This is a genomic window from Polynucleobacter sp. 15G-AUS-farblos, assembly GCF_018882445.1.
Classification (GTDB): domain Bacteria; phylum Pseudomonadota; class Gammaproteobacteria; order Burkholderiales; family Burkholderiaceae; genus Polynucleobacter.
In genome coordinates this window covers 55,853-286,538 of the sequence record NZ_JACVOM010000002.1, presented here as the reverse complement: position 1 = coordinate 286,538, position 230,686 = coordinate 55,853, and the positions used below count along the sequence as shown (strand labels likewise).

Below are 230,686 nucleotides of genomic sequence, written 5' to 3'. Positions count from 1 at the left end.
GAGTCCTTAAATCTGCTAGGCGACTCGCATCACGACTGAACATTTCGTAATAGGCCATTAAATGGTGACCAAAAGTAATTGGCTGCGCTACTTGCAAATGCGTATGACCTGGCATGATGGTTGCAGCATGTTTTTCTGCTAAATCCAATAATGCTAGGCGTAAAGTTTTGAGTGTGAGCGCGATGTCATCTACGCTGCCACGCAGCCAAAGACGTAAATCAGTGGCTACTTGGTCATTACGCGAGCGACCAGTATGTAAACGTTTGCCAGCATCGCCAACCAATTGGGTTAGGCGCGCTTCAATATTGAGGTGAACATCCTCAAGGGCTAGTTGCCAGTCAAATTGGCCAGCTTCAATTTCATTTTTAATCTGAGCCATACCCCTTTGAATATCAGCTAAATCCTGCGGACTAATAATTTTTTGAGTAGCCAGCATTTCAGCGTGAGCTAGGGAACCAGCAATATCCACCATCGCAAAGCGTTGATCAAAGCCAATGGAGGCGGTATAGCGCTGAACGAGTTCGTCAACAGGTTCTGCAAAACGGGCCGACCAAGCTTGGGCTTTGTTGGCTAAGGAATTTTTGGATGAGCTCATAAACACAGTATATTGGTGTAGGTCTTTGATTATTTTAAATGTTATGTCCCAAACCCTAAATTCCTCCTCTTCTGCCTCTGCCTTGGCAGCCCCCAAGCGCCTGGTCATTGCCTCCCGAGAAAGTCGCCTAGCCCTATGGCAGGCGCACTATGTCCAAGATTGCCTTAAAAAGTGCTACCCAGACTGTGATGTCCAGATTTTGGGCATGACCACCAGAGGGGACCAGATTTTGGATAAAGCCCTGTCTAAAGTCGGTGGCAAAGGCCTATTTGTCAAAGAGTTAGAGACTGCCCTAGAAGATGGCCGGGCTGATCTGGCAGTGCACTCCTTAAAAGATGTCCCAATGGTGATGCCAGAGGGTTTTGATCTGTCTTGCGTGATGGCCAGAGAAGATGCCAGAGATGCCTTTGTCTCCAATGATTACGCTAGCCTAGAAGATCTACCTGCTGGCGCGATTGTGGGAACTTCGAGCTTGCGACGAGAGTCCGTATTGCGCGCTAAGTTCCCCCATCTGGTGATTGAGCCACTACGCGGTAATTTAGATACCCGCATGGGTAAATTAGATCGCGGTGAGTACCAAGCCATTATTTTGGCCGCTGCTGGTCTCAAGCGCTTAGGTCTAGAGTCCCGCATCCGCGCTTGCCTGCCTTACGATCCCTACACCCCAGCAGCAGGTCAAGGCGCCCTAGGCATTGAGACCCTCACTAGTCATCCGCATATTAAAGAGTGGCTAGCGCCACTCTTAGATTTACCGACCTTGTACGCCGTATCAGCTGAGCGCATGGTCTCTCGGCAATTAGGTGGCTCTTGTGAGGTGCCCCTAGCAGCGTATGCCACTTGGGATCAAAACCAGATGCAGATCCGCTCTTTTGTCGCCAGTACCGATGGTCAAAACATCTGCCTAGCTAAAGGCAGTGGGGCAGTAGCCTCAGTAGCTGATGCAGAAGCCCTAGGATTGGCGGTAGCCCAAGATCTGCTGGCCCAAGGGGCAGCGGAGTTGATACCTCAAATTTCAAAATAAGATTTTGATCTTAAAGCTATGAGCGCTAAAACAATCATTGTGACTAGGCCTAGTGGGCAAGCGCGTCAATTGATTGAGGTGCTCTCTCAAGCCGTTGAAAATAGTGGTGTTGCCAAGCGCGGTTTCCCTGAGATTATTTCATTGCCTTTGTTAACAATCGTACCTAAGGCAGATGCTGCATTGGCCGATCACATTGCATCTGTTTTGCGAGATGCTGACCTTGCAATTTTTGTGAGCCCAAATGCAATCGAGAGTGTGATGCGTTTGTTGGAACGGGATTGGCAAGAGTTTTCTAAAAAGATCATTCCCATCGGAGTGATGGGGGGAAGCAGTCAGCTCGCTTTACAAAATCATGGCATAGGAAATGAATCAAAGCCAACACCGATCATCATCCCGCAACATAATGCCCAGTGGGATTCCGAAGGTTTGTGGCAAGAGTTACAAACACTGGGATGGGATTGGGCAAGCAAGAAGGTGGTGATATTCAAAGGTGATGGCGGACGGGATTGGCTTGCAGACACTTTAAAAAATGCTGGAGCTCATGTTGAGGCCATCTCAACCTATACACGGATACCTTTGGATATTGATAATCCAGCATGGCAAGCGATTCATGACATGGATTTTGCAAAATCACTATGGCTATTAACCTCCTCTGAAGCGGTGCGTTATTTAGGCACTGTCATGAAAGATCAATTTACTCAAGACTTGAGTGCTGCAAGCGCGCTGTGCCCGCATCACAATATTGCAGATGCTGCCGAAATCATTGGTTTTGGTGAAGTGTTTACAACTGAGTCGGGCGATGAGGCCCTGATTAAAGCCAGCTTGGCTTGGTTAACACTTTAGGCTTGCGAATACTTTAGTAATTCAGGCAGGAAAATTTCATTCACCAGGATCGGATGGCCCTTGAGGCTATACATTGTGCGCCTTGCCCATAAAGGGGAGTCGAGTCCTGGATAGTAGCGGGCACATTTTTTCCATAGGGCGCTACTTTTATCCAAGCGTGCAATATCACGAGGGGGTTTAGGTTTGGAATGCTTGCGGGTTTTGGCAAAGAGTACTGCGCCAAGAGGCTTTTTACCCAAACGCAAAATAGCATGATTGCTACCACTTGAGCTTAGGGTAGGAATAACGCTATGGGCAATGACCAAGGGGGCATTATTCGCACAAAGAAATACTTCTCGAACGCGACAACGTCGAATGCGGAAATGAAAATAGCGACTTTCATCGCTATTTAAAGATTGAGGGTAGTCGCGCAAAACTTGCACTTCTAGTTTTTGACCAATTGCCTTCTCAATTTTTTGAGTGAGAGAGCCGGTGTCGCTCAACCAAGACTGCCACTTGCGTGGCGCCCGATGAATCTCACCGGAACCGACTCGATTCCATGCAGAACGGAGACGATTACGGCGATTCATTTTTAGCTACCGCTAAAGTTTCTACGTTGGCCACCAGACTTAGGCTTTGCAAAACGTGGGCCACCAGCTGGACGTGAATCAGCAGAACGCGCAGGACGTGAATCTGCAGAACGTGCCGGACGCGAGTCAGCTGAGCGAGCTGGACGTGAATCGGATGAACGACCACCACCAGCGTTGCCACCGCCACCACCACCAAAGCGTGACTCAGAGCGAGCTCCAGAGCCATAACGACCACCACCGCCACCTGAGCGATTACCGCCAAAGCCGCCGCCAGAGCGACCACCAGGACGACCGCCGCCACCACCAAAGCTAGGTTTAGCTTGGGGCTCTAGGCCAGCGATCACCGATGCCACGATATCTTGCTGTGTAAAGCGCTCGATATTACGGATCTTGGCACGATCACGATGTTCAACCAAAGTAATAGCTACACCATTGCGACCAGCACGACCTGTACGACCAATGCGGTGCGTATAGTCCTCTGGTTTCATTGGCAAGCCAAAGTTAATCACGTGACTAATGCGTGGTACATCGATACCACGAGCCGCTACGTCAGTCGCTACCAAAATCTTGGTGTGACCCTTCCGTAAGGACTCAAGGCGGCGCATACGCACAGCTTGAGGCATTGCACCGTGAAGTGCACTTGCTTCGTAGCCATTAGCACGCAATGTATCGGCGATCTTTTCGCTTTCTACTTGGGTGCTAGCAAAAACAACTGCTTGATCCAAAGTGGCATCAGCCAAAATGTGCTCGAGCAATTTATGCTTATGTGACATGCTGTCAGCCCAATGTAACTTCTGTTCAATGTTGGCGTGTTTTTCACCTGCATGAGCAAGCTCAATACGCTTTGCATCTGTAGTTAATGCATTAGCCAAAGACATAATCTTTGGTGCAAATGTTGCAGAGAACATCAAAGTTTGGTTACGACCTGCGCAACGCTTATCAATAGCCTCGAGATCATCAGCAAATCCCATGTCGAGCATGCGATCTGCTTCGTCGATAACGAGTTGTTTAACATCATCTAAGCGAATTGCTTTGCTATCGCACAAGTCGAGTAAACGACCTGGAGTTGCAACAACTAACAATGCACCTTTCAATGCTTGGATTTGTTTACCGTAAGGCATACCACCCATAACAGTGGCAATGCGGATACCTTTCATGCCACGCACTAAGTTCACTGCATCAGCGGCAACCTGTTGAGCCAATTCACGAGTAGGGCAGAGCACTAACACTTTAGGTTGTGCGCGACCTGGTACTGGTGAGTTGTTCGGGTTGTCTTCGATGAGTTGATTAATCAAAGGCAATAAAAAGGCTGCGGTTTTACCGCTACCGGTTTGGCTGCTGACCAATAAGTCACCACCAGCTAAAGCAGCAGGAATAACCTGAGCTTGAACAGGAGTGGCTTGGGTAAAACCCAGCTCAGCAACGTTTTTAAGAAGTGGCGCCGCAAGGGCGAAAGACTGGAAAGTACTTCCAGCGTGCTTTGAGTCTTGCGACTCGTTTTTAGTTTCTTTAGAAAAAGTCATGCTATTACACATCCCCTCTAAGGGATGTCTCCGTATGTTGCACCCAAGGTTTGTGTAGGGTGCGATGGTCAAAGGCATCGACCATCAGACAGGCGGCAGCGCGTTTTTTGAACTTCGGTGTTTATAACTTCTAAACGGTACGCTGAAATATAGCTGGGGGGCGATGAATCAAATTGCTTTAAAAGCCTCCTATTATGACAGTTTGAGCGCTTGATTACAAGGGTTTTCCCGAATTAATTCAGATTACTTCATAAAGCGTAATAAACGCTCTACTCCCTTGCCATAGGGTGGCCTCGCAAGCTTGCTGCCTTTCCATAAATTGAGACCCAAGAAACCTCGTGCACGTAAAACGGATTTACGGTGACTAAAGGTATCAAATCCTGCCTTGCCATGATAGGTGCCAAAACCACTTGAGCCGGTGCCACCAAAAGGCAGTGTCTCTACTGTGATGTGTAATAAAGTTTCATTCAACGTTACACCGCCTGATCTAGTTTCCGCCAAGACCTTTTGCATATTCTTTTTGTCTTTACCAAACCAATACAGTGCAAGAGGATGTGGCTTTTGATTAACTACTTGAATGGCAGCTTCGGTATTAGCGATTGTCACAATCGGCAATATAGGTCCAAAAATTTCCTCATGAAGTACACGCGCTTCTGCCGGTACATTAATAAGTGCAACAGGTTCAAATCTTCTGGCACCCGCTGAAGGATTGTTTAACAAAGGAAAAGCCTGCGCCCCCCGATCTAGTGCATCGGCAAGGAGGTGTTGCCAAGATTGCAATTGCGCATCATCAATTGGGCCTGTTAATTCATCTGGATGCGAAAACTGTTCTTGTGCGGCGGTCTTGAGTTCTTTGATAAAGCTCTCTAGGTTTACTTGATCAATCAGGATGTAGTCTGGTGCTACACAGGTTTGGCCACTATTGAGTAATTTTCCATAAATGATGCTCGCTGCTGCATCTTTGAGATTGGCTGTTGGATCAATGATGACGGGAGACTTTCCTCCTAACTCTAGTGTCAGCGGGGTGAGATGCTCTGCAGCCGCGCGCATCACTTTTTTGCCATGGATTTCTGAGCCAGTAAAGAAGAGGTGGTCAAAGGGCAGCGCTGAAAATTGTTCCGCAACATCTACACTGCCAGTGGTGACGCAAAATTCTGTCGGATGAAAATATTCCTGTATCAAGTTAGCTAAAAATCCTGAAGTACGAGAACAACGTTCTGAAGGTTTAAGCCATACCCGATTACCAGCAGCAAAGGCTGCAATCGCAGGAATGAGTGCAAGTTGTACTGGATAGTTCCAAGGGCTCATGATGCCAACTACGCCGAGCGCCTGATTTTGAATCCAGGCTTCTGAGGCTCCTAAGGTGATGGGCGTATCCACTTGTTGGGGCTTCATCCATTCTTTGAGGTGCTTTTGAGTGAAGAGACACGCTTGATAAATCATCTGGAATTCAGCAAGCCGCGTTTCAATGGAATGTCGAACACCAAAATCAGCCGAGACTACCTTGCAAATTTTTTCTTCATTGGCTCGAATCATTTTTTCAATTCGGGCGATGCGGTCAAGGCGAACCTCAAGAGTAGGGTTGGGTTCTGCAGCAAAAGCTGCCTTAATTTCATCTAGTTGGAGCGTAAAGCGATTCATGGTGATTTAATAGTTGGCAGACATTGAAATAAGGCATTAGGATAAAGCTATGAACGAAAACTCAAACAAAACTGCAATCGATTTAGAGCGGGCCACCCTGGGCGGTGGTTGCTTTTGGTGCCTTGAGGCTGTTTATCAGCAAATTCAAGGGGTTCACTCAGTTGTCTCTGGATATGCTGGAGGGGCTCGCCCTAATCCAAGCTATGAGTCAGTTTGTACAGGCGCTACAGGCCATGCTGAAATTGTAGATATCTTATTTGATCCTCAAGTGGTTTCGTTTCGAGATCTTCTAGAGATCTTCTTTGTGATTCATGATCCTACGACCTTAAATTATCAAGGGAATGATCATGGCACCCAATATCGGTCCGTTATCTTTACTCACAGTGCCGAGCAAAATCAGATTGCACATGAGGTGGTGAAAGAGTTGGAGGATGCAAAGATTTATTCGGCTTCAGTGGTGACGCAGATTGAAGCGGCTCCGATCATTTACCCTGCAGAGGAATACCACCAGAATTATTTTCAGCAGCATCCCAATCAAGGGTATTGCATGGCGGTGGTTGCGCCAAAGCTGGCTAAATTTAGGGCAAAATTTAAAGCGCTGATTGCGCCAAATTACGCTTAGGGGGCTAAGCGCTCAATCTTCCAGCCAGATCCCTCTAGCTTGTAATGAATCCGATCGTGGAGTCGGGAAGGGCGTCCTTGCCAAAACTCTATTTCAGTTGGCTGAAGGCGATAACCTCCCCAATGATCTGGACGCGGTGGAGTGTCTCCAAACTCAGCCTGAAAGCGGGTTTCAGCTTCCTCTAAAAACTCACGATTTGGAATCGCAGAACTTTGGGGGGAGGCCCAGGCGCCTATTCTGGAGGCTGCAGGTCGAGAATGAAAATATTCATCACTTTCGGCTGGGCTGACACGCTCTACGGTTCCCTTAATCCGAATTTGACGCTCTAGCTCATGCCAGTGGAAAAGCAGGGCGGCTTGTGGGCGCAAAGCTAATTCACGCCCTTTTTGACTCTGATAATTAGTAAAGAAGGTGAAGCCATTCTGATCAGCTCCTTTTAGTAAGACAATACGGGCTGATGGATTTCCTGCTTGATCTGCCGTAGCCAGAGTCATGGAATTTGGTTCTGGACACTGCGCTTGAACAGCTTGGTCAAACCAGAGCTGAAATAGCGGAATGGGATCGCGCGGTACCTCGGTTTCAGAGAGCTGGCCAAAGGTATAGTTTTTGCGAAGTTGTGCAATGGAGTCCATTTGTTCAGTATAAAGAGAAGCTATGGCAGAAGACAAGGTTGAAGACACTTTAGAAAGTCGGCGTTTTGGTGGGGTTTCCAGGCTCTACGGGGCAGACCTACGCGCGCGTTTTCAGCAAGCAACAGTCGTCGTGGCTGGTTTAGGTGGTGTCGGTTCTTGGGCTGCTGAAGCTTTGGCTCGGACCGGTGTCGGGCATTTGATCTTGGTTGATTTTGATCATATTGCTGAGAGCAATACGAATCGACAATTGCATGCCCTGGAGGGGCAGTATGGCAAAGCAAAAGTCCAGGCCATGAGTGAACGTATTCGACAAATTAATCCCGATATTCATTTAACTGTTTGTGATGCATTTTTAGAGCCAGAGAATCTGGATACCTTGATACCTCAAGATGCCTTAGTTTTAGATGCTACTGATTCTGTGCAAACCAAAATCGCACTGGTGATTTGGGCTACTCAAAACAACCGCGCTTTAGTGATGTGCGGCGCAGCTGGTGGCAAGACTGATCCAACCTCGGTGCGTTGTGATGATCTCTCTCGAACTGAGCAAGATGCCTTGCTAGCAAAGGTTCGTCAGGGATTGAGACAAGATCATGGTTTTTCCAGAAATCTCAAAAAGAAAATGGGGGTACGTGCCATTTATTCTCAGGAGCCTCGCGCTGGCGCATCTAGTGGCGGTTTGGCTTGCTCGGGCTACGGCTCAACGGTGATGGTGACTGCAGCTTGTGGCTTGGCTGCAGCAGCTGAGATTCTGAATCTCATCGCCATTCCTCCTTCAAGCACCACTCTAGAAAAATAAGCGCTAATTCCTTAAGGGGATTCCCTGTAGGAAATTACTGATTCTTTTGCAGTCAATAAGAAAATATTTTTTTACTCAGCCCTTGCTTGTAGGGCAATCCAATTTTTAGCAACTTAATTTTGTTCAATTAAGCACTTTAGATATTTTTTGACCCTAGTACTTACACAAACTCCTCCCTAGACTTTGCTTCGTTGGTAAACCGCCAATGACAAATCGAAAGGAGGTCTCTTTTGCAGACTGAACAAAATGGCTTAAAACGCCACCTCAAAGTACGGCACATTCGCTTGATGGCTTTAGGTTCAACGATAGGTGTTGGCTTGTTTTTAGGATCGGCGAGTGCAATCAAAATCGCTGGACCATCCATTCTCTTGGGTTACCTATTGGCAGGCATTGTGGCATTCGTTGTGCTTCGCACCTTAGGGGAGATGGCAGTCCATGAGCCAGTAGCTGGATCATTTGCAGCCTATGCCAATACCTATGTCGGCCCACTTGCCGGATATATGGTTGGATGGGGTTATTGGACTTACTGGATTGTGGTTGGCATCGCAGAAGTGACTGCCGTTGGAATTTATATGGGAATTTGGTTCCCAGAAATACCTCAATGGATCTGGGCACTGTCATCGATTGTGCTGATGGGATTAATTAATCTTATTGCTGTCAAAGTGTTTGGTGAGTTTGAGTTTTGGTTTGCCTTAATTAAGGTGGTGGCTATTGTTGCCATGATTGCCTTAGGTGGCTCCGTCATTCTCTTTGGATTTACCAATGACTGGCAACCGATTGGTTTGAGCAATTTATGGCAGCACGGCGGCTTTTTCCCGAATGGCATTGGCGGGATGTTGTTGTCATTGCAAATGGTTTTATTTGCTTATGTCGGCATTGAAATGATTGGCCTGTCAGCTGGTGAGGCAGAGAATCCACGCAAAACCATTCCCATGGCGATTGATTCCTTGGCTTGGCGCATTCTCATTTTCTATATGGGTGCCATCCTGGTTATCTTGGCCATCTTTCCATGGAATGAAGTAGGGCAGCAAGGCAGTCCATTTGTAGTGATGTTTGAACGCATTGGTTTGAGAGAAGCTGCAGGACTCATTAATTTTGTGGTCATTACTGCTGCACTCTCATCTTGTAATGCGGGGCTATTTAGTGGGGGTAGGTTGCTCTATGCCCTATCAGTAAATGGCTATGCACCCGCACCATTTGCCAAGCTCTCCCGATATGGTGTTCCTCATCGTGCAGTCATTGCTACGGTTGCAGTTTGTATGACTGGCGTTGTGCTGAACTACTTTGTTCCTGATAAAGCATTTCAATACATCATGGCAGCAGTCACTTTTGTTGGCTTGATGGTTTGGATTGCCATCTTATTCACTCAAATGAAGTTTCGTCGCTCATTAACTAAAGCCCAGGTAGCCGAGCTGAGTTATCGAGCACCTTGGTGGCCCTATTCCTCATGGTTCGCACTGGCATTTATTGGATTAGTTGTTGTGCTAATGGGTTTTCATGAGGATGCGCGGATCGCTCTGATATTAGGTCCGTGTTTATTGGCCGTGTATCTCGTGATGTTCTACATCGTGGGCTTGCATCGCAAAACCAAAATCCATCATGAATTTAAATAATAGGAGATTGAAATGATTATTGGCGTACCTCAAGAAGTAAAAAATAATGAGTTTCGAGTCGGTCTAACACCCGGTAATGTGAGTGGCTTATGCAAACAAGGTCACTCTGTATTGGTACAACGCGGGGCGGGTGAGCAGATTGGCTTAAGTGATGAGTCTTATCAGGATGCAGGGGCTACTTTAATCAATAGCGCGGCTGAGGTATTTCACAAGGCCGAGATGATTGTCAAAGTAAAAGAGCCTCAGGCACAAGAATGTGCCATGTTGCATGAAGATCAAATCTTGTTTACTTATCTTCATTTAGCCCCAGATCCAAAACAAACTAGGGCTTTAATGGATTCTGGTGCCACCTGTATTGCCTATGAGACAGTGACGTCTATCCAGGGAGCCCTGCCTTTGTTGGCTCCGATGAGTGAGGTCGCCGGTCGAATGTCAATTCAAGCAGCTGCATCCCATTTAGAAAAGACCAATGGTGGGTTAGGAGTATTGATGGCGGGCGTGCCTGGGGTATCTCCTGCGAAGATTGTGATCTTGGGTGCAGGCGTAGTGGGGAGAAATGCTTTACAGATGGCGGTAGGCATGGGCGCAGATATTTGTATCTTTGATCGTGATATTGATCGTTTAAGACAAATTGATTTGCTTTATGGCAATCGTGTAAGAACTTTCTATTCAGATAGTTTGTTGATTGAGCAAGAGGTAGCAGAGGCAGATGTGGTGATCGGTGCAGTTCTGTTGCCTGGGGCTGCAGCACCTCAATTAGTTACTCGAGATATGGTGAAGAAAATGAAGGTAGGGGCAGTGGTGGTTGACGTCGCTATTGATCAAGGAGGATGTTTTGAAACATCCAAACCGACTACGCATGCAGATCCTACATTTGTCTTGGAGGGTGTAGTGCACTATTGCGTTGCGAATATGCCAGGGGCTGTTGCGAGAACCTCAACCTTTGCACTAACAAATGCGACCTATCCCTTCGTTGAGGCCCTAGCGAATCGGGGTGCATTGAAAGCTTTGAGCATTGATCACCACTTGCGTAATGGACTCAACGTCCATAAAGGAGTATTAACTTCGCGGCCTGTAGCGCAAGCGCAAAAGTTAGACTTTATGTTGGCAGAGGAATTTTTTGCGGCCTAAGATGTAATAAAGTATTGATGAAGCAAAGTAGGGCGGGCTTCATGCTCGCCCTCTCATTTGTTATCTCAAGGCTTCTTCAAATGCGGATGATGAATGTGGCTTAATAGATGGGTAAACTGATACATCATTTCAACCCCCATCTTGATCGCTGACTGAATGGACTATTCCGCTTTATTGCTTTCTACCGGCGTTGTTGCCTTGGCGGAAATGGGCGATAAAACCCAACTTTTATCACTTATGTTGGCAGCGCGCTATCCCAGGCAAGCTTTAGCTATTATTGCGGGCATTTTTATTGCCACGATTGCAAATCATGCTTGCGCCGCTTTGCTTGGTCATTGGTTAACAACCCTGCTATCCCCAGATGTGATGCGCTGGATCTTGGGCTTAAGCTTTTTAGGAATTGGTTTGTGGTTGTTGGTTCCCGACCATATAGATGATGCCGCTGGTTCTAAAGTGGCGGATAAGGCATTACAAGTCTTTTTATTAACTGTGGGCTTATTCTTTTTAGCTGAAATGGGAGATAAGACTCAAATCGCTACGATTGCTCTAGGGGCTCGATATACAGATGTGTTTTCTGTAACGGTAGGCACCACATTGGGGATGATGCTGGCAAATGCTCCTGCGGTTTGGATAGGTCAGAAATTTACTAAGCGCATGCCGATTAAGTGGGTACATGCTGTTGCTGCAGTGACCTTCATTGCCATTGGTATTGCAACCTTGGTCTGGGCTTAATGCGCCTTGCGAATACAGCAGTAAGACTTAAAATAAAACCATGAAAACTGATCTGCCCCTGAGCTTTCGAAGGCTCGAGTATCTACCCCCTGTTTATACCTTTGAGCAAGTCGAGCTCGACATTGCCCTAGACCCTGCTCGTACGATTGTGAAAAGTCGGCTTGAGCTAGTGCCTGCTAAAGGTTTTGTGCCCGACGCCCCTTTGGTATTGATGGGTCAAGAACTTGAGTTTGTCAGCCTTCGCATTAATGGCGAGGCGCATCGTCATTTTGAGCTCACTCCAGAAACCTTAACAATTCATCAATTGCCTAATCAAGGTAGAGAAAAATGCATTGTGGAGATTATTTCTATCTGTGTTCCAGAAAAAAATACTTCATTGATGGGCTTGTATGTTTCAAATGGAAATTTCTTCACCCAATGTGAAGCAGAGGGTTTTAGAAAAATTGCCTATTTTTTAGATCGTCCCGATGTGATGGCACGATATCGCGTCACATTAAGGGCGCGTGAAGTGGAGTGTCCTGTTCTATTGTCGAATGGCAATTTACTCAATACTGAAAAGTTGCCCAATGGTTGGCATAGCGCTACTTGGGAAGATCCATTTCCTAAGCCATCCTATTTATTTGCTTTGGTTGCAGGCAAATTGGCATGCATTGAAGAAACGATCACCACCAGTAGTGGTGCAAAAAAATTGCTCCAAATTTGGGTTGAGCCACACGATCTCCCTAAGACTCGACATGCCATGGATTCTTTAATTGCATCTATCCATTGGGATGAGAAGCGATTTGGTTTGGAATTAGATCTTGAGCGTTTCATGATTGTCGCGGTCAGTGACTTCAATATGGGCGCAATGGAAAACAAGGGCTTAAATATTTTCAATACCAAGTTCGTTTTAGCTCAACCAGAAACCGCAACCGATGCAGACTTTGCCAATATTGAGAGCGTTGTAGCGCATGAGTATTTTCATAACTGGACCGGCAATCGTGTGACATGCCAGGACTGGTTTCAGCTATCACTCAAGGAAGGTCTAACAGTCTTTCGGGATCAAGAATTTTCTGCTGACCAAATGGGTAGCGAGTCTGGCAGGGCGGTCAAGCGCATTGAAGACGTTAGATTATTGCGTCAACTGCAATTTCCAGAAGATGCAGGTCCCATGGCTCATCCAATCCGTCCAAATGAGTATCAAGAAATCAATAATTTCTATACCGTGACGGTATATGAAAAGGGTTCAGAAGTAGTGCGGATGTATCAAACCCTGCTGGGTCGAGATGGGTTCCGCAAGGGTATGGACCTCTACTTTAAGCGCCATGATGGACAAGCGGTAACCTGCGATGATTTTCTAGCTGCTATGGCAGATGCAAATGGTCGAGATCTGACGCAGTTTCAAAATTGGTATAGCCAAGCAGGAACTCCGCGAGTCAAGGTCGAAGAGCGATATGACGCTGCTCAACAGCAATTTCACCTGACTTTGACGCAAAGCTGTGCACCAAGTCCTGGTCAGTCGGATAAAAAACCTTTTCATATTCCCTTGAGAATGCGTTTGATTACCTCGGATAACAAACACGAGGAGATAATGCTTGAGCTAACCGAGCCAAAGCAATCATGGACCTTCGAGCATGTTGCAGAGCGTCCAGTACTTTCGATTAATCGGGATTTTTCTGCTCCAGTTCATTTGGATTTTGAGCAGAGTGAGGCTGATCTATTGACCTTATTTACTGGTGATGACGATCCCTTTAATCGCTGGGAAGCGGGTCAAAAATTAGCGATGCAAATGATCTTGAATCATCGTTTGCCAGATGCCAAGTTAATAGAGGCTTATCGTAATATCCTTCTTGACCCTGATTTGGATCCAGCATTTAAGGAGCTCGCATTAACATTGCCGGCAGAGTCTTACCTTTACGAGCAATGCGCCTCAGTAGATCCACAGCAAATTTTTACTGCGCGTCGCGCTTTCCGAAGAGAAATTGCCAAACAATTACAGCTCGAGTGGGCGGCTCTGTATCAACAGATGCAGACTCCAGGGCCATTTAAACCGGATGCAGTCAGCGCAGGTAAGCGCGCTCTTAAGAATTTAGCCTTAAGCATGTTGTTAGAGGCGGATACAGCTACTTGGACCCCAATGGCAGTCAATCAGTATCGGGTGGCTGACAATATGACGGATCGCTATGCTGCATTAGCGGCTTTAGTAATGCATGGATCCAAAGCCGCTAGTGAATGCTTGACAGACTTTTTTAGTCGCTTTGCTAATGATGCGCTGGTAATTGATAAATGGTTTGCCTTGCAGTCCAGTCGCCCACCAGTGGATGGCTTAGAGCCCACTTTGAATGATGTTAAACGCTTGCGTGAGCATCCGGCTTTCAAGCTCAATAATCCGAATCGGGTGCGCAGCGTGATTCATGCGTTTTGCTCTAATAATCCAGCCAGCTTTCATCAGCAAGACGGTAGTGGCTATGAATTCTGGGCTGATAGCGTGCTGGCATTAGATCCGGTGAATCCTCAGATTGCAGCGCGCTTAGCTAGAGCATTGGATCGCTGGCGTTCATTCGCTCAACCCTACCAAAATCTCATGAAAGCCGCTTTGGAGAGGGTGGCAGCATGCCAAACCCTGTCACCAGATGTGCGTGAGGTGGTTGGTAAAGCGCTTGGTGCTCAGTGAAGCTGGGAGTTATAAGATATTCCTAGTGGATGTGCGAGGCTGTCTAATTGCTTATCCAGAGTCCATAACAATGTGTTCTCTGAGATCAAGCTTGATGCTAGTAAAGAAATATCAACAGCCCCGCAGCCTGAATCAAACAACCGATTCTTTTCAATGAATTCTAAGATTTCAGTTGGTGTCGCCACCTTGGCTTGTTGAAGACCTTTCAGATAGTAGAGGGTCTTTGCTCTAGGTGAGGGCGGACTTCCACATGCTATTTCCAGTATGACTAAAGGATGGCAAATAATTTGATCATTCAGTAGCAGTGTTTCAAGAACTGGATTAGCTTTTCTAAAGTGGGCCACCCATACAGAGGTGTCCGCTAATACCATTGTCATGATTAAAGTCCGCTTTGTGGTTTGCGTCGCGGAATACTTTTCATTTGGGGCGCCTTTCCTCCAAGAGCTGCCAAACGTTTGCCCATCTGAATTCTGACAAAGACATTCATTGCTTCACGAAATAAATCAGCCTTATCCATCCCTGGGTCTGCAAGCTCTAAGCCCTGCTGATATAGCTCATCATCAATGGTTACGGTTGTCCTCATTTTCTATCCTTTTCATCAATATTGATGCATTTATACATCAATATTAACATCAAACGAACCATCATGCTTTTAAATGGAGATTCGTGGAGGCCGAGCCGGAACAAGGCAAAATAGAGCCTATCGACTATTTTGGAATCCAAACGGAGAAATACTCTTGTCCACAAGCAATAGCATCAATTTCAAGCAATATTTAGCAACGGCAAAGCCTCTCGGCGCTGCAGTTCCTTCGGGCCTTCAAGACTTATTGATTGCTGTGGTCAATACTTGCTCCACTTTGAGTCATGAAGTTGCACAGGGGGCCTTGATCGGTTTGTTGGGATCTGCTGGCACGGGTAACGTGCAAGGCGAGGTTCAGCAAAAGCTCGACATCATTGCAAATGATTTATTGATCGAGGGTGTGCAAGCATGTAAATCACTTGCCGGGCTAGCTTCTGAAGAAATGGAGTTACCAGTTCCGGTGCAAGGTACAGGTGATTACCTCCTATTGTTTGATCCGTTAGATGGCTCTTCCAATATTGATGTGAATGTATCGATCGGTACCATTTTCTCGGTGCTCAAGAAACAAAATCCTAGCGCACCTTTAGAGACAAATGATTTCTTATTATCGGGACGTCACCAGGCTGCCGCCGGCTATGTTGTTTATGGCCCTCAAACAACCATGGCCTTAACTTTGGGTGATGGCGTGGTGATGTTTACCTTAAATAAAGTCACCGGAGAATTTTTGCTGATTAAGGATGCGGTGGTGATTGCGCACTCCACAAAAGAGTTTGCGATCAACATGTCCAATATGCGTCATTGGGCCGATCCTGTTCGCCGTTATGTAGAAGAGTGTCTTGCGGGCACAAGCGGCGCTCGAGATAAAGATTTCAATATGCGCTGGATTGCCTCGATGGTGGCTGACGTACATCGCGTATTGTCTCGTGGTGGTGTTTTCATGTACCCATGGGATCAACGTGAGCCGCATAAGCCAGGTAAGTTGCGTTTAATGTATGAAGCCAATCCCATGAGCTTCTTGGTTGAGCAGGCTGGTGGAGCATCTACCAATGGTACGCAACAGATTATGGATTTACAGCCAACGGATTTACATGAGCGTGTATCGGTCATGTTGGGTTCTAAAGAAGAAATTGATCGCTTGCAGCATTACCACTCGTAATGCATAGTTTCTGCTGCTGAATAAAAAACCCAATCGCTTGATTGGGTTTTTTGTTTGTAGGAGACGCCATTTCTAAGGTCTGACTTGCTGCTTGAGATAAGCCAACGATTCCTCTACTTGATCAATCAGAATGAGGCAGATTTCTCCGGCTGAAAGATCATTCAATGCGGTATCAATAGCCACAAACTCCCCATGAATCTCTTTAATGTTCTTTGCCTTTGTAGCTCCTACGAGACCTTCTTGTAAAAGCTTCAACACTTCACCATCTTCGCGGCCGCGTTGGCATGCATCTTGATACAAGATGACGTTATCAAATGAGTTACCCAGAATGCGAGTGAGATCGCGAATATCTTCATCGCGTCGGTCGCCTGCGCCACTAATCACCACGTGGCTCTTCTTGGGTTTCATAGCTTCAATGGCACTTGCTAAAGCACGCATAGCATCGGGGTTGTGTCCATAATCCGCAATGACGGTGGCACCCTTATGCTGGAACTGATTAAACCGTCCCGGTACAGAGTTAGGGCTGCTTTCAAAGCTATGCAAGCCTCTAGCAATCTTTTCTGCATCTAAGCCTAAAGCCCATGCCGCTCCAATTGCTGCCATGGCATTTTCAATCTGAAATCCTAAAACGCCATTTTGAGTCAGTGGAATTTCGCTGACAGGGAAGCGATACATTACACGTGAACCTTTGGATGCAACGATATAAGTGCCGTCAAAGTAGATCACTTTTTTATTCTTGGCACGATGTGCAGCAATCACAGGGTGATGCTGGTTCTGAGCGAAGAAGATCACGCGTCCAGCACATTTATCTCCCATTTTTGCCACTATCGGATCCGCTGCATTGAGAACGGCAGCGCCCGTAGGTGCTACGTTTTGCACAATCACGCGCTTGAGAATCGCCAAGTCTTCAACGCTGGTAATGTAATTTAGCCCTAAGTGATCACCTTCGCCGATATTGGTGACGACAGCCACTTCGCAGCGATCAAAGCCAAGACCTTCACGTAACATACCGCCACGTGCAGTTTCAAGAACGGCAGCATCAACATCTGGGTGCATCAATACATTACGCGCACTCTTAGGCCCACTACAATCACCAGTGTCAATCAAGCGATGATTAATGTAAACGCCATCAGTGCCAGTCATGCCCACGCGAAGGCCGGTCTCGCTGAGTAGGTGTGAAATCAAGCGGACGGTAGTCGTTTTGCCATTAGTGCCTGTAACTGCTACTACGGGAATGCGTCCATCTTCACCTGGAGGGAACATCATATTGATGATGTCTTCCCCAACTGGACGACTCTTGCCGTAAGACGGCTTTAAATGCATGCGTAGACCAGGAGCAGCATTGACTTCAACAATGCCACCGCCTTGTTGTTCTAGCGGCTTATAAATCGCTTCACACAGAATATCAACGCCAGCAATATCTAAACCAATCATCTGAGCGGCAGCAACAGCGCTTGCAGCAACATCTGGATGAACGTCATCTGTCACATCCGTTGCGGTACCGCCTGTACTGAGATTTGCGTTATTACGCAAGAGTACACGTTCACCAGTTTTAGGAACGTACTGTGGGCTCAAGCCTGAGCTAGCGAGGTGGGCTAAAGCAACATCATCAAACTGAATCTTGGTAAGTGCTGTAGCGTGTCCATCTCCACGTAATGGATTTTTGTTTTCGATTTCAACAAGCTCTGCAACCGTGTGGATACTGTCACCAACAACTTGTGCTGGTTCACGACGTGCAGCTGCAGAGAGCCGATTGCCAACTACCAATAAGCGATAGTCAGCACCAGGGAGGTAGCGTTCAACAATCGTTTCACGGCCAAAGGTCTGGGTAACTGCAAAACCTGCTCTTACTTTATCTTCGGTTTGGATGTTTGCTACCACCCCTTTGCCTTGATTGCCATCTTTGGGCTTGAGAACAATCGGACCACCAATTCTTTGGGCGGCACGCCAAGCATCATCAGCATTGGTAACTACTTCACCGATAGGAACCGATACACCAGCAGCTGCTAATAAATTTTTAGTGAGCTCTTTATCCTGAGCAATGGCTTCAGCAATCGCACTGGTATCGCTGGTTTCAGCAGCTTGTATGCGTTTTTGCTTACTACCCCAACCAAATTGCACCATGCTGCCCTCGGTCATGCGGCGGTAGGGGATGTTGCGTTGAACAGCCGCATCCACAATTGATCCTGTGCTAGGTCCAAGTCGGACATCTTCATACAGCGCTTCTAATTCTGAGAGGGCGGCTACCAAATCAAAAGGAGCATCATTAAGAGTTGATTGAATCAATGCGAACCCAAAGTCAAATGCCATGCGGCCAACTACCTCTTCTGTGTACTCCACTACCACTTGATGAACACCAACGTCTACGGTTTGCAAAGTGCGACTAAATGTCACTGGGCAACCCGCTTGTGCTTGCAATCCAAGTGCCGCATGTTCTAGAGCATGTGCAAGTGATAGCACTTCATTTTGTCCACCACGGCGCATGCTACCCAGCTGTGGAAAGCGTTCCCGAATTTTGTTTTCAAACTGGGGAATAGAGTCGATTGAGCGCTCTGACTCATCGCAGAAAACAATGGCTTCTAGGGCGGTATGGCGGCTCCATAAATTGGGTCCGCGCAACATACGAATACGGGTGATTTCCAATTAAGCCCCTGTTGCAGTGATGGTGTCGGTGACAAATGTTTCTACACCAGCTTCAATGACGTCAAATGGTATCTCAAGAGCCCAGGCTGTAGCAATGGCAGCTCCTAAATTTATTGTTTTCCAAGGATACGTTGCGGTGGCTTCTGAGTGATGTGGAACAGGGATGTTTTTCTGTTCAAGCTTGCCAGATTTGAGGGTGATTTGCTGTTTACCAATCAAGACTGCGCGACCACCATTTTGAGTATGGGTTTTAACAATATCCGATTCAGGATTTTCGCTAAAGAAGATCACCTCACCATCGCACAAATCAGCCATTTGCACGACCATTGGATCATCTGCATTTAATACGCCTACACCGGTGGGTAGTACTACGTCGATTTGCGTACGAACAATGCTAAAGACTTGATCTTCATCGTAGATGGCATATTGAGGAAAGTTTGCTTTGGGATCGACATTCAAAACAACGCCAACTTGGCAACGATCGTAGGCAAGTCCTTCAATTAACATTGAAAGGTGATTATTTTCAATCACAGCCGCTTCGACTGCGCGGTTCAATAAGGTGCGACGAGCATTTTCCCAATTAGATACATTGGTATTGGGGATGGCACGAGATCCAAAATACAGGCCTTTGCTACACGAGAGGCCAACGTACACATTGGTCAAGCGCAAAAAGTGCGCAACCATTTCAGCTACTGGTGTTTTACCTTTTTCGCCACAAATGCCAACAACCGGTATGCGGAATTCTGCCCCCGGTGGGAAAAGGTGGTTAGCAATTTCTTTACCAACAGGCTGGGCTTTGCCGCTGGCTGGTTTTAAGTGGAAGATTAAGCTAGGACCTGCATTGACCTCTACGATGGCTGCATTTTGTTCGGCCATCGGTTTACTAATGTCTTGAGCAACCAAATCAATGCCGGCAATATCCAGGCCAACAACTCGGGCTGCGAGTGCTACCTGACTAGCCACATCAGGATGTACTAGGTCAGTGACATCGAATGCAACATTGCCATTGCTTTGAATCAGCACCTTTTGATCAACAATCGGAATACTATCTCCAGTGAGTTTTTGCCGTGCAAGCTCCAACTCAACCGCAGAATCAATTCTCGCAGGATTGAGGGGGTGCTCTTCGGATGTACCGCGACGTGGGTCGGAATTAATTTGAAGATCAATTAATTCGCGCACGGAATGTTTGCCATCGCCAGTAATCCAAACACTTTCACCTTTAGCTGCAGCAACTACTTTGTTACCAACTACCAATATCCGATGCTCATCACCAACAATGTGACGCTCAACCAAAACCTCACTACCTTCATCGATAGCTACTGCATAAGCGGCTTCAATTTCTTGTTGAGTGTAGAGATTGATAAAGACGCCACGACCGTGATTACCATCAATGGGTTTAACGACTACAGGCAGACCGATCTCTTGGGCGGCATCCCATGCATCTTCAGGGCTGGTAACTGTTCTGCCTTCTGGAATAGGAACACCGGCGCTTGCAAGCAAGCTCTTCGTAAGATCTTTATCACGTGAAATTGTTTCTGAAATAGCACTAGTGTTATCGGTTTCGGCTGTCCAAATGCGGCGCTGTTTGGCGCCATAACCTAGTTGGACCAGATTTCCCTCAGAGAGTCGAATCGACGGAATGCCACGCTCTTCTGCCGCATTCACAATACAAGCAGTACTTGGGCCTAGTAGTAAATCATCTCCTAAGTCGCGCAGTTTTTCTACGATGTCATCTACTAGCGCTTGAGGTTCATGTGTATCTTGAGCTAAAGCCAAATAAAGGTCCCGTGCATATTTGAGGGCAGTGAGTGTGACCTCTTCATTATTTGCACTCACCATTACTTTGTAAACGCCACGACGATCACCATCGCGGGCTTTACCAAAGCCACCAGGAATACCGGCTAAGTTTTGTAACTCTAAGGTGAGATGTTCAAGAATATGTGCTGGCCATGTGCCTTCTTCAACACGCTTTAGAAATCCGCCTGCCTCTCCATAGCTGCAGCGATGTTCTTGAAGGCTGGGCAGCGCCTTTACTAAGCGATCGTAAAACCCTGGAATGAGATTCGAGGGATAGTCCTCCAGGTCACCGATATCGAGCCAAACTTCAATAACGGGATAGTAGGTCCACATATTAGGACCGCGCAGGTGCTTAACACTCAGAATCTCAATCGATTTATCTAGTAATTGGGGCATGGAATGAATTGCGGGGGTCGACGCCTTATTTGGCGATGACGCTTCGGACAGTCTCTCTGTTTCTAGTTGTTATTGAAAATCCATAAAATTAGCAAAAATACATAAAAAGCCCTACTTAGTTAATTTAACGTCTCCTCACCTCCTAAAGTTGACAGAGAGAATAAATCTAAAAAACCTAGCTCCCACTATACTTTTAGTGTCAATGAAGCCAGAAATCCTACCTTTTGCCCCTGTATTGCCCCTGTATTGGCAAACAGCATTGGCTACCTTGAAATCCTTAGTTCCTAGTCTAGAGGCACCATTAGCCTGGGTGGAATTGGATTTGGATGCGGATTTGCGTTTTGTAAAGAGTGTGCTTGTAATAACCGATCAAGGCTTAGTTTGGACCGATGGCGATAAAAGTGAGGTCTGGTCAATTGATCAGGGTGAGCGACTCCTTCATGGTGATCATGCAGGAGTAGGGCATCTCAAACTCGAGTCCTCTGATCGTTTGCTGAGGATTTGGTATTTCACCTTAGCGGTGAACCCACAAGTCCTACGCTTGCAATCCAGCTTTAAACAATTAAGCAAAGGAAACAAAGGCCAACAAGAAGAACAACTTGAGGTGAGTGAATACGATAAGCAAGTCTGCCCAGCCTGTTTGAGCCCCAAACCTGCTAATTCTGAGTCTTGTCCAACCTGTGATCCTGAGGACGACGTTCCTCCATCTACTTGGACTTTGTTTAAGTTATGGCGTTTTGCCCGTCCTTATAAAAAGCAACTTTTACTTGGTTTTGTATTAACGCTCCTCTCAACGGGCGCCACACTCATACCGCCTTATCTCACGATGCCTTTAATGGATCATGTACTCATTCCCTATGAGCGTGGCAATCCGATTGATTTTCATTTGGCAAGCATGTACTTATTTGCTTTATTTGGGGCTGCCATTGTTGCCTGGGGCTTAGGCTGGTGGAAAACCTATTTACTGGCTTTGGTTAGCGAACGAATTGGGGCTGATTTACGCAATACCACTTTTGAACATTTACTGAAGTTGTCGCTTGAGTATTTTGGCGGAAAACGTACAGGAGATTTAATTGCCCGTATTGGCGCTGAGACCGATCGCATCTGTGTTTTCTTATCTCTTTACGCTCTAGATTTTGCTACCGATGTATTGATGATTACGATGACGGCAGCGATCTTGTTTTCAATAGACCCGCTCTTAGCTCTGGTCACCTTGGCACCGTTGCCATTCATAGTCTGGATGATTCATATAGTACGGGATAAATTGCGTTTTGGTTTTGAAAAGATTGATCGTATTTGGTCAGAGGTCACCAATATCTTGGCTGATACGATTCCGGGCATTCGTGTTGTTAAAGCATTTGCTCAAGAAGATCGAGAACTAAAACGTTTTGTAGATTCGAATAAACACAATCTCCAAATCAATGACCGCGTCAATCGGGTTTGGGGTTTGTTCTCGCCTACAGTAACCCTGTTAACGGAAACAGGGTTGTTGGTAGTTTGGGGATTTGGTATTTGGCAGGTTGCGCATCAGAAGGTGACGGTAGGTGTGTTGATTGCCTTCCTCGCCTATATTGGTCGCTTCTATGTGCGCTTAGATTCTATGAGCCGAATTGTTTCGCATACTCAAAAAGCTGCTGCTGGGGCTAAACGTATTTTTGACATTCTGGATCATGTCTCCAGCGTTCCCGAACCAATCAATCCAGCGCCATTAGGCAAGGTGGAAGGTCGTATCTCTTTGCGTGGAGTTGGCTTTCGTTATGGCAACCGGTCAGTAACTAAAGGTATTGACTTAAATATCGCCCCAGGCGAAATGATTGGCTTAGTGGGTCATAGTGGATCAGGCAAGAGCACTCTGGTGAACCTGATATGTCGCTTCTACGATGTCAGCGCAGGATCTATATCCTTAGATGGGCGCGACATTCGCAGTATTGGAATTGCGGATTATCGTAAATGTATTGGTTTGGTATTGCAGGAGCCATTCTTATTCTTTGGCACGATTGCAGAAAACATTGCTTACGGTAAGCCGGATGCGAGTCGTGAAGAAATTATTGAGGCTGCGAGAGCTGCCCATGCGCATGAGTTTATTTTGAGACTTCCTCTGGGCTATGACTCCTTGGTGGGTGAACGTGGTCAATCCCTATCTGGTGGTGAGCGTCAACGAATCTCTATTGCCAGGGCGCTGCTCATTAATCCAAGCATCTTAATTTTGGACGAGGCGACTTCCTCAGTTGATACAACAACAGAAAAAGAAATCCAACGTGCCCTGGACAATTTAGTTAAAGGGCGCACTACCATTGCGATTGCGCATCGCTTGTCAACTCTTAGAAAAGCTGACCGATTGGTCGTTTTAGATAAAGGTGAGATTGTCGAGATTGGTTCGCATGAGCAGTTGATGGAAGCACAAGGTGCTTATTACACGCTATACCAAGCGCAGTTGCGGCATGCTGCAGAGTTGGTTGAGGGCGGTGCAATTGGTGAAAGTCTGGATGAGCGTGAAGAAGAAAAGCTTCAAGTGGTCGCTAAAACTATTGGGGGAGGCGTATGAGCAAACCTCATCAACTAGAGCGCGATGCATTAGGCCGATTGGTATTGATAGATAGCAACGGGTTGCGTCACGTGGGGATTCATCCTGTGCGGGCTTTTCCAATTACAGCCCCTGGCGCAGGTATTGGCATCATGAATCAAGAGGGTAAAGAGCTTTACTGGTACCCAGATATTGCCGCCATTCCTGAAGCCGAGTTAGGCTTAATAGAGGAGGAGTTGGCCGCTCGAGAGTTTATGCCCGTGATAGAAAAAATTACGCGTGTATCGACTTACGCAACGCCAAGTATTTGGGATATTGAAACGGATCGCGGCCCAACCCGCATTCGTCTTAAAGGCGAGGAAGATATTCGCAGAATTGCTGGCAATACTCTATTAATAGCGGATTCCAATGGCATGCAGTTCTTAATCAAAGACGCTACCGAGTTAGATAAAGTAAGTAAGAAACTCTTAGATCGTTTCCGCTAGAATTTACTCCTAGCTGCCGCTTTAGCTCAGTTGGTAGAGCAGTTCATTCGTAATGAAAAGGTCGCCAGTTCGATTCCGGCAAGCGGCACCAGAACTCAGTTACTTAAGGGGAAACCCTTACTACTTCACTCTCAATTTTTGATTGAATCTGAATAAATCCATTGCAACTCAAATGGTTATTTTCAGTGCATTAAATACAGTTTTAAATTGCAGATGAAGATACACTATCCCTTGTCTTTGGCTTGATTTATGGGGGTTTCTACTAGGTTGTAGAAGCGCTTGAGAAGCGATTTTGAAATTATTGATGTCAGTCAAGTTCTACTTTGACATCTTGTTTAAAAATCACTCTCACATTAGAAGAGCCAAAGTTAAATTGGCAAACCACTTTAGGAGGCATTTTTATGAAGATGAAGTTAAAAGGGGCATTGATTTCTACCGCCTTAGCCCTAGGAGTTACAGGAGCTGCTCCAGCATTTGCTGCATGGGAGCCAACTAAACCTGTTGAATTTATTATTCCTGCGGGCCCTGGTGGTGGTGCTGACCAGATGGCTCGAATGATTCAGGGAATTATTACTAAAAATAATTTAATGAAGCAAGCTGTTATCCCAGTTAACAAGGGAGCAGGTGCTGGCGCTGAAGGTTTCTTGGCAATGAAAGAAGCTAAAGGCGATCCAAATAAAATTGTGATTACGCTTTCTAACTTATTCACCACTCCTTTGGCGACTGGCGTTCCATTTAACTGGCAAGACATCACGCCAGTAGCGATGTTGGCTTTGGATCAATTCGTTTTGTGGGATAACACAGATAAACCTTACAAAACAGCTAAGGAATATATTGATGCTGCTAAAGCAGCTGGTCCAGGTAAATTCAAAATGGGCGGTACAGGCTCTAAATCTGAAGACCAAATCATTACTGTAGCGATTGAAAAGGCAACTGGTGCTAAGTTTACTTACATCCCATTTAAAGGGGGTGGCGACGTAGCGGTTCAGCTGGTTGGTAATCACATTGACTCTTCAGTGAACAATCCAATTGAAGCGGTTGCACAGTGGCGTGCCAATAAGTTGCGTGCATTGTGTGTGTTTGATGACACTCGTATGCCTTACAAAGAAAAGATCACTGATACGCAATCTTGGTATGACGTGCCAACCTGCAAGGAAGCTGGCGTGCCAACAGACTATGTCATGTTGCGCGGTATCTTCATGGCGCCAGGTGTGACTCAAGAGCAAGTTGATTTTTATATCGATTTGTTCAAAAAAGTACGTGCTACACCAGAGTGGAAAAAGTTCATGGCTGATGGCGCATTTAATCAGACATTCATGACTGGTAAAGAGTTCAGAAACTGGCTCACATTAAATGAAGCTTTGCATAAGCAGTTAATGACTGAAGCTGGTTTCTTGGCTAAGTAATTAGTGGGAAGTAATATAGGACCTCCAATTGGGGGTCCTATTTTTTAGGTAAGTGTATTAACAACTTTTATTAGCGAATAAAGCAAATGTCTGAACATACAAATAACTCAAATCAAGATTCAGCAATCAGTGTTAGAGCAATGGACATCATCACTGCGATTTTGTTCCTTGCGTTTGGCATCACCGTGATGGTGGGTAGCCTGAAGTTAGGTGCCAGTTGGGGTGCTGACGGCCCTGAAGCGGGATATTTCCCTTTTTATATTAGCTTGATCATTCTGCTTTCAAGCACAGTAACTCTCTATCAGGCTGCAATCGTTAACAAGAAAAAGAAAACAGAATCGTTTGTTGAGAGAGAGCCCTTGAAACAGGTGATGGCGGTATTGCTCCCGGCTATCGTGTTTGTTCTGGGTGTGCAATTAATTGGTATTTATGTTTCTTCAGCCCTTTACATTGCGATCTTTATGGTGTGGTTAGGAAAGTACGCTATTTGGAAGGCAGTAGCTGTATCTATTGGCGTCAGCATAGCCCTTTACCTCATGTTCGAATTCTGGTTCCAGGTTCCATTGCCACATGGCTCATGGATTAACCCGCTTGAGTTCATAGGCTTGAACTAAAAATATAACTATTAAAAAAGATTAGAAAAGAAGGAGTCTAAGTTGGAAGAAATTAACGCTCTATTCGGCGGCTTTGCCGTCGCAATGACACCCTTTAATTTATTGTTGATGATTGTTGGAGTAACACTAGGTGTCATCATCGGCGTTCTCCCGGGTCTTGGTGGTGCAAACGGAATTGCGATTTTGTTGCCATTAACCTTTACGATGCCACCGACTTCGGCCATCATCATGCTCTCTTGTATCTATTGGGGTGCTTTGTTTGGTGGTGCGATTACATCTATTCTCTTTAACATTCCAGGTGAACCCTGGTCTGTTGCGACCACCTTTGATGGCTATCCAATGGCCCGTAACGGTAAAGCAGGGGAGGCATTAACTGCCGCATTTACATCATCTTTCGTAGGCGCTTTCTTTGCGATTGTGATGATTACTTTCTTGGCGCCATTGGTTGCGAAGTTCGCACTTCAATTTGGCCCGCCCGAATTCTTCTCGGTCTACCTGCTGACCTTCTGTAGTTTTGTGGGTATGAATAAGGGATCGCCATTTAAGACTATCTCCGCCATGATGTTGGGCTTTGGCTTGGCTACTGTTGGTATGGATACAGTGACAGGTCAATTGCGCTTGACATTCGGTAACCCTGAATTAATGCGTGGCTTTGACTTCTTGATCGCGGTGATCGGTTTATTCGGTATCGGCGAGATTCTCTTGTCTATGGAAGAGGGCTTGGCTTTCCAAGGTGCTGCAGCGAAGATTCGCGGCAAAGTAGTTTGGGAAACTTGGAAGCAGTTACCTAAGTACTGGGCTACTTCATTACGCAGCTGCTTGATTGGTTGCTGGATGGGTATTACTCCAGGCGGTGCGACACCTGCATCTTTTATGGCGTATGGCGTAGCAAAACGTGTTTCCAATGAAGGTGACAAGTTTGGTACCGGCAAAATGGAAGGTATCGTTGCTCCAGAAACAGCAGCTCATGCTGCTGGTACTGCAGCGCTTCTGCCAATGTTGTCCTTAGGCATTCCTGGTTCACCAACTGCAGCCGTATTGCTCGGTGGCTTGTTGATCTGGGGTCTGCAACCTGGTCCTTTGCTTTTCGTAGAAAAGCCAGACTTTGTTTGGGGCTTGATCGCAAGTATGTACTTGGGTAACTTGGCCGGCTTGTTTGTTGTTTTAACTTGCGTGCCACTGTTTGCCTCAATCTTGAGAATTCCGTTCTCCATCATTGCACCAGTCATTATTGTGATTTGTGCGGTAGGTGCATACACCGTTCACAATGCCATGTTTGACGTTTGGTTGATGTTGGGCTTCGGGGTTTTGGGTTACATCTTCAAGAAACTCGACTACCCTATGGCACCAATGGTATTAGCCTTGGTATTGGGTGACCGTGCAGAAGATTCTTTCCGTCAATCCATGTTGTTCTCACAGGGAAGCTTAGATATCTTCTTCTCTAACCCATTGGTAGGCGGTATTACCTCTCTTGCATTGTTATTGCTCTTCTGGCCAATCATTGGCAAGGTGATCGGCAAGAAAAAGGTTGAAGCAGCATAAGTACATCGCTAGAAATAGTGATTTCACAGGAAAAGGGGGCGTAAGCCCCTTTTTTCATGCAAAAGTGAAAATTCCGATAAAATTCCCCAATCATGAATTTCCATAAAAATCGCCTCATTCACTGGATTGCTGCATTTGCAATTGCGATGAGTGCGCTTGCCCCTGCAGTTTCTCAGGCGGTCTCGCTTGCACAGCATGGCCAAGGTTTTGCGATGGAGATTTGTGCGGTTGATGGCAGCAAGTTGCAAATCAATGTGCAGAGTGATGAGCAGGAAGTGGCGGAGCAAGCTCAGCCATGTCCATATTGCGTAGCTCAAAATAGCATCACACCAGCCTTTAATACCAATCTAAAATTTGGGGCGCCGCAATCTTTTGCGCTCTTACCTCAGCTTTTTTATCAATCACCCAAGCCACTCGCTGTTTGGGTAACACCTCCTTCCGCAGCACCTCCAGCACAAGCCTAAAACGCGTTTAGGTCATCGCTTTGCGATGTAGTCGGCAACTTTGCTTGCCTGAATTTAATTGGAGCATTTCATGTCGTTTAAGCAAAAGAAAATCAGTGCCTGTATTGGCATATTGTTTGGGTCGCTTTGCATTGGAGCACAAGCTCAAATTGCGCCACCACCAGATTATGATCAGAAACTAAAAAGTGTGACCGTTTCGGCGACCCGTTCAGGCACACCTTTAGATGAAATTCCACTGAACACTACCATCCTCACTAAAGAAGCATTGGAAGTTTCACCTGATCAAACCATTGATCAGATACTGAAGAATGTGCCAGGCGTCATTCTGAATGACACGCCTTATTATCAAAAGGATCCAACGGGACAAAGCATTAACGTGCGGGGCTTGGGTAATGCCAGAACGTTAGTCTTAATTGATGGCTTGCCTGCCAATGATGCATTTTATGGAACAGTGCAGTGGAATTTAGTTCCAATGTCTGCGATTGATTCAGTAGAGTTTATTAGGGGTGGTGTATCCAGTCTGTGGGGCAACTACAGCATGGGAGGCGTTATCAATATCAAGACTAAAACCCCCGTCAATAGTCAGCAAGAAGCCTCTGCAAGTATAGGTTCATTTGGGACATACAACGTGGCCGCATCTAAAGATATTATTGCATCGGACAATCTTCAATTGAGACTCTCTGCGGACTATTTCAATACTGATGGTTATCAAAATATTTCCACTATTTCACCTGCGGCATCTAACAGCATTAGGAATGGTCAGGGTCCCGCTAGCTCTCACAATTCTAATTTCAGATTGCAGGGCTACTTCAAGGCAACTCAAGATACCAGCGGCTTCTTCCGTGCCGGCTATCACACCATGTCAGATTTATCCTCAGGCTATGCATTTGCTACTAATCTCAAACAAGATACCGATATTGCAGCCGGAACTACAACTAGGTTAGAGGATCGAGCCAGGTTAGATGCCAATCTCTTTTATTCAAATACTAATTTCAATAAGCAGAATGGCTCTACCACCAATACTAGATCTAATAACATTGCCGCAAATACTCCTTATATTAGTGCGAACTATAAAGATCCCTACAACACCGTAGGTGCATCAGCTCAGTACACCAAAGAGTTGACGGGGGTGATTAATCAATACCTGATTGGAGTTGATGCGAGAAATATTGCTGGATCTAATTTGACCAATAACTTAAACAACAATGGAACGGTATCCAATATAAATTACAGCGAGGGTCAACAAACATTTTTAGGATTAATGGGGCAAGTTAAGGCCAGGGCATCATCTATTCCTTTGGAAACAACTCTTGCCGCACGTGTTGATCAATGGAGCAGTCAAACACCGACAGCCTACAATACCGGGCCGAATGGCGCCAATCCTACATACCAAAATATCCCCAATCAAAGTAAAACTCAGTTAAGTCCTACCTTGGGATTTTTATACAAAGCCACAAGTAATTGGGATTTGAGGACTGCTGCCTATCAGGCTTTTCGTGCACCAGGGTTAAATAACACGCTGCGTTCATTCGGATCATCAAGCGGCTTCAGTTTTGCCAATCCAAATTTAACCCCTGAGACGATGATTGGTTACGAAGTTGGTACAGATTACCGCTGGAAGGGTGGTTTTGCTCAAGTAACTGCATTCAATAACTATATTCAAAATGCTGTTGCGACTTACAGCTTATCCGCACGAAGTTCTACAGATGTGGCCCTAGCAAAAAGCCTGTGTGGAGCTACTGGTAATCCATTGACTGGTACTGGTAATCGTGGCATTTGTAATTCCACCAATATTAGTTACTACACCAATAATCAAAACTTATTAAGCCAAGGTTTGGAGTTTCAGTTTCATCACGACATTAATTCAAAATGGGCGACGGATGCAAACTATGCATTCACTAGTACCAAGTTAACGATGAGCGCAACTAGCGATCCCACTGGTAAGCAGGTTGGTGGTGTGCCACAAAATATTTTGGGTGGCGGCATCACTTACTATCCCATTCCTGATGCAAGTTTTACGGCTACAGTGAGGTATGTGGGAAGTTCTTGGTTAAATACAGCGAATACACTGCCGGTTGCATCTTATGCAGTTGTGGGTTTACGTGCCAACTATCAAGCATCTAAAAACACCACTATTTATGCCTCAGCAGTGAACTTATTTAATCGCCAGTACAACACCTTTGGTACGGGTGGTAGCAATACCAGCTATGTTGTTGGCTCTCCACAGGCAATCAACGTAGGAGCACGTATCATCTTCTAATGATGCAGACACTCAATTCATTTCCTTTGATATCTTTAGTATCTAAAACCCTCTTGCTGGGGGTTTTAGGCGTTTGTCTCAATGCTTATGCGCAAATGGGTCACTCGAATCATTCAGAGAAAAGTGCGCCTACCAAGCTAAGCGCTACATGCCAAGGAACTGGGCTGGAGTGCGCTAATGCAGCTACTCCATTTTTGACTGCTGATGGCAAATTGCTATTGGCTTGGACGGCTAGTGGCGTTGTTTCTATTGCGAAATCTATAGATATGGGCAAATCCTTTGCTCCGGCTATCAGTATTGCGGAACATGGCAAAGCGCTGGATACAGGAAGTGATGCACGCCCACAAATTGTCTCTGACTCTAAAGGCAATGTCTTCTTAGCCTATGCTTTTTTTAAAGACTCACATTGGAATGCCCAAATTAACACTGCACGCTCTAGTGATGGAGGAAATACCTTTAGTACTCCGCAATCATTGGTACAGGATGGATCGAGTCAACGTTTTCCATCGGTATTGATAAAGTCTGATGATTCCATTTTTATTTCTTGGATTGATAAGCGTTTAGTCGCCGCAGCAAAACAAAAAGGCACACCTCGTCTTGGGGGATCGATTGCGTATTCCTCATCGTATGATGGGGGTAAAACTTTTCAGACTGAAAAATTTGCTAATGAGAGTAGTTGTGAATGTTGCCGAATTGGCGCTAGTCTGGATCCCAAAAATCAAGCAGTCATTGCCTATCGTGCAATTTTTCCTGGGGGCATTCGGGATCAGGCGACTCAATTGATCACCTCCAAAGGTGCTGAACCGATTCGCCGTGTTGCCGATGATGATTGGAAGACCGATGCTTGCCCTCATCATGGGCCTGCTATTGCCGTTTCTGGGTCTGGCAAATTCCATGTGGCATGGTTTACTCAGGGCACAAAGCGAGCTGGGGTGTTTTATGCCAATTCAAGCAATCAGGGTGTGAATTATTCGAATCCAGTTCGAATTGGTGCGGAGGGGGTTAGTGTTGCAAGACCTTATCTCTTGGCAATCGATCGTCAGGTTTGGTTAGTGTGGAAAGAATTTGATGGCACCGCTTCCTCGGTTTATCTTAAACACTCTCGGGATGATGGCATGAGTTGGACTGAGCCTAAGGTTCTTGCAAAGACGACAGCATATAGTGATCATCCTTTGTTGCTTCGTCAAGATCAAACGGTCTATTTATCCTGGCTTACCCGTGCAGATGGCTATCAACTTCTTAAAGTAGGACATTAGCGATGAATATATTCAAAAAATATTGCTTAGTCTGCGTACTAATGTTTATCACAGGCATTGCCGGGGCAGCTACGGCGACTTTAAAGCCTTATCAATCTGGTGATTGGTCGCGTTTAATCAAGACGGGAAATGGAGCGCCGATGGCAATTCATTTTTGGGGCGTCACTTGTCCAGCTTGCGTTAAGGAGATGCCCCAATGGGGGGCTTTTGTAAAGCGTAATCCTAATGCAAAGATTATCTTTATTCAGGTTGATGATGTGTCACCTGAGATGATGCAAAAGATGTTGAAGAAAGCCGGTCTAGAGAAGGCGAATAACTACTACATTGCATCCTCTTTTGATGAGCGTTTACGGTATGAAATAGACCCTCAGTGGTATGGAGAAACGCCTACAACTATATTCATTGATAAAAATGGTAGGGCGAGTCGAATATCAGGCCTAATCAATTTTCAAGATTTAGCAAATAAACTTTAAACTGACCCAAGATAAACCAAAGGAGTGACGATATGAAATCCAATGTACTGGTAACACTTTATGCCGCAATTGGTATTGCATTTAGTGGGGCAGCCTTAGCTCAAACTGCGGCTGCTGGAGCAATCAAAATTGAAAATGCCTACACCCGTGCTACGGTGCCTGGACAGCAAGTTGCTGGTGGGTTCATGAAGATTGAAAATAAAGGCGCTGCTGATCAATTGGTATCCGCAAGCTCACCAGCAGCAGGTGAAGTTCAGCTTCATGAGATGGCGATGGAAGGTAATGTGATGAAAATGCGCCAGGTGAAAGATATTGCAGTCCCAGCAGGAGGCGCAGTGGAATTAAAGCCAGGTGGATTGCATTTAATGTTTATGAATATCAAAGCACCTTTGGCTGCAGGTCAAACTGTGCCAGTGAAACTCAAGTTTGCCAAAGCGGGTGAAGTTGAAGTGAAGATGCCCGTGAATGCAATGGGTGGTCAGGGCGCTGGTCATGGTGCTGGTCATGGTGGAGCCATGAAGCACTAAGATTTGGATTTAGATTCAGCAGTAATACTGAGGTAATAAAAAAGCCCCTAATTTTACTTAGGGGCTTTTTCTTTGGCTAAACAACTTAGATTTTTAAATCTAAATCAGTAACCGCACCTTTGCTGGCGCTACTTGCAAGACTTGCGTATTTAGCAAGCAAGCCGCGGGTGTAGCGTGGCTTAGGTTGCACCCAAGCTGCGCGACGCTTGGCAATTTCTGCTTCATCCACGTTGAGTTGAATGAGAAGCTTGTGCGCATCGATCGTGACGGAGTCACCTTCATTAATGAGACCAATCACACCGCCTACATAAGCTTCAGGAGCGACGTGGCCAACCACCATGCCCCATGTGCCACCTGAGAAGCGACCATCCGTAATCAGGCCTACTGTCTCACCGAGACCCTGTCCTACTAGAGCAGAGGTAGGCGCAAGCATCTCGCGCATTCCAGGGCCACCTTTAGGGCCTTCATAACGAATCACCACGATGTCGCCATCCTTAATCTTCTGAGCCATGATCGCAGCCATCGCGTCATCTTCGGAATCAAATACGCGCGCTGGGCCAGTGATGGATGGGTTCTTGAGGCCGGTAATTTTGGCTACACATCCCTCAGGAGAGATATTGCCCTTCAAAATAGCTAAGTGACCTTGCTTATAGAGCGGGTTGTCCAAAGTACGAATCACTTTCTGATCTGCGCGTGGCACAGATGGGACATCTTTTAATACTTCGGCAATCGTTTTGCCAGTGATGGTCATGCAATCACCATGCAAGAGTCCGCCATCTAACAAAATCTTCATCACTTGTGGGATCCCACCAGCTTGATGAAGGTCAGTTGCAAGGTAAGTACCAGATGGTTTCATATCCACGATCACTGGTACGCGTTTACGAATGCGCTCAAAATCATCAATCGTCCAGTCGATTTCTGCAGCGCTTGTGATTGCCAAGAAATGCAATACGGCATTGGTAGATCCGCCAACTGCCATGATCACACTCACTGCATTCTCAATGGATTTCTTGGTAATGATGTCACGTGGACGCAAATTCTTTTTAATGGCTTCAACTAAGACGCGCGCTGATTCAGCAGCGCTAGCGACTTTCTCTGCATCTTCGTTTGCCATCGTAGAAGAGTAAGGCAGACTCATGCCTAAAGCCTCAAATGATGAGCTCATGGTGTTAGCTGTATACATGCCGCCACAAGAACCGCTGCCTGGGCAAGCGTGTTGCTCAACGCCCTTGAGATCTTCTTCACTCAGGCGTCCTGAAGTAAATTCTCCAACCGCTTCGAAAGCGGAAACAATATTGAGTTCTTTGCCTTTGTAGTGGCCCGGTTTAATCGTACCGCCGTAAACATAAATGCCTGGCACATTGGTGCGCGCTAATGCCATCATGCCACCTGGCATATTTTTGTCGCATCCACCGATTACCACTACACCGTCTTGCCAGAGTCCGTTAACGCAAACTTCAATACTATCGGCAATGACTTCGCGAGAGACGAGAGAGTATTTCATGCCCTCTGTACCCATGCCGATACCATCAGAAACAGTTGGCGTTCCAAATAATTGTGCTTTTGCGCCAGCTTCCTCCAATGCGCTTACAGCTGCATCAGCTAATTTCTGCAAGCCACTATTACAAGGAGTAATAGTGGAATGACCATTCGCAACACCAACCATTGGCTTAGAAAAGTCAGCCTCCTGATATCCCATGGCGTAATACATCGAGCGATTGGGAGCGCGAGCCACCCCTTCGGTGACCATGCGTGAGCGTTCATTGAGGCGTTTCATGCTTATTACTCCAGAAAAGATTTATTTCGAAAAGCTCTATTGTGCCGTGAGATCCTATAAAGAGATTGTTCTCTTGCGGGGATCACATTGCCCATAAGTTTTGTTGCATCGCAATATAAATAATGGTGAATTTGTTAATTTAACGGTTAACTATTAGCTTCCCAGCTAATAGCCTAGGCAATAGTACTGCAGTACATTAGTTCATCCATTACTTTTTCCTTTAAATTCAATGACTAAAGCTGGGCACTTATACCTAATTGATGATGATGACTCAATGCGTGCATCCCTCACCAGAATGCTGCGCGAAGTCGGTTATATAGTCGATGATTATGCTTCTGCCCTAGATTTCTTAGAGAAATCTGTTCCTGTATCTCCAGCTGTGATTTTGTTAGATATGCAAATGCCCGATATGACGGGCATCGATTTGCAAGAAAAGCTGATTCAACTGGGTCGAAAAACCCCAATTGTGTTTGTCAGTGGGCAAAGCCACCCTCATCAGATAGTGCAGGGCCTTAAAAAAGGGGCTGTGGACTTTTTATTCAAGCCTTTTAATCTAGAGGACATGCTTAAAGCGGTTGCTGATGCGATTGAGTTTGATCGACGGCAGCTAAAGCGCGTTTCAGTAGATATTGAGACCAAGCGGGAATACGAAAGCTTGACCCCCAGGGAGCGCGAGGTATGCACCTGGTTGGTTGAGGGCTTACTCAATAAAGATATAGCTGTTAAATTGGGAACTACTGACGCTACTATTAAAGTGCATAAAGCTCGCGTTATGAGCAAAATGCATGTAGATTCTGTACAGTCCTTGGTGAAAAAGTATCTAGAGTCAGATTTGGCTAATCACCCTTTAAATTGTTAGCTGCAAGGCCAATTACGTATGTACCATCTAGGAATTAATATCGATTCGGTGATTTTTCTCAAAACAAATTAAGCGCTCAGTGACTCAAGCCAACAAACTTCCTGATATTCGCAAAGAAGCTTTTAAAAAAGCCAGGGAAAGTGCTGGGCTGAGTACTCAAGAATTAGCATTGAAAGCATGTCTATCAAATCGTCAAATAGAGCAGCTTGAAAATGGTGAAATAGCTTCCTTTTATGGAGCTCAGATTAAATACACGGCTGCAAAAAAAGTAGCGGCATTACTCAAGCTCTCAGAAAAAGAGGCGTTTGATTTTGGTAGTGAGCCAACAGCGATAGACAAAGTTGCAATGGTGGAGGAGACGCCGCCAGTTGAAATCAATAAAACAAAAACAAATGCAGTAGAAACAAATGCAGTAGAAACAAATAAAGCAGATGTAGCTAAGGTAGAAGCAGTAAAGGTAGATAAACCAAAGGTAGAGTCAGCCCCTGTTATTTCCAAGCGAGATTTGGAGCTCGAGCTTCAGGATGTAGTAGTTGAGAAGAGCGTTGCAAAGCAAAGCACTGACTCAGGATCTCAAAAGAAATGGTTCTTGATACTGAGCTTGATCGCAGCAGTCATTTTCTCAATCGTTAATTTGCGCCCATTGTTTTCTCCTGAGGCAGCCAAGGAGGAGGTGGCTGTAACCACTCCATTGCCAGTAGACCCTGCGCCTGCTAACCCAGATCCTGCACCAGAAGAAAAAGCGAACGCTGCTGTTCCGGTAATGCCGCCAGTGGCTAGCGCAGCAGCGCCCTCATCAACGGATTGTCCTGCGATGGATTCAGCACCAGCGACCTACAGACCGGACGCTCCGAAAAAGGCGGCAGATATGGTTTATATGCAATCCAAGTCTGCGCAAATGGTGTGCGTCATTGATGCTTTAGGTAAGGTTCAGAATAAACAGCTCGAGCCCGGTGTTGGTGTGAGTGTTTACGGCAAGGCACCACTCAAGGTGTTAACTTCTGGCTTAGATCAGGTCGACTTGTACTTCCAGGGTGCCAAGGTGCGCCCAGCAAGTCTCAGTGGTAAAACGATTGTTTTGGAGGCGGCTGAATTGCCTCAGCCGCTTATCCCTACAGACTCTGGGTTACGTTAATAGATTAAACGGCCGATTCGTTCGTTTCGCCAGTGCGAATACGAATAACTTGCTCTACTGCAGTAACGAAAATCTTTCCGTCACCAATTTTTCCAGTGCGCGCAGCTTTGGTAATCGCTTCAATAGCGGCTTCCACACGGTCGCTAGGAACCACTGCTTCCACTTTGACCTTGGGTAAAAAGTCGACTACATACTCGGCACCGCGATAGAGTTCAGTGTGGCCTTTTTGACGACCGAAACCTTTAACTTCGGTTACGGTTAAGCCGGTAACGCCCACTTCAGCTAGTGCTTCACGAACTTCGTCAAGCTTGAACGGTTTAATGATTGATGTAATTAATTTCATTTATTCCCCCTAATACAGTAATCATACCTAGAACTGGATTTACTTTCCAAACTTGCTTATTTTGGGTTTTTAGGCCCTAAATTGCGAAGTGATCGGGTAACGCCAGTCGCGGCCAAAAGCCCTAGTGGTAACGCGTACCCCAGGAGGGGCCTGGCGCCGCTTATATTCATTGAGTTTAATCAGGCGTGTGACTTTTTCAACGCTTTCTGGATCGTATCCAGCCGCAATAATTTGGGCAATGGATTGGTTTTGCTCCATATAGCGTTCCACAATCCCATCCAACACCTCATAAGAAGGCAGACTGTCCTGATCGGTTTGATCGGGTCTGAGTTCAGCTGAAGGGGCGCGGGTCAAAATTCGTTCTGGAATGACGGGTGCAATTTGATTGCGATAGGCACACAAGCGGTAGACCAGGGTTTTTGCAATATCTTTAATCACAGCAAAACCACCGGCCATGTCTCCGTACAAGGTGCAGTAGCCCACAGCCATTTCACTTTTATTACCCGTAGTTAAAACCAATCGACCTGTTTTATTGGATAGGGCCATTAATAAAGTGCCCCGAACCCGCGCCTGAATATTTTCTTCGGTGGCATCTAGCTTTAAGCCTTTAAATTGTTCCGCTAAAGATTCTTCTAAAGCATCGACTGGGCCGCTAATCGGAATTTCATCGTATTGAACGCCTAGGTTTTGAGCGAGCTCGCGCGCATCAATCCAAGAAATATCAGCGGTATATCTTGAAGCCATCATCACCGCTCGTACCTTGTCGGCCCCAAGGGCATCGACAGCAATTGCGAGTACTAAAGCAGAATCAACACCGCCGGATAGACCAATAATGACTCCAGGAAAGCGATTTTTATTCACGTAATCTCGTACACCCAGGACCAGTGCTTGATAGGCCTGCGCCTCAACACTTTGGGGTGGAGTTATTAAACCTTTTTCTAATTGCCCGGATGCATCCATGCCAACAATGCCGAGTCCCACTTCAAACTGGGGCATGGCCATAACGACTTTGCCAAGACTGTTGAGTGCAAATGAGCCGCCATCAAAAACCAATTCATCTTGTCCGCCTACTGGATTGACATAGACCAAAGGCATCTTGGTGAGTGCAATGTGTTGGCGAAGGACTTCAATGCGTAAAGTCTCTTTTTTAAGATGGTAGGGTGAGGCATTGGGTACGAGTAGTACTTGAGCACCAGCAGCATGTGCTTGTGTTGCTGGCCCAGTATGCCAAGCATCCTCACACAAAATGAGGCCATAACGAATGCCTTCACATTCAAAAACACAAGCTTGATTGCCTGGTACAAAGTAGCGCACTTCATCAAAGACTTCGTGATTTGGCAATTCTTGTTTTGCATAAGCTGCAATGACTTTGCCACCACGCAATACGGAGGCATAGTTTTGCAAGCCGGCTGAAGTTTTCTTGGGATGACCCACAATGACAGTGAGATCTGCATGAGGCGCCAACTGCTGCATGAGTAAGGCAAGTTCTTGCTCGGCTGCCTCAATAAAAGCAGGGCGCAGCAATAAATCTTCTGGTGGGTAGCCTGTGAGCGAGAGCTCTGGCGTAATAACTAGCTTAGCGCCTTGAGAATAGGCGTCTAGCGCGGCCTTGTGAATGAGTTGCGCGTTTCCTGACAAATCCCCCAAGAGTGGGTTGATTTGGGCTAGGGCAATTTTTTGTGCGCTCACTCCGATTCACAATGCCTTTATTAACTAAAACGAATGCTCAATAAATTAAGCATGCTCTTTGTTGTAGCGCTCAATACCTTCCATGATTTCCTTATGAGCATCAGCAACGCCACCCCAACCGCTGACCTTCACCCATTTTCCTGGCTCGAGATCTTTGTAGTGCTCGAAGAAGTGTTGGATTTGGTTTAAGCGTAATGGGTTGATATCTTCTGGTTTTTGCCAGTGTGTATAGATTGGCAGAATCTTATCTTCAGGAACTGCCAACAACTTCGCATCTTGTCCGCCTTCATCTTCCATTTGCAGAACGCCAATAGCACGGCAACTCACTACAACACCTGGAATCAATGGGAATGGGGTAATCACGAGTACGTCAACGGGATCTCCGTCACCAGCGATCGTTTTATTGATATAGCCATAGTTACAGGGATAGTGCATCGCAGTACCCATAAATCGGTCAACGAAAATTGCGCCACTTTCTTTATCCACTTCATATTTGATTGGATCCGCATTCATTGGGATTTCAATAATGACGTTAAAGCTCTCTGGGATCTTTTTACCTGGCTTGACGTTGTCGAGACTCATAAATACTCCGATTAGTGATTAGTAAATACCCTGATCCTTACTAAGGGGCTCAGGGGTGATTCTGTTACATACTGATAAAGCTTAAAGACCCTAGTTTAAAGCTTTCGAAAACCGGGTCGACCTAAGCGCAATATAAACAAAACAAAAAAGATCAACTTTAGGGAGTTCAAGCATGAGTAATGTGACTTTAGGCTTGTATTTTGCCTTAGCCTGCGGTGTCCTGGCCGTGATTTACGGTTTTGTGATGCGCGGCTGGATTTTGAAGCAAAGTACTGGAAACGCCAAGATGCAAGAAATTGCAGAGGCTATTCAACAGGGGGCAGCGGCCTACCTATCTCGTCAATATAAAACCATCGCTATAGTCGGCGTCGTACTGACTATTTTGATGGCACTCTTTTTGGACTTTGCAACCGCCCTTGGGTTTGTAGTGGGCGCAGTGTTATCAGGTGCTTGTGGTTTTATTGGGATGAACGTGTCAGTTCGTGCCAATGTGCGCACTGCTGAAGCGGCCACTAAAGGTATGAACGAAGCATTGAACGTGGCCTTTAAAGGTGGCGCGATTACCGGCATGTTGGTAGTTGGCTTAGGGCTCCTTGGTGTTGGCTTGTTCTTTATGTTCCTGGTATCGATTGGTGCAGGTCAGGATCTTTCTGCCGTATTGCATCCCTTAATCGGTTTGGCTTTTGGTTCCTCATTGATTTCTATCTTTGCGCGTTTAGGTGGCGGTATCTTCACTAAAGGCGCTGATGTTGGTGCTGACTTAGTAGGTAAGGTTGAAGCCGGAATTCCGGAAGATGATCCACGCAATCCAGCAGTGATCGCAGACAACGTTGGCGATAACGTAGGCGACTGTGCTGGTATGGCGGCAGACTTATTTGAAACCTATGCTGTGACTTTGATTGCCACCATGGTGCTTGGCTCCTTGATGGTGACTGGTGCTCCAGTAGCGGCGATTGTTTATCCATTGGTACTGGGCGGTGTTTCTATTATTGCCTCCATCATTGGTTGCTCATTTGTTAAGGCAACACCAGGCATGAGAAACGTTATGCCAGCCTTGTATAAAGGTTTGATCATTGCAGGTGGTTTGTCATTGATTGCCTTCTACTTTGTGACCAACTTCATCATGCCTGATGATGCATTGGGTATTCCTGGAAGTCAGTGGCGCTTATTCGGATCCACAGTGGTTGGTCTCTTGCTGACTGCTGCTTTGGTATGGATTACGGAGTACTACACCGGTACCCAGTTCAAGCCAGTGCAACACATTGCTGAGGCTTCTACTAAAGGCCACGGCACTAACATCATTGCGGGCTTAGGTATTTCAATGAAGTCCACTGCTTATCCAGTGCTCTTTGTATGTGCCGCTATTTTTGCTGCTTACTGGTTAGCAGGTTTGTACGGTATTGCAATTGCAGCGACTGCTATGTTGTCCATGGCAGGTATCGTGGTTGCTTTAGATGCCTATGGCCCGATCACTGATAATGCAGGCGGTATTGCCGAGATGGCTGGCTTGCCACAATCTGTACGCGATATCACCGATCCTTTGGATGCAGTGGGCAATACAACTAAAGCAGTGACTAAAGGTTATGCAATTGGTTCTGCGGGTCTTGCATCCTTAGTGCTGTTTGCTGACTACACCCACGCATTAGAAGGCATTGGCCAACAAGTGTCCTTTGATCTCTCCAATCACATGGTGATCATTGGTCTATTTATCGGCGGCATGATTCCTTACTTGTTTGGTGCGATGGCAATGGAAGCGGTTGGTCGTTGTGCTGGCGCAGTAGTAGAAGAAGTGCGTCGTCAGTTCCGCGACATTCCAGGAATCATGGAAGGTACTGCGAAGCCTGAGTACGGCAAAGCAGTTGACATGCTGACATCGGCAGCCATTAAAGAAATGATCGTTCCATCACTTCTGCCTGTAGTTGCTCCGATCGTAGTTGGTCTTTTGTTAGGGCCTGCTGCATTGGGCGGCTTGTTAATGGGTACGATCGTGACCGGCTTGTTTGTAGCGATTTCGATGTGTACAGGTGGCGGTGCTTGGGATAACGCCAAGAAATATATCGAAGAAGGTAACTTCGGTGGCAAAGGTTCTGAAGCGCATAAAGCAGCAGTGACAGGTGACACTGTAGGCGACCCCTACAAAGATACCGCTGGTCCTGCAGTAAACCCACTCATTAAAATCATTAATATTGTGGCGCTGTTGATCGTGCCACTCTTGCCAGTGGTAAGTGGTTAAGAATTAACTGCATCAAATAAAAAGCCTAGTAATGCTAGGCTTTTTATTTACGGGTCTGAGATGGGCTCCAATGAGAGGATTATTATTTAGGTACGAGTGAAATTGAAATCATAAAATTCAGGTCGACCCAAGCAATACAACAACATTCCCCAAGTGGTTTGATAATAAATTTAAATTAGATGCAATTACTGAAGAGCAAATTGTGCAGCAAGAAAAGCAAGATGATCTGGAGTGGGAATGCTTCATTAATAATGCCTCCTAAATATGGATGCTGAGAGGGTTACTTTTTGGGGCTTGCATAGACATTTAATGCAATATACAATTGCTATATACACTGGGAGATGAATGATTATGGCTATTTCAACTGTTTTTACAAACAACCGGACTCAAGCCGTGAGATTGCCTGCTGAAATGCGGCTGCCAGAAAATGTTCGCAAGGTTAATGTTCGTGCAAAGGGTCGGGAGCGAATAATTGCCCCAATTGAAAACGTGTGGGACAACTATTTTTTGGGCGACGCTCGTGTAAGTGATGATTTTATGAATGAAAGAGGCCCTCAAGAGCAAAGTGATAGAGAGTCTCTCTAATGCTTAAGTACTTGCTAGATACTAATATTGTTATTTATGTAATGAAGCGAAAGCCGCTAGAAGTGCTTAAGGTCTTCAATAAAAACGCAAACCGAATGGCTATATCAACAATTACGTTGGCGGAGTTGATATATGGCGCAGAAAAGAGTCAGCAGGTTGAAAGTAATCTTAATAATATTGAAGACTTTGTAAGTCACTTAGAAGTTTTATCGTATGACATAAATGCAAGCCAGCATTATGGTCAAATCAAAGCATTCTTAGAGAGTAAAGGTAGGTCTATTGGAGTAAATGATATTCATATTGCGGCTCATGCCAGAAGTCATGGTTTAACCCTCGTAACAAATAATCTATCTGAATTTAAAAGAGTCCCTAATCTTGCTCTTGAAAATTGGGTTTAGAAAAAATTCCCTAATAAAAAAGCCTAGCATTGCTAGGCTTTTTTATTATTAAGAATTTAGAAAATTTAATCTAAAGTTTCTAAATAACGCTGCGCATCTAGTGCAGCCATACAGCCGGTGCCTGCACTAGTAATGGCTTGACGGTAAATATGGTCTTGCACATCACCAGCAGCAAATACGCCCTGAATGTTAGTGGCAGTCGCATTGCCCTCTAGGCCAGAATGCGTTTTGATGTAGCCGTTGTTCATATCAAGCTGACCAACAAAGAGTTCGGTATTCGGTTTGTGGCCAATAGCAATAAATGCGCCAGTCACTGCGATTTCTTCTGTGCTGCCATCTTGTTTCTTAATACGCACACCAGTCACACCTTTTTCATCGCCCAGTACTTCATCGAGTGTGGAATTGAGTTTGAGCTCTACTTTTCCTTCGGCTACTTTTGCCATGAGGCGATCATTCAAAATCGGCTCTGCGCGGAACTTATCGCGACGATGAATGACGGTTACCTTTTTTGCAATGCCGGTGAGATAGAGTGCCTCTTCAACTGCCGTGTTACCACCACCTACTACGCACACATCTTGATTGCGATAAAAGAAGCCATCGCATGTGGCGCAACCAGAAACCCCGCGACCCATGAAAGCTTCTTCACTTGGGAGGCCAATATATTGAGCAGAAGCGCCTGTAGAAATAATCAGGGCATCACAGGTGTAAGTGCCAGAGTCGCCAACTAAGCGAATCGGCTTTTCTGTGAGGGCTGCCGTATGAATATGGTCAAAAATGATTTCGGTATTAAATCGCTCAGCATGCTTCAAAAAGCGGTCCATGAGCTCTGGGCCTTGGACGCCATCTGGGTCAGCCGGCCAGTTTTCGACGTCAGTTGTGGTCATTAATTGACCGCCCTGAGCCAGGCCGGTGATGAGAGTCGGGTTTAAATTGGCCCTGGCCGCATAAACCGCTGCTGTATAGCCAGCAGGGCCAGAACCGAGGATTAGTACTTTAGAGTGTTTAGGAGTATTTGTAGTCATACCCAAATTATAGGATTGCTTGTTTACAATCGGTAGAACATGGCAAGAACTGTATATCCGAAGTCCAAAATCCCCCAGCCCCCCGAGAGTTCCGGGCAGGGTAGGATGCCCCGCCTTCTACTAGAGGCCCGTTGGTTTATCTCCTTGGGCTTATGCCTAGGATTATTTGCCATTCTTTTGACCTATTCCAAGGCAGATCCTGCTTGGTCGCATGCCAGTTTTGAGTCTCCCAAGAACCTGGGAGGCCGTTTTGGTGCTTATTTTGCGGATTTATTACTCTATATCTTTGGTGTTTCAGCATTTTGGTGGGTAGCCCTATTTGGGCGTCGCGTACTTCAGGGCTGGCGTGAGCTATGGAGCATTCCTTTGCCACCCGATCCGAATGCCAAGCCAGAGTCCTTGATAGTGCGTTGGCTGGGCTTTGGGCTTACTTTAATTTGCAGCATGGGTCTCGAGTCCATCCGCCTGCATTCACTAGCCTGGGAGCTTCCAAGGCCACCTGGCGGTATTCTGGGTGAGTTGATTGGCGATCCCCTACAGATGTCTCTTGGTTTTACCGGTGCAACCATAGTTCTCCTATTTGGCTTATGTGCTGGCCTTTCCTTATTTCTCCATTTTTCTTGGATGGATGTTGCAGAGAAAGTAGGGCGATTCTTAGAAGTTTCTTTTCACCGTATTCGGGAGCGTCGCGATAGTGAAGCCGATCGCAAGTTGGGTGAGGCAGCTGCTGAAGAGCGTGAAGAGTTTGTCGAAGAGTTCCGTGGGCGCGTAGAAGTGGCTGCCCCAGTTCAGATTGTTCGTGCTCCAGTGGAAATTCCGAAGAGCGCTCGTGTCGAACGCGAAAAGCAACAACCCCTGTTTGTGGATATTCCAGATTCAGAATTGCCACCGTTGGCATTGCTGGATCCTGTGCCCGAAGCAAAAGAAACCATTTCTGCAGAAGTATTGGAATTCACATCTCGCTTGATCGAACGAAAGCTTGCTGAGTTTGGTGTGCAGGTTACGGTGATTGCTGCTTATCCAGGCCCAGTAGTAACACGCTACGAAATCGATCCTGCAGTTGGCGTAAAAGGTAGTCAGATTGTGAATCTCTCACGTGACTTAGCGCGTGCGCTTGGCGTGGTCAGTATGCGTGTTGTAGAAACCATTCCTGGCAAGACCTGCATGGCTTTGGAATTACCAAACCCAACACGTCAATCAGTCTATCTTTCTGAGATTCTGACTTCACAGGTTTATAACGACAATCATTCATTACTCACCCTGGCTTTGGGTAAAGATATTGCTGGTAGCCCAATGGTGGCTGACTTGGCTAAGATGCCGCACTGTTTAGTAGCGGGTACGACTGGTGCTGGTAAGTCAGTTGGTATTAATGCCATGATTCTCTCGCTACTCTTTAAGGCGAAGCCCGATGAGGTCAGACTCATCATGATTGATCCGAAGATGCTTGAGATGGCAATGTATGACAAGATTCCGCATCTCTTATGTCCTGTAGTGACCGATATGAAGCAGGCGTACAACGCGCTGAATTGGGCAGTCAATGAGATGGAGCGTCGCTACAAACTGATGAGTAAGTTTGGAGTGCGTAATTTAGCGGGCTTTAATAAGAAAATCTTAGAGGCTGAAGAAAAAGGCGAGAAGCTTACCAATCCATTTAGCTTAACTCCAGAAGATCCAGAGCCAATCTACAAAGCGCCAGTTATTGTCATCGTGATTGATGAGTTGGCTGACTTGATGATGGTATCGGGCAAGAAGATCGAAGAGCTCATTGCACGTATCGCACAGAAAGCCCGTGCTGCTGGCATTCATTTGGTATTGGCAACACAACGTCCGAGCGTGGATGTGATTACTGGTTTGATTAAGGCTAACGTACCAACCCGTATCTCATTCCAAGTGAGCAGCAAGATTGATAGCCGTACGATTTTGGATCAGCAGGGTGCAGAAGCACTTCTCGGTATGGGTGACATGCTTTACATGGCGCCTGGCACAGGCTTGCCAGTGCGCGTTCATGGTGCTTTCGTATCCGATGATGAAGTGCATCGTGTGGTCGAGTGGTTGAAAGAAAAAGGTGAAGCCAATTACATCGACGGCGTACTTGAGGGTGCTGATGAATCCAATATAGATGCATTGACAGGTGAGGGCGGTGGTGAAGCAGATCCGCTCTACGATCAAGCAGTCGCCATTGTTCTCGAAAACAAGCGCCCATCGATCTCTTTAGTGCAACGGCATTTGCGTATCGGATATAACCGCGCCGCCCGTTTGTTAGAGGATATGGAAAAGGCAGGACTCGTATCGAAGATGGGTAATGGCGGCAATCGCGAAATCCTCCATCGTCCTTCCGAATAAGGTCGTGATTTTGCAAATATTCATTAAAAAGGCTGCAACTTCCTTAGCGGTCTTGTTCGCAACACTGTTCTTGATTAATCCAGCTCTCTCTCAAAGCGAGAGTGGGGTAGAGCAGTTACGCCAATTTGTTCGTAACTCTAAAACCGCTGAAGGAGATTTTGTACAGCAGCAGTTACGTGCACCCAGAGCAAATGAATCACAAGAAAAAGGTTTAAAGGTAGTTCGCGAGACACGTGGCCATTTTGTTTTTCAGCGTCCGGGTCGTTTTATTTGGGATACGCAAAAACCGTTTGAGCAAAAACTCATTACTGATGGCAAACAACTGATCTTGTGGGACAAAGATTTAAATCAGGCTACTTTCAGGCCAGCAGGACAAGTGCTTGCTACAACGCCAGCCGCCATTTTGTTTGGGGAATCTTCGCTTGATCAGAATTTTGATCTAGTAGAGGGAGAGGAGCGCTTGGGCATGAAGTGGGTTGCATTAGCACCCAAGAAGAATCCCAACGCGAAGAGTGACGTTCCATATACAAAAATCTCAGTCGGTATGGCGAATGGCTTGCCTAAGGCCCTTGAGTTGATTGATGGCTTGGGAAGCGTTGTTCTAGTGACCTTAGACAGAATCCAGTTGAATATCAATTTGCCCGCAAATCGTTTTACCTTTACTCCGCCAGCAGGCGCTGAAGTCTTGCGCTTAAACTAGAGGCTATCTAGTCCGAACGACCCTAAACCAGTAGAGCATTACATGATTGATCCGCAATTACTCCGTAAAGATATCGCCGCAGTTCAGGCGCGTTTAGCTACACGTAAATTCCAGTTGGATGTTGAGAAATTCAACACCTTGGAAGCGGAGCGTAAGTCTCTTCAAACCCGTACTGAAGAATTGCAGGCCAAGCGTAATCAATTGGCAAAAGCCATTGGCATGAAAAAAGGTAAGGGCGAGGATGCCGCTGCAGAAATGGCAGAGGCAAGTCAGATTAATGTGGATATGGAGTCTGGTGCTGCACGTTTATCTATTTTGCAGGCTGAGATTGCTGATTTCTTAATGGGAATTCCAAATCTTCCAGATGCATCCGTGCCTACCGGTAAAGATGAAACTGAAAATCAAGAAGTTAAGCGCTGGGGCGATCAACCCATATTTGATTTTGAGATTAAAGATCACGTTGATCTTGGTGGCCCACTAGGATTGGATTTTGAAGTAGCGGCTAAGATTAGCGGCTCACGCTTTGTGGTTCTTAAGGGACCGATTGCAAGATTGCATCGTGCGCTTGCGCAGTTCATGCTCGATACCCATACGACTCACCACGATTACCAAGAAGTGTATGCACCTTATATGGTGAATGCTGCTTCGATGCGCGGCACTGGTCAGTTACCGAAGTTTGAAGAGGATCTATTTAAAGTTCCTCGCCAAATGGGTGGCGAAGATGGCGAAGACAAAACAGAAAACTTCTATCTCATTCCAACGGCAGAAGTACCAGTTACCAACTTAGTTAGAGACGAGATTGTGAATGCTGACAATCTTCCTCTGAAATTTGTTGCACATACACCATGCTTTCGTTCTGAAGCAGGTAGTTATGGACGCGATGTACGCGGCATGATTCGTCAGCATCAGTTTGACAAAGTGGAGTTGGTGCAAATCACTAAACCTGAAGATTCCATGCAGGCTTTAGAAGACCTCACTGGTCATGCAGAAAGAATCTTAGAGCTCCTAGAGTTGCCATACAGAAAAGTATTGTTGTGTACCGGCGATATGGGATTTGGCAGTACTAAGACTTATGACCTAGAAGTGTGGGTCCCTTCACAAAAAGCCTATCGTGAAATCAGCTCTTGTTCAAGCATGGGTGACTTTCAGGCAAGACGTATGCAAGCCAGATTCAAAGCAGGCCAAGGTAAGCCAGAATTACTGCACACCTTAAATGGTTCAGGCCTTGCTGTGGGAAGAGCATTGGTTGCGCTACTAGAGAATAAGCAACAAGTCGATGGCAGCATTGCTATTCCGAAAGCATTGCAGCCCTACTTGGGTGGGCTGACTGTGCTTGCACCAATGACTAAGTAAGTCACGAAAAGCGAGCTCCAAAGATATAATTGCTCTTCGGTTCGGAGAGGTGGCAGAGTGGTCGAATGTACCTGACTCGAAATCAGGCGTACTGTCAAAGGTACCGAGGGTTCGAATCCCTCCCTCTCCGCCAGATTGCCAATAGATAAAAGGCTTTACCAGTCTAACTATCTTTTTCCCCCGCAGTTTTCCCAGCACTCATTCTTCAAGCCAGGTAGCACTAGTCAATACACCACCTACAAGATAGGTCTGAGTTATAACTTTTAACCTGTAGGCAACTTCATTCTTAAGTTGCTTTGCTAAAGATGGTTTAATTGAGTGATGAGCTTTATCCGTAATTTCACGTTCCTAGCTTTTACTATTTTCTATTCTTGCTCTGCATATGCTCAAGAATCCTATAGTTGGCTTCAGATCATCGAGCCACAATCTAAAAGTGAGCTTTGGGTCAATCCCGGAATGTATTCATACCATTTCCAAAAAGACCAAAACTTAAATAACAATAACTGGGGAATCGGACTTGAGTATCGTTTTAATACGGTAGCTTCTGCGACTTTCGGAAATTATAGAAATAGTGATAATGACCGCTCAAGCTATTTGGGCATCTACTACCAGCCAATTGCAGTAGGTCCAGTAAAGCTGGGTGTTGTTGCTGGTGGGTTTAATGGTTATCAATCTACTAATAATGGAGGTTGGTTTCCAGCAGTTTTACCAGCGCTGACTATTGAAGAGGGTAGATTTGGTGCCAATATATTTTTTATTCCTACGGTTGGAGATCGAGTACATGGCGCAATCTCATTACAGTTGAAATTCAGAATATTTGATGGAAGTTAATTTTAATTCATCTAACTAACGTAATAAAGTAGGGGTAGGCATCAAAGAATGGGGTTCTACTCGATCGTCAGGTCATTCAAGATAATTGCTATGGATTTGCTGAAGTCAACTACTCCAGCTATGGCAATCAAAAATATTGCTGCAAACGGATTTGGAACAGCCAGCTTTAAAGTTACTATTACATTGCTAGGTGTTGATTATCGGTTTTAGGTCAATGGGATTCATGCGACTAGATAGTTCTTAGCCTTAGCTTGATCCTAATCCTGCATAAGGTTGCAATCTGTAGCGATTATTTCCAAGGTCCGTAAGCTTTAAGCCTAAGGATTGGGCTTTGGCAATGATGTCGGCTGAACTAAGTACGTCGCCACCATGCTTAAATTCAAAATCAATTCGATAGCCGTCATAATCCATTTTTTCGATAGACCCTTTTCCAAGGGCTACCTTGAGTTGTTGTAGTTTGCCTGCCATTGCGGTGAAATCAGCATCAGTAGGGAGGCCTTTAAGACGCGCTTCATTAGTTGATTGCTTCGTAAATGCTTGCGTAATTGATTCAGTATTTTTATTTTGAGCAATTAAGTTAATTGTTTCTGGTGTCAGAAACTGTGCTGCAGAGATCTCCATATTACGACCCCAGCGCCAATTATCAATGGCGAGCCATGAAGTATAAATACCCACACCTAAAATCATGCTACCCATTGCATATTGGGCCCAACGAATGGGTTTGACCCATAAGCCATGATCTAACCATGAAACAGTATTGCTGATTGGATTTTGTGAATCATTCTCTGAATGAGCAAACCAAGGTAAAGCAGATTTCTTGGAGGACTTACGTGCCAGATTATCAGCAAGCAATAGGTTTAAGCTTGCGCTTGCAATCTCTTTATTGCGACTAAAGGCAAATGCTCGGGAGGCCATCCAATCCCAAGACCACTCTATTGGTTGAATATCTTCTAATTGACTGGGTAGCATTATTGCTTCTGAATCGTCTATCCACGCGACTCCAATTTGATCAGCTTGATGCCATGTATAAATGATAGAGGCATCATTTCTTTGAAACGCAAGGCAAGAGCTTGGAGATGCTGGTTGAATGAAGGTCGCATTTTGTAAGGGCAGAATCAGACAATCGGGAATCATCCGAACCCGCGGACTCAGAAGGCTATCTAGTTCTTTTGCGAGCCATCTAAACCATGACCGGTTCATGACGGCCAAGGTTCTTTCTGATCCTGATTTACCAGCCAATGGAGGAAGGGCATAGATAAGGGCGTTATCAGTCCCACCTAGCAATTCATCTTCAATTAAGCTGGGCAAGACCTGTTGTAATTTTTTTACCTTTACTAGGGGAACCTTTTTTTCTATCAAGCGAACATCTAGCGTTTGCATTAATACCAAAGCTTCATCGGCATACGGCATCGACTCAATAGGCCCTGTACCTGTGGATTGGATAGTGGCATGCAATGTGCTGGTTTCACATAAACACCACTCAAAAGCTTCTTTCTGAGAATTGAAGCCGCCATCAGTGCCAACTTCTTCAAAAAGTGGTCTGACTGGACAATGAATAATTAGTAGGCTCATTCTGACAATATTCTGCTGGTTCTATTCCATATCACTTGAGTATAGTTGCCCAAAGCCATGGGGCTCAATGATCTCTGAATTAAGCTCGAATTTCTAAAAATACCGCTTCCCAGCTTCACTTCGGAGGATGCAAGCCAATATTGGGAGTTGACGTTCACTAGACTTGGATCCACCGTAACGTTTGTTCCAGCGCCTGAGCGCATTAAAAGCTGATTGATTTCTTCTAAACTTTTAGCAGGTGCACTCGATCGATTTTGCACAATAGTATTTGCAGATGAGCGGGATAAACTTGCAAATGCAGACATTAATACTTCAGCAGAGGCAGTATTGATATTGATTGTGGTGGGGATGGGTAATACAGTTACATAAGAACGCAGTTTTTGAATCATTGCTTCGGTATAGCCAGGAACCCCAATTAAGTCGCTGACATCATTAAACGCCATTTGATTATCTTGTGCTACTTGAGCCGTTTGCTGAGCTAAATTTGGATTAATGCCTAAAGCAGTAAGTAGTCGCGAATAAGCCAGTACTCCATTGGCGTTAATTTGGTAATTACCATTCCAAAGATTGGTGAGATTAAATAAGCTTTGGGCATCTGTTATTCCGCCATTGACTGTAACTGCTTGAAGTTCATCTGGGATATCTACATTCTTTAAAAAATCGGCTACCTTGCTGTCGCTCAGGGGGAGGGACCAGGATTCGGCTAGGTGATCAACTTGGCTAACACGCAAATCTTGGGCTAATACAAGCCTTGCAAAATCAATCATGCCGTGTTGTAGCCATTGGGCCTGGGTTTTATCCCGTATCGTTTCAATATTACGAATTTGGATTTGTTGGCGCCATATGAGACTAGCAATCACAATCGATGCGACGCCAACCACAATCAACGCTGTAACGGTAGCCGATCCTTGCTCAGCTTTCATTCGCTTTGTTCGATTGAAAATGTTCATTCTATAAGCTCGTACCAGCCAAACACGATCTGGTAATCGGGAAGGGCGTATTTTTAAGTCCCCACCGTATATTGAATCCTGCTAACAAGGGGGTGTCATTACCTTTTCCGACAGCTGGCATATTGGTAATGACATTGGCTTGCTGGGTAATAATTTCTGGAATCTCGAGAGATACTTTCATGTCGCTTGAAGCGAGATCAGGATCTCTTACCAATGGCTGCCATACTGCTAAAGCATCTGATTGATTGTTCAGAGGCCGACTGATCCATCTCTGCAGGCCGGTTGGCGTGATTCCATAGCCGACAACTATCCAGCTGGTTAGTTTTGTCTCAGAATTTCGTCTAAGCCACCAGATATTCTTGGTCCCTGCTGAATATGGTGGGACGGTTAATTGAGTACCTGTAATCATTTCTTGGCAATCGCGTTCGAATTGACGCGCTAACTGAAAATAAATTGCATCTTGTTTGGCTCGTGCTTCGATGTTTTCTTTGCTTCTGAGCATGACATCCATACCTCGCCACGCTAAAAGACCCACCACGGCCATCACGATCATAGCCACCATCACCTCCATGAGAGTAAAGCCAGCATCTGAAGCAATCTTTTGCTTCATAGCGCTCCTGAATTCAGGTTGGGCACTACTGTCACAAGCCATGCTAGTCGGGATCCATTTACTTGAGTGCTATTGGCTTCATTAGCAAGAAACACGGTGACTTCAACTCGTCTGAAAGAAGGGTTGGGCATAGCACTGACCTTGCGTTGACAAACTAATATCAAGGTTGCTTGAGGGCAGCTGAAGGTGCTAGTACCTATTTCTGGCCAAACTCGATTCATTCGAATTTCATTGAGGGCATTATCTGCACTCCAGAGTGCCATCGTCCGCTGAGTTACAGCGAATTGTGTATCTGTACTTAAAGCTACAGCTCGAAATGCAGCTATGAGTGCAATACTCAGAACTACTAAACCGACTAAGACCTCAATGAGCGCAAATCCATTTTTCGCTTTGAATTTCTGCTTGTTCATGGAGAAGCCCAACTGAAGTGACCATCGTTGGAGCGTATTAAGGTCGCAGTACGTTTTTCTTGTTCTATGGTGGTACGCAAAACTTCAGAGACATATTCAGCCCCCAAGTTCAATTGCAGAGGATCCATGATCACAGGTTTTGACCAAGTCTGGGCTTTATAAGCATCGGGAATAAAAGTAGCCGGCTGATTGGAGTCTCTGGTTTGCGCTAGAGGATCCGATTTACTAAAGCGCCATCCTGATTCGCCAATCTCTGCACGCATTGGAATACCTGTCATTTGACTTTCATCCTGGGCGGCATTGAGTGAGCTTACTAACTGGTCTAAATTATTTCGCCAATTACGCTCATCATGATTGGGGATAGTTAAGACTGCAACAGTTAATAAGATTGCCACTATGCTTAGTACTAGCAACATCTCAATGAGAGTGAAGCCACCCTCTAGAGGGGTATTTGAAAGGGGATTGGCTTTCCCTTTATTAGATACCGACATCCGCATCTGCACCAGTACCGCCTGGCTTCTTATCTGCCCCGTAACTATAAATATCAATTTCGCCTTTAGTGCCTGGATTGGCATACTGATAAGGATGCCCCCAAGGATCATTCGGCAGAGAGTCTAAGTAGCCACCTATTTTCCAATTTTGCGGAACTGGCTCTGCACTTGGTCTAGTGACCAGAGCACTAAGCCCTTGTTCGGTAGTGGGGTAGCGACCGATATCTAAGCGATATAACTTCAGCGCTTGATTTAATGTGCCAATATCATGTTTTGCAGCAGTAACGCGAGCCTCATCTGGGCGTCCCATGATGCGTGGAACAATTAAAGTCGCCAAGATGCCAATGATGGCAATCACCACCATGATTTCAATCAGAGTAAATCCAGCTTCATTATTCTGAAAACGGGTTTTAGTCTTCATACGAAGACGATATAGGATATTAGTCATTGGAAAGAGGCCTCATTACATTCTAGTTTCTAGCTTTTTTGATTTCAGAGCTTCGGCTTGAGGGAGCGCTATCTTTTTTACTCTTTTGAACAGAAAAGCCCATTTCTTTTCCTTGATACAGCAAGGTAGCCGTCTCTGTATCAATTGATTTTAATGTCATTCCTCTATCAATCGTTTCGCCAACAGCAATAGCACCGCTTGGCTTTCCATCGATATCAAAGAGCGCAAAGCCCTGATATACCCCACTCGAGGTTTTTTCAGTAACGACTACTCCGCGCAAAATAATATTGTCTGTGGCTAAAGGTTTGCTGCCAAAAAGAGGGTAGCTTGCGCTCAGATCTTGATTTATATAGAGGGATGTGCCCTTTGAGCTCTTCAATAGAGTGTCTTCAGGTGCTGGGATTTGTATGACATGCATTAACCAAAAGGTTGATGCGGCTGCAGTAAAGCAGATCAGCAGATAACTTAGTGACTGACTAAACCGGATTGGAGTAAGAAAGCTTGAGGCAAGTTTATTCCCCCTCAGCGCGCTTCTGGATTGACGAAAACGCAAATCAAGCTGGGCTGTAGTATCAATATACTTGCTGAGAATGAATGCTTGCAACCGTTTCAAGGAATCTTTCTTTAATCAATGGTGCTTTGAACTATTTAGAATTATCAGCCAAATCATAACTAAATAGGTATGCTTTTCCTCAAAATGTGAACACTTTTGAGGGTCTAATCCCTCTCAGAGCCCTAATGTAGCTGTATCCTATTAAACTTGGATTTACAAAAGGGTCAGGAAATATCAGTTCGTCAGTATATGAAGTTTTACTCTAAATTACATCTAATAGATCTGGCTAAGCGCGCCACTCGCTGGGGTGATGCCAGACCAACTTCTTGGTATCAGTCTATTAGCAAGCACTTTACATGGCTTGAGGGTCGCCGCCTCTACAGGAAGCCTCATCCTATTCTCGGAGTGATGGTAGCTGGATTGCTTTTGTGGATAAGTTTGGATTTTTGGGTCTTGCCCTATATGCGTCAGTTGGAGGGCGCTATAAGTTTGCGTCCAGCACAATGGTCGCAAATGGAAAATCTCGTGAAATTATCTAAAACTGCTCCCGCACAACAGATCACGATTGAGCCAATAGATGAAGCTGAGTTACAAAAAATTCGTATGACTCTAATAGCAAAAAAAATTAAGCCTAGCGTATTGAGATTAAGTCTTGAAAATCCTCCTCGCATTGAGTTCCAAGCAAGTGATGTTTTATTTTCGAGCGTGGTTGATGTATTGGAAGAATTAAGAGCTACTTGGCATTTATACCCAGAGCGAGTTGAGGTAAGTGCTACTTCAAAAATGGCAATAGTCAATGTTAGTGCAGCACTAATTCAAACTAGTAATTCGAATGCTGGATCCAATTTTTCTGCATTGAATAATGGGACTTCAAGATGAAGATCTCCCTAAATACATCCTCTACAAAATCGCACAAGACATTTTTACTGATCCTATTGATCTTATTGATTGGTATCGTCATTAGGCAAATGCCAATTGGGGTGGTTGCCAATCTATTGGGAAACCAATCTGCCTGTCGCGTTACCCTACATCAGCCTACAGGCACTATATGGAATGGCAGTGCTGCCTTTGGTTTTTCGGAGCCAAACCTAACGGATGGGGCTTGTCGGCCGGCGTCTGCGATCACTGAAAGATTTTCCTGGAAATCACAATGCAGCTTGATGCAGGGTATGTGCCAAGTGGATGTGAATTTTGTGGGGCTAGATAAACCCTTATTGATTTCAGTTTCCGCCAGCCAGATTAAGGTTGCTAGCGGGGAAATTGATTTACCAGCCACTATTCTTGAGGCCTTTGGCAGTCCCTGGAATACGCTTCGCCCCCGTGGTCAATTAACAGCGCATTGGAGTGAGATTAAAAAGGGGGTAGATACCTCTGGATCAGTGCGAATCAATATCAACAACCTTTCTAGCCCGATTAGTAATGTGAAACCCTTAGGTAGTTATGAAATTAAGGCTAATTTAGAACAGACTGGCACTTCATTTCAGATTGACACTATTGCCGGACCGCTGTTATTGAAGGGCAAGGGATCTTCAGATTCTAAGGCTGGTCCTGGCTTACACTTTGCAGGTGGGGCTTGGGCCGCACCCGAGGCAGAAGATTCCTTAATTGGTTTACTGTCTTTATTGGGCAGGAAAGATGGCGATACCTATCGCATGCAATATTAGAGGAAGAAATGATCAGCATGCAGCATTCTAAAAATACTCATAGTAAATCGCATTATGCATTGCGATTTCTTCTCTGCTGTCTCATTAATCAGTTTGTTTTCTTGCCAGGAGTCATGGCGCAAAATCTAACAAACATCAATGCAGGACCAGCAATTGAGCAAGCCACCGTCTCGCTATCTTTTAATAATGCTGATATTGAATCTGTTGCCAGTGTGGTTGCAAAGGCAACTGGACAAACCATCTTGGTTGATCCACAAGTCAAAGGCACAATTACTCTCATTACTAATAGACCCGTTACAAAATCAAAGGCTTTAGACTCATTTTCAACTGCTCTTCGTACTGCAGGTTTTGCTTTAGTCGAAACCAACGGCATGTATCGGGTAGTTACGCAAGCGGATGCCAAGCTCGTGAGCACCTCAGTTACTACTGGTAAAGGCAAGCAAGAGGGCGACCAAATTATTACCCGTGTTTTTAAGTTGAATTATGAGTCAGCTAATAATTTATTGCCTGTCTTGCGCCCATTGGTTTCGCCAAATAATACGATTAATGCCTATCCTGGAAACAACACGATTGTTGTGACGGACTACGCCAGCAATATTCAGAGAATTGCTGCCTTAATTGAGTCGATTGATGCTCCTACCTCAACTGAAGTACAAACTATTAAATTGCAATATGCCTTTTCAAGTGATGTTGCAGCGATCCTAAATAAAGTGTTGGATACAGGCACTGCTGGCGCTGCAGATCCTGCTTTAAAGACCATGATTTTGTCTGAGCCGCGTACAAATTCAATCTTGATTCGCAGTTCAAGTGCAGAACGAGTTCGGCAGGTGCGTATTTTGGTAGCTAGATTAGATGCGCCAGGTAATAAGAACGGCAATATTTGGGTAGTGCCATTAAAAAATGCCGAGGCAAGTAAATTGGCCGTTACTTTACGAGCTTTAGTTGCAGCAGATGCTGCCTTATCAGCTCAAGTTGCTAGTTCAAGCAATGCCCCTCCTGCTTTAGCAAGTAATACCCAGCAAAATCCAGGTGCTACAACTCAGCCCCCCGGCCAGGCGGCAGGGGCTGGTGCTAACTTGGCCACCTCTGCTTTAACAAGTTCTAGCAACCCTAACATTGGCGGCTTTATTCAAGCAGAGCCTGCAACCAATTCCATTCTCATTACTGGTAGCGAGCCCTTGTATCGTAGCCTTAGGCAAGTGATTGAGCAGTTAGATTTAAGGCGTAATCAAGTCTATATTGAATCGCTCATTGTTGAAGTGAGTAATGAAACTGCTGCAGAGCTAGGAATTCAATGGAACTTCTTAGTCGGATCTGGCAATCAAAACGTCGGCTTTGGTAGTACGAATTTTGGAACGCCTGGGCAAAATCAAGGTGCTGGCGGGAATATTTTCGGATTGAATCAAAACGTAAATACGATTGCCAATGGTGGTGCAAATACTGGCGCTGTTCCAGTAGCTCCTGCACCTGGTTTGAATTTGGGTTTAATTAGCCGTTTCAATGGTGTTTATGCAATGTCTGCCTTGGTGAGGGCACTACAAACAGCGTCTGGCACGAATATTCTCTCTACACCTAATTTGATTACTTTAGACAATGAAGAGGCGCGCATTATTGTGGGTCAAAATGTCCCGATCCTAACGGGCTCATATTCAACCACAGGATCTACTTCAACAGTCACCCCGTTCCAGACTTATGTTCGTCAAGACGTAGGTATTTTGTTGAGAGTGAAGCCACAGATTTCTGATAACGGCATTGTCAAAATGCAGATCTATCAAGAGGTATCTTCAGTTGCTGCGCAAACCCAATCGGGTGTGGTGCTGAACAAGCGTAATATTGAATCGAATGTTTTGGTGGATGATGGTCAGATGGTCGTTTTGGGTGGTCTGATTTCTGATGAGTACTCCGATGGGACTAGCGGAATTCCATTTTTAAGCAGCATTCCGTTAATTGGCCAATTATTTCGCTATGACAACAAGAATCGCGTAAAAAGAAATCTCTTGGTCTTCATGCGTCCCTATGTATTACGGGATAAAAATCAAACAGATGAAATTACCAATAATCGCTTAAGCGTTATGCAAGGTAAGGAAGATCAATTTAAGCAATTACCTATGTTATTGCCTAAGGAGACTGACTTACCTAATGTTAGTAATTCTGAGCCCCCATTGATCCCGCCAAGATTACCGGCTAGTACGATTAACACCAATCCACCACTTTCTCGTCCACCGGTGCCAGGATCTCCTAGTCCTGCTTCAAGTGGTGTAGCGACTCAGTAATGATGCTGCGTATTCCATTTGCTTACGCTAGAGATCATCAGGTCTTACTAAAGAGGCAGACCAGCAACGATATTGCTGGTCAGGAAAAGGACGTCTTTACTTTAATTCACAGCCCAGCGACCGATTTATCAGTCCTCCATGAAATTTGTCGAATAGTCGGTTCTGTGAAGCGTATCGAGAAGTCTACTGATGAGGTAATGGAGGCTATTAATTCCACTTATTCGCAGGGCGACTTAGATGCGTCCCAAGTTATTGATGAAGTAGAGGATACGGTTGATCTGTCTCGCTTATTGCAAGAGATGCCAGTCTCCATGGATTTACTAGAGGCGAATGACGATGCTCCAGTTATCCGAATGATTAACAGCATTTTGAAGCAAGCAATTCATGCTGAGGCGTCAGATGTGCATCTAGAAGCCTTTGAACGTAAGTCTGTAGTGCGCTTTAGGGTAGATGGCAATCTGCGTGATGTGGTCGATATGCGTAGAGATTTACATGCGGCTTTGGTGTCTCGTATCAAAATCATGGCTTCTTTGGATATTGCTGAAAAGCGCATGCCGCAGGATGGGCGAATCTCGCTGCGTATTGGCGGTAAAGCGATTGATATTCGAGTATCTACCTTGCCCACCTCCCATGGCGAACGTGTTGTAATGCGTTTACTAGAAAAGAGCTACGAACGTTTAGATTTAAAAACTCTGGGAATGGCTGAGGATACTTTTACAAGTTTTGATCAGCTCATTCATCGGCCGCATGGGATTGTTTTAGTGACTGGCCCCACCGGTAGTGGAAAAACGACCACTCTATATGGAGCCTTATTGCGACTGCGCAATAAAACCAACAACATCATGACAGTGGAAGATCCCATTGAGTACAACTTAGATGGTATTGGTCAAACGCAGGTGAATTCTCGTATCGATATGAGTTTTGCTAGAGCATTAAGAGCCATCTTGCGTCAAGACCCCGATATTGTGATGATAGGGGAGATCCGAGATATTGAAACTGCTCAGATTGCTGTCCAAGCTTCTTTAACTGGTCATTTAGTTTTAGCAACCCTGCACACCAATGATGCGCCTTCAGCTGTAACCCGTTTAATTGACATGGGGATTGAACCCTTTTTGTTGTCATCCACATTGCTCGGTGTTTTAGGCCAGAGGTTAATTCGCCTGAAGTGCCAGGCCTGTCAAGGTGCCGGTTGCACTATCTGTGGTCAATCTGGTTATAGCGGTAGAGCAGGCATATATGAGTTGATGATTACAAATGAAAAGACTAAAGAGCTGATTCATAACCGCGCTGCTGAAAGTGAAATTCGTAAGCAAGCGACTGCTAATGGCATGAGAAGTCTTGCTGAAGATTGTCAAAGATGGGTTGATTCTGGGCAATCAACGGTGGAAGAGATGTTGCGCGTTACGGGCAGTGTTGAATTAGATTAGATGAATTCATATGCCACGCTATCGCTTTGAAGCCCTAACCTACGCCGGTAAAAGTGAGCGGGGAACCGCAGAAGGTGAAAGCGTACGTGCTATTCGGCAACAATTACTATTAAAGCAATTGGTTCCTGTCAGTATTGAGCCAGAAACACGCTGGGGCAAAACCTACTTTTGGCAACAACTCTTCTCTGAAAATAAGCCGCTGACCCGGAATGAACTGTCCCTCATCACCAAGCAGTTTGCTTTACTAGTTCGCTCTGGTGTTCAGATTGATGAAGCTCTCACGATCCTCTCTGATGAAAGCTCAAAAAAGCATATTAAAAATGTATTGCAATCAGTTGTCCTAGAGTTGCGCTCTGGTTTATCTCTATCTCAAGCGATTGCTACTCAAGAGCAAAGTTTCGACCCCCTCTATCAGGGTGTAGTTGCAGCTGCAGAACAGTCTGGAATGATGGGTAAGGTACTGACTCAACTTTCAGAGTTTTTAGAAAAGCGCCAAGCTCTAAAACAGAAAGCTTTAGCTGCTTTAGCCTATCCTGCTATGTTGACAGGGGTTTCCTTCATGGTCATATTGTTTCTGATGACCTATGTAGTTCCACAAATTGCAAGAGTCTTTCAGAGTACCAAGCAGACTCTGCCTTTCACCACCCGATTTGTTTTGGGATTTTCTAATTTCTTAGTGGATTGGGGATGGTTACTGCTGATTGCTATTGTGACCAGCATTTATTTATTAAGACGGGCGCTTCAGCGGGCAGACATTCGTTTGCGTTTTGATCGTTTTATTCTGAACCTCCCTGTTTTAGGCCCATTAATTTTAGGATTTGAAACGGCTAGATTTGCCAACACAATGGCAATGCTGGTAACGGCCAATGTGCCTATTTTGGCGGCTCTCAGAAGTGGCCGTAATACTTTAAGTAATCATGTCTTGCGTGAGGCAGTCGACTCTACTGAGGTGCGGCTTCGTGAGGGCGCAAGTCTATCGCGTGCTCTTGGAAGCCAGGGTGTCTTTTCGCCAATTTTGATTCACCTGATTCGATCTGGAGAAGCATCGGGTCAGCTGGGTGAGATGCTGAAGTACAGCGCAGAAAATGCGGAGTTAGAAGCGGAGCAAAAGACCAAAATATTTACGAGTCTTTTAGAGCCAATTCTCATTTTGCTAATGGGTCTTTTAGTTTTGGGGATTGTGATGGCAGTAATGCAACCGATTTTAGAAATGAATTCGTCGATCCGTTGATCGAGAAAAGAGGTAATGATGCAAATACTATTAATGACTAGCTCAAATGCTCCTGTGAGAGAGTTTGATTTCACAAGGCGACAGATCATCATTGGCTTGATCTCCTTGCTATTAATCCTGACGGGTGTGAATTGGATGATTATCTCCGCTATCAATAAAGCACGCGATACCGTAATCGCCATCAATCAATCCAATAACTGGGATGCAAAAACGTCCCATCTCAAAGATTCTGATTACGAGCGTAAGTTACATGAACTGCAGGCACGCTTAGATGAAGCGCAGATTAATCTCAATCAGCTGGCAGCTTTAAAAGAAAAACTCAATCAATTTACAAGTCCGGTCAATACTTCTGGGGGATTTGATTTACCCACTGCTCAGGGCGGCCCACTAAGGATAAGCAGGCAATTAGATGTTGAGCAAGATTCTTATGGGGTGAGACTGGACCGTACCATTGAGCAGTCGATTGGCCTAAGTTCTCAAGTTCAGGATTTACGTAAAGCCTTTGCGCAAACTCAAGTTGCCTTAAAAAGTGCGCCATCTGGTTTGCCTTTACCATTTCAAGCAACTCCCTCTAGCGGCTTAGGTTATCGCATTGATCCCTTTACGAATCAGATTGCTTGGCATGATGGTACGGATTTCCCAGCGCCTATCGGTACGCCCATTCTGGCAACTGCCAATGGCATTGTAGTTAAAGCAGGGTGGGGCGGTGATTATGGAAATATGGTGGAGCTACGACATCCGAATGGCTTCATTACGCGTTACGCACACGCGCAAGAAATATTAGTACAAGTAGGGCAGGCTGTTAAAAAATCTCAGGTGATTGGAAAATCAGGATCAACAGGTCGCTCGACAGGTCCACACTTGCACTACGAGATTGTCCGTCAGGGGGCATCGGCTGGCTAGAGTTTTGCTGCACTTTAGGCCAATTGTGATGACATCTATTGCTTTTATATTAGGCGTAATGCCTCTGATAATTTCAGGTGGTGCTGGAGCTGCAGCTAGAATTTCACTCAGCATTACCGTATTTAGTGGCATGATCGCCTCTACCTGTTTAGCGGTTGCATTAGTGCCTGTTTTTTATGTAGAGATTGAAGAGTTCTTCAATCGCCGCGCGAAGAAACAAGGTTAATATCTGATGCAGTTTATCTTCTTGATGATCTTAATCATATGAGCTGGAATATGGATATAGGCTTAGCTGGCGCTTAGCCTATCGATCATCGCTAAATTGCTCGTTGAGTATTTCATAGACTTCTTCAAGCGGCATTTTGGATACTTGTAACAAGCCACTGTAATGATTAACGTTTAGAACTAATGGTGTTATCACCGAAATGATCAGGGCTGTAGTAATACCCATAGACAGAATCATTGCTCTTCTGGGGCCACTAAGGTGGACGGCAGCAACTGAAATCTGGAGTAAGAAAGCAACCATAAATAACACTCCCCAGCGCAGATGTTCAACGTGTTTCCAGCGATAAGATAGGCGTTTCGCTCTAGCTTCGTACCAAGAGTCTAAGGTCTTCGCAAGCTCTCTACCAGCTTGGGTGCCCTCAAGGACTGGAGCAACCTTAAGCGTTTTTAAGATAATTTCTTGAAATAGTTCCCCTGTACGCCTCGAAATTTTTTCATGTTCTAACAGCGGCCACTCTTCATCTAAGGCTGACTGCAAATAATTTTTGACTTGGTGTTGTAAGTTTTGATTCGCTAATGGTGGGGTATTGTTAATGAAATCTACATATAGCATTAGGGCAGTGCGCTCGTGGTTAATTGATTCTGTATGCGCATTAAAACTGCTAACAAGTGAAGCTCCCATAAATGCCGCTAACAGAGCAAACATAGTCGCTGCTGGACTATAAAAAGTTCCATGAATTCCGTTGAAGCTAGAAAAGAAGCCTCTCAATCGAGGTGTATAAACAATTAGGACAATAAATAATGCAATAGCAACATAGACTCCAAATATACCCAGGAATATATTTAAGTCAGGAGAATAAAAAAAGGTATTTAAAAAAGACTTGAAATGCATAGTGTATTGGCTAAGATCAGATTGACTACCTTGATGCTATCAGAAGAGTGTGACCAATCTTAGTTTGGGCTAAATAAGCAGCTTTTCAACTGTAATGAATTTGAAAATGTGGACAGTAAAGTCAATGACTTTTGAGGCGTTGTGAGCCCCAAATAATATATGGGGTTTAGCGAAAGTGCTTACCCGCCAAATGTGAACGCAACATCAGGTGTATTTAGTAGTTTTGGATGTTAGCCTGACTTCCAATAATCAAAATAACAATATTTAAGAAGTTGCCACGCAAACGAAAAATAATCAGATAAAAATGTTTTTGAATGGAGCTACTTCACAGCTACTGAAAACGACTAACCTCAAACTGGGCTTAGCTCTTTTATCAACAGCTATGTTGGCAGCATGTGGTGGTGGAGATAGCTCCTCATCAACCTCGCCCGGCCCTCTGACATTAAATTTAAATTCAGCATGGGAGAAACATGTTGTAGGAGGTAGCTCAGTAACAGGTGCGATTAGCGGTTACTGCCAAGGCACCAGAGTATGGACTTTGACTTCTACCTACTCAGGAACTACTCTTGACGGCAAACCGGCAATTATTTCCAACGAATATGAGACCGATTTCATGGCTGCAGACTCTAATCAATTTTGTACGACATATTTATATAACAGCAATGATGGTGGTAAGGTGTATCAAAGTTATTATGATCCCAAGACCTATGTCCCTATCAGTAGCGGCAGCAATCCTCCTACTACCGTTTACTTAAACCAAGTTCCCTTCCCAAATTCAGTTTCTGCTGGATCATCAGGCATCTGGCATAACACCGTTACCTATGAAAACTCGGTACCTGTAGCTTCAGGTATTCAGACCTGGTCAGTTACGGCAGATACTCCAACTACCCTGATGCTTATTACGAACGATAAAGCATATACGTATGTTGGCAAACAATTGCTTTATAACCAAACCAACTATTACCGTCTTAATGCCGACAACACACTAACGAATTTACGTAAAAATATACAGCCAACCGCATTACTTACAGGTAACGGCGATCAGAATATTGATGAGGTCTATCAGCAACCATGATATGAGCTCAAAGCGAGTCATCTAACGATTACAAAAAAATATCGCCTTCTTAAAAGTAAGCATATTAACGAACAATAATAGGGTAAAAAAATGTTTTTGAATGGAGCTACTTCACAGCTACGCAAAACGACTAACCTCAAACTGGTCTTAGCTCTTCTATCAACTGTTATGTTGGCAGCATGTGGTGGTGGAGATAGCTCTTCATCTTACTCAAGTCCAACCTTAAACTTAAATGCTGCTGAGAGATCCTATGTTACAGGGGGTTACTCGACAAATGCGGTCATTAGTGGCGATTGCCAAGGCACTAAATTACAAAATACTTCAGCGACATATTCAGGTACGACCTATGCTGGTCTTCCGACTTTAATTGGTAATGAAACGGAAATAGATTTTCTTGTTCCTAATTCATCTCCATTTTGTAGTGCTTTCTACAACAGTAATGGTGGGCAAGGTCAAGTTGAAAAGATTTTTTGGGATCCTACAACTATCAATCTGATGACTGATGGGGCTAATCCACCGAATTACGTCTATTCAAATCTACAATCCTTTCCAAGTGCGGTAACTGCTGGAAGTCAGGGCACCGCCTCTACATACATAAACTATTATGGAACTTCGAAGCCCGTGACGACAGGTGCGTTAACTTGGTCGGTCGTTGCAGATACGCCTTCCACCCTCCTATGGGTTACCGTTGATGAAGCAACACTCATTGCAACGGGTAAGCTTGCTTATACCAGCACTACAACATATCGTATCAATGCTAACAATACGCTCACGGCCCTGTTTAAAGTCATCGAGTTATATAGTGGATTTACTGGGGGTGCAGGGGATTTCACTATTAATGAAACATATCAATAATGAAAGTAATCAGTATCATGATCTATGAATAAGTTTAATTGACCATATACAGTGAATAAAAGACTCTCAATTAGCCTAATTTTTTTTATATGTTCATTCGCTTTTAATTTTGCATATGGGGCTCAAATTATTTGTGATACAGACGTCAGCAATTCTCAATCTCAATTACGCATTGAGTCCAATGATGATACTTATGCCGTTTCAAAAATTGACCTTCCGGGTGGTTTTAGATTGGCTGGACAATATTTGCCAAGTCGGACTAAATTCAAGCTTTATGTTTATATCAATTCAAAAGACCGGTATGTTCTCCTAAGCGCTCAAGAGTTTATTGTTAACCCTAAGGCTTGCTCTCGTAGCTTTGGTGATAACCTAGTTTATGGTGAGCCCTATGAAAGAGATCTTTTCTTTCAATGTCGTCAAATTTGTAAAGATTGATGGTAAATATGAAAAAATATTTAGCCATCCTTTCCTCCCTCATCCTTTATGCATCCGGATCTTATGCCCAAAGTCAGGATATCAAATTGACTTTCGTGGGTGACATCATGCTAGATGGCTTACCTGGCAAGTACATTAAGGCAGGGAAAGATCCATTTTTAAGTTTTGCATCATTATTTAAACAGTCTGATAAGACAATTGGAAATTTAGAGTGCGTGGTGGGGACTACAGGAAAGGCAGAGATTAAGCCCTTTGTATTAAGGGCAAACCCAAGAGTATTGCCCTTAATTAAAAAATACTTTAGTGCTGTATCGCTTGCTAATAATCATACTGGCGATTATGGACCGCAAGCCTTCTCAAAGATGATTGATTTACTAGATAAGGCTGGAATTGCTTATTTTGGGGGCGGCAAAGATATACGTTCTGCTCACGAACCTATTATTTTTAACGTTAAAGGTAAACGTATTGCTGTCTTGGGATATAACATTTTTTTGCCAAGAAGCTTTGAGGCCTTAGATGATAGACCCGGAAATGCTTGGGGAGAGCCTGACTATCTTGCTGCAGATATTAAAAAAGCAAAAGACTTTTATGGTGCAGATATTGTCATTACATACCCACATTGGGGTTGGGAGGGCGATAAGATAGCCTCGGCAAGGCAACAGTTTTTAGCACACTTAATGATTGATAGTGGCGCTGACGCTGTGGTGGGAGGTCATCCCCATGTCACTCAAAATATTGAAATATATAAGGGCAAACCAATCTTTTATAGCTTAGGAAACTTTGTCTTTGATGGTTTTGATACTGTTGATACGAATACTGGCTGGGCACTTGAGATGACCATCAATCAAGATAATAAAATTACTTGGCAGATATATGAAGCTAAGTTAGATAAGAATGGTATTCCAAAAAACAAAGGTGTGATTAAAGGACCTCTTTAGACGCTGATGGGATCAATTTAGCGCCGATATAAATAAGAGATTGTTTGCTGAGGCTTTAAAAGATATTGCCAGGCGTTACTTTACTGCTGTCACAGCTTATACATCGAGCACATTTTTGCGGGCCAAACTCAATGACACGCTCAGAATGCATGCTATTGATCTTTCGCTATATGACACCTTAAATGAGGCTCAAGAACATTTAGCTCCTATTGCAAAAAAGCCTTAATATCCTCAATTAAACAAATCTGCAGATAGACGCTGAGTATTTGCCAATGCTAATTGTGCTTCACCACTAATACTGCTGGCTCGAGCGAGATCTACAGGTTTAAACTGAACTAAAAAGTAATTCTGCCTCTGTGGAAAGGGATTGGCTCATTTAGCAAGCAACCTTATCAAATTTTCAACTACTATTTGGCGATGCTGTTCAGTTCCCGCTATAGGATCATCATTTGCAAATGGTCTCTCCCCTAACATTAGTACACATTTAAAAATAAGTCTCGCCTCTTCTAATGAAAGAACTCTGAAAGTATTCGTTTCATTCTTTTGGCATAGCTCAAGATATGGCTCAATTAATACATCAATGTAGTCAAAGTAATCGGTAGTTAGACCATGCTTTAGAGTGAATCGCTGATCATAATAGCGCATGACTTTTGAGGTAACTGCATTCATATTGCCAAAAGCGATGTCAACATACTTGTCTATAAAAACCTGAATTGGTAATTGAGCATCAAATTGCTCCATAGCATTGATAAAGGCATTTAATTTACTCTTCCTGCCTCTCTGAATTGCCCAGAAAAATACATCTTCTACCGATCCCAATCGTTGGCTTAAGGTGCCAAGCGAGTAGCCAGATTTAGAGGCTAGAGTTCTACTTGTAAATTTAGCAGTATCAGCAGACTCAACAATCTCATAGGCAGCCTCAAGGAGATCATCTAGAGTTTTTTTCGACCGATCTTGCTTGGGATCTGAAAAGTTAATTTCAAGGTTTTTATGCATGATGAAATATGAACAGTAAAAAAATAATCTTAAGAGGTCTCTTAAACCCAATCAGTATTTGGCTTCTAGGATAACTTGCTTTATCAAAAATATGGACAATATTTTTTATATCAAAATGATACGATACAACTAAATTTTTTGAATTCAATCTAGAGCAAATATGGCCTTCCTATTAACGAAAAATAAGCTTTCCTTGATACTACTATCTACCATAGTGGCTGCGGGCTTATTTTCCTGTGGAGGCAGCAGTTCTGATGGAGGTAGCTCATCCAGCTCAGGATCTGACCCCAATACAGTAACTACTTTAGTGACCACAGCCAATGGCGCCAGTAATGCTATTTGTGGCAAAAATCTCCAATGTATTGCCCCTGAATTCAAAGTTTTGGGTGACGTACCCAATACCATGAGTCTTGCTGCAACACCATGGACAGATACTAAAACTAGCATTATTGATGTTTCAAAAATTGTTTATGTAGACGGATCTAATAGCGCCACTGCCTTTGATCCTTCTGGCAGCGTTTTTTCTATGACTGTAGATGCTACGGCAACTATTCCTGGCTACCCTACGCCAGGCATGCGCAAGTTTTCAGGTAATGGCTTACCCACTACTCCAATGGGTAACTTCCCAGTGCTGCCTACACAAGCCGCTTACCCTTACTATGCCGCTTTGCCAGGGGGTGCTAATCCAGCAACTGGACAGGTCTACTCTAGCGCAGCGGCGATTGGCATTTCTCCTTACCCACTCGTCAGCAGTATCCCCTTAATTCCAGTGGCAACTGGGACGTATCAGATTAATTCATTAATTGTTGGCATTATGTTGACTGGAGCACCTCTCCATGTTGAGAAGGCGAATGATTCAAGTGGAAACTTTTACGAACCCATTAATGCCCTTCCGAACGATCAATGTTTTGGACACCCCTACAATGCGCAATATCACTACCATGCTTGGTCGTGGAAATGTTTTGATCAAGGTGGCTCTGGCCAGTCTCCTGTTTATGGTTTTGCACTAGATGGCTTTCCGATCACCGGTCCTCGCGGAGCGGATGGACGTAATCTAACTAATGCAGAGTTAGATGAGTGTCACGGCACTACCTCAGTAATTACTATGCCTGATGGAACATTAAAAGAGACTTATCACTACGTCTTGAATAGAGAGTATCCCCATTCAATTGGCTGCTTTAGGGGTAAGGTTAATTATGACCAGGCACTTGGGCCTCCAGGACCCAATAACTACATGAAAGAAGGCGCACCCTATCTGAATAGTCTTTACCCACCTGGGTCTTAAAGAATATTAACCAAGCAATTCCTTTGTGATCTATAGTTGATTTCCATAGAGAAAAAAGTTTCTATTTGCTTGCCCTTTTTCTTTGAAGGGATTGAAATAGAATTTCGTAACTAAATACTTTCATTCGCTAGGGTAGTCACCTTCTAAATACTGCATGGGAACCCCTAAAAAAGATCTTTATGAAATTAACGCCATTTCTGCAGGTAAGAATCAAACCCTAGCAGTATTAAAGTCAGGCAAGGTTCTTGGGTGGGGTGGTGCAGGAAGCGGTCGGATCACCGTTGGATATGTAGATATCTGCGGTAGTAGAGCGCCCTCTAAGGAGCCTGTTTACATTGCAAAGCCCTCACTGTATTCAAACGTTAGCGCTGGAAATGGTGTCAGCTTGGGAGTTTCTAATCAGCAGCCATACATATGGGGCTTTTGCCAAATAGGGATTGGTGACAAAGAGGCATTCACTGAGGCGCCCACTCTTATTGAAGGTATTCCTCAAGCATCTAAAGTTGCAGCTGGGCAATTTATTTATGCTGCCATCGATCAGCTTGGAAGTGTTTATACCTGGGGGCTTAATAGCGAAGGTGTATTAGGGCGCACCGCTACTCAACTTAATGTCTTGCCTGAAAAAATTACCGATATTCCGCCAATGCAAGAGGTGGTGATTGGCGATAACTTCATGCTGTCATTAAGTAAAGATCATAGGGTCTATGCATGGGGAAGTAATTCAGCTGGGCAATTAGGTTTAGGCCACCTTCAGACAATCTCAAAGCCAGAGCCAGTAGCGCTTCTAGTTCCCATTACTTCAATTGCTGTTGGTTCAACCCATGTTTTAGCACTTACATCTGATGGCAAGGTATATGGATGGGGTAGTAATCATATTGGTCAGCTCGGAAATGTGAAGCAGTCTTATTTTGATAGCCCAATACCCATTGCCTTTCCAGAAAAGATCGCAGCAGTTGCTGCTGGTATGCATTATTCACTTGCCCTAGCATCTTCAGGAAAAGTCTACGCTTGGGGATGGAATGGATTTGGTCAGCTTGGATTGGGTGATCTTCAATCTCGTCATACACCCACACTGATTCGTTCTCTTTCTGGTGTGCGTTCTATCGCTGCAGGCGAGTCACATTCTTTAGCAATCACCAAGAACCAATTCTTGGGCTGGGGTTGCAATGAATCTGGCCAGCTTGGTAAAGCAGCGCTTAGGCAGATGACGCCAAATATCTTTTTTGATATTGCTTGAGATCAATATGTCAAAGAATAACGATCTAATCAATAATCGACGTGATTTTCTGCGAATGGGGGTGACGCTCGCATCTGGAATTGTGGTGCCAGCAGGCCTTACTGCATGCGGAAGAGAGGGCGAAGGAAAAGCAGCAGTTCCATTGCAAACTTTTGTGCAGCCTACGATGTTGGGGGCAAAAAATGGTGTGCTTGATGTGACGCTGACTGCATCATATTGTGAAGGCAAACTTTCTGGAGTAGATTCAGAACAACAGCAGCCTGTTTCTTTGAGGGCCTATGCTTACAACAATGTTGGACCCAGTTACTCAGGCCCTACATTAGTTGTGCGAGGTGGTGATCAATTACGGATTAAGTTAGTGAATAACTTACCTGTTAATCCACCCTTTGTAGCATTTCGGGATCCAACTAACTATATCAAGCCTAATACTACAAATTTACACACGCATGGCTTGCATGTATTTCCAGGAATCTATCCAGACAAGAAAGAAGCTGAATACGGTGATTATGTAGTGGACCCTAATACTGGGGGCGTTATTCCGCAAGGTGATACACGCCAGTATGTATATAACTTGCCCAAGGATCATCCTGCCGGACCTTTTTACTATCACCCCCAATACCATGGTTCTAGCGCAATACAAGTTGCAAGCTTAATGCAGGGAGCCATCATGGTTCGTGGACCTGTAGATGATTTGCCTGAGATGTCACAAGCAAAAGAGCTGATCTTTTTATTCCAGGCGCCTTATTTTGCGCAAGATGGTATTGAAAAGAACTATGGCGCCAAGAAGGGTAGTTTAGAGAAGTTTGCACAGGTAGCCAATCATCCAACTGGGCACGGAATAAATAAATCTAAGGGCTATATTGATGCTCAGCCAGTATTGATTAATGGTGTGCGTCAGCCCACCATTGTGATGGAGAGCGGGGAAGTGCAACGTTGGCGTTTCATCAACACTCAAGTATTTAACTACCTCAACCTTAATTTAGATGAACATATTCTCTATCAATACACAACAGATGGTTGGGGTAGTAGTCTGTATCAAGAATTTCCGGATAGCCGTCAAAAAGATGGCAGGGGAGTGGTATTAGCAGCAGGCAATCGATCTTCAGTAATTGTGAAGGCGGGCAAGCCCGGCACCTATTTATTAAGATCTTTGCCTATCAAAATCAGCCAAGGAAATAGTCCCATCGTCTTGCCCGGGGATGTATTGGCTAAAGTGATTGTGGTGGAGACAAAAAAAGTAGAAGCAACAGTATTAGCAACTTCTATTCCTCCAACGCCACTACCTCTATCGGATTATTTAAAACCAATTAGTGATGAGGAGTTTGCTAGCGCAGGCGGCAAAAAGCGCAACATTATCTTCAATATGATTGGCAACGAAGTGGGACAACAAGACGATAGCGTATTCTCAGCATGGAATAAAGTTTTTAGCAGCCTCTCCGAGACGGTATCTGATACTCTGGAATCCATTAAGAAAAATACTGCTAAGGCAAAACAGGAAGTAGCAAAGATTACCGGTAGACCCGTGGAAGGTTCAGTTTATATTGCGCCTCATCCTGTACCAAAATACGATTATGAGTTGCAGCCCTCAAATACGATGATTCAAAATGTCATGCTGGGAGATGTCGAAGAATGGACTATTTATAACTGCAATAACCTATCTCACGTCTTTCATCTTCATGTTAATCCGATGATGATTACCAAAATCAACGGAGTACCAGTAAAGCCTTATTGGTGTGACACGGTGGCGCTACCTGCTGGTGGAAGCTCATCAGAGCCAAAATCGATTACTTTCAGAATGCGCTTTAATGATTTCACAGGCCCTTTCATCATGCACTGTCAAATGCTCGCACATTCTGATCTTGGCATGATTCAGCGGGTAACCGTAGTGCCGCAATAGCGGCACTGATAGCTTTAAATGCCAGTATTCTGCTGGCGCCACTCCTTCAAAGAATTTGGTAGTATTCAACATATACTTATCCACTTGATAAATCCCGTCAATCTAGATGAAGTGAGATTTACAGATGAAAAAGACTTTATTAATAGCTTTATATGTTTGTATTGGTGCCAGCTTGGTTTCTTGTGGGGATAGCGGATCAAGTTCATCAACATCATCCAGTACTTCGGGGACATTTACTGCAACTGGCATGATGTCATCCCCTCGCTCTATGCCAACTGCAAACTTATTGACTGATGGCAGGGTGCTTGTTGCAGGTGGTGTTGGCTCGGGAGCTAGCGCTGTTGCTTCGGCTGATCTCTATGATCCAATATCAAGGACATTTACCCCCACTGGATCTATGTCGAATCCTCGCTATGCAGCATCCTCTGTACGACTTTTAGATGGGCGTATTTTTGTGGCTGGGGGTGAAGGTACATCCGGAACTGGGATTGATTCTGTTGAAATTTACAATCCTGCATCCGGAACTTGGCAGGTAACAGCCAGTATGAGTACTCCACGTGTAAATCCAACAGCAACATTGCTGAATAGCGGAAAAGTATTGGTTGTGGGCGGCTATTCCTACGATAGCTATTGCTGTGCCCTTTCTAGCGCTGAAATTTATGACCCTGCTACCGGAAGCTTTTCGCCTACTGGATCTATGTCTACTGCACGTCGAAACTCAACGGCAACCCTTCTCGAAAATGGTACAGTATTAATAGCAGGTGGCTACAATGGAAGCAATCTAGATGCGCCAGAAATTTACGATCCTGTGACTGGGAGATTTAGCGTAACAGGCTCAATGGGGACACCTCGACGCTTTCCAACGGCCAACCTTTTGTTAGATGGAAAAGTACTAATTGTGGGTGGATATGGTGCTGAGAATGTCGTTCTTGCATCTGCTAGTTTATATAACATGCAAACTGGCACTTTTTCTTATTCGGGGTCATTGAATACTCCAACTGGCCGACAAACATCCACGCTATTGATTGATGGCAAGGTTCTGATTGCTGGTGGATACAATCCGGGAGCGGATCAAGTGTTATCTTCTGCAGAACTTTATGACCCCATTACCGCTACCTTTTCCGTTACTGGCTCGATGACGGTACCTCGCTGGCGTCATGCTGAAGCGCGTTTATTAAATGGCGATGTCTTGATAGTGGGCGGCACAAGCGTAGGCGGAAACGGCGACAACGCAATTGCATCGGCAGAGACCTATTCAAGAAAATAAATCACCCCTTCAGGTGGATGGATCCTTTAGGGTAAACGAGAGTTTAATTGCTTCAATATAGTACTTAAGAAGGTTATATTTAATATAAATATATTCCTGGAATTCGCTTTGGCTAAGATTAAAATCCTAATGCATTTTGGTTTTGTAGTAATGCTATCTGCTTGTGGCGGCGGTGGCGATTCATCAAGTTCTTCATCTAGCTCAACCCCTGCATCAACCATAAGCCTAGCAACGCCAGCAGGAACTATGTGCGCTAATGACTTTGGCAATACAGATGCTTTTGGGAATATTACTTTTTCAGTGTCGCAGCCTATCAATGCCTCATCCTGGGGTTGCTTGGTGGTTGATAAAGCCAATAATCAACCCGTCTACTCGGGTTCTCAATCAGTTCGCTTTGAGGTAAGGCCTGGAGACTGTAACGCAAGCTCCACTTTCAATGATTGCGTAAATGATCGGAGTCGTTGGGAGATATTTCAGAATAGGGGTAAATCTACTCAGGGTGAAATTATCACCTATGAATATGCCATCTACGTACCATCACAGCCACTGATTCAGCCTCCCCCTACAAGTGGACCAGGCTCAAAACCACTAACAGTGCTCACGCAAATTAACTGGCAATGCTCATCTAGCAACCCCTGCTCTAGTCTAGGTAGTGGCGGCTATGGTGCTTTGGCATTTCTAAAAATTGACTATACGGGCGCACTTTACCTGCAAACACATCTGGATTTCACATGGGTTCCCAATCAGACGGTTTTAGTAGATTCTAATTCCTACAATAAGTGGATCAAAATGAGGTATGTGATTAAATCTACTGCCGCTTCAGATGGCTATATACAGATATACGCAAATGACAAATTGCTCATCAATGAAACAAGAGCAACATTACCTAATTCCAATGCTTCAGATACCCTGAAATTAGGCATCTATAACTCTTCTCTGTCCTCGGCTTCACAGGCATGGCAGACTCAAGTGGTGTACTTTGATGGATTTGGAATAGGGATTACTAATTTTTAGTAAGCAGGGTTGGCTAATTGAAATATTACCTTACAACTTTGACTTTTATTGCATTAGTGTCCTGTGGTGGCGGTGGTGATTCCTCAAGCTCATCATCCAGCTCGACGCCAGCTTCGACCATAAGCCTGGCCACTCCAGCAGGAACTCAATGCGCTAATGATTTTAGTAATACAGATGCTTTTGGGAATATTCCTTTTGTAGTAAAGCTTCCGATTAATGCTTCATCATGGGGTTGCTTGGTAGTTGATAAAGCCAATAATCAACCCGTTTATTCTGGTTCTCAATCTGTGCGATTTGAAGTAAGGCCTGGAGACTGCAGCGCAGCTGCCTCATTTAATGATTGCGTCAATGATCGTAGCCGCTGGGAAATATTTCAAAATAGGAATACATCAACAGCAGGTCAAATTATTACTTATGAATATGCTATTTACATACCAGCACAAACACAGATACAGCCAACGCCAAAAAATGGCGGTTACCCACAAACGATATTAACGCAGGTTACCTGGGAGTGTCTTACTAGGAACCAATGTTCTGGCCTGGGTACTGATGGTTTTGGTGGCCTAGCATTTCTCAAAATTGATTACACGGGTACGCTGTCTCTAGAAACATTTAAAGACTTTAATTGGACTGCTAACCCACGCTTAGTCATCGATACAAATCCATACAATAAGTGGATCAAGTTTAGATATGTGATTAAATCCACCACCGCCTCTGATGGCTATATACAGATTTATGTTAACGACAAATTAGTGATCAATGAAACTAGGGCTACATTGCCCAATTCCAATGCCTTTGATACCTTAGCAGTTGGGATCTACAACTCCAACATCTCTTTTGCTGCCCAACCATGGCAAACTCAAGTGGTTTACTTTGATGGTTTTAGCACTTCGGTGACTGGTTTTTAGCAATTGGACGACGCTATTCTCTGAAGTATTTTTATTGCTTACTAAATGTACTATGTCCGAGTAAAATTACCGTATCCGACTTACGGAAGCTATTTTATGAAGTGTTAACTTTTTTAATAAAGAGTAAATCCAAGAGCAGATTTCTGCTCCGCCAAGTCAATGAGCGCAATTCGTATCCTTTGTCTGATTACAACGCGGTTTATATAAAAGAAAGCTTTGGAAATGAGTAATTTGTCTATCGAGCAAATTCATAAGCAAAAAACAGGGAAGGTAAGCGACAAGTGGTCTTCATATCTCCCCTTTTATGATGAACTCTTTCAAAAATACCGCACACAAAAAATTAATCTACTTGAAATCGGCGTTCAAAATGGTGGATCACTAGAAACTTGGAAAACCTTTTTTGGCGACGCCAATGTATTGATTGGTTGTGATATTGATGAACGTTGTTCTCAATTGCAATACGATGATCCACGTGTTCATGTAGTGGTAGGCGATGCAAATCAGCCAGAAACCTATGAGCGCATCACCGCCATTAGCAAAGAATTTGATATTGTGATTGATGATGGTTCACATCTTTCTAATGATATTTTGAATAGTTTCATGATCTATTTTCCTCTTGTAAAGCCTGGAGGCATATTCGTGGTTGAGGATGCACACACACTCTACTTAAATGAGTGGGGTGGAGGTGTATTAAATGAATTTTCTGCTTATGGCTTCTTTAAAAAGTTAGTCGATGTCATTAGTATTCAATTTTGGGGGAGTGAGCTCCCAATCGACGTTTATTTCAGAACCTTTTTTCCTTTGGGGCAGATGCCTGCTTTTATTCAGGAGGGCTGGGTTGAATCCATTGAGTTTAGAAACTCCGTGATAGTGATTAAAAAGTCATTGGTAGCAAGTCATGAGAAGCTTGGGGAGCGGGTCATTAGTGGATCTGAGGCAATTGTGAATAGCGATATTTTGCAGCTACGAAAATAATGAAAAACTTTAAAGTATTGGCCATTGCAGTTTTTGTCTATTTTGCTCATAGCCTAGCATTTGCAACAAGTAGCCAATAACATAGTAAAAGAGTATCAAAAGCGCTAAACATTCTTGTGAGATAGGAGACTCATATCATGATGACGCCTGACGAGATTGAAAAGTTAATACCGGCAGAAAATGCACGATTTCGCTCGCCTATTCCTACACAAGCGATCTCCAGTGATGAATTCATGCCAGGCGTACAAACGCCCAAGCAAAAAGAGTTTGAGAAACGCGTTAAAGAAATCGGTACAAGACTAGCAAAGCATCAGGGCGTTTCTCGTCGGAGATTCTTCCAGGGGGCTACGGGCATGGCAGCAGCCTTCGTGGCTATGAATGACACCTTTGGCCCATTGTATGGAGTCAGTCATGCGGAGGCGGCCACCCCAGAGATGGCCAATGAGCGCGCTGCATTACTCAAGAATCAATTCATCATGGATATGCACACCCATTTCTTGCGAGACGATACTCGTTTAGAGGGTTTTGTTAGGTCTCGTGAGGCCGTAGGGAGAGCTGCTTGGAATCCTGCTCTAGCTGGTAAGCCGCAGACCTTAGATGATCTCAAGTTTGCTAATTACTTTAAAGAGATTTATTTAGATAGCGATACCAAGGTTGCTTTGATTTCTGGATCGGGCTCAGAAGACCCTCGAGATTGGTTTTTAACCAATGAGATGAAAGCGCAGGCACGCAAGACCGTAAATCAAGAGTCTGGCACTAAGCGCATGTTCTCTCATGCCATTTTCATGCCTGGGACTCCAGGCTGGCTTGAAAAAGCAGAGGCTGATTATGAGAATCTGAAACCAGATTCCTTTAAGGGCTACACCATTGGAGACAACACCAATAAACAATTATCAAAGCATCCATGGCGTCTTGATGATGAAAAGTTGGTCTATCCCTTTTATGAAAAGTTATCAAAGTGGAGCAAAACACAGCCGAGCTTAGCCAATGTCTGCGTACACAAAGGTTTATATCCGCCATCTGTAACAAAGCAGTATCCACATCTTTTGCCGTATGCCAATGTAGATGACGTTGCCAAAGCAGCCAAGGATTGGCCGCAACTCAATTTCGTGATTTATCACTCAGGATTTCGGTATACCGGTGGGACGTGGGAAGAAGGTTGGCAGCAATTTATGCGTACGGGTCGGATTGATTGGGTCACTGACTTAGCACAAATCCCTCAAAAAGCAGGCGTCAACAATGTCTATGGTGACTTGGGGCAAATCTTTGCTCAAAGTACTATTGCAGAGCCAAGGCTCTGTGCTGCCATGTTGGGTCAACTCATTCAAGGTCTTGGATCTGATCATGTCGTGTGGGGAACGGATGCGATTTGGACCGGATCACCTCAATGGCAAATAGAAGCTCTACGTCGTTTAGAAATCCCGGAAGATATGCAAAAGAAATATGGCTTTGCACCATTAGGTGCGGCTGATGGACCTGTTAAGCAAGCCATCTTTGGTAATAATTCAGCACGGATCTACAACTTTACTCAAGCTCAGCGTGCTGCCTTAGCGAATGACAAGGTCGCTTTAGCTAAACTCCATTATGACGAGTTTGGTGATGGTAGAACCAATCTTCGTTACGGATATATGCAGGTATAGACCATGATGAATCGTTTTACAATTTTACTAATGCGTTGCTTATGGCTTAGTACAAGCCTGTTTCTGCTGGCTTGCTCAACGCCAGTAAGTGACTTTCGGGTATACAAACAGTCTGATGGCACGGTAGGAGTGCATGCTCCTAAGACGGCTAAGGATTCTGAAATACAGGAAGTTGCTGTAGGTGAATGTAATAAGTTAGGAAAGCGGACCGCTACTTTGGTTGATAACCGTAAGACTGGTAATGACCGCTTTCCTATGTCGTATACCTACTTATGTAGGTAATAACTTGGTTCACTGATTAGCTCAGCAACCACTTCTTGATGGATTTATTGACGCACATTGCATCCAAAGCAAGACCAAAGAACTCTGATCCGTTGGTTACCATGCTCTCAATCGCTTCAACCTTGCCTGATTTAATGCCACGCAGATAGGTTGCGGCACGATAACGCAAAAAGTGCTCAGTTTGACCTTCTTCATTCTCGGTCGAGCACAACTCTAGGCTGCCATAACGGGTTTCAGGATTGATATTGAGGATAGATAGGCTTAATGCGCCCACTAATTTCTCTGGTACTGGGATTGGCACATAGGAGTAGAGAGAAATTAGCATCTCTTCTTCATCGACTTCAATGATGTGATCAATATCCAAGACATCTTTTTCAGTAAGTTCAGTTTCACCTGAATCACCACCACCAAAAGTGGACTCAAACTGCAACATCGCAGTATTGCTTCCTTTGGAAATTTCGATCATGTCAGGGTAGCCAAGCAAGCCTTTCCACCAATACATCAATGTGAAGGTACAAGGCTTCACTTCAACCAAACCTTTTTTGGTTGATTTTGCGAAGTAGAGGCCGTAGAACTCATCATCTTGCTCAAGGCCATATTGATCAACTTTCGGTGATTTAGCGGAAGTCTTTTTAACTACCTTCTTACTCACCTTTTTAGCCGCTGGTTTTTTAGCAGCAGGTTTTTTGGCAACGGTTTTCTTAGAGGCGACTTTTTTAACTGCCGCTTTCTTAGCTGCCGGTTTTTTCACTACTTTTTTCACTGTCTTTTTACTTGCTACTTTCTTAGCAGGTACTTTTTTAACAGCTTTCTTTGCAGGGGCTTTTGTTACCACCTTGGTAGCTACTTTCTTTTTTGCTGGAGACTTCTTTGTAGCCATGGTTTATTACCCTTCTTTTGATTTAGTAGTGCTGTATGCACTTGTAGATATTACTGCAGTTTCTATCAAGAAAACCTCATTCCTATATGGGGTTTTTCCTGCATAAATCAAGGGAAGAAGGGGAAAATTAAATTAATCCGAGCCCCATTGTTCTCTTTGAGGAGGATTGCTAAACTGAATACGCGTAGTTTTGATTAACCAAAGTGAAAAGAGCAGCTATGTTTCCTGAATATCGCGAACTCATTACCCAGTTAAAAACAACAGATCGTCATTTTTCTCATTTATTCGATAAACATAATCAGTTAGATCAACGCATTATTCGCATGGAGGCGCATTCTGAGCCAAGTACTCCAGAGCAAATTGAAACCCTCAAGAAGGAAAAGCTCTTATTGAAGGATCAAATCTATGCCGTATTGAAAAAGGCTAGTAATTAGGGAGGGGCGCTTATGCCTTTTTAAGGAAGCAGGCTTTGAGCAACATACTGCCTGCTTCAGTTTTGCAATCCACTTCGTGATCGCCTGAAACGAGGCGGATACCTTTAATCTTGGTTCCCACTTTGAGGGTAGTAGATGATCCTTTTACCTTAAGGTCTTTAATTAAAGTCACCGTATCGCCATCAGCGAGCAAATTGCCGTTGGCATCCTTCACGATTAATCCTAGCTCTTCCTCAGCTGCTGCTTCAGCGATGGGCCATTCATGGCCACATTGCGGACAAACATAGTTGCTGCCATCGGGATAGGTCATATCCTCCTGGCAGGCAGGGCACTTTGGAAGAGTGTCGCTCATCTCTTATTTAGGCAATTAAGTTGATGATGAAAAGGCTAAATAGAGAAATAAAGATGCTGGCAAAGAAGGCTGTCCAGAAGCTAGAGATCGTAAAGCCGCTCACCACTGCTGATACCAGCATTAATACCAAGGCATTAATGACTAATAAAAATATGCCCATTGTGAGTACAGTGAGTGGCAGTGTAAACAGAATCAGCAAAGGTTTGACAATCGCATTGGCAAAACCTAATAGCAGTGCCGCAATGATGAGCGAGCCGGCATCAGCAAAGCGCAGGCCACTAAAAATATAGCTGGCTACCCAGAGGGATAAAGAAGTTAAGCCCCACTGAACAATAAATGGTGTTAGGTTGCCCATGATTTGGTCCTTTAGGTGAAGTAAAAAGTATTACTAACGATGCTATCCATCTTATCAGTCGCTCAATAGTGTGGCGGAATTTCATCTTTGAGGCTTGAGCCACCAGGGCCGCCACTGCTTGCTTGCTCTTTGATGGCCTTGAGTTCGCGGTACAAAAATTCAATTTGTTGCTGTTGCTTATAGACGGTCTCATTGAGCTTTTCAATCAAATCCTCAGTAAAGCTGAGTTTGATTTCTAAATTAGTGATGCGTTCATCTGCAGTAGTTTGAGTCATGAATTCTTCCTCTCATTGGGTCTCATTAGATCTTTTGGGTCTTTATTGTTCAATGAGCTCAAAACGCCCATCTTCCATTTCCGCTTGGGGTCTTACCCAGAAATCATGAGACTGTAGGGATTCATAAACGTAAGCAGGCTCAAGCGTTGCTTCAATATTCGCTAGCAGAAGCACTTTATAGAAACCACCAGTCTTAATATGTTTTAGTTTGGCGCCCGGTTTAAAGAGTCCGGCATCAGGGTCTGCCATTTTGGGTTTGCTCATGTTAAGTAGCGACTTTCTCAGTATGATCTAGTGATGGCCAATCCCATCCCATACTCCATTCTAGATATATCTCCGATCCCACAGGGATTTACTGCTGGTGATGCATTGCGTAACTCATTGGATGCGGCTCAGCATGCTGAGAAGTGGGGCTACACACGCTATTGGGTAGCCGAGCATCACAATATGACAGGCAATGCGAGCTCAGCGACAGCAGTACTCATAGGCTATCTGGCGGCGGGCACTCAAACGATACGTCTTGGGTCTGGTGGAGTCATGTTGCCCAATCATGCGCCCTTAGTCATTGCGGAGCAGTTTGGCACCTTAGCTTCCATCTATCCGGGCAGGATTGAGCTGGGTTTGGGCCGCGCGCCTGGAACAGATCAAATGACTGCAAGGGCACTGCGTAGGGATTTATTAGGTGGCGAGGATCGTTTTCCTCAGGATGTTCGGGAGTTGCAGCATTACTTTGGCCCGATTCAGGAGGGGCAGGCTGTCAAGGCAATACCTGGTGCCGATACTGAAGTCCCTATTTGGATTTTAGGTTCTAGTCTCTACGGCGCTCAACTTGCTGCCCACTTTGGCTTACCTTATGCCTTTGCTTCTCACTTTGCTCCTGATCAGTTATTGGATGCAATGAAGATCTATCGCGAATTATTTAAACCCTCCGATAAATTGGATAAGCCGTATTCAGCTTTTGTGATGAATGTCGTTGCGGCAGATACGGATGAAGAGGCACAACACCTCTTTACCACCTTACAGCAAAACGTGATTAGGATGCGTCGTAATACGCGTGGTCAACTACCTCCGCCAATTGCTGATTTAGATGATTTTTGTGAGCCTCACGAAAAAATGACAGCAGCCCATACTCTGCAAGTATCAGCAGTGGGCTCACTAGAGACTGTGCAAAAAACCATGCGTCATTGGTTGGATCTCACTGGAGCCGATGAATTAATTATGACAGGGCAAATCTTTGATCACCAAGCGCGCCTCAAGTCTTTTGAAATCGCTGCACAAGCAGCGCAAGCTTTATAGATCTGAATCGATTACGTTGTAATCAGCAGTGATCAGAACACCAGCCGGAGCGGCTTTACTGGCTAACTTGAGGATCTCATTGTCTTTGCTGATTAGCACGCAAGGCTTTGCTGTAAACGCAAGATCTAAAAATATTTGATCATCACTATCGCGACATTCCCAAGGCGCCTTGAGTAAGCTGTGGTCTTCTAAGATGCGCGCATGACTTTTCCACTGCTGGAAGATTGTTTTTTGGGTATCAGGCTCTAGGGCAAACAAAGGCCGAGCAATCACATCTGCAAATTCTTCTAGGGTAGTGGGGCTAGCAAGTGCATCTATTTTTTGATCTAGCAATGCTTGCTTTAGATGAGTCGCTCTGAAGTCATTAAAAACAAATAAATCTAGCAAGACATTGGTATCGAAAATAACGATCTTCATAAGAAGTGTATTCCGGAGTCTTGCTATTGATTAGTGCGCCAGACCTCAGGCGTAATCGTCACTTGACCTTGGTCTGAAGAAACATACGCTTCACTATCTTGTACATTGACATGAAGCACCATGCTGCGCTCTACGAGTCGCAGTAGTTCATGTGACTGCTCAGCGGGAATGGATACCACCTGCAGGTTGCGAGCCCTGGTTAATTTATTGGCAATACCATCCCACCAGATTTTGCTGGTGTGCCCGCCATAGCAATAGACCATGACTTGGTCAGATCTGCCGCAGGCTTTCAGAATGCGCCGCTCATCGGGTTGACCGATTTCAATCCAGAGTTTGATGGAGTCGGTGAGATCTTTAATCCATAAATCGGGTTCATCGGTATCGCTTAAGCCTTTGGTAAAAGCCAAATCTTCATGGGCCTGTAAGGCAAAAGCAATGATTCGGATCATCATGCGCTCATCCGTCTCGGACGGGTGTTTGGCAATCGTTAAAGAGTGGCTGCCATAGTAATGGCGGTCAGAATCAGCGACATGGAGGTCTGCTTTGTGGATAGTTGCGCGTAGAGCCATGGCGCATTATCGCCTTTTACGGTAAATACACCGCGAATTGAGATATTCCCAGTATCATTTTGGGAATTTGTTCAATTTAATGGAGCCCGCCATGAAGCCCAGTTTTGATAAAAAAATACGCTTAGCTGCCAACCTTTTAGGAGGTCTGTTTTTAGCCTCCTTGATGCATTTATCTGCGCATGCTGCTCCATGGCCAACTAAGCCGATTAAGATCATCGTGCCGTTCTCTCCAGGAAGCGTTCAAGATGCCTTAGCACGCTCATTTTCAAATGAATTGGGTGTTGCACTAGGTGAAACTGTCTTGGTTGAAAACAAAGCTGGGGCAGGCGGTACTGTCGGTACTGGCATTGTGGCCAAGTCTGCACCAGATGGTTATACCCTCGTGATGGCAGCAGCTAGTCACAACATCAATGGCACCTTATTTCCTAAGCTGAGTTTTGATCCGCAAAAGGATTTCACAGCTGCCGCCTATATTGGTACTAGTAGCTATGTGATGATGACGAATTCTGAATTCCCAGCAAAGACAGTTGCAGAATTTATTGCGCTAGCAAAAGCCAAGCCTGGACAGTACAACTATGCAAGCGCCGGCAACGGCAGTGCCTCTCATTTAGCCATGGCCTACTTTGACAGCATGGCAGGCATTGATTTGGTCCACATCCCAACCAAGGGAACGGGTGATGCCATTACAGAATTGTTAGCGGGGCGCGCTCAAGCAGTCATTGCTGCCAATGTGGCTGCATTGCCATTCATGAATGATTCACGCATTCGTTTCTTGGGCGTTTCCTCTGAGAAACCATCTCCTTTTGTTCCAGGTATTCCGCCGATTGCCAACACGGTTAAGGGTTATGCATTTGATAGTTGGTTTGGTTTGCTTGCTCCTGCTGGCACACCTAGAGAAGTGATCAATAAGATCTCCGCTGAAATGACCAAGCTCTTGAAGCAGCCCGATATTATCGAGCGCATGCGTCGACAAGGGATTGAGATTGGCAATATGAACCCAACTGAATTTAATCAGTTGCTCGCAAAAGATTTTGATCGGATGGCGACTGTCGTGAAAAGCTCAGGAGCAAAAGCTGAGTAAGTCGTATTCATGATTCGCATTACTGAACTTCGTTTACCTATCAGCCATCCTCCGGAGGCTATTGAGGAGGCGATTCTCAAGCGTTTACAGTTATCTAGCAAAGATCTCATCTCATTTGAGGTCTTTAAGCGTAGCTATGACGCTAGAAAGAATGTTGCGCTAGCCTTCATCTACACCGTAGATTGTTCTGTTAAAGATGAGGATGGCTTACTCAAGAAGTTCTCTAATGACATTCATATTCGGCCATCACCCGACACCAGTTATCACTTTATAGCCAAGGCGCCAGAATCGATTGCAAGCGGAGCAGCATTACGACCTGTTGTGATTGGATTTGGACCTTGCGGAATTTTTGCCGCATTGCTATTAGCGCAAATGGGATTTAAGCCGATTGTTTTAGAGCGTGGCAAGCCAGTACGTGAGCGCACTCAAGATACCTGGGGCTTGTGGCGTAAAAATGTTCTCAATCCAGAGTCGAATGTTCAATTCGGAGAGGGCGGCGCTGGCACCTTCTCAGATGGCAAGCTCTACAGCCAAATCAAAGACCCGAAGTTTTATGGACGCAAGGTCATTGCGGAGTTTATTAAAGCAGGCGCGCCAGAAGAGATTCGTTATGTTGCCAAGCCTCATATAGGCACCTTCCGTTTAGTCGGCGTAGTTGAAAAAATACGTCAACACATCATCGAGCTTGGTGGTGAAATTCGCTTTAATCAAAAAGTAATCGGGTTTGATATTCAGAATGATCAAATCACGGGTATCAAAATTGAGAATCATCCAGATCTGGCGGCCAATCATGTGATATTGGCCTTGGGTCATAGCGCACGGGATACTTTTCAGGCCTTGCATGATGCAGGAGTATTTATGGAGGCCAAGCCATTTTCAGTTGGTTTCCGAATTGAGCATCCACAGTCATTAATTGATCGGGCAAGGTTGGGTCCGCATGCAGGCAATGAGTTGATCGGTGCAGCAGATTACAAATTAGTTCATCACGCCCAGAACGGCCGCTCTGTATATAGCTTCTGTATGTGTCCCGGCGGCACTGTCGTTGCTGCCACCTCAGAGCCTAATAGGGTGGTGACTAATGGCATGAGTCAATACAGTCGTAATGAGCGTAACGCCAACGCGGGAATCGTCGTGGGCATTACTCCTGAAGATTATCCGGGCGGTCCATTAGCCGGTATTGAGTTTCAGCGCGCCATTGAATCAAAGGCTTATGAATTAGGTGGGCGAACTTATGAAGCCCCTGGTCAATTGGTGGGTGACTTTTTGGCAGGTAAGCCTTCTACAGAATTTGGTAGCGTGCTGCCATCGTATAAGCCTGGGGTACATCTGACGGATTTAGCAGAAAGTTTGCCGGCGTATGCCATCGAAGCTATTCGTGAGGCTATTCCTGCCTTTGAGAAACAGATCAAAGGTTTTTCAATGAAGGATGCGGTATTAACCGGGGTAGAGACCCGAACCTCTTCGCCTTTACGTATTACCCGGGGTCATAATTTCCAGAGTTTAAATATCAAAGGTCTTTATCCTGCGGGCGAAGGAGCGGGGTATGCTGGTGGAATCTTGTCTGCTGGGGTGGATGGGATTAAAGTAGCAGAAGCAGTAGCTTTAGATTATCTAGCTTAATAATGAATAGTAAGCAGGCATTTGATTTATTTAATCAAATCATCAACCAATTTGTTAAATAGCTCTTCATCAAAATGAAGGTTATCAAAGCGTTTGATTGCGGTATGTTGCGGTGGATCGATTCGGCGACCCACATATTGATCCCAGTGCGCTAGCTTCCACTCATCCCGAGAGTCGGCACGTTTTTCCATTCGTCGCTTTGCCTCATTCTCTGCTAAATCAATCCACGCGATCTGAATGCGAGTTTGCGGTGGTATGCCCAGGGCTAAAGGGTCAAACATTTGCCCACTCTGAATTTCCTTAGAGAAGGGGCCAACTAAAATGACGTTCACACCGAGTAAAAGATTCTCTTTGGCGACCTCGATGAGGCCTCGGTATTCCCAGTCTCGGAGATTTTCAAGATAGAAGGGACTATCTCGATCATTTGCATTATGAGTGGTGAGTTCCATCACATGGGCACTAAAGGCGCCATAGACGGTGTCTTTATCTAAAAAGAAAAAATCTTCCCCTGTCTTTTCAATAATGAGGGGCAGGGCTCGTTTAGCCAGTGTTGATTTTCCAGTGCCAGCATGGCCGGCAAAGAGGATGAGGCGGGGTGCGGAGGGACTTAGTTTGCAGATCATTTGATACTAGTCTCGCAGAAATTGACCGAAATATCCCAACTTTTCCTTTAGTGACGATAATGTCGCCATGGCTTTAATCGTACTTACTGATGCAAAACTGGCTTTTGGCCACGTTGACCTCCTCGCTAACACCGCTTTTTCACTGGAATCTGGTGAACGTGTTGGCTTAATTGGCCGTAATGGCACTGGCAAATCTTCCTTATTAAAGATCCTGGCCGGCATTGAAAAAATGGATGATGGGCTATTGCAATATCAGCAAGGATTGCGGATAGCGTATGTGCCACAAGAGCCTATTTTTGAAGCTGAGGAAACTGTTTTTGATGCCGTCTCGAAAGGGGTGGCGCAAGCTAAGGCTTTGCGTGAGGAGTATGAGGCCTTAAGTGTTGGCGAATGGGATGACGCTTCCCATCATCGTCTAGATGAAGTGCAGTCTCAGCTTGAAGCTCTCAGTGGCTGGAATTGGGAGCAACGCGTTTATGAAACACTCGATCGTTTGCATTTAGAAGCCGATGTCAAAATTAATACCTTATCAGGGGGTACTAAAAAGCGAGTGGCATTAGCCCGCGCTTTAGTGGAAATGCCTGATGTACTGTTATTAGATGAGCCTACCAATCACTTAGATTTAGATTCGATCGCTTGGTTAGAAGAGCTTCTCAAAGAATATCAAGGCTCCGTCATCTTGATTACCCATGATCGCGCCTTCTTGGATAACGTTTGTACTCAGATTGTGGAGTTAGATCGCGGTATTTTGCGCTCTTACCCTGGAAACTTTTCTGCGTATGAAGTTCTTAAGGATCAAGAACTCAATTCAGAATCTTTGGCAAATGCAAGAGCAGATAAATTGCTGGCACAAGAAGAGGTATGGATACGTAAAGGGGTAGAAGCCCGCCGCACCAGAAGCGTGGCCCGTATAGCTCGCCTAGAAAATCTCCGCGCCAGTCGTGCGCAACGTAGAGATGCCATTGGTCAGGTGAAGCTGGCAGTCTCTGCTGGTGATCGCAGTGGCAAGATTGTTGCCGACTTACAAAATGTTTCTAAGTCATACGATCGCCCGATTGTGCAAGACTTCACGGCAACCATTTTGCGTGGAGATAAGGTCGGTTTACTTGGCCCTAACGGCGCTGGTAAAACAACCTTGTTAAAACTGATTTTAGGAACCATCGCACCAGACTCCGGTACCGCGACGATGGGTACCCGAATTGAAGTGGCTTATTTTGATCAAATGCGCGAAGGCCTTGATCTCAATGCTTCATTAGAAGATTACATTAGCCCAGGTAGTGAATGGATTGAAATCAATGGCAATAAAAAGCACGTGAAGAGCTACTTAAGTGATTTTTTATTTGCACCTGAAAGAACAAACTCTCCAGTAAGCACCTTATCCGGCGGTGAGCGCAATCGTTTATTGTTAGCACGCCTTTTTGCAAGACCGGCAAATGTCTTGGTATTGGATGAGCCAACAAACGACTTGGATATTGACACCTTAGATCTACTTGAGCAATTACTGCAGGATTACAAAGGCACCGTCTTCTTAGTCAGTCATGACCGCTACTTCTTGGACAACGTCGTCACCAGCATTATTGCCAATGAAGGCGATGGATTTTGGCGAGAGTATGAAGGGGGTTATGAGGATTGGAAGATCCAGAAAGCCCGCTCAGACAAGATTCGTGCAGCTAATGCAAGTAGCTCTGAAAAAACTTCACCTAAAGCCGAGGCTAAAACTGAAGCTAAGGTTGAAGTGAAGCCAGAAGTGAAGGCTGCAAAGAGTGGAGTACAAAAACTCAATGGTAAGGAGCGTCAGGAGTTAGAGGCGCTGCCACTGCAGATTGAGGAGCTTGAAACGGAGCAGGCTGAAATTGGGATTGCTATGAGCAACCCTGATTTGTATAAAAATGAACCTGAGTTGGCTGCTAGTATGCAGGCCAGATTAACGGAAATTACAGAACAACTGGATCAAAAACTGCAGCGCTGGGAGCAGCTCTTAAGCCGCTCCGAGTCTTAAGCGTTTTTAATTACCAATCTGTAGACGGGCGCGCAGTTGGGCGATTTCTTCTAAGAGATCTATTGCCAAGGCAACGCCTGGAACATTGAGTTCAAGATCATGTGTCAGGTGAGCCGCAGTCTTTGCTCTACGTAGCGAGTCTCCACTAAAACGCCAATCTTGTGGTGATGATCCTGTTGGGCTCAGTACGCCTTCAGATACCCATGACATGATGAGATCTTCAGGAGTGCGTGAAGCATGGGATAGTTCCACAATGCTCATATGCACTTCATTTTCTACAACGCTACCTTCAATCCAGGTGATATTAGTTTGTGTCATCTTCATCATCCCTTCAAGTGTGTTCTTGGGTTGAAATCAAAAGCCTTCTCAAATTGTTGATACGCTTCTTTTTCTGCGTCTGTTTGAGCAGGCGGTAATGCGATGGTTGGAATTACATAAAGATCACCAGCTTCAGCACTTGGAATACCTTTACCTTTGAGTCGCATCTTGCGACCGGCTACAGTGCCCGCTGGAATTTTGAGTTCCAAAGTTGATCCCGCAGGGGTAGGTACATTAACCGTAGTGCCCAGCGCCGCTTCCCATGGTGCCAAAGGGATATCAACATAAACATCTTTGCCTTCTACACGATAGATAGCACTTGGATGAAAGTCAATTTCTAAATAGAGATCGCCGGGGCCGCCTTCGCCCATGCCGGGACCACCCTGACCAGAGAGACGTAGATTTTGTCCGGCTTTAATTCCTTTTGGAATGCTGACATCTAACTTCCGCTCTTGCGTGCTGACGTGACCTTGCGCATCTTGAGTAGGCATGTGTAATGCAATGGTACGTTTAGCACCGTTGTAGGCATCTGCTAAATCAATCAAGATTTTGGCGTGATGATCTTGGCCCTTAAAGTTCATGCCTTGACGGGCATTGCCACCACGTCCACCTTGACGATGTCGGCCTCTGCCAAAAAGAGATTCAAAGAATTCACTTTGATCACCATCAAAGCCGCCGCCATAGCCACCATGGCCACCACCATCAGCGTACTCAAAACCCTCATTCCAATTTGGAGGCGGGGTAAAGTCTTGACCATTTTTCCAGTTTTCGCCAAAGCGATCATAGGCAGCTCGCTTCTCAGTATCTTTGAGAACTGCGTATGCCTCACCAATCGCTTTGAACTGCTCTTCAGCCCCAGACTCTTTATTCACATCCGGGTGATATTTGCGAGCTAATTTTCGGTAGGCTGATTTGATCTCAGCCTCGGTAGCGGAACGCGCTACCCCCAAGGTTTCGTAGTAATCCCTAAATTTCATAAGTCTTATAAATTTCGATTAAGTCTCGTTTGAACTTCAAGGATTAATTCTACCGTCCTATTAGCTCATTACGCCGATTTGCCATGGAACAAATTCATAATCGCCCAGGCCAAGGAGCTCGCTTTTGGATGGCTCTCCAGAGGCGGTGCGTAAAAAAAGCTCAAAAATGCGCTGGCCCATTTCTTGAACAGAGACGGTACCATCGAGGATTTCACCGCAATTGATATCCATATCTTCGGTCAAGCGCTCATACATTGGGGTATTAGTGGCTAATTTGATGCATGGCGCTGGCTTAGAGCCAAACATGGATCCACGGCCAGTAGTAAATGCGACTAGGTTGGCGCCACCTGCAATTTGACCGGTAGCCGAGACCGGGTCAAATCCTGGGGTATCCATAAAGACGAAGCCTTTAGCAGTGACAGGCTCAGCATATTTATAGACTTCCATCAAAGGACCTGTGCCTCCCTTCATGGAGGAGCCTAGCGATTTTTCAAAGATGTTGGCTAGGCCACCAATTTGATTGCCCGGGCTGACTTTGCCGTTGATCTGCACATCTCTACCTACTGAGTATTCATCTTTCCACCAGCGGATGCGTTGAATCAATTTCTCACCAATGGCTTGGTTCGCTGCTCTGCGAGTGAGGGTATGCTCAACACCATAGATCTCTGGCGTCTCGGACAAAATACCCGTACCGCCATGGCGCGACAAAATATCGATTGCTGCACCTAATGCTGGGTTTGCGGTAATGGAAGAGAAACCATCTGAACCACCGCATTGCAAACCAACGGTGAGGTGACTCGCTGATACCGTCTCACGCCTTACTTTATTAGCCTCGGGCAGTAATGCTTTTACAGCTTCGATACCTGCTTCGATAGTCTTACGGGTACCGCCTGACTCTTGCATGATGAAGGTGTGGAGGTTGTGACCTTCTTTCAGATCTTCTTGCTCCATTAAGCCTTTGAGTTGATTACGTTCGCAACCCAGACCAACAATGAGTGCTGCTGCTAGATTTGGGTGACGTGCATAACCTGCCATGGTGCGACGGAGTAATTGCATCGGCTCGCCACTCATTTCCATGCCGCAACCAATGTCATGGCTGAATGCAACAACGCCATCCACGTTTGGATAATCTTTTAAGCGTTCTGGCGTAAACCAATCGGCAATTCGATTGACAACCGTTGCTGAACAATTGACGGTTGACAGGATACCAATGAAATTACGCGTTCCTACTTTGCCATTGGCACGGACATAACCTTGAAAGGTGGCGCGCTCAGACTCTGGCAGCATATCCGTAGGCTTATATTCGCTGGCATAAGCATAGTCACGATCGAATTCACGAAACTCAGTGTTGTGACTGTGCACCATGGTGCCTGGTTCAATATCGACATTCGCAAAACCCACTGTCACGTTGTATTTCAGAATGGGTTCGCCTTTAAGAATTTTCTTAGTAGCAATTTTGTAGCCTGCTGGAACTTGACTGCGGCTTGTGAAGTGCTCACTCGGTACTTCAGTACCAATGCCAACATCTACGCGGGCCACCACAATATTGTCGTTCGGGTGCAGGCGAATAATAGGGCCGGCTAATTTTTTTCCAGTAGTTTCGATCATGTCAGTCTTTCAGTTACGTAAATTGGTTTCTTGTAAATCGTCTCATTATTCGTTTTAATGCAATTCAAGGCCTTATTAGGGCGCGTATATTCCTTAGCATATCGGAAGAATGGCTTCTTGCAAAAGGAATGTCAAAATACTCAATCTCATGTAAGGTTCTACCAATGAAAATTACTCAAGCGACCATCTATCCGCTCTCTATACCGCTCATTGAGCCGATTAAGATGGCGCGAGAATTCGTGCGAGATGCCAAAACGGTTCTTCTCTGCCTAAGGGATGAAGAGGGGCGAACAGGTTGGGGCGAGGCCTCGGTGGCGCCACTCATGACCGGTGAAACCTTGGACAGTCTTTTGGGCAGCGTGAAGTATCTTGTAGAGGGCGCCAAGTCTTGCGAGTGGGGTGACCCACAAGATTTTGCTGATAACTTTTCCAGCATTTTGTATGGCAATGCCTCTGCTAAATCCTGTGTGGAGATGGCTTTATTAGATCTGTTTACCAAAAGAGCATCCATCCCTTTATGGAAATACTTGCGCGCAGAAAACAATCTCTCCCATCTGGCTGATCCCAAGCCCATTCCATTGCTACGAATGCTTGGCGGCTCGCCTGAGAAAGAGGTGGCAGATGCTAAGGAATACCGAGCCCAAGGCTTTAAACATTGGAAGATCAAGATAGGTTCACTATCTTTAGGCGAAGATCTCAAAAGGGTTGCCATGCTATCCGATTTACTAGCGGGTGATGTGATTTCAGTGGATGCTAACTGCGCTCTGAATTTGGAAGATGCCATTCGTTTTTGCGAATCAGACGAAGTCAGTAAATTAAGTTTTGCAGAGCAGTTGATTCCTGCTGACTTAGCTTTAGAAGATTTTGTTTTACTAAAACAAAAATCCCGCATTCCGATTGGTTTAGATGAATCTATCCATGGCATGTCTGAGATCGAAGAATTCATTGTGGCTAAAGCGTTTGACGGGGCTAGCTTAAAGCTCATCAAGACTGGAGGTGTTCTCCAGGGTTTTGAGGCGGCACAAGTATTAAGCGCGAATAATCTCAAACTCAATTTGGCATGCAAAATCGCTGAGACTTCTCTCTCTGGTGCTGCAACCGCCGCCATTGGCTTTGCGCTCGGTGAAGTTCCATGGGGATTTAGCATGTCAAATCAGTACTTGCAGTTTGATATTTGTGACCAAGCCTTAAAAGCAAATCGGGGACACTTGGATTTTGCTCAATTGGCCGGCAGCGGCATTGGAATTGCGCCGAATGAGTCCAGAGTAAAAGAAGCGCTTGCCAAAGGCTACTCGCTTATTCAATGTTAAGAACATCAAAGGCTGCTTTTAATCTTCTGGAGTAAGAGTCAGATACCTTGCTGATTTCTTCAGGCGTCCACTTTCTAAAGCCTTCTCCAGCTTTCATTCCCGTTTTACCTTCTTTCATCAATTGCTCAACTTTAGGAGGAAGCGTGGAGGTATTAGAGAGGGAGGGGTAAATTTCTCGAGCGGCATTGGCCATGCCATCCCACCCAGAAATTTCCTTTTGAGTCATGGGCCCAACGGCGGCATAGCGAAAGCCAAAGCTGTATCTCACAGCATCATCAATATCGTCGGGTGTGGCAATTCCTTCTTGCACCAAAGAGAGCGCCTCTCTCATCAGGGCATGTTGAATGCGGTTAGCCAAGAAGCCAGGAATATCTTTCTTAACGAGTACCGGTTTTTTGCTAATACTTTTGTAAAGCTCGCAAGCTTGCTGAGCATATGACAGATTTGTTTTTTGTCCCATCACAATTTCTACTAAAGGCACAACCTCAGCAGGCATAAAGTAGTGAGCACCCATCATACGATCAGCTGTTTTAAGTCCTTCAGCAATTTTGCTAATTGGAAATCCAGAGCTATTGCTGCCAATCGGGATTTGTGGCGGAACTACGCCATCTAAGTATTGAAATACCTGTTGCTTGAGCGCAAGGTTTTCTGCAACGGTTTCAATGACCCATAAACACTGATCCCAGTCAGACCAGTCTTCTAGGATGTCGGTTGATTGTTCGGCCTTGAGGGTGGATGCATCCTTTTGGGTATTGGGGTCTGCCAAGCCAATTTTGTTTGCTAGTAAGAGGGCTTTATCTAAGCACGCATCTGCTTTTTCTTTTGATCTACCCAAAATGACAACAGGAATACTTTGAGCAATGAATCCTGCGGCAATACCTGCAGCCATGATTCCGGTACCAATAACGGCTACGTAGTTCTTCATCTTTATACCTATACGAATAAGTTAAAATCGATTTATAGATTGCACATCAATATTTACCTAAGACTATCATTAATCGTGGTTTAATAGTTGAACAATAATAATAACTTATACGGATAACTTTAATAGGAGCCTTCATTCATGACGATGCACAACCCTTTCCAGCCTGTTGAGAAAATCAAAGCTGAAGTATTCATGTCGATGCCAGATAAATTTAGGAAAAAATCTCGCACCGGCTGGTCCGATCCCAACCGCCAAGGCGCAGAAGTAGAGTGCTTTTTGGAGGGGCCTTCTTTTGATCGTGAGGGCAATTTATGGTTTGTCGATATTCCGTTTGGCCGCATTTTCAGAATTTCACCAAAAGGAGATTGGGAACTCATCACTCAATACGACGGCTGGCCTAATGGTTTGAAGTTCCATAAAGATGGTCGCGCATTTATCTGTGACTACAAAATGGGCTTGATTGCCTTAGATACAAAAACCGGAAAAATTGAAACGGTCTTAGGTTCTATGTATAGCGAGAACTTTAAAGGTCTCAATGATTTGCATTTCGCATCTAATGGCGATTTATATTTTACTGATCAAGGTCAAACTGGTATCGCAGATCCGACTGGTCGTGTATTTAGATTGCGTGCAAATGGTCAGCTAGATCGTTTGGCTTTAAATGTACCAAGTCCAAATGGCATTACTTTGAATACGCAAGAAAAGCATGTATTCGTTGCCGCTACTCGTTCACAGCAAATCTGGAGATTGCCATTGATGGCTGACGGTTCAGTTTCTAAAACTGGCGTTGCGATTCAATTGACAGGTGGTGTTGCTGGTCCCGATGGTATTGAGATGGACTCTGAGAATGGTTTGTTGGTATGCCATTTGGGAATTGGTATCTGGAGATTTGATAGCAATATGTTGCCAACCCATTTGATCTACTCAGATAACCCACATCATCACCATTTGGCCAATATGTGTTTCGGTGGTCCGGATGGCAAAGATCTGTACATCACGGAATCTTTATCAGGCGATATCTTAAAAGCACGTCTGCCAGTTGCCGGTAAGAAGATGTTTGGATTGTCCTAAATTGATTGAGCGCCTACCGTTATACAAGTCTTTAGCCAATACGCTAGAGCAACGCATTTATAACGGCGATTGGCCGGTGGGGTCTGCCTTGCCTACTGAGGCAGACCTGTGTCACAATTTTCAGGCAAGCCGCCATACTTTGCGTCATGCTTTGCAAATTCTCGAGACAAATGGTCTGATTTTTCGACGTCAAGGTGCACCAACTCAGATTATTTCTAGACAGAAATTAAGGCGCTTTACTCAAAGCTTTAATTCTCCAGTCGATATTTTGAGTTATCCGCGTGATACCTACAGAGAGAATTTGGTAGAGGAGTACATTGAGTTAGATCAAGCGCAAAGTGCGATGATTGGCGGCCCAGTAGGTTCCTCTTGGTATCACATTGGCGGTATACGTAAGCGTCGTGACCCTGAAGAAATCATTGCCTGGTCTGATATTTATATTCTGCCGCAGTTTGCTTCGCTCACTACGGATCCTGAGCATCCTCAAGTGATGGTCTTTGAGCAGATCGAGAAAAAGTATGGTGCTAGGATTGCACGCGCAGAGTTAGATGTCTATACCTTGGGCGCCACCCCGGGGATTGCCGAGCACTTAAAACTCAAGACTGGTGATCCTTGTCTTGTCATTATTCGGCGTTACTTTGATGATCAAGATCGACTCTTTGAGGTGACGGTAACCTATCATCCTGAAGGCAAGTACACCTATAGTATGGAATTTAGATCGAGTACGGAGGTTTAGGGTCAGATGGGTAATCTTCAATACTTATCGATTAGCGCTGCTGAAAATTTCATTGCCCAGGCTCTGATCTCAGTACAAGTGCCCGCAGCTGATGCCAAGTTGATTGGGCAGCTGATGGTGAAGTCCGATTTGGTTGGTGCTGATGGTCATGGCATTTTTCGTTTGCCGGCTTATTTAAAGCGGATTCGCGCTGGCGGTGTAAACCTCAAGCCGAATATTCACATTGAGCGTGAAAAGGGTGCAACGGCATTAATCAATGGTGACAATGGCTTAGGTCATCTAGTGATGAATAAGGCAGTCGAAGTCGCGATCCAGAAAGTGAAAGAGCATAGCGTCTGCTGGGTGGGAAGCCATTACGGCAATCACTCTGGCGCGGCATCGGTATATGTCCGTAAATTAGCCGAGCAAGGTTACATCGGTATTTATATGGCGGTTGGAAATGCCAATCACATGGCTCCCTGGGGCGGTATTGATTTACTCTTATCTACCAACCCAATCGCGATTGCTGTACCTGCTGGCGACCATCCCATGGTCCTGCTTGATATTGCGACTACGGTTGCAGCATATGGCAAGGTGAAGCTAGCCGCGCAAAAAGGAGAAACCATGCCTGATGATTGGATGATTGATCGTCAGGGTAAACCCATTACCGATCCCAAGAAATCGGGCGAAGGCTCTTTATTGCCCATCGGCGGCTATAAGGGATATGGCTTGGCGGTCATGATTGGGCTACTTGCTGGGGCACTGAACAATGCGGCAGTAGGTAAGGGTACTATTGACTTTAATGCCCATCATGATTTGATTACCAATACTGGGCAAACCATTATTGCTGTAGACCCTAGCGCATTTGGCGATCGAGAAGAATTTATTCAGCGTGTGATTGCTTTAGTAGATGACTTGAAGAGTTCATCTACTTTGCCTGGGGTAAAAGAAATACGCGTACCAGGAGAAGGTGCTGCAAAAGTAATGGCAGAAAGAATGCGTCAAGGAATTCCTTTAACTCCCGAGTTATTGGATTCTTTAAATATCTGTGCCAAAGAGTGTGGGATTGCATCATTAAGTATTTAAATTTGTGGAGGAGACAATATGTTTAAGAAAATAATAAAAAACATTGCTTTAAGCGTAGTGGTATTACCAGTTGTCTTGGGGTCAGCTGCACAGGCCTATCCAGATAAGCCAATCAAGATGATGATTGGTTATGCACCAGGAAGTTCTACCGATATTGTGGGCAGAATGATCGCGAATGATCTCAGTCTCGCTCTCAAGCAACCGGTGATTGTGGAAAACAGAGGTGGGGCAGCTGGTAGTTTGGCGGCTGATGCAGTGGCTAAAAGTGCTCCAGATGGTTACACCATTTTGTTTGCACAAAACGGCCTTGCCATTAATGTTGCAGCAAACCCTAAGCTGCCATTTAATGGTCAGAAGGATTTATTGCCGGTAGTAGGTGTTGCTGCTACTCCTCATATCTTGATTGTGGGTAACAATTCCAAGGCAAAAAGTGTTGCTGATTTGATGGCGATGCTTAAAGCAGATCCAGGGAAGTTGAGCTTTGGCTCTTCCGGCATTGGTAACTCTGATCACATGGCTGGAGAATTATTTTTAGCTACGACTGGTCTACAAGCGATTCATATTCCCTATAAAGGCGGTGCACCGGCGGCAACTGATTTAGTTGGTGGTCAAATTGACTTCTACTTTGCTGGCATGCCTGTTGGTCTCCCTTTGTACAAGGGTGAAAAAGCCCGCGCCCTAGCCGTGACTAGTAAGACTCGCTTTAGTGGTGCTCCAGAGTTAGCGACACTTCAAGAGGCTGGTGTGAAGGGTTATGAGATGTCCTTATGGCAGGGTGTATTTGTGCCTGCTGGTACACCATCAAGTATTGTGCAAACCCTCAACACCACGATCTTAAAGATTTTAGAGACACCAGAAATGAAAGATCGCTTTGTTAAAGCAGGCGTGCAGATTGCTCCGCTGAACACACAGCAATTTACTGACCTGTATAACTCGGATATTGCACGCTGGAAAGTAGTAATTGAAAAAGCAAAGATTAAGTTAGATTAATCTAGTCGCTTTCATGATGCGCTGAGGTCAAAAACTAAGACCTCAGCGTCTTTTCCTTCGCTGATCGATAGATTGCTCTCATTCTCCAGAAAGAGGGCATCACCTCCAGATAGCACCTGTCCATTGACGGTCAGTGAACCACGAATCATATGAACATAAGCTTTGCGCTTTGGGTCAAGAGTCAGTTCTGCAGTCTGCGTACCATCAAATAATCCAGCATACAACTTAGCATCAGCATGAATTTTGACTGAATGATCCAGGCCGCTTGGGGAGGCGACTAAACATAATTTACCTTGCTTACTTTCTAAGGGAATTGTTTTTTGTTCGTAACTCGGCTGTACTTCAAGCTCATTTGGTTCAATCCAAATTTGTAAGAAGTGGGTCGTTTGATCTTTTGCGTGATTGAACTCACTATGCACTACGCCGGTACCGGCACTCATGCGCTGAACATCACCGGGTGGAATACCTTTGATATTGCCGATGCTGTCTTCGTGAGCTAGTTCACCAGATAGGACGTAGCTGATAATCTCCATATTGCGATGACCATGCTTACCGAAGCCCTTGCCAGCAGCAACGCGGTCTTCATTAATGACTCTAAGATTGCCCCAACCCATAAAACGGGGGTCATGATAGCCAGCAAAAGAGAAAGAGTGAAAGCTTTTGAGCCAACCATGGTCAGCATATCCTCGCTCTGGAGATTTTCTGAGAAATTGCATAATGTATAGGGCTTAAATTACTCGTTTTCGCCCGCTTTACTGGGGTACTTAGATGAGGCATAACGAACAACTGCATTAGCTAGGGCAAGAATCAGGATGGTCAAGCCCATATATAAAATTGGCAAATCTGCTTCATGCTTTGTGTTCACAAGATCAATAATGAGACGTGTTACCGCGGTAATGGCAACATAGATCAAAAAGCGAACCGGCATATGGTTGGTCTTAAAGTAGATCCCCACCATTGCGCCAATCTCGAGGTATATGAAGAGCAATAAAAGATCTTCAATAGAAGCTGATCCCTTAGCCATCATCCCCATGAATGCAACTGCTGCAGACCAAACGGTAGCAGCCCCAATTCCAAATAAAGCGATACGATGAAAAAGAGAGACAAAGAGGTTGCCGATAGGTACAGTCCACTTTTCAACAATGGCTTCAATCTTTGAGGCGTCTTTTGGTGTGGTTGGTGGCAATGTCATGATGTCTCCAGCAAGTCTAAGGGTTTTTCTCAGTATATTTCTCTCTGGCTATATTGCAACAAAAAAGAGGCGCGAAGGCCTCTTTTTTGTCTGAACCTTGAGTTTGATCAAGCCAAGCTATCTGCCCAAATATTATGAGCCCAGCCCCAGGCATAAACCCCTTCTAGAGTTGAGGGGGCAGGAGATAGGCCACCAGACCCCGGAACGGTTTTAAAGGTTTTTTCTGCAGCGCTGTATTGATGCACGCTTGCTACGTGAACTACTTCTTTGTCATTTACAAAGCTGTAGCAAGTATTGGTGAGAACGGGGGCAGGATTCACTTCCCAGCCATTGAGCTCAGCCACAATTGCGGCAGCAGCCACTTTGGCGTGTTGGTTAGCCATGTGACCAGACTTAGGCATGGCCGGAGCAATCTGAATCGAGTCACCTAGAACGTGGATATCCTTTTGTGCAGTAGATTCAAAATTAATGAAGTTCACGTTAACCCAGCGACCATTGGAGTTTGCCAAACCTGTTTTAACGGCAATTTCTCCTGCACTCATTGCTGGCAAGATATTGAGCACGTCACCTTTAATGTCATCTTGGACTTCTAGTTTGACTGTTTTGGTTTTCGCATCTACCCCGGTCACATTATGTTTTGGCAGGTACTCGATGATTCCGGCGTACTGCTCAGCCCACACCTTTTTAAAGAGTGCGCCTTTTGATGTGACATCTTGGTTGGCATCCAAAATCAATACTTTTGATTTTGGTTTGTTTTGCTTCAGATAATTTGCCACTTGGCATGCACGCTCGTAAGGGCCAGGAGGGCAGCGATAAGGTGCTTCAGGAATGCTGAGAACAAATGTTCCGCCATCTCGCATGGAGGCAATTTGTTTATGAAGAGCTACTGTCTCGGCTCCTGCTTTCCATGCCTGCAGGGTAACTCCCGCTTTATTGGCTTGCGCTAAACCCTCAACGGTATTCATCATCAGGGTAACGCCTGGAGAAACAACAGCCTTGTCATAGCGTAGTGTCTTACCGGATGCCAGTTTGACGGTCTTCTTATCGGCATCCATACTGACAACGCTATCTTGAATCATTTTGATTCCATGGCGCTTGCTGAGGTTGTCGTAAGAAGTTGTGATTTCAGACAGCTTGCGTGAACCCCCAACCACCAGGTTAGACATGGGGCAGGAAATGAAAGAAGCATTGGGTTCGATTAAGGTTACTTTGGCTGTGTTGTTGGAAAACAGTCGCAGATATTTAGCGACAGTAGCTCCACCATATCCACCACCGATGACCAGTATTTCTGCTTTTTGTAAATTAGCCTGAGCCTGGGTTGAGAAACCAGTTACAAGGCCAAGTGCCGCAGCACTTTGACCAATAAAATGTCGACGATTCATAGAGGGCTCCTGATTATTTTTTGCCAAGCTGATTAGCGATAGTTTCGAGTTGCTCATCTGTATAGCCTTTGGCTAGTTGAGGCATGATGGTGCCTTCGCGCGCACCAGATTTATATGCCTTGAGCGTGGCCAGCATTTGTTCGCTAGTGAGGCCATTGATGAGGGGCATGCCGCCATCCAATACGCCTTTACCATCGGTACCGTGACAGTTGGCACAAGTAGCGGCTAAGCCTCGCTTGTAAAGATCATTAGCAGCCGCGTTTTGCGCAAGGGCAGAACTGCTCCAGTGCCCAAGACCAATCATGGCCGAGGCTATTAGTACCGTTTTAAGGTGTTTTACTCGCATAGGAACAATCTCCATTTTATTTTTCAGTATTTAATGCCAGTGAAATTCACTTAGCCATATCTTAAACAAGAACTTGAGAGAAATGAGAATGGACTCAGATTCATTTCTTATAAGCTCATGAGAAAAAGCACCTGACCTTGGTTTTTCACAGCTTGCTTCTAAGCCCTATAAACTAGAGCTATGCGAGGTCCATTTTCATACCGTTCAGGACTCTTAATACTCCTTTTAGGTGTATTTACCTACCTTTACGCGCTAGATAGTCGGTTTGCACCTAAAAATGGTGACGAATATCCCTATATGCACATTGTGCGTATGACAGCCACAACCGGGGAATGGCTGCCTCTTCAGTCAGAAATGGAGGGGCTGAAGAACACCAAGCCCCCATTGATTTTCTGGCAAGGCATCGCTAGTAGCGATTGGGCGGAACAATGGTCACTATTTAACTTACGTTGGCCCAGTGTGCTCTATACCGGCTTGACTGCTTTATGTCTGTTTTTGGCTGTGCGTCGTTTTTCTGGCAATACTAAAACCGGTTTGTTAGCTAGTTTGGTATGGCTCTCCTTTTTTGCTACCTATCGCTATGGGCGTCCGTTTTTAACTGACCCTCCTGAAGTCTTTTGGATTAGCTTGCCGTTTATGGCCCTCTTATATTGGGGCAAATCAGCCTTCAATTCCAAAATGATTTTTCCGCTCTTTGCAGGGCTATCTTTAGGATTAGCACTGCTTGCTAAATCCTTTGCTTACGTTGTGCCTGCCAGCTTTGCTCTGGGCTTGTATTACTGGCGATGGCGTGACTGGAGTATTTCTAAAACACTGATCTTGGACCTATATAAGGTCTGCCTGATCGCCATTCTGGCCTTAGGTGTTTTTGCGCTTTGGTTTGCTTTAGACCCATATCCTGCTGATGTGTGGAAAGAGTTTGTACTTGGTGAGAATGCAGGTAAGTTTGATGCGCGTACGAGCAACTATCTAGTGGACTTGCTGAGTGGGGGTGACAGTATTTGGATGTTGATGCTGACCTCACTTGCCAATGCTGGTTTATTTACTCTAGTACTCTTGTCGACACTGATTCAATGCTGGCGTGAACGGCGCTTCTTGTCATTCGAAGAAAGTTTATTACTGCTACTCGTGTTGGCATTTTTCATTGTGTTCAGTTTGCCTAGTCAACGATCTGGTCGCTATCTTTTGCCTGTCATGCCTGCTTTTGCTGCATTGATTGCTTTGCATTGGCAGCGTTTACCAATGTGGGGTTTCCGAGTCGCTTTAATACTTCAGGCCATTGTTTTTTCTGCCTTGATTTGGATTGGCAGTCAATTACAGCAATCGACTTTTCAAGGCGATGTAGGTATATGGACTTATTCCTATGGACATTGGGCATTTATGCTCATCAGTCTGGGTTTGGTGATCTTTGGCATATTTAAAAAAGAGGACACCAAAACGATTGCCCTTGCCGCTTGCTTTTTGACCTATCTCGGATTGGCTAGCAGTTTGTCGCCTTTGGAGGGTAGGCTGGGCCGCTTTACGCCAGAAGTCATTGCTCAAGTCCAGGATAAGGATCTATGGGTGCCTTGTGACTACCGCGCTAAAGATGAGGAGTTTCGCTTACTTTTGCCATCGAGCCGTTTGCATGGATACTTGGCATCAGAGGCGGGGGAGCTTAGCAAATTAACTAGCAGCTATTCTTTGGTATTGGTACAAACTCCATTAGGTATAAAGCCAGAATTATGTGATTCCTGTCAGATTATTGGTCGCAGAATGGAAATGCGGGCGCGACACTCGAATGAAGAAATTATAGAAATGTTAAAAGGCCACTTTGGGCAATATCTCTTTGTGAATGAATATCTTATTGCAACACCAGTTGTGAGCTCTGCAGCCATGTTGTCAGCAAAGGATGCTTGTAGATGAGTCGTGTGATTGCACTTTGCTTTTTATTGCTCGCCTCCGTGCTTGGTTTTTTGCATTTAGATAGTCGACCCACGTGGGCGCCATTTGTAACAGAACCTGTAGTTGCACTTGAAGAGCAAGTCGAGCAAGCGCCTGCAATGACGTCGACGACTAAGCAAGCACAAAATAAAGTAATTAGTCAGCCTACTGTGGCTAATCCACGCGCTACTTGGTTGCCAGACACTGGCGCTCCTTCAGTGCATGCTGCTTCGCTGATTGCACTAAATGATGGCGCTCTTCGGGCATTTTGGTTTGCTGGTAGTCGGGAGGGTGCGCCTGATGTAGTCATTAATAGTGCAGTATTTGATCCGCATTCTGGATTATGGACTGCGCCTACGGTTGTCATTGATCGAGTGGGCGCCGAAAAGGGATTACAACGCTACATTGCCAAGTTGGGTAATCCTGTTCCCAGCAGAATGGCTGATGGTCGGCTGCAATTATTTTTTGTTACGGTTTCTATTGGGGGTTGGGCAGGCAGTTCGATTTCTACGCTGATTTCAGATGATGAGGGTCTTACTTGGAGTCGCCCACAACGTTTGATCAGCTCGCCATTATTGAACTTAAGTACCTTGGTGAAGTCACCCGCTTTGCACTTTAGTGATGGCCGTCTAGGTTTGCCTGCTTACCATGAGTGGATTGGACGATTTGGTGAGTTCTTGAGGGTGGAGGGAAATCAAGTTATTGATAAGCGCAGAATGAGTTCTGGACGCAGCGCAATCCAGCCCGTGATATTCGTGAATGATCCACAAGCTGCTGCAGCACTCTTTCGACAAACCCGAAGTTCAGGGCTCCCAAAAAATATACCGGTCAGTCTGACGCAGGATGCCGGACAATCCTGGCAGCCGTCTGAAGATCTCCCGATTGCCAATCCAAATTCAGCACTTGCTGGCTTAACTTTAAAGAATGGCATTCGTTTATTGGTACTGAATAATATTGAGGTGGGGCGCCATCGTCTTGTCATGCTCATGAAGCAGCCGCAATCCGATCAGTGGCAGGTAATTCAGGTGCTTGAAGATGATGAGGCTTTGCCTAATGATCAACGCAAAGAGTTCTCATATCCTTATCTTGTGAGTACCGATGGTCAGGATGCGCATCTTGTTTACACGTGGAATCGAAAAAAGATTCGTCATATGCATTTTTCATCAGCGTGGCTAACACGCGCTTATAAGCAATTGCCGGTTTCATCTGCCCCAGTTCCAGAGTCTCAAACTAAAGAGGTGCAACCATGATGCAGTGGATGCAAACTTTTGCCTTAGTAGAGCTATCTATCACTTGCGCAGTTGTCATTGTCTGGCTAGTGCAAACAATGATGAGCAAGCCATTGGCAATGCCAATCAAATGGTTCTCGGTATTGCTTTTGACTAATCCCTTCTTCTGGCCAATTGGCTTATCGCTTGAACTTCCCTTGGTGGCATATGTTCGCGGAGTGACTGGCGATCTGAGTGTGGTCTTGACTCTCTTGCTTTGGAGCTCAGTCTTGCTTCCAAGTCGTCCTGTGCCTCTTGCGTTTCGTATTGCGCTTTCGATCATTGCCATTCTTTTCTATCCCTTGGCCTTAGGTCTTGGAATGTTGGATCCCTATGTCTGGGGCTATGGCTCTTTAGGCTTATTGATTGCGATTACTACGTTTGCTTTGGTGTGCGGCTTATTGGGATGGACTAAAGGGGTTTGGATTATTGCAATTGCAATAGTGGCTTGGGCAGGGCATTGGCATGAATCGACGAATCTTTGGGATTACGTCTTAGATCCGTTGTTGTGCTTATGGGCGCTAATCTCCTGTATTCATGTGGTGTATCGAAAGCGTCGCGACAAAGCCCGATCAGGTTATTTGTTTAGACCGGGTTAAGACATTTCTTGTAATTAGCGATAGAAGATCTTGGAGTATTTATGAAAATGAGAATGAGAAAGCAAGTGCGAATTAGTCTCGTAGGCTGCTCTCTTCTTTTGGGTGTAGTTTCTTGTAGCAATAACTACAAACCGTATTCGCAATACGCTTACCCACCGACCTATATGCAAAGTGCTTCGTATAGTGGTGCTCCGCAGACGCTCACAAATGCCCAATTGGAGTCTTTAGTTTCTCCGATCGCCTTGTATCCCGACTCTTTATTATCTTTAATGCTCTTGGCCTCTACATACCCATTAGAAATTGCAGAAGCTTACAACTGGAGAGCAAGTAATGCGGCAATCCAGGGAGTCGATTTGCAAAATGCACTGAAGGCGCAGTCATGGAATGACAGTGTTAAATCATTGATCTCATTTCCGCAGGCATTCAATATGATGGGTTCGAAGTTGCAATGGACTCAGAACCTCGGTAATGCCTATAAGCTACAACCCGCGGATACGCTCAAGGCGGTGCAGTCCCTCAGAAAGCGCGCAATCCAAGCTGGCACCCTAAAGACATCTCCGCAGATGACGGTGACTACCGATGCTGCTGGCAATATTTTGATTGGGCCGAGCAATGCCCAGACAGTGTATGTCCCGACTTATAACCCAACGATGGTTTATGGCGCATGGCCTTATCCAGACTATCCACCATATCCTGCCTATAACCCAGCATGGGGCGCAATGGGATTTGGTTTAGGTCTAGCTGTGGGCGACGCATTCTGGGCAACACCAGCTTGGTCTGATGGCACGATTAACGTGAACAACGCCAACAATCCTTCACGTGGCTTAATCGGCCCGAGCAATGTTCAGAACCAGCAAAGACTGCTTAATGATTGGCGGAGTAATGCCACACCTCAAGATCGTCAGGACCTTAGGAACACTGCGCAAAGAGCTGATAATACTTTTCAGAGAGATGCTAGCCCGCAAGAGCGAGCACAGGCTGATCGCCTGAATCAGGAATCGCGCAACGCGTATCAACAAGATCGAGCGAACCCAAATGCCTATCGTGAGGCTGCGCAAGAAAATGCCTTCCGTGAACAAGCCCGTTTTGATGCTAACCAAGATCGTTTTGGAGGAGGCCGAGCTGGCGGAGGCTTCGGTGGCGGCGGCGGATTTGGTGGCGGTCATATGGGCGGGTTTAGACGTTAATCTATTGAAAGCATTCAAATGAATACATTAAAAAAGATCTCATTATTTTTGGTCGGCTATTGTTTTTGTCAGCAACTAGCGCTCGCGCAGCCTAATATGCCAGCGAATGATGCTTCCACTGCAGCTTTAGTCGAGTTGTGTCAAAACCAGCAGGATCAAGATGCCCAGAACTTTTGTTTTGGTTTTGGCGAGGGTGTCTACCAAGCTTATCTCGCCAATCGTTCGCCTAATGCAAAGCCTGCTATTTGTTTTTCAAAGCAGGGCAGTACTCGCGAAATGATTTTGCAAGAGTTCTTGAAATGGAATCGCGCTAACCCCCAATTTAATCAAGAGCGTGCTGCTAAGACGCTCATCCGGTTCTTTATGCACAGCTATCCCTGTAAGTGATAGAGTGATAGAGTAATAGGGTGATATATCTTTTTTATGGAATGAAATCATGATGCTCAAGACTAAAGTCCTCACATTTGCCGCAACAATATTCGCTTTTTCATCACTTGCTTATGCGCAATCGGGTGAGAGTACTTATAAACAAGTCTGTGCTAGTTGCCATGGTGCAGGAGTGTTGAATGCCCCCAAGTTGGGTGACAAAGCAAAGTGGGCGCCCTTGATTGCTGAAGGGCAAGTCATTTTGACTGCGCATGGATATGTTGGCGTAAGAGCGATGCCAGCCAAAGGTGGCAGTCCCAATTTATCAGTCGAAGGCTTTGCAGACGCCCTAGTTTATATAGTGAATAACTCTGGCGGCAAATGGACTGCGCCCGATGCCAAGACCGTGGTCGCTATTAATAAAGAAATAGAAGCCCGCAAAGCGGGATTAAATAAGAAATAAATACTTAATCTGCTTTGATGTTGGCGTCTTTGATCACCTTATCCCACATCGTCAGTTCACGCTTGATCCGCTTAGCTGAAATTGGGAAGTGTAGCTAATTACAATGGCTAGATGAACCTTCAGGCCCATGAAATCGAGATCATTGGATATTGCGCTGCATTTTTAACCACGGTCGCCTTTTTGCCTCAGGCTATCCACTCTTGGCGTACTCGTAACCTTTCAGGGGTTTCCTTGGGGATGTACTCTTTATTTACTGTTGGAGTGGGTCTGTGGCTGATTTATGGGCTCATTATTGAAAAGTGGCCCCTCATTCTGGCTAATGCAATTACTTTTGCTTTAGCGCTTAGCATCTTGATATTGAAATTGCGTCATACTTCCAAAGACCAGAAATAAACTTCATCCTATTGCATTCACCAGAAAGGTTAGTCATGAGTTCTTCATTTGTTATTGAGCCACCAGTAGTTACTTCATTGCCTGTTACAGGTGACACCCGACGCTTTGCTGTAAACCGTATTTATTGTGTGGGTCGTAACTATGCGGATCATGCGCGTGAGATGGGACATGACCCTGATCGTGAGCCACCATTTTTCTTTATGAAGCCCGCAAATTCGATTGTGACTGACGGCAAGGATATGGCCTATCCCCAACTTTCAAATGATGTGCATCATGAGATTGAAATGGTGGTAGCTATTGGTAAGGGTGGCGCAAATATTCCAGCTGATAAAGCACTCGAGCATGTCTATGGTTATGGGGTAGGTTTGGATATGACTCGCCGTGATTTGCAGGGTGAGGCTAAAAAGATGGGGCGGCCTTGGGATACTGGTAAAGCTTTTGATCAATCCGCACCTTGCGGTGAAATCACACCGGTTAGTAAATGCGGGCATCCTAGCAAGGGTTCTGTGAAATTATTAGTCAATGGAGAAGTTCGCCAAGAGGGTGATCTCAATCAGTTGATTTGGAACGTTCCCGATACGATTGCCTACCTCTCAACCTTATTTACGCTTGAGGCAGGTGATTTGATTTATTCCGGTACGCCTGCAGGCGTAGGTCCCGTGAAAAAAGGGGATGTCCTCGAGGGTAGTGTTGAGGGCTTAGTTAATTTAAAAACCAAGATTGTTTAATCATGATGAATTCTTTACACAAAACCCTTGTCTTAGCAATCGCAGTTCCTGTACTTTTAGTAGCTTGTGCTACTACTGAAAATGTCCCTCCAGCAAAGGTAAGCGCAAGCCCTGCACCGGCTAGCTTATATGCCAATGCAGCACCTTTGGATTTACGCTTAAGTACCTGGCCTTATCCTTATCCAGTTAAAGAATTTAAGACCAGCCTGCAAGGGCAGCCTGCGAGCATGATGTATATGGATGTGCCGGCGGTTGGTAAGCAAAAAGGGGCAGTAGTGCTATTTCATGGCAAGAACTTTTCAAGCGATTATTGGGCACCAACGATTGCCGGTTTAACTCAGGCGGGTTACCGTGTGATTGCACCTGACCAAGTAGGCTTTGGTAAGTCATCTAAGCCGGATGTGGCTTATCACTTTGATGATTTGGCTGCCAATACCCAGGCATTGTTGAAGTCATTAAAGATCAATCAGGTTTCCGTGATCGCAAATTCCATGGGTGGAATGGTAGGTATTCGTTTTTCACGTTTATATCCCAAAACCGTTCAAAAGTTAGTTTTAGAAAACCCACTTGGACTTGAAGATTACAGCAAGGATGTTCCGCCACAACAGAACGATACTTTGTTAAAGCTAGAAATGGCGCAAACAGAAATGAGCTACCGTAATTTTCTGAAGAGCTACTTTCCGGTCTGGCAGCCTACATTCGAGCAGTTTGTTGAAGTCTACGTACGTATACAAAAAGGACCTGATTACCCAGCCTATGCAAGAACTTCTGTTCTGACTTATCAAATGATTGCTGAAAAACCAGTCGTCAATGATTTGCCGCAGTTAAAGATGCCAGTCTTATTGGTCATTGGGCAAAAGGATCGTACCGTATTTGGCCGTCGCTTCGCACCTCCAGAGGCGGTAAAGTCTTTGGGCAACTTTCCAGAGTTAGGTCGTAAGGCCCAAGCTGCTATTCCGAATGCTAAGCTGGTGCCGCTAGACAATGTAGGCCATATTCCTCACATTGAGGTGCCTGACGTCTTTGTTAAAACAGTAGTGGAATTCTTAAACGCTAAGAACTAATTACCGGCCCGTCCACTTCGGTGGACGTCCTTCCAGAAATGCATTGACGCCTTCTCGGAAGTCTTGGCTGTTATAGGTCTCGCGCATGAGATCGGTGCAATCTGGGAGGTTGTGACGTAATAGGCGTGCAATTCCCAGCTTGCTCGACTTTTGGGTGATAGGTGCGAGTACCGCCATCTTCGTCGCCAAGGCGTTTGCGGCTTCAGTAATTTCAGATGCATCAACTGTCTGGTACAGAAAGCCAGATGCTAATAATTCAGGCGCCTTTACTAACTCAGCAGTCAGTAACATTTTTTTCACCATCGGAATACCAAGGTGAGCACAGATCCAATTGAGATTGCTTGGTGAGAGACAGTTGCCTAAAGTCTTTGCTACAGGAATACCAAAGCGCGCCTCTGGAGTGGAGATACGAAAATCGCAAGCCGTTGCCATCAACAGTCCACTTCCAACTGCTAAACCTTCGATCACCGCAATGGTGGGCATGGGTAACTCTTGAAGTGAAACAAAAATTTGGTCGACTGCTTTCTCATAAGCCTCATCTTTTTTCAGGCTGACAAATTGTTCAATGTCGCTACCTGAAACAAATGCTTTGTCACCAGCACCCCTAAAAATGACCACCCGAATTTCTGGATTCTGAGCTAGTTCATCACAAATACTTTTCAGCTCTTCATACATGGGCCAAGTCATGGCATTGCGGGCAGCAGGATTATTAAAGGTAATCCGTGCAATATTCCCATCAATCATCAAGTCTAAGCAGGGTGGAGTCGATTTTGTGCTCATGCAGGCATTCTAAACAAAAGACCTGCAGAAAACTGTGTAATTAGCCAATTCGCCTGTAGCCAAGAGATCCTGCGATAAAATTCATGTATGTATATGTTCTTGCCTTTTCTGACAGCCTTGATCGGACTGATCTTAGTCTGGTTTGAGAAGCGCTTTGCGGGCTTGATTTTGCTAGCGATTACGGTAGTCACCTTGATGGTTTGGTTCCGCTTCCATGCAACTGATCATTTGAATCTCAGCCTGTGAGCAAGCATTCCTTCCCCTCACTTGCGGCACTAGGTAATCAGCTTGCCTTACTAGCGGTGGTTGGCGTTCTTGCCTACGCTTTTGTAGACCAACTCTATTTTGGCGAACTGCCTTGCCCGCTCTGTCTGATGCAGCGCATGGGATTTGTGATTATTGGTTTTGCTTTGGTTCTCAATATTCGCTGTGGTGCACATTCGGCTCATTATGGTTGGGGAATCATCGGTGGTTTAGTGGGGATGACGGTTTCCTTACGGCAAATTTTCTTGCATATCTTGCCTGGCGATAAGGGGTTTGGCGCTACATTTTTAGAACTCCATTTTTATACCTGGGCCTTCGTTGGGTATATAGGCCTCCTAGCAGGACAAGCAATTTTATTGATGCTACCCAATCGTGACGTTCGATCACGTTCTTGGTTTGCCAATACGGTTGTTATCTTATTTATTTTCTTGGTCTTGGCTAATCTACTTTCTACTTTGCTCGAGTGTGGCCTTGGTCCTTGTCCAGATGATCCAGTAGTCTATACAGGTTGGATATGGTTGCGTGGCAAGTTTGGTTTTTAAGTGCTGCAATCCAACTGCGTTTTAACTTAAATTCATGATGCAATTTTTTAAAGTAGTGAGAGTATTCAAGCAGCTCTTTGCCACTCTTGTAGTTTTAGCTATCTCCGTCAACCCAGTATCTGCAGAGACTGTATGGCCTAAACAGGCTATTCGGATTATTGTTACCTTTACTCCCGGTGGTGCACCCGATATTCTGGCGCGCGTACTGGCAGAGTATTGGCAAAAATCACTAGGTGTTCCTGTGCTGGTGGAGAATCGCCCTGGAGTCGGTGGCAATATCGGCGCAGATGTGGTGGCTAAAAGTGAAGCAGATGGTTACACCTTGCTTATCGGTACTGTCGGTATACATGCTATCAATGGCGCTCTGTATGACAAACTGCCATTTGATCCGGTGAAGGATTTCACGCCCATTAGTTTTTTGGCTAGCACCCCGAATGTATTGATTGTGAATAAGCAATTGGGTATCACTAACTTGAGTGAGTTGATTGACCTGGCAAAAAGTAAACCCAATCAATTAACCTTCGGATCTTCTGGGGTTGGCACATCGCTTCATATGTCGGGTGAGCTCTTTAAAGAAATGACAGGTGTGCAAATCCGTCATATTCCCTACAAAGGTCGCGCACAATCTTTGCCCGATTTAGTGAGTGGGCGTATCACCATGTTGTTTGATAACTTATCTTCATCACTGCCTTTAATTAAAGCGGGTGAAGTGCAGGCTTTGGGTGTGACCTCCCTCAAGCGTTCTCCTGCAGCTCCAGAAATCCCGACTATGGCCGAGCAGGGCTTGCCTGGTTTTGAAGCCATCTCTTGGTTCTCTTTGATGGCACCCGCACAATTACCGTCAAGCATTCAGATGCGCCTGAATCGATTAACGCGCCAAGCCCTTACTAATCCTGAAGTTAAGGCTAAGTTATTGGCTGGCGGTCTTGATCCAGCACCTGGCAGCCCTCAGGATCTCTCAAAGCTGATTGCTGCTGAGTCCAATAAATGGGCTAGAGTTGTCATCAAATCTGGCGCAAAATTAGATCAATAAATTCTGTAAATTGTGTCAGCTTGCTTCAGTCTGGGGCGTTATAGAAGGAAGAGGCCAGAAATCTGTTTTGAGGACAGGCCAAGAGACCAATCAGAGGGGTCGACTATGAAAATGAATTATCTATACCTGGCTTTAGGGATTGCATTAGCGGGCTTGCTCAGCTTGAGCCCCTTGGCTGCTAACGCAGGTAATGTTGCCTGGAATGTCAGTGTTGGCGGGGGTTATGCCAACGGATATGGTTATGGCGGTGGCTGGCGTCCAGCTGCATATGGTCCAGGCTGGGGTCGCGGCTATGGCTATGGCTATGGAGGCGGGTGGCGCGGTAATTGGGCTGGCGCTGGATATTATGGCTTTCCTCCTCCGGCTTACTACGCACCGCCAGTAGCTTATGCGCCTCCGGTAGTTGCTTATGTCACACCACCACAACCCATGGTTTTAGCTTCTCAGCCGCAAGCACCAGTTTGGTATTACTGTGAAGCAAGTGGTAAATATTTTCCTTATGCGCAAGAGTGCCCTACAGGTTGGCAAACACAAGCTGCTGCGCCACCCACTAGTGGAGTACCACCTCTCAGACGAGCGCCTTAGCAAAAGACAATAGGCAATTAAAATAGGGTGATAGATAGGCGTTATGCAATTGGGTATTGAAAAAATTATTTAAAGGTATGAGATGAAACGATTTACATTATTGACAACACTGAGTTTGGTTTTAGTGGCCTCTTTGACGGCTTGTGTCTCTGCACCAACAGGCCCAACAGTTGCAGTCATGCCGCGCGAAGGCAAGCCGTTTGACCTATTTCAGCAGGAGGATTTGTTTTGTCGTAACTTTGCTGCAAATTCTGTGAGAGATACTAGTAGTGCTGCCCTGAAGGAGGGTGCAACCAGTGCTGCAGTTGGCGCAGCACTAGGTGCAGTTGCTGGTGCTGTGATTCAAGGCGGTAATCATGCCAACGTCGGTACCGGTGCTGGTGTTGGACTGTTAGGCGGAGCTGCGATGGGCGCCATGAATTCTTCTGGCAAACAAAATCAAGCCCAAGCACAATACAACATTGCTTATCAACAGTGCATGTACTCTAAAGGCAATCAAGTACCAAGCTATCGTTAAGAGAGAAGTTCTCTAGACCTCAAGCGGCGGATGCGTTTTTTCAAAGCGCGCCGCCGTTTTTCTAAATAGATAAAGCAGTAGGCAGGCAGCTAGTCCGAGACTGATGCTATTGGCGGCCCAAAAGCCATTGGCGCCCTGTAAAAAGGCCGGCGTGTTACCTAAGACATCAAATCCCAATAGATAACCTCCACCTAGGCCAACACCCCAGAGTGAGCCGGCATAAATCACCATAGGCCAAAAGGCTACACGATAAGCACGCAGAATAAATGCCGCAGTCACTTGTAGTGCATCAAATACTTGATAAAAGGCGATGAATAAAAAGAGGGGTATGGAAAATACCTTAACTGCATTAGGTGGATCATAAAGATCTAATAAAGGCATTCGCATGACCCAAACACCAATGCCAATTGCAATACAAAGAACAGTCGTAAAAAAGACAGAAGACCAACCAATTTCTTCGGCGCGTTCAGGTTTATTTGCGCCAATCGATTGAGATACTAAAGTCATCGTAGCGATGGATAAAGAAAGCGGCACCATATAAATGACGGTGCCCATATTCGCAATGATCTGATGCCCTGCTAAAGCGGTTGTTCCTAGGCGCGCAATAAATAAAGACATGAAGGTAAATGAGGTGACCTCTATTAAATAACTAAAGCCTATAGGGGTGCCTAGCTTCAGTAAGGTCCAAATACGATGCCAATTGGGAGGGCTAAAGCGACTGAAAATTTTGAAAGGTTGATAAAAGCGATCAAACACAACAAAGCTCAGCGTGCTGATGAGCCAGAACCAGCTGATGATGGCGGTAGCGACAGCGCAGCCTGGACCACCCATGCCCTCTATGCCCAAGCCGCCATAGATAAAGAGCAGATTGAGTGGTAGCTTTAATCCCAAACCAATAAGTTGCACAATCGTAATAACGGCTGGTCTGGATACCGCATTGTGTAACGCCATTAGTACGCGCATTCCCATACTCGCTGGCAGACCAATCGCTAGGATGTTGAGATATAACCTCGCTTTACCCTCGATGTCAGCGCTAAGGTGTGAGATCGCTAGCAGATGATCTGCGTTCATGAGTACTGCGCAACCGACGATAGCGAGCCCTAAAGCTAGCCAAGTGGCCTGACGCACTTCTTCACCAATTTCATCAAAGCGTTTTGCGCCAAAGAGTTGGCCAGCAATCGGGGCTAATGCAGAGATTACTCCAGTCAAGCCAACATAGATGCTGATAAAGATTGCAGAGGCCATAGCCAGTGCAGCCAGATCTTCTGCGGAGTAGCGTGCGGTCATCGCAGTATCTAGTACGCCAAAGGCAATGACAGCCAATTGACCTACCAGTAGTGGACCGGCTAATTTTAGTAGGGCAGGAATATCCTCGCGCAAGCGCGATAATTTAAAGTGCAGCACGCCTTATTCCGGAATGACTTCGTATAAACGCAAGCGTTCGTCGCGGTCAGAAGCGCGTCGATCTTCCCATAATAGTGTGAGCTTTTTATTATTGAGTCTGGCGTAAGCTGAGGCCTCAGACTGACTATGGGTGAGAAGCCAAGGGCAGCTAGGATCATCCTGTAAGTTCAGTTTGGTGAAGTAGTTAAAAGAGGCGAGCTGAGCATAGCCCAGATTGCTAGTATCAATGCAGCCAACATTTGGAACGGCTTGCACCAAGCGTGCAGAAACATGCCGATAGGTTTTTGCATAATTGATGGTAGGTAACCATAAGGTCATCAACAAGACCCACATTAAGGTAGTGCCGGAGGCGGAGATAATCAGACAGCGCCAAATTTCTTTGGGAGCGCGCGAGGTTCTCCAGCGCACAATTGCTAGCCATAGGCCGGTAATCACTACAGCCACAATGAATGCCAAGGGATTGAATTGGCTTTCATAGCCAGGTATAAAGCGCGCTACATTGTTAGCAATTTGTTCTGGATAACCGGTGACCATGGCAAGCCAGATAATCCAAATAGCTAAAGCAATCACCGTAAAGCTGAACATCGCAAACCAGTCGATGAAGCTAATAAAGCTGCGCCTGAGAATAGGAAGGCTAAAGGCTGCAATAATTGATAGACCTGGAATCAAAATCATGAGGTCATGTTCATTAGCCTGACTACGGAACAAAACATAAATAAAGCAGCCGATAAATAAACACAAGGGAATGCAAAGGTGAGGGGCGCGCCACGCACCAGATTCCTTGGTTTGCCCCCAATGCACTAAAGAGATGATGGCTAAAGGCCAAACTGGCCAGGCGTACGCCCAGAAGTTCACGCCTAAAAATTCGAGAGATTCAAATGAAGGGAGAAGACGCATTTCAGGGGTATTGCGCCAACCCTCTTGTGCAATATGGCGCCACTCTGGTGAGATATCAGCGATGTACCAAAGCGCTGGCCAAATTAATACACCCACAATGCCAAAGAAAGTGCTGGTGATAGTCCAGCGATAACGCAATCGAGCATTACTCGCAATCACCGCAATGATGGTTGAAGTAATGACAATCAAGCTTAAGGTCAGATTACTGGAGAGCGCAACGATGGTCACGCCAAGTCCGGTCCATAAACCGCCTTGCCAAGGCTTATCTAGTCCGCGCACTGTGCCATACAAAACGATACTGATGCCCATGAGTTGCGCCATCATCGGAGTTGTTTCATGGGCGCGCTGTGCAAGACCAACGCAAGCTAAGAAGATGAGGAGGGCGCCATCAGCCAATGTCATACCATAGCTTTTGAGGTCAGGCTGACCACCAACAGCTAATGCAATGGGTTGAACTTCACGACGACGACCTAGAAGATAGGTGGCATACCAAATAGCAATTGCCGCAGCAAAAAAACAAATCGCTGAATAGAGGCGGGCAGCATTCGCAGCACCAATCCAAGGACCAAATAATTCGATGAGGGTGGCCCCCATCCAGTAAGGAAGTGGGGCGCCAAGAGAAATATCGCGCCCAGCTAAATGCGGAACAATCCAATCAAGAGAGTCGCCGCGAAATAAAGCCCACATTCCACCAAAGCCAATCGCATCTTCATTCTTCCAAGGATCACGGAAGAAGAGGCCAGAAAATCCATAAACCAATGTCAACGCAAAAATAATGATGCGCGGAATTGATTTAGTAGCGGCGGCAGTAAGTTTGACCATGTACTTTATAAAGGGTGCAACTAAAGGTAAAACAAAAAATAAAAAAGGCAGCAAACGCTGCCTTGATTATCTCGCAGAGGAGGCTAAAGCCATATCCTGCGATTAGAAGGGAATTAAGCCTTCTTCTTAGCTGTCTTTTCAGCAGCTTTAGCTTCTGCAGCAGCAGCTTTTTTCTCAGCTGTTTTAGCAGCGCCATCACCGGTAGCTTTAGCAACCGCTTTAGTACCGAATTTCTGACGGAATTTCTCAACACGACCAGCGGTATCCATGATTTTTTGGGTACCAGTGTAGAAAGGGTGTGATTCAGATGAAGTCTCGATCTTGGCCAATGGATATTCATTGCCATCTTCCCACTTAATCGTCTCTTTAGTAGACATTGTGGAGCGAGTCTTGAAGCTGAAGTTATTGGAAACGTCTACAAAGACGATTTCACGATATTCGGGGTGAATGCCAGGTTTCATTTTGAGTCCTATGAGCGGGTAGCCGTTTTGGTTAAATTAAACTTCACAACCTAAATACTTTCCCAGGTTTTAAAAGCAGTAAAGGCGAAATTATGCCATGAAATCAACAACAAAGCGCTGTTTAGGTAGGCAAAAGGGGCTAAAACAGCCCCTTTTGTGTCTGAAACAGCCTTCACGGGGCTAAATTAGCCGCCGCGACGCATTAGGTCGAAGAATTCACCGTTGTTTTTGGTGGATTTGAGCTTATCCACAATGAAATTCATTGCCTCAATATCATCCATATCTGCCAGTAATTTACGCAACACCCAGATCTTCTGGAGGTTTTCGGCTTTAACCAGCAATTCCTCACGACGGGTGCCGGACTTATTGAGGTTAATAGAAGGGTAAACGCGGCGTTCAGCCAAGCGACGTTCAAGGTGTACTTCCATATTGCCGGTACCTTTGAATTCCTCATAAATGAGGTCATCCATACGGCTACCAGTTTCAATCAGGGCAGTAGCGATGATGGTGAGTGAACCACCTTCTTCAATATTACGAGCAGCTCCAAAGAAACGTTTTGGACGTTGTAAGGCGTTGGCATCCACACCACCAGAGAGTACTTTTCCGGATGAAGGAACTACTGTGTTGTAAGCACGTGCAAGACGGGTAATCGAATCAAGCAAGATGATGACATCTTTACCCATCTCTACTAAGCGTTTCGCTTTTTCAATCACCATCTCGGCAACTTGAACGTGACGAACTGCTGGTTCATCAAAGGTAGAGGCAACCACTTCACCGCGCACGGAGCGCTGCATTTCAGTAACTTCTTCAGGGCGCTCATCAACGAGCAAGACAATCAGAATCGCTTCGGGATTGTTAGCAGCAATTGCGTGTGCAATGTGTTGCATCATCACGGTCTTACCAGACTTTGGTGAGGCCACGATCAAACCACGTTGACCGTAACCAATTGGGGAGATCATGTCGATGATGCGACCAGTTAGATTCTCTTCAGCCTTGATATCACGCTCAAGTGAGATCACGCGATTTGGATGCAGTGGCGTTAAGTTCTCGAACATGATGCGGTTCTTGAGGGCTTCAGGAGCCAGACCGTTGATCTTGTCGACCTTTACTAGGGCAAAGTAACGTTCGCCATCTTTTGGTGTGCGAACTTCACCCTCTACGCTATCGCCAGTATGGAGATTAAAGCGACGAATTTGCGCAGGAGAAATATAGATGTCATCAGGTGAAGCCATATAAGAGGCTTCAGGAGAGCGCAAGAAGCCAAAGCCATCAGGCAATACCTCTAAGGTGCCGTCACCAAAAACAGTCTCTCCGGCCTTCGCACGTTTTTTCAGAATCGCAAACATCAATTCTTGTTTGCGCATCCGTTGGGTATTTTCAATCTCCAGGCCAGCTGCCATTTCAAGCAGGGCGGATACGTGGAGGACTTTGAGTTCAGTTAATTGCATGTGGTTCTCGGGTTTTGATAAAGAGGGAAAAGATTCAATAAAAATGTGTTTTGGGATATCGCCGTCTTGATGGATATCAGACAGATGTGGACAAACAGGATTTGGGGAGTTTTGCTAAAAGAAGGGGGAGATAGTTTGCTGAAATTCGGAGCACTGATTAGTGCGTTCGAGTAATACTACACTAAAAATAGGGTATGGCAAGGCTTACAGCAGGAAAACCACAGGCTCACCTAGTGAACCCGTGGTGTCAGACACTTTACAGATGACTATCAATAAAAGCAGTCAACTGGGATTTAGCCAAAGCGCCTACTTTTTGAGCGGCAACAGTACCGTTTTTAAAGAGGATCAAGGTAGGAATGCCGCGAATGTTGAATTGGGCGGGAACGCCCTGGTTCTCATCCACATTCATTTTGGCAATCTGTAATTTGTCACCGTATTCACCGGAGAGCTCTTCCAGGATTGGACCAATCATTTTGCAAGGACCGCACCATTCAGCCCAGAAATCGAGCAAAACGGGTTTATCGGACTTGAGGACGTCTTGTTCGAAAGAGGCGTCAGTTACATATTTAATGCCGGCACTCATGAAAATTCCTTATTTAGACTTATTTAGCGAGTTGTTTAATTGTGGCGTTACAACGCTTATATTAGCAATAAGCCAAAGATTGTGCCGAAAATTCAAAATTAGCCCCAAAACGAGAGTTCTTCAAAGTTCTTAATGTCAGCCGCATTTCCCACTATTTCTGAGCAAAAGCAGCCTTATGCATGGACGATTGCGCCCAATGCCCAGGCTCTCAAGACCTTAGCGGAAGGTATTTGGAATTGTGCAAAACAAACCCAGCAGCGCCCTTTAGTGGTGCTGAGTACTGCAGGACCCCTCATCGGCCTTAGGGCTGCGCTCGAAGATACCCGCCCGGATGACCTATCCAATCAAATAGCCTTCTTGCCACAAGTTATCAGCTTTACTGATTGGCTAGAGGCGGCACCAAACGCATGGAAGTTTCCAAAGAAACAGACGGATTTAGAGCGTTGGTTGGGTGTCTATGCCACATTACGTGAGCATCGCGATTTGCAAGCGCGATTTAAAGCTGAAACTGAGGCGGGTGCCTGGGGTTTAGCTCAAGCCATCATCGAAGCATGTGACACTTTATCTAAGGCAGTATTACCCCAACTACAAAAACAAATTTATGCACAGATAGAAGCGGCCAATGGAAAGCAAATTTCGATTGGTCAAGCATGGATTGATCAAGTCACTACCTTTTTAGACAAACTGATTAACGAAGTCTATCCAGAGCTATCTCGCAAAGTAGTCGACCAAGAAGCATTTGTGCTACTCACATTTTGGCGTTATATCACCAGTGCAAGTGACCCCGTGTTTCGCGAACAGCTTGCGATGGCATCGCATCTAGAAGCAATTGAGCAAGCTAAAAAGCATCATCAAGAAAGGCCCTTAATCTGGGTTAAAACAGCTGACCCTAAGCCAATAGATAAAGAAATCTTCAACACCTTTCTTGATCAGTATGCTCATCACACACCCGTCATCGAAGTCACAATGGATTGGCAAACAGTTGGTTTGTGGGCTGAAGCAGTCGGGGGCGATGACGCGCATTATCAAGCTCTAGAAAATATTCGTCATAGCCATTCTGAAAACTGGCAACTCATGGGTGTTAAGCGATTTGAAGAGCTGGCATGGTTAACTGCAAAAACGATTGAGCAATATGTGATTGCAGATAAAAAGAAGATTGCGCTAGTTGCTCAAGACCGTTTGGTGGCTAGAAGAGCGCGTGCTTTACTCACCCGCTTAGGGCCATCGTTAAATATTCGAGATGAGACTGGTTGGAAGCTATCAACAACGCGTGCCGCTGCCGCATTTAATAGTTGGCTAGAGCTCATTAGGGCGCCCAAGGATGGGCCTAGTGCAAAAGTACTTTTAGAGTTTTTGCAAAATCCGTTTATAGCAATCAATAACCCTCAGTGGCTCAATTGTGACAAAGACTTATGCGTAGGACTCGTTGCAGAACTCGAAGATATTTTGATTTCAAGTAAAGCGGAAACAGGTTGGAAGACCTTTCACTTGGCGATTGAAGGGGCTACAGCAAGTGCAGAGAAAAGATCTTCAGTACAGCCAAATCCCGCCTTATTTAAGCTCTTGCAATTTTTAAGAGAGCGTCACTATGAATGGCAAAACTTAAAAGTAGATTGTCATCAGGCATATAGCTTGTTGCAGCAGAACCTAAAGGCCACTGGCATGGCCAGCAAACTAGCGCAAGACTCGGCTGGTAAGCAATTGTTAGAAGTGATTAAATCATTCGATTTGCATGGCTCCGCACATCAGCAAGTGAAGATGCGTTTAAGCGACTGGTTAAGTCTAGTGAAGACAGTAATTGAGGGCGCAAGCTATCAGGAGGAGGGTAAAGAGGCTCTCGCGACTTTAAGCATTCTTCCCTTGAGCTCTACTCGCCTCAGAAAATTTGATGCGGTAGTGATGGTTGGTTGTGATGAGCAGCAATTACCTGCATATGCAGAGCCGCCTTTATTTTTCTCAGACGCCTTAAATCAGCTTTTAAAGACATCAACAATTGCTTTGCAATTTCAACAGCAGGCACGTGATTTATCGCAATTGCTTGCGTCAGCTGACAAAGTAGATTTTCTCTGGCAAAGCAATAGCAAAAGTGGCGAACCTTTGCGTCCATCTGCCTGGATTCAGCGTTTGCAAAGTGCACTCAAGTGGAGTCCACTACAAGTTAAGCCTGAGCAGCGACCAGTTCAAATCCATCCCCTATCAAGATCAGTCGCTCATCTTGAGGATGATTTGCCGATGCCTTTATCAATGAGCCCAAGTGCTTATAAGGCATTGCGAGATTGTCCATATCGCTATTACGTTCGCAGTTTATTGGGATTGCGAAAAATGAAGGGATTTGATGAAGGTTTTGATGCATCTTTGGCTGGTCAAACCTTACATGCCATCCTCAGAATCTTCTATCACGCATTAAAAACAGAGGCACATAACAATTCTGAGCTCAAGGTTGATACTCAGTTGCGACGTGAGTGGATGGAAAAGCGCTTATCTGCTATTTCTGAACAAGAGTTTAAGGAATTAATAGAGGGCGATGCCCGTGTGATGGGAACCTTGCGTGATTGGCAAAAGCAAATTCCAAGTTTTATTACTTGGCAATTGGGGCGTGAGCAAGAAGGCTGGGAGTATTTTGATGGCGAAGCAAAGGTTGGATTTGAACTACCAATCATGGGTCCTGATGGCGAGCTACGCCAAATTCGTATCGAAGGTTACGCGGATCGTTTTGATGTACACGCTAGCAATCCAAAAGTAGCTTCCGTTATTGATTACAAGCATCAAAGTTATAAAAAGGTTCAAGATCGAGCGGAACATATTTTGGATGATCCGCAGTTGCTGATATACGCGCGAGCCGCTAATGAGGGTCAAGAGAATCATAAAATTGTTGGACATCAAGTGCGAGAGGCTGAGTGGGTATCCCTCAAGGCCGACATTGGTAAAGATGTACAAAATGCGCCGCGCTCTCAGGAGGTGAGCCCATTTCCTCAGTTGATGAAGCAATTTTCCGAGCAGATTACCCAAGACCTTGAAGGTTTATGGTCTAAAAAACCCATGGAGGCATTTGCTCCTGATGGTGTTTGTCGGTATTGCGAGGCGCGTGGCATATGTCGAAAGGGGGTATGGTGAGTCAACCCATAGACCTTAATTCCATAAAAATGTCCGATGGTGTGCCGGTGACTCAGTTTTCAAAAGAGCTTGCTTGCGATCCACAAAAGTCTGTTGTGGTCTCTGCTTGTGCGGGCAGTGGCAAGACTTGGTTATTGGTAGCGCGTATGGTGCGTTTATTGCTAGATGATGTAAAACCCCAGCAAATTCTCGCCCTCACTTTTACGCGCAAGGCTGCTCAGGAGATGCGTGATCGTTTGTATAGTTTGTTGCAAGAATTTTCTACAGGCGATGATGAGATGGTAACTCATGCCTTAATTGAGAGGGGCTTAGATGCATCTCAAATGGGCATCTATTTGCCCAAAGCTAAAGCACTCTATTCTCAAGTCTTGGCTAATCCACAGCCGATTGTGATTGACACATTTCACGGTTGGTTTGGAAGGTTACTGGGGGCAGCGCCAGTCTCTCTAGGTATCCAGCCAGGATTTACATTGCGCGAGGATGCGAAGCGTTTGCAAGAGGAGTGTTTGCAGGATTGGTGGGGCGGAATGAGCGCCGATCTCAAGGCTCAGTACGATGTTTTATTAAAACACTTAGGCTCCTACAATGCCTTGCAATTACTGATGGGTAAAGCAAGTCTTCTCAAGCAAAGAGGAGCCTGGACGTTTTTTGCTAAAGCCTGCAGAGAAAAAAATATTAGCCCCGCAGATCTTCTAAAGAATTCACTTCCTCAGCTCAAGGAAACTAATCCACTACTTTCTTTATGGAATGCCCCTGACGCACTAAAAAACTTAGAGTTTGTAGCGTATTGTTTTGAGCATAGCGGCGCTCAAGATCAAGGGTTGCTGGAGTATTTATTGCCTGCCATTGCCTGTAAGAAGCGCGGTGGTGATGTGATGGATGTGGTGCAAGTATTTCAAGATACTTTTTTAACTCTCGATAAGCTTGAATATCGCACCTGGAATGACCGCTTAGTTGGTGATCTTAAGACCTTCTTAAAGAATGAAGGTCTGGCTACTCGCTGTGATGAATACCTCAATATTAAAAAAGAGTGGGGCAATGCTTTTGTCAAGTACATCGCTTGGCAAGCAGAGCAAGATATCTACGCCATTAATCAGGCCTGGTTTGCATTAAATGAATCTATGATGGCGCATGCTGAGGATAGAAAAGACAGCATGCGGGTCCGTGATTTTGACGATTTAGAAATCGGCGTCAGTCTTTTGATGGCAGATTCTGCCCATGCAGCTTATCTGCAATCACGCCTAGATGCTCGGTATACACAAATCTTAGTAGATGAGTTTCAAGACACCAATCCTTTGCAATGGCAGATTTTGCGTTCGTGGTTAGAAGGATATGGAAACAGCTCAGAAAAGCCTAAGATTTTTATTGTGGGTGACCCAAAGCAATCTATTTACCGTTTTCGACGTGCAGACCCCCGTTTATTTGTCAGTGCTAAACAGTTTTTGCATTCAGCATGGAAGGCGATATACATGGAGCAAGGCGTTACACGCCGCAATGCTCCTCAAATTAATGAGACCGTTAATAAAATCTTTATGGGTCCTCAGATTCCTGATGACTATCCTTACTCAGAGCAAAAGACGCATTGGCGCGCTTCTGATGAAAATCGACCCACTCAAGAATATGCACAGCAAGGTGAGGCTCATCTTTTAGCATTGGTGCCTTATGAAGCCAAGAGTAGTGAGCCACGCGAGGGCAGCGCATTTGATAGCGCCATTATGGATCCCTATGAAACTGTGAATGTGGCGCAGCGTCATGCAGAGGGTTTAATGGTTGGCAAGCTGATTAACCATTTGATCGCTACCCGAAAAGTGGCTGACAAAGATGGCGATCAAGATATCTGGCGTGATGCTAGGGCAAGCGATTTTTTACTGTTGGTAAAGCGTCGCCAATTCTTGCCTCAGTACGAGAGGGCTCTACGAGATATGGGGCTGGTCTATGACAGCTCTCGCTTAGGAGGACTCTTAAATACCTTAGAGGTAGATGATCTGATTGCGCTGTTAAGTGTGCTGGTGACGCCGCGCCATGATTTGTTATTAGCACAGGTGCTCAGAAGTCCTATTTTTAGTTTTACTGAACAGGAAATGCAAAAACTGGCTATTGCTAAAACACCAGAGGCTTACCGCTCTTGGTGGGATGCCTTGCAAGATAGCGTAGATGCAAATCTGCAAAAAGCAGCTCGATTCTTAAAGCACTGGCATCAGTTAAGTGAGCGATTACCGGTACATGATTTGCTAGATCGCATTTATCAAGAGGGTAGTGTCCGTGCACGTTATGCCTCTGTTTGCCAGGATCGAGATCGTGCTCAAGTATTGGCCAATTTAGACGCCTTCTTAATGCTGTCTTTAGATCAAGACGGTGGTCAATACCCCAGTTTGAGTCGTTTTATTCAAGAAATAAATGCCAAGCGTCGTGGCGATGATGATGAAACGCCAGATGAGGGTGATATTGATGCTGCCAGTGATGATAATTTAGTAGAAGTGGATCCAGAGAGTGATATGTCTGCTGAAGATCTGCATTTACGGGTGCGACTGATGACTATTCATGGTGCCAAAGGATTGGAGTCTCCATTTGTCATCATCTTAGATGCCAATAATACAAAGCCAAATCCTGACAAGATGGGTGTTCTGATGGATTGGCCGCCACAAGAGACGGGGCCTTTGCACCTGTCTGCATTTAATACCAAAACATTGACAAGTCCACGTAAAGAAATCAATGAAGCTGAAAAAGCGATTGGGATAAATGAAAACTGGAATTTGTTTTATGTTGCAATGACTCGTGCCAGACAGGGTTTGTGGATTAGTGGTGACGCTCAAAAACCTACCCCCAAAAATCCTACTGGTTTGAACCAGGAATCTTGGTACGGTAAAGCTAGTGCGGCAGGTTTGTTGCCGTATCTGCTGCCAGAAAGCATCTTAGAAAATACTCAAAAAGCTCCGATAGTCCCCCAAGCTGAGGATAAGACTATCTCTCTTGATGACTTTGTACTTAAATGGCCGCATGCAATCCATTATCAAACGCAATTACTGAGCGACATTGAGAGCGGTATTACGGTAGAGGTGTTTGCTGGTGAGGATGAAGCCATTACTGAGCCCGACCCTGAAGTGTTACAAGAGGGCACAAACTTTCATAAGCTACTTGAGTTCTTGACGCCAGATTCTGGTAATCAGAATAAGCCACCAATACTAAGCGAACAAGAGCTCATGAATTGGTTGGGCATTGATCAAGATAGTGCTAAGAAGTTATTAGATCAAGTCAAAACGGTATTAGAGACACCCAAACTCAAACGCTACTTAACTTCTGGGGAGTGGGTTGCTGCTTGGAATGAGTTAGATCTGGTAACTGAGGGGGGTAAGAGCTATCGCATAGATCGCTTGGTGGAGCTAGATGACCATTTGGCCATCATTGATTACAAGCTCACGATTCCGGCCCTAGGAAGTGAAAAGTATGAAAAATACCGTAAGCAATTACAGGCTTATCAAGCGGGATTAAAGCCCATTCGGAAGGATAAAAAGATCAAAACCTTCTTAATTTCTGCTCTGGGTGAGCTCCACGAGGTAGTTTAGCCAAACCCCCTTGAATTCCCCTACTTAGACCGCATATATTGTCGAGGTAACAAAAATCCCTAAAGTAGGGATAATGCATTTGATCGTTTATCCGTAAACGACTAAGCCATAAAGGAGTGTCTATGAAAATGCGTAAGGTAATGAATCTCTTCCTCAGTCTTTTCGCAGCAATGACCTTGCTAGCGAGTAATGCCGCTTTTGCTGAAGCAACTCTGCCTGAGGTCTATCAAGCAGTGCAAGCGGGGCAGTTGGCTAAAGCAGATGTGATGATGAAAGAAGTTTTGAAAAATCATCCTAATAGCGCTAAGGCACACTATGTTGCTGCTGAGCTTTATGTAAAAGAAGGCAAATTGGAAACAGCCCGTAGTCACTTTTTGAAAGCGGAAAGCTTGGCTCCTGGTTTGCCTTTTGCTCAGGCTGATTCGGTACAGAAATTGCAAATGCAATTAGCGACTTCAGCAGGTGTTCCAGCTGCGGGTGCCACATCTATTTTTAGTAGCCCCTTGTTCTGGGGTTTGATTGCCATTCTTGTGATTGGCACCATCATCGTTCTCAAGCGCCGCAAGCGTGATGCTGTTGAGGTATATAACGCACCATCTGCTGGTTATCCAGGTACTCCTGGTGGACCTGCTCCTTATCCTGGTGGCCCCGGTGCTCCTGGCGGCCCTGGCTATCCAGGCGCACCTGGTGGCGCTGGTAGTGGCTTAATGGGTAGCTTAGCAACTGGCGCAGCTTTAGGTGCTGGTATGTATGCTGGTCAAGCATTAGCTAGTCATCTGATGGGTGGCAATGCAAACAATGCAAACAATCCAGGTAACTTTGGCAATAACCCCAATATGAACCAAGTGAGTGGACCTGCGTTAGATGATCCTAATTTTGGCGTGCGCGATGCAAGCTCTTGGGATGATGGCGGTGCTAGCAGTTGGGATGACAGTGGCGGCGGTGGTGGCGACTTCATGAATGATGTCTAATACATCGCTCCTGAGTATCAAGCAAAGCAAGTAGTTCAATGAAAAAAAACCACCGAGTCAATTCGGTGGTTTTTTCTTGTCCAGGAAATAATCCGGGAAGATCTATTTGATCATTCCGGCACTCTTGGCATCTTCCATAGCTTGTGCAGTTTTCTCTTTTATAAATGCTGGCATTTTTGCCAAAGGTACATCCACTATCACAAATCCGGAGTCCTCAAGTTTCTTTTTGGTTTCTGGATCTGCGTTTAGTTGTGCAAAGTAGTCAGATAACTTTTGTTGCAGCACAAGTGGAGTAGCTTTAGGGACTGCGACACCGCGATAGGCTCCGTCTACCCAATTGAGACCCAGCTCTTTAAAGGTCGGCACATCCGGTAGGGCGGGATTGCGTTTCTCGGTGGCGATAGCCAGGGTGCGCACTTTTCCTTTTTGCTGAATGGCTAGTGGCAAATAGCCCATTGCTCCGTCTACGTGCATTCCAATTAAGGCAGTAATCAAATCACCTGTACCTTTGAATGGCACGTAATTGATTTTCACCCCAGCCAATTTATTTAAACGCTCTACAGCCATATGGTTGGCTGAGAATTGTGCTGAGCCTGCTAAAGAGAGTTTGCCTGGATCCTTTTTGGCTGCTGCAATAAATTCTTGATAGGTTTTGTAAGGGCTATCAGCAGAAACCATCAAAGCATCTGGGGTGAAGTGATAGTAGTAGATCGCATTAATATCGTCAGTCTTATATTGAATGCCCTCTTGCAAGGGTTGCAACATAGTATGCGGAATGTTGATACCGACTACTGTAGTTCCATCAGCAGGATAAGTATTGAGAGCGCTCCAGACAAGTGCGCCACCAGCGCCAGCGCGATTAATGACCACCATAGGCTGCTTAAATTTTTTGGCAGAGATATCCGCCTGGTAGCGCGCCACTAAATCAGACTCTCCAGCTGCAGGAAAGGGGATGATGTACTGAATGGTTTTATCTGGAAAGGGTTGGGCATGAGCGCCTGATAGCAAGCCGAACGAAATCAAGCAAGCACTTAGTAATCCACTTAGTAGTTTCAATAGCTTCATTTGGAGATCTCCTCAATAACTGCATTAGTAACGTCACGCATCATGGCTGTACCACCTAAATCGCGTGTGTGTAGTTTTGGATTGGCAGTGACTTTTTCAATAGCTGCCATTAACTTTGCTCCTAGAGCCTTTTCGCCCAAGAAGTCGAGCATCATGACGGCCGACCAGAATGTGCCAATCGGGTTGGCCAGCCCTTTACCCATGATGTCAAAAGCAGAGCCGTGAATCGGTTCAAACATCGATGGATAGCGACGCTCTGGATCCAGGTTAGCCGTTGGTGCGATACCTAAGCTACCAGCGAGTGCAGCCGCTAAATCACTGAGTACATCCGCATGTAAGTTCGTTGCAACAATGGTGTCTAAAGACTCAGGACGATTGACCATACGTGCAGTAGCGGCATCAACTAACTCCTTATCCCAAGTAACATCTGGAAAGTCTTTAGCAACGATATTGGCGATTTCATCCCACATCACCATGCCATGGCGCTGCGCATTGGATTTAGTGATTACGGTGAGATGCTTGCGGGGGCGTGATTGCGCTAACTTAAAGGCAAAGCGCTGTACGCGCTCAACGCCAACGCGAGTCATGATGCTCATGTCAGAAGCAACCTCAATAGGATGACCTTGATGTGCTCTACCGCCTACGCCGGAGTATTCACCTTCGGAGTTCTCGCGCACTATCACCCAATCGAGTTGATTGGGTTTGCAGTGACGTAAAGGCGTTTCGATCCCGGGCAGAATTCTGGTGGGGCGTACATTGGCATACTGATCAAAGCCTTGGCATATTTTGAGACGTAAGCCCCACAAAGTAATGTGATCCGGAATCTTAGGGTCACCGGCTGAGCCGAACAAAATGGCATCTTTAGGGCGTAAGGGTTCAAGACCATCATCGGGCATCATGATGCCGTGTTTACGGTAGTAATCGCCACCCCAATCGAAGTGTTCGAATTCAAAAGCAAGTTCAGGATGTTTTTTGCTTAAGGCATTTAATACCTTTTCGCATTCGGGAATGACTTCTTTGCCAATTCCATCGCCTGGAATGGACGCAATTTTGTACGTCTTCATTTGTCTCCTACTATTTTGTATATGAGTTACTTAAGAGGTAACTTCTAGGACCATTATGCAATTCCTTCGCCTCAATACAAGCATGGGGTACTTGGGGTTTATGGCTAGAAAAAGAGGGGTGGAGGGGTATCCATAGCCCTAAAACAACAAAAATCCCCTCATTTTTGCGGTTTTTACATATACTGTATAAACATACAGTATATTAATCACTATGACGCAGCAAATGAACTCCGCAAAAGTAACCCTCAGCCAGGCTCCACAAGCCATGGCGGCCCATTTTGTCGCCCATGAGACCACACTCTTAAGTCATCGGATTTCAGCTGGATTCCCTAGTCCAGCAGCCGATTACGCCGAAGAGGGCCTAGATCTCAATCATTACTTAGTGCAGAACAAGCCAGCCACTTTCATGTTCACCGTCAAAGGGGATTCGATGATGGGCGCCGGCATTTGTGATGGTGACAAGGTGGTGGTTGATAAAGCCCTCAAGCCAAAACACAAAGACATCGTTGTGGCTGTCGTGAATGGTGAATACACCATCAAGCGCCTATATCAATTACGCGGCCGCATTGAACTTCAACCAGAAAACCCAAGTTATCAACCGATTACTTTTACCGAGGGCAGTGAGCTACAGATTTGGGGTGTCGTAGTCGGTGTTGTTCGTAAGTACAGCCATTACAGCGGCCGGGGCAGTAAGTGAGATGCGCACTCAGATGAAGACCCAGATAAATACCCAAGGCAACACAGCCAACCCCCTATTTGCATTGGTTGATGTGAACAACTTTTATGTTTCCTGTGAGCGCGTGTTTGCACCTAAGTTGGAAGACGTGCCGATGGTGGTGCTCTCGAATAACGATGGTTGTGCAGTAGCGCGTAGTGCTGAAGTAAAAGCATTAGGCGTGAAGATGGGCACACCTTGGTTTCAGATGCAAGATTTAGCCAAGAAGCATGGCATACAAGCGTATTCATCAAATTACACGCTGTATGGCGATATGAGTAATCGTGTAGTGCAAGTGCTTAGAAAATTTACACCAAACTTAGAGGTGTACAGCATCGATGAAAGTTTCCTGCAAATTGAAACGGTTTTAAAGCAATACCCCGATACCATCGTCTTGGGACAGACTATCAAGCAGCAGGTAAAAGACACCACTGGTTTACCTGTGTGTGTTGGTATAGGAGCTAGTAAAACGCTCGCAAAATTTGCAAATCATTTAGCCAAAAAGCACCAACAGTTTTTAGGCGTCTGTGATGTCGAGGCGATGCCCAAGCCTGAGCTCTATCAGTGGATGACAGAAACCTCAGCGGCTGAAGTCTGGGGCATTGGGCGCCAACTGGCCAAGAAGCTAAAGGCTTTAGAAATTCATACGGTATTTGATTTATTGCAGGCCTCACCACAGGCGATGCGTCAGCAGTTTGGGGTGGTGATGGAGAGGCTTTGCTATGAGCTACGCGGTACCTCTTGTTTGAAGTTGGAAGAGGTTGCACCAGCTAAGCAGCAAATCATTGCTTCACGTAGTTTTGGTAAGTTGGTGACCAAGCAGGAAGAGCTTGCACAGTCGGTTGCCACACATGCTGCTCGAGCAGCAGAAAAATTACGCAGTCAAGATTCGGTAACTGGTGCCATTACGGTCTTTATTCAGACCAATCCATTTAAGCAAAATGAGCCACAGCATCATCAAAGCATCACGATTCCACTAGTGGACCCTAGCGATAACACAGTGACACTCACGAATGCTGCACTCAAAGGTCTTCAACAAATTTATCAAAGTGGCTTTCGTTATAAAAAAGCTGGCGTCATTCTGAATCTGATTGCAGACAAGCCCACGATCCAACAATCTTTATTCGAAGATATGGAAAGCAAAGGGAAGTCAGCTGACCTCATGCAAGCCATGGATGCGATTAACTCTCGCTTTGGTAATGCCGTCATTCGTTTGGCAGCATCAGGCACCAAGCAGGAGTGGCAGATGCGATCAAACAATAGGTCACCGAACTACACCACTCAGTGGGATGAGCTGCCGGTAGCTCGATAAACAATTTCAATCGTTAATTATTCATCAAGGAGAAATACATGGACTTACTCAATAACTTCAACGGCATTTCATTGGCAATCATCATGGTTCTGTCCTACTGCGCAGTATTGAAAAATACCCAGCGTGACCAGAGTCTAAAAGGGGCTATTAAGTCACTTTTAAGTTTCTAAGAAGGGCGGTCATTCTGGGGGGGATATTGTGCCTAAAAAATAGGCAATACCCCTAGAACCCCTGTTTAAAAGGGTGAAATTTGCAGGTTTTTGAAAAAACTCAAATATGTCATGCAAATTTCATAATTATTCTTGTAAAATGTTGCGATGCAGTAATTGCAGTGCAACATTAATAAGTATCAGTAAATACCCTTACAGGAGAATGACCATGTTTCAAAACACACTAAACACTACATTGACAAATGCTCAAGCTAAAGCTCTTGAGTCAGCACAAACTATCGCTACATTAACTGTACAAAGTGCAGAAGCCATCGCAGAGATTAACTATGACGTAGCTAAAGAAGTGGTATCAGCTGCTCAAGCTAGCTCAGCAAAATTGATTCAATTAAAAGATCCAAAAGATGCTTTGCAAATGTTTGATGCTGAAACAGCTAAAGAAGCTGCTGCTCAAGTTGTTGGCTATCAGAATAAAGTGAACAAAGTATTGCGTAAGAACAGCAAAGAAGTTGCTAGCTTAGTTGACTCAGCAATTGATGATTCCAAGGCTGACTTGGAGAAATTTGTTAAAGAAGCTACTGCACAAGCTCCTGCTGGTTCAGAGGCATTTGTATCTGCATTTAACAGTGTATTCGAAGCAACTTTGAAGGGCTTTGATCAAGTACGTGCTTCTTCACATGATGCATATGCAAATTTTGAAAAGACTATGGATTCCGCAATGAGCTCTTTCCAAGGTCAAGTTGCTCCAGCTGCTAAGTCACGTAAGCAAATCGCTGCTTAATTAGTAAACGCTTTACTAAAAAAGCCCCATTGATTGGGGCTTTTTTATTGCCTGAACAAAAGCATCAAAGCCAGCCTGCTTGATGAATGGATTCCTCGATTAAACAAAAAGCTTGCGCGGCAGTTTGTGCGCCCTGGATACAATAGCGGAAAACTCTTTTTGATACTGCAGTGCCGCATAAGAAATAGAGATAAATCCTATGTAGCTGCGGGGAATAAGGGCGTAAGATCAATTGAAAACCAAGCGCAAAACGCTCATATACCAATAGATCCTAAAGGAAGGCCTCAAATGACCACTTATCCGATTGCCATTGAGTTAACCGCCTGGGTAGAGCTTGGTCTGAATCAATATGAGCTCACCCTTGAAAAGGTGTCCCGGCTTACCGTCAAAAGAACCGACGATGTGCTGCACACTAGAGAGCTCACATCCTCTGAAGTAGATTCATTGTTAAAGGCAATAACAGGAATATCTGTACCTCTAGCAGAAGATGTTCCAGCAAACCCAAACCATAAGCCAGTTTCTAGCTATGAACTCATTATTGAATCAGCCCATTTTTCCTTGGAGTACAACTGGGAAGATATTGATGCACAAACATCTAATACATTTGACTCAGTAAGTCACCTTGCTAAGTTGATTGAGAAGATAGGGCATTTTGAGTAGCCCCAATAGTCATCCTACAAGTAAATCAATAATCACGTCTTTCGTGACCAATTAAAAAACTCTACGCTGGCTCTTTGATATTGAAGAGGTATGACGTGCGACTATCTATAGAGTGTTCCCACAAACAGTTACAGCTATTTAGAATTTCTGTTGACGCAAGAACCGTACTGATCTTGCTGATTATTTGGATCATTTGGGGGCTTTTCAGAATTCTGAAGATATCCTGAGCCACCCCATTTAAGAAGGAGGGGGGTGGACGAGCCCGACCCCCGGCACTGGCAGAAATTGGGTTTGGCTGCTTCGTTCCCGACCTGACCAGGTTATCCAACCCACCATGCGGGGAGGCCCGTCCGATTCCATTTTAGCTTGTTAGAATGGATGACATGACAGCACTTGCTTTAGCCCGTTCCTGGCGCCCCAAAACTTTCTCTGAATTAGTCGGTCAAGATCATGTGGTTAAGGCTTTAACCCATGCTTTAGATCAGGGTCGACTACATCATGCGTGGTTATTTACTGGCACCCGCGGAGTAGGTAAGACGACCATTGCCCGAATTATGGCCAAAGCGCTCAATTGCACTGGAGTCGATGGACAAGGCAAGATGACCTCTGAACCTTGCGGCAAATGTCCTGCCTGTTTAGAAATTGATGCTGGCCGTTTTGTTGATTACATCGAAATGGATGCTGCAAGTAATCGCGGTGTTGACGATATTGCATCGCTCCTAGAAAAAGCAGCCTACGCACCTAGCAATGGTCGTTATAAGGTCTACATGATTGACGAGGTGCATATGCTCACCAATCATGCCTTTAATGCGATGCTTAAAACTTTAGAAGAGCCGCCAGAGCATGTGAAATTTATTCTGGCAACGACTGACCCTCAAAAGATTCCAGTGACGATTTTGTCCCGTTGCTTACAGTTCAATCTCAAGCAAATGCCAGTTCCGCTTATCGTCGAGCACCTTGAAAAGGTGCTTGCAGCAGAAAAGGTTGAGAACGAAGTCAATGCGCTGCGTGTTTTGGCAAAAGCAGCGCAAGGCTCCATGCGCGATGCCCTGTCCTTAACCGATCAAGCGATTGCCTACGCTGCAGGAAAAGTGACCGAAGAATCCGTCCGCGGCATGCTCGGTACTTTAGATGATGCGTATCTGGTTCGTATTTTGGATTGTTTGATTACAAAAGACGGCGCTAGTCTTTTAGCGGTTGCCAATGAGATGGGCGAGCGCAGTATGTCTTTCTCATTAGCACTACAAGATCTCTCGAGCTTATTGCAAAAGATTGCAGCAGCCCAAGTAGTTCCTGAATCCATACTAGAAGATTGGCCAGAGGCGAGTGAGATTCGTCGCCTGGCAACACAGCTCACTAAAGAAGAAGCGCAACTCTTCTATCAAATCACAATTACGAGTCGCCCCGATTTATCGCTTGCCCCTGATGAGCAAACTGGTTTTGCCATGACGCTCTTGCGTATGTTGGCATTTCGTCCGGGTGGAGCAGGGGGTTCAGCACCATCAGCACCACCGGTAGCAAGCGCTAGACCATCTTCAGCTCCAGCACCTAAAGTTACTCCATCGGCACCTGCTGCTAAAGCAGCACCTACACCTGTTGCGCCTTCAGCCCCAGCAAGTTCAGTCGGACCGGCAGAGCGCCCAGATTGGCATGCATTAATGCGTCAGTTACCAGTAAAAGGTTTAGTTCAGCAGTTGGCATTTCAGACAGAGTTACAAGATTGGGTAGATTCAGCTGCGGGAGTCAAAGCCACTATCGTGACCCCAATGCCGCAATTGGCATCAGAGGCATCAGTAGCTCGCTTGGCGGATGCGCTCACTACACATTTTGGTAAGCCGATCAAGATTCTGATTGAAAAAGGTGAAGTCGAAGGCAAGACCGTCGCAAAAGTGGATGCCCAGATTCATCAAGAAAAGCGTATGAATGCTGAGCAAATGATTGCGGCTGATCCCTTTATTCAACAGTTACAAAAAGAGTTTGGTGCCACGGTAGTTGGTGGCTCTGTTAAACCGCTCTAATTGATATTTGTCTTTTATTAAAACATTTCAACTAACTCATAGTCATTAAGGAAAAAATACGATGATGAAAGGTGGACTTGCTGGTCTCATGAAACAGGCTCAGCAGATGCAAGAGAAAATGAAAGTGGCCCAAGAGCAGTTAGCCGCATTAGAAGTCACAGGCCAAGCTGCAGGCGGCTTAGTGAAAGTCACTATCTCTGGTAAATACGAACTCAAGCGTGTACAGATTGATCCAGGTGCAATGGATGATCGTGAAATGTTAGAAGATCTGATTGTGACTGCCTACACAGAAGCATTTAAACAAGTCGAAGCAGCTAGTGGACAGTTAATGTCTGGCGCTACTGCTGGTATGCCAATGCCTCCTGGCTTTAAGTTGCCTTTTTAAGAACTTGATTATTTAATGGCTATTTAATGGCACGTCATGAAGCGCCTCAAGATGCACTCGGTCGATTGATCGAGGCATTACGTGTTCTACCAGGAGTAGGCCCTAAGTCTGCTCAACGTATGGCTTTCTATTTATTGCAGCATGATCGTAATGGCGCAGCCGTATTGGCGCAGTCCTTAGGTGAGGCTGTCGAAACAGTTGGGCACTGTGCTCGTTGCAACACTTTTTCTGAAACGCAAATCTGCAGCACTTGTGCTGATGAGCGCCGTGATCCATCTCTACTTTGTATTGTGGAAACGCCAGCCGATCAAGTGATGGTTGAGCAAACCTTAAGTTTCAAAGGTAATTACTTTGTATTGATGGGCCGCATCTCTCCCCTAGATGGCATGGGCCCTAATGAAATTCATTTTGATCGACTGCTAGCCCGTATTGAAGCTCCTGATACAGGAGTGCCTATTCGGGAAGTGGTGCTGGCCACCAACTTCACGAGTGAAGGTGAGGCTACTGCCCATTACATCGGTGAAGTACTCAAGATTAAAGGCATCAAAGTCACCAGAATTGCCAGAGGTATTCCGGTTGGTGGTGAGCTTGAATATGTTGATGCCGGTACTTTGGCCAGAGCGCTGATGGATCGCCGCTAGATTGTGTCTAAGCCTATTAAGCTATCTGATTTTTTAGTGAAGGATGCAAAGTCCTGCGCGCAGGCTATGAACCGGTCTATTCCCGAGCAGATTGAATACTGGGCTCGTTTGGGTAAGGCTGCAGAGGAGAATCCTGATTTGCCAGTTCAACTACTTCGGGATGTATTAGCAAGCATTGAAGAAGTTCAGGAAAGAAAACTTACTCCATTCAAATTTGGATGATCTTATAAGTATTCTCTTAGCCCGAGCGTTAATGGATCGCCGCTAACCTAACTATGGACTACTGCTGATTCAGTAAAAAGGGGCTATTGAGCCCCTTTTTTATTGCCCGTATTATGTTAAAATGTAGTCTCAATGTGACTACATTTTTAAGGATTAATTGGAGAATAGTGATGACTATTTCAGATACCTATGTACGCGCCAGGATTGATATGGCTACTAAAAATAGAGCTTCGGATGCCCTTGAGGCGATGGGTTTATCTATTTCGGATGCGATAAGAATGCTGATGTTGCGAATTGCGGATGAGAAGCAACTGCCCTTTACAGTAAAGGTGCCTAATTCCACCACTAAAAAAGCAATTGCCGAGCTCGAATCTGGAAGGGGCAAGCGTTTTAAAACAAGTAAAGCATTAATGGCGGATTTGAATGCGGGTGATTGAAAGATCATCCATATTTAAAAGGGACTTCAAGCGTATTCATGCAAACTCAAGACATAAAAAAGATTTAGAGAGGCTTCTGCTGAATGTCATAGATCTCTTAATAATGGATATTTTGTTGCCCAATAAGTTGAGAGATCATGATTTGATTGGAAATTGGGCTGGGCATCGCGAATGTCATATCAAGCCTGATGTCCTCCTGATCTATAAGAAGCCTAATCCAGAAATTTTGCGTCTTGCCAGACTTGGTAGTCATAGTGATTTATTTGGTTAAGTTGTTTTGAGACAATCTTCCACTCAATACGTCACTCAATCGTCATAAAGACTAGGTAAATTGCTTCTTTTTGGGGATAATTTGGTCTGTGCCACCCTTGGGCTTCAATCCCAAGCCGTGAGCTGCCAGTTTTCTCTATCGGCCTGTTGTCATTCGATGGTGTTGACAACCCAATCTGAAATTGTGAATGACCCGCAAGGTTTATCTAACTCTCCTACTGAGTATTATTTGCACTTTTTTGAGTGCCTATGCCTACGCGCAGAAGGCCGGATCGGGTGCCGATCAAATTGCCAGCTTTGCTGAAGATATTCATTGGTTACCTACGGAGGGCGAATTGTTTGGTTTGCCAGTCAACTTTCACGGTCAATCCACTTACATTAATCAGCGCTACAACAATTTCAATGCATCCTATTCTGGTCAGAACAGCTTAGATCCCCTGAAGTCCATGAGCTATTCTTGGTCAGGCACTTTATTTTTTGGTGCGCGGATAGCATCAAACACCGATGTGTATTTCAATCCTGAGGTGATATCAGGAGTGGCATTTTCCGACTTGGTAGGCTTGGGTGGATTTCCTAATGGTGAAGGAAATAAAGCGAGTGGCTCGCAAGCCAAGTTTTATTCAGCTCGTGCCTTCTTGCGTCAAACGATTAATCAAGAGGGTGACAAAGTCCGTTTAGAGGATGATGCCAATCAAATTGCACAAACAGTCAGTAGCAACCGCGTGGTAATCACTGCCGGTCAATTTTCAACACTCGATATCTTTGATGACAGTCGTTACGCTAAAGATCCCCGAATTCAATTTATGAACTGGGGCAATATGACTTACCTTGCCTATGACTATGCTGCCGATGCGCGCGGGTACAGCTGGGGCTTAGCAGGGGAGTGGTATGTAGATAATTGGGTCTTGCGTGCGTCACGGATGATTGCGCCTAAGACGCCTAATGGCCGCGATCTCAATTGGCAGATCTTTAACGCCTATGGTGATCAAGTCGAAATTGAGCGCCAGCATCATATTGCCGATCTACCAGGCAAGGTCAGTGTGCTTGCCTCTCGCAACAAAATGATTTTGGCTCGCTTTCAGGATGCAACCAATTACATTAATGCCAATAATGCACAAGGTACACAGGCAATTAATAATGTACGCAATAACTACCAATATAAAACCGGTATCGGTATTCATGGTGAGCAGGCCTTAACGAAAGACTTAGGTGTCTATGCTCGCGCTTATACTTCTGATGGCAATACCGAAACAATGTCATTTACTGAAGCTGATAACTCCATGTCGATTGGCATGGGCATGAATGGTACAAGCTGGAATCGTCCAAGTGACAGCCTTGGTATTTCAGTAATGCAAAATGGTTTATCTAATAATCGTAAAAATTACTTACAGGCTGGAGGCATCTCTTATTTCCTTGGAGATTACGCTGGGCCAGGTAAGACGATTAGTTATCGTCCTGAGCGAATTGCTGAGCTTTACTACAACGCCCTAGTGGTTAAGAATGTCTTAGCCGGGGTGAACTTTCAGTACATCAGTAATCCAGCCTATAACTCTGCTCGCGGGCCAGTAAGCATTCTCTCTTTTAGGGTGCATGCCGAGTTTTAAGTCATCTCGCGACTCTAAAATTCATTATTGTCTTTAGAATCAATAAGATAGCTATTGTTAATCTTTTGGCCTGGCTCTTTTGTACCCTATAATCTCTTAATCCCTAATGGATGCTGGGTTATCTCATTCAAAACAGCATCTGAGGCTATAAAAACAGCATTTTCTGATTTTGAGGCAGCGGCATTTGTTGATTCTAGGTCCAAGCAAAACTAGTGAAGCACGACCCTTCAAAAGGATAGCCAAACTGGCGATCACTACTTTTGCTGTGAGTGCCGTATCTATTTCAGCATTTGCTCAAATTGGAGAAATTGGAGCGACCTCGGGCTCTGTCTTGGTTCAGATTGATCAAGGTAATACTTTGGGAATGCCTCCGCCGATTGCCCCGCAAGCCCTCCCCAAAGAGCAGGCTCCAAGGCGGATGGATTCATTGCTACCGGCCAATCCTGCTAACGTACCAAAAATTTATACCAAACCTACTTCATCAGATCCTGCGGAGATGGATTTACGTCAACTCTGGGCTGAACTCAAACTCAATAATCCGCAGTTGACTTCATTACGCGAGTCTTACATGTCTGCGAAAGCAACTGTGCCTCAGATTGCTGCTCCTGCAAACCCTCAAGTCGGCTTGGTGTGGTCAGGCATGCCATCGAATTCTCCATTTGCATTAGGCGGCGCTAACGCGCCAACTGCACAGAATCCAAGTGGCATTAGTAGCAATAATTCCATTTCAATTGCGCAACCATTTCAGTTCCCTGGCAAAAAGAGCCTAGCATCCGATATCGCCAATACCAACGCTGAAGCACTGCTTGCGCAGAGCGAAGCAACGTATCTTCAATTGGGCGCACAGTTATCATCCTTATTCTTTAATGCGCTAGCTTCTCAAAAGCAGTTACAAGTCTTAAGGGAGTCGGTAGTGCGCTTGGAGATGATTAAGAACGTCGCTAAAGCACGGTATTCCAATAATTCTGCTGCTTATGTTGAATACCTCAATGCTCAAGTTGCACAAAGTGCTGCACAAGCTGATCAATTCAATGCTGAGCGCCAACTCGATGTAGCGATTAAAAGTATTAATACTCTAGTGGGGCGTCATGCACGAGAAAAATTAATACTGCGTGCAGATGTGCGTCGCGCCTTAAACAATGTGCCTACCTTGGTAGAGCTAGAGGATTATGCTGAGACTAGTCACCCATCACTCAAGAGTTCATCTTTGCAATTAGAGGCTGCACGTAAGGGTGTTGACTTGGCTAAGAAGGCCTATCTTCCAGACTTCCAAGTGATTGGCTCCTCCTTTACGCCTCGCGGCCCATTTGCTGCCAATAACGGCACGATGTTTTATCAGCTGGAGTTAGATTTAGTGATTCCTCTGTATTTCTTTACTAAAGAGCGATTCGGAGTAGAGCAAGCACAACGGACCCAGGCGGCAGCAGAGGCAGGTAATATTTCGAATCGCCAGCAAATCGTTTTGGGTGTGAATACTGCCTATGCTGTATACGATCAGGCTAAGAATCAAACCCAATTTTTGAGAGATCGCCAAGTCCCTCAGGCAGATGCAGCCTATAAAGTAGGGCTAACTCAATACTCCAATAATGGCCAAGGATTTAATGATTTATTGACTGCTCAGTCGCAATTGCGTAATTTAGAGATTGCCTTAGCGCAAGCTGAGAGTAACCTGATGCAGGCGCAAGCGGTTTTATATGTTTCCTCTGGTAAAGAACCTTTTTAAGGAGCAGTGTTGATCAAGCAGATTCTCTCGCGTATCAAAAACCTTTATGAAAAGCTTATGCCGCATTTTCATAAGGGAGTGCATCATGGTTCTCATCATGCGCAAGTTGCTTTTGCAGGTTTAGCAGGCCTGTATTGGAATCTCAGTCCAACGAATCGCTATCGTGTGCGTTTGGCTGCTTTTGCTTTTGCCATTCTGTCGCTGGGCATTGTGCTTGGTCGCGTGACTAATGTAAATCGTATCGTCAAGATAGAGGCTTCTGATAAAGCATTGAAAGTAGAAAAGAGCGGCATTCTTGAGCTCAAGCTTCCTGGTATCAAACTAAACCCAGAGATCTATATCTTTCAGACCGCTGAAAAAGTACAAGTACCAGTCGATATTAAAGTTCCTGGGCGCCTCGCTTTTAATGCCGAAAGATCTAAAGTGTTGTCAGCACGCGCACCAGGTAGGGTAGAGCGTATTTATGCATTTGATGGTGCACAGGTAAACGTAGGCTCACCCATCTTGGAGCTATATAGCCCAGACTTTATTTCTGCTCAACAGGAATTTATGCTCTCATCCAAAATCTCCAAAGTTTTGGTGGCGAATAAAACCATGGGTGATTTATTGGAGGATGCCCGTTTCACACAAGAAGCTGCTGCTAACCGTATGAGAAATCTGGGTGCGGGCGATGGTGATATTAAGAGCATCGAGACAACCGGCAGGACGCAAACGAATTTGATTATGCGTTCCCCTTTACAAGGAGTGGTGGTTAAGCGAAATGTAGAGCCAGGCGCAGCAGTCGCTGCAGGGGATGTGATGGCTACCTTAGCGGATCCAAAGCATCTCTGGTTTTTAGGTAACGTATTTGAGCAAGATTTCCGGATGGTAAAGCCGGGCCAGAAAATCATTTTGCGACTTGAGGCTTATCCAGATAAAGAGTTTGTTGCTTACGCTAATTACATTGCACCTGCTGTTGATCCTCAAACCCGTGCTTTATTAATTCGTGCCGATGTAGAAAACACCGATGATCTTTTACGTCCAGATATGTTTGCCTCAGGCCTGTTAACTACAGGCAATGCGGATGCTATCGTGGTACCACAGACTGCAATTGTGCGGATCCGTGAAGCCCGATACGCCATTATCCGAGTTGGACCAGAAACCTTCCGTCGTGTGCCAGTCAAAGGATATGACCTCAATAGTAAGTCTTTTGCTATCACAGAAGGTGTTGAGCAGGGCTGGCAAATTTTGGCTGAAGGTGCTGTCTTGTTAAATGATCGCTTTGCTAAGCAGGAGGACTAAGTGAGCGTTTTCACGTCCTTTATTCGAGGGGTCGTTGAGAAGCGAGTGCTTGTCATTGTTGCATCCATTGTTTTACTGGGCCTGGGAATGTTCAGTCTCAGCAAGTTACCAATCCAGCCTTACCCTGGAGTAGCGCCTTTAACGATTCAGGCTATTTCACAATGGCCTGGTCGAAGTACGACTGAGGTAGAGCAACAGGTCACTATTCCAGTAGAAAATGCCCTAGCGGGTATTCCTGGTTTGCAGGCTTTCCGTTCCGTCTCTTTATTTGGCTTATCTGTTGTCACATTAAAATTTAATGACACGACTGATCCTTTTAAAGCGCGTCAAATATTTATTTCTAATTTAGGCAAGGTGGATTTTCCGCCTGGCGTGAATTCCAGTATTAGTCCAGACTCTGATGCTACTGGCGAGATCATGCGCTATGAAGTACGCTCAGACTACGCATCATCAACCCAGCTGAAAACCCTGCAAAGCTACGAGATTTATAAAGAGCTTAAGCAAACTCCAGGGGTAGCCGATGTTTCCTCGTTTGGGGGCAAGGTTCGTCAATACCAAGTCATAGTGAGCCCTGAAAGTCTTCAGGCGAAAGGTGTCACTGTTAATCAAATGATTGCTGCTTTAACCAGTGCCAATAGCAATACCGGCGGTGGACTCCTACCAAGTGGTGAGCAGCAGTTCGTGGTGCGTGGTGTTGGACTCTTAAAGAATATTGAAGATATCAAGCAAGTAGTGATTACCTTGAATAACGGTGTTCCTATTCGGGTAGGTGATGTCGCTAAAGTTCAAATTGGAAATGCACCGCGTCTAGGGATGTTCCAATTTAATAACAATCCTGATTCGGTTGAGGGAATTGTCTATCTACGTCGCGGTGAAAATGCATCCGAGGTCTTAGCTCGAGTCCATAACACCGTCAACAATATTAATAAGCATGTGCTCCCACCTGGAATCGAGGTCAAGCCTTTTTATGATCGCCAAGTTTTGCTGGATATCACCGTGGGTACGGTCAAGCACACCTTGTTTTTTGGGATCTCTTTAGTTCTTGGAGTGTTGTTTATCTTCTTAGGAAATTTGAGAGCAGCTGCAGTAGTGGCTGCAGTGATTCCTTTGGCGCTTTGCGTTTCTTTTATTCAGATGCATTTATGGAGCGTGCCAGCGAATTTAATTTCATTGGGTGCAATTGACTTTGGTGTGATTGTGGACTCGGCAGTGATCTTGACGGAGAACGTCATGCGTCACTTAGAGGAGGGTGGCAAGCGCCTGAATCAAAGTATTGTGCTGGCCACCAGTGAAGTACAGCGTGCCATGATTTATTCGACCGGCATCATTATCGTGGCTTACTCCCCATTGTTTTTTATGGGTGGTGTAGAGGGGATCATCTTTAAGCCCATGGCTTTCACTATGGGCTTTGCCTTGATTGCTGCAATGATCTTAAGCCTTACTTTTTTGCCAGCAATGGTTTCATTAGTCTTTGGTGAGAATCTGACTCATAAGCCACCTTCTTTTATTACGAAGATATTAAATAGCTATAAGCCATTGCTCAGAAGATTGATGGATCGTCCTTTGACGATTTTTTCTGTAGCCGTGTTCGTGCTGGGATTGACGTTATTGAGTATGACTCGCCTAGGTACAGCATTCTTGCCAACCTTGGAAGAGAACAATATTTGGTTGCGCGTCACTTTGCCTAATACCGTAGATCTAGACTACTCCGTGAAGGTAGCGGATCAATTACGTGAAACCTTTATGAAGCAACCTGAAATCGATAAGGTGGCTGTACAAATTGGACGACCAGATGATGGTACCGACTCCACCGGTGTATTCAATCAAGAATACGGCCTTTATCTTAAGACCCCAGATAAGATGCCTTCAGGCTCCACCAAAAAAGATTTGATTGCCCATCTTGAGAAGGAGCTCGATAGGGTTCCTGGAATTAGCTATAGCTTCTCACAATACATTCAAGATAACGTCAATGAGGCGCTCTCGGGTGTGAAGGGTGAAAATTCTGTCAAGATTTACGGCACTGATCTAGAGGTGCTTGATCAAAAAGCCCATGAGGTGATTAACCAACTTAAAAAAGTTCGGGGAGTTGCTGATGAAGGGATTTTGAAAGAGTTGGGTCAACCTACCTTAAATATTCAAATTGATCGTGACCGAGCTGCACGCTACGGCATCAATGTGAATGACATACAGACCTTAGTTGCTAATGCAATTGGCGGCACTTCTGTCACGAGCTTACTTGAGGATGAAAAGACCTTTGGTATTGCGATTCGCTTAAACGAGGGAAGTCGCAATGACGTGGCTGACATTAGCCGCTTGCTGGTCGACTCACCAGATGGCAAGGCAATTCCTTTGTCGATGGTGGCAACTGTGCGACTGACCGATGGTCCTTTTTTCATTTATCGTGAAGCAGGCAAACGTTATATTGCGATTAAGTTTAGCGTGCGCAATCGCGATTTAGGCAGTGCTGTTGAGGATGCTCAATTCCTGGTTGAGAAAAATATTACTCTACCTCCCAATTATTCGATCAGCTGGGATGGTCAGTTCAATCAGATGAAGCAAGCCCAGAAGAAACTGATGCTGATCGTACCTTTAGCATTGTTAGGTATCTTCTTATTACTAGTGAGCGCATTTGGTAATTTCCGTGATGCCTTTATCGTGATGATTAATGTACCATTTGCGGCAATTGGCGGAGTCATTGCCTTGCATTTGGCGGGGGAAACTTTAAGCATCTCCGCATTCTTTGGTTTCTTATCGCTCTTTGGTATTGCGATTCAAGATGGGGTGATTCTCATCTCTTTTATTAATAAGACAACAGCGGCTGAGCATAGTGAGATGAAAGATGTCATGGTGGAGGGTGCTGCCTTGCGTGTTCGCCCTGTGCTGATGACGGCGATGCTTTCCGGATTAGGTCTTTTACCAGCTGCTTTGTCCCAGTCAATTGGTTCTGAAGCACAGCGCCCATTGGCACTTGTCATTGTGGGCGGTATGGTCACTACAACCATTTTGACCCTCTTGGTCTTACCGGTGATTTACGGTTGGTTTAGAGGACGCGCATTAACTCCTGCAAGTAATATTTAATTACCCGAAAGAACATTTCCGTTATGAGCAATCATCAGCCCCATATTTTAGTTTCGAATGATGATGGTTATCTGGCCCCCGGTCTACTTGCATTAGTGAATGCGGTTCGTCCTTTGGGTCGAATTACGGTGATTGCGCCTGAGCAAAATCACAGTGGAGCCTCGAATTCATTAACGCTCTCAAGGCCACTCTCAATTCACCGCGTTGCTGGTGGTGAGCGTGATGGCTTCATCTTTATCAATGGAACGCCAACGGATTGTGTTCACGTTGCCATGACTGGCTTCCTAGAACAAAAACCAGACTTAGTGATCTCCGGTATTAATCAAGGGGAGAATATGGGTGAAGACGTTCTCTATTCAGGCACTGTGGCAGCTGCAGTTGAAGGGGTGATGTTTGGTGTTCCTGGAATTGCGTTTTCGCAAATTGATCGTGGTTGGAATCGCATTGATGATGCTGCTAAAGCAGCGCATGATATTGTTGCCCAAATGCTAGTTTCAAATCTGGCTAGCCCACAATTGGCTCGACAGGATGGCGCAGCCACTTTGTTAAACGTCAATATTCCCAATCGCCCCTATGCCGACTTATATCGTTGGCGAGTGACCCGCTTGGGTAATCGACATCATTCACAACCTGTAGTAGTGCAAGATAGTCCTCGTGGTGAAAAGATTTATTGGATTGGTGCAGCAGGGGATGTCAAAGACAATTCTGAGGGCACTGACTTTCATGCGGTAGATGATGGTTGTATCTCGATTACACCCATGCAATTAGATCTCACACATCATGCTCGCTTAGCAGCGATGCGTGCCAATGGTTGGGATCGCGGTTGAAAGCTCCCACAGAACGCTTCGCAGCCTATCGTCAGGCGCTAGCAGCTAAAGTACACGCTGGCGGTATTAAGCATGGCAAAACTTTAGAGGCGCTTGCCACTGTGCCGCGTCATGCATTCATGGATGCGGGCTTGCATGCTCAAGCTTACGAAGATTCAGCTCTACCCATTGGTCATCAACAAACTATCTCAAAACCATCTGTAGTAGCGCGCATGATCGAGTTGCTTCATAAGCCGAGACAACCATTGGGTAAGGTTCTCGAAATTGGTACGGGCTGCGGATATCAAGCGGCAGTGTTGAGCTTACTCGCTGAGGAAGTCTATTCAATTGAGCGGATTCGCCCGCTACATGATATGGCGCGTTCAAAATTACGACCTTTTAGAATTAAGAATCTACGATTAATTTATGGCGATGGCATCTTGGGTTTGCCACAGGCAGCCCCATTTGATGGAATTATTCTGGCTGCTGCTGGATTGGGTATTCCAGACGCTCTATTAGATCAATTGGCAATTGGAGGGCGTTTAGTCGCCCCAGTTGCCAGAAATGAAAAAGAACAACAGTTGGTGCTAGTGGAAAGAATGAGCTCTCAGCGCTATCAAAGAACTGTGCTGGACGAGGTCTTTTTTGTCCCCTTACAATCAGGGGTAGTATGAAACCTCTATTTCCGTTTATGTCTAACTCTCTCAGTAAAGCCTCTTTCTTGGTCCTGTTATGCGCTGCAATGGCTCTGACAGTTGGCTGCACTAGCACTCGTACTAAGCCTGCAAGCGTCACTGATCGTAGTGCAGGCTCAAGCAGTTCTTCTGAGTCAACCCCTCCTGGCTATTATCGGGTAAAGAAGGGCGATACCTTAGCTCGTATTGCTTTGGATAACGGTCAAGCACCGCGTGATGTGGCGCAGTGGAATACCGCTGCTAACCCTAATTTCAATCCAAACCTTATTGAAGTGGGTGACTTGATTATTGTGAAGCCGCCTGCAGGTGCGAGAACTAGCAAGCCTTTGGAAGTGAAGGCTGTTGCTCCAGATAGAGCAGATAGTGTAAAAGCCGATGCGCCAAAAGCGCCCCCTACTAAAGCGGAAGTGGTTGCTGAACCAGGCATTCGTTTATCTTGGCCTGCAAAAGGGAAGGTCACTGAAGAGTTCAACGATAAAAACAAAGGGATTGATATTGCCGGTAAAGTTGGCGAAGCGGTGCAAGCTGCTTCTGATGGCAATGTGGTCTACGCTGGTAATAGTCTGAGAGGTTATGGCAATTTAGTCATCATCAAGCATGACAATACCTATCTCACCGCTTACGCCCACAACAGCAAGCTCTTAGTCAAAGAGGGTGAGAATGTCCGTAAAGGGCAAAAGATTGCTGAAATGGGTGATACTGATACCAATTCACCCAAATTACACTTTGAGTTACGTGTAAACGGTAAGCCAGTAAATCCAACACCTTACTTGCAGTAAATCCCATGGCAACCGTGCTCGTTTTTGATATCGAGACCATTCCGGATGTAGCGGGTCTTCGCCGTCTAGAAGACTATCCTGCCGCTATGAGTGATGCCGAGGTTGCAGCAAAGGCTATGGCTGAGCGAGCCGCCAAAACAGGAAGTGAATTTCTGCCATTGTTTTTGCAAAAGATTGTGGCGATCTCCTGTGTGATTCGCAGAACGACTAAAGAGGGAACGCCGCAAATTAAGGTCGGTACTTTAGGCACAGTACAAGACGATGAAAAAGTCTTGGTGCAAGCCTTCTTTGATTTGATCGAAAAATACACTCCTCAGTTGGTTTCATGGAATGGTAGTGGATTTGATTTACCAGTCCTGCACTATCGTGCCCTAGCAAATCACATTCAGGCTCCGCGTTACTGGGAGATGGGTGATAGCCAAGAGGCTGATAGTCGTGATTTCAAATGGAATAACTACATTAGTCGTTATCACATGCGCCATCTCGATATGATGGATCTCTTGGCAAAATTTAATGGCAGAGCCAATGCGCCACTAGATGGTTTGGCTAAGCTGTGCGGCTTTCCTGGGAAGATGGGCATGGATGGCAGTCAAGTCTGGCCTGCCTACCAAGAAGGCAAGATTAATGACATTCGACGCTATTGCGAAACGGATGTGGTGAATACTTATCTGATGTATTGCCGCTTTCAACTGCTGCGCGGTGGCTTTTCTTTAGAAGAGTATCAAGAAGAAATTGCTTTTGTAAAAGCCTATCTTGAGAAAGAAGCCAAAGAGCCTAATGGTGGTCAGTGGCAAGAATATCTCCAAGGTTTCTCTGCGGATGCGTAGAGGGGAGAAGCCAGTCAGCATTGTGGTGACTGAGGCGGTACAAGTTGAATCGCTGGATCTAGACGCTCAAGGCATCGCTCGACTACAGCCCAATGTAGAAGAAGTAGCTCAAGGCCAAAGTGGCAAAGTTATCTTTATTCAAGGTGCACTTCCAACTGAGCGCGTGACCTACATCATTACCCAAGATAAAGCCCGGTTTAGTAAAGCCAAGGTTTTAGACATCATCAAGCCAGCAGTATTTAGAGCGCAGCCTAAATGTAAGGCGTTTGGTGTGTGTGGCGGCTGTACGATGCAGCACCTAGATATTCGCGCACAGATTGCGATGAAGCAACGCGTGCTAGAAGATGATTTACAGCACATAGCCAAACTCAAGCCCCAAGAAATTCTTAGGCCAATGGGCGGCCCAGCATGGGAGTATCGTCATCGTGCACGTTTAAGCGCAGTGAATCGCTCCATTAAAAAAGGTACAGTACTCATCGGATTTCATGAGGGTAAGAGTTCTTACGTGGCCGACATGACTGCATGCGAAATTTTGCCCAAGCATGTCTCTGATCTTCTTCCTAAAATGCGCCAGCTGGTCATGGGACTCTCGATTGTGGATCGTATGCCCCAAATTGAAGTAGCTGTTGGAGAGCCGGAAGATCCCTTATCAGATGATCCGAAGAAAAATAAGCCGGTGACAGCATTGGTATTTCGTAATTTAAAGCCGCTGACAAGTGCTGATGAGCAACTATTGCGAGAGTTTGCAGATGCGCATCAAGTGTGGATTTGGTTGCAGCCCAAGGGAATAGAAACCGTAGCACCGTTTTATCCAGAGACTGGCAAGCTTTGTTATCGATTGCCAGAATTTGAAATTGAAATGCCGTTTAAGCCAGCTGATTTCACGCAAGTGAATCATATGATGAATCGCAGTTTAGTGAGTAGGGCGATCCGGCTTTTAGAAGTCAAAGAAACTGATCGCGTACTAGATCTCTTTTGCGGTATCGGAAACTTCACACTGCCCCTCGCAAGAAGGGCAAAACAAGTCTTAGGAATTGAGGGTTTGGCATCCCTGACAACGCGTGCCCAAGAAAATGCTCGGCACAACGGCCTGATAGACAAAGCCAGTTTTATGCAAAGCGATCTTTTTTTAGTGAGTACTGAGACCATTGCAAGTTGGGGAAAAGCTGAACGCTGGTTAATGGATCCTCCACGTGAAGGCGCCATGGAAATTTGTAAGGCGCTTGCAGATCTCCATGCGCAATCAAGTCAGTTATTACCTGAGCGCATTGTTTATGTTTCATGCAACCCAAAAACCTTAGCCCGAGATGCGGAGATATTGTGTCATCAGGCTGCTTATGTCCTTAGTGCTGCAGGCATCGTCAATATGTTCCCTCATACCTCCCACGTAGAATCCATGGCCGTTTTTGACCTACAAAAGCCCCAAACTCAGATTAATTAAGGTTAAATCCCCAGATTTAATGCACTGGATTAGTGCCAGTTCCCATGAAGTGCCTCAATTCAGTGCCCAGCATCCCGGTTGATATGGGCATGAAGAGTAGATTGAAGTAGTCGGCGTACTAAGCTGACATTGCTCTAATTCAATACGGGGAGGGTGTTATGAAGGCCTCAGATAGCTTTGCCATTATTTTGATTTTATTTGCGCTGTCTTATGCGGTGAGCATGTTCGTAGCTAATTAAGTCATCAAGTTTTAAGCGCTGACCCAGTTGTGTGATAAAAATCGTCTATCCGTTTTTCAATTTCACACAAAGGTACTTTATGAAAGCAATAATTGGTCTTGCAATAGGACTGGGGATGAGCGCCCTTGTCAACGCCCAGGGTATTCCAACCCTAGCAAAAGTCTACTCTGGTAATACAACTGAAACATCGATTAACGCTTCCAAGAAGAATCCGAAGACGCAAACTCAAAATGTCACGGCGACTTTAACAATCATCAAGCAAGATGGTCCTCATGTTGAGTTTACTTATGAGAATCCCAACTACAAAGCGTATGAGATTGGCACCATCTCTCCTGATGGAAAGAAGCTGCAAATTGCTTATAAGGGTGGTTCAGGCGTGTATGAGATCAGCGGCAATAAGTTAGTTGGCTGTGGCTCAGGTCGCGTGAACGAAGGACCATTTGGTCAGTGGATTAATACCTATTACGCTTGGTGCGATGATTTAAGTGCTAAGTAATCTATACGAAGAAAAAAAGTAGTAAAGAAAAAAGGCGCCTAGGGCGCCTTTTGTTCTTGAATCAAACTGATGTTGACACTACGTCGATACAGCACAGATACAACTTACTCTTTATTGCCGCCAAAGATGCCTAAGAGGGCGAGCAGGTTAGTAAAGACGTTGTATACATCAAGGTAGATAGCTAGAGTGGCCATAATGTAGTTGGTCTCACCGCCATGTACCACTCGCTGCACATCCACCAGGATGAAAGCTGAGAAGATCGCAATGGCCAAAACCATGACTGTTAGCATCAGGGCAGGTAGTTGCAACCAGATATTAGCTAAAGAGGCAACGATCAGAAGTAGAACTCCCACCATCAACCATTTACCCATTCCGGAAAAGTCACTCTTGCTGACGGTGGCGATAGTTGCCATGGTGGCAAAAATAGCAGCTGTACCGCCGAATGAGAGCATGACTAATGCAGCGCCATTGCTATAGCTATTCAAGGTGTAACCAACTAAACGGGATAACATCAGCCCCATAAAGAAGGTGAAGCCTAAAAGGAGGACAACTCCAAGACCCGTATCTTTGTTCTTCTCAATTGCCCAGAAGAAGCCAAAGGCGACTGCCATAAACACCACAAATCCCAGGAATGGGCTTTGTGCCAGGAAGTTGAATCCCATAGCAATGCCAAGCCATGCACCAATGACAGTTGGCACCATGGAGAGCGCCAATAGTGCATAGGTATTACGCAGGACGCGGTTGCGAATCTGAATAGTGCTAATTGAGCTGGTTTGCCCAAAGCCGTAAGAGTTCAAATCACTCATATTGACTCCTTCTTTATCGTTAAATCAAGAGCCCATGAAGGGCTGTTGACTGTAAGTATAGACAAAATGGGTAAATTTCAAGCCCCTATTGCAAAAGACTACAAATCATAGGGTTATGCCCTGTAAATTCAATGGCTTAGCCCTACTCATATAGGGGTAAATACGGTCAGGCAATGTATAATTTGGGGGTCGTTGAAATAGGGCGGGGTTGTAGGCCCATATCCCTTTTTTGGCCTTATTTCACAAATATCTTTGAAATCACTATTGGAGTCTTGAATGGCAATTGAACGCACCCTATCTATTATCAAACCTGATGCTGTCGCTAAAAACGTCATCGGCAAAATCTATGACCGTTTTGAATCAGCTGGTTTGAAGATTGTCGCGTCCAAAATGGCGCATCTTTCACAATCCGAAGCAGAGCAGTTCTATGCTGTTCATGCAGCCCGTCCTTTCTTTAAAGATTTGGTGAGATTCATGATTTCTGGTCCAGTCATGATTCAAGTTTTGCAAGGCGAAGGTGCTATTGCTAAAAACCGCGATTTGATGGGTGCAACTGATCCGAAGAAGGCAGACAAAGGTACTATCCGTGCTGATTTTGCTGACAGCATTGACGCTAATGCAGTTCATGGTTCTGACGCTCCTGAAACAGCTGCTGTGGAAGTTGCATTCTTCTTCCCTGGCATGAATGTTTTCAATCGTTAATCAACCACCTATTGATTGATAAGTAGGCGCATTGACCTCCCCGCGCGTAAATCTCTTAGATTTTGACGCCGACCAAATGGCGGCGTATGTCGCGGGGTTAAACGAAAAGCCCTTTAGGGCTAAGCAGCTCATGCAATGGATTCATCAGCGTGGTGTATCCGACATCAATGACATGAGTGATCTAGCAAAAAGCTTTAGAGCAACATTGCTAGACAAAGCAGAAGTACTTTCTCTTCCCATTATTAAAGATGAGCATGCGGCTGACGGCACCCGTAAGTGGTTGCTAGATGTTGGTGCTGGTAATGCAGTTGAGTCCGTGTTTATTCCTGAGGATGACCGAGGTACTCTATGTATCTCATCTCAGGCTGGTTGCGCTGTGAATTGCCGTTTTTGCTCCACTGGGCATCAAGGCTTTTCTCGTAACCTGACATCTGGTGAAATTATTGGCCAACTCTGGTTTGCAGAGCACCTGTTACGCAATGATCCAGAGGCTGTCCGCAGAATTGAAAAATATCCAACCCCAGGTTGGGAGCATACAGGCCGTGTGATTTCTAATGTGGTCATGATGGGCATGGGCGAGCCTTTGCTTAATTACGACAATGTTGTTTCTGCATTGCGTCTGATGCTTGATGATAGAGCTTACGGTTTATCGCGTCGGCGTGTGACGGTTTCCACCTCTGGTGTAGTTCCAATGATCGATCGCTTGGCACAAGACTGCCCTGTAGCACTTGCTGTGTCATTGCATGCTCCAAATGATGCATTGCGCGATCAACTAGTGCCTCTGAATCAAAAATATCCGCTACGTGAGTTGTTAGATGCTTGCGAGCGCTACTTGCCTTTTGCACCAAGAGATTTTTTAACCTTCGAATATTGCATGCTAGATGGCGTCAATGACTCCGATATTCAAGCAAAAGAATTAGTTCGTTTGCTAAGAAATATTAAATGCAAAGTGAACCTGATTCCATTTAATCCTTTCCCAGAATCTGGACTGAAGCGCTCACCAGCGCAACGTGTTCATGCATTTGCTAGCATTCTGTTAGATGCTGGCATGGTTGCTACGGTTCGTAAGACGCGTGGCGATGATATTGCCGCTGCCTGCGGTCAATTGGCGGGGGATGTTGTAGATCGCACACGTGTTCGTGAGCGCGCAGTACATGATGCAGAAATTATTCAAATACAAGAACAGCCTATTGAATGGCTTAAAAAATTGGATAGCTGATATGAAATCGTTGCCACCTTTGCCTTTAGGTCCAGCGCCAAAGCGTGCGACTCGTCAAGCAACAGTTGCTTGGAAAAGCAACATTATCACGGTTGGTGGGGATGCTCCAGTGCGCGTTCAATCCATGACCAATACCGATACTGCAGATGCGGTTGGAACTGCTATTCAAGTAAAAGAATTAGCTCGCGCTGGATCGGAGATGGTGCGCATCACTGTGAACACGCCAGAAGCTGCTGCAGCAGTTCCGTATATTCGTGAGCAGTTGGACAAGATGGATGTCTTAGTGCCACTCATTGGCGACTTTCATTACAACGGCCACACCTTATTAAATGACTACCCTGAGTGCGCTAAGGCGCTCTCTAAATACCGCATCAATCCAGGCAATGTGGGTAAGGGCGCGAAACGTGATCCACAGTTTGCGCAGATGATTGAAGCTGCTTGCAAATACGATAAGCCAATTCGTATTGGTGTGAACTGGGGAAGCTTAGATCAAGAGCTCTTGGCTAGCATCATGGATAGCAATGCCGCTTTAGCCAATCCAAAGACTGCACAAGAGGTGATGATTGAGGCGTTAATTCAGTCTGCTTTGCAGTCAGCAGAAAAGGCTGTCGAATTGGGCATGAATCCTGATCAAATACTTTTATCTTGCAAGGTGAGCAATGTGCAAGATTTGGTAGCGGTGTATCGCGATCTTGCCAGACGCTCTGACTATCCTTTGCATTTAGGTTTAACTGAAGCCGGTATGGGAAGTAAGGGGATTGTGTCCTCTACTGCCGCCATGGGAATTTTGTTGCAAGAGGGTATTGGCGACACGATCCGGGTTTCATTAACACCTGATCCTGGTGCTCCACGAGAAAACGAAGTGATCGTTGCACAGGAAATTTTGCAAACCATGGGCTTGCGTAATTTCACGCCAATGGTGATTGCTTGTCCTGGTTGCGGTAGAACGACCAGCACAACTTTCCAAGAGTTGGCGGCCGATATTCAATCTTATCTCCGTCAACAAATGCCTATTTGGAAAAAGACCCATCCTGGCGTTGAAAATATGAATGTAGCAGTGATGGGATGTATCGTGAATGGGCCAGGCGAAAGCAAGCATGCCAATATTGGTATTTCATTACCAGGCACTGGTGAAACACCAGCGGCCCCAGTATTTGTTGATGGCGTAAAAGTAAAAACATTGCGCGGTGAAAATATTGCGCAAGATTTTCAGGTCATTGTTGATGAATACGTCAAGCAAAACTATGCTGCAAAAGTGTAATCAAAACAAGAATAAAAATGACTGATCAAAACAAGCCAGAAAAAGCTCAAAAGACTCCAAAAATTAATGGCGTCCGTGGTATGAATGACTTACTGCCAGCAGATGCAGCGCAATGGGCTCATCTCGAGCATGTCTTACGTGATCTCACTCGGGCTTATGGCTATGAATTTTTAAGAACACCTATTGTGGAAGCTACCGCAGTATTCCAAAGGGGTATTGGCGAAGTTACCGACATTGTTGAAAAAGAGATGTACTCCTTTGAAGATCGATTGAATGGTGAGCAGTTGACGCTTCGTCCTGAAGGAACTGCTGCCTTAGTGCGCTCGGTAATTGAAAATAATTTGCTGTATGAAGGACCGAAGCGCCTTTGGTATACCGGACCTATGTTTCGCCATGAGCGCCCACAGCGAGGCCGTTATCGTCAGTTCCATCAATTCGGCATTGAGGCATTAGGATTTGCTGGTCCCGATATCGATGCAGAAATCATTCTCATGGGTCAGCGACTTTGGGATGAGTTGGGTTTAAAAGGAGTGCGTCTAGAGATTAATTCTTTAGGCCAGGCCAATGAACGTGCGCAACATCGCGCTGCCTTAGTGACTTATTTTGAAAAGCATCAAACTCAGTTAGATGAGGATTCACAACGACGTCTCCTGACTAATCCATTGCGTATTTTGGATTCGAAAAATCCGGAGATGCAGGCATTGATTGAGGGTGCGCCTAAATTATTGGATTTCTTAGGAGAAGAATCGCTTGCACACTTCAACTCAGTTCAGACTTTACTCAAAGCCAATAACATTCCTTGCAAAATCAACCCGCGTTTAGTGCGTGGCTTGGATTACTACAATCTCACTGTGTTTGAGTGGATTACTGAAGAGCTTGGTGCTCAAGGCACCATCGCTGGTGGTGGTCGCTATGATCCATTAATTGAGCGCATGGGTGGTAAAGCAGCACCAGCTTGTGGTTGGGCGATGGGGATGGAGCGCGTTCTTGAGTTAATGAAGGTTTCTGGATCAATTCCAGAAGCGCAGGCCCAATGCGATGTATTTGTTCTGCATCAAGGCGGCGATACCCTAACAACCGCAATGATTGTTGCTGAGCGCCTCCGTAGCGCAGGAATTGATACCATCCTTTTCTGCCCGCCAGATGGCCAATCGGCTAGCTTTAAGTCTCAAATGAAGAAGGCTGATGCCAGTGGTGCAGCCTTTGCCGTCATCATTGGGCCAGACGAATTGGCTAAGGATGAGGCGCAACTCAAAGACTTGCGGGCGAGTGGTGAGCAAAAAGCAGTCCCCTTGGAAGGGGTGTTAGAGGCTGTGATTGAGGCTCTAGTGGGCGCCTCCGAATAGAATGAGCTTAGTCGCGAACGAATTTGCAATAGAAAACAATAAATTACTAATAAACGAGCTTGGATTGATATGCCTTTAGATCTAGAAGAACAAGAACAGATAGACCAACTGAAAGCGTTTTGGCAAAAGTACCGCAACCTAATTACGGGTGTATTGACTGCGGTTCTGTTTGCATATGCAGCCTATAGTGGCTACCAATGGTGGCGTAATAGTCAGGCTAGCGAAGCCTCTAAGCTCTACGAAACCATGGTTACTGCGATTACTAAAGGCGACAAAGATCAAACTTTACGTGCTGCAAATGATCTGCAAAAAGATTTTTCTCGGACCACTTACGCAGCTATGTCAAGTTTGGTTGCCGCCAGAATTGCCTCTGATGCTGGTGATAGCGCTAAGGCAATCGATTATTTGCGTTGGGCAGCAAAGAATGCGTCAGATAACAGTTACTTGGCATTGGCTAAATTGCGTTTGGTTTCTCAACTCATCGAGCAGGGTGGTGACCAAAACTTTGCCGAGGCCGACCAGATTTTGAAAGAAAAGCCAATTCCAGGATTCGAGGCTTTGTGGTTGGAGCGTCGTGGCGACTGGTATTTGATCCAAAAGAAAAATGCAGAGGCTAAGGCAAGCTATCAAGAGGCTTGGAAAAAGTTAGATCAAGCAAAAGAGTTTCCTGAAGAAGCGCGTCGTCTCTTGAAGGTCAAGATGGATGCTCTTGGAGGAGTTGCTCAGTGATGATTTCGATGAAACAGATGACAAAGCAGTTGGTATCAGCCCTCGTTCTAGGGGCTTTAACGATTGCTTTGATTGGATGTTCTGGAAATTCACGTGTACGTAAGCCTGCAGAGTTAGCGCCGGTCAGCAATCAGTTTGAAATGCGGCCAATTTGGGAGACAAATGTTGGCTCATCGCAAACATTTAATTTTCATCCCGCTGTTGCCGGGGATGCAGTCTATGCAGCCTCGCATAGCGGCAATTTAAGCAAGATTGATTTGGCTACTGGCAAAAAAGTTTGGGAAGTAGCAGTGCCAGAGCGTTTAGCAATTGGTCCAGGAACAGATGGGCGCACAACCGTTGCTGTCGGTATTAAAGGGACGGTTTATGCCTTTGATGATTCTGGTAAGTCGCTTTGGAACATCAATATTGGTAGTGAAGTACTAAGTGAGCCGGTGGTTGCTGGCGGTGTAGTTGTGGTTCGTACGCTAGACAATCGTTTCGTGGGTTTAGATGCGCAAACAGGTGCTCGTAAATGGAATTATCAACGGCCCCAAGCTGCACTGTCATTACGTGTTGGCTATGGCATGTTGCCCATTAATAATGAAGTGGTTGTGACAGGGTTCTCTGGTGGACGCTTTGGCATGATTGCACTTGCTAATGGCGGTTTAATTTGGGAGACCCCCATTTCTTTTCCAAAAGGTTTCTCAGAAATTGAGCGACTGAATGATGTCACTGCCAAGCCAAGCCTGGAAGGCGAGGCAGTCTGTGCAGTGTCTTACCAAGGTCGTATTGGATGTGGTCAGGTGAGAACTGGAAATCTATTGTGGTACAAAGATTTTTCTAGTTATACCGGTACCGCTCAAAGCGCTGAATTAGTGTTCTCATCAAATGAAAAATCCCATATTTCTGCTTTCGCTACTAAGGATGGAACCCTGGTTTGGGAAAATACCAAATTGACTTTCCGTAATGTAGGAGAGTCTCTTGCAATTGGCCGAGTGTTGTTGATGGGCGATGCCGAAGGCTACGTCCATGCATTTTCACAGTCGAATGGCGACAATATTGCCCGCTTTCGACACGATAGCAGTCCAATCACAGCCGCTCCTATTGCAGTAGGCGGCCTCATCTTGATTCAATCTCAAGGTGGAAAACTAGCGGCGTACAGTCCAAAATGAATCCAGTCATCACTATTGTCGGTCGTCCCAATGTCGGGAAGTCGACTCTCTTTAATCGCCTCACACGTTCACGTGATGCATTGGTAGCAGATTTTTCAGGTTTAACTAGAGATCGCCATTACGGTAAAGGTCGAATTGGCGAACGCGCTTTCATTTGCGTTGATACCGGTGGATTCGAGCCTGTTGCTAAGACTGGCATTGTTGCGGAGATGGCGAAGCAAACCAAGCAAGCGGTTGCTGAGTCAGACATCATCATCTTCTTGGTTGATGGCCGCTTAGGTATGGCGCCACAAGATCGCGTGATTGCAGACTTTTTGCGCAAGACCGGACGTCCTGTAATTTTGGCTGTCAATAAGACGGAAGGGATGCAGGCAGGCGTTGTGACTGCAGACTTTCATGAGTTAGGTTTAGGTGAGCCTTTCCCGATTTCATCAGCCCATGGTGATGGTGTTCGTGGCTTAATCGACGACGCTTTAGATACACTCGGAATCCCAGAGCCTGAAGAGGAAGAGGCTGCAAACGATCCAAATCGTCCGATGAAGATTGCGGTAGTAGGACGCCCCAATGTGGGCAAATCTACTTTGATTAATAAGTTGATTGGTGAAGAGCGTGTCATTGCGTTTGATATGCCTGGGACCACACGTGATGCGATTGAGGTTCCCTTCGAACGTAATGGCAAGCCTTATATCTTGGTTGATACCGCGGGCTTGCGTCGTCGCGGAAAAGTTTTTGAAGCGATTGAAAAATTCTCTGTAGTGAAAACACTGCAAGCGATTGCGGATTGCAATGTCGTGATTCTGATGCTGGATGCACAACAAGATATTTCAGAGCAAGATGCGCATATCGCTGGATTTATTGTGGAAGCAGGCCGTGCTTTAGTGGTGGCTGTCAATAAATGGGATGGCATTGATGCCTACGTGAAAGAGCGTGCGCGTTTAGAGATTGCGCAAAAACTGCGATTCTTGGATTTCGCTAATGTGCATCCTATTTCGGCTAAAAAGGGCACCGGTCTCAAAGAATTGTTCAAAGATGTCGATGCTGCCTATGCTGCTGCAATGGCGAAATTGCCAACCCCACGTTTAACCCGTATCTTGCAAGAAGCGATTGAACATCAGCAGCCTAAACGGGTTGGCATGGGACGTCCTAAATTACGCTATGCACACCAAGGGGGCATGAATCCTCCCATTGTGGTGATTCATGGTACTTCGCTCAGTGGCGTGACTGATAGCTACAAACGATACTTAGAGGGTCGATTTAGGGATGTCTTTAAGTTGCGAGGAACGCCTTTGCGTATTCAGATGAATACGGCAAAGAACCCTTACGTCGATGCGGATAAAGGAAAAAAAGGCAAAAAACGGTGATTTGAGATAAGCTTTCAATTAGGGCTTGATTTTTAGGGATTGAGCCCAATATAGAACCTTGTAGGATTTGTAAGAGAGTTAAAAAAGCGCATTAAGAAGCCACCAAAAAAAGCAAGACTCCCAAAATAAAAGATCAATAAGGAGCAGTATGAATAACAACAAAATCCAATTACTTCAAGATCCATTTTTGAATGCCCTCCGTAAGGAGCACGTTCCCGTTTCAATTTATTTGGTAAACGGGATTAAATTACAAGGCAATATTGAGTCGTTTGATCAATATGTTGTGCTGCTACGTAACACCGTTACTCAGATGGTTTATAAGCATGCAATCTCTACGATTGTTCCTGCACGTGCGATTGAATTTCGATTAGAAGAAGGCAGCTCTGTATAACACTGGAGTTGATGCGCCGCGCGCTGTCTTAGTAGGTGTTGATACTGGGCGCGAGGATTTTGCAGACAGCATGGCCGAACTCAGTCTTTTGGCTGATAGCGCTGGCTCTATACCTACAGCTACTGTCATTGCGCGTAAGGGTAGAACGGATCCCGCTTTATTTATTGGTTCTGGTAAAGCAAATGAGATCAAGCGATTAATGGAGGAGCATGATGCAGAGCTCGCCATTTTTAATCATCCACTTTCTCCAACCCAGCAACGCAATTTAGAGCGCCATATCGGCCGTCATGTGATGGACCGAACGGGCTTAATTTTGGACATTTTTAGTCAAAGAGCTCAGAGTCATATAGGTAAGACTCAAGTTGAATTAGCGCAAGTGCGTTATCGGATGTCTCGATTGGTGAGGGCTTGGAGTCACTTGGAGCGTCAACGTGGTGGTATCGGTGTGCGTGGCGGTCCAGGCGAAACGCAGATGGAGCTCGATCGCCGTATGTTAGCGACCAAAGCGAAACGTCTAGAGAATGAGTTAGAGAAATTACAGCGTCAACAAAGAACCCAAAGAAGAGCTCGCAACCGTAAGGATGTGTTTTCCGTCTCCTTGGTGGGCTATACCAATGCCGGTAAGTCCACCTTATTTAATGCCCTCACAAAAGCAGGGACATACGCTGCCGATCAGCTTTTTGCCACCCTAGATACCACCTCCAGAAAGGTGCATTTAGAGGGTGTTGGTTCGATTGTGGTGTCGGATACGGTGGGTTTTATACGGGATTTGCCGCACCAGCTGGTGGAGGCTTTTAGGGCCACTTTGGACGAGACTATTCATGCCGACCTGATTTTGCACGTAATTGATGCTTGTAGCCCTGTTTCCAGGGAGCAAAAAGCCGAAGTAGAGGCAGTTTTAGAGGAAATTGGGGCTGATGACATCCCCCGCATTGAGGTGATGAATAAGATTGATCTCATGCCCCAAACCTTTACCCGTGGGGCTGTTCTGGAGCGGGACGCCAATGGCTTCCCAAGCCAGGTTTTCCTATCAGCCCAGACTGGCTTAGGGCTGGATTTACTCCGGTCGGCTCTAGCGGAATGCTCGCAAATGACTGATAGAATAAGGGTCGAACACAACCGTGCCAAGAAGCAAATGGCCCCGGACGAGTTTTTAGCGCCTTTACCCGAACGACCAGAGTCCTCCGAATTTAACCCGATTTCTAACCGAAGCTATATTCCTAATGACGCGTAAATTTTTAGACCTCTTTTCGGTCAATGATCCAGGTTGGGGCAATAGCCACAATTCTGGTGGATCTAAAGATGCCAAAGATGGGCAGGCGAACGATCAAGCTCCAAAAGCAGATCCCGGTAATGGTAATCAACCTGTTGAGACCCAGCCAAACAATCCTTCAACACCACCAGCCGCAAAGCCAGATGGCCCACCCGATCTAGATGAGCTCTGGCGTGATTTCAATGATCGCTTAGCTGGAATTTTTGGTGGCAAGAAAAGGCCTGGTGCAAGTCAGCCTGCCAATAAACCCAACGTAGGTGATATTCCTCCGCCATCACAGCGTGGTGGTCAGGGTGGCGGTGGTGGTAATACGCCTAGCTTTGAGTTCACCAATCCTTTCGGATCTAAAGCCAGCATTCTGATAGCAGCGGCAGGCGTTTTCTTTATTTGGATTTGTAGTGGCTTTTTTATTATTCAAGAGGGTCAAGCCGGTGTTGTGATGACCTTTGGTAAATACGACTACACCGCTAAGCCTGGTATTAATTGGCGCATGCCTTGGCCCGTTCAGGCAGATGAAACAGTCAATTTATCTGGCGTGCGCTCAGTTGAAGTAGGTCGCCCTGTCCTGATTAAAGCAACGAACCAAAAAGATTCTTCGATGTTGACTGAAGATGAAAACATTATTGATGTCCGGTTTGCTGTTCAATATCGCTTGAAAGATCCAACAGATTATTTGTTTAATAATCGCGATCCTGATGCGGCTGTTATTCAGGCTGCTGAAACAGCAGTTCGAGAAATCGTTGCACGTAGCAAGATGGATACCGTCCTTTATGAAGGGCGTGAAAAGATTGGTGTTGACTTAGCAAACTCAATCCAGAAAATCTTAGATAGCTACAAAACCGGTATTTATGTAACGAGCGTCACTGTACAAAACGTACAACCCCCTGAGCAGGTGCAAGCTGCCTTTGATGATGCAGTTAAAGCAGGTCAGGATCAGGAGCGTTTAAAGAGTGAAGGTCAGGCTTATGCCAATGACATTATTCCGCGTGCCAAGGGTACTGGTGCTCGCTTAATTCAGGAGGCAGAAGGTTATAAGGCCCGAGTGGTTGCAACCGCAGAGGGTGATGCTGCACGCTTCAAGCAAGTATTAGTGGAGTATGCAAAAGCACCTCAAGTAACGCGTGATCGGATGTACATCGACAGCATGCGTGAGATGTATGGCAATGTCACTAAGGTCTTAGTCGATACCACCAAGAGTAATAGCCTCTTGTATCTACCATTGGATAAGATTGTTGCTCAAGTTAGCGCTGAAAGTGCACAAGCCGCTAGTGGACAAGCGAATGCTGCGACAACACCAACTGGATCGGTTACTGTAGGCGGCGCTACTGGCGTTAATAATCCAGCTCCTACAGCAAGTTCTTCAGTGCCTAGCTCACCAGCCGCAAGTAACGCAGATAAACGCGATGGCTTGCGTAGTCGTGATCGGGAGGCAAGATAATGAATATGAATCGTCTGATTGCAGCTGGCATTGCTTTTATTGTCCTGGTATACATTCTCTCCTCAAGTATTTTTGTTGTTGATCAGCGTAAGTTCGCTGTGGTGTTCTCATTTGGACAAATTGTTCGAGTGATTGAAAAACCGGGCCTACAAATTAAATACCCAGCGCCATTTGAGAGCGTGCGCTTTTTTGATCGCCGCATTTTGACCATCGATAATCCTGAAGCAGAGCGTTTCATTACTGCTGAGAAAAAGAATTTATTAGTTGATTCTTATGTGAAATGGCGCATTGTTGATCCACGTAAATTCTTTATTAGCTTTAAAGGAGATGAGCGTTTAGCCCAAGATCGCCTCACTCAATTGGTTCGCTCCGCATTGAATGAAGAGTTTACGAAGCGCACTGTGCGGGAATTGATTTCTGATCAGCGTGAACAAGTCATGCAGGGCATTCGTAAAAAAGTGGCTGATGATGCTTCTGATATCGGTGTTGAAATCGTGGATGTACGCCTCAAGCGGGTTGACCTCTTGGCAGAGATTAGCGACTCAGTCTATCGACGCATGGAGGCAGAGCGTAAACGGGTCGCCAATGAGTTGCGCTCTACTGGTGCGGCAGAGTCTGACAAGATTCGCGCAAATGCAGAACGTCAACGTGACACGATTTTGGCGGAAGCCTATAGAGATGCTCAAAAGATTAAAGGTGCTGGTGATGCTAAAGCTACCGCTCTATATGCAGAGGCCTTTGGTCGCGATGCACAGTTTGCACAGTTCTATCAAAGCTTAGAAGCCTATCGAAATTCCTTCAAAGACAAGAGGGATGTCATGGTGGTTGAGCCTAATAGCGATTTCTTCAAGTTCATGCGTAAAAAATAAGAGAGTGAATTGTTTACATCATGAATCGTTGGTTGCTTCCTGAAGATATTGCAGACGTATTGCCGGCAGAGGCTCGCAAGGTAGAGAGTTTGCGTCGTAGCATTCTGGATTTATATCAATCCTATGGTTATGAATTAGTTGCGCCTCCCATTCTGGAGTTTTTGGATTCCTTGTTAACGGGTACTGGTTCAGATCTCAATTTACAAACCTTTAAATTGGTTGATCAATTGTCCGGTCGTACTCTAGGGCTGCGCGCAGACATCACGCCTCAAGTCGCTCGCATTGATGCTCACTTATTAAACCGAGCTGGTGTGACGCGTCTCTGTTATGCGGGTACAGTTGCCCATGCACGTACTCCAGTGGGTAGTTCTGCGCGTGAGCAATTGCAGCTCGGAGCCGAAATCTACGGATGCGCCACTTGGGAAGCGGATTTTGAAGCAATCTCATTACTCCTTAAGACATTAGGGCTTGCTGGCTTAAGTAAGGTTTATCTCGACTTATCTCACGCAGGTATCTTGATGGGTCTTTTGGATGGGCAAGCTTTGGATAAAGAATCGATTGAGGAGCTATACGATCTGTTGCAAAGCAAAGATCGCCCGCGCCTCACTCAATGGGCGACACGTTTACCAGCTAAAACAGCCCAAGCATTAATGGCGCTCACTGAATTGAATGGTCCTTGCTCTGAAGTATTGGTAAAAGCGAAAAAAGTGCTCCCTCAGCATGCTTCAATTGATCAGGCCTTGAGTGATCTTGAGCGTTTAGTTGCCATTACTGCAAACTTGTCTGATGGTTTAGAGCTCAGTATTGATTTATCGGATCTGCGTGGCTACCAATATCACAGCGGTGTCATGTTTGCTGCCTATGTAGAGAAGTTGCCTCAGCCGATTGCGCGAGGTGGTCGTTATGATCATGTTGGTCAGGCTTTTGGTCGCTCACGTCCAGCTACCGGTTTCTCCTTGGATTTATTAACCTTGGCAAATCTATCTCCATTAAACGTTCGCAGGATGGCGATTGCAGCACCTTGGTTGGATGACACTGCCTTGAATGCCACCATAGAGCAATTGCGAAATCGTGGAGAGGTCGTTATTCAGGTGCTCGCAGGCGGTGCAGTCGAGTCTGCTGAATATGAGTGCGATCGTGAATTAGTAAAGCAGGGCAATGCATGGGAAGTTGTGCAGAAAAAATAAGCACGCCATATTTGCTTGAGAAATAAACCTATTTTGTAATTATCTTTTGGATTTCAATATGTCTTCAAAGCAGCAAGCTAAAGGTCGTAACGTCGTTGTCATTGGCACTCAGTGGGGTGATGAAGGCAAAGGTAAGGTGGTGGATTGGTTAACGGATCATGCAAAAGCAGTTGTTCGATTTCAGGGTGGTCATAACGCAGGTCATACCTTAATCATTGGCGATAAGAAGACCATCTTACGTTTGATTCCTTCCGGAATCATGCACAAGGAAGTGATTTGCTATATCGGCAATGGCGTCGTTCTGTCACCAGAAGCGCTCTTTAAAGAAATTGGAGAGCTTGAAGCGGCTGGTCTCGATGTTCAATCTCGTTTGAAGATTTCGGAAGCAACGACTTTGATTCTGCCTTATCACGTAGCGATTGATCATGCGCGTGAAAAAAAACGTGGAGAAGCCAAAATCGGCACTACTGGTCGCGGCATCGGTCCTGCTTATGAAGATAAGGTTGCGCGTCGTGCACTACGCGTACAGGATTTATTCTATCCAGAGAAGTTTGCTGAGCAGTTAAGTGAGAACTTGGATTATCACAACTTCATGCTGACAAATTACTATGGCGCTGAGCCAGTAAGTTATGAAAAGACTTTGGCTGAGGCAATGTCTTATGCTGAGCGACTCAAGCCGATGGTGGTGGATGTATCCAGTGCACTTTATGCCGTTGAGCAGGCGGGCCAAAATTTATTATTTGAAGGCGCACAAGGAACCTTGCTTGATATTGATCACGGCACCTATCCTTATGTTACTTCTAGTAACTGTGTGGCAGGTAATGCAGCTGCTGGTTCAGGCGTTGGCCCTGATTCGCTTCAATATATCTTGGGTATTACTAAAGCCTATTGCACTCGCGTTGGCGCAGGACCATTCCCAAGCGAGCTATATGATCATGACAATCCAAGCAAGCAAGATCTAGTTGGTATTCGTCTGGCTGAAGTTGGTAAAGAATTTGGTTCAGTGACTGGGCGGCCACGTCGTACTGGTTGGTTGGATGCGGCTGCCTTAAAGCGCTCGATTCAGATCAACGGTTTATCAGGCTTATGCATTACTAAGCTTGATGTGCTTGATGGCTTTGAAACGATTCGTTTATGCGTTGGTTATCACTTAGATGGTCAAAAATTAGATGTATTGCCACGTGGTGCTGAATCCGTAGCCCGTTGCGAGCCAATCTATGAAGATTTCCCGGGCTGGAAAGGCACTACATTCGGCATTCGCGAATGGGATAAGCTACCAGTAGAAGCTCAAAACTTCCTACGTCGTATCGAGCAAGTTGCTGGTAAGCCAATTGCCATGGTATCTACAGGTCCTGAGCGTGATGAAACCATCTTGCTCCAGCACCCATTCCAAGATTGATTAACAATATTCGATTCTCTTTTTTTATTAACTTAAGTCTTAGAAACAAAGGTTTACAAAATGACTGCGCGCACCACCTGTAATAGCCTCCAAGTTGCAACCCCTCTTTATCGTTTTATTGAAGACAAAGTTCTTCCTGGAACGGGTATTAAAAGTGCAGATTTTTGGGAAGGCTTTGATCAGATCGTCAAAGATCTCACACCCAAGAACGATGCATTGCTGGCTAAGCGTGACCGTATTCAAGTAGATTTAGATAAATGGCATCAAGCCAATCCAGGTCCAATCAAGGATATGCCTGCCTATCGTCAATTCTTGAAGCAAATTGGGTATTTAGATGAAGTGCCAGGTAAGGTTGTTGGCACTACACAAAATGTGGATGATGAGCTTGCTCTCCAAGCTGGCCCACAATTAGTCGTTCCAGTTCTCAATGCGCGCTATGCATTGAATGCAGCAAATGCGCGTTGGGGTTCTTTGTACGATGCTTTGTATGGCACTGATGTGCTCTCAGAAGAAGATGGTGCTACTAAAGCTGGCGGATACAACCCAATTCGTGGCGCTAAGGTGGTGGCCTTTGCTCGTAACTTTTTAGATCAAGCCGCTCCTTTAGCTAAAGGCTCTCATCGTGACTCTGTGGCATACACAGTGGATAGCAATAAGCTGTCTATCAAATTGAAAGATGGTGGCTCTACTGGCTTAGCTGATGAGAAGCAATTTGTAGGATATCAAGGTGATGCAGCTGCGCCAAGCTCGGTCTTATTGCGCAACAACGGTGTGCATATTGATATTGAAATTGATAAGAGCAAAACCATTGGTGCTAGCGATCCTGCTGGCATTAACGATGTCGTTTTGGAAGCAGCTTTATCTACTATTTTGGATTTGGAAGACTCTATCGCAGCAGTCGATGCCGATGACAAAGTCCTTGCCTATGAAAACTGGCTCGGTATCTTGAAGGGTACTTTAGTTGAGCAAGTCAGTAAGGGTGGCAAAACAATCACCCGCGCACTCAATCCGGATCGTCAATACAAAGCGGGCATCGGTGCTGTCAATGCAAAAGATGGCATTGTGACCTTACATGGCCGCTCACTCTTGTTCCTGCGTAATGTAGGCCACTTGATGACCAACCCAGCAATTATGACCGGCGAAGGTAAAGAGATCTACGAAGGCATCTTGGATGCAGTAGTGACAGTATTAATTGCCTTGTATGACATTAATCGTCCTGCTAGCCAGGCGATTGGCAATACACGTAAGGGTTCTGTTTATATCGTTAAACCCAAAATGCACAGCCCAGAAGAAGTGGCATTTGCTGCGGAGCTCTTTGGCCGTGTTGAAAAGTTATTGGGTTTACCAGCAGATACCGTGAAGCTTGGCATCATGGATGAAGAGCGTCGTATGAGCGCCAACATTAAGGCAGCAATTGCTGCTGCAGGTGCACGGGTTGCCTTTATTAATACCGGCTTCTTGGATCGTACTGGTGATGAAATGCACACCGCGATGTATGCAGGCCCAATGATGCGTAAGGGCGATATGAAGACCAGCAAGTGGTTATCTGCTTACGAGCGTCGTAACGTTTTTGCTGGTCTAGATTGTGGTCTACGTGGTCGTGCGCAAATCGGTAAGGGTATGTGGGCTATGCCCGATATGATGAAAGCCATGGTTGAGCAGAAAATTGTTCATCCAAAGGCCGGCGCTAATACGGCTTGGGTTCCTTCACCAACAGCCGCGACCTTACATGCCTTGCACTACCATCAAGTCAATGTAGCTGAGCTACAAAAGGAAATGGAAAAGTTAGATACCGCAGCTGAAGCTGAAGCGCTGATCAATGATTTGTTAACTGTTCCCGTAGTTGAAAAGGCAAACTGGTCTAAGGAAGAGATTCAGCAGGAGTTAGACAACAACTGCCAGGGTATCTTGGGTTATGTGGTTCGTTGGATCGATCAAGGTGTTGGTTGCTCTAAGGTGCCTGATATTCATAACGTGGGCCTAATGGAAGACCGTGCGACATTGCGTATTTCAAGCCAGCATATTGCGAACTGGTTATTGCATGGCATTGTGACTGCGGATCAGGTGAATGAGAGCTTGCAGCGCATGGCTAAAGTGGTGGATGGTCAGAATGCTGGCGATGCTTTGTATAAGCCGATGATGCCAAACTACAAAGATTCCTATGCGTATAAAGCAGCTAGTGATCTCATCTTCAAGGGTCTTGAACAGCCAAATGGCTATACCGAGCCATTACTCCATGCATGGCGTCTTGAAGTAAAGAAGGCTTACGCTTAAATAGCTGGGCTCATCTTTTGGCAGAATGGATTTGTCGTGAGGCAAATCCATTTTTGTTTTGAGACTCAAGCCTCTGGCCAGATAATGAAGATATGTTCAGCTTCTTAAATCCCTTTGCACGCTCCGTGCCAACTTACCCATTTCAGAGAAATGATGGGGGTAGGGAGGCGGCTGGCTTTAAAGGGGGAGCTGGCGATTGTGTGGTTCGATCTATTGCAATCGCAGCGAATTTGCCTTACCTAAAGGTCTATGAGGACTTAAGGGCCGCCAATGCCAGCTATGCGGATCTACGCAACGATAAGCTAGCTCGGCGCTTAAATCAGACCGGCTCATCTCCGCGCAATGGCAATCATCGAAACGTCTTTCATGATTACATCATTGCACTTGGTTTTGAGTGGGTTCCCACCATGAAAGTCGGGGCAGGGTGTCAGGTGCACCTAAGGCCAAATGAGCTTCCTGAAGGCGTGCTAATTGTTAAGGTTTCCAAGCACTTAACTGCGATTATTGATGGAAAGATTCAAGATACCCATGACCCTTCGAGAGGTGGAAATCGTTGTGTTTATGGTTATTACCGCAAGCGATAGGGTATCAAAAAGCTATAAAACACCCAAGAAAAAAGCCTCTAAAAGAAATAGAGGCTTTTTTGATCATATTAGGTCATTTAATACCTAAAAACGCTAAAAAATCGGTTTTTTACTACCAATTTGCGCTGTTTTTGTGACTTTTCTGTTCCATCATCTTAGCTTCAGCCCAGGCTGAGGCAAGTAGGATAAAAAAGTCGCGAATAGCGAATAAAGGCTTAAAACTAAAGATGGTTGAATCGTGAAACTGTACTGAGTTTGAATGTGCCATTTTGCATCTCCTTAAGGGTATACCCTAATGATACTCCTCATTTAGCAAAATTGTTGCAGGACAGCACATCAATGATATTTGTGTTGGTATTTGGCTCTCCAGGCCTGTCTGTAGACATTGGTCATATTGATCATGGCTGAGGTAGTCCAAGCCAGGGAGAAGAGGCCAGTAAATGCGATAAAGAAAGCCAAGCTTTTCCACCCATATGGGAGGCTATCAGGAGCAAAGCCTACGGTGGTGTAGCAACTACCAGAAAAGATGATGGCGGTCAGGGTGTCATCTACGAGGCCTAGCAGTCTTAAAAAGACTGCCCAAAGTAGGACTTCAAAAATATGAATTAAGGCTAAGGAGTTAAAGGCTACATATAAATGGAAAAACACCCAGCTGTACTGTTTTTTTGCCAAATTGTTCTCAGTTAGGCGATCAAATCTCATGGTTACTTTATTAATGGCACTGCCGTGATAAATGAGAATGATCAATAAGAGAAAGGTCCCGACTAGGATCTCTTTTAATAGAGGCAAAAGAAAAGGGTAGTTGCTGAGGAAGGTATTCATTAGCTAAATCTAGTGGGGTATCTGAAACGGGGATTGGTCTTAAGGTTGATAATGACATACTCCTCTAATTCAAGTAAAGCCTGCATTGAACGCACCAGCATCTCCGGAAAAACAGAGAAAAGAACGTTTCTTCTTGTTCGCGCTAGCGGGGATTCAGTTCACCCATATCTTGGACTTCATGATCATGATGCCCTTGGGGCCAGAGTTTATTTCAGAGCTCAATATCAATACGCATCAATTTGGCCTATTACTTTCTTCTTATACCTTTGCCGCTGCGATCGCAGGGATCTTTGCCACTTACTATGTTGATCGCTTTGAGCGTCGCCAATTACTACTGAGTTTGTATGCCTGTTTTATTGTGGCGACTTTGGCCTGTGGTTTAGCGCCTAGCTATGAAAGCCTTTTTATTGCACGTGCATTTGCTGGAGCATTTGGCGGCATCTTAGGCTCATTGGTGCAGACTATTGTGGCTGATTCCATTCCGTTTGAGCGAAGAGGAAAGGCTCTGGGAACTGTGATGGCTGCTTTCTCGGTCTCTACGGTTGCGGGCGTGCCGCTCAGTTTATTTCTAGCGCACCACATTACTTTCTTGGGATGGCGTGCTCCATTTTTCTTTATCGCGCTGATCTCATTATTGATTTTGTATTTAGGCTATCGCAATATTCCCAAGATCGCTGGACATCTAGATCACGTTCATGAGGGTAGTCGCATGAGTCAAATCTTGAAGATTTTGCTTGCGCACCAGCATATCAAGGCCTTTATCTTTATGGCCTTCATCATGATCACGGGATTCTCGGTGATTCCCTATATTGCGCTCTATCTGACCTCGAATGTGGGCATTGATAGTTCTTATATTTCTCTGATTTATCTGTGCGGGGGCATCGCAACCCTGATGAGCTCCCGTTTCATTGGTCATATGGCAGATCAATACGGCAAGGTAAAGGTGTTTCGATTCTTGGCGGTAGTGAGTCTCGTTCCATTGCTAGTGACTACCAATTTGCCAGTGACCCCTCTGTGGATTGTGCTCATCAACTCAACAGCATTCTTTATTTTGGTATCAGGAAGAATGATTCCTGCAATGGCCATGGTAAGTCAGGTGGTGGAAAATAAAATCCGCGGAACCTTTATGAGCTTGATTGGATCAGTTCAAATGTTCGCATCGGGTATTGCGACTGTCCTGGCCGGAATGGTGGTCACTATCGGCCCCGATGGCAAGATGGAGCACTACAACATCGTGGGTTATGGCGCAGTATTTTGTGGGCTCATCACAATTTGGCTGGTAGGATATATTCATTCAGATACTAAAAAAACGTAAAGGAGCGACTATGGTGCAATTTACAAGACCTGATGGCAAAACAGTTGACGGCTATTTAGTGGAGCCACCTAATAAGCCAAATGCCCCTGGAGTGGTGGTGATTCAGGAGTGGTGGGGTATGGATGATCAAATTAAAGAAGTGGCTGATCGCTTAGCCCAGGCCGGTTATCGCGCATTAGTTCCCGATTTATATCGTGGCAAATTGGCGCTAGAGGCTCATGAGGCAGAGCATTTGATGAATGATTTAAATTTTGGCGATGCCGCTTCTCAAGATATTCGTGGAGCCGTTCAATATCTCAAAGCTACTGGTAGCTCAAAAGTGGCTGTGACTGGTTTTTGTATGGGTGGAGCGCTGACAGTGCTGTCTGCCTGCTTTGTACCTGAGTTGGATGCAACGGTAGTTTGGTATGGTAATCCGCCAGCAGAATTTGTGGATGCAAAAAATATTACTAAGCCCATGATGGGGCATTGGTCGATGCAGGATGAATTTTTCTCACCAGCCAGCGTTGATGAGTTGGAGCAGAAGTTAAAAAGCGCAGGTGTCGAGTATGAATTTCATCGCTACGACGCTAAGCATGCTTTTGCAAATCCCCAATCAGATAAGCGTGGCTTGGCACCCTTGCAATACCATCATGAGTCTTCTGAATTGGCCTGGAAACGCTCGCTTGAGTTTCTGAAGAAGCATTTATCTTAAACATCCCTTCACTTTATTTTTCTTATGCATCTCTTTGCAGAAAACCTTGCCGTAGAAATATCGTCCTATTACCGCAATCTAGTATTGGGCCATGGCGTTACCCCCAAAGTCTTTACATTGGTGAACGGGCAGGGAGATCAATTTCTCTTTTTCATCGATGATCTGCGCATGGAGAAAGATGAGGAGAATCAATTTCTATCTTACATTGTCAAAGAGCATGAGGCTGTTTGTTGCGCCAGAGGGACTTTGGTCATTGTGGAAAAGAATCAACAATATATTGAATTTGCTGTTGTGGATCAGGATGATCAAGATGCGATTGTCTGTTCTGCAGAGTTGACAAGGGATATTGATGACAAGCCAATTGGCCTGTCGGAGTTTGAGAAGACCTTAGTGAAGAAGCAAACGATTGTGTTCGGAGGTCTCTTTGAGCCCATGGAGTTATCAGAGTCCAAGATCGAAGACTTCGAGGGTCTTTGGGAAGAAATGAAACCCAAGATTTTGCATCGAACGATGGGGCTCTAATTTTCCAGGGGTGCCAGTGCTATTGAAAAGGGTACTTTCGCCCCCATATAGGTCTTAGCAAGAGAGTTTGGTGCCCAGGAAGGGACTCGAACCCCCACAACCTTACGATCGCCAGCACCTGAAGCTGGTGCGTCTACCAATTTCGCCACCTGGGCATGCCACTATTATAGAGGGAGCGCCTTTTGAGGGTATTTCTCAGCTAATTTGGCTTTTTCCGTGCAGACTTGATGGTTTGATACAGTAAGCCTTATTCATAACAATAAAGATATCAGTAGATATATAGATAGGGCATGTATTGCCGAAGGAATTAAATGCGTAAAGCAAAAGACTTGGTGCCACGCGAGGCTGACCGTTTAGGGACGGTCCAAGGGCATCGAGATGGATTTGGATTTGTCATTCCCGATGATGGTGGTGAAGATATATTTCTCTCTGAAAGAGAGATGTCGCGCGTGATGCACGGCGATCGAGTCAATGTCAGAGTACTTGGAACTGATCGACGTGGTCGTCCTGAAGGGCAGATCGTTGAGGTCGTACTTCATGCTAATAAAGTAGTCATTGGGCGCCTCTTAAACGAGAATGGTGTACTGATTGTTGCGCCAGAAGATAAGCGTATCGGCCACGATATTTTGATTCCACCTAAGGGTCAAGGTAACGCAAAGCTAGGTCAAGTAGTGAGTGTTGAAATCATTGATTACCCAGATAGCTATCGTCAGGCAGTTGGCCGTGTAGTAGAGGTTCTCGGTGAGATTGATGATCCAGGTATGGAAATTGAAATCGCTGTGCGCAAGTATGGCGTGCCTCATGAGTTTTCTGCGGCTGCCATGAAAGAAGCAGCAGCATTGCCTGATAGTGTTCAGCAAGCAGACTTAGAAGGGCGAGTTGACTTACGTGATGTGCCTTTAGTCACTATTGATGGTGCTGATGCACGAGATTTCGATGATGCGGTCTATTGTGAGCCGGTAATGTACGGTAAGACTAAGGCATGGCGTCTGATTGTTGCCATTGCTGACGTCTCTCACTATGTGAAGCCTGGTCACCCTTTAGATGACGAGGGTTTGCTGCGTGCAACCTCTGTTTATTTCCCAAGACGGGTGATTCCCATGTTGCCTGAGAAGATCTCTAATGGTCTTTGCTCTCTCAATCCTGGGGTTGATCGCCTGTGTATGGTGTGCGATTCCGTAGTGGATAACAACGGTATTGTTTTGGCTTATCAGTTCTACCCTGCAGTCATGCATTCTGCACAGCGCTTTACTTACGATACAGTTTGGGAGATTCTCTCAAATAGTAAGGGGCCGGAAGCAGCGCGCTTTGCCCAATTCCGTCCGCTACTCACCAATTTATATTCTCTATACAAGATCCTATTAGCAGCACGTGAGAAGCGTGGGGCGATTGAGTTTGATACGACTGAGACGCAAATCATAAGCAATGAGCTGGGCAAGATTCTGCGTATTGAACCTCGTATTCGAAACGATGCCCACCGTTTGATTGAAGAATGTATGTTGACGGCCAACGTCTGTGCTGCTGACTACATTGATAAGAACAAGCACCTCAGTCTTTATCGAGTGCACGGTGAGCCATCCGAAGAAAAATTGGTCACCCTAAGACAAGTTCTCAGAACATCGGGGCTTTCTTTGGGCGGCGGTGAGAAGCCTAAGCCTAAAGATTTTGCAAAACTCATGCGTGAAATCAAAGATCGACCTGATGCGAATATGTTGCAGTCGGTGGTATTGCGTTCAATGCAGCAAGCGATGTACCAGCCGGATAATGAAGGCCATTTTGGCCTAGCTTATCCTGCGTACTCTCACTTCACGAGCCCAATTCGTCGATATCCTGATTTGCTAACCCATCGGGTGATTAAATCCATTCTGCAGAAAAAACCTTATGTGCCTGTATTGCCGCCTAAGGTGCCGCTCAATCTCACATTGCCTCGTAAGGGCAAAGGTCGTGAGAATGCAGTTAACGCTAAAAAATCCCAAAGTGATGCAAAAGCAGGGCCAGCAAAAGGTACGAGAGTGCCGAAGGGGGCTAACGCAGCTTTACCTATCTGGGGTCAATTAGGTGTTCATTGCTCTTCTAATGAACGACGGGCTGATGAAGCCTCTCGTGATGTTGAGGCTTGGCTTAAGTGCTACTACATGCGAGACCATCTTGGCCAGGAGTACGCGGGTAGTGTGACTAGTGTCGCTAATTTTGGATTGTTTATTCAACTTGAAAATTTATTTGTTGAAGGTATGGTCCATGTCACTGAATTAGGCGGTGATTATTTCCAGTATGACGAGGCGCGCCAAGAATTGCGCGGAGAGCGAACTGGTATTCGTTATCGCTTAGGTGATCGTGTGCATGTCTTGGTGAGTAGGGTAGACCTGGACGCGCGCAAAATTGAATTCAGTCTAGTGAAGGCTGTTGGTTTAGAGCCCGGTGGTTCAAATACCCGCCGTCAGTTGATATTAGCTACAGATACTGGCAGACCGAATAAGCGTGCCGCATCTAAAAAGAGTAGACCAGCTAATAAGACGCCTCAAAAACCCGGTGGCATCAATGTGAATGCGGCTAAGTCAGCAGGAACGCTGGGGGCTACCCAATCCAAAAGTAAGGCGAGCCGAAAAAATGGCAAGGCGAACAAGCAAGGTAGATCTATTGGTAAGCCTGCTGGCTCCAAGCCGCCAGTTCGCAGCACTAATGCTAGACGCAAATAAAGAATTGATTAGATAAAACCATGAAACAAATATTAGTTGGCTTTCATGCAGTACAAGCACGTTTGCGAGTAGATCCAGATAGCCTAAAGTCAGTTTACTTTGATCCAAGCCGTCGCGATCGTCGTATGGGGGACTTTTTAAAGCAAGCTGAAGAAATGCTCGGTGAAAGACTACATGCTGCAGATGCAGAGCGTTTACATAAATTGGCTGGTCATGATCGTCATCAGGGCGTGGTGGCCTTGGCTGAAAAAATGACGATTGCACGCACGATTACTGAAGTGGTTGAGGATGTTGAAGAGGCCAAGCAAAAGCCATTGTTCCTGGTATTAGATGGGGTAACGGATCCCCATAACTTTGGCGCTTGTTTGCGCGTTGCAGATGGTGCTGGCGTAGATGCAGTAGTAATCCCAAAAGATCGTTCTGCCTCAATCAATGCCACAGTGAGCAAAGTATCTAGCGGTGCATCTGAAGTCATGCCAGTGATTACGGTGACCAATCTAGTTCGCAGTATGAAAGAGATGCAAGAAGCGGGTGTTTGGCTTATCGGCACCGATGACGAAGCAGAAAAATCGATCTATGACATTGATCTAAGTGGCTCCATTGGCATCGTGATGGGTGCTGAAGGTGAGGGCATGCGTCGCTTGACCCGTGAAAACTGTGATGAGCTCGTTCGCATCCCAATGCAAGGGGTGGTCGAAAGTTTGAATGTTTCTGTGGCAAGTGGCGTATGCTTGTATGAGGCATTAAGACAGCGCCTAGCCAAAGCTGCCAAGTAAATACAAAAGAGGTTTGCGATGAAATGCAATATTGGACACACGGATCGTGTACTACGCATGACTGTTGGAGTAACCCTGATGGGATTAGCTGGCTTCGGTATTGTGGGTCCCTGGGCATGGATTGGCATCATTCCTTTGCTAACAGGAATGATGGGTTATTGCGGAGCCTACACTCTGTTGGGCATCAATACTGCCAAAAAGTAAGTAAAGACCTGGAGTCTTACAGCTCTACTGTGCGAGCAGGGCTTCTAGTTTTTCTGTATCGATGCAGAAGTTCCGAATACCCTCAGCCAATTTCTCTGTAGCCATCGCATCATTATTTAGCTGCAAGCGAAAGCTCGATTCATCCAGCTTGACAACTTCCATCTTATCAACTTGAGCGGCATCCAGTTTTTGATTGACAACAGCATTGCTGCTCTGCAATTCTGCCAAAAGCTCCGGACTGATTGTCAATAAATCACAACCAGCTAACTCTAATATCTGACTGGTATTGCGAAAGCTTGCACCCATAATTTCAGTGGCGATGCCATATTGCTTGTAATAGTGAAATATTTTCTTCACGGAAGACACGCCCGGATCATTGGCGCCGCCGTTATTGGCATCACTCCAATTGGCGCCTAACTTGTTCTTATGCCAATCAGTGATTCGTCCAACAAAGGGCGAGATTAACTGGGCTTTTGCAGCACCACAAGCGGCTGCTTGCACCAAAGAGAAGAGCAGGGTCATATTGCAATGAATGCCTTCTGCCTCAAGTTCTTTTGCAGCAGCTATGCCCTCCCAAGTGCCGGCAAGTTTAATCAGAATACGATTGCGGTCAATACCATGGGATTCATAAAGGGCTATCAGATGTTTGGCTTTGGCCACCGTTGCTTTGGTATCAAAGGAAAGGCGCGCATCAACCTCAGTCGATACTCGTCCAGGCACAATCTTCAGAATTTCTAAACCAAAGGCAACCAATATATAGTCCACCAAATCGCTGGGATTCATGCCAGGGTGGGCTGCCTTCACCGATTGAACCAGTGATTGGTAATTACTCTGCTGGGCGGCCTTCAGAATTAATGAGGGGTTGGTAGTGGCATCCTGAGGGGCGAATTCCTTCATGCGCTCAAAATCACCGGTATCGGCAACTACCGTGGTCAATTGTTTCAGTTGTTGTAATGCTGAGGCAGTGCTATTCATGGCGATATCAGTGTTCTAAGGGGTAATCTCGTGATTATCATATGATAGATGGATTAATGACTCTATTCCAATAAAGGCAGCGAGCAAGGTGATGAATCAAGATCAATTAAAGCAAATGGTGGGTGAGGCAGCAAGAGATGAGGTCTTAAAGCTCCCAGCAGGTCAAGTCCTAGGTGTTGGCACTGGCTCAACAGCCAATTACTTTATTGATGCCTTGGCGCCCCATTGTGATCACTTTGCAGGCACAGTATCGAGTTCAAATGCAACTACGGAGCGCTTACTAAAGCATGGCTTTAAAGTGCTCGATCCTAATGATGTGACAAGTCTTCCAGCTTATGTAGACGGAGCAGATGAAATCAATTCTTTAGGTCACATGATTAAAGGGGGAGGTGGCGCGCTAACCCGTGAAAAAATTATTGCCTCTATGGCCAAGCAATTCATCTGTATTTGCGACTCTTCAAAGCAAGTTGCTGTTCTGGGAAACTTTGCATTGCCTGTTGAGATTATTCCGCTTGCAAAAGGGGAAGTAATGAGGCAACTGGAAAAGCTAGGGGGAGTCGTGAGCTTACGCCTTGCAAAAGATACGCGAGCGGATTTAGGTCAAACTCCTAGCCAAGCTTTTGTAACTGATAATGGCGGCTGGATCTTAGATGTTGCTGGTTTGAAGATAACTGATCCTGTACGGACCGAATCATTGATCAATCAAATTGCTGGAGTGATTACCGTTGGGCTGTTCGCAAAGGAAAAGGCCAATGTCCTCTTAGTGAGCAATGCAGCAGGGGTAGAGCGAATTACCTTTTAGGAATAAAAAAACCCGACGGGGTTTCCCCATCGGGTTTGATTGCCATGCTTGACATGGCGTGGGCAAGCGGAAGAGTAATTGTTCCGCCGTCCTTAAACGCACAGATGCGTTTATTTCAAGTGGCTTGCGCCAAAGTGACGGACACAAAGTCTGTCGCGCCACAACTTCATCCTATGCCTACAATTTCAGAGTGTCAACAGTAGATGAAAATATTTTTTTGATTAATCAATTAACGAATCAATGCTGTGCAGCATTATTGTGTCGCAGCAATTACTCCGCAGGAGGCACGTAACCTTGCGCCATATCAGCGCCGCCTTCAAAGAAATACTTTTCTACTTGCTTGAGCAGGTATTGGCGGGCCCTCGGATCAGCCATATTCAAACGATTTTCGTTAATCAACATCGTCTGATGTTTCAACCAGGCAGCCCATGCTTCCTTTGAAACCTGATTCCAAATCTTTTTGCCTAGTTCTCCGGGTAGAGGTGCGAAATCCATTCCCTCTGCCTCTTTATTGAGCTTGATGCATTGAACCATGCGTGCCATCTGTAATACCTTTCTTTATAAATCTTTGGTTAAAACCATGGACTTGCGGTCCCAGTTATAAATTTGTTTGCGCTCTTCAGGCAAGTCATCCACTGATGCCCGTTTAAATCCACGCTTTAAAAACCAATGCTCAGTTCTAGTGGTTAGAACAAAGAGTTTTTTGATGCCTTCTTGCTTTGCGCGCATTTCAATCCGCTTGAGAAGGCGCTCTCCATCACCAACGCCTTGAACATCTGGATCTACTGCAAGGCAAGCTAACTCACCAACTCCACCGGGAAAGGGGAAGAGGGCGGCGCATCCAAACAGAACACGATCATGCTCGATCACAGAAAAGCGCTGAATATCGCGCTCAATCACATCTTGACCACGAGCAGCCAAAATACCTTCTTCTTCCAAAGGCATAGTGAGTTGCAAAATACCACCCACATCATCTTGATTGGCTTCGCGTAGATTCTCAATATCAGAGGAGGCTAGCATCATACCGATACCGTCATGGGTAAAAAGCTCCTCTAGCAAGGCGCCATCCTGGTTGCAAGGTAGGAAGTGCACACGACTCACACCTGAACGAATGGCTCTGCCAGAGATATTGAGCAAGCTCTTCATTCCAGCTTCAAGATCTTTATTCTGGCTTACGTAGTCTTGTAACTGAGGAAGTGACAGTTCGGTAATGAGGTCGCCATCTGCATCCTTCAGGCCAGAGTAGGGGCTCAAGAAAATCAATTTATCCGCCTTCAAGGCGGCTGCAGTCGAAGCAGCAACATCTTCGAAGGCTAGATTGAATGCTTGACCTGTTGGTGAGAAGCCTAAGGGAGAAAGCAAAACAATCTTATTGCTATCTAGTGATAATTTGATGGAGGTGGAATCCACTTTGCGAACTAATCCAGTATGAATATAGTCAGTTCCTTCTACAACACCAACTGGCATAGCAGTAATAAAGTTTCCAGAAATTACAGAAATGCGTGAGCCTGCCATCGGGGTATTTGGTAAACCACGGCTAAATGCTGCCTCAATATCTAAACGCAATTCACCGGCTGCTTCTTTGACGCACTCCAATGCTGCAGCATCCGTAATTCGATAGCTGTGAATTGAGGTTCTACCAAACTTACTCTTGATCTTGCGTAAGGTGAGTTGTTCTTCAATTTGCGGGCGAATGCCATGAACTAGCACAATGCGCATGCCCATAGCATGCAACATAGCGATATCCTCAATCAGGTTCTCTAGCCCAATTTCCTGAACTAGCTCACCCGCGAAAGCAATAACAAAGGTCTTTTCTCGAAAACTATGAATATAGGGCGCAACATCGCGTAACCATCCTACAAAGGGAAAATTAGGGGTAGATTCTTCGGCGTTTGAGGCCTGATTAGGTGCATTTGTCGGCATAGTGAGAAAATTATAGGGTGCATGAGCCTATAAACCAACAAAAACCCAAAGCTATTCCAAAGCCTGTGCCTGCTTCCAACACCTCGCGCAGGCTAGAAATACGCTTTCCTGAGGAATTGCCAGTATCTAGTCAGCGGCAGCTGATTCAAGATGCCTTGCAGTCTCATCAGGTGGTCATTGTCTGTGGTGAAACAGGTTCTGGTAAGACAACTCAGCTGCCAAAGATCTGTCTGGAGTTAGGAAGAGGGACCATTCACGGTGGCAAACTGATTGGCCATACTCAGCCACGTCGGATCGCTGCGACGGCTACAGCTAAGCGAATCGCCCAAGAGCTAGGCTCTCCCATTGGTCAGGATGTGGGCTATCAAGTTCGCTTTGCAGACAAATCGAGTCCAAGTGCATCAATCAAGTTAATGACCGATGGTATTTTGCTTGCCGAGACCCAGCGCGACCCGCAGTTACGTGCCTACGACACCCTCATCATCGATGAGGCCCATGAACGCAGTCTCAATATTGATTTTTTATTAGGCTATCTACGTCAGTTATTGCCAAAGAGGCCCGATCTCAAACTCATCATTACTTCTGCAACCATCGATGCACAACGCTTTGCTGAACACTTTGCGATGGATGGCAAGTTGGCGCCAGTCATCGAGGTCAGCGGGCGCCTATTTCCGGTTGAGCAACGCTATGCTCCTTTGGAGCCAGACGCTAAACCGGATGGGAAAAAAGAATCGAAGCTGGCTAAAGAGATTCCGGATGCTGTTGCGGAAGAAATAGCGAATGTTTGGCGAGAGGGTGCATCAGGGGCTGGAGATGTCTTGGTATTTTTACCGGGCGAGCGAGAGATTCGGGATTGTGCAGAAGTGTTAAGAAAGGATCACGTACTTCAACAGCGCTTTCATCCTGAAATTCTGACTTTATTTGCGCGTCAATCGGTAGCTGAACAAGAGAGGGTATTTAGCCCTGGTAATGGGCGCCGCATTATTTTGACCACAAACGTAGCAGAGACTTCTTTGACTGTTCCCAATATTCGTTATGTGATTGATAGCGGCTTAGCAAGGGTCAAGCGCTACTCCTATCGTAATAAGGTTGAGCAACTCCAGATCGAGCCGATTTCACAAGCGGCTGCTAATCAAAGGGCAGGGCGTTGCGGACGTGTATCTGATGGTATTTGTATTCGTCTATATAGCGAGCAGGACTATCTTAGTCGTCCTAAGTTCACTGATCCAGAAATCTTACGTAGCTCATTAGCTGCAGTGTTATTGCGAATGAGCGCTTTGCGTTTGCCCCGTATTCAGCACTTCCCATTCATCGATAAGCCTCTTGGGAGAGCGATCGCGGATGGTGTGCAGTTATTAGATGAGCTCGGCGCAATTGAATTTGATGAAAAGTCTGAGGGCGATAACAAAGATATTAATAACAGTTTTAAATTGACCCAAATAGGTAAGCAGTTAGCAGATTTGCCACTAGATCCTCGCATTGGCAGGATGCTCTTGGCAGCTAAAGAGCACAATGCACTAAAGGAAGTCACCATCATTGCTTCTGCTCTGGCTACGCAAGATCCCAGGGAGCGTCCATTAGAGCAGGCAGCAGCCGCAGATCAAGCCCACTTGCAGTTTGCAGATGAGCGTTCGGAATTTCTGAGTTTTGTAAAACTGTGGAACTGGTATCAAGAGGCGTTGCAACACAAACATAGCAATCGTCAGTTAGAAAATCTTTGCCGTAGTAAATTTTTATCGCCCCGACGTTTGCGCGAGTGGCGCGATGTATACGGCCAGCTCCACACCATGCTCGGAGAAAAAGGCTGGAAAGAAAATGGTCTACCTGCTACTTATGAGCAGGTGCACTTATCCTTACTTACCGGATTGCTTGGCTATATTGCAAAAAAAGAAGAGGATGAAAAGTCACAAGAGCGCGGCAGTAAAACTGGTTCTTATATTGGCGCTCGTGGCATACGTCCTTCTATTTGGCCGGGCTCTACGATTGGTAAAAAGGCAGGCGCTTGGATTTTGGCGGGTGAGTTACAAGAAACCAGTCGCATGTACGCAAGAACGATTGCCAAAATTGAGCCGCAGTGGGTAGAGCAGGTTGCCGCTCATCGCCTGATTCAATCTTTGAGCGATCCATTCTGGGATAACCGCCAAGGTGAGGTCATGGCTTTTGAGCGCGGAACCCTGTATGGCCTCCCCATTTACCATGGACGCAGAGTGCGTTATGAGCCCCATGATCCTGAGGAGGCAAGAGCCTTATTTATACGACAGGCCTTAGTGCAAGAAGAGATATTTGGGCGCATGGACTCGCCTGCATTACAGCGAGAGACTGAGGCGGATGCCAAGAGAAAATACCCTAATCTATTTGGATTTTTTTGGCATAACCGTCGCTTGATCAAAGAGATCGAAGCTTTGGAGCACCGCTCCAGACGTCCTGACGTCCTGGTAGATGATGAGCTGCTGTTTGCCTTTTATGAAGCGCGTATTCCTAAGTCTGCACGTAGTCGCGAGCAACTATTGGTATGGCTAAAAAAGGATGCAGAGCTAGATTCTCAGCTACGTCTGGCTAAGGCTGACTTGATGCGCCATGAAGCTGCCGGCATTACAGTCGATCGTTATCCCAAAAAAATGATGGTGGGTGGTGCAGAACTGAGTCTGACCTATCACTTTGAGCCAGGCAGCCCAAAGGATGGCGTCACTCTGGTAGTGCCTCTGACTCAGTTAAATCAAGTGGATGGACGTCGTTGTGAGTGGTTAGTGCCTGGTATGTGTGAAGAAAAGACCTTGCTACTCTTAAAGACGCTCCCGCAAAAGTTACGTCGTCATTGTGTACCGCTTCCCGAATATGCCAAAGCATTTTTAGAGCGTAAGTTAGATCAAAAGCAGTATGGTCAAGGTGATTTCTTAGAAAGCCTCATGACGGATATTCGCCAAGAGCGTGGTTTAGAAATTAAGCGTACAGACTTTCGACCAGAGGCCTTGCCTTTGCACTGCTCTATGAACTTCCGCCTGATTGATGAGCATGGTCGTCAGCTGGAGCTAGAGCGTAATCTCGCACGCTTACGCTCAGAGTATGGAGAAACTGCTCGGAGCGCCTTTCAGGCAATCGCTCAAGAGACGGCGCAGACGGAGCTTGGTGTTGAGCCAACACAGATAAGAGCTACAAGTTCGAATTTACCTGCTGATGCATCGCGCAAGGTGGAGCAGGGAGGTTATCGCACTTGGGAATTCGGATCACTTCCAGAAACCTTAGAAATTCAGAAAGGCAGCCAAACGCTTTTTGGCTATCCCGCCTTAGTAGATCGAAATGATTACGTTGATCTAGAAGTCTTTGATGATTTGCAGGAAGCCCGCAAGCACCATTGGCAAGGATTGCGCCGATTATTTGTACTCATGAATAAAGATACCTTGAAGGCCTTGCAGAAACAGTTACCTGGCTTGCGTGAGTTAGGTCTGTTATTTATTAATGTTGGTTCTGTCGAGGATTTAATTGAGCAGATTTTGAACTTGGCAGTTGAGCGTGCTTTTATGGTTGATGAATTACCGATCAATGCTGAACAATTTAGCCAGCGCCTACAAGCAGGTAAGCCAAGGCTCGCACTCATTGCTCAAGAAATTGCGAAGCATGCTTTAAATGCGCTTCAGGCGAATGCAGATCTACAGAAAAAATTAGCCCAAGCTAAAGCAGCCTCTCCGAGCGCTTACACTGATATCCAAACCCAATTACAGGGATTGATCTTCCCCAAGTTGATCTCTGAGATTCCCTATGCTCAGTTGGTTCACTTACCAAGATATCTCAAGGCAATTGCAATGAGGGTGGATAAAATGCGCTCCAATCCTAGTCGAGATGCGCAATGCCAAAAAGACTGGGAATCGGTGGCTAGACCATGGCAAAAATTGCTACAGGGGCAGCGGGGCTCTGCTTCGTATGCGCTGTCAGAGGATCAGGGTTTGCAGGATTTCCGTTGGCAATTAGAGGAATTGCGGGTTGCTTTATATGCCCAAGAACTGAAAACACCAACCCCCATGTCCTTAAAGCGTCTAGAAAAGGTTTTGGCTAGCTTGCGCTAGGTCAAATCCTCGAGGTCTTCAAGGTCTTTTTGGCGTGATGATTGCTTACAATGTAGCGATGCACACATTTATCAACATTAGAAGATTTAGCGCTTTTGCCTTATCTGGACTTTCATGTCTTTTATTGATCTCGGCCGCATTGGCACAGACTCCTGCTTCAGTGCCTACTGCAGCTCCAGCAGAGCCTAAATTAGCTGTAATCCTAAATTCGGGAGATGCCTCAGTCAGTTTGGTTGATATGCCAACACGCAAGGTCATTAAGACTGTGGCGGTTGGTAAAGAGCCTCATCACTTAATGATGACGCCAGATCAAAAGACTTTATTAATTGCGAATGCGGCTAGTAATGATGTCGTCTTAATGAATCCCGTGAGCGGAGAGTTGACTGGAAAAATCCCCAATATTATCGACCCGTACCAGATTGGATATTCTCCAAACTACAAATGGTTTGTCGCTAACGGTAACCGCCTAGACCGTGTTGATATTTATGCAGCCGATGGTGCCAATCTGAAGCTTGCTAAAACGATCAAGCTTGCTAAGACTCCTAGTCATATTGCGTTTACTGCGGATAGCAAAATTGCTTTTATTACCTTACAGGACTCAAATGAGTTAGCGGCGATTGATTTAGATACGCAAACTGTCCTTTGGAAAATGCCGACTTCTAAAGTTCCTGCTGGATTGTGGATGACGCCAGGCGATCAATATTTATTGGCGGGCATTACAGGCGAAGATCATGTTCAAGTGATTGATTGGAAAAATCGCAAAGAAGTGAAGCGCATTGTTACGGGCAAAGGTGCTCATAACTTTCGACCTCTAGGCGATAAAAAACATGTCTTTGTCAGCAATCGGATTGCCTCAACCATCAGCTTGATCAATATGCAAACCCTAGAAAAGGTGGGCGATATCACAGGCTTACCTGCAGGCCCTGACGATATGGAAATCACGCCAGATGGGAAAAACTTATGGGTGACATTCCGCTTCTCAAAAAAGGCTGGAGTAATTGATATCCCAACAATGAAATTGATGACGGTGATTCCCGTTGGCAAGTCTCCTCACGGAGTCTTCTTTTATCCAAGAGCCTCTTGGGAATAAAGTTCTATGCAGCTAGAGTCACGCCTTATTTCAATGTTAATTAAAACTACAGCCGTATTCTTCATCGGCTGTTTTTCATTGGGCGTAAGTTCACAAACGCCAAATTGTAATAAGACGGTCTATCTCTCATTTGACACGGGCAATATGTCGGTGGCGGAAAAGGTGGCTGAAATACTAAAGCGCCAGGACGTAAAGGCGACCTTCTTTCTCTCCAATGAGAAAACCTTTCGTGGCGATTTTTCTTTAGATGATTCCTGGAAGTCTTATTGGCAAGAAAGGGTAAAGGAGGGTCACCACTTCGGAAGCCACACCTACGATCATGTGTACTTTGTTAAAGACGGTCCAAAGGGTGAGGTATTTGAGAAGCCACAGTTTGGCCCCAAAGCTGGCATGACATTGCTTTATAACGAAGCGTCTATGTGCAAAGAAATTCGGCGTGTAGATCAGCGATTCATAGAGCTCACTGGCCAATCTATTGAAAAAATATGGCGTGCCCCTGGCGGGAAGACTTCACCCACCTTAATTCGGATGGGAAATATGTGTGGTTATGAACATATGGGCTGGGCAGGTGCTGGTTTTCTGGGGGACGAATTGGATTCCGATAAACACCCCAATGACAAGTTGCTAGCCAAGGCCAGTAAAAGTATTGCTGATGGAGACATTACGATGGCTCACCTTGGTATTTGGTCTAGAAAAGAGCCTTGGGCGCCAGCTGTTTTAGAGCAATTGATTGTGAACTTGAAGAATCGAGGCTTTTGTTTTGGGCTACTACCCAAATCTCGTTCAAATCAGTCAAAATAAGATATGGATTTCAGTCTGATGACCAATGCAATTGCTGATGCGATTTCGAATGCTTATGGGGGCATTCAGGAATGGATATTCACCAATGCGGTAGGCCCCGTGCTTTACCGCTTTGATTTAATCGCTTTTGCAGAAGATGCCTACGATGGCATTGATTGGTTTCTATTTGGCTGTATTCAAATCTTTTTAATTGCTTTTGTCTTGCGAGCCTGGGAGCGTTTCTCGCCAGCTGAGGTGCAAGAATCTTTTTCTAAGCAGAGCAGGGTAGATGTTATCTACACACTATTTCATCGCCTGGGCATTTTTCATGGCCTCATTTTTATTGCACTATCAGGACTTTTCTTTGAAATAGATTCGGTATTACATGACTTTCGGTTTGACCGCTTAAACGTAGAGTCTTGGTGGCCTGGCGTTAGCTCGATTCCACTGGTGAGTTTTCTGATTTACCTTATTGTCTTAGATGCATTTGATTACCTCTACCACCGTGCGTCTCATAGTTTTAATTGGTGGTGGCAATTGCATGCCTTGCACCACAGTCAAACGGTGATGACTGCGTGGTCTGATAATCGTAACCATATCCTTGATGACATCATGCGCGCATCCTTCATGTCATTGGTTGCCTTATTCATTGGGGTTCCCCCTGGCCAATTTGTTCTCTTGGTAGCCATTAGTCAATTTATTCAGAGTTGGCAGCACGCTAATCTCAAAATAGATCTCGGCACTGCCCGATATTTATTGGTTTCACCGATGTTTCATCGTATGCATCATGCTGTCGGCTATGGCCATGAAGCTCAGGGCAAGCCCGGCGTTTTGGGAGGTTGCAATTTTGGCGTTTTGTTCCCATGGTGGGACATGATGTTGAAGACGGCCGTATTTCCAGATAAGGCCTATCCAACGGGCGTGCGAAACTTAAGGGTATCGCCAAATATCCTGACTCAGCAATGGCAGGGGCTGGTTCATGCAGTGAGAGAATTATTGCCAAAGTAAGTATGCAGTGATGCATGCATTAGGAGTCATATGATCGGTTTACAGCAAGTGTTTAAGTCCTTTGGTTTGGCTTTAGTGGGAACCATGCATCCACGCATGCTATGGCTGAGCTTGCGACCTTTCTTAATTGTTTCTGTGCTTTGGGGTTGTTTGATTTGGCTCACATGGACGCCCGCATTAGAGGCTTTAAGCATCTTCTTAACCACCTCCGTTTTTACGAGTTGGATTCAGGATGGGCTAATTTGGGCTGGCTTTGAAAATGCACGGGCTTGGATTGCCCCCTTATTTTTTGTCATGCTGATTATTCCGCTCATTACGATTAGCCTGCTAGTGTTTATTGCTTTTTCTACTGTTCCCGCCATTGTGAACATAGTTGCTAAGCAGTCGACTTATCAAGATTTGGAATGCAAAAATGGGGGAGGCCTTTTTGGTAGCTTCTTCTACACCATATGGTCAGCACTGATTTGTTTGCTGCTAGTGATGTTGACGCTGCCGGTATGGTGGGTGCCACCGCTGGTAGCGGTATTGCCCCCATTGTTATGGGGTTGGTTAACGATGCGCCTCATGTCGTATGACGTGTTAGCTAAACATGCTAGCTCAGAAGAGCGTGATCTCTTGATAGAAAAATATCGCTGGCCACTGTTGACGATGGGTGTCGTGTCCGGCATGTTGGGCGCAGTTCCCACTTTCTTTTGGGCTACCTCGGCATTAGCTTTAATTTTGTTTCCGATAGTGAGCTTTGTAGCGCTATGGATTTATTCTTTAATTTTTGTTTTTGCTGCACTCTGGTTTAGTCATTTCTTATTGGATGCCCTAAAGGAGCTGCGACAAGAAGAATTGGATAAAGCCCTTACAGTAGAAACGCGTGTAGTTGATATGGAGCTTCCGTACCATGGTTGATGCATTAAAAAAAGTGGCAATTGATGAGCCTGAAATAGCGACCCGACGCTTTGGCCTGATTGTGATTGGTGATGAGATTTTGTCGGGCCGTCGTCAAGATAAACACATGAGTAAGCTCATCGAGTTATTGACTGAGCGCGGTTTAAGTTTGTCATGGGCAAAATATGTTGCAGATGATCCCGATCAAATTACTGCAACCCTCAAAGAAAGTTTTGCTAGTGGTGATGTGGTGTTTAGCACTGGAGGAATAGGGGCAACACCAGATGACCACACTCGTCAGTGCGCTGCGCTTGCCTTAGGTACGAAAATAGAATTACACCCGACTGCAAGAGAGCTGATTGCTGGACGCATTCAATCAACAGCAGAAGGAGATCCAGTTAAAGCGGATCTCAATACTCCAGAGAATCAGCATCGCTTTAAGATGGGCGAGTTTCCGATTGGTAGTGAGATTATTCCCAATCCTTACAACCAGATTCCAGGGTTCCGAATTCGAGAGCACCACTTTGTGCCTGGCTTCCCAGTGATGGCAGCTCCCATGATGGCTTGGAGTTTAGATACCCACTACAAAGATCTTTTTCATCAAGAAAATTGGGCTGAGCAAAGCTTTATTGTTCCTAAGGGCATTGAGTCAGTGCTAACGCCACTCATGGAGCGTATAGAGGCAAGTTTTCCTGGGGTGAAGGTCTTTAGTCTTCCCTCTGTAGGGGACGCCTCCAGAGGCGGCGTTTATGCAGATCGCCATATTGAGCTTGGAATCAAAGGCAATGCCAATTTATTAGAAAGCGCATGGAGCGCACTGCGAACCGGCACCCAAGAGCTGGGTTATGAAATCCACGACATTAGCTAAGCTCTATTTGCACTAAATTGGTGCAAATAGAGTGCTTTCTAGCTATAAAAGGGGTATTTGAGCACTTAATCAGTGCAATAATGACTATTCCCATTTGTTTGCTTCAGTAAATTACATACATCCATTAGGCATGTTTGGTGCCTGGAATGAACAAGGGTGTATGCCTTAAGTTTCAATTCCGAATTTAGTTAATAGAGGAGATTTGCATGACGAAAACCGTCGCTGATGTGATGAAGTTAGTAAAAGAGAAAGAGTGTACTTTCGTTGATTTCCGCTTTGTTGATACAAAGGGTAAAGAGCAACACACAACAGTACCTATCTCTGCTTTTGACGAAGACAAGTTTGAGAGCGGTCACGCGTTTGACGGTTCTTCTATTGCTGGTTGGAAGGGCATTGAAGCCTCCGATATGTTGCTCAAACCAGATCCAACAGCTGCTTACATTGATCCATTCTATGAAGAGCCAACTTTGGTATTGACTTGCGATGTGATCGAGCCTGCTGACGGTAAAGGTTATGACCGCGATCCACGTTCAATTGCAAAGCGCGCAGAAGCGTATTTGAAGAGCACTGGCTTAGGCGATGCAGCTTACTTTGGCCCAGAGCCAGAGTTCTTTATTTTTGACGGCGTTCGTTGGGGTGCCGATATGCAGGGTTGCTTCGTCAAGATTGATTCTGAAGAGGCTCCATGGTCTTCAGGTGCTGAAATTGAAGGTGGTAATACTGGTCACCGTCCAGGTAAAAAAGGCGGCTATTTCCCAGTTGCCCCTGTAGATACATTCCAAGATATGCGTTCGGAAATGTGTTTGATCCTTGAGTCTTTGGGTATTCCAGTTGAAGTGCATCACCATGAAGTTGCTGGTCAAGGCCAAAACGAATTGGGCACCAAGTTCAGCACATTAGTACAACGCGCTGACTGGACTATCTGGCAGAAGTATGTCATTCAAAACGTTGCGCATGCTTATGGCAAGACAGCAACCTTCATGCCTAAGCCAGTAGTAGGTGATAACGGTTCAGGTATGCACGTTCACCAATCTGTTTGGAAGAACGGCGAGAACTTATTTGCTGGTAATGGTTATGCTGGTTTGTCAGAGTTCGCTCTGTTCTACATCGGCGGCATCATTAAGCACGCTAAGGCATTGAATGCGATTACTAACCCAGGTACAAACTCATATAAGCGTTTAGTCCCAGGCTTTGAGGCGCCAGTGAAGTTGGCTTACTCAGCACGTAACCGTTCTGCTTCGATCCGTATTCCACACGTTCCAAGTCCTAAGGGTCGTCGTATCGAGACTCGTTTCCCAGATCCATTGGCTAACCCATACCTTTGCTTCTCTGCATTGTTGATGGCTGGTTTGGATGGCGTGCAGAACAAGATTCATCCAGGTGAAGCTGCTGACAAGAATTTATATGACTTGCCACCAGAAGAAGATGCAAAGATCCCAACCGTTTGCGCGAGTTTGGAAGAAGCATTGGATGCATTGAAGAAAGATCATGAGTTCTTGACTCGCGGTGGAGTATTCACTGAGTCTATGATTGATGCCTATATCAATTTGAAAATGGAAGATGTCACACGTTTCCGTATGACAACCCATCCAATCGAATTTGATATGTATTACTCCCTGTAAGCGAAGGAGAGAACTTGAGCGCAGGTCTGTTGCGCAATTCGTTCAAGGGAGCAGCTTCGGCTGCTCCTTTTTTTCCGACATTGCTTGATCAGATGCCCAATGCCATCGTGGTATTTGAGGCGCAGAACCATCAACTGGTTTACGTGAACCCAGCTGCAGAAGCAGCTTTGGATCTTTCGCGTAAATCTCTTGAGGGTCAGTCTGTACGTGATTTATTTGGCGATAACAGCGCCTTAAGTATGATGATTGAAGAAGTCAAGCTCGGTCACGTGACTGCTCAACGTCAAGAATTGGTTCTACATTCCTTGCCAGGCAGTATTCATCAAGACTCTATACCGGCGCATGTAGTCATAGCCTCATTAGAGGATCCTTCGCTCATCATGATGGAATGGTTTCCGATTGATCAGCAATTGCGCAGCGAGCGTGATGAACGGGTAACGCAGCAGGTCGAAGCCAATAAACAACTCATGCGCAATCTAGCGCACGAAATTAAAAACCCATTGGGCGGAATACGTGGGGCAGCACAACTGTTGGAGTATGAGTTGCCTGAAAAAGGTTTGCGTGAATATACGCAAGTCATCATTAAAGAGTCCGATCGGCTGCAGACTTTGGTAGATCGCCTGCTGGCTCCACATCGAAAGGCTCATGTCATGGAGCCCTTTAATGTGCACGAGGCGCTAGAGCGGGTACGCAGCCTAGTATTGGCAGAGTTTCCAAAGGGTCTGCGAATTATTCGTAACTACGATACAAGTCTCCCGGATATTTTGGGTGATCGTGAACAGTTGATACAGGCCGTTCTCAACATTGTGCATAACGCTGCTCAAGCACTTTCAGAAGAGATTCGTCTGGGCGCAGCACAAATCGAATTAAAGACCCGGATTGCTAGGTCGGTCACTATTTCAAAGCAACGTTACAAGCTAGCAATGGATTTACATGTGATTGATAACGGCCCAGGCATTCCTGAAGATATTAGCGAGCGCATTTTCTTCCCATTGGTTTCTGGAAGGGAAGGGGGCAGTGGTTTAGGGCTGACCTTAGCGCAAACATTTGTTCAACAGCATCAGGGCTTTATTGCATGTGATAGCCGCCCTGGACGTACTGACTTTCATATTCAAATTCCATACCGTAGGCAGGAGAAAAACTCATGAAATCAATCTGGATCGTGGATGATGATCAATCCATTCGCTGGGTTTTAGAAAAAGCCTTGTCGCGTGAAAATATTCCGCATAAGAGCTTTTCCAATCCAAACGATGTGCTGAATGCACTCGAGAAGGAAACCCCTCAGGTTCTGATCTCCGATATTCGGATGCCACGTGGAAATGGTTTGGATTTGCTCCAGCATGTCAAAGCAAGTCATCCTAATTTGCCTGTGATCATCATGACGGCATATTCGGATTTGGATTCTGCAGTTTCCTCTTTCCAGGGTGGTGCATTTGAGTACCTCACCAAACCATTTGATGTCGATAAGGCTATTGAATTAATCCATCGCGCTGTGGAGCAGGGTATTCGGAATGACTCTGGAGCTAAAGAGCCAGTGGGCTGGCGTCAGGAAGCAAGTGAAATTATTGGACAAGCCCCAGCCATGCAAGAAATTTTTCGTGCGATTGGGCGCTTGGCTCAATCGCATGCAACTGTTCTCATCACCGGAGAGTCTGGTACCGGAAAAGAATTGGTAGCGCATGCATTGCATAAGCATAGCCCGCGCGCAAAAGGTCCATTTGTTTCATTAAGTACCTCTGCAGTGCCAAAAGACTTGCTAGAGTCTGAGCTTTTTGGACATGAGCGCGGTGCCTTCCCGGGTGCTTTGACTTTGCGCCGTGGTCGCTTTGAACAAGCTGATGGCGGTACCTTATTTTTGGGTGAAGTTGCAGATCTACCATTTGATTTGCAAACCAGACTATTGCGTGTGTTAACCGATGGTCACTTTTATCGCATTGGCGGGCAAGATCCCATTAAGGCTAATGTCCGCATCATCGCTTCAACCCATCAAAATCTGGAAGCGCGCGTTGCCTCTGGTGCTTTCCGCGAAGACTTATTGCATCGTTTGAACGTGATTCGTTTGCGCATGCCTTCATTGCGAGAGCGTAGTGAAGATATTCCAGTGCTGGCAAGACATTTCATGTTGAGCTGTGCGAAATCATTAGGTGTGGAACCTAAAAAGCTCTCTGATGAAGTCTTAAAAGAAATCAGCACAATGCCATTTCCTGGAAACGTTCGTCAACTAGAGAACTTATGCCACTGGCTAACGGTAATGACCCCAGCCAACATTATTGGAATGAGTGATTTGCCGGCGGATATTGTTGCAGAGGCAAGCACCCCCATGTTAGTAGTACATGGTGAAACCTCTCCAGAGCACCTGGTTGGGACTAAGGGGGCAGCTGGCGATTGGGAAAGTGGTCTTGGGCGCTTGGCAGTCAAAATGCTTCAGGATGGAGACAAAGAGGTTTACGATGCGCTTTGTGCGCGCTTCGAGAAAGCTGTTTTACAGGCCGCACTAGAAGTGACGCGTGGCCGTAGAGTAGAGGCGGCTCAGCGTTTGGGTATTGGCCGCAATACGATTACTCGTAAGTTACAGGAACTCGGAATAGATGACTGATTCAATTCGGATTGCAGCGTGGAATGTGAACTCTCTGAAGGTGCGTCTTCCACATGTACTCCGTTGGTTGCAAGATCAGGAAAAGACCAATCAAGCGATTGATGCGCTGTGCCTTCAGGAGCTTAAGCTCACGGATGATAAATATCCCCATCACGAATTAGAAGAGGCGGGTTATCTTAGCCTCGCTGCTGGGCAAAAAACGTATAACGGTGTCGCGATTATTGTGCGCAAAGCGGCATTAGCGCCCATCTGTACTGATCACGAAACCAGTTTCCTGAAAGTCACCCGCAATATCCCGGGATTTGAAGATGAGCAGCAACGTATCTTAGCGGCAACGATTCCTTTTGCGGGAATGCATCCTATCAGATTGGTCTCTGCCTATTTCCCCAATGGCCAGTCACCCGATAGCGATAAATTTGTCTACAAACTAAATTGGTTAAGCAAATTACAGGCCTGGTTAGCTGAAGAGTTGGGCCAAAACCCACGTTTAGCATTGTTGGGGGATTTTAATATCGCTCCTACAGATGCTGATGTGCATGATCCTAAGGCATGGGAGGGGCAGAATCTGGTTTCACAACCAGAGCGTGATGCATTTCAGGCATTAATCGACCTAGGCTTTACTGACTCTTTCAGAATGTTTGAGCAAGCCCCCAAAACCTATAGTTGGTGGGATTATCGAATGATGGGTTTTAGAAGAAATGCTGGCTTACGTATTGACCATATTTTGCTCAGTGACCCTTTGAAGGATAAATGCGTAGCGAGTATCGTAGACAAAGTACCCAGAGCATGGGAGCAGCCCTCCGATCATGCGCCTGTGATTGCCACCATTCAGAAGTAATTCTTGATTTATTAAAAGGAATAACATGAAACTTGCAAAACAATTACTAATAGCTGCATCTGTCCTAGCGGCTGCTAATGTCTATGCGTTAACACATACGGATGGAGCAGTTGCATACGAGGATATTGAGGCAACGCCGATCGTGATTGTTGGTGCACCAAAGACAACCTTGGGTCAGGATTTTAAATACCCCGCAGGCCAACCTCTGATTAAAGCTTTTAATATTGAGATTCCAGTTGGCAAACAAACGAGTTTGCATAAGCACCTTGTTCCCTTATATATCTATATTGTCTCGGGCGACCTAGAAGTAGATTACGGTAGCAAGGGTAAAAAAATCTATAAGCCCGGTACATCCTATGTTGAGGCTATTGATTGGTGCCATATTGGAAAGGTATCAGGCAAGGTGCCAGTGAAGGTGATTGGCGTTTACTTAGGTGAGCAAACGCCCGATCAAATTAAACCCGACGTTTGCACCAAGCCGAACTAATCATTCGGTTTTGAGTGGTTCCGAATTAGGCTAGGCCTCCGTGGCGCAGCAAAGCATCAATGCTGGGCTCGCGACCCCGAAAGGCTTTAAATGACTCTGCTGCCGGACGGCTACCGCCAACTTCCAGGATAGCCTCGCGATAACGAATGCCTGTCTGAGGATCAAGAACGGTACCGGTTAGTTTGGCAGCCTCCTCAAAAGCAGAATAGGCATCAGCCGATAAGACTTCGGCCCATTTATAACTGTAGTAACCAGCGGCATAGCCTCCAGCAAAAATATGGCTGAAAGAGTTAATCCAGCGGGAGATCTCAGGCTGAGGAATGATGTTGTATTCAGAAGCGATTTTTCTGGAGACATCTAGTACGGCATGGCCTCTTGCATCAGCAGCATCAAAACTAGAATGTAGTCTCCAGTCAGTTAATGACATCACGATTTGACGGAGAGTCGCCATACCATTTTGGAAATTTTTAGCAGCGAGCATCTTTTCAAATAACTCGCGAGGCAAGGGCTTTCCTGTTTCTGCATGTGCTGTCATCTTCTCAAGCACTTCCCACTCCCAGCAGAAATTTTCCATAAATTGACTTGGCAGTTCCACTGCATCCCATTCCACGCCATTGATCCCCGAAACGCCGAGAGCGCTCACTTGGGTCAGAAGATGATGCAGGCCGTGACCACTTTCATGGAAGAGGGTAATGACATCATCATGGGTAATAGTTGGCAGACGCAATACCCCATCTACTTTGACGGGCGGAGCAAAATTGCAAACGAGATAGGCTACGGGCACTTGGATCTCGCCATTAGGCAGCTCTCGACGTCCACGGGCATCATCCATCCATGCGCCACCACGCTTACCAGTTCGGGCATAGGGGTCTAAATAAAAATAGGCACGCAGATTTCCATCTAAATCTTTAACAGCAAAAGATTGGACATCGCTATGCCACGTTGGTAAATCAGATGCTTCAATCTTGACGCCGAATAAAGTTTGAATCAGACCGAATAATCCATCTAATACCTTAGGTAATGGGAAGTATTGTTTGAGTTCATTTTCAGAAAAGGAGTAACGCGCTTGCTTTAATCGCTCAGCGGCGAACGGTACATCCCAAGGCTCTAGGCCATCCATGAAGCCAAGTTCAGTTTTGGCGAATGCACAAAGCTCTTCCCAGTCTTTTTGAGCAAAAGGCTTGGCTTTATTGGCAAAGGTGCATAAAAAAGAATCTACCTCGTCAACACTCTTTGCCATTTTGGGAGCTATGCTTAATGCAGCGTAGTTGGCAAAACCAAGCATGCGGGCCTCTTCATCGCGCAGCCGCAATTGATCCAACATATTGTGTGTGTTATCCCACTCCAGCTTGCCCTGACCATACTCTGGAGAAAGCTCAGAGGACCGTGTGACATAGGCCTGATACATGAGACGACGTAATGCGCGATTTTCGGAATACTGCAGGACTGGATAGTAGGAAGGGAAGTGAAGGGTAAATGCCCAGCCTTTCAATTGTTTTTGTTCGGCGGTATCGGCGGCTGCAGCAATTGCATCTTCTGGAAGCCCAGCTAAATCGGACTTATTTGTGATGACATGAATAAAAGCATCGGTTGCATCTAACACATGATCTGAGAAGGCCTTGCCTAATACTGCTTGCTCATCCTGAATTTGCGCAAAGCGTGGCTTATCGGCGTCGCTTAATTCGGCACCACCTAAACGAAAATCTCGCAAAGAGTTCTCAATCACTTTCTGCTGGGCGTGATCAAGCTTTAAATAGTCGCTACTATTTTTGAGGTCCTTAAACTTTTGATACAGCGCTAAGTTTTGTCCTAGACTGGAAAAAAATGCAGTTACCTTTGGGAGCATTTCACCGTAAGCATTGCGCAGGTCTGGATTATCGGCAACGCTATTGAGATGAGAAATGACTCCCCATGATCTTCCCAATGCCTCAGTGGCATCCTCTAAAGGTTCAGCAAGTTTGTTCCAGCTTGGAAGTGTTGCTGGGTTAGTGGCAGTATCTACCGCTTCTTGTGCCTGTTTAAGTAAGTACTCAATGGCAGGACCAATATGCTCAGGCTTGACTTCTGAGTAAGAGGCAATGCCGCGTCCAAAGGTGAGAAGCGGATTATTTTGCAATGAAGTTGGCAGCGAACCGAGCGCTACTTGAGAATGGGATGTAGTCATCCCTCTAGCTTAATGGACTGGGAGTATTTTTGCTAAATACCCCAGTAAATGCCTTAAGGTTTAGCGGCCTTTTCAGCTGCTTCTAGGGTATTCATCAGAAGCATGGTGATGGTCATGGGGCCAACGCCACCAGGAACTGGGGTGATCCAGCCAGCCACATACTTGGCTGCATCAAAATCGACATCACCACAGAGCTTGCCATCAGGAAGGCGATTAATGCCCACATCAATGACAACAGCACCGTTCTTAACCATATCCCCAGAAATCATCTTCGGTTTACCAGTGGCAACCACCAAAATATCAGCATCTTTGGTGTGATGGGCTAAGTCACGAGTCTTACTATTGCAGATTGTGACAGTTGCACCTGCTTGCAATAAGAGCATAGCCATGGGTTTACCAACAATATTCGATGCACCTACGATGACTGCACGAGCTCCACGAATTGGGTAATCGATGCTTTCTAAAATCTTCATGCATCCATAAGGAGTGCAGGGCTTGAATTCGGGTTGGCCAACCATGAGGGCGCCAGCGTTAGCAACGTGAAAGCCATCGACGTCCTTTTGTGGAGCAATAGCTTCAAGCACGCGCTCAGCAGCAATATGCTCAGGCAAGGGGAGTTGCACCAAGATTCCATGAATGGATGGATCAGCATTCAAAGTGGCAATGCGAGCCAACAACTCTTCCTCGCCAAGCTCAGCAGAGTAACGCTCTAAAACAGAATGAAAGCCAACCTCTTCACAAGCCTTGACCTTATTGCGAACATAGACCTGACTAGCTGGATTATCTCCAACCACAATCACTGCAAGTCCTGGCCTTACTCCCTTAGCGGTAACGATGGCGCCGCGCGCAGCAATTTCAGCGCGGATTTTCTTCGAGAGCAGATTGCCATCTAGGAGTTGAGCAGGCATAAAAAATATGTGACTGAAATTAATTTGGTTGAGGATCTGATAAGGCCAAACGCAGTAGGTCAGCGACGGTGTTCACGTTGAGCTTTTCCATAATATTGGCGCGATGGGCCTCCACTGTTTTAATGGAGATACCCAGATCATCGGCAATCTGTTTATTTAAGCGACCGGCAACAATGCGCTCCAGTACTTGGCGCTCACGGCCGGTTAATTTGCTGAGCAAGCTATGGGTAATTTTGCGCTGACTAGCTTGAGAGTAATCAACTCGAGCTTTACTCAACATCCGATCTACCAATGCGCATAAATCATTCTCTTTAAATGGCTTTTCAATAAAGTCAACTGCACCACGCTTCATAGTAGAGACCGCCATGGAAACATCGCCATGCCCAGTGATAAAGGCTACTGGCATCGGTAAGTTTTCACTAATCAATCGCTCTTGTAATTCGAGGCCAGACATTCCAGGCATGCGAACGTCGAGGATGGCGCAAGAGATAGTGGATTTGTCTGTGCTTTGTAAGGATTGTAAAAATCGTTCGGCGCTAGCATGGCAGCGAACGACGTAGCCATTGCTCTCGAGAAGCCAGGTGAGGGAGTCACGAACAGCCTCATCATCATCTACTACGTAGACTACTTCGACTTGATTAGGTTTATTACTAGCACTTAAGTTCATATCGGTTCTCTTGATGCGATTCTATTTAGGTATTTTCCACGGAAACCGAGGATTCTAAAGGTAAGAGTATTGTAAAGGTGCAGCCAACCAGCTTGGTTTGTGCAGAATCCATGATGTTTTTGGCCCATAGGCGCCCATGATGTGATTCTACGATGGAGCGGCAGATATTGAGCCCCATGCCCATCCCATCAGATTTAGTGCTGAAAAAAGGCTCAAAAATATGTTCAATTGCGGATTCGGCAATGCCAGCGCCACTATCGGTTACTTGTATTCTGAGCATGGCGGGGAAGGTGCTGGTATCTAAATCAGCACTGATTTTGACAGGTTGGGCAGACCATCGAGAGGAGAGGGGGTAGGCCTCTCTCATGCTATCTAAGCCATTTTTCAGCAGATTCACTAGCACTTGAAGAATTAATACAGGGTCTAAGTCGACTTCTGGCAGATTATCGGCAATCTCAGATTGAATACTTAAGCGATGACGATGCGCGTCAATTTCCACTAAGCCCACTGCATCGTTGATGATCTCATCGATAGCGCTCGCTTTCCTTTGTGGTTCGCTGCGTTTTACAAACCCTCGGATGCGCTGAATAATAGTTCCAGCCCGGTGTGCTTGCTCAGATGCTTTTGCTAGAGCTGGCAAGATTTCTTTACCTACTGATGGTTCGAGGTGGCCCTCAAGGCGTTTCGCAACCCCCATGCAATAGTTTGAGATGGCAGATAAGGGTTGGTTTAATTCGTGCGCAAGTGAAGATGCCATCTCACCCATAGTGGTCAAGCGGCTAGTAAATTGCATGCGCTCTTCTTGTTGGCGAGCGAGATCTTCGGCTGCTTTGCGCTGGGTAATTTCCGTGGCAATGAGTAGCTGTGCTAAATGACCATCAACCCAGGGAATGAAGCGGGTTCGAACTTCATACCAGCGATTGCTACCATCACTTAATTCAACTTCTTCGGACTCGGACTCTTGATAAAGAAATGGGCTTGGAATACCGGGTGCCGAATCATTTAAATCTTCAGCAACATCTCGCAAAGTTCTATTGTTGCCTTCATTGCCTACCAATTGAAAGTGTCCCTTGGAGTCATCACCAAATTTTTCACGATAGAAGCGATTGGCAAAAAGTAGGCGATCAGTTTCTAAATCTACAACAGATACTGCTGCATCCAATCCTTCTAAAACAGTGGTGAAGCGCTCTTGAGCGGCTGCAAGTTCTTCCCGAATTTTTTTAGGCTCAGAAATATCAATCAAAGAGGTTACCCAACCTGTTTGTTTGCCCTTCTCATTAATCAGAGGCGCAATAAAAGTACGCGTCTGAATTAAGGTGCCATCCTTATGCAAGATAGCACCTTCAATGCCGGTCTTGACGCCATCAGATTGGAGGGCCCGATTCATTTTTTCAACCAGCTCATCTCTTCTGCTATCTGGCCAGAAGGGAAAGGGGGGAGAAAGACCTATGAGCTCTCTTGAGTTCCAGCCTGTCATTTCACAAAACGCACGGTTTACATAGGTGATCCGCTTTTGCATGTCGTGAGCACGGATTCCCACCGGAGTCGAATCTTCCATCGCATTACGAAAACTGGTTTCAGTTTGTAAGTTGGCCTCAGCTTCTTGGCGCACCTGCATTTGTTTTAGTACTGACCATAAACTCCAGATCACGAATACACATAATCCCAAGACCACGCCAATAAGCATGCGAAATGTCAGGTTGGTTGGCGGGGGATAAGTATCAATTCGTAAAATCAAGTTGGGGCTGAGAACGCCGATATCTAAACTTGTTTGATTGCTAAATGCCCGCTTAGGCGTATTTCGATCAGAAGAGATTGCCAGAAGTTTTTCATTATCTGTAAGTAGGGTGAACCGATAGAGGCTTTTAAGCTCCGCTGGAATCACATCCAGAATTCCCTGAGTGGTGTAAAGGGCAGCTATATATCCAATGACTTCACCGCCCACAATGTTCGGAACCACTTGCCAAAAAATATTCTTTCTTTCTTTAGCGAGGGGTTCGTCGCTAGCAATATTAAGAGTGATGAATTGACTAAAGGCAGCCCTACCTGTAACTCGACTGAGTTCAATAGTAGTTTTCAGGCCATCATTAATCAGGGGCGCATTTTCACCTTGATTCATCCAGTCAGTTTTTGTATTGCTGGGGGGTACCGTCCAAAGACGATCATTAGCAGCACCGAGTAGGATGATTCGAATGATTTCATGATTGTTCATCACCAACTCATCTGCCTGCTCGTAAGTAATTTGCTTCAGTTTTCCTTGATCTGTCGCTGCCGCAATTTCGCGGTTGATAGTCATCAGCGTATCTGTATTGTTCGCAAACCGAAGTTGAATCCGTTGTTTTGCAAAAGACAGCTCACGAAATAATGCGGATTCTTGCTGGCCCTTTTCTTGAAGTTGTAGGGTGCCCAAAATGACACCCATGACCGCTGTAAACAGGACGATTGCCAAAAGAGGGGTATAGACCAGCCTGAAACCCCGTATTTTTCGGAGCCATTGAATTGGGCTAAGACGTAAGAGGGAGAAGGCGGAAAATTTCATGAATGTTATTCATTTTGCCTTACCCAAGCCCTAAAAACCGCTTTTGGGTCTCATCAGTCATTTTCATTTGCACTGCAATAAAATACCACATTATGAGAAATATTATCATTATGTGGGAAATTGCTTGTTTACACCCATATAACTTCCTAGAATATTGCCTATAAAGTTAGTAACAAATACAAAAAATCTCATGGAGGCAGTTTATGGCAGCGGTTCCAGAACAAATCTTAGGTAAAACCAGTGCGCAGGATACTGATCCTGTTGAGACTCAGGAATGGCTGCGTGCGCTCGATGGCGTCATTCACAATGAAGGCGCTGAAAGAGCTGCTTACTTAATAGACCAACAAATTTCTCATGCTCGCGTCAATGGGGTAGTGCAGCCATTCCATGCAGAGACGCCTTACATTAATACGATTCCTGTTGAGAACCAAGCGCGTTTGCCTGGCGATCAAAACGTAGAGCATCGCATTCGTTCATACACACGTTGGAATGCAATGGCAATGGTGTTGCGTGCTAACAAAGATACAAACGTTGGCGGACACATTTCCTCATTTCAATCTGCGGCTACTTTGTATGACGTTGGCTTTAATCATTTTTGGCATGCACCATCTCCAGATCATGGCGGCGACCTCATTTTTGTTCAAGGACATTCAGCGCCAGGGGTATACGCCCGCGCATACATGCTAGGACGCTTAAGTGATGAGCAATTAAACAATTTCCGTCAAGAAGTTGGCGGCAAAGGGATTTCGAGCTACCCACATCCTTGGCTCATGCCAGATTTCTGGCAATTTCCAACAGTCTCGATGGGCCTCGGCCCAATTATGGCAATTTACCAAGCGCGTTTTATGCGCTACATGCGTGATCGTGGCTTTATTAAAGATGAGGGCCGCAAAGTTTGGGCATTCTTGGGTGATGGCGAAACTGATGAGCCAGAGTCTTTGGGCGCTATCGGTATGGCTGGTCGCGAGAAATTAGATAACCTCATTTTTGTAATCAATTGCAACTTACAGCGCTTAGATGGCCCTGTGCGAGGCAACGGAAAAATTATTCAAGAATTAGAGAGTGAGTTCCGTGGTGCAGGCTGGAATGTGATCAAGGTAGTGTGGGGCGGTCAGTGGGATGCATTATTTGCCCGCGATAAAAAAGGCATCTTGATGCAACGTCTCGGTGAAATCGTAGATGGCCAGTACCAAACCATGAAGTCTAAGAATGGTGCTTATGTACGCGAGATTGTATTTAATACACCTGAGCTCAAAGCCTTAGTCAGTGACTGGAGTGATGAGGAAATTTGGCAGTTAAATCGTGGTGGTCATGATCCTCATAAAGTCTATGCAGCGTTTCATTCTGCAGTACATCACAAAGATCAACCAACGGTGATCTTGGCTCACACCATTAAAGGCTACGGTATGGGTGGATCTGGTGAGGCAATGAATATTGCTCACCAAGCTAAGAAGATGAACGATGATGACGTCCGGCGCTTTCGTGATCGTTTTGAAATCCCCGTCAAGGATGATCAGTTAGATGACATGCCTTTGGTGAAGTTTGCTGAAGGAAGTCCAGAGCTAGAGTATATGAAGGCGCGTCGCCAAGAATTGGGTGGTTATTTGCCGCAGCGTCGTACTAAAGCAGAAAGCCTGCCAGTCCCAGCATTAGATGCATTCACACCGTTGCTTGAGGCAACTACAGAAAGCCGTGAGATTTCAACAACCATGGCTTTTGTGCGCATGCTCAACACAGTGGTGCGTGATAAGACTATTGGTAAGCGCGTAGTACCGATTGTTCCAGATGAATCCCGTACCTTTGGTATGGAGGGCATGTTCCGTCAGCTGGGTATTTGGAATCAGCTCGGTCAGCTTTACACCCCAGAAGATCATGATCAATTGATGTTCTATAAAGAAGACAAAACGGGTCAGATTTTGCAAGAGGGTATCAATGAAGCTGGCGGTATGTGCGACTGGATCGCAGCAGCGACTTCATACTCTACTCATGGCGTACCGATGTTGCCTTTCTATATCTTCTACTCCATGTTTGGTTTCCAACGTATTGGTGACTTAGCTTGGGCTGCTGGTGATATGCGTAGTCGTGGTTTCTTACTCGGCGGAACAGCTGGTAGAACAACATTAAATGGCGAAGGCTTGCAGCATGAAGATGGCCATAGTCAGCTATGGAGCGGAGCTGTACCAAACTGCATTAGCTACGATCCTACATTCTCATTTGAATTGGCAGTAGTGATTCAAGATGGTATGCGTCGTATGTTGGAAGTTCAGGAAGACGTCTATTACTACATCACTTTGATGAATGAAAACTATGCACACCCAGCAATGCCTAAGGGTTCAGAGCAAGACATCATTAAAGGGATGTACAAACTCAAATCAGCAGGGGATAGCAATGCTAAATTGCGTGTACAACTATTGGGCTCAGGCACGATCTTCCGTGAAGTCATTGAAGCTGCTGAAATCTTGCACAAGGATTGGGGAGTCTCTTCAGATTTATGGGGTTGCCCAAGCTTTACAGAATTAGGGCGCGATTGGAATGCGGTACACCGCAATAACCTATTAAATCCAACTGCGACGCCAGCACTTTCTCATGTTGAAAAGTGCTTGAAAGATACTGTGGGCCCAATCATTGCAGCAACCGACTATGTCCGTTTATTTGCAGAGCAGATTCGTCCTGCGATTCAGCATATGGGCCGTCGTTACGAGGTCTTAGGTACTGATGGCTTCGGTCGTTCTGATACCCGTGAAAAGTTACGTGACTTCTTCGAGGTTGATCGTCGCTGGGTTGTATTGACTGCCTTGAGATCTTTGGTTGATTCTGGACAGATGGATCGTCAAAAACTAGCTGAAGCAATCAAGAAATACGAGATCGACACTACTAAACCAAACCCAATGACGGTTTGATAAGAGAAAAAGAACATGAGTCAAATAATCGAAATCAAAGTACCGGACATTGGCGACTATAAAGATGTACCAGTCATCGAGGTCTTAGTAAAGCCAGGTGACACAGTCGAAAAAGAACAATCCATTGTTGTCCTTGAATCTGATAAAGCCACTATGGATGTTCCTTCATCACACTCTGGTGTTGTAAAGGAAGTCAAAGTCAAAGTGGGCGACAACCTTTCTCAGGGATCTGTAGTGATTACCCTGGAAGAAGGTGCGGCAATATCAGCAGCTGCACCCGCAGCTAGTGCACCAGCCCAAGCTGCTGTAGCTGCAAGCACTGGTGGCGGATCGATTGAAATCAAAGTACCGGACATTGGCGACTATAAAGATGTACCAGTCATCGAGGTCTTAGTAAAGCCAGGTGACACAGTCGAAAAAGAACAATCCATTGTTGTCCTTGAATCTGACAAAGCCACCATGGATGTTCCTTCATCACATTCTGGTGTTGTAAAGGAAGTCAAGGTCAAAGTAGGCGACAATCTTTCTGAAGGATCAGTTGTGCTGGTAATGGAAAGTGGGGCATCTGGTGCTGCATCAGCTCCTGCACCCGCAGCAAGCGCACCAGCGGCTCCTGCAGCTCCAGCACCTAAGGCAGTTGAACCTCCGATTGCTCGTGCACCAGCACCGCCTCCAGTTTCTAATACGGCACCTGCTGTTGATCCTACCTTGAGTCATGCAAGCCCATCAGTGCGTAAGTTTGCACGTGAGCTTGGAGTGACGATTCATCATGTCAAGGGATCGGGTCCTAAGGGACGTATTACACAAGAAGACGTTCAAGCCTTTGTAAAAGCCGCTATGAGTGGCGGTGCTGGTAGTCCAGCGGCTGCCAGTGGCGGAAGCTTGGGTGGCCTGAACTTGATTCCATGGCCAAAAGTGGATTTCACAAAGTTTGGTGAAATAGAACGTCAGCCTTTAAACCGCATCAAGAAACTTACTGCAGCCAATTTAGGCCGTAACTGGGTCATGATTCCTGCGGTCACGTATCACGAAGATGCTGACATCACAGATTTAGAAGCATTCCGTGTACTCACGAATAAAGAAAATGAGAAGAAGGGCGTCAAAATTACGATGCTCGCATTCTTAATGAAGGCTGCAGTAGCTGCCTTGAAGAAGTATCCAGAATTTAATAGCTCCTTGGATGGCGATGATTTGATTTTGAAGAAATACTTCAATATTGGATTTGCTGCAGATACTCCAACCGGTCTCGTGGTTCCTGTGATCAAAGATGCCGACAAGAAGGGCATTTTTGAGTTGGCAAAAGAAACTTCTGAGTTAGCTGCCTTAGCCCGCGATGGTAAGTTAAAGCCCGATCAGATGCAAGGCGCGAGCTTTACTATTTCTTCTTTGGGTGGAATTGGTGGAACTTACTTCTCACCGATTGTGAATGCTCCTGAAGTAGCGATTTTAGGTGTGAGCAAGGCGGCAATGAAGCCAGTTTGGGATGGCAAGCAATTTGTTCCACGCTTAATTTGCCCACTCTCTTTATCTGCTGATCATCGTGTCATTGATGGTGCTTTAGCTACCCGCTTTAACGTCTACATTGCTCAGCTCCTAGCCGACTTCCGTCGCGCTAGCCTGTAAGGAGAGAGATATGGCTAAGCAAGCGATTCTCGTTCCAGATATTGGTGACTACGCAGATGTTCCTGTGATTGAAGTGCTAGTCAAAGTAGGTGATGTGATTGAAAAAGAGCAGCCACTATTGGTGCTCGAGTCTGACAAAGCAACGATGGAAGTGCCGGCAGATGCTGCAGGTACTGTAACTAGTATTTCAGTCAAGCTAGGCGATAAGGTCAGCAAAGGTTCTGTCATTGCTGAGATCGAGGCAAGTGCTGCAGCACCAGCAGCAAAACCTTCCGCAGCTCCTGCTCCAGCCGCTTCAGCACCATCTCCGGCCGCACTCGCGCCTGCACCAAAAGCAGGGCAGTACAGCGGTAAGGTTGATCATGAATGTGAAGTCTTGGTTTTAGGTGCTGGGCCTGGTGGATATAGTGCTGCATTTAGAAGTGCTGACTTGGGTATGAGCACCATACTAGTAGAGCGTTATTCCACCTTGGGTGGCGTTTGTTTGAACGTGGGCTGTATTCCATCGAAAGCCTTGTTGCACACAACCTCAGTCATGGATGAAGTCAAAACCATGGCTAAGCATGGTATTACCTTTGGAGCGCCGAAGATTGAGATTGATCAATTACGTGGCTACAAGGATTCAGTGATTGCGAAGTTAACTGGCGGTCTTGCAGGTATGGCTAAGGCGCGTAAGGTCAAAGTAGTACGTGGTCTTGGCAAGTTCTTAGATGCAAACCATGTTGAGGTTGAGTTAACTGATGGCACTGGCCAAGATCTCACTGGTAAAAAAGAAGTAGTGCGTTTTCAGAAGGCGATCATCGCTGCTGGAAGCCAGCCAGTGAAGTTGCCATTCTTGCCAGAGGATCCACGAATTGTGGATAGTACTGGCGCTTTATTGTTAAAGAGCATTCCGAAGCGGATGTTAGTGATCGGCGGCGGCATTATTGGTTTGGAGATGGCAACTGTCTACAGCACACTTGGCTCCCGTATCGATATTGCCGAAATGATGGATGGCCTCATGGCTGGTGCTGATCGTGATTTAGAAAAAGTCTGGGAGAAATTTAATGCCGGACGTTTTGAAAAGATCATGCTCAAGACAAGAGCGGCCAAAGCAGAAGTAAAGTCTGATGGCATTCAAGTGTCATTCGAGGGTGAGAATGCACCAGCAGAACCACAAACCTATGATTTGGTTTTGGTTGCAGTAGGGCGTACTCCAAATGGCAAGAAGATTGATGCAGGATTGGCTGGTGTTCAAGTAGATGAGCGTGGCTTTATTCCGGTAGACAAGCAAATGCGTACCAATGTCCCCAATATTTTTGCGATTGGTGATCTGGTTGGCCAGCCAATGTTGGCTCATAAAGCAGTCCATGAAGGTCACGTTGCTGCAGAAGCAGCTGCTGGTCAGAAAACCTACTTTGATGCTAAACAAATTCCATCAGTTGCTTATACCGATCCTGAAGTAGCTTGGGCTGGTTTGACAGAAGAGCAGTGCAAGGCGCAAGGCATTGCCTATGAGAAAGGTTTATTCCCCTGGGCTGCTAGTGGTCGTGCGATTGCCAATGGCCGAGATGAAGGGTTCACAAAGTTGATCTTTGATGCAACTACCCACCGCATTATTGGTGGGGGAATAGTCGGAACCCATGCTGGCGATTTGATTGGTGAAGTTTGCCTGGCAATCGAAATGGGTGCTGATGCTGTGGATATTGGAAAAACCATCCATCCTCATCCTACTCTTGGCGAGTCTGTTGGTTTAGCGGCAGAAGCAGCCCATGGCCACTGTACGGATTTACCGCCGGTGAAGAAAAAATAGAGTTTAGATAACTTTTGACTTCTGGAAGCCCTGAGAAATCAGGGCTTTTTTCTTTTGCGGTGCAATAAAAACATTGCCTATCAATAATCTTGGTATATGAGATGATTTGATACATGTCAAAAGTAATTCGACTCCTTCATGGTGATTTTGGTAGGGTAGCGCTCCTTGAGATGGACGCGCCCTTGGTAACCCATGCTCACCATCACTGCCACATTTTATGTAAGGTGGCTGGCCCAGATATTGCTTTTCAGGTAAGAGGACAGCTTTGCCCATTGACGGATGACAATGCAGTTCTCATCAATGCCTGGGAAGAGCATTCTTATCTTCATTTGCCGATTAATGGTGAAAATCCAATACTGCTTGCGTTGTACCTAGAACCAAAGTGGTTAGCATCCTTTAGCAAAAAATTCTTAGCAAGCAGCCATCCCCGTTTTTTTATTAACAATCTATCTAGCTTGGGCGCCCATCAAAAACAGGTATTGGAAAAAATATCAATGGAGTTATGGTGGGCTGATCAAATTACCCATGATTACCTTGAATCCATTTTGCTTGAGCTCGTATTAAGCTTTATGGATGATACCGATCTTCTAACTCAGGGTGATTTGCGTAACTCTGGCAATTCATTGGCATTTATGGATCCTAGGATACGAAAAGCCATTCATATTATGCGCACCTCACCGCAAGGCTTTAGTGATATCTCCATGGTTGCGAAGAGCGTTGATCTCTCTCGATCACACTTTTTTGAGCTCTTTAGGCGCTGTACAGGGCTTTCGCCGGTTGTATTTGCAAATGTTCTTAGAATGGAGTTTGCATTCGATGCTCTTGCTGATAAGGGGGAGAGCTTAATTCATATTGGCGACGAGCTTGGGTTTTCTGCTCAAAGTCATTTCACTAGATTCTTTAAGCAGCATCAAGGGGTTACTCCAAGCCTCTATCGTCAGCAAGTAGAAAAGGCTCCCAAGCTAGACTCTTAGGGTTTTCCTGATATACATAATCGGACTCTAAGGTAAGTTATCGGACTTAGGGGTAAGCATCTTTTTTGCGCCATCATTAAGCTTCTTTCAGCATTAATTATTCTTAATTTAGCTGAAAAGATTGCATTGAAAACAAGTTCAAAATATTTAGGCAAGTCATGTGAGCGTGTAGAAGATACCGCTTTACTAACGGGGGGAGGTCGCTACCTGGACGATCTTCCCTTGCCCGTTGGAACCCTATATGCGGCAGTTGTGCGCTCTCCGATTGCCCACGGAAAAATTATTTCTGTAGATATTGAGTCAGCATTGCAGCTTAGGGGTGTTAGAGCAATTTTGACTATTGATGATGTGCAGGCTTGGTCTAACCCATTGGTTGTTGCTGTTAAAACTCCAATGCGTCAATGGGTATTGGCAAATGACTATGTGCGTTATGTTGGTGAGCCTATAGCCGTGGTTATCGCCGAATCAAGGGCATTAGCAGAAGATGGCGTAGAGAAGATTGTTTTGAACATTCAACCGCTACCCGCTGTGGTCGACGTAGATGTTGCATTAGCTGATACATCCATTGTTCTACATAAGGACATCGGTAGCAATTGTGTTTTGGATCGATCATATCGATACGGTGACCCAGAGCGCGCATTTAATAATGCAGCACGCATCGTTGAGGTGGATATTCGTTATCCTCGAAACTCCTGTACACCCATTGAAACGGGTGGGGTAGTGGCACAATGGCGAGCTGCAGACTCCTCATACGAAGTAACGTCAAATTTTATGGGGCCATTTTCATTGCATGTTGTAATGGCTGCTGCGCTGAAAGTCCCCGGAACAAAATTGCGTCACCACGTAGCCCCAGATTCTGGTGGTAGTTTTGGTGTTAAGCAATCGGTATTGCCATACGTCATCATGAGCTGTTTGGCATCGCGTAAAGCAGGTGCTCCAGTGAAATTTATAGAGGATCGTTTGGAGCACCTTCAAGCTGCTACATCCGCTACATCCCGTCATACGCATCTTCGCGCTGCAGTGGATGGCAATGGAAAAATTCTGGCCTTAGATTACGATCAAATTGAAGATTGCGGTGCATATTTGAGAGCGCCTGAGCCTGCAACGCTTTACCGCATGCATGGCTGTGTGACTGGCCCCTACCAAATTCAGAATTTGAATGTTCGCAACCGTGTTGTCCTTATTAACAAAACGCCTACTGGTCTAGTGAGGGGCTTTGGTGGTCCTCAGGTTTATTACGCACTTGAGCGCTTGATTCAGAAAATTGCAAAATCTTTAGGTAAAAGTCATCAAGAAATAGCTGCAATAAATTATGTTCAAAAAGAGCAGTTTCCCTATCGAGCAGCGGCAGGGGCATTGCTAGACTCGGGTGATTATCAACAGGCTTTAAAAACGCTTGATAGTTCACCTGAATTTAAAAAGATATTAGAACGTAGGGACCAAGCGAAAAAAGAAGGTCGTTACTACGGTATTGGTATTGCATCGATTGTTGAGCCCTCAGTATCTAATATGGGTTACATCACTACCGTTCTTACAAAGGAGCAAAGAGCAAAAGCAGGCCCTAAAAATGGCGCCATCACTTCAGCGTCAGTGAGCGTAGATCCTTCGGGAAATATTGCCGCAAATATCGCTTCAGCGCCTGCAGGACAGGGTCATCAGACTGTTATTAGCCAGTTATTGGCGGATGTTTTCGGCGTCTTGCCATCCCAGATCCAGGTGAACGTTGATTTTGACACTGCAAAAGATGCATGGTCTATTGCTGCCGGAAATTATTCAAGTCGTTTTGCTGGCGCAGTTGCGGGGACCGTATTTTTAGCGGCTGAAAAGTTGAAGGCTCGGATTGCGGATTATGCTGCTCATTTACTTCAGGTTAAGCCTGATCAATTAATTTTTGCAAACGGCAATATATCTGTGGTTGGAGTTGAGGATGGCAGCATCCCATTTTCTAGAGTTTGCGGAAACTTTCACTGGTCACCCGGATTGATTCAAGCGGCCCTAGGGCGCGATACTACTCTAGCGCTGCAAGAAACACAATTTTGGAGTGCAGATGTGCTAGGGGCGCCCGATGAGGATGATCGAATTAATACATCTGCAGCATATGGTTTTGCTCTTGATGCTTGCGGTATTGAAATAGATCCTGAAACCTGTTCTGCAAAGATTGATCAATACATTACCGTGCATGATGCCGGGAGAATATTAAACCCGGCTTTAGCGGATGGTCAGATTTATGGCGCGTATGCACAGGCAGTAGGCGCAGCCCTTTTTGAAGAGTTTGTCTATAGCAGCGATGGTAATTTTCTCTCCGGTACTTTCGCAGACTATCGCTTACCTACTGCAAGTGATGTCGGCGTTCCAAAAATTTACCATCAAGAGTCTCCCAGCCCTTTTACGCCTTTAGGTGCAAAAGGCATAGGCGAGGGTAACAGTATGAGTACCCCAGTTTGTATTGCTAATGCCATTGCAGACGCTTTAGATCTCGAGAATATCGTTCTGCCTGCAACACCCAGTCGCATTCATGCGTTACTTGTGGAAAAAGGTGCTTTGAAGCTTGATAAACCTTCGAGTCAAGTTTCGTCAATGACTACAAATGCTGACTATCCATTAAAGGCACAAGGGGAGGTTAAGTTGGAAGTCCTTCCGGCGGATATCTTTGCCGTATTGATGGATCCAGAGAGATTAAAGAATGTCATACCAGGCTGTGAGTCCATTCATAAAAAATCTATAGCTAATGGTATTCGTTATGACTGTATTGCGGTTGTACGTATTGGTATCGCAAAAGCACGATTTGCTGCTCAGGTTGATTTAACTAACGTTCAAAGTCCAGAAAGTTTCATCTTGGGTGGAGAGGGGCGGGGGCCTTTAGGGATGGCGCTTGGAATGGGTCAAGTTAGGCTTAAAAAAGAAGGCACCACAACCATTCTGATCTACGACTACCAAGCCCAGGTTTCTGGCAAGCTCGCTGCAATTGGCAGTAGGTTGTTGGAGGGCGCAATCCGCTTGGTGTTGGATCAGCTATTTAGAGCTCTTGCAAAAGAGGCCGGCGCAAAACATGAGAGTGTATTTAAAAGCCTAATTACAAAATTATTTGTTTTATTGGGGGTGGCCAAATGAAATCTGCGCCATTCGTGATGCACCAAGCCCATTCGCAATCTAATATTTTGGATTTGCTAGATAAGTATGGTGAGGATGCTCGCATTATTGCTGGCGGCCAAACTCTGGTCCCTGTGTTGGCAATGAGGGTGGCTAGCCCTGACCATTTAATTGATATTAATAAGGTCAAAGAGCTAAAAAATTTCGGCGTTACTGATGATGAACTGCAAGTTGGGGCTGGAGTTAGGCAGTCTGAATTGGAGCATTGGAGCGAGCTTCGTAAGACTCAGCCACTTTTAAGCATGATGTTTCCGTGGATAGCCCATACCCCCATTCGAAATCGAGGTACGGTATGTGGATCGATTGCGCACGCAGACCCTAGTGCCGAGTTGGTTCTTGGCTTGGCTGTACTAGGGGGCTCAGTCACTCTATCAAGTAAGAAAAAGAAGAGGGTAGTGCAGGCCAAAGATTTTTTCTTGGGAGCACTTCAAACCAGTCGCCAGTCAGATGAATTCATCGAAGCTGTCCAGTTTCCTATTCGTGGCCCTCATGCGGGATTTGGATTTGCAGAATATGGATATCGACATGGTGATTTTGCGGTGGTAGCCGTTGCAGTTATTAAAGAAGATGATTTCTGGACTATTGGGTTTGGCGGGATTGATGATGTTGTAAGGGTCTACGAATGTACTGCCATCTCGCTTGAAAAGGTTAAGCAGTTTATCGACGAACTAGCTGCAGAGACTGAGGTAAGAGAAGATCCCACCGCAACTTCAGGGTTGCGTAGACATTTGATGCGCACATTAGGATCGCGCGCCTGCCAACAGGCTATGGAATTTAAAAGTGAAGAAATAAGATGAAGACCCAGCAGGTAAAACTAACTTTAAATGGGGTTGAGCGTGAAGGGGTTTGCGAATCACGTACGACATTGCTGGATTTTATTCGCCATGATTTAGGGTCAACGGGTACCCATGCAGGTTGCGAGCATGGTGTATGTGGAGCATGTACGGTTGAACTTGATGGACAAATCGTTCGCTCTTGTCTCATGTTTGCATGCCAGGCTGATGGCGCAAACGTTACTACGATAGAAGGCATTGCAAAATCAGGAGAAATGTCTGACTTACAAAATGCATTTAAAAAACACCATGCCTTGCAATGTGGATTTTGTACCTCAGGATTTTTACTTTCAGCAGAAGATCTACTTAAAAAGAATCCTCATCCAAGCGAGTTAGAGGTGCGCGAGGGTTTGTCAGGAAATTTATGTCGTTGTACTGGTTATGTTGGAATTGTTGAGGCAGTTTTAGAAGTTGCCACAGCCAGAGCGCGCCAAAATGGAGGAGAGCATGCTTGATCTAGGTCGAACTTTTTTACAGGCTGTTGAGCGTGAGCCTGAAAAGTTGGCGATTGTTGATGGGTCTAGGCGTCACACCTACGCGGAGTGGGCGCTTCATATTGGCGCCATTCAGCAATTTTTTAACGAGCAGGGCATCAAGCGTGGCGATCGGATCTTGACTGTTTTGCAAAATCGCTATGAGGCAGCAACAATTCATTGGGCGTGTCAGATGGCAGGCATAGCTATCGTTCCTTTGAATTGGCGCTCTAAGCCAGATGAAATTGATTACTGCGCACAAAATGCTGATGTGAAATTGGCCTTTGTTGAGGAGATATCGCTCAATAACTACTTGGAATCGGAAACGAGTAAATCTATCTCGGTAATTCTATGTATGGAAAAGGCATCTTTAGATGGATATCAATATTTTGATCAGTTAATTCAGAAGGGGGCTGAGCCTGAGGCACGCGGTCATGTTGAAGATATATCAGTCATGCTTTTTACCTCTGGCACCACAGGTAAGCCGAAAGGCGTTCCTAGAAAGCAGCGCGCAGAGCGTGCGGCAGGCATTGCGCACGTTGCGCAAAATCAGTATGCAATGGGTGAAGTTACATTGGGTGTGATGCCGCTTTATCACACGATGGGCGTAAGAACGCTGTTATCGCTATGTATTGTGAATGGAACCTACGTGGCAGTACCGCGTTGGGATGTGAATAAGGCGTTAGAGGCAATTGAGAGTGAGGCAGTTACACATCTTTATTTGGTGCCAACACTTTATCACGACATGATTCAGTCAAAAAATTTCAACTCAAGTCGGGTAAAGACCGTAAAGAAGCTTGGGTTTGCAGGCGCCCCCATGCATGATGCTTTATTGCTTAAATTAAGTGATGCTTTTTCTCCTGAATTGTTTGTGAATCATTACGGTTCAAGTGAAATTTACACATATACCATCAATCAAAATGCCGTATTAAAGCCAGGTTGTGCTGGAAAAGCGGGCATAAATGCGCGCATCAGAGTGGTTAAGTTGGATCTAGGTTCCGTGCCAACACAGCCAAGTCAAATAGCGGATTGTCATGAAGAAGGCCAGATCATTTGCGATCTATCGGGTGATGAGGCATTCGAAGGGTATTGGAAGCGTCCCGATGCCGATCAAAAATCTATTCGTGATGGCTGGTATTTCACGGGTGATACGGGCTACTTTGATGAATCTGGCGATTTATTTGTTACAGGTCGGGTCGATGACATGATTATTTCTGGTGGAGAAAATATTTCCCCTGTTGAAATTGAGTCTATTTTATCTCTGCATCCATCTGTAAGTGAGGTGGCTGTCGCTGGGTTGAGGGATGACCGTCTTGGACAAAAAGTGGTCGCTTTTATTAGGGCATCAGGGAATGTCGATGCAGACGTCCTAGATGAATATTGCCGTGGATCAGATTTGATCAACTTTAAACGTCCTCGAGAGTATGTGTTTGTTAAAGAGATTCCAAAGTCGCCTGTGGGAAAGGTATTGCGACGCATGTTAGTCGCCGGCGAATATGAAAGAGCTTAATTTTTTACTAGAAAGATCTTATGACTACTATTTTGAAACACCCTTTTAGCAATATCCTCGATAACCTTGATGGGTTCTATGTGGAAATTGATGAGGCTCATCAAAGGGCTGATATTGTTTTAAAGAGGCCTCCATTTAACGTCATACAAATGCCTCAGCGAGATCAATTGCGAGCTGCATTTGAGGCTTTAGATGCTGATGACCGTGTCCGCATCATTGTATTGAGGGCAGAAGGTGAGCATTTCTCTAGCGGTGGAGATATTAAAGGTTTTTTAGAGGCAACATCCGAGCATGTATCCAAGCTTGCTTGGAATATTGCCGCACCTACGCGTTGTACTAAACCTGTAATCGCAGTAAATCATGGCTACTGCTTCGGAGTGGGCTTTGAAATTTCACTAGCATGTGATTTCCGTATAGCGGCTGAATCAACTTTGTATGCTTTGCCAGAGCAAAAGTTAGGACAAATTCCTGGCTCGGGCGGATCGGCACGCTTACAAAAAATGGTAGGAATCACTCGAACTAAAGATATTGTGATGCGCTCAAGGCGTATTAAGGGTCAGCAAGCCTATGAGTGGGGTGTTGCAACCGAATGCGTTCCGGACGCAGAGCTTGCGAGCGCCACATCTAAATTGGTTGATGAATTGCGCGCATTCTCGCCTATGGCCCAGAGAACGGCAAAAAAGATGCTTAATGAAACGGAGGACTGTTTGTTAACTACGGCTATTGAAGTTGAAGGTCATTGCTACAGCCGCTTGCGTAACTCAGAAGATTTTAAAGAAGGGGTTGAAGCGTTTCATGGAAAGCGCCAACCAAATTTTGTTGGTCGTTAATTTATTAAAGGAGACGTAGATAATGAAAAAGCAATTTCAAACAAAGAAAATCGCTCTAGCGGTTACCTTAAGCCTAGGCGCATCATTGGTTTATGCGCAAGCTGGCCCAATCAAAATCGGTGTTGTGACGCCTTTATCGGGCACGTACACACCAATCGGTGAGCAGGTAAAAATGGGTTTAGATCTAGCGGCAAAAGAAATTAATGCAACCGGCGGTATTAATGGTCGAAAAATTGATTTGATTTACGAGGATGAAGAAGCTAACCCCGCGGTTGCAACCCAAAAAGCAGAAAAGCTATTTCAGGTAGAAAAGGTAGATTTTTTAACTGGAACGGTTAATTCGGGATCCACTTTAGCTGTAGGGCAGTTAGCCGAGCGAAATAACAAGCTGATAGCAACAACGGTTTCATTTGCCGATTCAATTACTGCAGATAAATGCTCGCCGAACGTCTTTCGTGTGAATGCTCGCGCTGGAATGCAATCTGCAGCATTGGCAGCATGGGTGGATAAGGAGATTCCAAAGGCCAATATTTTCTTCATTGGACCTGACTATGAGATGGGGCGAAGTACAGTTTCAGCTTTTAAGAAAGCATCCACAGAAAAAGGTGCCAAAGATGTTGGCGAGGTTTTTGCGCCACTCGATAATAAAGACTACTCACCATATTTCGGTCAAGTAAGAGCTGCCAAGCCTAACGTCATTTACACATCTGTGGCTGGTAATGACACGGTTCGTTTATTTACTCAAATGGATGAGTATGGCGTAAATAAAGGTGCAACCATTGTTGGTGCTTCTGGAACAGTCACATCACAAAACTTGGGTGCGATTGGAAAGTCTGCTAATGGATTCGTTACTGGTGTTGGCTACTCTCCTAAGTTAGATAACCCAGCTAATAAAAAGTTCGTAGCTGATTTCCAAAAAGCCTACAACAAGCTTCCTGATCTTTATGGCGCTGACTCCTACGGTCTTTTATATTTTTATAAGGCTGCCGTTGAAAAAGCGAAATCTACAGAGACCGATAAAGTTCGAGCTGCTATGAATGATCTAAGTTGGCAAACTCCACAGGGCACGAAGAAAATGCGTGCCGGTGATCACCAGGCTATGCAAGATATGTTTGCGGTTCGCGTAGAGAATGGCGAGTTCAACATTGTTGGAAGAGTGCCTTCAGACCAGGCAATTGGGCCTGATACATGCACTCGTTTTTAATTAATTAGTCAATTACTCTACATCCTTCCTGTACGGATGTGGAGTTTTTGGCTTGAGAATTTCATTAAGGGATTGGGTTTTCAATGCTAGAGAGCTTGCAATATATTTATGCGCCACAGATAGTCAATGGACTTTCAATTGGCGTTGCTGTGGTCCTCATGGCCTTGGGTTTGACTATTATTTTTGGCTTGCTAGACGTTATTAATATGTCGCATGGCGAATTCTATGCAGCTGGCGCTTTTATCAGTGTGAGCTTGATGGCGATGGGTGTTTCATTTTGGTTATGTCTATTGCTAGTTCCCTTGTTATTGATTCCAATTGGTTTTGCAATGGAAAGGCTTTTGATTCAAAAAGTTTTTCACTATAAAGATCGACATATTCTGACTCTGCTGCTGACATTTGGTGTTGCGATGGTTTTGGAAGATGGCTATAAGATTGTTTGGGGTGCAAACCCAATCAAGCCTAGTGCCCCAATCTCTGGCGCCAGCGAGTTGTTGGGGGTGATGTTTCCAAATTACCGACTATTTCTAATGGTGTTCGGCGCTTTAATTATTTTCTCCGTATGGGCACTAATTTATAAAACTCAGCTGGGGGCGATTGTGAGGGCTTCAGCATATGACAAAGATATGAGCTCCTCGCTAGGAATACCAGTGATGCGAGTTTATGCTCTGACTTTTGCATTTGGCGTTGCTTTGGCTGGTCTGGCAGGGGTGTTACTTGCTCCAATCTATTCAGTTTTCCCCACTATGGGTCGAGATTTTATTTTGATGGCCTTTAGCGTTGTCATTGTCGGTGGTCTCGGAAGTATTAAGGGTGCTGTGATTGCTGGAATTCTTTTAACGCAATTGCAATCAATCTCTTCTTTATTCATTTCTCCGGTTTGGTCAGATCCCTTAGTCTTTACGGTAATGGTTCTAGTATTGATGTTTAAGCCGTCTGGTTTATATGGAGGCATGAAAAATGCTTAATCCCCAGGTTAAGGCTATTCGTCTGATTGAAATACTTTTGCTGGTTTCCGCAGTTGCCTTATTCGTCATTGGCAGTATTTTGGATGACACTTTTTTCTTGAGATTGGCTACAGAGTCGTTAATCTTTGGTGGATTAGCGATGTCTGTAGATCTTTTGCTGGGAATAGTAGGGTTGCTATCTCTCGGACAGGCATTGTATTTTGGTTTTGGCGCCTATCTATCCGCTTTAGTTTTAAAAGAAGTTTCCCCATCATTTTTCTTAGCCATAGGCGTTGTAACTCTTTCATCCATCGTATTGGGGTGGTTAGCGAGCTTTGTGGCGCTGAGATCAAAGGGTGTCTACTTTGCATTAATAACCTTTGGATTAGCGCAAGTAGCTGCCAAGGTTGTCTACAACACGCGAAGTCTCGGAGCATCAGATGGGATGATGGGCGTACCGATTTTGCAAATCTGGACTCCATTTGGCGTTGTTGATGCTGGCCATCCGGGTACATTTTTTGTGATTACCATGCTTACTATTGGCGCCTTGTATGCAGTCTTAAAATATTTTTTGACCACTCCTATGGGCTCTATTTGGCATGCAATTCGTTCCAATGAGGATCGTTTGGCTTACGTTGGGTATAAATCTAAAGGGCCAAAACAGGTGGCATTTATTCTGGCAGCAGTAGTTGCAGCAGTTTCTGGCGCTCTCTATCCGATGTTAAGGGGTTTTGTTTCTCCCGAGCTGATGTTTTTTAGTGTCTCTGGAAATGCAGTTGTAACCGTTGTTTTGGGTGGGGTGGGAACTTTGATCGGACCCATATTGGGCAGCGTTCTTCTAACTTCATTTAAGTCCATCATTGGGACCTGGACAGTACATCACCATATCGTTATCGGACTTATCTTTGTGGTGGTAGTAGTTTCCGCTCCCAAGGGCATTGCTGGTCTGTTAACAAAATATTTTGGAAAAAATCATTCTCACAAAGGAGGGGAGTGATGAAGAATACTGAAATGATTCTTAGGTCAAAAAGTCTTAGTAAGCGCTTTGGTGGTCTTACCGCCGTAGATGATGTGAGCTTTGAAGTAACGCGTTTAGGTGTTACTTCGATTATTGGTCCAAACGGCGCAGGTAAGAGTACGCTCTTTAATTTGTTGAGCGGTACTTTTATGGCTGATTCTGGATTGGTGGAGCTTGATGATCAAAATATTACACGCATGAGTCCCGAGGGGCGCCTGTCATGTGGGATGGCTCGATCATTTCAGATTACCAACCTCTTTTTTGATCTCTCGGTGATTGATAACTTAAGAATTGCAAGTCAAGCATTAGAGCCGCGTTCTAATTTGTTCTTACCTTTAAGCAAAAGCACTATCGCGATGGATCGGGCTAATGAATTATTGGAAGAATTTGGTTTGCTGGAGTGCCGTAATCAGATTGTAGGAGCCTTATCCCATGGTCAGCAAAGACGTCTGGAGATTGCGGTGACATTAGCAACTCGGCCAAAATTGCTCTTATTGGATGAGCCGACCCAAGGAATGTCCCAGGGTGACACTCAGGATACCGCTGAGCTCATTAAGCGCCTAGGGTCAAAAATTACAGTTCTATTGATTGAGCATGATGTAGATCTAGTAATGGATTTATCCAAAACTGTGATCGTCATGGCGCAAGGCAAGAAATTAGCAGAAGGCATTCCTAGTGATGTACGCGCTAATCCGCTTGTTCAAACGGCATACTTTGGTGAGGAGTTGGCATGATTTTGGAGATGCATGACGTACATGTCAACTTGGGTTTGTCACATGTTTTACAGGGCGTCAATTTATCTATTAAGCCCGGTGAGACTGTAGGCTTATTTGGAAGGAACGGGGTTGGGAAGACCACTATCGTCAAAACCATTGCCGGCTGGCATAAACCCTCCAAAGGAAAGATACTATTTCAAGATCAAGCTATTGAAGTCTTACCCCCAAATAAAATTACCCGCTTAGGTATGGGTTTGGTGCCCGAGGATCGAAGAATATTTCCTGGCTTAAGTGTTGAGGGAAATCTGAAGCTGGGGCTAATGCAAGTTCAGGCAAGCGAGCGCAAAGACGCTGAGCAACGTATACAAATGGTCTTTGAACGATTTCCGCGATTAAACGAAAGGCGAAATCAGTCGGGCACGACTTTGTCTGGTGGCGAGCAGCAAATGCTAGCAATGGCTCGTGTGTTGATAGGCAAACCAAAATTACTATTAATTGATGAGCCGACAGAAGGCCTTGCCCCAATGGTGGTAGCTGACATCTTTCGCTTGATGGGGGAGCTTAAGGCTCAAGGAATTTCAATTCTATTAATTGAGCAAAATATCCATAAAGCCATTCATTTGTGCGATAGGCATTATGTGGTTGAGCGAGGCAGGGTTGTACTTGAGGGAAGCTCTCAAGATCTAGAAGAGCGCAAAGAATTAATTAGGCGCGTTAGCGTTTAAAACAATATGGGAGATATTTATGAGAACTAAAACAGTAACTTATTTTCTTGCATTTTTAGTTGGTATGCTCGGGCTTACCTCAAGCCAATTATTTGCACAGGGCTCTACCGCGTATCCAGAAAAACCGATCACTATCATTGTCCCTTATCCACCCGGTGGATTTAACGATACGCTTGGCAGAATAGTTGGTAAAAAGCTAAGTGATGCTTGGGGTGTAAATGTGGTGATTGATAATAAGCCAGGCGCTGGCACTACTATTGGAACAAATTTTGTAGCCCGCTCTTCGCCGGATGGGTACACAATCTTAGTTGCTCAGTTTCCGTTTGCAGCAAATCCCTACCTGTATAAGTCATTGCCTTACGATACATTAAAGGCATTCAGTCCAGTGGTATTGGCTGGAAGATCCCCAATGGTATTAGTTGTGAATTCAAATTCGCCCATTAAGACTATGAGTGAATTTTTGGCCCTTACAAAAGCAAAGCCGGGCTCTGTAAATTATGGTTCATCGGGCCCTGGTTCTTCAAATCATTTGGCAATGGTTTTATTTGAAATGATGGCTGGCGTGAGTCTAAACCAAGTTCCTTACAAGGGCAGTACACCGCTATTAACGGATTTAGCGGGCGGACAGGTTGAGGTTGCATTTGATGCATATCCTCATGTACGCCCATTTCTCCAGTCTGGAAAAATTAGACCGGTGGCTATAGCAACTGAAGTTAGGTCACCATTAATGCCGGATGTTCCTACCGTCAATGAATCGGGCGTTAAGGGTTACGAGGCTTCATCATGGCATGGTTTTGTGGTGCCGGCAGGAACACCAAAGCCTGTGGTTGAGAAGCTTAATAAGCAAATCAATTTGATTCTTAAGCAGGAAGATATTAGAAAATTATTTAACGAGCAGGGCGTTGTTCCGGATGGTGGAACTCCGGCCCAATTTGAAACCTTTATTGGCAAGCAAATGGATATCTGGAAAAAAGTAGTTTCAACTGCAGGTGTCACAGCGGAGTAAGCGCTATTTTCCATACCTTATAGGTGGCATTAATGAATAAATTTACCCAACTTCGGCCATGGCTAGCCCATCTTGCGAATACCAATCGCCTGCTTGCTACAAAAAAGAATGTCCTGCTTAAACATGAGTTAGCGGCTATAGCTAAGAGGCTAGATGGAAAAAGTAGTGTCTTTTTTCCTAATCCAGATGGGCACACAATGCCGGTAGTTTCTGGTTTTATGTCTTCGCGCTCCTGGATTGCCGAAGCAATGGGTGTTAGCGAGGCGGATTTACTGAATGCTTATCGTGTGGCAGCCGATAATCCGCTACCTTGTCACTTGATTAAAGAGGCATCTTGCCAGGAAGTTGTGCATCAGGAGTTTGATGTCAGAACTCTATTGCCAGTACCAACCCACAGCGAACATGACAGTGGGCCCTACATTACAGCCGGGTTGGTAATAGCGAAAAATCCCAAGACTGGCATTCAGAATGTATCAATCAATCGAATTCAAGTGAATTCGAAAGATCGCATGGCTGTACTGATTTTGCCAAGACATCTTCATGCCTTTCAACAGGCTGCAGAAGAAATGAATCAGCCATTGCCTGTTGCCGTGGTAATAGGTGTTGACCCATTGACGCTTTTGGCTTCTCAAGCAATTGCACCGATTGATTCGGATGAACTGGAAATTGCTGGCGCTCTGCACGGAGCACCCCTGGACGTAGTGAAATGTATAAGTAATGATGTATTGGTTCCGGCAAATGCAGAAATAGTCATTGAGGGTCATATTCCACCCGGGGTGCGTGAGCTTGAGGGGCCCTTTGGTGAATATCCCAAATACTATAGCTCTGAAGAGAAGCGCCAAGTTATTGTTGTCGACATGGTTACACATAGAAAAGAACCAATCTTTCACACCATTGTTCCTGCAGAATTAGAGCATCTATTGCTTGGTTCAATTCCAAGAGAGGCGACCATCCTATCGCATTTGCGTAGAAGCTTTCCTGGAGTATTGGATGTACATTTATCACTTGGTGGCGTTGGGCGATATCATCTCTATATTCAGATTAAAAAGACACATGAAGGCCTGCCTAAGAATGTAATTTCCGGTGCCTTTAGTTCTCACTATGATGTAAAGCATGTCGTAGTTGTGGATGAGGATGTCGACGTTCATGATCCCGCTCAGGTCGAATGGGCTATTGCCACAAGATTTCAGGCTAAACGCGGCTTAGTGGTTATTCATGATGCACAAGGTTCTGTTTTAGACCCCTCTACTACTGTTGGCTTACCTGTTGATGAGGATGGAGTTATACCCGCTCAATATCAGGGCATGAGTTCAAAAATGGGTATAGACGCAACCAAGCCACTCACTTATGAGGGTCACGTATTCACCAAGGTCAAGATTCCTGGGGAAGATGCGGTAAATTTAGATGCTGTACTTGATCCTCAGTTTCCAATGGATTCATATCTGAAATCAAATTAATTACTAGGACTCATTTTGAACAAACGCTTAATTGTTGCCATTACAGGTGCATCAGGAACAATCTATGGAATTCGTATTCTTGAGGCCCTTAAGAGTCTTGGGGTTGAATCTCATTTAGTAATGAGCGACTCAGCAAAGTTGACTATGGCAGCTGAAACAAATTACAAGCCAGCCCAAATTGAGGCGATGGCTGATGTTGTCCATTCGTCAAAAAATGTTGGCGCCTCCATCTCTTCAGGGTCATTTAAAAGTCTTGGCATGGTCATTGCTCCGTGTTCAATTAGAACGTTATCTGAGATTGCCAGCGGAGTGACTAGTAGCTTGGTTTCTAGAGCTGCTGATGTGGTATTGAAAGAGCGTCGCCGCTTGGTATTGTTGGTAAGAGAGACACCTTTACATTTAGGTCATTTACGTTCGATGTCTCAGGTTACGGAGTGTGGTGCGATTGTGATGCCTCCAGTACCGGCTTTCTATGCCAAGCCAAACTCTCTAGATGATATGGTAAGTCACACAGTTGGAAGATGCTTAGATCTTTTTGATTTAGATAATACGCTTGTAACTCGTTGGAATGGAATGGATGGCGGCAAATGAATTTATATGTTTACTTTAAATTTGTTGTTGGTGATCATCCACTGGTCTTACAGCGTATTGGAGACATGCAAGATCAATTAGTGCTTGAATTTCCAAGTTTAGTTTGCGAATTACTCAAAAGGCCTTTAACAGACCAGGATGGGAAGGAGACTTGGATGGAGGTATACCGCGGGGCAGTAACCGAGAAATTAGAATTTAATGAACGACTCGCAGAACTTGCTTTAAAAAGCGAGTTACCTCAGCCTAGAAGGAATGAAGTTTTTATTCCTATTGAGTAGGGTGTTCTAAAAAGAAAAAGCCCCGACTGATTGGGGCTTTTTTATCTGGAGCAGATATACAAAACAGCTACTTACATCAACCGCTTATTTTTTCTTAGCAGTTTTGCTTGCAGTTTGAGCTGTTTTCATCACAGCATCAGTAGCACTAGTCATATTAGTCTGTGCGACTTCAACAGCATGCTTCACAGCTTTTTGGCTTGTTTCAAAAACATTATTAGCAGAAGCAATTGCTTGCTTCATTGCTTGCACAGCTGCATCAGATCCAGCCGGAGCATTTTTAGTCCAGTCTTCAACTAATGCATTGACTTTCTTTTGGCCAGCTTGCAATTCTTTTTCAGCGGACTGTGTAAAAGTTGCTTGTGTTTCATGAGCTAAGTCATACAAGTGACGGCTATAGGCCATAATTTTTTCTGCCATAGGCTGTACAGCTTCAGCTTGATGGGCGAGAAGTTGCTGAATATCTTTTACTTCTAATGCCTTCTTGGCGCTATTCATACTATCGCTCAAACTTTGCTTGGCGATTTGCATATTCAACTCTACTAATTTTTCAATACTTTGTAGTGCTTGATTGGTTAAGCCGCTCAAAGTTTCTAAATTGGCTTTTTGTGCTGCTGCGATTTGTTCAGGTGTTAGGTTCATATCAATCCTTTATGGTTGGATATCTCACTTATTTGTACTCTGACTAGGTGAGTATGTAAATTGATTGTAGACATTATAAGCCATATATGTTGCGATGCAACATAATAATTCGCCCTTAAGTGCACTTACCGTTAAAGAGAGGGGCGTGCATAAATGAGCCTAAAATCGAGGATTAGTTAAAAAATATCAATAATTTCAGTTAGTTATCTATGAAGCTTAGCCTTGACAATGCCATTGCCCCTATATTTGTGCTGATTTGGAGCACGGGCTTTGTCATTGCCAGACTTGCGATGCCTTATGTAGAGCCCGCCACCTTTTTATTCTGGCGCTTTTCAGGGGTGCTCGCTGCCATGGCCGCACTTAGTCTAGTGTGGAAGATTAGCTGGCCCAGCTGGTCTCAAATTAAGCACATTGCGGTGGCAGGCATCCTATTGCAGTTTGGTTATCTTTTAGGCGTTTGGTTTGCAGTACGCCTAGGCATGACAGCCGGATTGGTAGCGATTATTGTTGGCCTACAGCCTATTTTGACGGCATGGTTTGCTGCCTGGATCTCTGAAAAAGTATCTACGCGCCAGTGGATTGGGTTGGCCTTTGGCTTTGCTGGTGTTGCTCTTGTGGTGGCAGAAAAAATTAGCTTTGCCCATATCCCTTTTGTTAGTTATCTCCTAGCCTTTATTGCCTTACTCTCTATTACCTTTGGAACGCTGTATCAGAAAAAATACTGCCCAGTATTTGATTTACGAGCGGGCTCTTCTATACAGTTTGGTGTCTCAGCCATTCTTTGCTTTATCTGTATGTATTTCTTTGAATCGGGTGAGATGGTTTGGAACGCCTCGGTAACTGGTGCTTTGATATGGTCGATCTTTCCTATATCGATTGGCTCCATTAGCTTGTTATTTATGATGATCCGAAAGGGCGCTGCTACTAAAGTCACCAGCTTTCTCTACTTAGTGCCGCCAACAACGGCTGTTATGGCATGGATCTTATTTGGTGAGCCTTTTACCGTTTTAATGGCGGTTGGCTTGGGACTCACAATGACAGGTGTGGTGCTAGTAAACACTGGCCAGACTAACAATGTTGCCACCATTGCTGAGTAGAGATCATTGGAATATCCAGGATGGGGCGAATAAATCGTACCTTTGAGTAGAAATTAATTATCATTCCGTATGTTGAAAGTTTTGGAAGGTATTTTGGGATGCATGTGAATCGATTTTGGCCTCTTGTTTTGGCAGTGCTATTTACTTGTGGTAACTCTGTAAATTCACCTGCATTTGCTGCTAGCAAAGATAAAGATAAGCAGGCTAAAACTAAAGTAGTTATCAAATCCACTAAGAAACCCAAATCCGTTCGCGTCACCGTTACTCGTTCAACTGAACCGGCTGCTCCAGCAAGGCCTTCACTTGCCTCTGCACTTGGTATGCGAGGTCAACATGATGAGCTTAATCTGAAGTCCAGTGTAGCGATGGTAGTGAATCAAGATACCAAAGAGGTTTACTTTGAAAAGAATCCCTCTGTCAGTTTGCCAATTGCTTCTATCACTAAGTTGATGACAGCGATGGTGGTCTTAGATTCTAAATTGCCACTAGATGAGTCCTTGGTCATTAATTCAGAGGACGTCAATAGTTATCGCAGTTCGCGTCTAGCTGGCGGCACCGTATTGACACGTGAAGAAGCTTTATTGCTAGCACTGATGTCCTCTGAGAACCGTGCTGCATATACCTTGGGGCGTAATTATCCTGGAGGTATGAAAGCGTTTATCGATGCCATGAATCGCAAAGCAAAAGAATTGGGTATGGATCACTCTCATTTTGCAGACCCCACTGGTCTCCTCAGTGAAAATGTGGCTTCAGCTGAAGATTTGACTCGTATGCTCAGTGCTGCGTATCAGTACAAAGTCATTCGGGAGTTTTCAACTTGGCCTGATCTCACGATGGTGATAGCGAAGCGCCCACAAAAATTCTTAAATACCAACCGCTTGGTCCGCGCAGGGGATATGAATATTGGCTTGCAAAAGACTGGCTTTATTAATGCTGCTGGTAAGTGCCTCGTCATGCAGGCCAGAGTAAATAACACACCATTGTTGTTAGTGTTCTTGGATTCTGTTGGAACTCAATCTCGTTTTGCAGACGCAGTACGTGTGCGGGATTGGTATGAGCGGATCCCTTCGGGCACGCCGCCTATACGGCGTTTAATGTAAACCGTGCCGACTTAGCCAGTCTGAGTGCCGGGTTCACTCGTTTTGGGCTTGTAGCCCATCCCTTTAGAAATTTGCAGGGCCGTCTCTTGAAGTGCTCTTAGCCAATCTGCTTGCATGCGATCAGTTGGGGAGCTCAGCGATAGGCCTGCAACCAATTTGCCCGTGTCATCCAAAATCGCTGCTGCTAAACAACTAACGCCCAGTTCAAGCTCTTCGTCATCGCGGGCATTGCCTACTTTTCGAACTTGATTGAGTTCAGAATCTAGTTTATTTAAATCGGTAATGCTATTGCGAGTATGGCCAGAGAGGCCAGTACGAGTGACATAGGCGCGTACTTGATTGGCATCATCGCTGGCTAAGAATAATTTTCCAACCGAGGTCAGATGCAAGGGCGCACGCCCCCCTATAGCACGAACGACTTGCATCCCAGAGCGCTCGCTATAGGCTCGGTCGATATAGACAATCTCATCACCCTGGCGAACAGATAGGTTGACAGTTTCTCCAGTGAGCTTATGGAGCGTACGCATAGGTACTTGTGCTGCTTCCCGAACAGAGAGACGGGCTTTGACTAAATTACCCAGCTCTAGAAGCTTGAGGCCAAGGCGATAGGTGCCACCATCCCCACGCTCAACTAAGCGACAGGCAACCATGTCATTGAGAATGCGATGGGCTGTAGAGGGGTGAAGACCAGTTTGCTCGGCCAAGAATTTAAGGCCGCTAGATTCTTCTTGCTCCGCCAAGACGTCGAGCAGGTTCATCATGCGCTCAACCACCTGAATCGCTGTTTTACCAACTTCTCCAGTGGTTTTAGGGGCTTTAACGGTCTTACTTGTACTCATGGGGTAATTGTAGCGATTTCAGATCAAATTGCATAATATGAAATGGGATTTTACAAAAATTCCTGAAATCACCCCATAAAGGGCATTGAGGGGCTAGCGACGCAGGGCGTTAGCGCACTCATTTACCAGCTCAGGGCCTCGATAAATGAGGCCGCTATAGAGCTGAATCAGACTTGCGCCGGCCATGACTTTTTCACGAGCATCGGCTCCTGAAAGAATGCCACCTACGCCAATAATAGGGAGAGCATTGCCAAGTCTGGCCTTGAGCGTTTTGATCACCTGGCTAGAGGCGGCTCTGACTGGTGCACCAGAGAGTCCTCCGGCTTCTTCACCATACTCCATTCCTTTTACTGTTTCGCGAGAGATAGTGGTGTTAGTTGCAATCACTGCATCGATTCCAAACTCGACTAAAAGTTCGGCAATTAAATGAATGTCTTCTTGATCTAAGTCGGGTGCAATTTTTAAGAAGAGGGGCTTATGTACGCCATAGCGATCGCTCAGTTTTTTTCGCTCTTCGCTTAAATCGTGCAATAAAGATCGCAGCATTTCCTCGCTTTGTAATGAGCGAAGGTGTTGTGTATTCGGGGAGGAGATATTAACGGTAATGTAAGAGGCGATTTCATAGACGGCTGCCATAGCAAAGACATAGTCTTGTGATGCTTGCTCAATCGGAGTACTCGCATTCTTACCAATATTGAGTCCAAGAACGCCGCCACTTTGCCAAAATTTGGATTTACGTACGCGTGCAACACAAGCATCTACACCATCATTATTAAAGCCCATGCGATTGATGATGCCCTCAGCTTCAGGCAGTCTAAACATGCGCGGTTTTGGATTTCCGGGTTGTGCGCGAGGTGTAACAGTACCGATTTCCAGAAAGCCAAAACCTAAAGCGGCAAGAGAGTCGATATGTTTGCCATCTTTATCCAGACCAGCAGCTAAACCAACTGGATTGGGAAATTGGATGCCGCAAAGCGTGTGGGGATCAGCAATCGGTTTAGTGATAAAGCGTTGTAGTAAACCCCAGCGTTCAGCGCGGTCGAGGTTGCTGAGCGTGAGGTTATGAGCCTTTTCTGGATCTAGACAAAAGAGCCAAGGACGCAAAAAAGAATATTGATCGATCATGGGAGGATATTATGAACCAGACATTAATTGCCAATGGTCATCAATCAATCCTTCCATGGGTTGGAACTTTACTTTGTAGGACATCTTTTCACTATCCTGAATGTAGTAACCAAGATAGAGGTAGGGTAGGTTTAACTCTTTACACTGCGCAATTTGCCAAAGAATGCTATAGCTTCCGTAGCTAGCATTGTGGACGCTGGTATCAAAGAAGGTATATACCGAAGAAATTCCCTGCTCCAAGATATCAATCATACTGACCATTCGCAGGCGTCCAGGATGTGGATCATGTGGCCCATCTCTGAATTCGACAATCCTTGAGTTCACCCGACTTTGTAACAAGAATTGCATGTACTGGTCTTGATCATCCCGATCCATTTCGCCACCGGCATGCCGTTCATTTTGATAGTGCTGATATAACTGGTAGTGCTCATCCTTGTAGCCTAGATTGAGAACATGCACCTCAAGGCCAGCATGTTTTTTCTGGGCTCGTCGTTGACTGCGTGTGGGCGTATATTGATTTACAAGAATACGGGTAGCAATGCAGGCTCTGCACTGATCGCAATATGGGCGATAGGTATAAAGACCACTGCGACGAAATCCGGCATTGAGCAACTCACCATAAATATCTGCATGAATTAAATGGGATGGGGTGGCTACTTGTGAACGTGCCTGACGATTGGGCAGATAGCTACACTCATAAGGTGCAGTCGCATAAAACTGCAAAGCAGTCAGGGGGAGTTCTTTTAGCTGGGTCATAGCCAGTGGTTCAAGATAGCTTTATCAAAAGTCCAAGGTCTCTCAATATTAGTTTGATTTAATGAACTTTGCAGATCTTCCAAAAATTGTATCCGGGGGATTGGGGATGCCCCTAGAGAGCGCAAATGGGCGGTTTCTTGTTGGCAATCGATCAGCTTAATCTGATTCTGCAGGCACCATGCGCTTAATGCCGCTAAGGCCAATTTGGAGGCATTGCTTTCATAGCTAAACATCGATTCACCAAACACCATCGCGCCAAAAGAAACGCAATAGAGGCCGCCGATTAATTGTCCATCATCTGTTACAGCAATGCTATGGGCATGTCCTTGCTCATGAAGGGTGGTGTATGCATCCATAATTTCATGGGTGATCCAAGTGCCATCTTGATCTTTACGGTTGCTCGTAGCGCAAGCTCGAACTACAGCACCAAAGTCGGCATCAACCACGATTTCAGATTGAGTCTCTTGGCAAAAATGTCGAATATGCTTTTTTAGTGATTCACTGCATTTGAAATTCTGAGGATTCAATACCATGCGAGGATCAGGCGACCACCATAAAACAGGTTGGTTATCGGAATACCAGGGAAAGATTCCAGATTGATAAGCGCGCGCTAGTTGTCCTGGATAAATGCGTTCGCTGACTGCCATCAGTCCAGGAACAGTAGGGTCTGGATCGACTTCGGTAAGCGGGTTGGGGAATGGGTCATGCGGCCCAAGCCACTGAATCTGACTCATTCGATTTTTTCAGAACGTAGAACATCGCGACTACGGACATGAAATTCATTACCGGGCTGCAGGACACCTGCTGCTCTATCAGCAAAGAACCACTCTAAGGTTTGTTTAACCGTTGGGAAAGCCAGTTCATTCCAGGGAATCTCATGTTCATGAAAGAGTGCGACTTCAAGACTTTCTTCGCCAGCAGAAAAGTGGGGGTCCGTCATGCTGGCTAAGTAAAACAAATGCACTTGTTCAGCATGAGGCACATTGAGTAATGAATACAGTGGACCCATTTGCACATGAGCGCCGGCCTCTTCAAAGGTTTCCCGTTGGGCGCCTGCACTAGTACTTTCGCCTAATTCCATAAAGCCTGCTGGCAGTGTCCAGTAGCCATGACGTGGAGCAATCGCTCGGCGGCAAAGTAGTACTTGCTCACCATAGACTGGGATGCTGCCTACAACGTTCCTTGGGTTTTGATAGTGGATGCTGCCGCAGCTATCACACACAAAGCGCTCACGTGAGTCATCTGCTGGAATCTTCAATGAGAGCGTACTTGCGCAGTTTGGGCAGAACTTCATGGTGACTTTCTAAAATTGGGCTTTGATAGCCCCGCGTAAGGCATTGCTAAGCATAATCTCACTTGCCATTGAAACATCTTTAATAGTCAGGTTAGCTTCGCGGGCATTCATCTGGGGGTTGGTTAGCAAGGCTGCTCGCATTACGCCTGGTAGTAGCCCTGCGCTCACTGGTGGGGTAAGCCATTCATCACTATTTGGCAATCTAATAAAAATGCTGGTTCTGCCACCCTCGGTCACAAAGCCTTGCTCATTGTTAAATAGCGCATCAAAACCACCTAATTGAACTGCTGCCTTCCAGGCTGCATCATAAAGATGACGCTTGCTAACCTTATGTTGCAATAAGGGGTCGCCAGAAAACATCACAGTATTACTGGGCAAAATATCTTTTGCCCAAAAGATTTTTACGGGTTGCTCCAATGATTCCAATACTCCACTGCTACAGCTCATTTGACCAGTATTGCTGAGATCGAAGCGAACGCGAAATATTTGATGAGGATCTAAGCTTGAGCAGAACATGCTGAGATGTTGTTCTGCATCCTTGCGCTGAAATGGAATACTTAAGGAGCGCGCAGAGGATTCGATGCGATCTAAATGCGCTGTTACGCGCTGTGGCAAACCTTCAATCACGGCAATGGTTTCAAATAAGCCGGTGCTACTGGGAAGCTCTTTTAAAAAAGCCGCTTTAATTTGACACTCTTCCCATTCTTGCTGAGCATCAGAATCGATGGTAATTCCTGCACCTATGCCAAGAGTGAAGTGACTGCTCTGTGATTGCGCATTCTCTTCAATCTCCACGGTACGAATGGGAACGCTGAATGCAAAATCGCCATTGGGATCAAGCCATCCTAAAGCGCCGCAGTAATAACCACGATCAAACGGTTCTAACTCTTGAATAATTTCCATACTGCGCTTTTTGGGTGCGCCTGTAACTGAACCACAGGGAAACACGGCTTGCAAAATGGCATAGAGAGAAGTCTTAGGCTTGATTTCACCTTGCACAGTCGATGTCATTTGCAAGACATCACCATGTCGTGCAACTTCAAATAACTTGGGCACTTGTACTGTGCCGGGCAGAGAAATGCGACTGAGGTCATTGCGCAATAAATCCACAATCATGACGTTCTCAGCTTGATTCTTGGGGTCCTCTGAAAGCGCGCTTGCTCCACTCGATAGGGCGCTAGCAGTTCCCTTCATGGGCATGGCTTTTAATATTGCACCGTTCTTCTGAATAAACAACTCAGGAGACTGGGAGAGGATGAACTGCCTATCTTGTTTTATATAGGCGCCAAATCTTCCTGGTTGACGTTCGCGCAATCGGCTATAGAGAGCTAAAGGTGAGCCATAGGTCTGACCGGTAATACGGTAGGTATGGTTGATTTGGTAAGTATCCCCACTGCGAATGTACTCCTGTATCTTGGCAATATCTTGAGAAAATTGCACATTCGTAATGGACTCTGTCACATCTAATACACCTGCAATACGCTCTTCATCGCTGAGTTGAAATAACTTATTCGCAATGAGTGCATCGACTTGATCTTTCGATAGGGCTTGATGACTTTGAAATGCCCATGCCTGCATGAGTGGGTGAGTAGTGCTGGAGGCACGCTTGGGTAAATGCTGAAAAAGTCTTCCCAATTCATAGGAAAAGATCGCCACTAAGTGCTGACCTTTACTTAAGGCAGCATCTAACTCAGTTAGGCAGTCCTGAATGGCACCTTGGTCCTGCTCATCATTGCCCGAGGGCAGAACGCACCAGGTTTGAATCGGAGATTCGTAAAGGCGACTCGAGGGTTGAGCAGGGCTGCTTTGGGCATCATCGAGCAGAATCATTGCCAGCAGCCTTAGCGAGCTCTAAAAATTACTTCAGAATGGTGGCTGATTCGATTGTCACGGTTTTCGCAGGGACATCTGCCATACGACCCATGCGCGGAGCTGATGCCACCATGGTTGGCACTTTACGGATGGCATCAATAGTCTGAGTTCCAGAAATGACTTTTCCAAAAACAGTGTAGCCATTGCCCATTGCGTTTGGAAAATCTAATCCCTGATTATCTTTTACGTTGATAAAAAACTGAGCAGTTGCAGAGTCGGGATCAGAGGTACGCGCCATAGCGATGGTGTAGTTATTGTTCTTTAAACCATTATTTGCTTCTGACACAACAGGAGCATCTGTTGGTTTTTGTACAAGCTCAGAGGTAAAGCCACCACCTTGAATCATGAAGCCATCGATGACTCGATGAAAAATAGTGCCGTTGTAAAAACCACTTTTGACATAGTTCAAAAAGTTGGCAGTGGTCTTTGGTGCTTTATCAGCATCGAGTTCCACTACAAAATTACCTAGCGTAGTTTTAAATTCCACCTTAGGTCCAGCAAAAGCAGCTTGGCTAGAAAGACAGGTGGCGATCAGAATGAGGCTGGCAAAAAACTTACGCATAACAACTCCTTAAATAAGTGAAGCGAATATAGACATTGTATTGTGCTGCGGAAATGGGTTTTACGCTAAACCATTGGGGACTTTGGCTGCGTAGGCGTAGGAGGCCTCTTCGAACATCTTGGGTCTTGAGAGGTAGTCCAGTGTCCAGGCAATCGTATCGACACCCCAAAAGCAGTGCTGATTGACGATTAAGGCTGGAACTCCAAAAGCACCAGCTTGTTTTGCCTGCTGGGTGTTGGCGATCAGCTGCTCCTTTACCGCAGGACTGTCTGGCTTTGGAGTATCAGACGCCAAGCCTAGGTAGCTGCAAAACTCTGACCAAGAGAGATTGGGATCTTTGCCTTCCATCCAAATGTAATCAAAGGCTTTTTCAAGCATTGTCCAATCAGCCTTTTGCTCAACGAGAAGGCGTTGAGGTGCAACCGTCATAAAGGGGTGATGTTCAGGAAAGCGGAAGGGAATGCCTAATTTTTCTGCTTGCCAAACGCAAAACTGATAAGTGTGAGGGCGCTTAGCAGCAATTTCACCTGGCCCTTTATTGTCGGAAGCTCTCAAAAGGCCACCTAATAGAATGGGCACAGGCGTTATATCGAGTTGAGATTCCAAACGATGGCGTTGCTTGACATACAGATACGCGAATGGCGAAATAATGTCGTAATAAAAAGTAGCGGCTACTTTTGCACTCATTTCTTTTTAGCTTCTTGATCTAGATTGCGCAAGAAAGCCATCTTCTCGCTGATTTGGGTTTCAAGACCGCGATTTACCGGCTCATACCAATGGGGTTCTGCCATCCCTTCGGGTAAGTAAGACTCCCCAGCCGCATAGCCATGAGGTTCATCATGGGCATAGCGATATTCTTTGCCATGACCCAGCTCTTTCATAAGCTTGGTCGGTGCATTGCGTAAGTGATGTGGTACTGGCTTGGATTGATCCTGAGCAACGTAGGCTCGTGCCGCATTAAATGCTTTGTAGCTGGCATTACTCTTAGAGGCAACTGCCAAGTACACAACCGCTTGCCCCAAAGCTAGCTCACCTTCGGGGGATCCTAATCTTTCATAAGTTTGCGCGGCATCATTGGCCAGTTGCATCGCGCGTGGATCCGCTAAACCAATATCTTCCCAGGCCATGCGAACAATACGACGAGATAAATACCGTGGATCTACGCCGCCATCTAACATTCTGCACAGCCAATAGAGTGCTGCATCTGGATTGGAACCCCTGACTGATTTGTGTAGCGCAGATATTTGATCATAAAACTGATCGCCGCCTTTATCAAAGCGACGCGCTTGAGTCGAGAGCGCGTTCTCAATAAAAGCTTGATCAATTGTTTTGACTGATGCACCAAGACCAGAGGTGGCATTCCGAATTTGTTCTACCAAGTTCAAGAGACGCCGCGCATCCCCGTCAGCATGCGTAATTAAGGTTTCGATTGCGCTATCCTCAAATGGGATATCGGGCATAGCATGCATATGTGCGCGCACAAATAATTGCTTCAGTTCAGAGTTGCTTAAGGATTTCAATACATAGACTTGGGCACGAGAGAGCAGTGCAGAGTTCACTTCAAAGGAAGGGTTCTCAGTAGTGGCACCAATAAAAGTAAACAGCCCTGATTCCACATGCGGTAATAGGGCATCTTGCTGACTTTTATTAAAACGATGAATCTCATCCACAAATAAAATCGTTTGTTTCCCATACTGCACCATGCTCTGCTGGGCTTTTTCTATGGATTCTCGGATTTCTTTTACGCCTGCTAATACAGCAGAGATCGCAATAAACTCACGATCAAAAGCCTTTGCTGAAAGACGCGCTAAGGTCGTCTTGCCAACCCCAGGGGGGCCCCACAAAATCATCGAGTGCGGCTGGCCGGATGCAAAAGCGAGATTGAGTGGCTTGCCACTTGCTAGCAGATGGGTCTGCCCAATCACCTCTTCAATTGTTTTTGGGCGTAGCGCTTCTGCTAACGGAGGTGGAGGAGTGCTATCAAATAAGCTACTCATGAATCATCATGCTTGAATAAATAATATGACTAAGGCTGCCCAAGCAAGACACGCAGCGGCAATATAAGTTAAGCGATTGCGCACTGTCATGAATGCATTGCGCGCTTCATCACTGGAAAAATAATATTGGTAGGTATTCTGATCAATATTGCGCTGAATGACTAAGGTGGAGGCCAAGATCAGCAAGCCAACCGGAATGTAGATATGCAAAGCAAGCCATGCCACCAGGGCTGGAATCACGCCCCAGATCCAGGCATTGCGATCTTCCCAGCGATCGCCAGGAGGCTTTTTTCCAAGAGTATGTAAATTTGCACCCCAGTGCAGCGCACCCATAAATGAGGTGATGACTGCGCCATAGCCAGCAAGAGATTCAGCACTCAGATAGTTAATTGGTGTTGGTGCCAATTGAACCAATAGTGCGAGACCGATGAAAGGAATAAGTCCTGCATAAGCCAACTTAAGTACAAGGGGTGGAAGTGGATTCACAAAAGATCTGTTCTATGGAGTGGGTTAATGAATGCGCAAATTATTTGTCGTAGGTGTAAACGCCGCGACCAGTCTTACGACCGAGGTATCCCGCTGCAACCATTTCTCTGAGGAGTGGGCAAGGACGATATTTGGAATCGCTGAAGTTCTCAAAATACACTTCCATAACGGCTAAGCAGGTATCTAAACCAATCAAATCCGCTAGCGCTAGCGGCCCAATGGGTTGATTGCAGCCTAGCTTCATGCCAGCATCAATATCTTCAGGGCTTGCTAAACCTTCTGACAGTACAAAGAAGGCCTCGTTAATCATCGGTAATAAGATGCGATTGACTACAAAGCCTGGTGAGTTTTTGACGGTAATCGGTTCTTTGCCTATCCGCTTTGCCATGTCAATAATTGCAGCATGCGTGGCATCGCTAGTTTGTAGACCGCGAATAACTTCAACCAGTGCCATCAGGGGCGGCGGATTAAAGAAGTGCATGCCAATAAAGCGTTCTGGGTTGGAATCGAGTGCTGCTAGCTTAGTAATCGATAGGGAAGAGGTGTTAGTAGCAATGAGGGTGTCTTTGCTTACGATCTCATCTACTTGCTTCAAGATCTTTTCTTTAACAGCTTGGTTCTCAGTCGCCGCTTCAATCACTAATTCAAGTCCTTTGAAGTCAGCATAAGAGGTGCTGCCTTTAATGCGATTCAAAGCGGCATCTTTTGCTTCGGTAGTTAAGGTTTCTTTTTTAACTAAGCGATCTAAGCTCTTGCTAATTTGTTCTAAACCACGTGCAACCGCAGCCTCATTGATATCAACCATCACGACATCTAGGCCTGCAACTGCGCATACTTGTGCAATCCCGTTACCCATAGTGCCTGCGCCAATCACACCAACTGATTGAATCTTCATTTCATTTCCTTTTTTGATACTGAGTTGAACCAAACAATTGCTCTTTTGCTTTGTCATCATGCAAAGGCTTGCGTAATGCAGTTAATACTTCGCACCCACGTTTTACCGCGGGACGATCACCGATCTTTTCAAACCATTTCTTAAAATGCGGATAGTCCTCCAAATCCATGCCCTGATTTTTCCAGTTGCGTGTCCATGGATAAATTGCCATATCCGCTATGGAATAGGTTTTGCCAGCAATAAAGGGATTATCTTTGAGTTGACCGTCTAATACGCCATACAGGCGTTTTGCCTCATTGGTATAGCGGTTGACTGCATAGTCAATTTTCTCAGGAGCATAAATCCGAAAATGGTGATTTTGCCCAAGCATGGGGCCTAAGCCTCCCATTTGAAACATCAGCCATTGCAGCACTTCATATTTTCCACGGGTAGATGTGGGTAAAAACTTACCTGTTTTTGCGGCGAGATA

The 230,686-nt window shown here is 45.5% G+C and carries 218 protein-coding genes, 3 tRNA genes, 1 other RNA gene and 1 pseudogene (2 of these 223 cut by a window edge); 152 read left to right on the top strand and 71 right to left on the bottom strand.

Annotation, left to right across the window (positions count from 1 at the left end; genetic code table 11):
• Positions 1-595, bottom strand: partial view of an argininosuccinate lyase gene (gene argH / locus ICN41_RS04710; protein ID WP_216291656.1) — the beginning only. 824 nt of this gene lie to the left of the window's left edge; only the first 595 of its 1,419 coding nucleotides appear in the window; the start codon lies at positions 593-595; its stop codon lies beyond the left edge, outside the window.
• A 43-nt stretch (positions 596-638) separates the two neighbouring features.
• On the opposite strand from argH, the gene hemC reads away from it, so the two are divergent.
• Together hemC and ICN41_RS04700 are read left to right on the top strand one after the other, a co-directional pair.
• Positions 639-1,616: a hydroxymethylbilane synthase gene (hemC, locus tag ICN41_RS04705; protein WP_216291655.1), complete on the top strand. Its 978-nt coding sequence runs from the start codon at positions 639-641 to the stop codon at positions 1,614-1,616.
• A gap of 18 nt (positions 1,617-1,634) precedes the next feature.
• Complete coding sequence (locus ICN41_RS04700; RefSeq protein WP_216291654.1) at positions 1,635-2,459, top strand: uroporphyrinogen-III synthase; 825 nt, start codon at positions 1,635-1,637, stop codon at positions 2,457-2,459.
• Here ICN41_RS04700 and ICN41_RS04695 read toward each other — a convergent pair.
• The 3 genes from ICN41_RS04695 to ICN41_RS04685 form a co-directional block, all read right to left on the bottom strand.
• Complete coding sequence (locus tag ICN41_RS04695) at positions 2,456-3,028, bottom strand: chorismate lyase (RefSeq protein WP_216291653.1); 573 nt, start codon at positions 3,026-3,028, stop codon at positions 2,456-2,458. The two genes, ICN41_RS04700 and ICN41_RS04695, sit on opposite strands and share 4 nt — an antisense overlap.
• 2 nt (positions 3,029-3,030) lie before the next feature.
• On the bottom strand, positions 3,031-4,551 hold the full coding sequence (locus ICN41_RS04690; RefSeq protein ID WP_216291652.1) for a DEAD/DEAH box helicase: 1,521 nt from the start codon (positions 4,549-4,551) through the stop codon (positions 3,031-3,033).
• A 243-nt stretch (positions 4,552-4,794) separates the two neighbouring features.
• Positions 4,795-6,192, bottom strand: coding sequence for an aldehyde dehydrogenase family protein (locus ICN41_RS04685; RefSeq protein ID WP_216291651.1), 1,398 nt, complete (start codon positions 6,190-6,192; stop codon positions 4,795-4,797).
• 49 nt (positions 6,193-6,241) lie between these two features.
• Between ICN41_RS04685 and msrA the strand changes: the two genes are divergently transcribed.
• Positions 6,242-6,814: a peptide-methionine (S)-S-oxide reductase MsrA gene (gene msrA / locus ICN41_RS04680; RefSeq protein WP_216291650.1), complete on the top strand. Its 573-nt coding sequence runs from the start codon at positions 6,242-6,244 to the stop codon at positions 6,812-6,814.
• Here msrA and pdxH read toward each other — a convergent pair.
• On the bottom strand, positions 6,811-7,446 hold the full coding sequence (pdxH, locus tag ICN41_RS04675; protein WP_216291649.1) for a pyridoxamine 5'-phosphate oxidase: 636 nt from the start codon (positions 7,444-7,446) through the stop codon (positions 6,811-6,813). The genes msrA and pdxH overlap by 4 nt on opposite strands.
• 22 nt (positions 7,447-7,468) lie before the next feature.
• Between pdxH and ICN41_RS04670 the strand changes: the two genes are divergently transcribed.
• From ICN41_RS04670 to pepN, 5 genes are all read left to right on the top strand, one after another.
• Entirely contained in the window at positions 7,469-8,242 is a 774-nt protein-coding gene (locus ICN41_RS04670; protein WP_216291648.1) for a ThiF family adenylyltransferase, read from the top strand.
• A gap of 287 nt (positions 8,243-8,529) precedes the next feature.
• A complete protein-coding gene (locus ICN41_RS04665; protein ID WP_304610417.1) occupies positions 8,530-9,855 on the top strand; it encodes an amino acid permease in 1,326 nt (441 codons plus the stop codon).
• A 12-nt stretch (positions 9,856-9,867) separates the two neighbouring features.
• Positions 9,868-10,986, top strand: coding sequence for an alanine dehydrogenase (gene ald / locus ICN41_RS04660; RefSeq protein WP_216291646.1), 1,119 nt, complete (start codon positions 9,868-9,870; stop codon positions 10,984-10,986).
• Positions 10,987-11,142: 156 nt separating this feature from the next.
• Positions 11,143-11,718, top strand: coding sequence for a TMEM165/GDT1 family protein (locus ICN41_RS04655; RefSeq protein WP_216291645.1), 576 nt, complete (start codon positions 11,143-11,145; stop codon positions 11,716-11,718).
• 40 nt (positions 11,719-11,758) lie between these two features.
• Positions 11,759-14,371 carry an aminopeptidase N gene (gene pepN / locus ICN41_RS04650; protein WP_216291644.1) on the top strand — a complete coding sequence of 871 codons (2,613 nt, stop codon included), beginning with the start codon at positions 11,759-11,761 and terminating at the stop codon, positions 14,369-14,371.
• Here the strand turns inward: pepN and ICN41_RS04645 are convergent.
• Positions 14,365-14,748, bottom strand: coding sequence for a type II toxin-antitoxin system VapC family toxin (locus ICN41_RS04645; protein WP_216291643.1), 384 nt, complete (start codon positions 14,746-14,748; stop codon positions 14,365-14,367). The two genes, pepN and ICN41_RS04645, sit on opposite strands and share 7 nt — an antisense overlap.
• A gap of 2 nt (positions 14,749-14,750) precedes the next feature.
• Positions 14,751-14,954: a type II toxin-antitoxin system VapB family antitoxin gene (locus ICN41_RS04640; RefSeq protein WP_216291642.1), complete on the bottom strand. Its 204-nt coding sequence runs from the start codon at positions 14,952-14,954 to the stop codon at positions 14,751-14,753.
• 154 nt (positions 14,955-15,108) lie between these two features.
• Here ICN41_RS04640 and ICN41_RS04635 point away from each other — a divergent pair, with 154 nt between their 5' ends.
• Positions 15,109-16,107 (top strand): class 1 fructose-bisphosphatase, encoded by a 999-nt coding sequence (locus ICN41_RS04635; protein WP_216862293.1) that lies wholly within the window; start codon positions 15,109-15,111, stop codon positions 16,105-16,107.
• 72 nt (positions 16,108-16,179) lie between these two features.
• Here ICN41_RS04635 and cphA (ICN41_RS04630) read toward each other — a convergent pair whose 3' ends face one another.
• Both cphA (ICN41_RS04630) and cphA (ICN41_RS04625) read right to left on the bottom strand, forming a co-directional pair.
• Entirely contained in the window at positions 16,180-18,750 is a 2,571-nt protein-coding gene (gene cphA / locus ICN41_RS04630) for a cyanophycin synthetase (RefSeq protein WP_216291641.1), read from the bottom strand.
• Positions 18,751-20,943: a cyanophycin synthetase gene (cphA, locus tag ICN41_RS04625; protein ID WP_216291640.1), complete on the bottom strand. Its 2,193-nt coding sequence runs from the start codon at positions 20,941-20,943 to the stop codon at positions 18,751-18,753.
• Positions 20,944-21,145: 202 nt separating this feature from the next.
• On the opposite strand from cphA (ICN41_RS04625), the gene ICN41_RS04620 reads away from it, so the two are divergent.
• From ICN41_RS04620 to ICN41_RS04570, 11 genes are all read left to right on the top strand, one after another.
• Entirely contained in the window at positions 21,146-23,488 is a 2,343-nt protein-coding gene (locus tag ICN41_RS04620; RefSeq protein ID WP_216291639.1) for an ABC transporter ATP-binding protein, read from the top strand.
• Positions 23,485-23,952 (top strand): DUF1854 domain-containing protein, encoded by a 468-nt coding sequence (locus tag ICN41_RS04615; protein WP_216291638.1) that lies wholly within the window; start codon positions 23,485-23,487, stop codon positions 23,950-23,952. The genes ICN41_RS04620 and ICN41_RS04615 overlap by 4 nt, the downstream gene beginning before the upstream one ends.
• Before the next feature lie 15 nt (positions 23,953-23,967).
• Positions 23,968-24,043, top strand: a tRNA-Thr gene (locus tag ICN41_RS04610).
• Positions 24,044-24,359: 316 nt separating this feature from the next.
• Positions 24,360-25,358, top strand: a complete 999-nt coding sequence (locus ICN41_RS04605) for a tripartite tricarboxylate transporter substrate binding protein (protein ID WP_216291752.1) — start codon at positions 24,360-24,362, stop codon at positions 25,356-25,358.
• An 86-nt stretch (positions 25,359-25,444) separates the two neighbouring features.
• The gene (locus ICN41_RS04600) at positions 25,445-25,972 is read left to right on the top strand and encodes a tripartite tricarboxylate transporter TctB family protein (RefSeq protein ID WP_216291637.1); all 528 of its coding nucleotides are present in this window, start codon (positions 25,445-25,447) and stop codon (positions 25,970-25,972) included.
• 42 nt (positions 25,973-26,014) lie between these two features.
• The gene (locus ICN41_RS04595; protein ID WP_216291636.1) at positions 26,015-27,514 is read left to right on the top strand and encodes a tripartite tricarboxylate transporter permease; all 1,500 of its coding nucleotides are present in this window, start codon (positions 26,015-26,017) and stop codon (positions 27,512-27,514) included.
• A gap of 92 nt (positions 27,515-27,606) precedes the next feature.
• Positions 27,607-27,978 carry a DUF2946 domain-containing protein gene (locus tag ICN41_RS04590; RefSeq protein ID WP_216291635.1) on the top strand — a complete coding sequence of 124 codons (372 nt, stop codon included), beginning with the start codon at positions 27,607-27,609 and terminating at the stop codon, positions 27,976-27,978.
• 70 nt (positions 27,979-28,048) lie between these two features.
• Positions 28,049-30,238: a TonB-dependent receptor gene (locus tag ICN41_RS04585; RefSeq protein ID WP_216291634.1), complete on the top strand. Its 2,190-nt coding sequence runs from the start codon at positions 28,049-28,051 to the stop codon at positions 30,236-30,238.
• Between the two features lie 2 nt (positions 30,239-30,240).
• Positions 30,241-31,494 (top strand): sialidase family protein, encoded by a 1,254-nt coding sequence (locus tag ICN41_RS04580; protein ID WP_216291633.1) that lies wholly within the window; start codon positions 30,241-30,243, stop codon positions 31,492-31,494.
• A gap of 2 nt (positions 31,495-31,496) precedes the next feature.
• Positions 31,497-31,967: a TlpA disulfide reductase family protein gene (locus ICN41_RS04575; protein WP_216291632.1), complete on the top strand. Its 471-nt coding sequence runs from the start codon at positions 31,497-31,499 to the stop codon at positions 31,965-31,967.
• Between the two features lie 32 nt (positions 31,968-31,999).
• Positions 32,000-32,494: a copper chaperone PCu(A)C gene (locus ICN41_RS04570; RefSeq protein ID WP_216291631.1), complete on the top strand. Its 495-nt coding sequence runs from the start codon at positions 32,000-32,002 to the stop codon at positions 32,492-32,494.
• Positions 32,495-32,579: 85 nt separating this feature from the next.
• Here the strand turns inward: ICN41_RS04570 and ilvD are convergent, their stop codons facing one another.
• Positions 32,580-34,271, bottom strand: a complete 1,692-nt coding sequence (gene ilvD / locus ICN41_RS04565; RefSeq protein ID WP_216291630.1) for a dihydroxy-acid dehydratase — start codon at positions 34,269-34,271, stop codon at positions 32,580-32,582.
• A 229-nt stretch (positions 34,272-34,500) separates the two neighbouring features.
• Between ilvD and ICN41_RS04560 the strand changes: the two genes are divergently transcribed.
• Both ICN41_RS04560 and ICN41_RS04555 read left to right on the top strand, forming a co-directional pair.
• On the top strand, positions 34,501-35,130 hold the full coding sequence (locus ICN41_RS04560) for a response regulator transcription factor (protein WP_216291629.1): 630 nt from the start codon (positions 34,501-34,503) through the stop codon (positions 35,128-35,130).
• A gap of 79 nt (positions 35,131-35,209) precedes the next feature.
• Positions 35,210-36,265, top strand: coding sequence for a helix-turn-helix transcriptional regulator (locus ICN41_RS04555; protein WP_216291628.1), 1,056 nt, complete (start codon positions 35,210-35,212; stop codon positions 36,263-36,265).
• A 4-nt stretch (positions 36,266-36,269) separates the two neighbouring features.
• Here ICN41_RS04555 and ICN41_RS04550 read toward each other — a convergent pair whose 3' ends face one another.
• From ICN41_RS04550 to ppa, 3 genes are all read right to left on the bottom strand, one after another.
• The gene (locus tag ICN41_RS04550; RefSeq protein WP_087910253.1) at positions 36,270-36,608 is read right to left on the bottom strand and encodes a P-II family nitrogen regulator; all 339 of its coding nucleotides are present in this window, start codon (positions 36,606-36,608) and stop codon (positions 36,270-36,272) included.
• A 69-nt stretch (positions 36,609-36,677) separates the two neighbouring features.
• Complete coding sequence (locus ICN41_RS04545; RefSeq protein WP_216291627.1) at positions 36,678-38,297, bottom strand: NAD+ synthase; 1,620 nt, start codon at positions 38,295-38,297, stop codon at positions 36,678-36,680.
• 45 nt (positions 38,298-38,342) lie between these two features.
• Positions 38,343-38,879 carry an inorganic diphosphatase gene (ppa, locus tag ICN41_RS04540; RefSeq protein ID WP_216291626.1) on the bottom strand — a complete coding sequence of 179 codons (537 nt, stop codon included), beginning with the start codon at positions 38,877-38,879 and terminating at the stop codon, positions 38,343-38,345.
• A 172-nt stretch (positions 38,880-39,051) separates the two neighbouring features.
• On the opposite strand from ppa, the gene ICN41_RS04535 reads away from it, so the two are divergent.
• The 3 genes from ICN41_RS04535 to ICN41_RS04525 all read left to right on the top strand — a co-directional run bounded on the left by ICN41_RS04535 (position 39,052) and on the right by ICN41_RS04525 (position 42,095).
• Positions 39,052-41,112 (top strand): sodium-translocating pyrophosphatase, encoded by a 2,061-nt coding sequence (locus ICN41_RS04535; protein ID WP_216291625.1) that lies wholly within the window; start codon positions 39,052-39,054, stop codon positions 41,110-41,112.
• 351 nt (positions 41,113-41,463) lie between these two features.
• The gene (gene vapB, locus ICN41_RS04530) at positions 41,464-41,697 is read left to right on the top strand and encodes a type II toxin-antitoxin system VapB family antitoxin (RefSeq protein ID WP_216291624.1); all 234 of its coding nucleotides are present in this window, start codon (positions 41,464-41,466) and stop codon (positions 41,695-41,697) included.
• Complete coding sequence (locus tag ICN41_RS04525) at positions 41,697-42,095, top strand: type II toxin-antitoxin system VapC family toxin (protein ID WP_216291623.1); 399 nt, start codon at positions 41,697-41,699, stop codon at positions 42,093-42,095. The genes vapB and ICN41_RS04525 overlap by 1 nt, the downstream gene beginning before the upstream one ends.
• A gap of 65 nt (positions 42,096-42,160) precedes the next feature.
• On the opposite strand, the gene trxB is transcribed toward ICN41_RS04525, so the two are convergent.
• A complete protein-coding gene (gene trxB / locus ICN41_RS04520) occupies positions 42,161-43,117 on the bottom strand; it encodes a thioredoxin-disulfide reductase (RefSeq protein ID WP_216291622.1) in 957 nt (318 codons plus the stop codon).
• Positions 43,118-43,222: 105 nt separating this feature from the next.
• Between trxB and ICN41_RS04515 the strand changes: the two genes are divergently transcribed.
• From ICN41_RS04515 to ICN41_RS04495, 5 genes are all read left to right on the top strand, one after another.
• Positions 43,223-45,460, top strand: coding sequence for a DNA translocase FtsK (locus ICN41_RS04515; protein ID WP_216291621.1), 2,238 nt, complete (start codon positions 43,223-43,225; stop codon positions 45,458-45,460).
• On the top strand, positions 45,420-46,160 hold the full coding sequence (locus tag ICN41_RS04510; RefSeq protein ID WP_216291620.1) for an outer membrane lipoprotein carrier protein LolA: 741 nt from the start codon (positions 45,420-45,422) through the stop codon (positions 46,158-46,160). The genes ICN41_RS04515 and ICN41_RS04510 overlap by 41 nt, the downstream gene beginning before the upstream one ends.
• A 42-nt stretch (positions 46,161-46,202) precedes the next feature.
• Positions 46,203-47,513 carry a serine--tRNA ligase gene (gene serS, locus ICN41_RS04505; RefSeq protein ID WP_216291619.1) on the top strand — a complete coding sequence of 437 codons (1,311 nt, stop codon included), beginning with the start codon at positions 46,203-46,205 and terminating at the stop codon, positions 47,511-47,513.
• Between the two features lie 43 nt (positions 47,514-47,556).
• A tRNA-Ser gene (locus tag ICN41_RS04500) sits at positions 47,557-47,646 on the top strand.
• 188 nt (positions 47,647-47,834) lie between these two features.
• Positions 47,835-48,344 (top strand): hypothetical protein, encoded by a 510-nt coding sequence (locus ICN41_RS04495; protein WP_255537898.1) that lies wholly within the window; start codon positions 47,835-47,837, stop codon positions 48,342-48,344.
• A 246-nt stretch (positions 48,345-48,590) separates the two neighbouring features.
• Here the strand turns inward: ICN41_RS04495 and ICN41_RS04490 are convergent, their stop codons facing one another.
• From ICN41_RS04490 to ICN41_RS04460, 7 genes are read right to left on the bottom strand one after another with little or no spacing between them, the layout of a single operon-like run.
• Positions 48,591-49,916 carry a type II secretion system protein GspL gene (locus tag ICN41_RS04490; protein ID WP_216291618.1) on the bottom strand — a complete coding sequence of 442 codons (1,326 nt, stop codon included), beginning with the start codon at positions 49,914-49,916 and terminating at the stop codon, positions 48,591-48,593.
• Positions 49,913-50,839 carry a type II secretion system minor pseudopilin GspK gene (gene gspK, locus ICN41_RS04485; RefSeq protein WP_216291617.1) on the bottom strand — a complete coding sequence of 309 codons (927 nt, stop codon included), beginning with the start codon at positions 50,837-50,839 and terminating at the stop codon, positions 49,913-49,915. The genes ICN41_RS04490 and gspK overlap by 4 nt, the downstream gene beginning before the upstream one ends.
• A gap of 28 nt (positions 50,840-50,867) precedes the next feature.
• Positions 50,868-51,476 carry a type II secretion system protein J gene (locus ICN41_RS04480; RefSeq protein WP_216291616.1) on the bottom strand — a complete coding sequence of 203 codons (609 nt, stop codon included), beginning with the start codon at positions 51,474-51,476 and terminating at the stop codon, positions 50,868-50,870.
• The gene (gene gspI / locus ICN41_RS04475; protein ID WP_216291615.1) at positions 51,473-51,886 is read right to left on the bottom strand and encodes a type II secretion system minor pseudopilin GspI; all 414 of its coding nucleotides are present in this window, start codon (positions 51,884-51,886) and stop codon (positions 51,473-51,475) included. The genes ICN41_RS04480 and gspI overlap by 4 nt, the downstream gene beginning before the upstream one ends.
• Positions 51,883-52,377, bottom strand: a complete 495-nt coding sequence (locus ICN41_RS04470) for a prepilin-type N-terminal cleavage/methylation domain-containing protein (RefSeq protein WP_216291614.1) — start codon at positions 52,375-52,377, stop codon at positions 51,883-51,885. Before ICN41_RS04470 ends, gspI begins: the two co-directional genes overlap by 4 nt.
• Positions 52,364-52,798, bottom strand: a complete 435-nt coding sequence (gene gspG, locus ICN41_RS04465) for a type II secretion system major pseudopilin GspG (protein ID WP_216291750.1) — start codon at positions 52,796-52,798, stop codon at positions 52,364-52,366. Before gspG ends, ICN41_RS04470 begins: the two co-directional genes overlap by 14 nt.
• Positions 52,799-52,847: 49 nt before the next feature.
• Positions 52,848-53,438 (bottom strand): hypothetical protein, encoded by a 591-nt coding sequence (locus ICN41_RS04460; protein ID WP_216291613.1) that lies wholly within the window; start codon positions 53,436-53,438, stop codon positions 52,848-52,850.
• Positions 53,439-53,627: 189 nt separating this feature from the next.
• Here ICN41_RS04460 and ICN41_RS04455 point away from each other — a divergent pair, with 189 nt between their 5' ends.
• The 7 genes from ICN41_RS04455 to ICN41_RS04425 all read left to right on the top strand — a co-directional run bounded on the left by ICN41_RS04455 (position 53,628) and on the right by ICN41_RS04425 (position 61,102).
• Complete coding sequence (locus ICN41_RS04455; protein WP_216291612.1) at positions 53,628-54,257, top strand: hypothetical protein; 630 nt, start codon at positions 53,628-53,630, stop codon at positions 54,255-54,257.
• Positions 54,254-55,042: a type II secretion system protein N gene (gspN, locus tag ICN41_RS04450; protein ID WP_216291611.1), complete on the top strand. Its 789-nt coding sequence runs from the start codon at positions 54,254-54,256 to the stop codon at positions 55,040-55,042. The genes ICN41_RS04455 and gspN overlap by 4 nt, the downstream gene beginning before the upstream one ends.
• A 113-nt stretch (positions 55,043-55,155) precedes the next feature.
• On the top strand, positions 55,156-57,315 hold the full coding sequence (gspD, locus tag ICN41_RS04445; protein ID WP_216291610.1) for a type II secretion system secretin GspD: 2,160 nt from the start codon (positions 55,156-55,158) through the stop codon (positions 57,313-57,315).
• Positions 57,315-58,742, top strand: a complete 1,428-nt coding sequence (locus tag ICN41_RS04440) for a GspE/PulE family protein (protein ID WP_216291609.1) — start codon at positions 57,315-57,317, stop codon at positions 58,740-58,742. The genes gspD and ICN41_RS04440 overlap by 1 nt, the downstream gene beginning before the upstream one ends.
• Before the next feature lie 10 nt (positions 58,743-58,752).
• Positions 58,753-59,973: a type II secretion system inner membrane protein GspF gene (gene gspF, locus ICN41_RS04435; protein WP_216291608.1), complete on the top strand. Its 1,221-nt coding sequence runs from the start codon at positions 58,753-58,755 to the stop codon at positions 59,971-59,973.
• 18 nt (positions 59,974-59,991) lie between these two features.
• A complete protein-coding gene (locus tag ICN41_RS04430; protein ID WP_216291607.1) occupies positions 59,992-60,876 on the top strand; it encodes a M23 family metallopeptidase in 885 nt (294 codons plus the stop codon).
• Positions 60,794-61,102 (top strand): efflux RND transporter permease subunit, encoded by a 309-nt coding sequence (locus tag ICN41_RS04425; RefSeq protein WP_370629092.1) that lies wholly within the window; start codon positions 60,794-60,796, stop codon positions 61,100-61,102. The genes ICN41_RS04430 and ICN41_RS04425 overlap by 83 nt, the downstream gene beginning before the upstream one ends.
• Positions 61,103-61,180: 78 nt before the next feature.
• On the opposite strand, the gene ICN41_RS04420 is transcribed toward ICN41_RS04425, so the two are convergent.
• Entirely contained in the window at positions 61,181-61,807 is a 627-nt protein-coding gene (locus ICN41_RS04420; RefSeq protein ID WP_216291606.1) for a hypothetical protein, read from the bottom strand.
• A 490-nt stretch (positions 61,808-62,297) separates the two neighbouring features.
• Here ICN41_RS04420 and ICN41_RS04415 point away from each other — a divergent pair, with 490 nt between their 5' ends.
• The 5 genes from ICN41_RS04415 (at position 62,298) to ICN41_RS04395 (ending at position 65,522) form a co-directional block, all read left to right on the top strand.
• Positions 62,298-63,068 (top strand): hypothetical protein, encoded by a 771-nt coding sequence (locus tag ICN41_RS04415; protein ID WP_216291605.1) that lies wholly within the window; start codon positions 62,298-62,300, stop codon positions 63,066-63,068.
• Between the two features lie 90 nt (positions 63,069-63,158).
• Entirely contained in the window at positions 63,159-63,923 is a 765-nt protein-coding gene (locus tag ICN41_RS04410) for a hypothetical protein (protein ID WP_216291604.1), read from the top strand.
• A 51-nt stretch (positions 63,924-63,974) separates the two neighbouring features.
• Positions 63,975-64,358 carry a hypothetical protein gene (locus ICN41_RS04405; protein ID WP_216291603.1) on the top strand — a complete coding sequence of 128 codons (384 nt, stop codon included), beginning with the start codon at positions 63,975-63,977 and terminating at the stop codon, positions 64,356-64,358.
• Complete coding sequence (locus ICN41_RS04400) at positions 64,358-65,296, top strand: CapA family protein (RefSeq protein ID WP_370629091.1); 939 nt, start codon at positions 64,358-64,360, stop codon at positions 65,294-65,296. The genes ICN41_RS04405 and ICN41_RS04400 overlap by 1 nt, the downstream gene beginning before the upstream one ends.
• Before the next feature lie 40 nt (positions 65,297-65,336).
• Positions 65,337-65,522 carry a hypothetical protein gene (locus ICN41_RS04395; RefSeq protein WP_216291601.1) on the top strand — a complete coding sequence of 62 codons (186 nt, stop codon included), beginning with the start codon at positions 65,337-65,339 and terminating at the stop codon, positions 65,520-65,522.
• A gap of 146 nt (positions 65,523-65,668) precedes the next feature.
• Here ICN41_RS04395 and ICN41_RS04390 read toward each other — a convergent pair whose 3' ends face one another.
• Complete coding sequence (locus ICN41_RS04390; RefSeq protein WP_216291600.1) at positions 65,669-66,343, bottom strand: TetR/AcrR family transcriptional regulator; 675 nt, start codon at positions 66,341-66,343, stop codon at positions 65,669-65,671.
• A 163-nt stretch (positions 66,344-66,506) separates the two neighbouring features.
• Here ICN41_RS04390 and ICN41_RS11445 point away from each other — a divergent pair, with 163 nt between their 5' ends.
• From ICN41_RS11445 to ICN41_RS04345, 9 genes are all read left to right on the top strand, one after another.
• Positions 66,507-67,577, top strand: coding sequence for a YHYH protein (locus ICN41_RS11445; protein ID WP_216291599.1), 1,071 nt, complete (start codon positions 66,507-66,509; stop codon positions 67,575-67,577).
• A gap of 154 nt (positions 67,578-67,731) precedes the next feature.
• A complete protein-coding gene (locus tag ICN41_RS04380; RefSeq protein WP_216291598.1) occupies positions 67,732-68,814 on the top strand; it encodes a hypothetical protein in 1,083 nt (360 codons plus the stop codon).
• Between the two features lie 7 nt (positions 68,815-68,821).
• Positions 68,822-70,711, top strand: coding sequence for a multicopper oxidase family protein (locus ICN41_RS04375; RefSeq protein ID WP_216291597.1), 1,890 nt, complete (start codon positions 68,822-68,824; stop codon positions 70,709-70,711).
• A gap of 124 nt (positions 70,712-70,835) precedes the next feature.
• The gene (locus tag ICN41_RS04370; protein WP_216291596.1) at positions 70,836-71,978 is read left to right on the top strand and encodes a kelch repeat-containing protein; all 1,143 of its coding nucleotides are present in this window, start codon (positions 70,836-70,838) and stop codon (positions 71,976-71,978) included.
• A 108-nt stretch (positions 71,979-72,086) separates the two neighbouring features.
• Positions 72,087-72,992: a heparin lyase I family protein gene (locus ICN41_RS04365; protein ID WP_216291595.1), complete on the top strand. Its 906-nt coding sequence runs from the start codon at positions 72,087-72,089 to the stop codon at positions 72,990-72,992.
• Between the two features lie 38 nt (positions 72,993-73,030).
• Positions 73,031-73,900 (top strand): heparin lyase I family protein, encoded by an 870-nt coding sequence (locus tag ICN41_RS04360; RefSeq protein ID WP_216291594.1) that lies wholly within the window; start codon positions 73,031-73,033, stop codon positions 73,898-73,900.
• 222 nt (positions 73,901-74,122) lie between these two features.
• On the top strand, positions 74,123-74,875 hold the full coding sequence (locus ICN41_RS04355; protein WP_216291593.1) for a class I SAM-dependent methyltransferase: 753 nt from the start codon (positions 74,123-74,125) through the stop codon (positions 74,873-74,875).
• 137 nt (positions 74,876-75,012) lie between these two features.
• Positions 75,013-76,515, top strand: coding sequence for an amidohydrolase family protein (locus ICN41_RS04350; protein WP_216291592.1), 1,503 nt, complete (start codon positions 75,013-75,015; stop codon positions 76,513-76,515).
• A 6-nt stretch (positions 76,516-76,521) separates the two neighbouring features.
• The gene (locus tag ICN41_RS04345; RefSeq protein ID WP_255537895.1) at positions 76,522-76,797 is read left to right on the top strand and encodes a hypothetical protein; all 276 of its coding nucleotides are present in this window, start codon (positions 76,522-76,524) and stop codon (positions 76,795-76,797) included.
• Positions 76,798-76,813: 16 nt separating this feature from the next.
• Here the strand turns inward: ICN41_RS04345 and ICN41_RS04340 are convergent, their stop codons facing one another.
• On the bottom strand, positions 76,814-77,677 hold the full coding sequence (locus ICN41_RS04340) for a hypothetical protein (protein WP_216291591.1): 864 nt from the start codon (positions 77,675-77,677) through the stop codon (positions 76,814-76,816).
• A 218-nt stretch (positions 77,678-77,895) separates the two neighbouring features.
• Here ICN41_RS04340 and ICN41_RS04335 point away from each other — a divergent pair, with 218 nt between their 5' ends.
• Complete coding sequence (locus ICN41_RS04335; RefSeq protein WP_216291748.1) at positions 77,896-78,111, top strand: YdcH family protein; 216 nt, start codon at positions 77,896-77,898, stop codon at positions 78,109-78,111.
• Between the two features lie 10 nt (positions 78,112-78,121).
• Here ICN41_RS04335 and ICN41_RS04330 read toward each other — a convergent pair whose 3' ends face one another.
• From ICN41_RS04330 to ICN41_RS04315, 4 genes are read right to left on the bottom strand one after another with little or no spacing between them, the layout of a single operon-like run.
• Positions 78,122-78,463, bottom strand: a complete 342-nt coding sequence (locus ICN41_RS04330; RefSeq protein ID WP_216291590.1) for a zinc ribbon domain-containing protein YjdM — start codon at positions 78,461-78,463, stop codon at positions 78,122-78,124.
• A gap of 7 nt (positions 78,464-78,470) precedes the next feature.
• Positions 78,471-78,821, bottom strand: coding sequence for a phage holin family protein (locus ICN41_RS04325; RefSeq protein WP_216291747.1), 351 nt, complete (start codon positions 78,819-78,821; stop codon positions 78,471-78,473).
• A gap of 59 nt (positions 78,822-78,880) precedes the next feature.
• Positions 78,881-79,093, bottom strand: coding sequence for a SlyX family protein (locus tag ICN41_RS04320; protein ID WP_216291589.1), 213 nt, complete (start codon positions 79,091-79,093; stop codon positions 78,881-78,883).
• A gap of 42 nt (positions 79,094-79,135) precedes the next feature.
• On the bottom strand, positions 79,136-79,357 hold the full coding sequence (locus ICN41_RS04315; RefSeq protein WP_216291588.1) for a hypothetical protein: 222 nt from the start codon (positions 79,355-79,357) through the stop codon (positions 79,136-79,138).
• 33 nt (positions 79,358-79,390) lie between these two features.
• On the opposite strand from ICN41_RS04315, the gene ICN41_RS04310 reads away from it, so the two are divergent.
• A complete protein-coding gene (locus ICN41_RS04310) occupies positions 79,391-80,389 on the top strand; it encodes an LLM class flavin-dependent oxidoreductase (protein ID WP_216291587.1) in 999 nt (332 codons plus the stop codon).
• Here the strand turns inward: ICN41_RS04310 and ICN41_RS04305 are convergent.
• On the bottom strand, positions 80,384-80,806 hold the full coding sequence (locus ICN41_RS04305; protein ID WP_216291586.1) for a putative toxin-antitoxin system toxin component, PIN family: 423 nt from the start codon (positions 80,804-80,806) through the stop codon (positions 80,384-80,386). The two genes, ICN41_RS04310 and ICN41_RS04305, sit on opposite strands and share 6 nt — an antisense overlap.
• Before the next feature lie 23 nt (positions 80,807-80,829).
• The gene (locus ICN41_RS04300) at positions 80,830-81,375 is read right to left on the bottom strand and encodes a YaeQ family protein (protein ID WP_216291585.1); all 546 of its coding nucleotides are present in this window, start codon (positions 81,373-81,375) and stop codon (positions 80,830-80,832) included.
• A gap of 91 nt (positions 81,376-81,466) precedes the next feature.
• On the opposite strand from ICN41_RS04300, the gene ICN41_RS04295 reads away from it, so the two are divergent.
• Both ICN41_RS04295 and ICN41_RS04290 read left to right on the top strand, forming a co-directional pair.
• On the top strand, positions 81,467-82,456 hold the full coding sequence (locus ICN41_RS04295; protein WP_216291584.1) for a tripartite tricarboxylate transporter substrate binding protein: 990 nt from the start codon (positions 81,467-81,469) through the stop codon (positions 82,454-82,456).
• Positions 82,457-82,465: 9 nt separating this feature from the next.
• On the top strand, positions 82,466-84,076 hold the full coding sequence (locus ICN41_RS04290) for an NAD(P)/FAD-dependent oxidoreductase (RefSeq protein WP_216291583.1): 1,611 nt from the start codon (positions 82,466-82,468) through the stop codon (positions 84,074-84,076).
• A gap of 26 nt (positions 84,077-84,102) precedes the next feature.
• On the opposite strand, the gene ICN41_RS04285 is transcribed toward ICN41_RS04290, so the two are convergent.
• The gene (locus ICN41_RS04285; protein WP_216291582.1) at positions 84,103-84,699 is read right to left on the bottom strand and encodes an AAA family ATPase; all 597 of its coding nucleotides are present in this window, start codon (positions 84,697-84,699) and stop codon (positions 84,103-84,105) included.
• Between the two features lie 67 nt (positions 84,700-84,766).
• On the opposite strand from ICN41_RS04285, the gene ICN41_RS04280 reads away from it, so the two are divergent.
• A complete protein-coding gene (locus ICN41_RS04280; RefSeq protein WP_216291581.1) occupies positions 84,767-86,698 on the top strand; it encodes an ATP-binding cassette domain-containing protein in 1,932 nt (643 codons plus the stop codon).
• 6 nt (positions 86,699-86,704) lie between these two features.
• Here the strand turns inward: ICN41_RS04280 and ICN41_RS04275 are convergent, their stop codons facing one another.
• The 3 genes from ICN41_RS04275 to ICN41_RS04265 are packed head-to-tail and all read right to left on the bottom strand — an operon-like array spanning position 86,705 to position 89,601.
• Positions 86,705-87,016 carry a chaperone modulator CbpM gene (locus ICN41_RS04275; protein ID WP_216291580.1) on the bottom strand — a complete coding sequence of 104 codons (312 nt, stop codon included), beginning with the start codon at positions 87,014-87,016 and terminating at the stop codon, positions 86,705-86,707.
• A 5-nt stretch (positions 87,017-87,021) separates the two neighbouring features.
• Complete coding sequence (locus ICN41_RS04270) at positions 87,022-87,993, bottom strand: DnaJ C-terminal domain-containing protein (protein ID WP_216291579.1); 972 nt, start codon at positions 87,991-87,993, stop codon at positions 87,022-87,024.
• A gap of 60 nt (positions 87,994-88,053) precedes the next feature.
• On the bottom strand, positions 88,054-89,601 hold the full coding sequence (locus tag ICN41_RS04265; protein ID WP_216291578.1) for a UxaA family hydrolase: 1,548 nt from the start codon (positions 89,599-89,601) through the stop codon (positions 88,054-88,056).
• Positions 89,602-89,765: 164 nt separating this feature from the next.
• Between ICN41_RS04265 and ICN41_RS04260 the strand changes: the two genes are divergently transcribed.
• Positions 89,766-90,911: a mandelate racemase/muconate lactonizing enzyme family protein gene (locus ICN41_RS04260; protein ID WP_216291577.1), complete on the top strand. Its 1,146-nt coding sequence runs from the start codon at positions 89,766-89,768 to the stop codon at positions 90,909-90,911.
• Here the strand turns inward: ICN41_RS04260 and ICN41_RS04255 are convergent.
• Positions 90,898-91,836, bottom strand: a complete 939-nt coding sequence (locus ICN41_RS04255; RefSeq protein WP_216291576.1) for a 3-hydroxyacyl-CoA dehydrogenase NAD-binding domain-containing protein — start codon at positions 91,834-91,836, stop codon at positions 90,898-90,900. The two genes, ICN41_RS04260 and ICN41_RS04255, sit on opposite strands and share 14 nt — an antisense overlap.
• A 138-nt stretch (positions 91,837-91,974) precedes the next feature.
• Here ICN41_RS04255 and ICN41_RS04250 point away from each other — a divergent pair, with 138 nt between their 5' ends.
• From ICN41_RS04250 to ICN41_RS04235, 4 genes are read left to right on the top strand one after another with little or no spacing between them, the layout of a single operon-like run.
• A complete protein-coding gene (locus ICN41_RS04250; RefSeq protein WP_255537894.1) occupies positions 91,975-92,907 on the top strand; it encodes an SMP-30/gluconolactonase/LRE family protein in 933 nt (310 codons plus the stop codon).
• Positions 92,894-93,643 (top strand): GntR family transcriptional regulator, encoded by a 750-nt coding sequence (locus ICN41_RS04245; protein WP_216291575.1) that lies wholly within the window; start codon positions 92,894-92,896, stop codon positions 93,641-93,643. Before ICN41_RS04250 ends, ICN41_RS04245 begins: the two co-directional genes overlap by 14 nt.
• A 6-nt stretch (positions 93,644-93,649) precedes the next feature.
• On the top strand, positions 93,650-94,708 hold the full coding sequence (locus ICN41_RS04240) for an Ldh family oxidoreductase (protein ID WP_216862291.1): 1,059 nt from the start codon (positions 93,650-93,652) through the stop codon (positions 94,706-94,708).
• Positions 94,709-94,726: 18 nt separating this feature from the next.
• Complete coding sequence (locus ICN41_RS04235) at positions 94,727-95,698, top strand: tripartite tricarboxylate transporter substrate binding protein (protein WP_216291574.1); 972 nt, start codon at positions 94,727-94,729, stop codon at positions 95,696-95,698.
• Positions 95,699-95,709: 11 nt separating this feature from the next.
• Here ICN41_RS04235 and ICN41_RS04230 read toward each other — a convergent pair whose 3' ends face one another.
• The 4 genes from ICN41_RS04230 to ICN41_RS04215 form a co-directional block, all read right to left on the bottom strand.
• Positions 95,710-96,414 carry a pirin family protein gene (locus ICN41_RS04230; RefSeq protein ID WP_216291573.1) on the bottom strand — a complete coding sequence of 235 codons (705 nt, stop codon included), beginning with the start codon at positions 96,412-96,414 and terminating at the stop codon, positions 95,710-95,712.
• A 17-nt stretch (positions 96,415-96,431) separates the two neighbouring features.
• Positions 96,432-96,890: a phosphate-starvation-inducible protein PsiE gene (locus ICN41_RS04225; RefSeq protein ID WP_216291572.1), complete on the bottom strand. Its 459-nt coding sequence runs from the start codon at positions 96,888-96,890 to the stop codon at positions 96,432-96,434.
• Positions 96,891-96,997: 107 nt separating this feature from the next.
• Positions 96,998-98,272, bottom strand: a complete 1,275-nt coding sequence (locus ICN41_RS04220; RefSeq protein WP_216291571.1) for an NAD(P)/FAD-dependent oxidoreductase — start codon at positions 98,270-98,272, stop codon at positions 96,998-97,000.
• A 13-nt stretch (positions 98,273-98,285) separates the two neighbouring features.
• Positions 98,286-98,618 (bottom strand): c-type cytochrome, encoded by a 333-nt coding sequence (locus ICN41_RS04215; protein WP_216291570.1) that lies wholly within the window; start codon positions 98,616-98,618, stop codon positions 98,286-98,288.
• A 180-nt stretch (positions 98,619-98,798) separates the two neighbouring features.
• Between ICN41_RS04215 and ICN41_RS04210 the strand changes: the two genes are divergently transcribed.
• The 9 genes from ICN41_RS04210 (at position 98,799) to ICN41_RS04170 (ending at position 106,609) form a co-directional block, all read left to right on the top strand.
• Complete coding sequence (locus ICN41_RS04210) at positions 98,799-100,523, top strand: glycosyltransferase family 39 protein (RefSeq protein ID WP_216291569.1); 1,725 nt, start codon at positions 98,799-98,801, stop codon at positions 100,521-100,523.
• The gene (locus tag ICN41_RS04205; RefSeq protein ID WP_216291568.1) at positions 100,520-101,791 is read left to right on the top strand and encodes an exo-alpha-sialidase; all 1,272 of its coding nucleotides are present in this window, start codon (positions 100,520-100,522) and stop codon (positions 101,789-101,791) included. Before ICN41_RS04210 ends, ICN41_RS04205 begins: the two co-directional genes overlap by 4 nt.
• Positions 101,788-102,408 (top strand): hypothetical protein, encoded by a 621-nt coding sequence (locus ICN41_RS04200; RefSeq protein WP_216291567.1) that lies wholly within the window; start codon positions 101,788-101,790, stop codon positions 102,406-102,408. Before ICN41_RS04205 ends, ICN41_RS04200 begins: the two co-directional genes overlap by 4 nt.
• 41 nt (positions 102,409-102,449) lie before the next feature.
• Positions 102,450-103,595, top strand: a complete 1,146-nt coding sequence (locus ICN41_RS04195) for a DUF3300 domain-containing protein (protein WP_216291566.1) — start codon at positions 102,450-102,452, stop codon at positions 103,593-103,595.
• Positions 103,596-103,613: 18 nt separating this feature from the next.
• Positions 103,614-103,982, top strand: a complete 369-nt coding sequence (locus ICN41_RS04190; protein ID WP_216291565.1) for a Rap1a/Tai family immunity protein — start codon at positions 103,614-103,616, stop codon at positions 103,980-103,982.
• A 49-nt stretch (positions 103,983-104,031) separates the two neighbouring features.
• Positions 104,032-104,424: a cytochrome c5 family protein gene (locus ICN41_RS04185; protein ID WP_216291564.1), complete on the top strand. Its 393-nt coding sequence runs from the start codon at positions 104,032-104,034 to the stop codon at positions 104,422-104,424.
• Between the two features lie 111 nt (positions 104,425-104,535).
• Positions 104,536-104,817: a SemiSWEET transporter gene (locus ICN41_RS04180; RefSeq protein ID WP_216291563.1), complete on the top strand. Its 282-nt coding sequence runs from the start codon at positions 104,536-104,538 to the stop codon at positions 104,815-104,817.
• A gap of 35 nt (positions 104,818-104,852) precedes the next feature.
• Positions 104,853-105,545, top strand: coding sequence for a fumarylacetoacetate hydrolase family protein (locus ICN41_RS04175; RefSeq protein ID WP_216291562.1), 693 nt, complete (start codon positions 104,853-104,855; stop codon positions 105,543-105,545).
• Between the two features lie 2 nt (positions 105,546-105,547).
• Positions 105,548-106,609, top strand: coding sequence for an alpha/beta fold hydrolase (locus ICN41_RS04170; protein WP_255537893.1), 1,062 nt, complete (start codon positions 105,548-105,550; stop codon positions 106,607-106,609).
• Here ICN41_RS04170 and ICN41_RS04165 read toward each other — a convergent pair whose 3' ends face one another.
• Positions 106,610-107,389 carry an enoyl-CoA hydratase/isomerase family protein gene (locus ICN41_RS04165; RefSeq protein WP_216291561.1) on the bottom strand — a complete coding sequence of 260 codons (780 nt, stop codon included), beginning with the start codon at positions 107,387-107,389 and terminating at the stop codon, positions 106,610-106,612.
• Positions 107,390-107,476: 87 nt separating this feature from the next.
• On the opposite strand from ICN41_RS04165, the gene ICN41_RS04160 reads away from it, so the two are divergent.
• The 5 genes from ICN41_RS04160 to ICN41_RS04140 all read left to right on the top strand — a co-directional run bounded on the left by ICN41_RS04160 (position 107,477) and on the right by ICN41_RS04140 (position 110,330).
• Positions 107,477-107,635, top strand: coding sequence for a DUF5993 family protein (locus ICN41_RS04160; RefSeq protein WP_216291560.1), 159 nt, complete (start codon positions 107,477-107,479; stop codon positions 107,633-107,635).
• Positions 107,632-108,195, top strand: coding sequence for a disulfide bond formation protein B (locus ICN41_RS04155; protein ID WP_216291559.1), 564 nt, complete (start codon positions 107,632-107,634; stop codon positions 108,193-108,195). Before ICN41_RS04160 ends, ICN41_RS04155 begins: the two co-directional genes overlap by 4 nt.
• 37 nt (positions 108,196-108,232) lie before the next feature.
• Positions 108,233-109,228 carry a tripartite tricarboxylate transporter substrate binding protein gene (locus tag ICN41_RS04150; RefSeq protein WP_255537892.1) on the top strand — a complete coding sequence of 332 codons (996 nt, stop codon included), beginning with the start codon at positions 108,233-108,235 and terminating at the stop codon, positions 109,226-109,228.
• A gap of 105 nt (positions 109,229-109,333) precedes the next feature.
• Positions 109,334-109,813, top strand: coding sequence for a hypothetical protein (locus ICN41_RS04145; RefSeq protein WP_216291557.1), 480 nt, complete (start codon positions 109,334-109,336; stop codon positions 109,811-109,813).
• 82 nt (positions 109,814-109,895) lie between these two features.
• Entirely contained in the window at positions 109,896-110,330 is a 435-nt protein-coding gene (locus ICN41_RS04140; RefSeq protein ID WP_216291556.1) for a glycine zipper family protein, read from the top strand.
• Between the two features lie 12 nt (positions 110,331-110,342).
• On the opposite strand, the gene ICN41_RS04135 is transcribed toward ICN41_RS04140, so the two are convergent.
• The 5 genes from ICN41_RS04135 to trxA form a co-directional block, all read right to left on the bottom strand.
• Positions 110,343-111,734 (bottom strand): MATE family efflux transporter, encoded by a 1,392-nt coding sequence (locus ICN41_RS04135; protein WP_216291555.1) that lies wholly within the window; start codon positions 111,732-111,734, stop codon positions 110,343-110,345.
• A gap of 3 nt (positions 111,735-111,737) precedes the next feature.
• Positions 111,738-113,453 (bottom strand): glycosyltransferase family 39 protein, encoded by a 1,716-nt coding sequence (locus ICN41_RS04130; RefSeq protein WP_216291554.1) that lies wholly within the window; start codon positions 113,451-113,453, stop codon positions 111,738-111,740.
• Positions 113,454-113,566: 113 nt separating this feature from the next.
• Positions 113,567-113,914 carry a type B 50S ribosomal protein L31 gene (locus ICN41_RS04125; protein ID WP_114637034.1) on the bottom strand — a complete coding sequence of 116 codons (348 nt, stop codon included), beginning with the start codon at positions 113,912-113,914 and terminating at the stop codon, positions 113,567-113,569.
• Between the two features lie 185 nt (positions 113,915-114,099).
• A complete protein-coding gene (rho, locus tag ICN41_RS04120; RefSeq protein ID WP_216291553.1) occupies positions 114,100-115,362 on the bottom strand; it encodes a transcription termination factor Rho in 1,263 nt (420 codons plus the stop codon).
• Between the two features lie 256 nt (positions 115,363-115,618).
• The gene (gene trxA / locus ICN41_RS04115) at positions 115,619-115,945 is read right to left on the bottom strand and encodes a thioredoxin TrxA (RefSeq protein WP_068948270.1); all 327 of its coding nucleotides are present in this window, start codon (positions 115,943-115,945) and stop codon (positions 115,619-115,621) included.
• Positions 115,946-116,077: 132 nt separating this feature from the next.
• Between trxA and ICN41_RS04110 the strand changes: the two genes are divergently transcribed.
• The 3 genes from ICN41_RS04110 to ICN41_RS04100 all read left to right on the top strand — a co-directional run bounded on the left by ICN41_RS04110 (position 116,078) and on the right by ICN41_RS04100 (position 123,593).
• Entirely contained in the window at positions 116,078-119,059 is a 2,982-nt protein-coding gene (locus tag ICN41_RS04110) for a PD-(D/E)XK nuclease family protein (protein ID WP_216291552.1), read from the top strand.
• Complete coding sequence (locus ICN41_RS04105) at positions 119,056-122,622, top strand: UvrD-helicase domain-containing protein (RefSeq protein WP_370629090.1); 3,567 nt, start codon at positions 119,056-119,058, stop codon at positions 122,620-122,622. Before ICN41_RS04110 ends, ICN41_RS04105 begins: the two co-directional genes overlap by 4 nt.
• Before the next feature lie 122 nt (positions 122,623-122,744).
• Positions 122,745-123,593 carry a M48 family metallopeptidase gene (locus ICN41_RS04100; RefSeq protein WP_216291551.1) on the top strand — a complete coding sequence of 283 codons (849 nt, stop codon included), beginning with the start codon at positions 122,745-122,747 and terminating at the stop codon, positions 123,591-123,593.
• 102 nt (positions 123,594-123,695) lie between these two features.
• Here ICN41_RS04100 and ICN41_RS04095 read toward each other — a convergent pair whose 3' ends face one another.
• Positions 123,696-124,658 (bottom strand): tripartite tricarboxylate transporter substrate binding protein, encoded by a 963-nt coding sequence (locus tag ICN41_RS04095; protein WP_216291550.1) that lies wholly within the window; start codon positions 124,656-124,658, stop codon positions 123,696-123,698.
• The gene (locus ICN41_RS04090) at positions 124,655-125,722 is read right to left on the bottom strand and encodes a tartrate dehydrogenase (protein ID WP_216291549.1); all 1,068 of its coding nucleotides are present in this window, start codon (positions 125,720-125,722) and stop codon (positions 124,655-124,657) included. Before ICN41_RS04090 ends, ICN41_RS04095 begins: the two co-directional genes overlap by 4 nt.
• Positions 125,723-125,933: 211 nt before the next feature.
• On the opposite strand from ICN41_RS04090, the gene ICN41_RS04085 reads away from it, so the two are divergent.
• The 5 genes from ICN41_RS04085 to ICN41_RS04070 all read left to right on the top strand — a co-directional run bounded on the left by ICN41_RS04085 (position 125,934) and on the right by ICN41_RS04070 (position 129,357).
• On the top strand, positions 125,934-126,419 hold the full coding sequence (locus ICN41_RS04085) for a LexA family transcriptional regulator (protein ID WP_255537891.1): 486 nt from the start codon (positions 125,934-125,936) through the stop codon (positions 126,417-126,419).
• Positions 126,420-126,432: 13 nt separating this feature from the next.
• Positions 126,433-127,749 (top strand): Y-family DNA polymerase, encoded by a 1,317-nt coding sequence (locus ICN41_RS04080; RefSeq protein ID WP_216291548.1) that lies wholly within the window; start codon positions 126,433-126,435, stop codon positions 127,747-127,749.
• Between the two features lie 38 nt (positions 127,750-127,787).
• Entirely contained in the window at positions 127,788-127,919 is a 132-nt protein-coding gene (locus ICN41_RS11350) for a hypothetical protein (protein WP_255537890.1), read from the top strand.
• A 208-nt stretch (positions 127,920-128,127) separates the two neighbouring features.
• Complete coding sequence (locus ICN41_RS04075; RefSeq protein ID WP_216291547.1) at positions 128,128-128,697, top strand: phasin family protein; 570 nt, start codon at positions 128,128-128,130, stop codon at positions 128,695-128,697.
• Between the two features lie 288 nt (positions 128,698-128,985).
• Positions 128,986-129,357, top strand: a complete 372-nt coding sequence (locus ICN41_RS04070) for a hypothetical protein (protein WP_216291546.1) — start codon at positions 128,986-128,988, stop codon at positions 129,355-129,357.
• Between the two features lie 252 nt (positions 129,358-129,609).
• On the opposite strand, the gene ffs is transcribed toward ICN41_RS04070, so the two are convergent.
• Positions 129,610-129,708: signal recognition particle sRNA small type (ffs, locus tag ICN41_RS04065), an RNA gene on the bottom strand.
• A gap of 32 nt (positions 129,709-129,740) precedes the next feature.
• Between ffs and dnaX the strand changes: the two genes are divergently transcribed.
• The 16 genes and pseudogenes from dnaX to ICN41_RS03985 all read left to right on the top strand — a co-directional run bounded on the left by dnaX (position 129,741) and on the right by ICN41_RS03985 (position 146,299).
• Positions 129,741-131,375: a DNA polymerase III subunit gamma/tau gene (gene dnaX / locus ICN41_RS04060; protein ID WP_216291545.1), complete on the top strand. Its 1,635-nt coding sequence runs from the start codon at positions 129,741-129,743 to the stop codon at positions 131,373-131,375.
• A 61-nt stretch (positions 131,376-131,436) separates the two neighbouring features.
• Positions 131,437-131,760, top strand: coding sequence for a YbaB/EbfC family nucleoid-associated protein (locus ICN41_RS04055; RefSeq protein WP_216291544.1), 324 nt, complete (start codon positions 131,437-131,439; stop codon positions 131,758-131,760).
• Positions 131,761-131,786: 26 nt separating this feature from the next.
• Positions 131,787-132,401, top strand: coding sequence for a recombination mediator RecR (gene recR, locus ICN41_RS04050; protein ID WP_216291543.1), 615 nt, complete (start codon positions 131,787-131,789; stop codon positions 132,399-132,401).
• A gap of 3 nt (positions 132,402-132,404) precedes the next feature.
• On the top strand, positions 132,405-132,623 hold the full coding sequence (locus ICN41_RS04045; protein ID WP_216291542.1) for a ParD-like family protein: 219 nt from the start codon (positions 132,405-132,407) through the stop codon (positions 132,621-132,623).
• Positions 132,624-132,790: 167 nt separating this feature from the next.
• Positions 132,791-133,060, top strand: a complete 270-nt coding sequence (locus ICN41_RS04040; RefSeq protein WP_216291541.1) for a type II toxin-antitoxin system RelB/DinJ family antitoxin — start codon at positions 132,791-132,793, stop codon at positions 133,058-133,060.
• Complete coding sequence (locus ICN41_RS04035; RefSeq protein WP_216291540.1) at positions 133,047-133,331, top strand: type II toxin-antitoxin system YafQ family toxin; 285 nt, start codon at positions 133,047-133,049, stop codon at positions 133,329-133,331. Before ICN41_RS04040 ends, ICN41_RS04035 begins: the two co-directional genes overlap by 14 nt.
• Before the next feature lie 238 nt (positions 133,332-133,569).
• On the top strand, positions 133,570-134,934 hold the full coding sequence (locus ICN41_RS04030; protein ID WP_255537889.1) for a carbohydrate porin: 1,365 nt from the start codon (positions 133,570-133,572) through the stop codon (positions 134,932-134,934).
• Positions 134,935-135,199: 265 nt separating this feature from the next.
• Positions 135,200-136,657, top strand: coding sequence for a TolC family protein (locus ICN41_RS04025; RefSeq protein WP_370629089.1), 1,458 nt, complete (start codon positions 135,200-135,202; stop codon positions 136,655-136,657).
• Positions 136,658-136,666: 9 nt separating this feature from the next.
• On the top strand, positions 136,667-137,938 hold the full coding sequence (locus ICN41_RS04020; RefSeq protein WP_255537888.1) for an efflux RND transporter periplasmic adaptor subunit: 1,272 nt from the start codon (positions 136,667-136,669) through the stop codon (positions 137,936-137,938).
• Positions 137,939-141,016 (top strand): CusA/CzcA family heavy metal efflux RND transporter, encoded by a 3,078-nt coding sequence (locus ICN41_RS04015; RefSeq protein ID WP_216291537.1) that lies wholly within the window; start codon positions 137,939-137,941, stop codon positions 141,014-141,016. It abuts the gene before it with no gap.
• Positions 141,017-141,039: 23 nt separating this feature from the next.
• A complete protein-coding gene (surE, locus tag ICN41_RS04010; RefSeq protein ID WP_216291536.1) occupies positions 141,040-141,843 on the top strand; it encodes a 5'/3'-nucleotidase SurE in 804 nt (267 codons plus the stop codon).
• A 29-nt stretch (positions 141,844-141,872) separates the two neighbouring features.
• A pseudogene (locus ICN41_RS04005) lies at positions 141,873-142,496 on the top strand (protein-L-isoaspartate(D-aspartate) O-methyltransferase); the annotation flags it as partial.
• 17 nt (positions 142,497-142,513) lie between these two features.
• Positions 142,514-143,296 (top strand): peptidoglycan DD-metalloendopeptidase family protein, encoded by a 783-nt coding sequence (locus tag ICN41_RS04000; RefSeq protein ID WP_216291534.1) that lies wholly within the window; start codon positions 142,514-142,516, stop codon positions 143,294-143,296.
• Between the two features lie 5 nt (positions 143,297-143,301).
• Positions 143,302-144,123: a 3'-5' exonuclease gene (locus ICN41_RS03995; protein ID WP_216291533.1), complete on the top strand. Its 822-nt coding sequence runs from the start codon at positions 143,302-143,304 to the stop codon at positions 144,121-144,123.
• Positions 144,116-145,564 (top strand): 23S rRNA (uracil(1939)-C(5))-methyltransferase RlmD, encoded by a 1,449-nt coding sequence (gene rlmD / locus ICN41_RS03990; protein WP_216291740.1) that lies wholly within the window; start codon positions 144,116-144,118, stop codon positions 145,562-145,564. The genes ICN41_RS03995 and rlmD overlap by 8 nt, the downstream gene beginning before the upstream one ends.
• Before the next feature lie 354 nt (positions 145,565-145,918).
• Positions 145,919-146,299, top strand: a complete 381-nt coding sequence (locus tag ICN41_RS03985; protein ID WP_216291532.1) for a hypothetical protein — start codon at positions 145,919-145,921, stop codon at positions 146,297-146,299.
• 104 nt (positions 146,300-146,403) lie between these two features.
• On the opposite strand, the gene ICN41_RS03980 is transcribed toward ICN41_RS03985, so the two are convergent.
• Complete coding sequence (locus ICN41_RS03980; protein WP_216291531.1) at positions 146,404-147,105, bottom strand: Bax inhibitor-1/YccA family protein; 702 nt, start codon at positions 147,103-147,105, stop codon at positions 146,404-146,406.
• A gap of 276 nt (positions 147,106-147,381) precedes the next feature.
• Here ICN41_RS03980 and ndk point away from each other — a divergent pair, with 276 nt between their 5' ends.
• The 15 genes from ndk to ICN41_RS03905 all read left to right on the top strand — a co-directional run bounded on the left by ndk (position 147,382) and on the right by ICN41_RS03905 (position 164,292).
• Entirely contained in the window at positions 147,382-147,807 is a 426-nt protein-coding gene (gene ndk, locus ICN41_RS03975) for a nucleoside-diphosphate kinase (RefSeq protein WP_216291530.1), read from the top strand.
• 31 nt (positions 147,808-147,838) lie between these two features.
• Positions 147,839-149,026 (top strand): 23S rRNA (adenine(2503)-C(2))-methyltransferase RlmN, encoded by a 1,188-nt coding sequence (gene rlmN / locus ICN41_RS03970; protein WP_216291529.1) that lies wholly within the window; start codon positions 147,839-147,841, stop codon positions 149,024-149,026.
• A gap of 1 nt (position 149,027) precedes the next feature.
• Complete coding sequence (gene ispG, locus ICN41_RS03965; RefSeq protein ID WP_216291528.1) at positions 149,028-150,287, top strand: flavodoxin-dependent (E)-4-hydroxy-3-methylbut-2-enyl-diphosphate synthase; 1,260 nt, start codon at positions 149,028-149,030, stop codon at positions 150,285-150,287.
• A gap of 17 nt (positions 150,288-150,304) precedes the next feature.
• Positions 150,305-151,633: a histidine--tRNA ligase gene (gene hisS / locus ICN41_RS03960; RefSeq protein ID WP_216291527.1), complete on the top strand. Its 1,329-nt coding sequence runs from the start codon at positions 150,305-150,307 to the stop codon at positions 151,631-151,633.
• 69 nt (positions 151,634-151,702) lie between these two features.
• Entirely contained in the window at positions 151,703-152,362 is a 660-nt protein-coding gene (locus ICN41_RS03955) for a tetratricopeptide repeat protein (RefSeq protein WP_216291526.1), read from the top strand.
• Positions 152,363-152,379: 17 nt separating this feature from the next.
• On the top strand, positions 152,380-153,516 hold the full coding sequence (gene bamB, locus ICN41_RS03950) for an outer membrane protein assembly factor BamB (protein ID WP_255537887.1): 1,137 nt from the start codon (positions 152,380-152,382) through the stop codon (positions 153,514-153,516).
• On the top strand, positions 153,513-154,877 hold the full coding sequence (gene der / locus ICN41_RS03945; protein WP_216291524.1) for a ribosome biogenesis GTPase Der: 1,365 nt from the start codon (positions 153,513-153,515) through the stop codon (positions 154,875-154,877). Before bamB ends, der begins: the two co-directional genes overlap by 4 nt.
• Positions 154,878-155,025: 148 nt before the next feature.
• A complete protein-coding gene (gene hfq, locus ICN41_RS03940; RefSeq protein WP_216291523.1) occupies positions 155,026-155,268 on the top strand; it encodes an RNA chaperone Hfq in 243 nt (80 codons plus the stop codon).
• Complete coding sequence (hflX, locus tag ICN41_RS03935; protein WP_255537904.1) at positions 155,261-156,502, top strand: GTPase HflX; 1,242 nt, start codon at positions 155,261-155,263, stop codon at positions 156,500-156,502. Before hfq ends, hflX begins: the two co-directional genes overlap by 8 nt.
• The gene (gene hflK / locus ICN41_RS03930; protein ID WP_216291521.1) at positions 156,492-157,979 is read left to right on the top strand and encodes an FtsH protease activity modulator HflK; all 1,488 of its coding nucleotides are present in this window, start codon (positions 156,492-156,494) and stop codon (positions 157,977-157,979) included. The genes hflX and hflK overlap by 11 nt, the downstream gene beginning before the upstream one ends.
• A gap of 5 nt (positions 157,980-157,984) precedes the next feature.
• Positions 157,985-158,848: a protease modulator HflC gene (hflC, locus tag ICN41_RS03925; RefSeq protein ID WP_216291739.1), complete on the top strand. Its 864-nt coding sequence runs from the start codon at positions 157,985-157,987 to the stop codon at positions 158,846-158,848.
• A gap of 20 nt (positions 158,849-158,868) precedes the next feature.
• Complete coding sequence (locus ICN41_RS03920) at positions 158,869-160,035, top strand: ATP phosphoribosyltransferase regulatory subunit (protein WP_216291520.1); 1,167 nt, start codon at positions 158,869-158,871, stop codon at positions 160,033-160,035.
• Between the two features lie 58 nt (positions 160,036-160,093).
• Positions 160,094-161,434, top strand: a complete 1,341-nt coding sequence (locus tag ICN41_RS03915) for an adenylosuccinate synthase (protein WP_216291519.1) — start codon at positions 160,094-160,096, stop codon at positions 161,432-161,434.
• Positions 161,435-161,494: 60 nt separating this feature from the next.
• Complete coding sequence (locus ICN41_RS03910; RefSeq protein WP_216291518.1) at positions 161,495-163,708, top strand: malate synthase G; 2,214 nt, start codon at positions 161,495-161,497, stop codon at positions 163,706-163,708.
• Between the two features lie 92 nt (positions 163,709-163,800).
• Complete coding sequence (locus tag ICN41_RS03905) at positions 163,801-164,292, top strand: hypothetical protein (RefSeq protein ID WP_216291517.1); 492 nt, start codon at positions 163,801-163,803, stop codon at positions 164,290-164,292.
• A 336-nt stretch (positions 164,293-164,628) separates the two neighbouring features.
• Here ICN41_RS03905 and ICN41_RS03900 read toward each other — a convergent pair whose 3' ends face one another.
• Positions 164,629-164,994: a hypothetical protein gene (locus ICN41_RS03900; RefSeq protein WP_255537886.1), complete on the bottom strand. Its 366-nt coding sequence runs from the start codon at positions 164,992-164,994 to the stop codon at positions 164,629-164,631.
• A gap of 205 nt (positions 164,995-165,199) precedes the next feature.
• Between ICN41_RS03900 and ICN41_RS03895 the strand changes: the two genes are divergently transcribed.
• Genes ICN41_RS03895 through ICN41_RS03885 form a run of 3 tightly spaced genes read left to right on the top strand, consistent with a single transcriptional unit; the run spans position 165,200 to position 167,645 of the window.
• Positions 165,200-166,429 carry an MFS transporter gene (locus tag ICN41_RS03895; protein ID WP_255537885.1) on the top strand — a complete coding sequence of 410 codons (1,230 nt, stop codon included), beginning with the start codon at positions 165,200-165,202 and terminating at the stop codon, positions 166,427-166,429.
• Positions 166,430-166,439: 10 nt separating this feature from the next.
• Complete coding sequence (locus tag ICN41_RS03890) at positions 166,440-167,123, top strand: dienelactone hydrolase family protein (protein ID WP_216291515.1); 684 nt, start codon at positions 166,440-166,442, stop codon at positions 167,121-167,123.
• A gap of 24 nt (positions 167,124-167,147) precedes the next feature.
• Positions 167,148-167,645, top strand: coding sequence for a hypothetical protein (locus ICN41_RS03885; protein WP_216291514.1), 498 nt, complete (start codon positions 167,148-167,150; stop codon positions 167,643-167,645).
• 68 nt (positions 167,646-167,713) lie between these two features.
• Here ICN41_RS03885 and ICN41_RS03880 read toward each other — a convergent pair.
• Positions 167,714-167,800: transfer RNA gene (locus tag ICN41_RS03880), tRNA-Leu, on the bottom strand.
• A gap of 156 nt (positions 167,801-167,956) precedes the next feature.
• Between ICN41_RS03880 and rnr the strand changes: the two genes are divergently transcribed.
• Genes rnr through ICN41_RS03865 form a run of 3 tightly spaced genes read left to right on the top strand, consistent with a single transcriptional unit; the run spans position 167,957 to position 171,321 of the window.
• On the top strand, positions 167,957-170,341 hold the full coding sequence (gene rnr / locus ICN41_RS03875; RefSeq protein ID WP_216291513.1) for a ribonuclease R: 2,385 nt from the start codon (positions 167,957-167,959) through the stop codon (positions 170,339-170,341).
• 20 nt (positions 170,342-170,361) lie between these two features.
• Positions 170,362-171,117 (top strand): 23S rRNA (guanosine(2251)-2'-O)-methyltransferase RlmB, encoded by a 756-nt coding sequence (rlmB, locus tag ICN41_RS03870; protein ID WP_216291512.1) that lies wholly within the window; start codon positions 170,362-170,364, stop codon positions 171,115-171,117.
• Positions 171,118-171,135: 18 nt separating this feature from the next.
• Positions 171,136-171,321, top strand: a complete 186-nt coding sequence (locus ICN41_RS03865; RefSeq protein ID WP_216291511.1) for a DUF2892 domain-containing protein — start codon at positions 171,136-171,138, stop codon at positions 171,319-171,321.
• Between the two features lie 24 nt (positions 171,322-171,345).
• On the opposite strand, the gene tal is transcribed toward ICN41_RS03865, so the two are convergent.
• Positions 171,346-172,296 (bottom strand): transaldolase, encoded by a 951-nt coding sequence (gene tal / locus ICN41_RS03860; RefSeq protein WP_216291510.1) that lies wholly within the window; start codon positions 172,294-172,296, stop codon positions 171,346-171,348.
• A gap of 91 nt (positions 172,297-172,387) precedes the next feature.
• Here tal and rpiA point away from each other — a divergent pair, with 91 nt between their 5' ends.
• Positions 172,388-173,098 (top strand): ribose-5-phosphate isomerase RpiA, encoded by a 711-nt coding sequence (gene rpiA, locus ICN41_RS03855; protein ID WP_216291509.1) that lies wholly within the window; start codon positions 172,388-172,390, stop codon positions 173,096-173,098.
• A 270-nt stretch (positions 173,099-173,368) separates the two neighbouring features.
• On the opposite strand, the gene ICN41_RS03850 is transcribed toward rpiA, so the two are convergent.
• Together ICN41_RS03850 and argA are read right to left on the bottom strand one after the other, a co-directional pair.
• Entirely contained in the window at positions 173,369-173,641 is a 273-nt protein-coding gene (locus ICN41_RS03850; RefSeq protein WP_216291508.1) for an oxidative damage protection protein, read from the bottom strand.
• A 15-nt stretch (positions 173,642-173,656) separates the two neighbouring features.
• A complete protein-coding gene (gene argA / locus ICN41_RS03845) occupies positions 173,657-175,021 on the bottom strand; it encodes an amino-acid N-acetyltransferase (RefSeq protein WP_216291507.1) in 1,365 nt (454 codons plus the stop codon).
• Between the two features lie 17 nt (positions 175,022-175,038).
• Here argA and hrpA point away from each other — a divergent pair, with 17 nt between their 5' ends.
• The 11 genes from hrpA (at position 175,039) to ICN41_RS03790 (ending at position 189,250) form a co-directional block, all read left to right on the top strand.
• The gene (gene hrpA / locus ICN41_RS03840; protein WP_370629088.1) at positions 175,039-179,082 is read left to right on the top strand and encodes an ATP-dependent RNA helicase HrpA; all 4,044 of its coding nucleotides are present in this window, start codon (positions 175,039-175,041) and stop codon (positions 179,080-179,082) included.
• Positions 179,083-179,140: 58 nt separating this feature from the next.
• Positions 179,141-180,172, top strand: a complete 1,032-nt coding sequence (locus ICN41_RS03835; RefSeq protein ID WP_216291506.1) for a cytochrome D1 domain-containing protein — start codon at positions 179,141-179,143, stop codon at positions 180,170-180,172.
• 33 nt (positions 180,173-180,205) lie between these two features.
• Positions 180,206-180,973, top strand: a complete 768-nt coding sequence (locus ICN41_RS03830) for a polysaccharide deacetylase family protein (protein ID WP_255537883.1) — start codon at positions 180,206-180,208, stop codon at positions 180,971-180,973.
• A 30-nt stretch (positions 180,974-181,003) separates the two neighbouring features.
• On the top strand, positions 181,004-181,960 hold the full coding sequence (locus ICN41_RS03825; RefSeq protein WP_370629095.1) for a sterol desaturase family protein: 957 nt from the start codon (positions 181,004-181,006) through the stop codon (positions 181,958-181,960).
• A 30-nt stretch (positions 181,961-181,990) separates the two neighbouring features.
• The gene (locus tag ICN41_RS03820; RefSeq protein ID WP_216291503.1) at positions 181,991-182,860 is read left to right on the top strand and encodes an EI24 domain-containing protein; all 870 of its coding nucleotides are present in this window, start codon (positions 181,991-181,993) and stop codon (positions 182,858-182,860) included.
• Entirely contained in the window at positions 182,853-183,707 is an 855-nt protein-coding gene (locus ICN41_RS03815; RefSeq protein WP_216291502.1) for a molybdopterin-binding protein, read from the top strand. Before ICN41_RS03820 ends, ICN41_RS03815 begins: the two co-directional genes overlap by 8 nt.
• 206 nt (positions 183,708-183,913) lie before the next feature.
• Positions 183,914-185,329 (top strand): type I glutamate--ammonia ligase, encoded by a 1,416-nt coding sequence (glnA, locus tag ICN41_RS03810; RefSeq protein ID WP_216291501.1) that lies wholly within the window; start codon positions 183,914-183,916, stop codon positions 185,327-185,329.
• Between the two features lie 26 nt (positions 185,330-185,355).
• On the top strand, positions 185,356-186,477 hold the full coding sequence (gene glnL / locus ICN41_RS03805) for a nitrogen regulation protein NR(II) (RefSeq protein WP_370629094.1): 1,122 nt from the start codon (positions 185,356-185,358) through the stop codon (positions 186,475-186,477).
• Entirely contained in the window at positions 186,474-187,925 is a 1,452-nt protein-coding gene (gene ntrC, locus ICN41_RS03800) for a nitrogen regulation protein NR(I) (RefSeq protein WP_216291500.1), read from the top strand. Before glnL ends, ntrC begins: the two co-directional genes overlap by 4 nt.
• Positions 187,918-188,763, top strand: coding sequence for an exodeoxyribonuclease III (xth, locus tag ICN41_RS03795; protein ID WP_216291499.1), 846 nt, complete (start codon positions 187,918-187,920; stop codon positions 188,761-188,763). Before ntrC ends, xth begins: the two co-directional genes overlap by 8 nt.
• Positions 188,764-188,788: 25 nt before the next feature.
• Complete coding sequence (locus ICN41_RS03790; protein ID WP_216291498.1) at positions 188,789-189,250, top strand: cupin domain-containing protein; 462 nt, start codon at positions 188,789-188,791, stop codon at positions 189,248-189,250.
• 25 nt (positions 189,251-189,275) lie between these two features.
• Here the strand turns inward: ICN41_RS03790 and ICN41_RS03785 are convergent, their stop codons facing one another.
• Genes ICN41_RS03785 through ICN41_RS03770 form a run of 4 tightly spaced genes read right to left on the bottom strand, consistent with a single transcriptional unit; the run spans position 189,276 to position 195,528 of the window.
• On the bottom strand, positions 189,276-191,414 hold the full coding sequence (locus tag ICN41_RS03785) for a M3 family metallopeptidase (RefSeq protein WP_216291497.1): 2,139 nt from the start codon (positions 191,412-191,414) through the stop codon (positions 189,276-189,278).
• A gap of 53 nt (positions 191,415-191,467) precedes the next feature.
• Positions 191,468-192,322 carry a bifunctional methylenetetrahydrofolate dehydrogenase/methenyltetrahydrofolate cyclohydrolase FolD gene (gene folD / locus ICN41_RS03780; protein ID WP_216291496.1) on the bottom strand — a complete coding sequence of 285 codons (855 nt, stop codon included), beginning with the start codon at positions 192,320-192,322 and terminating at the stop codon, positions 191,468-191,470.
• Positions 192,323-192,341: 19 nt separating this feature from the next.
• Positions 192,342-192,989 carry a response regulator transcription factor gene (locus tag ICN41_RS03775; protein ID WP_216291495.1) on the bottom strand — a complete coding sequence of 216 codons (648 nt, stop codon included), beginning with the start codon at positions 192,987-192,989 and terminating at the stop codon, positions 192,342-192,344.
• Between the two features lie 25 nt (positions 192,990-193,014).
• Positions 193,015-195,528 carry a PAS domain-containing sensor histidine kinase gene (locus tag ICN41_RS03770; RefSeq protein WP_216291494.1) on the bottom strand — a complete coding sequence of 838 codons (2,514 nt, stop codon included), beginning with the start codon at positions 195,526-195,528 and terminating at the stop codon, positions 193,015-193,017.
• 203 nt (positions 195,529-195,731) lie between these two features.
• On the opposite strand from ICN41_RS03770, the gene aceE reads away from it, so the two are divergent.
• The 18 genes from aceE to ICN41_RS03680 all read left to right on the top strand — a co-directional run bounded on the left by aceE (position 195,732) and on the right by ICN41_RS03680 (position 217,555).
• A complete protein-coding gene (gene aceE / locus ICN41_RS03765) occupies positions 195,732-198,428 on the top strand; it encodes a pyruvate dehydrogenase (acetyl-transferring), homodimeric type (RefSeq protein WP_216291493.1) in 2,697 nt (898 codons plus the stop codon).
• Between the two features lie 15 nt (positions 198,429-198,443).
• A complete protein-coding gene (aceF, locus tag ICN41_RS03760) occupies positions 198,444-200,051 on the top strand; it encodes a dihydrolipoyllysine-residue acetyltransferase (RefSeq protein WP_216291492.1) in 1,608 nt (535 codons plus the stop codon).
• A gap of 10 nt (positions 200,052-200,061) precedes the next feature.
• Complete coding sequence (gene lpdA, locus ICN41_RS03755; protein ID WP_216291491.1) at positions 200,062-201,843, top strand: dihydrolipoyl dehydrogenase; 1,782 nt, start codon at positions 200,062-200,064, stop codon at positions 201,841-201,843.
• 113 nt (positions 201,844-201,956) lie between these two features.
• A complete protein-coding gene (locus tag ICN41_RS03750) occupies positions 201,957-202,817 on the top strand; it encodes a helix-turn-helix transcriptional regulator (protein WP_216291490.1) in 861 nt (286 codons plus the stop codon).
• A 126-nt stretch (positions 202,818-202,943) separates the two neighbouring features.
• The gene (locus tag ICN41_RS03745) at positions 202,944-205,928 is read left to right on the top strand and encodes a molybdopterin cofactor-binding domain-containing protein (RefSeq protein WP_216862288.1); all 2,985 of its coding nucleotides are present in this window, start codon (positions 202,944-202,946) and stop codon (positions 205,926-205,928) included.
• Positions 205,925-206,764, top strand: a complete 840-nt coding sequence (locus tag ICN41_RS03740) for a xanthine dehydrogenase family protein subunit M (RefSeq protein ID WP_216291489.1) — start codon at positions 205,925-205,927, stop codon at positions 206,762-206,764. Before ICN41_RS03745 ends, ICN41_RS03740 begins: the two co-directional genes overlap by 4 nt.
• Entirely contained in the window at positions 206,761-207,255 is a 495-nt protein-coding gene (locus ICN41_RS03735) for a (2Fe-2S)-binding protein (protein ID WP_216291488.1), read from the top strand. The genes ICN41_RS03740 and ICN41_RS03735 overlap by 4 nt, the downstream gene beginning before the upstream one ends.
• Entirely contained in the window at positions 207,248-208,783 is a 1,536-nt protein-coding gene (locus ICN41_RS03730) for an AMP-binding protein (RefSeq protein WP_216291487.1), read from the top strand. The genes ICN41_RS03735 and ICN41_RS03730 overlap by 8 nt, the downstream gene beginning before the upstream one ends.
• Positions 208,784-208,803: 20 nt before the next feature.
• Entirely contained in the window at positions 208,804-209,613 is an 810-nt protein-coding gene (locus tag ICN41_RS03725) for an enoyl-CoA hydratase/isomerase family protein (protein ID WP_216291486.1), read from the top strand.
• Positions 209,614-209,635: 22 nt separating this feature from the next.
• On the top strand, positions 209,636-210,817 hold the full coding sequence (locus ICN41_RS03720) for an ABC transporter substrate-binding protein (protein ID WP_216291485.1): 1,182 nt from the start codon (positions 209,636-209,638) through the stop codon (positions 210,815-210,817).
• Positions 210,818-210,900: 83 nt separating this feature from the next.
• Positions 210,901-211,785: a branched-chain amino acid ABC transporter permease gene (locus tag ICN41_RS03715; RefSeq protein ID WP_216218113.1), complete on the top strand. Its 885-nt coding sequence runs from the start codon at positions 210,901-210,903 to the stop codon at positions 211,783-211,785.
• Entirely contained in the window at positions 211,778-212,761 is a 984-nt protein-coding gene (locus ICN41_RS03710; RefSeq protein ID WP_216291484.1) for a branched-chain amino acid ABC transporter permease, read from the top strand. The genes ICN41_RS03715 and ICN41_RS03710 overlap by 8 nt, the downstream gene beginning before the upstream one ends.
• On the top strand, positions 212,761-213,516 hold the full coding sequence (locus ICN41_RS03705) for an ABC transporter ATP-binding protein (RefSeq protein WP_255537881.1): 756 nt from the start codon (positions 212,761-212,763) through the stop codon (positions 213,514-213,516). The genes ICN41_RS03710 and ICN41_RS03705 overlap by 1 nt, the downstream gene beginning before the upstream one ends.
• On the top strand, positions 213,513-214,223 hold the full coding sequence (locus ICN41_RS03700; RefSeq protein WP_216862287.1) for an ABC transporter ATP-binding protein: 711 nt from the start codon (positions 213,513-213,515) through the stop codon (positions 214,221-214,223). Before ICN41_RS03705 ends, ICN41_RS03700 begins: the two co-directional genes overlap by 4 nt.
• 19 nt (positions 214,224-214,242) lie before the next feature.
• Positions 214,243-215,229, top strand: coding sequence for a tripartite tricarboxylate transporter substrate binding protein (locus tag ICN41_RS03695; protein WP_255537880.1), 987 nt, complete (start codon positions 214,243-214,245; stop codon positions 215,227-215,229).
• Between the two features lie 32 nt (positions 215,230-215,261).
• On the top strand, positions 215,262-216,686 hold the full coding sequence (locus tag ICN41_RS03690; protein WP_216291483.1) for a UbiD family decarboxylase: 1,425 nt from the start codon (positions 215,262-215,264) through the stop codon (positions 216,684-216,686).
• Positions 216,687-216,698: 12 nt separating this feature from the next.
• Positions 216,699-217,277, top strand: coding sequence for a UbiX family flavin prenyltransferase (locus tag ICN41_RS03685; RefSeq protein WP_216291731.1), 579 nt, complete (start codon positions 216,699-216,701; stop codon positions 217,275-217,277).
• Positions 217,274-217,555, top strand: a complete 282-nt coding sequence (locus ICN41_RS03680; protein WP_216291482.1) for a DUF4936 family protein — start codon at positions 217,274-217,276, stop codon at positions 217,553-217,555. Before ICN41_RS03685 ends, ICN41_RS03680 begins: the two co-directional genes overlap by 4 nt.
• Positions 217,556-217,639: 84 nt before the next feature.
• Here ICN41_RS03680 and ICN41_RS03675 read toward each other — a convergent pair whose 3' ends face one another.
• The gene (locus tag ICN41_RS03675) at positions 217,640-218,194 is read right to left on the bottom strand and encodes a phasin family protein (RefSeq protein ID WP_216291481.1); all 555 of its coding nucleotides are present in this window, start codon (positions 218,192-218,194) and stop codon (positions 217,640-217,642) included.
• A 209-nt stretch (positions 218,195-218,403) separates the two neighbouring features.
• Between ICN41_RS03675 and ICN41_RS03670 the strand changes: the two genes are divergently transcribed.
• Together ICN41_RS03670 and ICN41_RS03665 are read left to right on the top strand one after the other, a co-directional pair.
• Positions 218,404-219,291 (top strand): DMT family transporter, encoded by an 888-nt coding sequence (locus ICN41_RS03670; protein WP_216291480.1) that lies wholly within the window; start codon positions 218,404-218,406, stop codon positions 219,289-219,291.
• 98 nt (positions 219,292-219,389) lie between these two features.
• The gene (locus ICN41_RS03665; protein ID WP_216291479.1) at positions 219,390-220,391 is read left to right on the top strand and encodes a serine hydrolase; all 1,002 of its coding nucleotides are present in this window, start codon (positions 219,390-219,392) and stop codon (positions 220,389-220,391) included.
• 11 nt (positions 220,392-220,402) lie between these two features.
• Here ICN41_RS03665 and ICN41_RS03660 read toward each other — a convergent pair whose 3' ends face one another.
• From ICN41_RS03660 to ICN41_RS03605, 12 genes are all read right to left on the bottom strand, one after another.
• Positions 220,403-221,230: an IclR family transcriptional regulator gene (locus ICN41_RS03660; protein ID WP_216291478.1), complete on the bottom strand. Its 828-nt coding sequence runs from the start codon at positions 221,228-221,230 to the stop codon at positions 220,403-220,405.
• Between the two features lie 93 nt (positions 221,231-221,323).
• Positions 221,324-222,355 (bottom strand): quinone-dependent dihydroorotate dehydrogenase, encoded by a 1,032-nt coding sequence (locus ICN41_RS03655; protein WP_216291477.1) that lies wholly within the window; start codon positions 222,353-222,355, stop codon positions 221,324-221,326.
• Positions 222,356-222,364: 9 nt separating this feature from the next.
• Positions 222,365-223,111, bottom strand: coding sequence for an arginyltransferase (locus ICN41_RS03650; protein WP_216291476.1), 747 nt, complete (start codon positions 223,109-223,111; stop codon positions 222,365-222,367).
• Positions 223,108-223,845, bottom strand: a complete 738-nt coding sequence (aat, locus tag ICN41_RS03645; protein ID WP_216291475.1) for a leucyl/phenylalanyl-tRNA--protein transferase — start codon at positions 223,843-223,845, stop codon at positions 223,108-223,110. The genes ICN41_RS03650 and aat overlap by 4 nt, the downstream gene beginning before the upstream one ends.
• Positions 223,842-224,405 carry an NUDIX hydrolase gene (locus tag ICN41_RS03640; protein WP_216291474.1) on the bottom strand — a complete coding sequence of 188 codons (564 nt, stop codon included), beginning with the start codon at positions 224,403-224,405 and terminating at the stop codon, positions 223,842-223,844. Before ICN41_RS03640 ends, aat begins: the two co-directional genes overlap by 4 nt.
• Before the next feature lie 9 nt (positions 224,406-224,414).
• Entirely contained in the window at positions 224,415-226,235 is a 1,821-nt protein-coding gene (locus ICN41_RS03635) for a chorismate-binding protein (RefSeq protein ID WP_216291473.1), read from the bottom strand.
• Between the two features lie 28 nt (positions 226,236-226,263).
• A complete protein-coding gene (locus ICN41_RS03630; RefSeq protein WP_216291472.1) occupies positions 226,264-226,839 on the bottom strand; it encodes a peptidylprolyl isomerase in 576 nt (191 codons plus the stop codon).
• 60 nt (positions 226,840-226,899) lie between these two features.
• Positions 226,900-227,526: a 2-hydroxychromene-2-carboxylate isomerase gene (locus tag ICN41_RS03625; protein ID WP_216291471.1), complete on the bottom strand. Its 627-nt coding sequence runs from the start codon at positions 227,524-227,526 to the stop codon at positions 226,900-226,902.
• Positions 227,523-228,836 carry a replication-associated recombination protein A gene (locus ICN41_RS03620; protein WP_216291470.1) on the bottom strand — a complete coding sequence of 438 codons (1,314 nt, stop codon included), beginning with the start codon at positions 228,834-228,836 and terminating at the stop codon, positions 227,523-227,525. Before ICN41_RS03620 ends, ICN41_RS03625 begins: the two co-directional genes overlap by 4 nt.
• 6 nt (positions 228,837-228,842) lie before the next feature.
• The gene (locus ICN41_RS03615; protein ID WP_216291469.1) at positions 228,843-229,322 is read right to left on the bottom strand and encodes a DUF3429 family protein; all 480 of its coding nucleotides are present in this window, start codon (positions 229,320-229,322) and stop codon (positions 228,843-228,845) included.
• A 40-nt stretch (positions 229,323-229,362) separates the two neighbouring features.
• Positions 229,363-230,217 (bottom strand): 3-hydroxybutyryl-CoA dehydrogenase, encoded by an 855-nt coding sequence (locus tag ICN41_RS03610; protein ID WP_216291468.1) that lies wholly within the window; start codon positions 230,215-230,217, stop codon positions 229,363-229,365.
• 1 nt (position 230,218) lies between these two features.
• Positions 230,219-230,686: the 3' portion of a glutathione binding-like protein gene (locus tag ICN41_RS03605; RefSeq protein WP_216291467.1), read on the bottom strand. The gene runs 267 nt beyond the window's last position; the window shows 468 of its 735 coding nt (coding positions 268-735); its start codon lies beyond the right edge, outside the window — the gene reads right to left on this strand; its stop codon occupies positions 230,219-230,221.

Excerpts from the sequence above, each read along its gene's own strand:
- ICN41_RS03665 (WP_216291479.1), top strand. The coding sequence starts at position 219,390 with ATGCATGTGAATCGATTTTGGCCTCTTGTTTTGGCAGTGCTATTTACT.
- ICN41_RS04320 (WP_216291589.1), bottom strand. The coding sequence starts at position 79,093 with ATGACTCAAACTACTGCAGATGAACGCATCACTAATTTAGAAATCAAA.
- ICN41_RS03890 (WP_216291515.1), top strand. The coding sequence starts at position 166,440 with ATGGTGCAATTTACAAGACCTGATGGCAAAACAGTTGACGGCTATTTA.
- hemC (WP_216291655.1), top strand. The coding sequence starts at position 639 with ATGTCCCAAACCCTAAATTCCTCCTCTTCTGCCTCTGCCTTGGCAGCC.
- ICN41_RS04690 (WP_216291652.1), bottom strand. The coding sequence starts at position 4,551 with ATGACTTTTTCTAAAGAAACTAAAAACGAGTCGCAAGACTCAAAGCAC.
- ICN41_RS04255 (WP_216291576.1), bottom strand. The coding sequence starts at position 91,836 with ATGAAGAACTACGTAGCCGTTATTGGTACCGGAATCATGGCTGCAGGT.
- ICN41_RS03985 (WP_216291532.1), top strand. The coding sequence starts at position 145,919 with ATGAGCGCCCTTGTCAACGCCCAGGGTATTCCAACCCTAGCAAAAGTC.
- ICN41_RS04250 (WP_255537894.1), top strand. The coding sequence starts at position 91,975 with ATGACGATGCACAACCCTTTCCAGCCTGTTGAGAAAATCAAAGCTGAA.
- ICN41_RS04420 (WP_216291606.1), bottom strand. The coding sequence starts at position 61,807 with ATGTTTGCTCTGTTAGCGGCATTTATGGGAGCTTCACTTGTTAGCAGT.
- ispG (WP_216291528.1), top strand. The coding sequence starts at position 149,028 with ATGAAATCGTTGCCACCTTTGCCTTTAGGTCCAGCGCCAAAGCGTGCG.
- rnr (WP_216291513.1), top strand. The coding sequence starts at position 167,957 with ATGCGTAAAGCAAAAGACTTGGTGCCACGCGAGGCTGACCGTTTAGGG.
- ICN41_RS04620 (WP_216291639.1), top strand. The coding sequence starts at position 21,146 with ATGAAGCCAGAAATCCTACCTTTTGCCCCTGTATTGCCCCTGTATTGG.
- ICN41_RS03705 (WP_255537881.1), top strand. The coding sequence starts at position 212,761 with ATGAAGAATACTGAAATGATTCTTAGGTCAAAAAGTCTTAGTAAGCGC.
- ICN41_RS04205 (WP_216291568.1), top strand. The coding sequence starts at position 100,520 with ATGAGTCGTGTGATTGCACTTTGCTTTTTATTGCTCGCCTCCGTGCTT.
- ICN41_RS03865 (WP_216291511.1), top strand. The coding sequence starts at position 171,136 with ATGAAATGCAATATTGGACACACGGATCGTGTACTACGCATGACTGTT.
- ICN41_RS04525 (WP_216291623.1), top strand. The coding sequence starts at position 41,697 with ATGCTTAAGTACTTGCTAGATACTAATATTGTTATTTATGTAATGAAG.
- ICN41_RS04655 (WP_216291645.1), top strand. The coding sequence starts at position 11,143 with ATGGACTATTCCGCTTTATTGCTTTCTACCGGCGTTGTTGCCTTGGCG.
- lpdA (WP_216291491.1), top strand. The coding sequence starts at position 200,062 with ATGGCTAAGCAAGCGATTCTCGTTCCAGATATTGGTGACTACGCAGAT.
- trxA (WP_068948270.1), bottom strand. The coding sequence starts at position 115,945 with ATGAGTGCCGGCATTAAATATGTAACTGACGCCTCTTTCGAACAAGAC.
- ICN41_RS03920 (WP_216291520.1), top strand. The coding sequence starts at position 158,869 with ATGAATCGTTGGTTGCTTCCTGAAGATATTGCAGACGTATTGCCGGCA.
- ICN41_RS04290 (WP_216291583.1), top strand. The coding sequence starts at position 82,466 with ATGATTCGCATTACTGAACTTCGTTTACCTATCAGCCATCCTCCGGAG.
- ICN41_RS04310 (WP_216291587.1), top strand. The coding sequence starts at position 79,391 with ATGGCCAATCCCATCCCATACTCCATTCTAGATATATCTCCGATCCCA.
- ICN41_RS04215 (WP_216291570.1), bottom strand. The coding sequence starts at position 98,618 with ATGCGAGTAAAACACCTTAAAACGGTACTAATAGCCTCGGCCATGATT.
- pepN (WP_216291644.1), top strand. The coding sequence starts at position 11,759 with ATGAAAACTGATCTGCCCCTGAGCTTTCGAAGGCTCGAGTATCTACCC.
- ICN41_RS04130 (WP_216291554.1), bottom strand. The coding sequence starts at position 113,453 with ATGGTCAAACTTACTGCCGCCGCTACTAAATCAATTCCGCGCATCATT.
- trxB (WP_216291622.1), bottom strand. The coding sequence starts at position 43,117 with ATGACTACAAATACTCCTAAACACTCTAAAGTACTAATCCTCGGTTCT.
- aat (WP_216291475.1), bottom strand. The coding sequence starts at position 223,845 with ATGAGTCAGATTCAGTGGCTTGGGCCGCATGACCCATTCCCCAACCCG.
- ICN41_RS04330 (WP_216291590.1), bottom strand. The coding sequence starts at position 78,463 with ATGAGCGACACTCTTCCAAAGTGCCCTGCCTGCCAGGAGGATATGACC.
- ICN41_RS03740 (WP_216291489.1), top strand. The coding sequence starts at position 205,925 with ATGAAATCTGCGCCATTCGTGATGCACCAAGCCCATTCGCAATCTAAT.
- ICN41_RS04165 (WP_216291561.1), bottom strand. The coding sequence starts at position 107,389 with ATGAGCACAAAATCGACTCCACCCTGCTTAGACTTGATGATTGATGGG.
- xth (WP_216291499.1), top strand. The coding sequence starts at position 187,918 with ATGACTGATTCAATTCGGATTGCAGCGTGGAATGTGAACTCTCTGAAG.
- ICN41_RS04510 (WP_216291620.1), top strand. The coding sequence starts at position 45,420 with ATGGCGGCAATCGCGAAATCCTCCATCGTCCTTCCGAATAAGGTCGTG.
- ICN41_RS04410 (WP_216291604.1), top strand. The coding sequence starts at position 63,159 with ATGTTTTTGAATGGAGCTACTTCACAGCTACGCAAAACGACTAACCTC.
- ntrC (WP_216291500.1), top strand. The coding sequence starts at position 186,474 with ATGAAATCAATCTGGATCGTGGATGATGATCAATCCATTCGCTGGGTT.
- bamB (WP_255537887.1), top strand. The coding sequence starts at position 152,380 with ATGACAAAGCAGTTGGTATCAGCCCTCGTTCTAGGGGCTTTAACGATT.
- ICN41_RS04560 (WP_216291629.1), top strand. The coding sequence starts at position 34,501 with ATGACTAAAGCTGGGCACTTATACCTAATTGATGATGATGACTCAATG.
- ICN41_RS04035 (WP_216291540.1), top strand. The coding sequence starts at position 133,047 with ATGCGGGTGATTGAAAGATCATCCATATTTAAAAGGGACTTCAAGCGT.
- ICN41_RS03885 (WP_216291514.1), top strand. The coding sequence starts at position 167,148 with ATGCATCTCTTTGCAGAAAACCTTGCCGTAGAAATATCGTCCTATTAC.
- ICN41_RS03720 (WP_216291485.1), top strand. The coding sequence starts at position 209,636 with ATGAAAAAGCAATTTCAAACAAAGAAAATCGCTCTAGCGGTTACCTTA.
- ICN41_RS04175 (WP_216291562.1), top strand. The coding sequence starts at position 104,853 with ATGAGTTCTTCATTTGTTATTGAGCCACCAGTAGTTACTTCATTGCCT.
- dnaX (WP_216291545.1), top strand. The coding sequence starts at position 129,741 with ATGACAGCACTTGCTTTAGCCCGTTCCTGGCGCCCCAAAACTTTCTCT.
- rpiA (WP_216291509.1), top strand. The coding sequence starts at position 172,388 with ATGAATCAAGATCAATTAAAGCAAATGGTGGGTGAGGCAGCAAGAGAT.
- gspI (WP_216291615.1), bottom strand. The coding sequence starts at position 51,886 with ATGAACAAGCAGAAATTCAAAGCGAAAAATGGATTTGCGCTCATTGAG.
- ICN41_RS03790 (WP_216291498.1), top strand. The coding sequence starts at position 188,789 with ATGAAACTTGCAAAACAATTACTAATAGCTGCATCTGTCCTAGCGGCT.
- ICN41_RS03910 (WP_216291518.1), top strand. The coding sequence starts at position 161,495 with ATGACTGCGCGCACCACCTGTAATAGCCTCCAAGTTGCAACCCCTCTT.
- ICN41_RS04665 (WP_304610417.1), top strand. The coding sequence starts at position 8,530 with ATGGCTTTAGGTTCAACGATAGGTGTTGGCTTGTTTTTAGGATCGGCG.
- ICN41_RS03995 (WP_216291533.1), top strand. The coding sequence starts at position 143,302 with ATGGCAACCGTGCTCGTTTTTGATATCGAGACCATTCCGGATGTAGCG.
- ICN41_RS03630 (WP_216291472.1), bottom strand. The coding sequence starts at position 226,839 with ATGCGTAAGTTTTTTGCCAGCCTCATTCTGATCGCCACCTGTCTTTCT.
- gspG (WP_216291750.1), bottom strand. The coding sequence starts at position 52,798 with ATGAAGACTAAAACCCGTTTTCAGAATAATGAAGCTGGATTTACTCTG.
- ICN41_RS03695 (WP_255537880.1), top strand. The coding sequence starts at position 214,243 with ATGAGAACTAAAACAGTAACTTATTTTCTTGCATTTTTAGTTGGTATG.
- ICN41_RS03690 (WP_216291483.1), top strand. The coding sequence starts at position 215,262 with ATGAATAAATTTACCCAACTTCGGCCATGGCTAGCCCATCTTGCGAAT.
- pdxH (WP_216291649.1), bottom strand. The coding sequence starts at position 7,446 with ATGGACTCCATTGCACAACTTCGCAAAAACTATACCTTTGGCCAGCTC.
- ndk (WP_216291530.1), top strand. The coding sequence starts at position 147,382 with ATGGCAATTGAACGCACCCTATCTATTATCAAACCTGATGCTGTCGCT.
- ICN41_RS04300 (WP_216291585.1), bottom strand. The coding sequence starts at position 81,375 with ATGGCTCTACGCGCAACTATCCACAAAGCAGACCTCCATGTCGCTGAT.
- ICN41_RS04280 (WP_216291581.1), top strand. The coding sequence starts at position 84,767 with ATGGCTTTAATCGTACTTACTGATGCAAAACTGGCTTTTGGCCACGTT.
- ICN41_RS04200 (WP_216291567.1), top strand. The coding sequence starts at position 101,788 with ATGATGCAGTGGATGCAAACTTTTGCCTTAGTAGAGCTATCTATCACT.
- ICN41_RS04305 (WP_216291586.1), bottom strand. The coding sequence starts at position 80,806 with ATGAAGATCGTTATTTTCGATACCAATGTCTTGCTAGATTTATTTGTT.
- ICN41_RS03640 (WP_216291474.1), bottom strand. The coding sequence starts at position 224,405 with ATGAAGTTCTGCCCAAACTGCGCAAGTACGCTCTCATTGAAGATTCCA.
- glnA (WP_216291501.1), top strand. The coding sequence starts at position 183,914 with ATGACGAAAACCGTCGCTGATGTGATGAAGTTAGTAAAAGAGAAAGAG.
- ICN41_RS04440 (WP_216291609.1), top strand. The coding sequence starts at position 57,315 with ATGATGCTGCGTATTCCATTTGCTTACGCTAGAGATCATCAGGTCTTA.
- ICN41_RS04125 (WP_114637034.1), bottom strand. The coding sequence starts at position 113,914 with ATGAAACCTGGCATTCACCCCGAATATCGTGAAATCGTCTTTGTAGAC.
- ICN41_RS03835 (WP_216291506.1), top strand. The coding sequence starts at position 179,141 with ATGCACACATTTATCAACATTAGAAGATTTAGCGCTTTTGCCTTATCT.
- ICN41_RS04230 (WP_216291573.1), bottom strand. The coding sequence starts at position 96,414 with ATGCAATTTCTCAGAAAATCTCCAGAGCGAGGATATGCTGACCATGGT.
- ICN41_RS04335 (WP_216291748.1), top strand. The coding sequence starts at position 77,896 with ATGTTTCCTGAATATCGCGAACTCATTACCCAGTTAAAAACAACAGAT.
- ICN41_RS04235 (WP_216291574.1), top strand. The coding sequence starts at position 94,727 with ATGTTTAAGAAAATAATAAAAAACATTGCTTTAAGCGTAGTGGTATTA.
- ICN41_RS04265 (WP_216291578.1), bottom strand. The coding sequence starts at position 89,601 with ATGATCGAAACTACTGGAAAAAAATTAGCCGGCCCTATTATTCGCCTG.
- der (WP_216291524.1), top strand. The coding sequence starts at position 153,513 with ATGAATCCAGTCATCACTATTGTCGGTCGTCCCAATGTCGGGAAGTCG.
- ICN41_RS03775 (WP_216291495.1), bottom strand. The coding sequence starts at position 192,989 with ATGAACTTAAGTGCTAGTAATAAACCTAATCAAGTCGAAGTAGTCTAC.
- ICN41_RS04380 (WP_216291598.1), top strand. The coding sequence starts at position 67,732 with ATGGGAACCCCTAAAAAAGATCTTTATGAAATTAACGCCATTTCTGCA.
- ICN41_RS04345 (WP_255537895.1), top strand. The coding sequence starts at position 76,522 with ATGAATCGTTTTACAATTTTACTAATGCGTTGCTTATGGCTTAGTACA.
- ICN41_RS04340 (WP_216291591.1), bottom strand. The coding sequence starts at position 77,677 with ATGGCTACAAAGAAGTCTCCAGCAAAAAAGAAAGTAGCTACCAAGGTG.
- ICN41_RS03850 (WP_216291508.1), bottom strand. The coding sequence starts at position 173,641 with ATGGCACGCATGGTTCAATGCATCAAGCTCAATAAAGAGGCAGAGGGA.
- ICN41_RS04270 (WP_216291579.1), bottom strand. The coding sequence starts at position 87,993 with ATGAAATTTAGGGATTACTACGAAACCTTGGGGGTAGCGCGTTCCGCT.
- ICN41_RS04085 (WP_255537891.1), top strand. The coding sequence starts at position 125,934 with ATGACGCAGCAAATGAACTCCGCAAAAGTAACCCTCAGCCAGGCTCCA.
- ICN41_RS04490 (WP_216291618.1), bottom strand. The coding sequence starts at position 49,916 with ATGAGCCTACTAATTATTCATTGTCCAGTCAGACCACTTTTTGAAGAA.
- ICN41_RS03770 (WP_216291494.1), bottom strand. The coding sequence starts at position 195,528 with ATGAAATTTTCCGCCTTCTCCCTCTTACGTCTTAGCCCAATTCAATGG.
- ICN41_RS04415 (WP_216291605.1), top strand. The coding sequence starts at position 62,298 with ATGTTTTTGAATGGAGCTACTTCACAGCTACTGAAAACGACTAACCTC.
- ICN41_RS04470 (WP_216291614.1), bottom strand. The coding sequence starts at position 52,377 with ATGTCGGTATCTAATAAAGGGAAAGCCAATCCCCTTTCAAATACCCCT.
- ICN41_RS04605 (WP_216291752.1), top strand. The coding sequence starts at position 24,360 with ATGAAGTTAAAAGGGGCATTGATTTCTACCGCCTTAGCCCTAGGAGTT.
- ICN41_RS03715 (WP_216218113.1), top strand. The coding sequence starts at position 210,901 with ATGCTAGAGAGCTTGCAATATATTTATGCGCCACAGATAGTCAATGGA.
- ICN41_RS04225 (WP_216291572.1), bottom strand. The coding sequence starts at position 96,890 with ATGACATTGCCACCAACCACACCAAAAGACGCCTCAAAGATTGAAGCC.
- hisS (WP_216291527.1), top strand. The coding sequence starts at position 150,305 with ATGACTGATCAAAACAAGCCAGAAAAAGCTCAAAAGACTCCAAAAATT.
- hflK (WP_216291521.1), top strand. The coding sequence starts at position 156,492 with ATGACGCGTAAATTTTTAGACCTCTTTTCGGTCAATGATCCAGGTTGG.
- ICN41_RS04145 (WP_216291557.1), top strand. The coding sequence starts at position 109,334 with ATGAAAATGAATTATCTATACCTGGCTTTAGGGATTGCATTAGCGGGC.
- ICN41_RS04695 (WP_216291653.1), bottom strand. The coding sequence starts at position 3,028 with ATGAATCGCCGTAATCGTCTCCGTTCTGCATGGAATCGAGTCGGTTCC.
- ICN41_RS04285 (WP_216291582.1), bottom strand. The coding sequence starts at position 84,699 with ATGATCTGCAAACTAAGTCCCTCCGCACCCCGCCTCATCCTCTTTGCC.
- ICN41_RS04400 (WP_370629091.1), top strand. The coding sequence starts at position 64,358 with ATGGTAAATATGAAAAAATATTTAGCCATCCTTTCCTCCCTCATCCTT.
- ICN41_RS04100 (WP_216291551.1), top strand. The coding sequence starts at position 122,745 with ATGAAAATGCGTAAGGTAATGAATCTCTTCCTCAGTCTTTTCGCAGCA.
- ICN41_RS04430 (WP_216291607.1), top strand. The coding sequence starts at position 59,992 with ATGCAAATACTATTAATGACTAGCTCAAATGCTCCTGTGAGAGAGTTT.
- ICN41_RS04550 (WP_087910253.1), bottom strand. The coding sequence starts at position 36,608 with ATGAAATTAATTACATCAATCATTAAACCGTTCAAGCTTGACGAAGTT.
- ilvD (WP_216291630.1), bottom strand. The coding sequence starts at position 34,271 with ATGAAACGCCTCAATGAACGCTCACGCATGGTCACCGAAGGGGTGGCT.
- ICN41_RS03820 (WP_216291503.1), top strand. The coding sequence starts at position 181,991 with ATGATCGGTTTACAGCAAGTGTTTAAGTCCTTTGGTTTGGCTTTAGTG.
- ICN41_RS03670 (WP_216291480.1), top strand. The coding sequence starts at position 218,404 with ATGAAGCTTAGCCTTGACAATGCCATTGCCCCTATATTTGTGCTGATT.
- ICN41_RS04110 (WP_216291552.1), top strand. The coding sequence starts at position 116,078 with ATGTCAGCCGCATTTCCCACTATTTCTGAGCAAAAGCAGCCTTATGCA.
- ICN41_RS04190 (WP_216291565.1), top strand. The coding sequence starts at position 103,614 with ATGAATACATTAAAAAAGATCTCATTATTTTTGGTCGGCTATTGTTTT.
- ald (WP_216291646.1), top strand. The coding sequence starts at position 9,868 with ATGATTATTGGCGTACCTCAAGAAGTAAAAAATAATGAGTTTCGAGTC.
- cphA (WP_216291640.1), bottom strand. The coding sequence starts at position 20,943 with ATGCCCCAATTACTAGATAAATCGATTGAGATTCTGAGTGTTAAGCAC.
- ICN41_RS03915 (WP_216291519.1), top strand. The coding sequence starts at position 160,094 with ATGTCTTCAAAGCAGCAAGCTAAAGGTCGTAACGTCGTTGTCATTGGC.
- ICN41_RS04585 (WP_216291634.1), top strand. The coding sequence starts at position 28,049 with ATGTCGTTTAAGCAAAAGAAAATCAGTGCCTGTATTGGCATATTGTTT.
- gspF (WP_216291608.1), top strand. The coding sequence starts at position 58,753 with ATGCCACGCTATCGCTTTGAAGCCCTAACCTACGCCGGTAAAAGTGAG.
- ICN41_RS04375 (WP_216291597.1), top strand. The coding sequence starts at position 68,822 with ATGTCAAAGAATAACGATCTAATCAATAATCGACGTGATTTTCTGCGA.
- ICN41_RS04600 (WP_216291637.1), top strand. The coding sequence starts at position 25,445 with ATGTCTGAACATACAAATAACTCAAATCAAGATTCAGCAATCAGTGTT.
- aceF (WP_216291492.1), top strand. The coding sequence starts at position 198,444 with ATGAGTCAAATAATCGAAATCAAAGTACCGGACATTGGCGACTATAAA.
- ICN41_RS04275 (WP_216291580.1), bottom strand. The coding sequence starts at position 87,016 with ATGACACAAACTAATATCACCTGGATTGAAGGTAGCGTTGTAGAAAAT.
- serS (WP_216291619.1), top strand. The coding sequence starts at position 46,203 with ATGATTGATCCGCAATTACTCCGTAAAGATATCGCCGCAGTTCAGGCG.
- msrA (WP_216291650.1), top strand. The coding sequence starts at position 6,242 with ATGAACGAAAACTCAAACAAAACTGCAATCGATTTAGAGCGGGCCACC.
- ICN41_RS04355 (WP_216291593.1), top strand. The coding sequence starts at position 74,123 with ATGAGTAATTTGTCTATCGAGCAAATTCATAAGCAAAAAACAGGGAAG.
- ICN41_RS04220 (WP_216291571.1), bottom strand. The coding sequence starts at position 98,272 with ATGAATCGTCGACATTTTATTGGTCAAAGTGCTGCGGCACTTGGCCTT.
- ICN41_RS03710 (WP_216291484.1), top strand. The coding sequence starts at position 211,778 with ATGCTTAATCCCCAGGTTAAGGCTATTCGTCTGATTGAAATACTTTTG.
- gspD (WP_216291610.1), top strand. The coding sequence starts at position 55,156 with ATGGCGCAAAATCTAACAAACATCAATGCAGGACCAGCAATTGAGCAA.
- ICN41_RS04160 (WP_216291560.1), top strand. The coding sequence starts at position 107,477 with ATGTATATGTTCTTGCCTTTTCTGACAGCCTTGATCGGACTGATCTTA.
- ICN41_RS04700 (WP_216291654.1), top strand. The coding sequence starts at position 1,635 with ATGAGCGCTAAAACAATCATTGTGACTAGGCCTAGTGGGCAAGCGCGT.
- vapB (WP_216291624.1), top strand. The coding sequence starts at position 41,464 with ATGGCTATTTCAACTGTTTTTACAAACAACCGGACTCAAGCCGTGAGA.
- ICN41_RS04185 (WP_216291564.1), top strand. The coding sequence starts at position 104,032 with ATGATGCTCAAGACTAAAGTCCTCACATTTGCCGCAACAATATTCGCT.
- ICN41_RS04640 (WP_216291642.1), bottom strand. The coding sequence starts at position 14,954 with ATGAGGACAACCGTAACCATTGATGATGAGCTATATCAGCAGGGCTTA.
- ICN41_RS04295 (WP_216291584.1), top strand. The coding sequence starts at position 81,467 with ATGAAGCCCAGTTTTGATAAAAAAATACGCTTAGCTGCCAACCTTTTA.
- ICN41_RS04370 (WP_216291596.1), top strand. The coding sequence starts at position 70,836 with ATGAAAAAGACTTTATTAATAGCTTTATATGTTTGTATTGGTGCCAGC.
- ICN41_RS04495 (WP_255537898.1), top strand. The coding sequence starts at position 47,835 with ATGAGCTTTATCCGTAATTTCACGTTCCTAGCTTTTACTATTTTCTAT.
- ICN41_RS03735 (WP_216291488.1), top strand. The coding sequence starts at position 206,761 with ATGAAGACCCAGCAGGTAAAACTAACTTTAAATGGGGTTGAGCGTGAA.
- rho (WP_216291553.1), bottom strand. The coding sequence starts at position 115,362 with ATGCAATTAACTGAACTCAAAGTCCTCCACGTATCCGCCCTGCTTGAA.
- ICN41_RS04685 (WP_216291651.1), bottom strand. The coding sequence starts at position 6,192 with ATGAATCGCTTTACGCTCCAACTAGATGAAATTAAGGCAGCTTTTGCT.
- gspK (WP_216291617.1), bottom strand. The coding sequence starts at position 50,839 with ATGAAAGCTGAGCAAGGATCGGCTACCGTTACAGCGTTGATTGTGGTT.
- ICN41_RS04590 (WP_216291635.1), top strand. The coding sequence starts at position 27,607 with ATGAATTTCCATAAAAATCGCCTCATTCACTGGATTGCTGCATTTGCA.
- hflC (WP_216291739.1), top strand. The coding sequence starts at position 157,985 with ATGAATCGTCTGATTGCAGCTGGCATTGCTTTTATTGTCCTGGTATAC.
- ICN41_RS04210 (WP_216291569.1), top strand. The coding sequence starts at position 98,799 with ATGCGAGGTCCATTTTCATACCGTTCAGGACTCTTAATACTCCTTTTA.
- aceE (WP_216291493.1), top strand. The coding sequence starts at position 195,732 with ATGGCAGCGGTTCCAGAACAAATCTTAGGTAAAACCAGTGCGCAGGAT.
- argA (WP_216291507.1), bottom strand. The coding sequence starts at position 175,021 with ATGCCGACAAATGCACCTAATCAGGCCTCAAACGCCGAAGAATCTACC.
- ICN41_RS04055 (WP_216291544.1), top strand. The coding sequence starts at position 131,437 with ATGATGAAAGGTGGACTTGCTGGTCTCATGAAACAGGCTCAGCAGATG.
- ICN41_RS04260 (WP_216291577.1), top strand. The coding sequence starts at position 89,766 with ATGAAAATTACTCAAGCGACCATCTATCCGCTCTCTATACCGCTCATT.
- ICN41_RS03660 (WP_216291478.1), bottom strand. The coding sequence starts at position 221,230 with ATGAGTACAAGTAAGACCGTTAAAGCCCCTAAAACCACTGGAGAAGTT.
- ICN41_RS04195 (WP_216291566.1), top strand. The coding sequence starts at position 102,450 with ATGAAAATGAGAATGAGAAAGCAAGTGCGAATTAGTCTCGTAGGCTGC.
- ICN41_RS04075 (WP_216291547.1), top strand. The coding sequence starts at position 128,128 with ATGTTTCAAAACACACTAAACACTACATTGACAAATGCTCAAGCTAAA.
- ICN41_RS03650 (WP_216291476.1), bottom strand. The coding sequence starts at position 223,111 with ATGACCCAGCTAAAAGAACTCCCCCTGACTGCTTTGCAGTTTTATGCG.
- ICN41_RS03725 (WP_216291486.1), top strand. The coding sequence starts at position 208,804 with ATGACTACTATTTTGAAACACCCTTTTAGCAATATCCTCGATAACCTT.
- ICN41_RS04315 (WP_216291588.1), bottom strand. The coding sequence starts at position 79,357 with ATGAGCAAACCCAAAATGGCAGACCCTGATGCCGGACTCTTTAAACCG.
- ICN41_RS11350 (WP_255537890.1), top strand. The coding sequence starts at position 127,788 with ATGGACTTACTCAATAACTTCAACGGCATTTCATTGGCAATCATCATG.
- folD (WP_216291496.1), bottom strand. The coding sequence starts at position 192,322 with ATGCCTGCTCAACTCCTAGATGGCAATCTGCTCTCGAAGAAAATCCGC.
- ppa (WP_216291626.1), bottom strand. The coding sequence starts at position 38,879 with ATGAGTCTCGACAACGTCAAGCCAGGTAAAAAGATCCCAGAGAGCTTT.
- surE (WP_216291536.1), top strand. The coding sequence starts at position 141,040 with ATGAGCAATCATCAGCCCCATATTTTAGTTTCGAATGATGATGGTTAT.
- hfq (WP_216291523.1), top strand. The coding sequence starts at position 155,026 with ATGAATAACAACAAAATCCAATTACTTCAAGATCCATTTTTGAATGCC.
- ICN41_RS04580 (WP_216291633.1), top strand. The coding sequence starts at position 30,241 with ATGCAGACACTCAATTCATTTCCTTTGATATCTTTAGTATCTAAAACC.
- ICN41_RS03625 (WP_216291471.1), bottom strand. The coding sequence starts at position 227,526 with ATGAGTGCAAAAGTAGCCGCTACTTTTTATTACGACATTATTTCGCCA.
- ICN41_RS03730 (WP_216291487.1), top strand. The coding sequence starts at position 207,248 with ATGCTTGATCTAGGTCGAACTTTTTTACAGGCTGTTGAGCGTGAGCCT.
- ICN41_RS04570 (WP_216291631.1), top strand. The coding sequence starts at position 32,000 with ATGAAATCCAATGTACTGGTAACACTTTATGCCGCAATTGGTATTGCA.
- ICN41_RS03610 (WP_216291468.1), bottom strand. The coding sequence starts at position 230,217 with ATGAAGATTCAATCAGTTGGTGTGATTGGCGCAGGCACTATGGGTAAC.
- ICN41_RS03900 (WP_255537886.1), bottom strand. The coding sequence starts at position 164,994 with ATGAGATTTGATCGCCTAACTGAGAACAATTTGGCAAAAAAACAGTAC.
- ICN41_RS04170 (WP_255537893.1), top strand. The coding sequence starts at position 105,548 with ATGATGAATTCTTTACACAAAACCCTTGTCTTAGCAATCGCAGTTCCT.
- ICN41_RS03680 (WP_216291482.1), top strand. The coding sequence starts at position 217,274 with ATGAATTTATATGTTTACTTTAAATTTGTTGTTGGTGATCATCCACTG.
- ICN41_RS04095 (WP_216291550.1), bottom strand. The coding sequence starts at position 124,658 with ATGAAGCTATTGAAACTACTAAGTGGATTACTAAGTGCTTGCTTGATT.
- ICN41_RS03815 (WP_216291502.1), top strand. The coding sequence starts at position 182,853 with ATGGTTGATGCATTAAAAAAAGTGGCAATTGATGAGCCTGAAATAGCG.
- ICN41_RS04000 (WP_216291534.1), top strand. The coding sequence starts at position 142,514 with ATGTCTAACTCTCTCAGTAAAGCCTCTTTCTTGGTCCTGTTATGCGCT.
- ICN41_RS03750 (WP_216291490.1), top strand. The coding sequence starts at position 201,957 with ATGTCAAAAGTAATTCGACTCCTTCATGGTGATTTTGGTAGGGTAGCG.
- gspN (WP_216291611.1), top strand. The coding sequence starts at position 54,254 with ATGAAGATCTCCCTAAATACATCCTCTACAAAATCGCACAAGACATTT.
- ICN41_RS03620 (WP_216291470.1), bottom strand. The coding sequence starts at position 228,836 with ATGAGTAGCTTATTTGATAGCACTCCTCCACCTCCGTTAGCAGAAGCG.
- ICN41_RS04480 (WP_216291616.1), bottom strand. The coding sequence starts at position 51,476 with ATGAAGCAAAAGATTGCTTCAGATGCTGGCTTTACTCTCATGGAGGTG.
- ICN41_RS04455 (WP_216291612.1), top strand. The coding sequence starts at position 53,628 with ATGAAGTTTTACTCTAAATTACATCTAATAGATCTGGCTAAGCGCGCC.
- ICN41_RS03635 (WP_216291473.1), bottom strand. The coding sequence starts at position 226,235 with ATGATTCTGCTCGATGATGCCCAAAGCAGCCCTGCTCAACCCTCGAGT.
- tal (WP_216291510.1), bottom strand. The coding sequence starts at position 172,296 with ATGAATAGCACTGCCTCAGCATTACAACAACTGAAACAATTGACCACG.
- ICN41_RS04535 (WP_216291625.1), top strand. The coding sequence starts at position 39,052 with ATGAGTAATGTGACTTTAGGCTTGTATTTTGCCTTAGCCTGCGGTGTC.
- ICN41_RS04645 (WP_216291643.1), bottom strand. The coding sequence starts at position 14,748 with ATGACAATGGTATTAGCGGACACCTCTGTATGGGTGGCCCACTTTAGA.
- rlmD (WP_216291740.1), top strand. The coding sequence starts at position 144,116 with ATGCGTAGAGGGGAGAAGCCAGTCAGCATTGTGGTGACTGAGGCGGTA.
- ICN41_RS04090 (WP_216291549.1), bottom strand. The coding sequence starts at position 125,722 with ATGAAGACGTACAAAATTGCGTCCATTCCAGGCGATGGAATTGGCAAA.
- ICN41_RS03655 (WP_216291477.1), bottom strand. The coding sequence starts at position 222,355 with ATGATCGATCAATATTCTTTTTTGCGTCCTTGGCTCTTTTGTCTAGAT.
- ICN41_RS04080 (WP_216291548.1), top strand. The coding sequence starts at position 126,433 with ATGAAGACCCAGATAAATACCCAAGGCAACACAGCCAACCCCCTATTT.
- ICN41_RS03700 (WP_216862287.1), top strand. The coding sequence starts at position 213,513 with ATGATTTTGGAGATGCATGACGTACATGTCAACTTGGGTTTGTCACAT.
- ICN41_RS03675 (WP_216291481.1), bottom strand. The coding sequence starts at position 218,194 with ATGAACCTAACACCTGAACAAATCGCAGCAGCACAAAAAGCCAATTTA.
- ICN41_RS03905 (WP_216291517.1), top strand. The coding sequence starts at position 163,801 with ATGTTCAGCTTCTTAAATCCCTTTGCACGCTCCGTGCCAACTTACCCA.
- ICN41_RS03830 (WP_255537883.1), top strand. The coding sequence starts at position 180,206 with ATGTTAATTAAAACTACAGCCGTATTCTTCATCGGCTGTTTTTCATTG.
- ICN41_RS04350 (WP_216291592.1), top strand. The coding sequence starts at position 75,013 with ATGATGACGCCTGACGAGATTGAAAAGTTAATACCGGCAGAAAATGCA.
- ICN41_RS03980 (WP_216291531.1), bottom strand. The coding sequence starts at position 147,105 with ATGAGTGATTTGAACTCTTACGGCTTTGGGCAAACCAGCTCAATTAGC.
- ICN41_RS04070 (WP_216291546.1), top strand. The coding sequence starts at position 128,986 with ATGACCACTTATCCGATTGCCATTGAGTTAACCGCCTGGGTAGAGCTT.
- ICN41_RS04575 (WP_216291632.1), top strand. The coding sequence starts at position 31,497 with ATGAATATATTCAAAAAATATTGCTTAGTCTGCGTACTAATGTTTATC.
- ICN41_RS04615 (WP_216291638.1), top strand. The coding sequence starts at position 23,485 with ATGAGCAAACCTCATCAACTAGAGCGCGATGCATTAGGCCGATTGGTA.
- ICN41_RS04670 (WP_216291648.1), top strand. The coding sequence starts at position 7,469 with ATGGCAGAAGACAAGGTTGAAGACACTTTAGAAAGTCGGCGTTTTGGT.
- ICN41_RS04140 (WP_216291556.1), top strand. The coding sequence starts at position 109,896 with ATGAAACGATTTACATTATTGACAACACTGAGTTTGGTTTTAGTGGCC.
- ICN41_RS04240 (WP_216862291.1), top strand. The coding sequence starts at position 93,650 with ATGGGTAATCTTCAATACTTATCGATTAGCGCTGCTGAAAATTTCATT.
- ICN41_RS04150 (WP_255537892.1), top strand. The coding sequence starts at position 108,233 with ATGCAATTTTTTAAAGTAGTGAGAGTATTCAAGCAGCTCTTTGCCACT.
- recR (WP_216291543.1), top strand. The coding sequence starts at position 131,787 with ATGGCACGTCATGAAGCGCCTCAAGATGCACTCGGTCGATTGATCGAG.
- rlmB (WP_216291512.1), top strand. The coding sequence starts at position 170,362 with ATGAAACAAATATTAGTTGGCTTTCATGCAGTACAAGCACGTTTGCGA.
- ICN41_RS03955 (WP_216291526.1), top strand. The coding sequence starts at position 151,703 with ATGCCTTTAGATCTAGAAGAACAAGAACAGATAGACCAACTGAAAGCG.
- ICN41_RS04180 (WP_216291563.1), top strand. The coding sequence starts at position 104,536 with ATGAACCTTCAGGCCCATGAAATCGAGATCATTGGATATTGCGCTGCA.
- ICN41_RS04515 (WP_216291621.1), top strand. The coding sequence starts at position 43,223 with ATGCCCCGCCTTCTACTAGAGGCCCGTTGGTTTATCTCCTTGGGCTTA.
- ICN41_RS03785 (WP_216291497.1), bottom strand. The coding sequence starts at position 191,414 with ATGACTACATCCCATTCTCAAGTAGCGCTCGGTTCGCTGCCAACTTCA.